The organism is Defluviimonas sp. D31 (assembly GCF_033436765.1).
In the GTDB taxonomy this organism is placed as follows: domain Bacteria; phylum Pseudomonadota; class Alphaproteobacteria; order Rhodobacterales; family Rhodobacteraceae; genus Albidovulum.
This window is the reverse complement of record NZ_JAWQFN010000009.1, coordinates 1-168,276: the sequence shown is the minus strand read 5'-3', so window position 1 is coordinate 168,276 and position 168,276 is coordinate 1. Positions and strand designations below refer to the sequence as shown.

The following is a 168,276-nucleotide window of genomic DNA, read 5'->3' as shown; positions in this document are numbered from 1 at the left end:
CCGCGCGTCAGCTTTGTGGGGAGCACACGCGTCAAGACGCGCGATAGTCCCAACCGTTGGGGACTATTCCGCCGCTACGCCGACCAACTTTGCGCCGGGATTGACAAAGACTACTGGATCGGTACCAATTTACTTATCATTCACAGAGAAGGTCTCTTATCTCGTCTAGCTCAACACCCTTTTCATGGAGTTCCAAAAGAGACTGGACCAATTCCACCTGCGATTGTCCGTAGTGGGCGTATCTATTGAGGGAGAAGTGGCCATAAAAATTCCCTTCCGGATCGACGACAATCAAACCCTGTCCATAGCGGTTCCATGGGCTATGTTCCTCATAGCGAGATCCATGGGGACCATACCGATTCCAAATGCTGTCACCCTCGTAGCGTGATCCGTATTTCCCGTATCTGTTGCATACTGACACAGCATCGTGACGGTTACAGTTTAAGCAACCGGCAAAGCGATTTTCGGAGCTGGTGTTTTCAAACAGTAGCAAAGCCACATTTTCAGCGCGCGCGAACATTGGAAAAGCAGTCGCCAGCGCGGCTACCAAAGCGATGTATTTCAATTGTTTTTCTCATTATGCTTGCGGGTCTCTTCGACCCACTTCTCGAATGTAGCGGATTCGCTTTCCACTTCAGCTGCGTAAATTGAATCGCGACGCTCGATCTGGACGTCTTCTTCAATTTCCTTGAACGTCATTTGCGCTTGTAGGAGCATTTCGATTTGGCGTTCATCTGCACCATGTTGAAGCGCCAATTCGGCCAGGTCTTCGGTTGATAAGGTAACGACCCTATCGGCACCGCCAAGGGCCGCCCAAAGCTTCATGTATTCGTCGATGCGCTTCTGACGCCGGTTGTCATCTACGGGAACCTTTTTATTGCTGATCCAGAATCTCACGCACGCACTCCACGAACCGCAAGAATCTCTGCTCCTGCATTTTCGCAAGTAGTTTCGGACAGATCCAGTCAGGTCAAGCCAGATTCGCCATCCACAGACAAGGATCACCCGTCCTGGCGACACGGAATTCGGTCTCGGGCGTGGATCGAGGAACGGCGGAAGATCAATGATATTGTTCGGGAGGCCATTGAAATACGCCGCCTGATACGCCTCTGGGGTGGTGACAAACAAGTGGGCAGTCACGGCCTTTATCAACCAGAACAGCCAGACATTCGTTAACGTTGACGAGAATTTGTGGGTTGCTGAAGGTAGCCCGCTGGGACCTTGCGGCATCGTGCAGACAAGTCGCTTCACTCTGCCGACCGACGGGTACGGAACCTTGTGGGAATACACGTCGCAGAAGGTCGTCACCAACAAGAACGGCGTTAGCGACATGGGCGTCTTCTGCTCTGGTCTAAATGAGCGCTCTATGCTTTACACATGGAAGTCTAGCCCCCAGCGGATCGACTGCGTTTACATCAAGTAAGTCAAGGTTGGCAGACACAAATCATGGATGAATTGCTCGACGGCGAAATCTTCCACTAACTCGGCGTGGCACAGGTCATCATCGAAAACTAGCGTAGACATCTCAACACCAGCAGACCGCACTGCGCCCTTGGTTACATACCGACAACCCCATAATCTCTGGTCTCGGTGGCATTCAGTTCGGTCATGCACTAACAATCAACATGGATCGGTCAGATAAGTCGGCTCACTGCGAACGTTTCTAGTTGGAACACTTTGCTAAAACCTGCTTCAGCGCTTCATTGAAGCCATTCGCATAAAACGAAAAATTACCGACACTGGGGATGCTGACAAAGAAGTCATTTGGATCTTTTTGCCCAGCCTTGTCGAGTGACTTTAGATCATCAATAATTTTTCTATCGGCAGCTTCCGATTGCGTATAAGCAAATTGCCCATCCGAAGAACCCAATCGGTAGGAGCTACCCGAAACATTGACCTTCAAGCCCGCTGATTTTGGAAGCCTTTGGTCAGCATAAACAATGACCGATGGAGCGGAGCCAACGTGCCGTGTGACACTAAAATATATTGGTGAGCCATTTATCTCCAAGGTCTCAAAGCTTGCTGTCGCGGCCCAACAAGTTCTGGATGCGGCGCTGTTGTTCTCATAGAACAATCCCCACTCACCGGCCGAGCCATAGCTCTCTGTGGCAGTTGCGAAATTAGCCGTCAAAAACCAAGCCAACGCGGCGATGGCGAAAAAATGCAAATCCTTCGGAGCGGCCCGAAAGCGCATCGACCAGACTAGTTTCATGTAAAGTCGCTTGGAAAACATTAGGGGTAGATCTCCCTTGGGGCACTATTCGTCGGAGCCTGGCCTTCGGTTTGACGTACTCCAAATGGTTTTCATCTCATCCGTAGGCTTCCGATTCTACTCATCATAAGTTGCGGCTAGTATGGGGAAAAGGGGCTCTGTTGATGGCGTGGATGACCCCCATGACGGCGCCGCAATATGCCAATTCAGCGTTGCACCGGCGTCTTCATCGGCGTGGCATCTCGCTCCTGGCGGACGTCGAGGGTGACCTGGTCGGATTCGAGGTGGTCCAGAATGCAGAGGGCTCGCTCTCGGGTCACGACGAACGGACGGATGATCTCCGGCGAGGTCTTGAACCACTTGAACGGGCTGGGTTTCGTCATGCGAGGACACTACTCGGCGCCTTGTTTCGCTGCGCAGGGATAGAAAAGAATGGAAAAGGGCCGGGACCAGAAGGTCCCGGTATCTTCTTATCTGCAAGTAAGCATGCGGTTCTCGAGAGCAACAACCTTGCCCTTTGAAGTGCCGAGCTCACCCTCGACATCGTTGCCGGTCAGCGACGAGACCGGGACTGCGATCAGGAACACACCTATCGCATCGCCGGCTGCGGCGTTCTTCTGCTTAGTCGTCAGCGCGGAGAGGCGCTGGCGTTCTTCGATGAGCATCGAACTGGCCTGCTTACAGGACAGGCCGTCATAGACATTTCCCATGGAAACGGGCGGGATNTTCTGCTTAGTCGTCAGCGCGGAGAGGCGCTGGCGTTCTTCGATGAGCATCGAACTGGCCTGCTTACAGGACAGGCCGTCATAGACATTTCCCATGGAAACGGGCGGGATCGCGTCGGGCCCTTTTCTGAGCAGTGGCAATGCGCTTGTGTCTTCGGCCACTCCCATGCCATGGGAGTGGCCGTGTGGATGGCCGGCGAGACGTCTCGCCGACCCACTGCAACCTACCCGGAGTTTCCATTGCTCCAGAGCGCCGCGGTCACCACCAGTCCAAGCAGGAGATCCGTGTCGCCGCCTTTTGTGGCGCTGGAAACCTCGTCGACCGTGACGGGATTGCGCCGACATGGAACCGAAACTCGATAAGTTCGGCCAGCTTAGCGCATTGATCAGTTCCCATAGGTGCCAAATAAGCTACCGGATCTTGAGCCGCCGGTAACGCCACTATATCCACCATATGAGTTCCCCGACCGGCCATAGTTTGTGCAGTTGTAACCACAGTCCAGAGTCCCTGCCTGACCGGTGTACGGGTTTACGTTTCCTCTCTGACTCCAGTTGTCGAGCTTTGTGGTGTTCGGAGCGCTTCGATAATGCGGGGCAACGTAAGTCCCGTCGCCGCGATAGTAACCGTTGACGTAGACATCTCCTGCCGAGGCAGATGGCACCGGTAGAAGGGACGCAGCGATGATCGCGAACGCAGATAGTCTTAGGAATGTCATTACTTGTAAGCTCCGTGATTGGACGTTGTCTTGTGCTCCCCCACGAGCGGGAGCCTCGCATTTTTTTTGAAAGTTCAATCCACTAATTGACGATTTTCTGAAAGTTTAATCCACTAATTGGCGATTAGAACCGGCGCGCCACGATGGCCGAAAGCGCCCGCGACTTCTTCGAACCGAGCCGCACGTGGTTTCAGGGCCGTGGCCGCGATCACACGACGCGCATGGTGCGTCCAAAGCAGCATACTTCGAGGCCGGTGAACTGCCAGGGGAGAGTTCGGTGAAGGCCAGACGGGGGGGGCGCAAATTCATGGGAAAGGAGAACTGGGACCGATTGGAGGCTATCGCTGACATAAATCGCAAAATTTCGCGGTTTCTGTGGTGTCAGCGGCCAGCAAGCCGATCATACTACTGTATCGGTGAGGACACCCGCATTCCCATGACTAACTCTACCGCTTGTCGCATTTAGGTGCGTAGCAACAAGCGCAAAATTTAAGGCGGGATTTTGGGCGGGTATGAAGGCGAGTATCGGGTTTTTTGCAATGATTTCAATGTTCGGTGGCGGAGACGAAGGGATTCGAACCCTCGAGACGGTTCCCCGTCTGCACCCTTAGCAGGGGTGTGCCTTCGACCACTCGGCCACGTCTCCGCCGCGAGGAATAGCCCGCAAGACCCAAGAAAGACAAGGCTTTTCTGCGCCCCGGCCGGCAAAATCCCGCGCAAACGATTTTCGTTGATGTTCAACGAATTTCGTTGATCCGCGGGGGGCTTGCACGGGTCATGCGTGCAAAATCCGTGCAAGCCGTTCCCGGGGCGTTCTCGCCCGTCAGCCGAAGAGCGCGGCGCGGAGCCGCGCCTCGAGCGCGGCCTCGTCGCCATTGTTCGCGATCACGAGATCGGCGTCGGGCGGGGCGAGCTCCATCGAGCCCGCCGGTTCCGGCGGCAGCCGGCGGGCGGCGTCGATCCAGAGCACGAGGTCGAAGAGCCGCCGCGAGCGCGCGAACTCGGCGCGGCTCCGCATCCCGACATAGATCGCATGGTCGGCGAGGATCTCCTCGGCGAGCGAGGGGCCGGGGCGCAGATTGTAGGCCGCGATCGCGTGGAACCAGAGCGCCCGGTGATTGCCCCGGTCGGCATAGGCCGCGCGCCAGTCGGGATAGAGATCCGCGACGAGGGGAAAGACCGCGCGGCGCGCCGCGAACTCGCTCGAGGAGGCAAACGAGAGGCCGGCGAGGCGGGCGAGGAGCGCCGCGGCGGTGTCCTTGCCGTGCCGCGCATGGCCGAGGATCAGGATCCGCGGCCGGCGGCCGAGGCCGGCGAGGAAGGGCGCGAGCGGCAGCGCCGGGCGGGGATCAGTCACGATCCGACCCGCCCATGCCGCGGCGCCATTCCTCGAGCGCCGGGTTTGCCTCCGCGACCGCGGCCGCGACCGGATCCGCCGCCTCGGGCGCGGCGGCGCGCTCCACCGGGAGCGGGCGCGGGGCCGCGGTCTCGGCCGCGGTGCCGGCGCGCCATTCGGCGAGCTCGCCCATCACCCGGGCGACGCCGGCGCCGCGGGATTTCTCGAGCTCGCGGGCGCCGAAGTAGAAGCCCACGATCGCGCCGAGGAGCCACCACATCGGCTCCGGCACGAGCGCGAGCGCGGAGATCCGCACCGCGAAGGCCGCGGGCGCGATCATCGCGAAGGCGAAGAGCCCGATCGTGCCGAAGGCGAGGAGCGGCCGCGGCAGGCGGTTGAGCCCGTCGACCGCGCGGTTGAACGCGCCCTCGCCGCCGCGCTCGGCCGCCAATTGCGCCAGCGCGGCGAGAAACCGCTCCTGGTCGCGCCCGGCGCCGGCCTCGGCATTGGGGCGGAACACCTCGACCGCCTCGCGCAGGCCGCCCGGGCCGATCAGCCCGGAAAGAAGAGACCCGATGTTCAAGCCCATGTCCTGACCCTCGCTTTGTGTTCCGCGTCCGAAAGGTGAAAGCGCGGGGCGATGAACTCCTCCGCGCGGGTGATCCAGCCGCCCTTTCCGCCGTCGCGGCGCCGGGCGAATTTACGCAAGGCCGGCCGGGCCTCGGCGAGGGCGTAATAGTAATTTCGCCGGGCGATGCCGTAGGCATCGACGAGCGCGCCCGAGGTGGAGGTCTGGACCCGGAACGCCGCGGCGGCGGTCGCCGGGCCGAGCTTGCCATCCTCGACGAGCACCTCGCCGAAGGCGCCGAGGAGCCGTTGCAGGAGCCGCACCGCGATCGAGCCGGCGTTGACGTTCATGTCATAGACCGAGGCGCGGAGCGGCCCGGGGAGCCGCGGGATCCCGGCGCCGTGGTAATAGTGGCGCTCGAAGATCTCCGCGGCCTGGTCGCGGGTGAGGCGGCGCACGTCCGCCGCGTCGATATCGCCGTCGCCGTCGAGATCGAGGCCGAGCCGGCGCAGCGTGGCGAGCGTGACGCCGTGATTGGTGGCGCCGCCCGGATCGTCGGGATCGTTCACATAGCCGCCCTCGCGGCGGAGGATCTCGGCGGTAATGTCGGAGACGGTTTTCAAGGGATCACCTCGCGAAAGGGGAGGGGCCGGGCGCGGGGCGCGCGCCCGGGGAGGGGAGGCGGGACGGGGCGGGGCCTAGCGGCGGAGGAGCCGCTCGATCAGCGCCTCGGAGCCGCGCGGGCCGAGATAGGCGAGCACCGCGACGAGCCCGGTCGAGACATTGGCGCCGAGCCCGAGGTAGTCGGCGAGCGAGCGGCCGACGATCGCCATGCCGACCGCGACCGGGATCTCCCAGGCGAGCTCGCGCGAGAGGAACCGGCGCCGGCCGCCCTTGACCTCGCCGGAATGGTACATGAGCCGCCCGGCGGCGGCGGCACCGAGCGCGGCGGCGCCGCCGAAGAGCGCGTCGAGCGCGCCGGAGATCGCGTCGGGGATCCCGGTCATTCGCCGCCCTTTCCGAAAGAGGCCGCACCGCCCTCGTCGGCCTCGCGGGCGCGGGCGAGGTGGCCGGGGTCGATCCATTCGAGGAGCCGGCCGAGCGCGCGCCAGTGCGAGCGATGCTGGCGCTTGGCCGCCCGGCTCGAGATCGTCTCGTCGGGATCGCCGCCGAGGAGGGCGTTCGCGAACTGGTCGAGCGCGATCGTCAGGTTCCACAGATAGCGCCCGATCATGGCCAATGGCTCCCGTCCCTGAAATCGGCGGGGATCCCGGCCGGGTTGTCCTTGAGCGCCCATCCCGCCTGGAACACCGCCGAGACATAGGCGGCGCCGGCCGACCAGAGCGCGAGGGTCTGGGCCTGGTCGAGCGCGTGGATCACGTTGTCCTCATCGCGAAAGAGCGTGATCGCGGCGCCGTCGCCGGCGGCGAGGCGCAGTTGCGCGGCGACCGCGAGCCCTTGCAGATTGCGGATATCGGCCTCGGAGCCGCCGAGGCGGACCGGGCCGTGACCGGCGATCTCGACCACGCGCCCGGCGCGGACCCGGGCGTCGCGCTCGGCGTTCACGTCCGCGCCGGTCGGCGGCGGCGGCGGCGGCGCGACATAGGGCGCGGGATCCATCGCCAGCGCCGCGGCATGGATCACCCATCCCGAGGGCGCCGGATCATCGGCGCGCGCGGTATAGGGGATCCAGCCGAACTCGGGATGCTCGACCTCGCAGTCGATCCCGCCGGTGGCGTTGAACGCCGGGTTTCGTATCTGCATCATCACGAGATCCTCACGAACAGGGTGGCGGCGTTGTTGGAACCGTTGTTGCTAAGGCGACCGGGCAGATAGCCGAGGCAGCGCCAAGTCCCGGGCAGCGAGGCCCCCGAGCCGAAAAGGCCCGTCGACAAGGGGCCCGTGCTGTGGTCGCTCGCGAGTCCGGCGGGTTTCAGCAAGGATCCGGCGATGTTGCTCCCGGCGCCGACCGTGATCGTGTCATTGGTCGTCGCCGCGAAGATCAAGGTTCCCACGTCGCAGTAGAGGCCGGCGGCATAGCGGGCGAGCACCCAATAGGTCTCGGTCGTACTGGCCTGGAATTTTTCCGACCCGAGCGTCCCGTTCGCGACGTCGCCGTTGACGATCGTCCCGTCGACGATCTTGGCCGAGTCGATCGAAGCGTTCGCGACCTTGGCATTGGTCACGCAGCCATCCTGGAGCCCGGCGGTCTGGACCTTCGGCGCCCCGGAGGCGCCCTCGGTGATCGCCTGGGGATTGCGCGCCAGCCGGTAGAAGAGCGAGGCGTTGAGCGGCGAGCCGGCGTCGATCTCGTTGTCCGCGATCGCGGTATAGGTGGTCATGAGAGCCTCCCCTTTACTGGATGGTCATCCCGGGGTCGCCGTTCGGCAGGAGCCCGGTGGAGGTGATCGAGACGAAGGCCGCGTCGAACGGATCCGAGCCGTCGCCCCGGTAATCCGGAACCGTGTTGGCACAGATCCGGTACAGGGTGCCGGCGAGGGTGGCGTCCTCGGCGGTATAGGTGACCCGCCGCTCGCGGTGGCGGCGATCGGCCGAGGTGATGACCCAGAGCCGCTCTTGCGGCGCGCCGGTCGCGTCCTGGATCAAGTGGTGCCGGATCTTGACGACCTCGGCGACCTCGAGGTCGCCGTCCTTGTCGGTGACCGAAAAGGCGATCTCGGTCGCGCCGTTCTTGTAGCGCGAGAGGATCCGCGCCGAGGTCTCGAGCGCGACCGGCGTCGAGTTGATGAACCGCGCGAATACGGTCCGGATCGCCGGGTCGCCGAAGAGATCGGCGCCCTCGAGCGTGAGCTCGGCCGAGACCTGGGCGCGGCGGTAGCTTTCGGCCGCGCGCGGGTTGGCGGTCGGATCGCGCGGGTCGTAATAGACCCAGACTTGCGAGACACGGCGATCGGGGAACTCCCGGAGCGCCACGCTCTCGGCGAGGATATGCTCCGCCTCGGTCACGCGCCGCGGCTCGGCGTCGAGGGGCGCGATCGCCCGCATCTTCACCAGCGCCGCGCGCTCGTCCCACCATTGCATCACCTGGGCCTGCTCGCAGATCTCGCCGATCAGATCCTTGACCGGGGTCGGGTCGGTGACGAGCCCGGTCACGCTGTAGGCGGTGAGGTGATCGGCCGCCTCGGCGGCCCAGGCCGCGAGGTCGAGATAGGCGGTCGGGATCGTGGTGTATCCCTGGTAAAGGGCGGCGAGGGCGGCGTCGACCGCGAGGCTCGAAAACCGCAAGCATTGCTGGACCCGGTCGCCGGATTTGTGCTCCTCGGCCGTGGTCTTGTCGGAGCCGCGCGCCGAGATCGTGAAGTCGAGAAGCCCGGTGCCGCCGTTGAGCGTGCGGGCGGAATACTTCATCACCTCGTCGCCGATCCGGAGCGTGCCCGAGGCGGCATAATCGGCCGTGGTCGCGCCGGAGACGCTCAAGGTCGTCTGGGCGGCGGTGATATCGGCGGCGAGCTCGCCCGGCGAGGGCCGCGGCGCCAGCGCCTTTTCGTCGGAGGCTTTCGACAGGAGATCGCGGGCGCGCAGCGTGACGAGATCCGCGCCCGAGGCGTCGAGGCTTTCGGCGACATAGGTGCGCCGGGTCATGGCGGCGAGCGCGTCGCCGGCATAGCCCTCGTAAACCGTGACGATCATCCCGGCGCGGCCGTAGAGGTTGCGCCGCGACCACTTGCCCCAGAACGTGCCGCGGGTGAGCGGGTCGTAGCTCCGCGTCGCGAGATAGGGATCGACGAGCCGGTCATTGTGGGCCATGTCGCGCAGCCGGATCGTTGCGGTGCCGCGGATCCCCAAGGGGTTTGCGCCGCGATCGGCGCCCGAGACGTTGAGCTTGGCCGGCGAGGTCGAGACCGAGACCAGCAAGGGCAGGAGATAGAGATCATCCGAGGGCCGGCCGGCGCCGGGGGCGCCGAACCAGAGATCGAGCGTCGCGGTGCCGGAGAAATTCGCCGGGTCGCGGCAGGTCGCGCGGGTGTTGAAACACGCCTCGCCGGTCGCGGTGCAGGGGGCGACGCCGAAGGTGCGGGCGCAGCGCGGCTGCGCGAGCCGAACGATCGTGATCGGCTCGGCGGTGAACGGGACGTCAATCGTCAATGTAACCCTCCGCATTGAGCGCGAAATCGTGCAAGTCGGCGATGCCGGCGGCCGCCGGGCGCGGCAGCGCCTCGCCCGAGATCCAGCACAGCGCCACGTCCTCGGGGTGCGTCCCGGGCCGCTCGGCGATCACGAAGAGATCCGCCTCGAGCGCCCGGACGAAGGCGGGGAGCTCGGCCTTGACCCATGCCTCGGAGAGGAACGACCACGAGAAGGCGAGGCCTTGCCCGTCGCGGAGCTTGATCCGGGTCAGGGGCTCGCCGGTGACCGAGCGCGCGCCGATCACCCGCGCGTTGCGGGCGAGCTCGAACGGGGTGCGGCCCGGGTAGCGGGTCCGCTCCTCGAATTGCAGCGCCCGGCCGAAGCGGACGAAGCCGATCGCCGGCGCCGTGGTGCCGGAGACCTGGATCCGCCAGCGCCGCGCCGAGCGCAACGGGAAGATCGCGAAGATCGGCGCCGCGCTCGTGATCGCGGCCCAGGGGGTGAGATCGCGCCACGGCGAGGCGACGGCGGCGGTGGTGGTCGCGATGTAGGAGCTCGGTGCGGTGCCGGCCTCGAGCTGGAACCCCCAGACATGGAGGCCGGAGACCCCGTCGCCGGCGTAATTGTCGCCGCCGCCGCTCCCGCCGGCGGCGGTATCCCAGATATAGACCCCGGCGCCCGAGAGCGCGGTCGCGCCGACCTGGGTCCGGAACGGCAGCGAGATCCGGAACCATCCCTCGGGGAGCGCCTCGATCGCGGATCCGGCCGGGGCGCCCGAAATCGTTCCGGCGCCGAGGTCGAACGTCAGATCCTCGATAAAGCCGATGTTGGTCCCGGCCCGGAGCCGGCCATAGGAGCGGCCGGCCGCCTGGACATAGACCGAGAGCACATAGTCGGTTTCGGCCGCGATCGCGAGGGTGGAATAAACCCGGTGCGGCGCGCCGGCGCTCGTATCCTCGACGAGCTTGTCGGCGGTGAGCGAGCCGTCCGGGGCGCGCACCGCGCCGGCGGAGGCACTGGCGCCGTTCTTGACCCAGACGGCGTTTTCGAGCTCCTGCGACCGCGCGAAAAGATTGGTGCGGCTCGCGCCCTCGTATTCGACCTTGAGCGTCGATCCGGTCGCGGCGAGATCATGCGCGCCGATCGCGCAATAATCGACCGAGACCGGGCCGCCGGCGTCGATCTCCCATTTGCCCGGCAGCGCCGCCGGCTTCCACCGCTCGAAGAGCAAGGAATTGGCCGGGGCGTCGGCGAAATAGGCGCCCGAGCCATCGGTCGAGGAGGCCGAGGCGGTGCCGGAGATCCAGTTGCCGGCATGGGCGATCCGCGCATGAGTGAGCGGGCGGTCGCCGGCGGGGAGCGCGTAGTCCTTGGAGAAGATTGCGGGCATGGATCACCGGACCGTGATGAGGGCGCCGTCCTTGGTCGCGTCGCGCATGGCCTCGAGAAACTTCAAGACCACGCCGCGCGGCAGGAACTCGGCATCCCCGAGGTTGACATTGATTTGTTGCGGCAGCGGTGCCGCGGCGGCCGGCGCTGCGGCCTCCGGGGCCGCCGCCGGGGCTGCGGCCGGGCTGGCCGCCGCCGCCGCGCCGCCGCCGCCGCCGGCCCCGCCGCCGCCGCCCGCGCCCGAGGGCGAGGCCGAGGCGATCGAGGCGACAAGGGCGCCGGTCTTGACCAGCGAGGCGGCGGTAAAGGCGGCGGCGAGCGGCGGGCCGCCGATCTTCATGCCCTTTTCCCAGGCCGAGACCGCGGCCTCGTATCCGTCGATCGTGGCCGAGGCGATCGCCGCGGCCTGGCCGATCCGGAAGAGCTTGTCGTTCTCGGTCTGCATCAGCGCGCCGAGATCGCCGAACATGCTCGAGAGACCTTGCAGCCGCTCGGCGCTTTTCATGCGCTCGAGCCGGGCCATGTCATCCTTGTGCTTGCGGGTGATCCGCGCCTCGAGATCATTGAACTCCGCCTCGGTCGCGAGCTTGCTCGCGCGGAACTCCTCGAGCGCGGCGAGATCGGCGGCATAGGCCGCGTCGATGATCTCGGTCTCGGTCGCGAGGCTCTCGCGCAGCCGGTCGAACTCCTCGGCCTGGCGGTCCTCTTCCGACTTTCCGCCGCCGCGGCCTTCGGGGGCCTCGCCGGTGCCGATCCCCTCGCCGCTCGTCAGCGCCTCGAGCCGGGCCTTGGCCTCCTCGCGCTTGGCGATCGTCTCGCCGAGTTGGGCGAGCTTGTCGTTCTCGACGTTCATTTCCTCTTCAATCGCCTCGAGCTGGGCGGAGAGGAACGCCTCGTCGGAGCTCTGGGGCGCGGTGCCGCCCGAGGCCGCCGCGGCGACCCGGCTCCGCTGGCGCGCGGCGTCGATATCGTCGAGCACCTTGTTCCGCTCGTCGGCGAGCTTGGAAATACTCTCGCGACCGATATCGACCTGGGCCTCTTCGGTAAGACCGAAGATCGCGTCGAGGCCGTTCATCACCGTCGCGGCGAAGGTCAGAAACCGCGCCTGCATCGCGGTCATCATCGCATCCCAGACCTGGCCCATGCGGGTCGACTTGGCGACGAGATCCGCGTCGAGCACGATCCCGAGGTCGCGCGCGGCCTGCTCGAGCTCGCCGAGCGCGGCGGCATTGTCGAGAAACAGCGGCGCGAGCTGCGTCGCGTCCGAGGCGAGCGCCTCGAGGTAGAAGGTGAGCTCGGCCTGGCTCACGTTGGCGCGCTCGAGGGTCTTGACGTAGAGCCCGAGCGCATCGGCCGAGGAGAGGCCGCGGAACTGATCGGCGGTCACGCCGACCTTGGGCGCGATGTTGGTGAAGAAATCGGCGAGCGGGCCGGCGCCGGTCTGCATGAAATCGCCGACCTTGTCGTTCACGTCCTTCAAGATATCGGCGAGCTTGTCCTGCTCGACGCCGAACTTGGAGGCGGCAAAGGCGAGGCTCTGGAACCGCTCGACCCCGACCCCGGCGGTGCGGGAAAGCTGCTCGACCTCTTTCGAGAACTCGATCATCTTCCCCGCCGTCGCCGCGATCGCGCCAGCGACCACGCCGAAAGCGGCGGTCATGGCGGCGCCGATTTTCGAGATCCGGTCGCCGACCCGGACCGCATCGCCGGCGAAGCCGTCGAGCGCCCCGGTGCCGCGCTTGAGATCCCGCGCGAGCGGCGAGATATCCGCGCCGATCATCACCGCAATGTCGCCCACGACCTTTGTCACGTTTCCGCCTCCTCGATCGCTTTCTCGAGCATGGATAGAAGCCGGTCGTTTTGCGCCGGCTTCCGGTTCTGGATTTCAGGGGGGAGGCGGGCGTCGACGACCCACCAGAGCTCGCCGGGCGGGAGCCGCCAGAACTCGGCGGGGCTCACCCATCCCTGGCCCACGAGGAGCGCGTAGAGCGTCCGGACTATGCCGCCGGGGGCGGCGCGGCCGTCTCCCCCGCGGGCTTTCCCGCGGGATCCTCCGCCTCCTCCGCCGCCATGATCCGGCGGTGGATCGGCGGCGCCATGATCGCGAGGAGGCCGAGGATCGCGTTTTGCACCTTGATCGCCGTCGCCGCCTCGGCGCGGCCGAGATCGTCGACGATCGAGAGATAGATCTCCGCGTCGGTCACCGTGGCGCCGGCATGGCGCAGCGCCGCGCCATAGGCGGCGGCGAGGCGCGAATGCGACGGGCCGCCGCGGGCGCAAAGCGCCATGACCGCGGGGCGGCCGGAGCGATCGGCGAGCGCGTCCTCGATCTCGGCGATGAGCCGCAATTGATCCTCGGCCGCGACCGTGTAGCTCGCCCCCCGCCAAGAGAGCGTGACAGGTTCAAACCCTTGCATGCATCCCCCTTACGGCGCCGGCGTGAAGGTCCACGCGCCCGAGGAGGCGAGCGTCGCGGAGAAGGTGGTCGCGTCCTTGTGGTCGTCGCCCTCCTGGTAATCGCCGAGGAAGAAGGTGCCGGCGATCGTGTCGCCATTGGCGAGCACGAGCGAGGCGTCGGCGAGGGTCCAGCCCGAGGGTGCGCCGAGCGCCAGCGCCCGGAGCGTCTGGCCCTTGAAGAGCCCCTCGACGTTCATCGACAGCGAGGCGCCGGCGACCTTGCCGGCGAGGAGCTCCTGGTAGCCCGCGGAGTCGCGGTCGGTGATGTCGATCGGGGTCGCGTTGCGGGTGAAGCCGGAAACGCGGACCCCGGCGACCGGCGTCGCGCCGATCTTGAAGATGGCGTCCTGCCCTGCGGTGGCGGTCATGGCGGAAAACTCCTATGCGGGAAAGCGCCCTCCCCCGGGGCGCGGATCAGTGCGGGGAAGCTGGCGGCCGGCGGCCGTCACTCGGTCTCGATGAGCGCGCGGTATTCGCAAACGCCGTGCATGATCCCGTCCGGGTCGCGATCGACCTCGGAGCCGTCGCGGCGGATCAGGATGAGGTGAGAGCCCGCGACCGCGATCTCGGATTGCTTGCGGTGCAGGATCTCGAAGAGCCGGCCCTGGATCTCGCGGGCCTCGCGAAACGAGCCGGTCGCGGAAAAGGTGTTGATCCGGACGAGGAGGTCGAGCCCCTCGGAGGAGCGGGTGCCGGCGTCGCGGGCGTCGATATGGCCGATCTCGACGCAGGGATAGGCGCGCTCGGGCTCGCCCTCGAGGTTGGTCGGGGCGACGTCATAGACCGCGACCCCGAGCCCGGCGAGCACCGGGTCGGCGCCGAGCCGGGCGGCGATCGCGACCTGGAATTGCCATTCCATCGAGCTCATGTCCCGCCTCCCCGGCGCCGTTGCCGCGCGAGCGCGGCGGTGAATTTCTTGACGAACTGGTCGCGGAGGATCCCCGGCAGCGCGGCCTCGATCCGGCGGATCGAGGGCAGGAAATAGGGCCGCGCCGGCAGGCGGGAGGTGCCGTATTCGACAAAGCGCCAGTAAAAGGCATCCGCCTTCGCGCCCTTGCCGCGCTCGATCACCACGTCCGAGCGGATCCGCCCGAACTCCATGCGCCGGCGCTTGGCCTTGATCGCGCGGCGCAAGACCCCTTCGTCCTTCGGCGCCTCCTCCTTGGCCATGTCGCGGATATCGCCGGCGACGCCGTGGATCGTGGCGCGGGCGATGTTGACCGCGTGGCGCGGCGCGACCTGGCCGAGGAGCGCCTTGATCTCCTCGGTTCCCTTGACCTCGATCGTGATCATCGCGAGAGCTCCCCGGCGACCGCCTCGATCCGGAGATAGGCGCCGCGGATCGCCCGCGCGCCAAGCCCGGTGATGTTCCATGCCCGGCCATCCCAGAGGATCCGGTCGGAGGAGAGAAGATCGGCGCGGGCGCGGATCGTGAAATTCGCGACCTGGCGCGCGATGGTGCGGCCGCCCTGGGCGACCTCGGCACCGCCGGCGAGCTCGACGCGCGCGAAGGGGCGCGGATCGGTCTCGAGATCGGCCCAGAGCCGCTCGGTGCCGCCGCCGCCGTCCGCGGTGCGGGCCTCGCGTTGCAGGGTGATCACCTGGTCGAGCCGGCCGATCATCCGAACACCCGAACGCGGTAGAGGGCGAGGAGCCGGTCGACGCCGGCCGGAACCTGGGCGACCGGGGCGCCGATGATCACCTCCTCGCGGATCTCGAAACGATGTGCGGCGAGGAGCTTGACCGCGTGGCGCAACGGCGCCGGCACGTCCGCCGGCGCGGCGCCGAAGCCCGCGACATAGGTCGCGCGGATCGCGTCGGGCCGGGCGCCGAGGCCCGCGGGCCATGCGGCCGGGGCGAGCCAGTGCCGCTCGCCATCCGTGACGATCGGATAGGCGGCCGGATCGCCGGCGAAGGTGGAGCCATCGGCGCGGGTGAAGGTGATCGCGGTCAGCGATTGCGGCGGGGTGATCTCGAGCTCGAGCCAGCCGGCGCGCGGCGCCGAGAGCTGCTCATAGGTCGCCGAGATCATCGCCCGGCCGAGGAGCCCGAGGCCGTCGATCTCCGCGGTCGCGGCCTCGAGGCAGGCATCGAGCGTCGCGTCCTCGGCCTCCGAGGTCACCCGGAGGTGCGCCTTGAGCTCGTCGCGACTGACCGGCAGCACCGCCGGCGGGGTCTTGAGGATTGCGGGCATCGGGGCGGACCTCCGGGGTCAGGAGCGGGCGGGATCAGGCGGCGGGCGCGGCGCCGGGATCGGTGGCGGCGGCATCGGCGGGATCGGGCCGGGCCTCGGGCGCGGTCGGGGCCGGGGCGGCAGGATCGGACACCGCCGCGGCGGCAGCGGCCTCGGCCTCGGCCTCGGCGGCGGCGGCGCGGGCGGCGGCCTCGGCGGCCTCGGCGGCGGCGGCCTCGGCGGCAAGCGCGGCGACATGCGCCTCCGCCTGGCGCTTGGCCTCGGCGAGCGTGAGGCCCTTTTTCGCCGGCACGGCGTAGCCGGCGCGGACGAGGTCGGCGGCGGCCTCGGCGGCGAGCGTGATCTCCTGGCCCTCGGTGAGGGTGAAATCGACGGCGCCGGCGTTCACGACCGCCAGCAAGGTTTGGTTCTTGCTCATGCGAGCGTCTCCATGTCAGAGGGAGGAAGCGGAGAGGGCGGCGGCGCCGCCCTCCCCGTCGCGATCCGGATCAGGCCGGGGTCGCGAGGGTCTTGATCGCGCCGGCAAGGCCCGGGGCGCCGTCGAAGCGGGCGACGCCGGCGATGCCGATGTTCGGGAAGAACTTTTCCCGCGCGACGCCGATCACCGGCGCGCCGACCTTGCGGACGTAGTATTGGCCGAAATCGCCGAAGGCGATCGGCTTTTTCGAGGCCGCGATCTGGTCCATCGCCTGATTGAACGAGACCGGATAGCCGGCGAGCGAGGGCGGCAGGCCCTTGGTGACGTCGCCGTCCTTCCAGAGGTAGTTTCCGGTCGTGTCCTTGATCTTCCGGAGCGCCTTCACGCTCTGGTCGTGCATCTGGAACCGGACCCGCGGGCCGGCGCGATAGGCCGGATCGACCGAATGCACGAGGTCGAAGATCTCGTCGAAGGTGATCGCGGCATTCGAGGCCGCGGTCTTGCCCACCGCCGCGCCCGGAACGAAGCCGAGGGGCTCGCCGGTGCCGGTGCCGACCGTGAGGAGCCGGTTGGCGGTGCGGCCGAGGCGCTCGCCGATCAGCCGGCCGAGGAGGGCTTCCCAGGAGAAGCCCGAGTCCTGGGCGAGCTCAAAGGCCCATTTGATCCACGGGGTCGAGCGGGTGAACGATCCGAGATCCTCTTTCGTGACCGTGACGTCGCCGGAGGCGTCGTCGGCGAGATCGGCGCCCGCGGTATGGGCGGCCGCCTCCTCGGCGGTGTCATCGACGCCGGGGATCGTGATCGTCTCGCCGGAGGGGGTGACGAGCTCGCTCGCGACCGCGCCGTCCCACATCGGGCCATGCGCGGCCATCGCGATGTTGATGAAGCTGGCGAGCGTGGTCGGCACCGTGTAGCCGCCGGCGGCGCCGGTCGCGGCCGATTGCGCCCGGCCCTCGGGCTTGACGAAGCCGGCGCGGAGCGCGTCGCGGGCCTCGGTCGAGAGCGCCGACATGTCGCCGCCGGCGGCGAGGAGGGCGGCGAAATGGCCGCGGTATTCGTCGGGCGCGGCGGTCTCGGGCGCGAAGCCGGCGCGGGCGGCATCCGGGCGGCGGCCCTCGCGGGCGGCGCGGGCCTCGCGCTCCTCGTGCGCCTCGGCGTCGCGGGCGGCGGCATCGGCGCGGTCCTGGCGCTCGGCCTTTTTCACGAGCCCGTCGCGCTTGTCCATCAGCGCATCGAACTCGGCCTCGAGCGCCGCGGCGCGGTCGGCCGGGGTGCCGTCTTTCTGGGCCTCGGCGAGCTTGGCGCGCGCCTCGGTCTCGAGGCGCATGGCCTCTTCGCGGAGTTGCTTGGTCATGGGATCCTCTCGGAAAGGGGGCGCCCCTCCCCCGAAGGGGGCGCGGTTGTTTCGGGATTGGGGGGCGGGAAAGGGGCCGGCGGGGCCGGGCCGGGCGCGGGGTGACCGGCGCCTCTTGGTCACGTTATATCGGTCATATCACAATATATTGTGATGATCGGGCGCGCGGCGGCGGCCCGTCAGACCGCGGGGCGGCGGTCAGCCGGCGAGGCGCGCGAGGCGGGCCTTGCGGGCCATGCGCGCGGCGATCGTGGCGGCCGAGCGGGAGGCGCGGCCGAGCGCGGCCGCCATCGCGCGGAGGCCGATCTCGGTCCCGGCATAGGCCGGATCGGTGACGATCGAGACGTCGAAGAGCTCGACCTCGAGGATCGTGCGCCGCGGCAGCGGGTCGCGGTCCTCCCATTCCTGGCGGGTCGCCCGGAACGCGAAGGACATTTTCGTGAGATCGCCGCGGCGCATCTTCGGCAGGATCCGCGCGACGTCCGGGTCGGCGGGGTCGAGATCGGTCTCGATCCGGAGCCCGCGGCTGTCCTCGGCGAGCTTGAGCGTTCCGGAGGAGGTCCGCGCCAGCGGCAAGCCCTCGTGGTTGATCAGGAACGCGGCATCGTCGCCGCGGCGCAGCGCCTCGGTGAAGGCGCCGGGCGCGATCACCTCCTCGAACATATCGCCGATCGCGGTCGCCTGGTTGAACACAGCGGCATAGCCGACGACCGTCACCGGGGCGTCGGGCGCGGCGGCGCGGAGCTCGAGGGGCTGCGCGAAAAGGCGGATCTCGCGGTCGGTCATGTCGGGTCTCCCGGGCTGGCAGGGTCAGAAGGGGCGGGCGCGGCGGCGCCGCGCGCGATCTCGGCGGTGATCTTGTCGACGAGGAGGCCGATCGGCAGGGTGCCGGATTGCATGAAGAGCTCGGAGCCGCCGGCGAGCGGGCCGAGGCCGTGGCGCTCGCGCGCCTCGTTGGGCGTGAGTTGCCCGGAATTGACCGCCCGGGCGAGCGCCTCGGTGCGGTCCTTGAAGAGCCCGCGCGCCAGCGCGTCGAGATCGTGCTTGACGTAGAGTTTCGCGCCGCGGCCGAAGAGCTTGAGCGAGAGCTCGGCCTCGACCTGGGCGACCCGGCCGGCGAGCGTGTGCTTGACGAGGGTCAAGTCCTGTTGCTCGGTGTTGGAATAGGTGCCGGTCGAGAGCTCTTGCAGAAAGACCGGCGGGAGGCCGTAGATCCGCGCCACCTGTTGCACCGTGAACACCTGCACCGGCGTCAACTGCATCTTGTCCGGGTCGTCGCCGAGCCGCGAGAGCTTGAAGCCGGCCGGCAAGGGCAGGATCGGCTTGCCCTCCTCGGCCGAGCGCCGCGCCACCTTGGCGATATCGTCGGAGGCGCGCCGCGCCGCGTCGCCCGAGGGCATGGCGCCCTCGAGAACGTAAGGCGGGATCCCGTTGCGGCCGAACACCGTGAGCGCGTAGCGCGAGGCGTTGAGGCCCTGGCGGATCGCCCCGGCGCAGGTCAGAACCGGGTTGCGCGAGGAGACATAGTCGGCGCGGCGCATGAAGGCGAGGTCGATCACGTCCCGGGCCGGGTAGGTCACCGCCGAGCCGTCCGACCGGCTGTAATCGTAGAAGATCCGGCCCGCGCCATCGCGGCGGACCGCGGTCCGCTCGTATTCCAGCGGAAACAGGTTGATCACGTCGCCCTTGCGGTCGCGCTCGAGATAGGCATAGCCGCGCCCCGGCCCGAACACTTCGGAAAACAGCATCCGGCGGAACTCGTGGCCGGTGAGCGTATCATTGGCCGCCTCGCCGAGAAGCGCCGCGACCGGGTGCTCGACCGCGGTGTCGGCCTGGCCCTCGGGCCGGCGCGCATAGACCTTGACCGGCAGCGTCGAGAGCGCCTGGGCGAGGAAGTTGATCGCCGCGAACACCGGCGGCAGCGAGAGCGCCTCGGTAAACGTCACGCTATCGGAGAGCCCCTCGGTGCCGAGGATCTGGAGGAGCGGCGCAAGGCCGGGGTCGAAGGTGACCGCGGCGCGGAGCTCGGCCTCGGCCGCGGCGGCCGCGCGCCGGCGGCCGCCCGAGAGGAGGTCTTTCAATCCCATAGCGAGTGCTCCAAGGAAAAGCCCGGGTCGGCCCAGGGCGAGGTTTCGGTCGCGCGCTCGCGGCAGAGCGCCAGACCCACTGACATTGCGAGCGAGACCATGCCGTCGATCCGGCCATGCGCGCGCTCCTTGTCGAACATGCGATGACCGGTGCGGTTTTCGGCATAGGTGACCGCGGCCGCCATCGAGTCGAGGAGCGGGTTTTGCGCGACCGTGAGCCGGCCGTCGCCGAGCGCCTCCTCGAGCTTGTTGATCGAGTCGGGCATCCAGAGATAGATCTCTTTCTCGCCCTCGGGCGCGCCCGGGTCTTTCTCGAGGATCCGCTTTTGATAGCCTTGCGGGTGGATCTCGGCCGGGATCGAGATCCCGAGCTCGGTGAGGTTTTCGGTGAGCCGCTCGAGCCCGTATTGGTCGCAGCCGATCGCCACGGGCGCGAAGCGCGCGTTGATCCGGCCGATCGCGTCGGCGAGCCAAGCGTATTTGAGCCGGTCGCCCGGCACCGCCTCGATATGGCCCTGATCGACCCAGAGATCATAGGGCGCCTGGTCCCGCGCGGCGCGGTCGAGGATCGTGTCGCCCGGGGTCCAGAACCATGTTTTCGAGACGAGCTTTTCGGCGTCCTTGGTCGCGTCGGTGATCCATGTCAGCGTCAGCGCCGAGAAATCGCGGACCTGGGAAAGGTCGAGCCCGCCGAAGCAGGGGAAGCCCTTCGCGGTGAGCGCGTCGGGATCGACCTCGCCGCGGGCGTTGACCCAGGTCTCGCGCCGGATCGCGGCGGTGACCGATTGCGTCCACTGGCAGAAATGAAGCCGGGCGATGCCGTTCCTCTTGCCCGGCATCATCCGCGCCTTCTTGACCTCGCCGGCGAGAAACGCCTCGGTGATCGTCTCGCCGAGCAAGGGGTTGGCCTTGATCCAGCAGGAGGGATCGTTTTCCCAATCGTCGCCCTCGTCGAGCGAGCAGACGAAGGCAAAGGTCGCGTCGTCGTCGGTGACGCCGGTCGCCACGTTGACCGCGTGTTGATGCTCCTCCCAACAAATGCCGGTCCGGTCGGTGCCGCTATTCGTGGCCATCACGAGCAAGGGTTGCCGGCGGAACTTGAAGCCGCGCTCGAGCATGTCGATCACGTCGCGGTTGGGGTGCTCGTGGACCTCGTCGGTCAGCGCGCAATGCGGCCGCGGGCCGGATTGACCGCCCTCGGCGCTGATCGGCTTAAAGAAGCGGTTGCCGCCGTCGCGGCCGCGGTAGGTCATTTGCCAGACCGGGTTTTCGCCCTGCTTGGTGACCACGCGGGCGAGCGCCGGCGACTGGTCGCGCATCGCGACCGCGTCGCGGAACAGAACTTGCGCCTGGTCCTTTTTCGAGGCGGCGGCGTAGATCTCGGCCCGGGCCTCGCCGTCCGCGACCATCATGTAAAGCCCGATCCCGGCGATCAGCGGCGACTTGCCGTTGCCCTTGCCCTCCTCGTCGTAGAAGCGGCGGAACCGGCGCAGGCCGCGGAGATCCGGGTCGGGGTGATCCTCGGCCCATTTCCAGCCGAAGAGCGCGCCGATCCGGAACGCCTGGGATGAGTGCAGCCGGAACGGCCGCCCCTCGAATTGGCCGCCGTTGAGGCGCAGCATCTTCGGGAAGAACTCGATCGCGTGGCGCGCGGCGGCGAGATCCCAGACGAGACCGCGGCCCGGCCCCTCGGCGAGGTCGCGCAAGTGCCGCGCGGCGGCGGCGCGGACATGGGGGCCGGCGATGATCTCGCCGGCGGTGACCGCCTCGGCCCAGGCGGTGACCGGATCCGCGGCGGCGCGGATCCGATCCTCCGCGCTCATGTGAGATAGCCCCCGGCGTCGGGGAACTGAAAGCCAAGCTGGCCGCCGGCGGAGAGGCTCCGCTCGGTCGCCGGGGTCATGCCGAACTCGCCGGCGAGGGCGCGGATCTGGCGGAAGGTCTCGTTGACCTGGGCGACCTCGGGGCGGGTTTTCTGTTGCTCGCCGTCGCGTGTTTTCGTGGTGTAGGTCTCGCCGTCCTCGATCGCGATGAGGAGCTTTTCATGCCGCGCGACGACCCGCACGAGCTGGTGAAACATGAAGGCATTGGCCTCGTTGAGGCGGTCGCGGGTCGGGTGGCACAGCGGCAGCGCGAGGCGCCGGTAGATCTCGCGGTGATCGGGGTTGAGATCCTCGGGCTCGAGCTCGAGCATCCGGGCGCGGGCGCGCTCCTCGAGGTTATGCGGGGCCGCGCCGTCCTCCCGCATCGGGACGACTGCACCGGCGCCGTCCGGGCGGCGTCCTTTCATCGCGGATCCTCTCGTTTGGGTCCGGGGGTCGGCGGAGCCCTTGCCTCCTCGCCCCGGCTAGACGGATCGCGGATCCGTTCGGGCCTCGTGCCCACCATGAGCGGTGGAGAACTCTATTCAATTTCGGCATTGCGCACAGAAAGGCTCCCACTCCGGTCCCTGGGCCATCGGGTCGCGTCCGCGCCCCTCCCCCCGGGGTCGCGCGGCGGTCGGGATCGGATCAGCGGTTGGCCGGGTGGCGCGGGTCGAGGGGCCAGCCATCGGCGCCGCGCTCCTCGGAATAGCCGCGGACCTCCTCGCGTTGCTTGTTGCGGTCGTGGTCATCGGGGCAGAGGGTTTGCAAATTGTCGGGATCGTGAAACAGCGCCACGTCGCCGCGGTGCGGGATCCGGTGATCGGCGACGAGAAAGCGCCGGCGCGGGTCGGGCTGCGGCGCGCCGGCCGAGGTGAGCGAGCCGTCATTCGCAAAGCCGCGCGTGAGGCAGGCGGCGCAGAGCGGCGCGCGCGCCTTCTGCGCGGCGGCGAGGCGGCGCCATGCCGCGGTCTTGTAGAGGTGGCGCCACGGGCGCGGGTCATGGCGCGGCATGGCGACCTCGGGGGCAGGAGGGGTGGCAAGGCGTCGCGGAGCTCGACGGGCGCCCGACAGGGAGGAGCGGGAGCAGCTTCCGCCCGGAACTCCGCGACGATGCCCGAATGGATAGCCGGGCATGACACGAGCCGTCCAGAAAAACCGCTCCCGATAACATTAAGCCCGGGCCTCGCCGATCCCGAACTCCTGGGCGAGGAGGTCGAGGATCTCCTCGGCGGCCGTGGTGAGCGCCTTGACGTGTTTCGCATGGGCGCTCCATCCGTGGCGGCGCAGGATCTCGGCCATGCCGAGCCCCTCGACCGCGATCGCGTCGAGGAGCTCCACCGCCGAGATCGGCCGCGCCTTGCCCCGCCGCGGCGCCAGCACGAGCCGCGCCGGGCCGGTCGCATAGGCGCGCCGCGCCCGATCCCATCGCCAGCGGTTCACCACGCCATGCACCGCGCGCACGAGGCCCGCGCGCATCGCCCGGGCCGCCGCGCCACCATCCGGCACCACGGCCGAGGAGCCGCGGATCTCGGCCTCGATCGAGACCGTCGCGCCGGCCGCCGCCGAGAGCCCCTCGACGGCGCCGGCATAGGCATTGACCGCGCGGCGCCGGGGATCCTCGCGCCCGAGGCCGGCGAGCACCGCCGGGACGCGGCGGACCGCGGTCCGCTGGCCGAGCGCGGTGATCCGCTCGGGCCGGCCGGCGCGGCCGCGCTCGGTGAGCTCGAGGAGCTCGACCCGGGCGGCGGCGAGGCCCGGCGCGGCGCGCTCGCCCTCGCCGATGCCGATCGCCTGGCGGCGCATGGCCGCGGTCGCGATGAGATCCCGTGTCAGCGCCGAAACCAGCGCGCCGGGCGTTTGCATGTCTCTGATCTGCATGGGCTCCACTCCATCTAGGTCGGTTCCGGCAGAATATCACAATATATTGTGAAGTCACGGGACCGACCCGGGGTCGGAACGGGATTGAAACGGGACCGAAACGGGGCCGAGAAATTCGCCGCGCGGATCGCAAGGCCCTGTTATATCTACACTTTATTTCTCAATGGGATTGAAGGGACCGAAAATCCCGCGCCATATACGAAACGATTTTCGCCGCGCCCCAGACCCCCGCGCCCATGTAAGGGCCTTGCCCGAAACTTGGTCCCGTCAGTCCCGCAGCGCCCGCCCGAGGGGCGCAACATCGCGGAAAGGCTGATCTTTTCGCCGGCTTCCCGCCCTCGTTTCAATCCCGCTCTCAATCCCGTTGCGGGATCAGCGGGACCGAGAGCGGGATCCTCCTGTGGCAGGGGGTGCGGGGCGGCAGGGGCCGGCGCCCGGCCCGGCCGTCGCGCGCGCACCGCCGCTCTCCTCGCTCCCGCGTCGGTCCCGTGACGGGGCGGGCGGCCGGCGAGCGGGCGCAGCGGAACCGGCCCGGGCGGGGCCGGGCGGCGGGGAGCGGGTCGGGGCGGGGAGAGGCGGGGCGGGCGCCGGGGCGGCGAGGCCCTGGGCGCGCGCGGGGGCCGGTCAGCGCGGCGCGAAGAGGTCGGGCTGGCCGGGCGCGGGAGCGGCGGGCGCGGGAGCGGCGGGCGCGACGCCGCGGCCGGCCGCGGGCGGGCGGGAGGGTGCGGGAGGCGCGGCGGAGAGGGATCCGGGCGCGAACTTCGCGCGCCAGCGCGCCTCGGCGGCGGGGCGGCAGGCGAGGCAGGCCCGCAGATAGACCCGGCGCGCGGCCGGGAGCTTTGACCAGAGGCCGGGCGCGCGGAACCAGAACGGCCCCTCGGGCGGCGCCGCGACCCCGGCCTCGGCGCAAAGCTGGCAATGGCTCGGGGCGGGCGCGCCCGCCATCAGCGCACCTCGCCGGGCCATTGGTTGCGGCGCTCGGCGAGCCGGGCGGCGATCGCCGGGCGGAACCGGATCCCGATATAGCCGGTGTCGGAGCGTTTGAGCGGCGCATAGGTCGCGCCGGTCTCGGGATGCTTGAACGCGCCGGCGCGGGCGCGGATTTGCAGCGAGGCTTGACGCTTGCCCCAGGGCTCGTCGCCGCGATCCTCGAGCCAGATCCGGAACGCCTCGACGAGCTCGCGCGAGATCACGAAGTCGGCGTCCGATCCGGTGATCTCGCATTCCTCGAGGAGGAACAGCCGCACCGGGTCGCTTTCCTCGCGGTAGAGCCGCGTCGCCTCGGTGACCGAGGCCGGCTCGCGGAGCCCGTCCGCCATGTATTTGACGCAGCCCGCGAGAAGCCAGTTGAAGATCCCCGACCGCTCGGCGCGCAGTTTCGCCGGCAGGAGCGGGTCGACCTCCTCGACGGGGATCTGCTCGGCGAAGGGCACGAGCGCGACCCGGCGCCAGATCCCATCGTCGCCGCCGCGGATCTCGGGCTTGTGGTTGCCCTGGATCGTGAGCTTGAACTCGGGTTTCACCTCGACAAATTCCTGCATCATGCGCCGGATCAGGATCGGCTCGCCGCCGGTCAATGCCTTGATGAGCGCCTCTTTCATGCGCTGGCCCTGCTCGGGCTCGGAGGCCCGCACCATGCGCGCGCCGGGGATCCGCACGAGATCCGGGGTCGCGTCGGAGCCTTTCCGTTGCTCGGAGCCGGTGAGGCTCTCGATCGGCACCGTGGTCGCATAATCGGCCATGATCTCGGCGATGCAATCGACGAGCGTCGACTTTCCGTTGCGGCCGACCCCGTAAAAGAACGTGAGTTTCTGCTCGGCGGTGAGGCCGGTGAGCGTGTAGCCAAACCAGCGTTGCAGGAACTCGCGGATCTCGGGGTCGGGCTGGATCCGGCAGAGGAAGGCGTCGAAGGTCGGGCAGGCCGCTTCCGGGTCGATCTCGACCGGCATGATCTTAGAAATGTTCTGATCGCGCGAATGCGGCAGGATCTCGTAGCCCCAGACCGGCGTGGCGTCGCCCCATTCGGCCGCGTGGGGGTCGACCGCCTGGCGGATCCGCACCACGCCGGAGAGCGTGTTGATCATGAGGGGGTCGTCGTTCATGCGGGCGATCGAGACCGCGCGCTTGACCTGGGCCTCGGTCAACATGTTGTTGATCGCCCCGGTGTTGCCGGAGGCTTTTGCATGGCTCCGGTGCGACCGCTTGCGGACCCCGAGCGCCTTGCGCGCCTCGGCGGCCTCCTCGAGGATCCGGTCGAGCTCGCGGGCGCGCTTTTTCTCGGCCGCGGTCACCTCGTCCTTGAGCGCGAGCGCGGCGCGCTCGTCGACCGCGGGCTCGGCGGCCTCGATCGCGCGGCGCTCGTGCTCCTCGAGCGCGACGAAGGGCACCTCCTCGAGGATCCGCTCGGAAACGCGCTGCGCCAGCGCCCGGACCTCGAGCCGGTCCTCGTCGAGCCGCCAGACCTTGCCGGTCCAGCTATGCCAGCCGACCCGCGGCGCGAAGAGGCAGTCCTCGCCGTAATAGGCCGTGAACCGCAGCCCGTTGCCGTAGTCGTTCAGGGGATAGAGCGCGCAAGCGGCCTCGAGCGGCTCCTCCTCCGGCAGCGGCGGCGGGCCGTCCGGGCCGAAGGGGTCGGGGTGCGGGGCGACGTCGCCGGCGGGCGGGATCTCCTCCGCGCCCTTGAAGATCTCGCGCACGGTCTCGGCCTTGCTCATTGTCTTTCCTCGTCCGTCAGAATGTCGTTGAGATCCCGGCCGGCGCCGGGATGGACGACCCAGGCCGCGAGGCCGGGGATCGCCTGTTGCGCGCGCCGGATCCCAGAGAGGAGCGCCGCGCGGGTCTTGTCGGGGTCCGAGTCGCCGTCTTGGATCAGCACGAGCCGGCGGACCCAGACCGGCGGCACGAAGGCGCGGGCGTCGGCGAGGTCGGGCTCGCCGGAATGGAGCCGGCCCGGCACCCGCAGCATCCGGCCGGCGAGGTTGCCGAGATCGACCCCGGCCCAATAGACGGCCGGCCCCATTGGCGCGATCACCCGCGCCGAGAGCGTGGTCTCGATCCCCTCGCCCATGATCAGGAGGTCCGAGCCGCCGCCGCCGAGGCGGATCGCGCCGCCCTTTTTCGAGCCGCGGACCATCTTGGCCGGGAGCGCCTCGCCGGTCTCCGGGTCGCGGATCTCGGCCTTGCCGCCCGGCCGGGACAGATCGAGCCATGTCTGATGAACGGCCGCGAGGCGATCGTCGGCGCCCTGGATCGCGGCGATCATGCAAGGCCCGCGGTGCAGGGTGACGAGCCGGCCGCCGAGCTTTTTCACGGCCGGGTGATCGGGCAGGAAGCGCAGCGATTTCGGCAGCACCGGGAGCCGGATCCCGCGCCGGGCGAGGTAATCGGTCACCGGCGAGCCCTCGGCCGGGCGCGCCCGTCGCCAGATCGCGCGCGCGTCCTCGATCGCCTGGGCGCGGTGGCGCTCCTCGGCCGCCGCGCGCTCGGCCTCGGCGGCGGCGGCGCGGGCCGCGCGGCGGGCGCGCTCGGCCGGGTCGACCTCCTGGGCCTTGCCGGCGAGGTGCTCGAGCGCGGCCTTGAAGTCGCAGCCCAAGACATGCCGCACGAGGTCGATCCCATCGCCGCCGGCCTGGCAGCCGCGGCAATGAAAGACGCCGCGGTCGGGATTGATCGAGAAGCGGTCGGCGTCGCGCTTGGCGTGGCCGCCGCAAACCGGGCAGGGGCCGACGAGCTCGCGGGCCTCGCGCCGGAGCCCCTCGAGCGGCAGGCGGTCGAGGATCTCGGCGAAGGGCATCGCGAGCACGAGGGCGAGGCGGGGATCGTCAGCCATCGGCGCGCCCTTAGAACGGGATCTCGTCGTCGAGATCGGAGCGGCGGCCGGTGCCGGGTCCGGATCCGCCGCCATAGCCGCCGCCCGCGCCGCCGCCCGAGCCGGCGCCATAGCCGCCGCCCTGGTCGCCGGCGCCGCCGCGCTCGCCCTCCGGCCGGCGGTCGAGGCTCTGGATCTCGCCGCCATAGGGGCGGACCACGATCTCGGTCGAATAGCGGTCGGCGCCGCTCTGGTCCTGCCATTTGCGGGTTTCGAGCTGGCCCTCGACATAGACCCGCGCGCCCTTCTTGAGAAATTGCTCGGCGAAGCGGACCGCGTGTTCGGCGTGAAGCGCGATCGAATGCCATTCGGTCCGCTCGCGGCGCTCGCCGGTGTTGCGGTCGCGCCATGTCTCGGTTGTGGCGAGGCGCAGGTTGGCGACCTTGCCGCCGTTGGAAAACGAGCGGATCTCGGGGTCGCGGCCGAGAAAGCCGATCAGTTGGACCTTGTTAAGCGACATGGGAAGCGTCCTTTTCGTTGAGGGGTGCGGGGAGGCCGAGAAAGACCGGGATCCCGAGCTTTTCGGAGGTGCGGTTAAACTTCGCGGCGGTGACCGGGCCGAGGGTGATCCCGAGGTCTCGGGCGAGGAGGTCGAGCGCGCCGACGACCGCGCCGGCGGCGCGGATATCGCGCCAGATCCGCCGCCCGGCCTCGATCTCCTCGGTGAACCGCGCGACCGCGTGAAACAGCGCGAGCCCGAGCTCGGGGAGGCTTTGGCCGGCGCCGTGAAAGCGCAGGTTGCAGCGCCGGATCTCGGCGAGATCGCCGAAGGCCGGGAGCCCGAGATCCAGCGCCGCGAGGTCGAGCGCGATCAGCACGTCGCCGAGCTCCTCCTCGATCGCGACGAGGAGGCGCTCCTCCTCGGCCTCGCTTGCGGGTGTGCCGGCGATGCCGCCGCGGATCCGACAGAGTTTCTTGACGAGGTTGCAGAGCTCGCCGGTCTCGCCCGCGAGCTCGAGGCCGCGGAACGCGAGGCCGATCTCGTCCCGGCCGGGCCAGAGCTCTTGCCGGGCGATATTGGCGGCGCGGAGATCGGAGAGTTTCATGCCCGGCCCTCCGCGCCGGGGAGCGCGACGCCGGCCGGCGCCTTGAGCCGGTAGCCGGCGCCGGGCTCGGCCTCGATCGCGAGCGCGAGCCCGGCGGCGGCGATCTTGCGGCGGATCCGCGAGACATGGCCCGAGACCGCGTCGGGATCGGCGGGATCGCCGGCCCCGGCATGGAGCGCGGCGAGGAGGCGCGCCCGGGTCACGAGCCCGCCCTTCGCCCGGGCGAGCATGTCGAGGAGCCGGGTCTCGGCGGGGGTGAGATCGAGGCCGAGCCGGCGCCACGCGGCCGGGTCGGGCAGGTCGGGGCCGAGGAGCGCGTCGAGCAGGCCGAGGCAATAGTCGAGCCGCTCGGGCGCCGGCCGCGCCATGACCTCGGCGCGGAGCCGGGCGCGGCCGGGCGGCGGCGCGGCCGCCGGGATGCCGGGCGCGGCGGCGGGCGTCTCGGCGGCGCCGAGCCGCTCGAGGGCGAGGCCGAGCACGACCCGGCCCGCGCGCGCCGGGAGCCCGGCGTCGCTCTCAAACTCCTCGAGACCCTGCCAGAGGCAGACCACGCGCACGAGCGCCGCGCCCATCACCGGGCCGAGATAGGCGAGGCGGCGGCGCAAGGCCGAGCGCGCCGCGGCGGTCGCATCGGCGAGCCCCTCGAGATCGCCGGGCCATTCCCCCTCGCAGGTGAAGGCGGCCCATTCGGCGAGGAGCTCGATCGGCAGGAGCCCGGAGCGGGCGAAGTCGGCCCGGACCCTTGCGGCGGCGGCGAGCATCGCCGGCGAGAGCGCGGCACCGCCGGCGGCGGGGCGCAGGAGTGCGGCGAGCGGGTCGCGGCGCGGCGCGGCGATCACGTCCGGGGCGGCATGGCCGAGCCGGCGCAAAGCGGCGAGGCCCGGCGCGGCGATCCGGTAGCGGGTCACCGCGCCGAGGGTCTCGGCGGCGATCATCCCGGCGAGGGCCAGCGCGCCGACCTGGGCCGCCATGACCGGCGCCACGGGGTCGAAGCCGCCGCCGGGCGCCTCGATCCCGGCCACGGCCGAGGCGAGGCCCGGCGCGGCGGCGAGCGCGGCGCCGGGGCGGGCGAGGATCGGCAGGATCGCGCGGACCGCGCGCTCGAGCTCGAGGTCGCGGAGATCCGCGGCCGGTGTCGGGGTCGGGGTCATGGGAAACTCCTCTCGGTCAGGCCCGCTCAGGCGGCGAGCGGGGCGGCAAGGTCGGCGAGAAAGCGGTCGATCGCGGGATCGGCACGGCGCGCGGCGAGCCGGGCGACGCGGCGCGAGACGGTCGAGGGCGGCAGGCCGGCGGCGCGCGCGAGGGCGCGGATCGGGACGCCGGCGGCGGTGTGAAGGAGGTATTGCGCGACCTCGGCGCCGAGCCATGCCGGCAGGCGGTCGCGGGGATCGGCGGCGGCGGGGCCGGGGCGGGGGGCGCGGTCAGCCATGCGCGGCCGCCTTCGCGCGCCGGATCAGCCCGAGGAGCGGGCGCGCCGGCAAGGCTTTCGGGGCGTCGAGGATGAGCCGGAGATAGGCCGCGGCCATTTCCGCGGCGAGATCCTCGGCCGAAAAGCCGGTCTCGCGCGAGAGCGCGGCCATCGCGCGGCGCTCGGCCGGGGAGAAGCGGGCGAGGAGCTCAGGCATGGCCGGCCTCCGCCGCGCTTTCGGCCGGGGCCGGGATCTCGGCGAGCGCCGGCAGCGCGAGGCCCTGGGCCGCGGCCTCGGCGCGGAGCTCGCGCTCGAGCCGCTCGGCCGAGCCGAGGTAGAGATCGGCGCCAGCGCGGAGGATCCGGGCGACGGCGTTTTGCGAGAGATCGGCGCGGCGCGCGAGCCGCGCGGCCGGGATCCCGGTCGCGCGGATTGATTCGGTCAGCCACTCTCGGAAGGCGGCGGGGCTCGGGAGCCCTGGGCGGGTCGGGATTGCCTGCATGGTTCCTCATCACAATATAATGTGGCGATCACTTTATATTGTGATGATCCGGCGCGCGCAACACTTTTTAATGTGTTTGTCACGCCTCAGAGAGGTATGGATTTCCAGAAGTGCGGAAACACACTTTAATGTGATATAGAATGCGCTAGAGAAAGCGCGCGAACAGATAGGGAGAAAACAATATGTCGGAAGATGATCCGCGGCTCGCGACGGTGCGGCAAAACCTGCGCCTCGCGATCGCCTATCGCGACACAACGGCCGCCGAGATCAGCCGCGCCGCGGGGTTGAGCGTGAACGGGCTCGGCTCGTTCCTGCGCGCCAAGAGCTCGATTTCCTACGCGAACCTTTTGCGGGTCTGCGATGCTCTTCGGATCCCGATCGGGATCTTGCACCGCCCCGGCGCGATCACGCCGGGGCGGCTCGAGTTGCAGGAGGCGCTCGAGGGGCTCAGCCCCGATCAGGTCGAGCGGGCGCTTGCCCTGGTCGAGGAGGAGCGGCCGCCTCGGCCCTGATCCGCGCCGCGAGGCGGCGCAGATCCGCCTCGCCCCATCCCTCCGTTGCCGCGTGGACCCGCTCGCATGTTTCACCCTGATTGCACATTCTTTCACCTTGAGAGTCGCCCTTCCCGGCCTATGGCCCAACTGGCGGTTGATCGTCAAGTATCTTGTGAGATTAAACGACATGGCGCCGGGAAGATATTTTAGTTTGATTGTCACATTATACTGTGATAGCGGCATGGGGCAGGAGGTGACCCATGCACAAGATCTTGTCTCTCGCCGCCCGCCCGGCCGGGCCGCGGCTCGCAACGGCGGCGCGCGGGATCGGCGCCGGCGCGGCGCTCTTCATCGCCTTTTCGCTCGGCGCGGCGGGCCGGCTCGCGCTGACCGGCGCGGCGCCCTCCGCCCTCGACCCGGTCGCGGTGACGCTCTGGGGCTGGCCGCTCGGTCTGCCGGCGCTCGGCGCCCTGGCGGCGATCGCGCGGGGGCGGACATGAGGCCCGCGCCGGTCGCCGACCCGCTCGCCGCCCTCGCCGAGGAGCGGCTCACGACCGAGGAGGCGGTCGCCTGGCTCGCCGCGCGCGGGATCCGCACCTCGCGCGCCGGGCTCGACGCCGCCCGCGCCGAGGGCGCCCTGCCGGCGCTCCGGGTCCGCGGCCGGGTCCGGATCCTGTATCGCCCGGCCGATCTCGCGGCCGCCTTCGTCAAGGGAGAGGAACAATGGGGCTCACGATCTTCCGCCGCGGCGGAAAGGGAAACTGGATCCTGCGCGGCACCGTCGCGGGAGCGCGCATATACGAGAGCACTGGAACTGATCAACGCCGGCTCGCGGACGCCAAGAGGATCCGCCGCGAGACCGAGCTCCTCGAGCGCGCGACCCTCGGCCGCAAGGCGACCGTAACCTTTGCCGAGGCCGCGCTCGCCTATCTCGAAACGGGCGGCGAGGGCCGCTATTTGAGCCGGATCCTCGAGCATTTCGGCCCCGCGAAACTCCTCGCCGAGGTCGATGCCGAGGCGGTGAACGCCGCAGCGCGCGCGCTCTATCCCGAGGCCGCGCCGGCGACGATCACCCGGCAACTGATCACGCCGATCTCCGCGGTGGTGAACATGGCCGCCGAGGACGGGCTTTGTGCGCCGCGCCGGTTCCGCCGCCGCGGCACCGGGCTCGCCCGGCTCGACTGGATCACGCCGGAGGAGGCCGAGCGGCTGATCGCCGAGATCCGTGCCCATGTGCCGCATATCCTGCGGCCCGTGGCGATCCTGCTCGGCGGCGGCGCGCGGACCGGCGAGGCGCTCACGCTCGAGCGCGGCGATCTTTACGAGGCGACCGGCGAGGCGTTCCTCGCCAAGACCAAGAACGGCGAGGCGCGCATGATCCGCTTCCCCGGCCGGGCGCTGGCGATGATCCTCGAGGGCGGGTTGCCGGAGGCCGGCCGGATCTGCCGCACCCCGAAGGGGCGGGCCTATGTCGTGACCGGCGCGCACGGGGGCCAGATCAAGGGCGCGCTCGAGCGCGCGGTCGCCGCCGCCGGGCTCGACCCGCGCCGGGTGACGCCGCATGTCCTGCGCCATACCTGGGCGACCTGGTACTATGCCGCGACCCGCGATTTCGGCGCGCTCATGGATCTCGGCGGCTGGAAATCGGCGGTCATGGCGAACCGATACCGCAAGATCGCGCCCGAGGATCTCGGCGCCCGGCTCGTCGCGCATGGCTGGCACTTCGACCGCGCCGAGTTTCGCCAGCCCGCGCCGGCGGTGGTGGTGCCGTTCCGCCGCGCCGCGCGCTGATCGCCGCGCCCGGCCGCGCCGCCTTGCGCGCGCCCGGGCGCGGCTCTAGGGTGCGGCCCGACAGCCCTCCGGAGATCCTCGCATGACCCGCCCGCCGCTCGCCCTTCTTGCCCTCCTCGCCGCCGCCGGCTGCACCGTCGACCCCGGCGCGACCGGGCGCCTCGCGCTCGAGTATCAGGTCGGCGAGGAGCTCATGCTCGATTGCCGCGAGCGCGGCCGGCGCTGCGCCGACTATCTCGATTTCAAGCGCGAGTTTGAACGCTCGACGAGCTATCTCACGACATTCGAGGCGAGCCTCGCCGCGCACAAGGCCCGGGTCGCCGCCGGCGGCGCGGTCTAGGCCCGGCCCCTCAAGCGCCGGCCCTGAAACGCGAAAACCCCCGCCCCGGGAGCTCCGGGGCGGGGGTTTCTGTTGCGGGGCCGGCGGATCAGAGCGGCCGGAACGCCAGATTGCGGAGCGCGCCGTTGAAGCGCGACGAATAGCCCCCGGTCCCGGTCCGGGCGGAGCCGATCGTCGCCACGGTAAAGACCGTGTCGAGGAGCGCGAGGTCGATCGCGCGGTCGGCGATCACCTGGACCCCGTCGACCCAGACATTGAAGAGCGTCGGCGTGAGCGTATAGCGGATCTCGTATTCGGTGCCGATCACGAAGCCCGGGCCGCCGATCCCGGTGATCCCGAAATCATGTCCCGAGAAAATGTCCTGGTTCAGGGTGTTCCGATAGCGCAGCCGCAGCCGCCCGTTGGTCAGGACGAGGAGGTTCATGAACCCCGAGCCCGCGGCCGGGTAGGCGGTGTAAACCGTGGGGTTGCCGGTCCATGCGCCGAGCGCGAGCCGCAGGGTGGCCTCGTGGCCGCCTTGCAGGATCGGCACCAGCGCGTCGGCGCTGTAGCCGTTGAGACTGCCATCACCCACGATCCGCCCGGCGATCACCGGCCATTCATGCGGCAGCGAGGCGGCGGCGGCATTGTAGGCCGCCCCGCCGGTGCCGAGGTTGGTGAGCGCCGCCGCCTTGGCAAAGCCGCTGTAGCCCCCCGCCGCGCCGATATCATAGGCCGCGAGGTGATCGGGATAGAGCGCGCCGCTCCCGGCTCGGAGCAAGAGCCCGTGTTGACCGAACATCAGTAATGCACCGCGCGCGCCCATTCCGCGTCGATCGCCTCGGGCGTGAGGCCGAAGGCGGCGGGAATGGAGGTAAAGAGCTCGTGGCGGCGGTTGTATTCCTCGCCGTCCTCGATCGCGATCAGCGCGGCCTCGGCGGCGACCGGATCCGGCAGCGCGGCGGCGAAGGCCCGGACCGCCTCCCAGGTCGCGCCGAGGTTCAAGAGCCCGAGCCGCAATTGCCGGCGGGTGAGCGGGAGCGTCAGGGGATCGACCGGCGCCAGCGGCGGCGGCGTGTCCTCGTAGGCGGTGAAGCCGAGCGCCGCGATCTCGGCCGCGCCGGCCCGCTCGAGCCAGCCCGGCGGATAAGAGATCACGTCGCGGGCGGCCTCGGACCAGAGCCGGAAGGCGTCGCGCGGGCCGAGGTCGAGCCCGGAAGGGTGCGAGAAGCGGCGCATCACTTGTAATCCTTCGTGAGCGTGGCGAGGAGGGTCGCGCCGTCGAAGGAGACGGCGGTCAGGAGATCGACGGCATTCGGCGCGGCGGAGAGGGCCGGGGCGGCGCCGCCGGGGAATTTGAACACGCTCCCGAAGGAGAGCAGGCGGCCGCCGGTGGCGTCCTGGGCGATCCGCCAGACATAGGTTCCGCCGGCGACGAGGTTCTCGGGGTTGTAGAGCACCGCGCCGGAGCCGATCAGCGTGAGGGTGAAGAGGTTCCCGGCGGCGCAATCGGTCCAGACATAGGCGCCAAAATCCAGACCGACCGGGGTCACCGCCTGGCCCGCGGTGAAGCTCTGCGCCGCGCCGAGCGCGGCGATCCCGCCGGCGAGATCCTCGGGGAAGGCGGCGGAGGCGGCGAGATCGCCGAGCACCGCGCGCAAGATCGCGGCGGTGATCGCGCCGGTGGTGTTGTCGGCGAGCGCGGCGGCGGCGGCGCTCAGGAAGTCATCGCGGGTCGTCGCGGGCATGTCTCACTCCTATCCCATGCGGTCGAAATCGGCGCCGAAGGCGGCCGAGAAGGCGCCCGGCGCCGGCCACGGCGCGACCGCGACGCGGGTCCGGTCGGATCCGGCGCCGAGCGTGACGAGGCCGCGCGCCCGGTCGGCGAGCGCGGCGCGGGAGGGCGCGGCCGGATCGGCGAGCGCGCGCCGGCCCGCGGGGGCGTGATCGGCGAGCGCGGCGCGGAGGCGCGCGGCCGGATCGGCGAGCGCGATCCGGCCGCGCGGGCCGTGATCGGCGAGCGCGCGGCTCACGGGGTCACCTCCTCGACGACCGTGATCGCGAAGGTGATCGAGCGCCGCACGAGCCCCGCCGCGCTGTATTTCACGTCCGCCCGGAGCCGGGCGACGGGCCAAAGCGCGGTCTGCGCGGCGGTGGCGGTGAGCGTGTATTCGCCGGCGGCGGCATTGGTGACGGTGACGTCGAGATCCGCCGCGAAGTCCGAGAAGGCGACCCGGGCCGCGATCGTGGCGCCGGTGAGGTCGATCGGCGCGCCCGCCGCGTCGACCCGGGCAAGGTCGAGCGCGAGCGTATCGCCGCGCTTGTGGTCGATGTTCATGGGCCGAGCTCCTGAAACAGTTGGGAGGGGAGCGCCCAGGCGGTCAGCCGGAGCGCGCGAGGTGTTCCGGCGCGGTGTCAGATCCCCCGCGCGGCGGCGAGGAGGAGCGCCGCGCCGGCGAGGAGCGCCAGCGCGGCACCGAAGCCGCGGGCGGCGGCGCCGGGATCGCGGGGCCGGGCGTCGAGCCCGAGGAGAACGGCGAAGCCGGCGGCGAGAAGGAGCCCGATCCCGGGCAGGGCGAGCGCGCTCATGGGGCGGTCTCCGGGTGAGGGGCGAGGAGATCGAGGCCGATCCCGGCCTCGGCGAGCATCAGGCGGGCGGCGGCGAAGCTGTCCGCGAAGCGCGAAGCGAGCCCGGGATCGGGCGCGCGCGTGACGATCCGGGCGAGCCCGGCCTGGATCAGGATCCCGGCGCAGCCGGCGCAGGGGTGGTGCGTGACATAGGCCGTCGCGCCCGAGGGGTCGGCGACCGACTGCAACACCGCGTTGGCCTCGGCGTGCTGGATCATCAGGTATTTCACGGCGCGGGTCGCGAGCCGGTCGGGCGCGTCGGCGACGCCGCGCGGAAATCCGTTGTAGCCGGTGCCGATCACCCGGCGCCGGGCGTCGACGAGAACGCAGCCGACCTGGGTCGAGGGGTCTTTCGACCATGAAGCGACATGATCGGCGAGCCCGAGAAAGCGGGCATCCCATGCGGCGCTCATGACCTGGCCCTCCTTGCGGCGGCGAGGGCGGCGAGGCGGGCGAGCTCGGCGCGGTGCTCGGCGGCGAGAAAGCCCGCGATCCGGTCGCGGTCGGCGGCGAGCCAGCGGCGGCGGTCGAGGTGCCGCTCGAGGATCTCCGCCGCCGCGGTCTCGGCCGCCTCGACGAGCGGATCCGATCCGTCGCCGGCGAGCGGCCCGAGGCCGCGGAGCCGGGCGGTGCGGAGAAACTCGGCGATCCTGTGGCCGAGCGTCGCCTCGAGCGACGCGAGCCAGCGCCGGCGGCGCAGGATCCGGCCGAGGAGGATCGGCGCGGCCGCCGCGGCGCGGGCGGCGAGCGGGTCGGGACCGGGGCCGCTCACGACCGGCCCCCGATCCGTGCGGCGGCGCGGAGGGCGCGGGCGTGGTCGGTGAGGCGGATCCCGGAAAAGCCCTCCGCGACCCGGTCCTCGGCGCGGATCCGCGCCCCGTCCTCGAGCCGGCGCCGCTCGAGCGCGACCCGCAAGGCGGCGGCGCGCGTGACCCGGCCCGGCGTCCCGGGGGCCGCGTCGCGGAAGAGGTCGACGAGATCGGCCATCGCCACGAAATCGCGGCGGTCGCCGGTGATCTCGAGCGCCTGGTCGAGGAAGGCCCGGGCGGCGGCGGCGAGCCGGTCGTTCTGGCCCGCGGCGCGGGCCGCCGCGACCCCGGCGCGGATCCGGCCCGCGGCCTCGGCGGCGTCGCGCGCGGTGGCCTCGAGATCGCCGGCGAGGCGCTCGAGCGCGGCCGGGTCGGCGGGGTCGGGCGCGGCGGCCGGGGCGGTGGTGGCGGCCTCGGCCGCGGCGGCGCGGCGGCCGGCCTCGAGGCCGATCGCATGGCCGGCCTCCCATCCGCGGCGGAACGCCGGCGATGCCTCGAGCGGGACGACCATCGGGGCGGCGGCGGCCGGCGCCGCGGCGCGGGCGCGGTGCTCGGCGGCGAGGAGCGCGCGGACCGCGCGCTCGGGGCCGGCGGGCCGGGCGAGCATGGCCTCGAGCCGGGCGAAGAGCCGGGGCGCGAGGGCGGCGGGGCGGAGGGCGGCGCTCACTTGCGGCCGCCTTTCGGCGCGGCGCCGAGGCCCGAAAGCCCGGAGAGGCCGCGGCCCTTGGCATAGAGCCGCGCCATCTGGCGGCGGACCTGGCGGGATTTGTTCGGGAGCGCGGCGGCGCGGCGCTCGGCGGCCGCGATCTCGGCTTGCGTCGGGTTGCGGGTCGCGGCGCGGCGCGGCAGCGTGGCGAAGGCGCGGTCGAGCGCCGCCGCCTCGGCGAAGGATTGGAACAGGAACATCGGCAATTTCTCCTCTGGCGTGATGCCGAGAAGGGATAGGCCGGGGGCGCTGCGCATCCGCTGCGCGCCCCGCGCGGCGCGCAACGGGGCGGGCCGTGCAAAAGCCGTGCAGCGCGCCGGGCGGCGCGGTGCAAGGTGTTGATCTTCAAGGGGATTTCCGGAGGCGCGCGGCCCTTAGCAGGGGTGTGCCTTCGACCACTCGGCCACGTCTCCGCCGTCCCGTTTAATCGCAGGGACGACCCGGGGCAAGGGGGAAAGGATGGTCATGTGGCCCCGAGACTTGCCGCGTCGCGAGATGAGGCGCAGAATGGGTGTTCAGGAAGCCGGCGCGAGGTGCTCGCGTTCCGCGGCCCGCGCGCCATCTGGCACGGAGGTCACCATGACGATTGCGAAGCGCCTCAAGGCGCATCTCGACGGCAAGGGCATCCCCTACGAGACCGTCACCCATCCCCGCACGGCAACCGCGAGCGAGTCGGCCGAGGCCGCGCATATTCCCGGTGACAAGCTGGCGAAATCGGTGGCCATCCACCTCGAGGATGGCCACGTGCTCGCCGTCGTTCCGTCAAGCCATCGGGTCGATCTCAGCACGCTCCAGGGAATCCTTGACCGCCGGCTTGGGCTTGCGAGCGAAACAGAGGTGAAGGAGATCTTCGACGATTGCGATGTGGGGGCGGCGCCTCCGGTCGGGGCGGCTTATGGCGTGCCGGTCGTGATCGACGAGAGCCTCGCCGGCCTCGACAGGGTTTGGTTCGAGGGCGGCGATCATCGCACCCTGATCGCGGTGAGAGGCGCGGATTTCGACGCGCTCATGAAGGATGCCCGGCGCGCGGAGTTCGGATACCGGAGCTGAACAGTGTGCCCGAGGCAGCGCATCTCGGGCATTCATGCGAATGCGCCGTCACTCGTCGCGGATCGCCAGAAGAGCGGGCGCCGACGGGTGGCGCCTCGCCCCGCCGGGCGAGGCGAGTGCGGTCCGTGAGGGCGGGCCATGAACAAGGGGATAGGGTCACTTTCACGACGGCAGGAAAGGACCCAGGATGGCCGAGAAAAAGACCGCTCCTCAGACGTTGGAGGATCCCGGTGACGCCGCGCTCAAGGCGATGGCACGGATGCAGGCCGCCGACCCCGGTTCGGCGGCACGGATGTACATGGCGTGGTTCGAGGGAATGGGCGAGATCGGCCGCGAGGCCGCGCAGTTCGCCGCCGAACGCATCGCCGAGGACGTGAAGACCCAGCACGCGATCCTGCATTGCCGCAACCCGGCCGAGTTGATGCAGATCCAGCGCGAGTTCCTGCAGCGGGCGCTCGACCAGTATGTCGCCGAGGGCGGCAAGCTGGTGCAGATGGGCAACGAGATCCTCGAGGAGGCGGTCGCCAAGTCCAGGCAGTAAGCGCGGGGCCGTGCGATCGACGCTCAGGCGTTGAAGAGGAAGTGCAGGACGTCGCCGTCCTTGACCTCGTAGGTCTTGCCCTCGACGCGGAACTTGCCGGCCTCGCGGGCGCCGGCCTCGCCGTTGCCGGCGATGTAGTCGGCATAGGCGATGGTCTCGGCGCGGATGAAGCCGCGTTCGAAATCACCGTGGATGACGCCAGCCGCCTGCGGCGCGAGCGTCCCCTTCTCGATCGTCCAGGCGCGGGCCTCCTTGGGACCCACGGTGAAATAGGTCTGAAGGCCTAGGAGGTCATAGGCCGCACGGATCAGCCGGTCGAGCCCGGCTTCTTCCAGCCCCATCTCGTCGAGGAACATCGAGGCGTCCTCCTGGGCCATCTGGGCCAGTTCCTCCTCGATCTTGGCCGAGATCACCACATGGCCCGCACCCTGCTTTTCGGCCATCTCGGCTACGCGGGCGGACTGGCTGTTGCCGGTGGCGGCCGAGGCTTCCTCGACGTTGCAGACGAAGAGCACGGGCTTCGAGGTCAGGAGCTGGAGCATGTCCCAGGCCTTGCGGTCGTCATCGGCGACCGTGATGGTGCGGGCGGGTTTGCCGGCCTCGAGCGCGGCCAGCGCCTGTTTCATCAGCTTTTCCTGTGCCACCGCCTCCTTGTCGCCGCCCTTGATCTTGCGGGCGATGTTGGCGAGACGGCGCTCGATCGATTCCATGTCGGCGATCATCAGCTCGGTCTCGATCGTCTCGGCGTCGGCGATCGGGTCGATCCGGCCCTCGACATGGGTCACGTCGCCGTCCTCGAAGCAGCGGACCACATGGGCGATGGCATCGACCTCGCGGATGTTTGCGAGGAACTGGTTGCCGAGGCCTTCCCCCTTCGAGGCGCCGCGCACGAGGCCGGCGATGTCGACGAAGGTGATCCGGGTCGGGATGATCTGCTTGGAGTTGGCGATGGCGGCAAGCTTGTCGAGCCGCGCGTCGGGCACCGCGACCTCGCCGACATTGGGCTCGATCGTGCAGAAGGGGAAGTTGGCGGCCTGCGCCGCGGCGGTGCGGGTCAGCGCGTTGAAAAGCGTCGACTTGCCCACGTTCGGCAGACCGACGATGCCCATCCTGAAGCCCATTTGCGCGCCCTCCTTTAAGGTCGGGCGCATCTACGGGGGAAGGGTCGTCGCGGTCAAGCCCCGCAAGGGTCAGGCGAAGGCGAGCTGCGCGATCGGCGGCAGGTTGGCGGAGACGAGTGACCAGCTCTCGCCGCCATCGGCCGAGGTCCAGAGATTGCCGGTGGTGGAGCCAATGGCAAGCCTTTCGCCGCTGTCGTCGACGACGAGCGCGTGACGGTAAATGAGGTCATAGGCGTTTTCCTGCGGCAGTCCGGCCCAGAGCACGTCGAAGGTGGCGCCGCCATCGGTGGTGCGGGTCACCACGAGCCTGCCGTCGACCGGCACCCGGCATTCGTCCTTTACGCCGGGCGCGAACCAGGCGTGATCAGGCCGCGCGGGGTGGACCGCGACGGCGAAACCGAAGGCCGAGGGACGGGCATTGGCGCTGTGCTCGGCGAAGGTCCGGCCGCCATCCTTCGAAGAGAAGATGCCGCAATGGTGCTGGCACCAGATCCGGTCGGGATCGGCGGCGGAATGGGCGATGAGGTGGGGATCCTGGCTCGTGGGGTCCGTGGCCTGGTCGGGCGGCAGGAAATCGGCGCGCAGGCCGTGGCCGCCCTGCTGCCATGTCGCGCCGCCGTCCTCGCTCAGCCAGACCCCGCCGCAGGAGACACCAAGAACGATCCGGTCGCTTTTGCGCGGATCGACGAGGATCGAGTGTATGCCGGGATGGTCATAGCCGCCGCCGAACCATTTCGCGCGCTGCGGCACGTCCCAGAGGCTTTCGACCAGCCGCCAGCTCTCGCCGCGGTCGGCGCTGTGGAAGAGCCCGCCGGGCAGCGTGCCGGCCCAGAGTCCGCCGGGCCGGTCGGCGCCTGCCGGGGTAAGCGCCCAGATCATCTCGAGCGCCGGGGCGTCGGGCGCGTCCGAGGCGGGGTAGGCGGGGCAGGGCAGTTCCGTCCAGTTCTGGCCGCTATCGTCGGAGCGATGCAGCTTGCAGCCGAAATGGCCGTGGTTCAGCGCGACATAGATCGCGCCGTCACGCTTGTCTTCGAGCAGCTGGCTCACCGGCGCAGCGAGGAAGGCGGGCGATCCGTCCTGGCGCCAGCCCTTGCCATCGGTCACGAACCGGAAAAGCCCCTTGCGCGTTCCCACCCAGAGCCGGTCCATCTCACCCTCCTGAAAGTGCCTGCAGAACGTAGATTTCTGCCCCCGGCACCACTGGGTCGGACAGCCGCAACCGGTCGGCGATCATCTCGCCGTCGACGAAGACGTTGACATGTTTGCGAAGCCGACCCTGCTCGTCGAGGACGTAGTAGCGCAGGAGTGGATCCCCCGCCCAGGCCTCCTCGAGAGCCTCGCGCACCGAGGTGCCGCCGGCGGTGATTTCGGGCACCGGGCGGTGGCGGACAAGATTGGCGGTGAAGCGGATCACCGGCATGGCGCCTCCCGCCGATGATCCTCGCATGAACCGCGGCTCCGCTCAATGCCGCTCCGGCGCCGCATTCCGGCCCGATAGTGTGGCGTCCGGGTCAACATTCTGCCCGGCATTTCACTATAAACGCTGCTGGACACGGCGGACCCGTTGAAGGCGACCTAAAACTGCGCCACGGTGGCCTCGTTCGGGCCGGCACCGGTCCCGGCGGGCGATGGATGTACTTGTGAGTGAGGATCCGATGAACTGGTTGAAGCCCCTGACTGCCTGCCTCGTGCTGGCCGGTTGCGCGACGCAGTGGTCGACCGACTATGCGGCGCCGCTGGACGCGGACGTGACGCGCTCCTGGCGCGTGACCGGTGTCGATGTCTTGGTTCCCGACGAACTGACCGTCAGCGACGAGAACCGCCTCGCGCCGGGCGCTGATATCGTCTGGCACGGCGACGCACCGGGCGATCGACGCGAACAGGTCTCGGCGATCCTCGCCGACGGTATCGCGAAGGGCGCGGAGGGTCTGGGTGGCGACCGGCCGGTCAAGCTCGAAGTGGTGCTGAACTCGTTCCACGGCGTCACGCCGATCACGATGGTTAAGGCGCCCTCCGCGGTCTACAACATCCGGTACACGATCCAGGCGGTGGATGCGGACACCGGCGCGGCGGTCACCGAACCGGCCACGACCGATGCCGACCTGGAGGCGAATGTCGGCGCGGCGCTGATCAATTCCTCGCTGAACGGCGTCGATGAGAAGACACGCATCCGGGAGCACCTCGCCGCTGTCACCGCCGGCTGGCTCGGCACCGGCCCCGATCCGCGCGGGACTTTCGGCAGCGTCGGCCGCTAGAAGCAGCGCGGCCGGCAGCGACCCCCGGCCGCCCGGCGCGGCGACAAGAGGCGCGCCGATTGCCGGCCTTTTCTACGGCCGCTCGGCGCACGCATTTCCAAAGCCCGCGGGGCTTTCTCCCGCTCCGTCGCTTCCGAGAAGTAGCGGCACGGAATCGGGCGCATTAGGATATACTCAGCGCGCGGATACCGTGCGGTCCGAGGGGCCGCAGGATAGTCCGGAGCGTGGGGGATACACCGATGAGAGCCGATGCGAAGACGGAAGCCGACATCAGGAACGTGATCGCGGCGATTTCCGAACACTATGAGAAGCGGAACCTGAAGGAGCTCATGGCCTGCTTCGGGGCCGACCCGGACGTGATGGTCTTCGGTACAGGGGCGGACGAGAGGCCGGTCGGACCCGCCGCCATCGAGGCCCAGGTCAAGCGCGACTGGGCACAGACTGACGCCATTGCGATCAGGCTCTTCAATCCCGCGGTCTCCGCCGCCGGCGATGTCGCATGGGTCTCGTCCGACGGCGCCTTCGAGATCACGGCCGGGGGCCAGGACATGCGGGTGCCGGCGCGGGTGACCTATGTGCTCGAGCGCAAGAATGGCGCATGGCAGGCGGTGCAGGCCCATTACTCGACGCCTGCCGCAGGCCAGGAAGAGGGCAGCTCGATCCCGCCGGCCGGATGAGACGCGTCCGGCTGCAAGCTGGCCATTGATTTTCCCGGCGCGTTTCTGCACATCGGGGCGATACCGAGAAAGGGACGCCCATGACACGCATCGACGCCAGGTTCGCCGCCCTGAAAGCCTCCGGAAAGAAGGCTTTCGTGGCCTATATCATGGGGGGCGATCCGGATCTCGAGACCTCGCTCGCGCTGATGAAGGGGCTGCCCGGCGCCGGCGTCGATGTGATCGAGCTCGGCATGCCCTTCACCGATCCGATGGCCGACGGGCCGACGATCCAGCTTGCCGGCCAGCGCGCGCTGGAGGGCGGGCAGACGCTGCAGAAGACGCTCGACATGGTGGCGGAGTTCCGCAAGGGCGACAACGAGACGCCAATCGTCATGATGGGCTACTACAACCCGATCTATTCGCGCGGCGTGGAGAAGTTCCTCGTCGATGCCAAGGCGGCCGGGGTCGATGGTCTGATCGTCGTCGACCTGCCGCCCGAGGAGGACGAGGAACTTTGCATCCCGGCGCAGAAGGCGGGGATGAACTTCATCCGGCTCGCGACGCCGACGACCGATGACCGGCGGCTGCCGAAGGTGCTGCAGAACACGTCCGGATTCGTTTACTACGTCTCGATCACCGGGATCACCGGCGCAGCAGCGGCCGAGGCGGCCGATGTCGCGCCCGAAGTGGCGCGGATCAAGGCCGCGACCGACCTGCCGGTGATCGTCGGCTTCGGTATCCGCTCGCCCGAGACGGCGCAGGCGATCGCCTCGGTCGCGGACGGCGCCGTCGTCGGTTCGGCCATCGTCAAGATGGTGGGCGAGGGCAAGCCGGTGCCGGAGATCCTCGCCTTCGTCGAAGGGCTTGCCGCGGGCGCGCATGCCGCCTGAGGCGGCGGAGCCGTTCCGGCGCCCCGAGGTCGCCGCCTACAGCGCGCTTCTCGCCGACAGTTTCCACCGCCTGACCGGGCGCGAGATTGCGCCTGGCCTCGACGGCCCGGCGCTGTCAGAGGCGCTTTTCCGGCTGCCCGATCCCATCGTCGCACACGGGACAGAGGCCGACCCGGTCTTCCGCTACGCCAATGCCGCCGCGCTCGCGCTCTGGGAGATGGACTGGGAGAGCTTCACGCACCTGCCCTCGCGCCGCTCCGCCGAGGCCGACCCGGCGATCCAGGGCGACCGGTCCCGGCTGCTCGCGGCGGCGCTCGAAAAGGGCTGGATCGACGATTACGAGGGGATCCGCATATCCGTGACCGGGCGGCGATTCCGGATCGCGCGGACGGTGCTGTGGAACGTCGTCGACCGCGACGGGGTGCGGCACGGGCAGGCGGCGCTGATCGGCCACTGGCAAATGCTCTGACCCGCGCCCGGCTTTCAGCCGAGCGTGACGTCGAGGAACATCATCAGGACAAGGCCAACGGTCAGCCCGGCGGTGGCCGAGGCATGGTGGCCGTGGCTGTGTGTTTCTGGGATGATCTCGTGACTGATGACATAGATCATCGCGCCTGCGGCGAAGGCGAGGCCCCAGGGCAGGAGCGGCGTCGCCACCGTCACCGCCGCGACGCCGATCAGCCCGCCCACCGGCTCGATGAGACCGGTGGCGAAGGCGACGAGGAAGGCCGTGCACCGGCGATAGCCGAGCCCAGCGAGGGCCACCGCCACCGCGAGACCTTCGGGCGCGTTCTGCAGGCCGATCCCGACCGCGAGCGGCACGCCGTTGGCGATGTCGCCGCCGCCGAAGCCGATGCCTACGGCCATGCCCTCGGGAAAGTTGTGGATGGTGATCGCCAGCACGAAGAGCCAGATCCGCTCCATCGCGCCGGGGTCCGCGCCCTCGGGGCCGGCGATGAAATGCTCGTGCGGCAGCACCGAGTTCAGCCCGGCGGTGGCCGCGACGCCAAGCACGACCCCGCCTGCCGCGATCGCGGCGGCGAGGGCGGCGCTGCCGTGGCGGGCTTCGGCCGCCTCGATGGCGGGGATGAGGAGCGAGAAGAACGAGGCGGCGAGCATCACCCCCGCGGCGAAGCCCAGAAGACGGTCGGTCCAGAGACGGTCGATCGTGCGACCGACCAGCACCGGCGCCGCGCCGACGCCGGTCATCAGCCCCGCGGCGAGGCTGGCCAAGAAGCCCCAGAGTATGGTCTCCATGCGCTGCCCTCCCGCAAACAGTGCACAGGGCACCGCGCGAAAGCGCAAGCCGGAAACGGATTGCCAGTTCATCGGTAAATTGGTAAAGAAACATAACCAATCCATCCGGAGGCCGCCATGCCCGTGATCACCTGCATCGATGATCTGAAACGTCTCTATCGGCGCCGGGTGCCGCGCATGTTCTACGATTACGCCGAATCGGGAAGCTGGACCGAGCAGACCTTCCGCGAGAATTCCTCGGATTTCGCCCAGATCCGGCTCCGGCAGCGGATCGCGGTCGACATGACCGGGCGCTCGACCGCGACCGAGATGGCCGGACACCCCGTGACCATGCCGGTCGCGCTGGCGCCGGTCGGGCTGACGGGGATGCAGAATGCCGATGGCGAGATCAAGGCGGCGCGGGCGGCGGAGAAGTTCGGCGTGCCGTTCACGCTCTCGACCATGTCGATCTGCTCGATCGAGGATGTGGCCGCCCATGTCGAAAAGCCGTTCTGGTTCCAGATCTACACGCTCAACGACGACGACTTCAACGCCCGGATCATCGACCGGGCCAAGGCGGCGGGCTGTTCGGCGCTGGTGATCACCGTCGATTTGCAGATCCTCGGGCAGCGCCACAGGGACCTGAAGAACGGCCTTTCCGCCCCGCCGAAGCTGACGATCCCGACGATGCTGAACCTTGCGACCAAATGGGGCTGGGGGCTGGAGATGCTGGGCACGAAGCGGCGCTTCTTCGGCAATATCGTCGGCCATGTCGAAGGCGTGAGCGACCCAGCCTCGCTCTCGGCCTGGACGGCCGAGAAGTTCGACCACGCCCTCAACTGGGACAAGATCCGCAAGCTCATGGACATGTGGGGCGGCAAGGTGATCCTGAAGGGCGTGATGGAGCCCGAGGACGCCGAGCAAGCGGCGGCGATCGGCGCCGACGCGATCGTCGTGTCGAACCACGGGGGCCGCCAGCTCGACGGCGCGCTGTCGTCGATCCGGATGCTGCCGGAGATCGTCGCGGCTGTCGGCGGCAAGACCGAGATCTGGATGGATGGCGGCATCCGCTCGGGCCAGGACGCGCTGAAGGCGGTGGCGCTGGGCGCCAAGGGGGTGATGATCGGGCGCGCCTACGTCTACGGGCTCGGGGCGATGGGCGAGGCCGGGGTGACGAGGGCGCTTGAGGTGATCCACAAGGAGCTCGACACCTCGATGGCGCTCTGCGGCGAGACCGCGGTGACGCGGCTCGGTCGCCACAACCTGATGATCCCGAAGGGGTTCCTCGACGGTTTCGCGTGAGCGGCGGGGGACAAGAATCCGCTTTCCTTCGCGGACGATCCCGTCTATACGCCCCGCTTCATGGGCATGCACCCTTGGAGGATGCCCTTTTAACCTATGGAGAGACCAATGGCTGGTGAGATCCCCGATCTTATCGCCGAGGTACGGACGGGGACAGGCAAGGGGGCCGCTCGTCAAGCTCGTCGTGAGGGCAACGTACCCGGCATCGTTTATGGCGGCGGCAAGGATCCGATCGCGATCAACGTGAACTACAACATGCTTCTCAAGAAGCTGAAGCAGGGCCGGTTCCTGCAGACGCTCTTCAACCTCAAGGTCGAGGGCGAAGACGACGTCCGCGTGATCTGCCGCAACGTCCAGCGCGACGTGGTGAAGGACCTGCCGACCCATCTCGACCTGATGCGGCTGAAGCGCACCTCGCGGATCAGCCTCTACATCCACGTCGATTTCGTGAACCAGGACAAGGCGCCTGGCTTCCGCAAGGGCGGCACGCTGGTCGTGGTGCGTCCGGAAGTCGAGCTGGAAGTGACCGCGGGTGACATCCCCGATCACATCACCGTCGACCTCTCGGGCCGCGATATCGGCGATGTCATCCACATCAACGACATCGAGCTGCCGAAGGGCGCGAAGCCGACGATCCAGCGCAACTTCGTCATCGCCAACATCGCGGCGCCTTCGGGCCTGCGGTCGACCGATGCCGAGGAAGGCGAGGAAGTCGAAGAGGGCGACGAGGAGTAATCCTCAGCCCATCGCGATACGGTCAGCGCGGGGCCCTCGGGTCCCGCGTTTTCGTTTGTACCCTTGTGCGGCGTGCCCTTTGGCGGCCTGCCTCCGGCGGGGATATTAAGGCAAGATGAAGCGGCAACCGGTGTGCTCTCCCGAGCATCCCGCGGTGGCGCGGTTGCGCCAGTCGGGGCGCGGCTCTAGGCTGGCCGCGCAATCAGTGGGGGCGACATGCGGCTCTTCGTCGGGCTCGGGAATCCGGGTCAGAAATATGCGGGCAACCGCCACAACATCGGCTTCATGGCGGTCGACCGGATCGCCGAAGATCACGGTTTCGGCCCGTGGCGGTCGAAGTTCCAGGGGCAGGTGAGCGAGGGCCGGCTCGGGACCGAGCGGGTGGCGCTCCTGAAGCCCGAGACCTTCATGAACCTGTCCGGCCAGTCGGTCGGAGAGGCGATGCGGTTCTACAAGCTCGACCCCTCCGACGTCACCGTGTTCCATGACGAGCTCGACCTCGCGCCCGGCAAGGTCCGGGTCAAGAGCGGCGGCGGCCATGCCGGGCACAATGGGCTCCGGTCGCTCCACCAGCATATCGGCGAGGGCTATGAGCGGGTGCGGCTCGGCATCGGCCATCCCGGCCACAAGGACCGGGTCTCGCCCTATGTGCTCTCGGATTTCGCCAAGGCAGAAGCGGGCTGGCTCGACGATCTGATGCGCGGGATCTCGGACGGGGCGCAGGCGCTCGCCGCCGGCGACGCGACGCGGTTCATGAATGCGGTGTCGCTCAGGACCGCGCCGCCACGATCCTCGGGGGGAGCGGACAGCGTGCCGAAGCCGGAAGCGCCAGCGAAGGCGGCGTCGGAGCCCGCGCCGGAAGAGGATACCCGCAGCCCACTCCAGCGTCTCATGGACCGGTTCAGGTGAGCTGGCGCGCGGCGTTCCGGGACCAGGCGCGGAATTGCGCCGCGCTCGGGTCGCCGTTCACCGCCCGGCTTCTTGGTCTCATCGCCGCGCGTGGCCTGCCAGAGGGCCGCGTCGCCGCGCGGATCGCGAATTGGCAGGGAGATCCGACGTCGCGCGGAGCGTCGGTGCCCCTGCGCCTCGCCGGTGCACTGCACGGGCTGGTGCTGGAGCGGCGGGTGCCGGATCTTGCCGCACTGTATCCGCCCGCGCAGGTGGCGGATGATGCGCTTTGGACCGCGGTCGGCTCGGCGGTCATCGCCGAGGAGGCGTGGATCGACCGCCGGCTCGACCATGCGCCGCAGACCAACGAGGTCGGCCGCTCGGCCTTTCTCATCGCCGCGGCGCGTTGGCTTGCGGCCCGGACCGGGCTGCCGCTGGAACTGAGCGAGCTTGGTGCCAGCGCCGGGCTGAACCTGCTTTTGGACCGCTACGCGCTCAGCGTCGGCGACCGGTGGTTCGGACCGCAAGACGCGCCGTTGCGGCTGAGCCCGGACTGGCGCGGTTCGACGCCGGAGGACGTGGCACTGCATGTCGTCGGCCGCGCCGGCGCCGATCTCGCGCCGCCCGACCCCGTGGCGGAGCGGACACGTCTGCTCTCGTTCATCTGGCCAGACCAGCCGGAGCGGCTTGCGCGGATGCGCGCGGCGCTCGACGAGGCGGCGCGGCTGCGGCCGCGGGTCGAGCGGTCGGACGCGATCGACTTCCTCGAGAGACGGCTTGCTGCGACGGTCGAGGGACGGCTGCATATGGTGTTCCATACCGTGGCATGGCAGTATTTCCCCGAGACCGCCCGCGCCCGCGGCACCGTGCTTCTGGCGGCGGCCGGCCGCAGAAGCAGCGCCGCCGCGCCGATCGCGCTTGTCGCGATGGAGGCGGATGGCGGCGGCCCCGGCGCCGGACTGACGATAACCCTGTGGCCCGGCGGTATGCGCCACGATGTCGGCCGCGCCGACTTTCACGGCCGCTGGATCGACTGGCGGCCACCCGAACCGGAGAGCCTGCCATGGTAGAGCCGATGCCCTCCCTGAACGTCCTTGGCGGGCCGCTGGAGCCCTGCTCGACCGCGCCCCTGACCGGGTTCTTCCGTGACGGGCGCTGCAATACGTGTATTGAGGATCGCGGCAGCCACACGGTCTGCGTGGTGATGACCGCGGAGTTCCTCGCGTTCTCGAAGTACGTCGGCAATGACCTCACGACACCGCGCCCGGAACTGCGCTTCGCGGGGCTGAAGCCGGGCGATTCCTGGTGCCTTTGCGCGGCGCGCTTCGCCCAGGCGCATGATGAGGGCTGCGCGCCGAGGGTGCGGCTTGCCGCCACCCATGCACGCGCGCTGGAGGTCGTGCCGCTTTCGGTGCTCAGCTCCTACGCGCTGGCCTAGGAGGGGGCGAGACGGCGGCAGGCGGGCGCGGACCGATCAGATCCGCGCCGCCGTCGCTTGTTCAATCGTCGGAATCGTCGCCGCCGTCGGAATCGTCCCCGTCGTCCGAATCGTCGCCGTCATCGTCGGAATCGTCCCCGTCGTCGGAGTCGTCGTCCTCGCCGTCATCGCTGTCGTCGGACTCGTCCGAGCCACTCTCGACGCCGCCCTTGTGGCGGTCGGACTGCGCCAGGACAAAGCCGCTCGATTCGTCCTCGCCCGTCTTTGCGGCGCCGCTGCCGTCCGGGCTGGAATCGTCCGCCTCGAGGATGGCGTCATCGTCATCGACGAGACCCTGTTCCATCGCGCCCTCGGCGTGGCTCATGGCGGCGCTGAGTGTCAGTGCGACTGCAAGAGTGAACAAATGCTTCAAGATTGGTCCTCCTGATCGATAGGTTGTCCGTGCCTCGTTTGACCCTCCTTTCGGTACAGTACCGTCCGGAAGGCGCCGCTGTTGCGGTCAACGCATACAATGACTTTTTGTCGAGAATGTGCCACGCCGTTTCCAGCAGTCGGCGGCCCGCCGCCGGTTGCCGTGCCGGGCGTGACGTAGACCGGAAAAACGGCGTGATTTCAACGCCAGGAAAGCTGGCAGAATAACGCCGGCCACGGCGGGACCGGGCCGGCGAGAGACGTTCGCGCGCGGGAATTGCCCGCCCGCGTCAGGTCTTGATGTCGAAACCGAGGTGCTTGGCCACCGCGAAGATGTCCTTGTCGCCGCGGCCGCACATGTTCATCACGATGATGTGGTCCTTCGGCAGCGTCGGCGCGATCTTCATCACATGGGCGAGCGCGTGGGAGGGCTCCAGCGCCGGGATGATCCCTTCGAGCGCGCAGGACAGCTGGAACGCTTCCAGCGCTTCCTTGTCGGTGATCGAGACGTATTTCGCGCGTCCGGTCTCGTGCAGCCAGGCGTGTTCGGGGCCGATGCCGGGATAGTCGAGGCCTGCCGAGATCGAGAAGCCTTCGAGGATCTGGCCGTCCTCGTCCTGCAAGAGGTAGGTCCGGTTGCCGTGCAGAACGCCGGGCCGCCCGCCGGTCAGCGAGGCGCAGTGCTCCATCCGCTCGTCGACGCCCTTGCCGCCGGCCTCGACGCCGATGATGTTCACCGACGGATCGTCGAGGAACGGGTAGAAGAGCCCCATCGCGTTCGAGCCTCCGCCGATCGCGGCGATGACGGTGTCGGGCAGGCGCCCCTCGCCCTCCTGCTCGGCGAGCTGCCAGCGCACCTCCTTGCCGATGATCGACTGGAAGTCGCGGACCATCGCCGGGTAGGGGTGGGGGCCGGCGACCGTGCCGATGCAGTAGAACGTGTCGCGGACATTGGTCACCCAGTCGCGCAAAGCGTCGTTCATCGCGTCCTTGAGCGTGCCGCGCCCGGAGGTCACCGGCACGACCTCGGCGCCGAGAAGCCGCATCCGGAAGACGTTCGGCGCCTGACGCTCCACGTCGTGGGCGCCCATGTAGACGATGCACTTCAGGCCGAACTTGGCGCAGACCGTCGCGGTCGCCACGCCGTGCTGGCCGGCGCCGGTCTCGGCGATGATCCGGGTCTTGCCCATGCGGCGGGCGAGGATGATCTGGCCAAGCACGTTGTTGATCTTGTGCGCGCCGGTATGGTTCAGCTCGTCGCGCTTCATGTAGACCTTCGCGCCGCCGAGATGCGTCGTCAGGCGCTCGGCGAAATAGAGGGGCGAAGGCCGGCCGACATAGTATTTCCAGAGATGTTCCATCTCGGCCCAGAAGGTCGCGTCGGTCTTCGCCTTCTCGTACTCGGCCTGAAGATCGAGGATCAGCGGCATCAGCGTTTCCGACACGAACCGTCCGCCGAAATCGCCGAAGCGGCCCCGCTCGTCGGGTCCGTTCATGAAGCTGTTGAACAGGTCGTCGGCCATCGTCGCGTCTCCTTCAGGGGCTCAACTCGCGTTTATAGCCAATGTGGGATGGGGTAAAGCCGAGCCGGTCGTAGAATTCCTGCGCACGGTTGCGGCCCTTCTGGGTGGTGAGCTGCATCAGCCGGCAACCGGCGGCGCGGGCACGGGCCTCGGCATCCGCCATCATCGCCCGGCCGATCCCCTGGCCGCGCAGGTCGGCGGCGACGCGGACGCTTTCGACCTGGGCGCGGCGGGTGGCGCGGTGCGAGAGACCGGTGATGAAGGTCATCTGGTAGGTCGCGACGATGCGGCCGTCCTGCTCGCCGACGATCAGGTGGTTCGTGCCCTCGGTCCGCATCGCGTCGAAGGCGGCGAGATAGGCATCGAGCGGCGCGGTCTCGCGTCCTGCGCCGAAGTCGTCGTCGGCGAGAAGCGCGATCACCGCCGCGACATCCTCGCGCCGGCCCTCGCGGAAGCGGGTCATGCGGTGACGGCGCCGCGGGCGGCGGCGATGAAGGCGCGGATCAACTCGGCATCCTTGACGCCCGGCGCACTTTCCACGCCCGACGACACGTCGACCTGCCGCGCGCCGGTGAGCCGGATCGCCTCGGCGACATTCAGGGGCGTGAGCCCGCCCGCGAGCATCCAGGGGCAGGGCCAGTATTTCTTGGCGACGAGCCGCCAGTCGAAGGCGAGCCCGTTGCCGCCCGGAAGCGCCGCACCCTTCGGCGGCTTGGCGTCGACCAGAAGCTGGTCGGCGACCCGGCCATAGGTGTCGAGCGCGGCAAGATCCTCGGCGTCCGCGACGCCCACCGCCTTCATCACCGGCAGGCCGTAGCGCGCGCGAACCTCGGCCACGCGGGCGGGGCTTTCGGCGCCGTGAAGCTGGAGCATGTCGAGGGGCACCGCGCCGGTGATCGCGTCAAGCTCGGCATCGGTGGCGTTCACCGTCAGCGCGACCTTGGCGACACCGGGTGGCACGTCGAGAGCAAGCCGCGCGGCCTCGGCAATGGCAAGATGGCGCGGCGATTTCGCGAAGAACACGAAGCCGAGATAGGTCGCCCCCGCCGCAACGGCGGCCTCGACATGGGCTTTCTCGCGAAGCCCGCAGATTTTCACGCGGATCTTGTCCATGCGGTCGTTTCCGGCTCCGGTCGGGCGGGCTCGCGCTCAGCGCGCCGCGCCCTTGCCTTCCAGAATGGCCAGCACGTCGTCCTCGGGCTCGGGCTTCTCGGCCTTGAGCCGGGACACCTCGCGCTCCAGCCTACCGGCTTCACGCTTGTGCTGGCTCGCGGCGGCGCGGTGCTTGGCCTCGCGGAACCATTCCCAGACGAAGCCGATGCCGAGCCCGGCGACGATTCCGGCGAAGATCACGAGGAACAGCGGCAACTCCGCCGACCAGCCGAAGCCGAGATAGGCGTCGAATTCCTGCGGCAAGAGCCGCAGGGTCACCGTGTCACGATTGGCCGAGGCGACCGCCACGAGGGCGATGGCCAGAAGGGCAAGAAATATCAGGCGGAACATGCGCAGCATGCGCGATCCTTATCCCCCGTTTAGCCGGTCCCGCAAGAGCTTTCCGGTCTTGAAGAAGGGTACATGCTTCTCCTCGACGTCGACCGACTCGCCGGTACGGGGGTTGCGACCGATACGGGCGTCGCGCTTCTTCACCGAAAACGCGCCGAAACCGCGCAGTTCGACCCGGTCGCCACGGGCAAGCGCCTCGATGATCTCCTCGAAGATCGTGTTCACGATCCTCTCGACGTCACGCTGGAAGAGATGCGGATTCTCCTCGGAAATCTTCTGGATCAGTTCAGACCGGATCATACGGAACCCCCCTTCGCGTACCGGCTTGGTCGCCAGCCGCAGTTTTCTTCGCCCGAAACTATAGGCGGAAAGCGCGGCTCGACAAACAGGAAAGCCTTTGGAAAAGCAGCATTTCCGCCCGCTCGGCAAGATTTGAACAACCGTGGCGCGTGAAGGCGAAGCCACAGCCCGGTCACCGGCGGGGCGGGACGCCGAATAACGACGGGCGCGGGGAGGTCGCGCGCGCCGTGATTCGCTCGACAGGGCCGTGCGCCTGTCGTCCGGCGCAAACGAAAAGGCCCCGCGGTACTCGCGGGGCCTTTCCCAAACGTCGCAGAAGCGATGCTTACTTGTTGCCCTTCAGCGCGGCGCCGAGGATGTCGCCGAGCGAGGCGCCCGAGTCGGACGAGCCGTACTGTTCCACGGCTTCCTTCTCTTCGGCGATCTCGCGCGCCTTGATCGACAGGCCGAGGCGGCGGGTCTTCGAGTCCACGTTGGTCACGCGGGCGTCGACATGGTCGCCGACCTGGAAGCGCTCGGGGCGCTGGTCGGCGCGGTCGCGGGCGAGGTCCGAACGGCGGATGAAGGACTTCATGCCGTTGTACTCGACCTCGATGCCGCCATCCTCGATCGCGGTGACCGTGGTGGTGATGACCGAGCCGCGCTTCACGCCGTCAACCGCATCCGAGAACGTGTCGGCGTCGAGCGCCTTGATCGAGAGCGAGATGCGCTCCTTTTCCACGTCCACTTCGGTGACCGCGGCCTTGACCACGTCGCCCTTGCGGTAGTTCTGGATCGCATCCTCGCCACGCTGTTCCCAGCTGAGGTCGGAGAGGTGAACCATGCCGTCGATGTCGTTCTCGAGACCGATGAACAGACCGAATTCGGTGATGTTCTTGACTTCGCCCTCGATGACGGTGTTGACCGGATGGGTTTCCGAGAAGACTTCCCACGGGTTGCGCATCGTCTGCTTGAGGCCGAGCGAGACGCGACGCTTCGCGGTGTCGATCTCGAGCACCATGACGTCGACTTCCTGAGAGGTCGAGACGATCTTGCCCGGATGGACGTTCTTCTTGGTCCAGGACATCTCGGAAACGTGGACGAGGCCCTCGACGCCGGCTTCCAGTTCCACGAACGCACCGTAATCGGTGATGTTCGTGACGCGGCCCTTGTGGACCGAACCGATCGGGAACTTCGCTTCCACGGTATCCCACGGATCGGACAGAAGCTGCTTCATGCCGAGCGAGATGCGGTGGGTTTCCTTGTTGATCTTGATCACCTGGACCTTGACGGTCTCGCCGATGTTCAGGATCTCGTTCGGGTGGTTAACGCGGCGCCACGCCATGTCGGTGACATGGAGCAGGCCGTCCACGCCGCCGAGGTCAACGAACGCACCGTATTCGGTGATGTTCTTGACAACGCCGTCGACGGTCTGGCCTTCCGACAGGGCACCGATGACCTCGGCGCGCTGCTCGGCGCGGGACTCTTCGAGGATCGCGCGGCGCGAGACGACGATGTTGCCGCGGCGGCGGTCCATCTTGAGGATCTGGAACGGCTGCTTCATGCCCATGAGCGGGCCGGCATCGCGCACCGGACGGACGTCGACCTGCGAGCCGGGCAGGAACGCAACGGCGCCGCCGAGATCGACGGTGAAGCCGCCCTTGACGCGGCCGAAGATCGCGCCATCGACGCGCTGTTCGTCGGCATAGGCCTTCTCGAGACGGTCCCAGGCCTCTTCGCGGCGGGCCTTCTCGCGGCTGATGACAGCCTCGCCCCGGACGTTCTCGACGCGGTCGAGGTAGACCTCGACCTCATCGCCGACGGCGATTTCGGCCGACTCGCCGGGGTTGGCGAATTCCTTGAGATCGATCCGGCCTTCCATCTTGTAGCCGACATCGATGATGGCCTGGCCCGCTTCGATCGCGATGACCTTGCCTTTGACAACGGTCCCTTCCTCGGGCGTGTCGATCTCGAAGCTTTCCTTGAGGAGGGCTTCGAATTCCTCCATCGTCGCTTTAGCGCACATGCGTGTTCAGTTCCTTTTCATGTGTTTCTGGCCATGCGGTTGGCTCCGCCGGTCTTTGGTTGGCGTCATAGGCGCCGAACAAACGATAAGGGCCGCGGATTTCTCCCGACCCTGCCCGTATGCTCGTCTTTGGCTTCCACCGCCTTTTTGACTGGAGCCGCTATAGAGAGTTCCGGGGTACGAGGCAAGAGCCGCGCGCCCGTTTGGCCCCGATCAGCGGCAGAACCGGGCGACGACGTCGTAGCGCGGCACCGGAGGGGGCAGGTCTTGCGGCAGGACCGGGCGCAAGCTCGCGCCGTCGGGCTCGAAACGCGGCACTGGCCGTTTTGGTGGAAACCAAAAGAGGCTCTCGGGATCGAGCCGCAGCGACTGGCAGAGCGCCCAGTCCTCGCGCCCGGCCAGAGCCGGGGACGCGTGGGTGCCGCCACGCAGATCCACGATGTGACCCGACTTGCGGCCGAGCCCCTTGACCTCGAAGCTCAGGGGATCGCGCAGGATCAAGCTCCCCGCCTCCGGGCCGTCGCCGAAAAGCTGCGCCTCGCCCAGCCAGTCGCTGCCGTAAGAGATGTGAAGCGCGTAGCGTCCGGGCGGCACCAGAACCCGGAAGAACTCGCCGCCGCGCAAATAGGCGGCAAGCCGGTTCGTCCCGGTTTCAACCTCCACGAGGAGAAGGAAATAGTCTTTCCCGGGCAGCGTCTTGACCTGAAGCGGAAAGATCGCCGGCAGGTCACCCTGACGCCATAGGAGGCCGGTTTCCGGGCGCTCCTCCGCAGGCAGCGCCGCAGCGGACACCGCGAGGGCGAGCAGCGCCGCCCCTATGATGCGCATTGATAGCCTGGCTTTTCGCATGGACGTATCGGTTTCTACGAAGGGGTACCGCGTCCGATATGGGGTCCGACCCCGCCAGCGCAAAGGCGCGGTCAGGCGAGCTTCGCCTCGACCTCGGCCAATGCACGGGCGACCGCGACCTCGATCGTCATTTCCGTGGTATCGAGCACCACCGCGTCCTTGGCCGGGCGCATCGGCGCCGCCTCGCGCTCGGCATCGCGGCGGTCGCGGGCCTTGAGGTCGGCGAGCACCTCGTCCTCGGTGATCGGGTCGCCCTTCGCACTGAGTTCCAGCCAGCGCCGGCGCGCGCGCACCGCGTCCGAGGCGATGACGTAGAGCTTCACCTCCGCGTCCGGGCAGATCACGGTGCCGATGTCACGGCCGTCGAGCACCGCGCCGCCGTCGCGACGCGCGAAGCTCCGCTGGAAGGCGACGAGCGCCGCGCGCACTTCCGGGATCGCCGCGACCCGGCTCGCGGCCTGACCGGCCCCGGCCGACCGCAGGTCGTCGCGCTGCAGATCTTCCGGCACGAGATCGCGCGCCGCCGCCACCGGATCGCCCTCCGGCCCCGCCTTGGCCCCCACGGCACGATAAAGCAGCCCGGTGTCGAGATGGGCAAAGCCGAAATGCGCCGCCACGGCACGGCCAATCGTGCCCTTGCCCGACGCCGCAGGCCCGTCGATGGCCACCGTGAATCTCATTGCGCCCCCCGCGTTTTCCTCCCTCTAAGCCGCCCCCCGGCCAAGGTCAAACCTTGACCGCCGTCCGCTCTCGGTTTCTATTCGCGCCATGGTTGCAGGGTGCTTTGATGAAGATCGTCCTTTTCAATCCCCCGCATACGGCGATCGGCTCGCGCGTTCCCGGAGAACAGCTTCCACCGCTCGGCCACCTCGCCATCGTTGCCCTGCTTCTATCCGCCGTCCCGGCTCAGGCCGACCCGACCTGCCTTTCCGCCCCCACTCAAGATTGCGTTTTCCAGATGGCGCTGGATCAGTCGCTCGCCACGCCAAAGGCCGGGGCCGCAGCCACGGGCCTAATCGTGACCGCCATGTTCCAGGAAACTTCGGGTCGCGACGACTGGGCTGCCACGCTGGACTTGCTTTGGCCCTCGGTCACCGCCCGCGCGGCCGACCCGCGGCAGGCCCGGACAGATCTGGGTTTCGCGCTGTTTGGACTGGGCATTAGCCAGGAGTTCTCCGGCATGCCCGAGCCCGGCCGCGCGCCGAAAACAATATCCGCCCTGCGCGAAATGGTCGCCGATATCTATGACCGCAAGGCCGATCCGGAAAAGGAGGCCGATTTCAGGCTCTACCAGCTTGGCCTTGGCAATGACGTGTCCGGTATCGAAGCCGAGATCGCGGCGGCACGCTGGCATGACCGCAAGGACTTCACCCTCAACGCTGCAAGGGGCCTGATCGCCATCGGCCAGATCGATGCCGCCTTCGGTCTGCTACGGCTGGTGCCTGACCGCGATATCGCCACCCGAATTGGCCAGGCATCCCTTGCCCATGTCCTGCAAACCGAGGGTCTGGATGCAGCGCTGGCTCTTGTGCGGCGCTTTGCCGACCGCACCGACCGGGCAGAAGCTCTGGCCAAGGTCGCGCTCAAGATGGCCGAAGCGGGCCGTCTGTCCGACGCACTCGCCATCGCAGATGAGCCGTTGTTGCGCGGACGGCATTGGAAGAAATTCTGGGTTCTCGAAATTCTTGCCGAGGTTTACGCCCGCGGCGGCGACAGAGACCGTGCGCTGGCCTACTTGCGGCAGTTTGAAGCGGTCAACAGAGGAATCGCCAGAGGCGACAGAATCCGCATCATCGCCGCTTCCGTCGCGTTGGATTTCGACGCGGCCCGGATAGGTCTCGCGCATTTGACGGAACGCTTGTGGCAGGAAGAAGCCGTGTCCGACTCTGTCGAGGCCCCGTATTTTTCCAGTCAGCCGAAGGTCGAGGCCTTCTTGGCCCTTCTTCCGCCCGATTACCTGCCGAAGGCCCTTGGTGCGTTGGGCCGGGCGCAGGTCAGGGCCGGCGATGTGCCCGGTGTCCTTGCCACCCTGAAGCAACTTGAGGGCCTGCCCGACACCGAAATCGCCTTGCGCGATCTGAGGGCAGACCTCGCGCGTTTCCTGGTGCGCGACGGGCGTGTGACGGAGGCCGTTGCCATGGCCGAGGCATCAGGTCACTCTTGGTCGACGGCTTACGTCGCCTCAAGGATGAAATAAGGGGCCGGCAAAGATCACGCGCCCGCCCGCACGATCTCGGCGCCAAGGCCGGCCATCAGCCCCTCGAAGACCGGGAACGAGGTCGCGATCGGCGAGCCGTCATCCACGCTCACGGGCTTCTGCGCCGCGAGCCCGAGCACCAGGAAGGACATCGCGATCCGGTGGTCGATATGGGTCTTCGCGGTGGCGCCGCCCGGCACCCCGCCCGGCCCCATGCCGTGGACGATGAGCACGTCCTCCTCCTCCTCGACCCGCACGCCGCAGGCCTCCAAGCCCCGCGCCATCGCGTCGATCCGGTCACTCTCCTTCACCCGCAACTCCTTGACGCCGCGCATCACCGTCGTGCCCTCGGCACAGGCGGCAACGACCGAGAGGATCGGGTATTCGTCGATCATGCTCGCGGCACGGGCCTCCGGCACCTCGATGCCCTTCAGCGCCGAGAACCGCACCCGCAGGTCGGCGACCGGCTCGCCGCCTTCCTCGCGCGGGTTCTCGAAGGCGATGTCGGCGCCCATCTCCACGAGCGTGGTGTAAAGCCCGTAGCGGGTCGGGTTCTGGCTGACCCCCGGCACCCGGATGTCGGAGCCCTCGACGATCAGCGCCGCGCAGACCGGGAAGGCCGCCGAGGAGGGATCGCGCGGCACCGCGACACTCTGCGGCTTCAGCTCCGGCTGGCCGGTCAGCGTGATGACCCGGCCCTCGTCGGTATCCTCGACCGTGATCTCGGCGCCGAAGCCCCTGAGCATCCGCTCGGAATGGTCCCGCGTCGGCTCCTTCTCGATCACAACGGTCTGGCCCGGCGCGTTCAGCCCGGCGAGCAGCACGGCGGACTTCACCTGCGCCGAGGGCATCGGCACGGTGTAGCGCACCGGCACCGGCTCGGCCGCGCCGACGATCGTCATCGGCAGCCGCCCGCCCTGGCGGCCATAGGCGCGCGCGCCGAAAAGCGCCAGGGGATCGGTGACCCGCCCCATCGGCCGCTTGCGCAGGGAGGCGTCGCCGGTGAAGGTCGCTGTGATCGGCGAGGTCGCCATGCAGCCCATGATGAGCCGCACCCCGGTGCCGGAATTGCCGCAGTCGATCACCGCGGCGGGCTCGGCGAAGCCGCCGACGCCGACACCCCGGACCGACCATTCGCCGGGCGCGAGCTGCGTCACCTCGGCCCCGAAGGCGCGCATCGCCTTGGCGGTATCGAGCACGTCCTGCCCCTCGAGGAGCCCGGTCACGCGGGTCTCGCCCACCGCCATCGCGCCGAGGATGAGCGCGCGGTGCGAGATCGACTTGTCGCCCGGCACATCGGCCACGCCCTTCAGCGGCCCGGACTTGCGGGCGGTCATCGGTATCGGTTCGCCGTGGCCGGACATGCTCTCTCCCTCGCGAAAATCGCTCCGCTGATAGCGCAAGCCCCGAGGCCGGTCCATGCCCCCGGGCATCATCATTGCGAAAATACCCCCGCCGGAGACGCCTCTGCTCAGAGCCTGCGGAAGGTCACGTAATGCGGCACCCGGCCCTCCCGTAGCGCCTTCTGCTCGTAGCGGGTCGAGATCCAGTCCTCCCAGGGCGTCGCGACCGAGGCGACAAGCGCGAACCCGGCCTTCGGCACTTCGGTCAGTGTCTGGCGCACATAGTCCGGGATGTCGGTCGCGACCCGGAACTCCGCCCCCGGCCGCAGCACCCGCGCGAGCGGCAGGAGATGCTCGGCGGTGACGAAGCGGCGGCGGTGATGGCGGCGCTTCGGCCAGGGATCGGGATAGTTGAGGAAGGCCTTCGCGACCGAGGCCGCGGGCAGCACCTCCATCAGGTCGCGCGCATCGCCGGGATGGACCGCGAGGTTGGTGACGCCGGCCGCGCGGATCTTGCCCAGAAGCATCGCGACGCCGTTGATGAAGGGCTCGGCCCCGATGATCCCGACCTCCGGATAGCGCGCGGCCATGTGCACCAGATGCTCGCCGCCGCCGAACCCGACCTCGAGCCAGACCGAGCGGTCGTCGCCGAAAAGTGCGGCGGGCTCGATCGGCAGCCGCTCGGGGTTCTCCTCGCGCGTCACGCCCTCGGGGCGCAAAGTGTCGAGATCCTCGCTGAGATAGGTCTTCTGGCTGGACCGGAGCGTCTTGCCCCGGATCCGGCCGTAGAAATTGCGCCATTCGGGCGGGGTCTGGGTCTCGTCGCTCATGGATGCGGGCCTACGCCTTCTTTACTCCGCCGGTCAAGGCCGCGCGGGGCCGCCCTGACGGGTCTTGCTCAGCCCCGGCCACGATAGGTCGGAACACCCTGATCCGGGATCCAGACCCCCTCGGGTGCCGCACCCGTCTGCCAGAAGACGTCGATCGGGATGCCGCCGCGCGGATACCAGTAGGCGCCGATTCTGAGCCATTCGGGATCGAGAAGCTCCACCAGGCGCTTGGCGATATGAATCGAGCAATCCTCGTGGAAGGCGCCGTGGTTGCGGAACGAATGCAGGAAGAGCTTGAGGCTCTTGCTTTCCACCAGCCAGTCGCGCGGAATGTAGTCGATCACGATATGGGCGAAGTCGGGCTGACCGGTCATCGGGCAGAGCGAGGTGAACTCGGGCGCGGTGAAGCGCACGACATATCGGGTGCCGGCATGGCCGGCCGGCACCTTTTCCAGCACCGCCGCCTCGGGCGAGGCGGGAAGCTCGGTCGCGGCCCCAAGCTGGGTCAGGCCGGAGACATCGGTCTTGGGCATGGCATTCCCCCGTGAAAGTGACGCCCCGCCCTGTCAGAACCGCCCCCCGAGGTCAAGACCCCGCCCCAAAGGACGACGGGCGACCCCTAAGGCCGCCCGCTGTTTCTTCATTGCGAAAATACCCTGCGGGGGTCCGGGGGTGCAAAACCCCCGGCGCCTGCCGCCCGCGCGAAGGTCAGACGGCCTTCTTCAGCGCCTCGACGAGATCGGTCTTCTCCCAGGAGAAGCCGCCGTCAGCCTCCGGCGCGCGACCGAAATGGCCATAGGCCGCCGTGCGCTGGTAGATCGGCTTGTTGAGATCGAGATGCTGGCGGATGCCGCGCGGGGTGAGGTCCATGACCTTCGCCACAGCCGCCTCGACCGCGGCCTCCTCGACCGCGCCGGTGCCGTGGGTGTCGACATAGATCGACAGGGGCTTGGCGACGCCGATCGCGTAGGAAAGCTGCAACGTACAGCGCCGGGCGAGACCGGCCGCGACGACGTTCTTGGCGAGATAGCGCGCGGCATAGGCGGCCGAACGGTCGACCTTGGTCGGATCCTTGCCCGAGAAAGCGCCGCCGCCATGGGGGGCCGCGCCGCCATAGGTGTCGACGATGATCTTGCGCCCGGTGAGGCCGGCGTCGCCGTCCGGCCCGCCGATCACGAAGGTGCCGGTCGGGTTGACCCACCATTCGGTCTTCTCGGTCAGCCAGCCCGCGGGCAGCACCTCGCGGATATAGGGCTCGACGATGGCGCGGATGTCGTCCGAGGTCTGGCTCTCGTCTGCATGCTGGGTCGACAGCACCAGCGAGGTGACCTCGACCGGCACGCCGCCCTCGTAGCGCAGCGAGAGCTGCGACTTGGCGTCGGGGCGCAGGCTCGGCTCGGCGCCGGACTTGCGGGCCTCTGCGAGGCGGCGCAGGATCGCGTGGGCATACTGGATCGGCGCCGGCATCAGTTCCGGCGTCTCGTCTACCGCGTAGCCGAACATGATGCCCTGGTCGCCGGCGCCGTCACGGTCCACGCCTTGCGCGATATGGGCCGACTGCTCGTGCAGGAAGTTCAGCACATGGCAGGTGTTCCAGTGGAACTTGTCCTGCTCGTAGCCGATGTCGCGGATGCAGTCTCGGGCGATCTGGCCGATACGGCCCATGTAGTTCTTGAGCCGCTCCTGGTCGGAGAGACCGACTTCCCCGCCGACCACGACCATGCCGGAGGTGGCGAAGGTCTCGCAGGCGACGCGGGCGTTCGGCTCTTCAGTCAGGAAAGCGTCGAGAACGGCGTCGGAAATCCGGTCGCAGACCTTGTCCGGATGGCCCTCCGACACACTCTCGGAGGTAAAGATATAGTTCTGACGGGACATGAAAGTGCTCCATTGGGGTTATCCCCGCCACGCCAGGAAGCCGTTGTGACGGTTCGAGAGAAATCCCTAGCCGTGCGCGCGGGCGCGGTCAATCCGATACTCGCCGCCGAGTTGCGGCGAGCGCCAGGAGACCGATCCCGATCAGGAACGCCGCCGGCAGATCGCCGGTCCGCGCATAGGGTGTCGGCGCCAGCGCCGCCGGCACCTCGGCGTCGAGCACGCCCTCGGTATTGAGTGGCAGGCTGTCCAGCACCCGGCCCTTTGCGTCGATCACCGCGGTCACCCCGGTATTGGCGGCGCGCAGCAGCGGCAGGCCCTGCTCGACCGCGCGGAGGCGTCCTTGCGCGAAATGCTGGTAGGGGCCGGCGACATTGCCGAACCAGGCGTCGTTGGTGACCTGCAGCACCCAGTCGGCCCGTTCCGGCGCCGCGCGCAGATCCTGCGGAAAGACCGCCTCGTAGCAGATCAGGGGCAGCACCTTGCCGGCCCGGCCAAGGTCGAGCACCTGCGCCCCGGGCCCGGGCGAGTAGCCATTGCCCTCGCGCGCGGCGAAGGCCGAAATGCCGAATTCGGCCATCACGTCGCCATAGGGGATGTATTCGCCGAACGGCACGAGGTGCCACTTGTCATAGACCGCGTGGACCTCGCCGCTGCCGTCGGCGGCGGCAAGGCTGTTGAAGTAGCGCATCCCCTCGACGCGCTGGATGCCGACCGCCGCCGGCACGCCGCCGGAGGCCTCCGCGATCTGCGAAAAGAGCCCGCCGGCATCCTCGAGAAGGAACGGCACCGCGGTTTCCGGCCAGACCACGAGGTCGAGCGGCGCCGCCGCCGGTGCGGCGGTCTGGGCCATCTGCCGGTCGAGGAAGATCCGCCACATGTCGCCACGCCACTTCAGCGCCTGCGCGGCATTAGGCTGGATCAGGCGGACCCGGATCGGCGAATCGCGCTGCGGCTCGGGCGCGGCGAGGCGGACGGTGCCACCGGCCCAGACCGCGCCGATGGCGAGCGCCGCGAGCGCGGCGAGGCCCGCACGGGCCGCGGGCCGGCGGCCGAGCATCGGCAGCGCGGCGGCGAATGTGGCGAGCGCGCTCAGGCCGACCGGGCCGACGAAAGCCGCGGCCTGCATGACCGGCGTGCCGATCCAGACATGGCCGACGAGCGCCCAGGGAAATCCGGTGAAGACGTAGCCGCGCAACAGGTCGGTCGCGACGAGGCCGAGCGCGAAGCCCGCCGCACGGGTCGCCGGACCGCGCCCGAGCGCCGCGACGCCGCCCGCGAGCGCCCAGAAGAGCGCCATGCCGAAGGCCATGAACACAAGCGCGAAGGGCGCCATCCAGGCGTCGCGCGCGGCGTCGACCTGGAACGGCTCGACGATCCAGAAGAGGCCCGCAGCGAAGTAGCCCGCCCCACCGATCCAGCCAAGCCAGACCAACCGCGGCCCGCGCACCTCCGCGGCAATCAGCGCGGTGAGAGCCCCGAGCGCGGGCAGCGCGATCCACCACAGGTCCCACGGCGCCTGGCCCGTGGCGACGCCCGCACCGAGCGCGGCCGCGAGGGCGAGGCGACGGATCGCGGGGCGGGCCGCGCGCCCGGTCTGGCGGCCGGTCTGGGTCATCATCGTCAGGGCTTGGCCTGCGGCAACCGGACGCGCAGCCGCTTGATGCGGCGGGGATCGGCGTCGATCACTTCGAACTCGGCACCGCTGGCATGCGGGACCACCTCGCCGCGTGCCGGCACCCGGCCCGCGAGCATGAAGACGAGGCCGCCGAGCGTGTCGAACTCGTCCTCATCGTCCTCCTCGGCAAGCTTCATGCCGATCGCCGCCTCGAAATCCTGAAGCGGCGCGCGGGACTGGACGATGTACTGGCCCGGCTTTTCCTCGGTCCAGAGTCCATCCTCGGAGGTGTCGTGCTCGTCCTCGATCTCGCCGATCACGGTCTCGATCAGGTCCTCGATCGTCACCAGCCCGTCGACGCCGCCATATTCGTCGATCACCAGCGCCATGTGGATGCGTTCGGACTGCATCTTCTGGAGGAGAATCCCGATCGGCATCGAGGGCGGCGCGTAGAGCAGCGGGCGCAGCATCTTTCTCAGGTTGAAACGTGGCTTCGGATCGGTGAAGCCCTGGTCGAGCGCGAGATCCTTGAGGTGAACGAGCCCGAGCGGGCTGTCGAGCGTGCCCTTGAAGACCGGCAGCCGCGAGAAGCCCGATTCGCGGAAATTGCCAACGAGATCGTCGAGAGACGCCGAAACCGGCACCGCGACGATCTCTGCCTTGGGGATGGCGACGTCCTCGACGCGCATCCGGCGCAAGTTGCCAAGACCGGGCAGTCGTGGGCTCGCGGCGGCGCGGGATGCCTGCTCGCGCGGCTCTTCGTCCGCGTTGGCGTCGGTCTCGGAGGGAGAGAAGGCATCAATGATCCGGCCGAAGAAGCCGCGTTGCCCGCTACTGTCGGAGGGGTCGGGCGCGTCCTGCGCCACGGTAGACCCATCTAAGCTGTCGCTCATCGTTCCTTTCCAGTTTACCCGGCCGAGCCGCGGCCGGTTCAGTCATATGGGTTCGCGATGCCCATTTTTGCAAGGATTCGGATTTCAGTCGACTCCATCAACTCCGCATCGCCGTCGCGGACGTGATCGTAGCCGAGCAGATGCAAGAGCCCGTGGATCAGGAGATGGGTCACATGATCGGCCATCGGCTTGTCCTGTTCGGCCGCCTCGCGCTCGCAGGTCTCCCAGGCGATGGCGATGTCGCCGAGTTCCTCGGCCATCCCTTCCGGGCCTGGCTCGGGCGCGTCCGGAAGGCCGCCATCCTCCTCGGCCGCGCGTTCCTCAGCGGGCCAGGACAGCACGTTCGTCGGCGTGGGCTTGCCGCGGAAATCGGCGTTGAGCTCGGCGATACGGGCGTCGTCGCAGCCCATGAGGCTGATCTCGAAACCCGCCTCCGGCAGTCCGAGTTCCGCGAGGCTCGCGCGGGCCACGCGCTCCGCCAGCCCGGCGAGCCCGAGGGCATGCCAGCGCGAATCCTCGATCAATGTGTCAACCAGCGGCTCCATCGTCGCGGTCATAGGCCTCGATGATGCGCGCGACAAGCGCGTGTCGCACCACGTCCTTCGCGGTGAAGTAGTTGAAGCTCACCCCCTCGACCCCTGCGAGGATGCGTTCGGCGTCGGTCAGACCCGAGGCCGTGCCGCGCGGCAGGTCGATCTGGGTGCGGTCGCCGGTGATCACCATGCGGCTGCCCTCGCCAAGCCGGGTGAGGAACATCTTCATCTGCATGGTGGTGGCGTTCTGCGCCTCGTCGAGCACCACGAAGGCGTTCGACAGCGTCCGGCCGCGCATGAAGGCGAGAGGCGCGATCTCGATCCGCTTCTCCTCCATCAGCTTGATGACCTGCTTGGCCGGAAGGAAGTCGTTCAGCGCGTCGTAGAGCGGCTGCATGTAGGGATCGACCTTCTCCTTCATGTCGCCGGGCAGGAAGCCCAATCGCTCGCCCGCCTCGACGGCAGGGCGCGAGAGGATGATCCGGTCGACATGGCCGCCGATCAGCATGGTGACGCCGACGGCGACGGCGAGATAGGTCTTGCCGGTGCCCGCAGGGCCGATGCCAAAAGCCATCTCGTGCGAGAAGAGGTTCTTCACATAGGCCTTCTGTGCCTCGGTCCGGGGTTCGATCTGCTTCTTGCGGGTGCGGATCTCGAACTTGCCGCCTGCGAACATCTCGAGCTGTTCGTCGAGGCTCGCCGGCATCGCCGCCGCGCCCTCGCCCATCCGGATCACCGCGTCGATCTCGCCCGCGTCGATCGGGCGGCCGGTCTCGAGCTTTCCGTAGAGCGTCTGGAGAACCGCAGCGGCAAGGCCGCGCGCCTGGGCGCTTCCCACGACCGCGATCTGGTTTCCGCGGCGCAGGATGTGGACCCCCAACTGATGCTCGATCTGTGCCAGATTGCGGTCAAACTCACCGCACAGGTCGATCAGGAGCCGATTGTCGGAAAATTCCAGAAGGGTTTCGTGCAGGTCTTCCGGACGCGGCGGCGGGGTCAAGGCGCTGATGCCCAAGCAAGTCTCCTTTGACTGGAGGTCCTCTACAAATGGTGCCTCTGGTTCTCCATTAACGCAAGTATTGACGTCGAATATGTGTCCGAGTGTGACAGATTCGATGTCACATCGTGAATCAGCCGTTTTTTTGCCGCGTTTTCCGGCGCGCCCGCAGCGGGCGTGCGCCGGTCAGCGCGCCGCCATCTCGCCCGCGAGAGAATTCGGGGCGGAGGCGGTGATTCTCACCCGCCGGATCTCTCCCGGCGCGGCGTCGGTCCTGACGTGCACGGCGTGGAGATAGTCCGACTTGCCGACCATCTGGCCCTTCAGCCGTCCGGGCTTCTCGAAGAGCACCGAGACCTCGCGCCCGACCATCGCCTCCTGCGCCGCGCGCTGCTGCCCGGTGAGCAGCGCCTGAAGCGTCTGGAGCCGGGCATCGGCGATCTCGGCCGAGACGGGGGCCTTTTCCGCCGCCGGCGTGCCGGGGCGGGCGGAATACTTGAACGAATAGGCCATGCCGTAGTTGACGGCACGGATCAGCGCCATCGTTGCCTCGAAGTCTTCATCCGTCTCGCCGGGAAAGCCGACGATGAAGTCGCCCGACATCATCATGTCGGGCCGTGCCGCGCGGATCTTCTCGATCAGCCGCAGATAGTCCTCCGCCGTGTGCTTGCGCGCCATCGCCTTGAGGATGCGGTCCGATCCCGACTGCACCGGCAGGTGCAGGTAGGGCATGAGCTTCGGCTCCTCGCCATGCGCGGCGATGAGATCGTCCTCCATATCGTTCGGATGCGAGGTCGTGTAGCGGATCCGCTCCAGCCCATCGACCTTCGCGAGTTCCCGCACCAGCCGGGCTAGCGACCAGTCGCCGTCAGGTCCGGCCCCGTGATAGGCGTTGACGTTCTGGCCGAGGAGCGTGATCTCGCGGACGCCCTTTTCAACGAGCCCGCGCGCCTCCTTCATGATCCGCTCGGCGGGGCGGGAAACCTCGGAGCCGCGGGTATAGGGAACGACGCAGAAGGCGCAGAACTTGTCGCAGCCTTCCTGCACGGTGAGGAACGCCGTCGGCCGCACCGCCGCCTTCGGCCGGTCGGGCAGGTGGTCGAACTTGTCCTCTTCGGGGAAGTCGGTGTCGACGGTCTTCTTGCCGGCGTCCGCGGCCTTCGCCATCGCCGGCAGTCGGTGGTAGCTCTGCGGGCCGACGACGAGATCGACGAGCGGCATCCGTTTCAGGATCTCCTCGCCCTCGGCCTGGGCGACGCAGCCCGCGACGCCGATCTTCAGATCGGGCTTGGCGAGCTTCAGCGGACGCAGGCGCCCGAGGTCGGAATAGACCTTCTCGGCGGCCTTCTCACGGATGTGGCAGGTGTTGAGAAGCACCATGTCAGCCTCTTCGGCCACCTCGGTCGTGACATAGCCCTCGGCACCCATGGCCTCGGCCATGCGCTCGCTGTCATAGACGTTCATCTGACAGCCGTAGGTCTTGATGTAGAGCTTCTTCGGCGCGGACATGGCGGACTTCCTGCGGGGTCGGCGGTTCCTATCGCAAACCGCGTCCGCCCGCAATCGCCGGGGCGGCTTGCATTCGCCGCGGCCTTGCCCGAATCTGCGCCCGCTTCGATGCCGGACGGGACCGCCCATGATCTTCACCTCGCTCAACGACCTCCTTTCCAGGGGCCGCCCGCTTCTCGAACGCGGGCCGGTGGCGCTGATCTTCGCCGAGGACGCGGTGGAGATCGCCTCGACCGTCGATCATCATGTGAAGGCGGGTTTTGCCGGGATCGTGGTGTTCCTGTCCGCCGACATCGAGATACCGGCCGAGGCCGAAGAGGCGGCGCACTGGGTGCGCCACGAGCGCCGCGCCGGCGAGGGGATCGCGCCGGTCGTAAACGCGATCATCGCCGCCGCGCCGCCGACCGTCTGGTTCTACTACTGCTACAATGCCGAATACCTGTTCTTCCCGTTCTGCGAGCACCGCTCGGTCCGCGAATTGCTGGCCTTCCATGCCGAGGAGCGTCGCGACGCGATGCTGTGCTACGTCGTCGACCTATATGCGCCCGATCTCGGCCGGTTCCCCGACGCGGTCAGCCGCGAGGAGGCGATGCTCGACCAGTCGGGCTATTACGCGCTTTCGCGGTATGACGCGGAGGCGGGAAAGCCCAAGGAGCGTCAGCTCGACTTCTTCGGCGGCCTGCGCTGGCGCTTCGAGCAGCACGTCCCATGGGACCGGCGCAAGATCGACCGGATCGCGTTGTTCCGTGCGCAGCCGGGGCTGCGGCTGCGCGATGACCACACCTTCAATCTCGAAGAATGCAACACCTATGCCTGCGAATGGCACAACAACCTGACCGCGGTGATCGCCTCGTTCAGGACTGCCAAGGCGCTGAAGACCAATCCCGCCTCGGCGGCGCAGATCGACACCTTCACCTGGCACAATTCGGCCCGGTTCGAATGGCATTCGCAGCAGTTGATGGATCTTGGGCTGATGGAGCCCGGCCAGTGGTTCTGACCTCGGGTCGAGCCGGCCTTTCCGACGATGGATTCTGCGCCGGAGGCGGGATCCGGCCAGTCAGGACTTCCTGAGTCGGATCACCACGTCGACCCGTGACAGTTCCGCGCCCTCCGGCAGATCCGGAAGCCGCGCGATCCTGAGATCTTCCGCCGGCGCGTCGACGAGCCGACCCTCCTCCTCCCAGAAGAAGTGCGGATGATCGTCGAGCCTCGTGTCGAAATAGCTGCGCGAGCCGTCGACAGAGATTTCGTTGATCAGACCGGCCTCGCAGAAGGCGCGGAGCGTGTTGTAAACGGTGGCCAGCGAAACGGGCTCGCCGGCCGCGCTCGCGGCGGCATGCAGGCTCTCGGCGGTGACGTGACGGTCCTTGCCGTCGCCCACGAGCAGCGTCGCCAAGGACAGCCGCTGCCGCGTCGGCCTCAGCCCCGCCCGCGCCAGCCAGCGGGTTCCGCGTTTAGCAGCCAGTGTCTCCATCGCAACCGTCCGGGTCCAATCGTCCTCGCGAAAGGATATATAGGCCGCGGGAGCCACGCTTTTCAATCGGTTTCGCCGTGCCGGGGCGGGCGGGCCAGCGCCCTTGCCCTGAGCCCGAACCGGGTGATAGAGGGGGCTGATACGAAATTGCCAGACGGGGACAGGCAGCATGGGCGGATATCCGACGAGCTTCGACAAGGACGAGCTGCTCAAATGCGCACGCGGCGAACTCTTCGGACCGGGCAACGCCCAGCTTCCCGAGCCGCCGATGCTGATGATGGACCGGATCACCGAAATCTCGGGTGATGGCGGCGAGCATGGCAAGGGTCATGTCGTGGCCGAGTTCGACATCCATCCCGACCTTTGGTTCTTCTCCTGCCATTTCCCCGGCAACCCGATCATGCCGGGCTGCCTCGGGCTCGACGGGCTCTGGCAGCTGACCGGCTTCAATCTCGGCTGGCGCGGCTGGGAGGGGCGCGGCTACGCGCTGGGCGTGGGCGAGGTGAAGCTCACCGGCATGGTGCGGCCCGACCGCAAGCTGATCCGCTACTTCGTCGACTTCACCAAGGCCGTGCAGACCCGGCGCCTGACGATGGGCGTGGCCGACGGCCGCGTCGAAGCGGATGGCGAGACGATCTATCTCGTAAAGGACATGAAGGTCGCGCTCAGCGCGTCCTGAATCGATATAGAACAGTCAGGCGCAATGAGGCGGCGGACCGGTGCGGTCCGCCGCCGTTCCTTTTTGCCCGCTCGCTCAGAAGAAGCCGAGCTTGTTCGGGTTGTAGCTGACCAGGATGTTCTTGGTCTGCTGGTAATGGTCGAGCATCATCTTGTGCGTCTCTCGCCCGATGCCGGACTGCTTGTAGCCGCCGAAGGCCGCATGCGCGGGGTAGGCGTGGTAGTTGTTCACCCAGACCCTGCCGGCTTCGATGGCGCGGCCGAAGCGGTAGGCGCGCGTCCCGTCGCGGGTCCAGACGCCGGCACCCAGACCGTACATCGTGTCATTGGCGATCTGCAGCGCCTCCTCTTCGGTCTTGAAGGTGGTGACCGAGACGACAGGGCCGAAGATCTCCTCCTGGAAGACCCGCATCTTGTTGTGGCCTCTTAGAATGGTCGGCTGGATGTAGAAACCGCCCGACAGATCCCCGTTGAAGCGGGCCGCGTCGCCTCCGACCAGAACCTCGGCGCCTTCCTCGCGGCCGATCGTGAGATACGACAGGATTTTGTCCTGCTGCTCCTGGCTCGCCTGGGCGCCGACCATGGTCGACATGTCGCGAGGATCGCCCTGCTTGATGGCCTTCACTCGCGCAATGGCGCGTTCGATGAATGCCTCGTAGATGTCTTCCTGGATCAGGGCGCGCGACGGGCAGGTGCAAACCTCGCCCTGATTGAAGGCGAAAAGCACGAAGCCTTCGACCGCCTTGTCGAGGAACGCATCATCCTCGGTCATCACGTCCGAGAAGAAGACGTTCGGAGATTTCCCGCCAAGCTCCAGGGTGACCGGTATCAGGTTCTCGGTTGCGGCCTTCATGATGATCCGGCCGGTTTCGGTCGAGCCGGTGAAGGCGATCTTGGCGATGCGGGAACTCGTGGCGAGCGGCGCGCCCACCTCGGGTCCCATCCCGTTCACGACGTTCAGCACGCCCGCCGGCAGAAGATCCGCGATCAGTTCCGCGAGCACCATGATGGCCGCCGGGGTCTGCTCCGCCGGCTTCAGCACGATGCAATTGCCCGCGGCAAGGGCAGGCGCCAGTTTCCATGCCGCCATCAGGATCGAGAAGTTCCACGGGATGATCTGGCCGACCACGCCCAGCGGTTCGTGAAAATGGTAGGCGACGGTGTCGGCATCGATCTCCGACATGGTGCCTTCCTGGCCGCGCAACACGCCGGCAAAGTAGCGGAAGTGGTCGATCGACAGCGGGATGTCCGCCGCGGTGGTCTCGCGGATGGGCTTGCCGTTGTCCCACGTCTCCGCCTGCGCCAAGAGGTCGAGGTTCGCTTCCATGCGGTCGGCAATCTTCAGAAGGATGTTCGACCGTTCCGCCGCCGACGTTCTGCCCCAGGCCTCCTTGGCCGCATGGGCCGCGTCCAGCGCCAGCTCGACATCGGCCGCACCGGAACGCGCGACCTCGCACACGACCGCCCCGGTGATCGGGGTTATGTTGTCGAAATAGCTTCCACCGACCGGCGCGACGAAGCTGCCGCCAATGAAATTGTCGTAGCGCGTCTTGAAGGGCGAGCTGTATTCGCCCTCGATCTGGGTCAATTCGTTCATGATGCTCCTCCTGCATTCCGGGTCCTCCACCCGGATGCCAAGACCATCGTTTGCAGGCCGGCGCGCGTCAGCCCGGGAGACCGATTCTGCCAGATACGGTTGTCTCAGTTCTGAGACAGGTCGGGAGCGCTACTCGCCGATGCCCAGACGTTTCATGCGCCGGTAGAGCGTCGCGCGGCCGATCCCGAGACCCCGGGCCGCCTTCGAAATGTTGCCATCCGCCCGTGCCAGGGCACGAATCACCGCCGCGCGCTCGGCCTTTTCAAAGCCTGCTGGTCCGTCGCCGCGACCGAGAACGTCCGAGGCCGGCCGCATTTTCAGCGCGCCGTTCGGCTCAAGTCCGAAGGTCCGCCGCGCGCCCCGCGTGGCGCCGACGATCAGGTCGTCGCCGTCCACAGCCAGAAGCACCGAACCATCGTTGCCGTCGCAGTCCGCAACCACGATCCGTGCGTCGGGAAAGCTGGCGCGGAAGAAATCGGCTTCGATGGCCTGCGCCGCCTGCGCAACCATCGCGCCGATGAGCCGGTTATAGGCCTCGGTGTGATCGACGCGGGCCGACGAGACGTCCAGCGCAGCCAAGAGGGCGCCGTCAGGGCCGAAGATCGGGGCGTCAAGGCAACTCATCCCGATGTTCCGCACGAAGAAATGCTCGTCGCGGTGAATGGTGACGCGCCGCTTTTCCGCAAGGCACGTGCCGATGCCGTTCGTGCCTTCGCTGGCTTCGCTCCAGTCCGAGCCGATGCCCAAGCCCCAGTGGTCAAAGGCGGTTGCGTCCGCGTCGGACACGCGCCGGTCAAGGACCAGGCCGGCCTCGTCGGTCAGGAACACGCCACATCCCGATAGGCCTACCAGTCCGAAGAGATGGTCGAGCCGCGGCGTGGCAACGCGCATGAAGCGCTCCACCTGCTCGCGGCGGCATTCAATATCCGCCTGGCCCAGTCGCTCAGACACGCGGTTATCGGACGGATCGAGCCCGTGCCGCTTCGCGGACCGCCGCCATGAAGCCGCCAGCGGAGAATGCGCGGCCGCCGAGGATGAGTTGACGGTCGTGATTACCCTGTCGACATGAAGCTTGCTCTGCACGACCGGCTCCTCCCTGTGGCGATGCTAAGCACGGGCACACCATATCGCAACAGCGCAGCAATGCTGCTCTGCCAGCAAAACAAGACGCTGCTAACTGCTTGCCCCTTCCCCCCCGGGTGCCCTAGACAGGCACAAAGCAGAGTTATGGAGGCTTCATGCGCCGCGTCGTCATCACCGGGATCGGGATCGTCTCGCCCATCGGCAACAATGCCGCCGAGGTGGAAGCGTCCCTGCGCGCCGGCAAGTCGGGCATCGTCTTCGCCCCGGAATACGCCGAGCACGGTTTCCGCAGCCAGGTTCACGGGCTGCCGAAGATCGTGCTCGAGGACCATATCGACAAGCGCAACCTGCGCTTCATGGGGCCGGGAGCCGCCTACAACTTCCTCGCCATGGAACAGGCGATCGCCGACAGCGGGCTTGAGGAAAGCGACGTCTCGAACGAGCGCACCGGCCTTGTCATGGGTTCGGGCGGACCGTCCACCTCGAACTTCTTCGAGGCGCACCGGATCGTCATCGAGAAGGGCGCGCCGAAGCGGATGGGGCCGTTCATGGTCACCCGCTGCATGTCGTCCACGAACTCGGCCTGCCTCGCCACGCCGTTCAAGATCAAGGGCGTGAACTACTCGATCACCTCGGCCTGCTCGACCTCGGCGCATTGCATCGGCAATGGCACCGAGCTGATCCAGATGGGCAAGCAGGACATAGTCTTCGCCGGCGGCGGCGAGGAGCTTGACTGGACGCTGTCGTGTCTCTTCGACGCGATGGGCGCGATGTCGTCGAAGTACAACGACGCGCCGGAAACCGCCTCGCGCACCTATGACGCGACCCGCGACGGCTTCGTCATCGCCGGCGGCGGCGGGGTCGTGGTGCTGGAGGAACTCAGCCACGCGCTCGCCCGCGGCGCGAAGATCTACGGCGAGGTCACCGGCTACGGCGCGACGTCGGACGGCTACGACATGGTGGCGCCTTCGGGAGAGGGCGGCGAACGCTCGATGCGGGTGGCGCTCTCGACGCTGCCCGAGGGGCGCAAGATCGACTACATCAACTCGCACGGCACCTCGACGCCGGTCGGCGACGTGACCGAGATGGAGGCGATCCGGCGCGTGTTCGGCAAGGGCTCGACCCCGCCCACGGCCTCGACCAAGTCGCTCACCGGCCATTCGCTCGGAGCCACCGGCGTGCATGAGGCGATCTATTCGCTCCTGATGATGAACGGTGACTTCATCGCCGCCTCGGCCAACGTCACGACGCTCGATCCGGCGCTCGACCCGGCCGAGATCGTGACCGAGCTGCGCGAGGGCGTGAAGCTCGACAGCGTCCTGTCAAACAGCTTCGGCTTCGGCGGCACCAACGCAACGCTCGTGATGAGCAAGTATCTCGGGTGATGTGACATGGCCGGACTGATGCAGGGCAAGCGCGGGCTCGTCATGGGTGTCGCGAACGAGCGGTCGATCGCCTGGGGCATCGCCTCGGCGCTCGCCGCCGAAGGCGCGGAACTGGCCTTTTCCTACCAGGGCGAGGCTTTCGGCAAGCGGGTGGAGCCGCTCGCCGCCTCGGTGGGCTCGGACTTCCTCGTCGATGTCGATGTGACGAACGACGACAGTCTCGCCGCCTGCTTCGCCGCGCTGAAGGACCGCTGGGGGACGATGGACTTCCTCGTCCACGCCATCGCCTTCTCCGACAAGAACGAGCTGACGGGCCGGTTCATCAACACCAGCCGGGCGAACTTCAAGCAGTCGCTCGACATCTCCTGCTTCTCGTTCATCGACGTGTCGCGCCGCGCGGCGGAGCTGATGCCCGAGGGCGGCAGCCTCGTCACGCTGACCTACGGCGGGTCGAACCGGGTGACGCCGAACTACAACGTGATGGGCGTGGCCAAGGCCGCGCTGGAAAGCGCCACGCGCTACCTCGCCAACGATCTCGGGCCGCAGAAGATCCGTGTCAACGCGATCTCGCCTGGGCCGATGAAGACGTTGGCCGGGGCCGCGATCGGCGGCGCGCGGGCCACCTTCCGCCATACCGAGGCCAATGCGCCGTTGCGCGCCAACGCGACGCTCGAGGCGATCGGCGGCACGGCGGTCTATCTCCTGTCGGACTACGGCGCCTGCACCACCGGCGAAATCGTGCGGGTCGACGGCGGGTTCCACATCCTCGGCATGCCGCAGCAGGACAATCTCTGATCCGGCACGGCCGGGCTACTTTCGCAGCGCCTTCCGCAGCCGGGCCGACTGGCTGCCGAAGGCGTCCGCGTCGCCGTAATCGACGAAGTCGGGATAGTGCTCGTGCGGCCCGTCCAGCCGCCGCGCATGCTTGATCGGGCACCAGTATCGCTCGGTCCGGGCGGCCACCTCGCGGATATAGGACACGAGACCGTTGCAGTAGCTGCAATAGAGGCAGTTCAGCTTCTGGAGCCCGTTGAGATAGGCCAGATGCCGGTGGTCGAAGGCCATGTGGTCGGCGCGGCGGACCTTCTGGATGCCGTAGACCGGAAAGCAGATCGCCTGGTAGAGGCTGACCCAGAGATCGATGAGCACGAACGGCAGGATCAGCGAATAGACGACCGGAGCCGAGAGGATGACTGCGGGGCGCGCGGCGCGCAGGAAATCACCCAGGCGCACGCGCGCGGCGCGGTGCCTTGCGCGGACGTCCTGCTCGAACACGACCTTGCCGCGTTCGTAGCGGTAGCGTAGATCGGCGCGGCGCTCGGCGAGGTCGCGTTCGATCTCGTCCTGCAGATCGGCCAGCGTGGCCTTCAGCTTTTCAAAGGCGGAAGCCATTTCCCGACCCTCCCGTCGCGGCTCGCTGCCCAGCTTGGCACCCGGACGTTCCGCGCGACGTGATCTGGGTCAACCCGCTCGCGGCGCGCCGTCCAGGGGCCGACGCCACGGAAGCTCCGCATTTGCGCCCTTGCTCCGGGCCGCATCGCGCGCCAGTCTGACGTGTGAAAGGAAGGGCCATGACAATCTCTGTCTGCATCTTCGATGCCTATGGCACGCTCTTCGACGTGAGTGCCGCCGCCCGCGTCGCTGCATCCGAGCCGGGGCGCGAGGCGCTGGCCGGGCTATGGCCCAGGCTCGCCGAGGACTGGCGGCGCAAGCAGCTCGAATACACCTGGCTCCGCGCGGTGATGGGGCGGCACACCGATTTCTGGACCGTGACGCAGGACGGGCTCGACTGGGCGCTGGAGGCGTCCGGTCTCGACGATCCGGATCTGCGCGAACGGCTACTGGCGCTTTACTGGGAGCTTGCCGCCTATCCCGAGGTGCCGGCGATGCTCGCCCGGCTGAAACAGGCCGGGCAGGGCGCCGCGATCCTCTCGAACGGCTCGCCCGAGATGCTCGCCGCCGCGGTGCGCTCGGCCGGGATCGGAGAGTTTCTCGACGGCACGCTCTCGGTCGAGAGCGTCGGCGTCTTCAAGCCCGATCCGAGGGTCTACCGGATGGTGACCGAGCGGTTCGCCTGCCGCCCGGACGAGGTGCTCTTCGCCTCCTCGAACGGCTGGGACGCGGCGGCGGCGGCGGCCTTCGGCTTCCGCACCGCCTGGGTCAACCGGGCCGGTGCGCCGGTGGACCGGCTGCCGGGGCGGCCCCATCACATCCTTACCGACCTCACCCCGATTCCGGATCTCGCCTCGACATGACCCTCCAGCATTTCACCGCTTCCGACGGCGCCCGGCTGGCCTACCGCGACGAGGGCGGCGGCCAGCCGGTCCTCTGCCTCGCCGGGCTGACGCGCGCCTCGACCGACTTCGACTTCCTCGCGCCGCACCTGCCCGACGTGCGGCTGATCCGTGCCGACTATCGCGGCCGGGGCGGCTCGGAATGGACCGGCGCCGCGACCTACACGATCGAGCGCGAGGCGAAGGACGCGCTCGAACTGCTCGACCATCTCGGGCTCGACCGCGTGGCGCTCATCGGCACCTCGCGCGGCGGGCTCATTGGCATGGTGCTCGGGGCCACGGCGCGCGACCGGCTCCGCGGCCTCTGCCTTGTCGACATCGGGCCCGCGATCGAACGAGGCGGGCTCGACAAGATCAAGGATTACGTCGGCCGCCACCCGGCCGCGAAGACGATGGACGATCTCGTGGCCCGGATGCCGCGCAACATGCCGGAGTTCGTGGACGTGCCGGAGCCGCGCTGGCGCGCCTTCGCCGAGCGGCTCTATGCCGAGGCGCCCGAGGGGCTGCACATCCGCTATGATCCCGAGCTGAGGACAAGTTTCCTCGCCGCCTTCGACGCGCCGCCTGCCGATCTCTGGCCGCTGTTCGACGCCCTGGCGGGCCTGCCGCTGGCACTGATCCGGGGCGCGAGCTCGGACCTCCTGTCCACTGGGACAGCAGCCGAAATGCGCCGGCGCCGGCCCGACATGGTCTTCGCCGATGTCCCGGACCGTGGCCACGTCCCCTTCCTCGACGAACCCGCGGCGCTAACCGCGATCCGCCACTGGCTGGAGAAGACCGCATGAACATCGAGATGATCGAGGCCGCCGCGGAACGGCTTGCGGGCGAGGCGGTGCGGACACCGCTCCTCAATTCGCCGTTTCTCGACGAGGTCGCCGGGCGGCGGGTCTTCGTCAAGGCGGAGTGCCTGCAGCAGACCGGCTCGTTCAAGTTCCGCGGCGGCTGGTCGGCGGTCTCGGCGCTGCCGCTGGACGAGCGTGCAAGGGGCGTGATCGCCTTTTCCTCGGGCAACCATGCGCAGGGCGTGGCGCTCGCCGCGCGGCGCCACGGCGCGCCCTGCGTGATCCTGATGCCCGCGGATGCGCCGCGGGTGAAGATCGACAACACCCGCGCCCTCGGCGCCGAGGTCGTGCTTTACGACCGCGCCACCGGCGACCGCGACGCGATCGGCGCGGCGCTCGCCGAGGCGCGCGGCCTGACGCTGATCAAGCCCTTCGACGAGCCGCTGGTGATCGCCGGACAGGGCACGACCGGGCTCGAGATCGCCGAACAGGCGGCCGAGGCCGGGATCGGCGCGGCCGACGTGCTGGTGCCCTGCGGCGGCGGCGGGCTGTCGTCGGGGATCGCGCTGGCGCTTCAGGCGAAGGCGCCGGGCCTCAGGGTGCGGACCGTGGAGCCTGATGGCTTCGACGACGTGAAACGCTCGCTCGAGGCGGGGTCGATCCAGCGCAACGAGCGCGGGTCGGGTTCGATCTGCGACGCGATCCTGACGCCCTCGCCGGGTCAACTCACCTTCCCGATCCTCGCCCGGCTCGCCGGGCCCGGCCTGTCGGTCAGCGACGAGGAGGCGCTGGCGGCGATGGTCGCAGCCTTCAGCCGGCTGCGCGTCGTGCTGGAACCGGGCGGGGCGGTGGCACTTGCCTCGGCGCTGTTCCATCCGGATGCGGTGGAGGGCGAGGCGGTGATCGTCGTGGCCTCGGGCGGCAATGTCGATCCGGCGGCGTTCCGGAATGCTCTCGGACGGTTCGGGAGCGCCTGACAGCAGCCGGGGTCAGCCGGCGGTCCCGCGCCGCATCCGCTCGAAGCTCATCGAAATATGCGCGCGCTGTATCAGCGACGCCGCATGCAGGTCGCCGATCCTCAGCGCGGCGAGGACGTCCTCGACCTCGCGGGTGAAGACCGCCATCTCCTCGGCGAGGTCGATCCGTGCGGCAAAAATCGACTTCAGCCAGATCCGCGTGGTCCGCACATAGAGCCGCTCGTTGATCTCGCGCAGCGGCTCGTTCGCGGTCAGCTTCTGCGCCGCGAGGAAGAAGTCCATGATGAGCTGGGCATAGGGCTTCGGATCCGCCTCGCGGCTGAGCGTGCGCGCGCGGTCGAGAAGCGCTTCGAACTCGGCCATCAGCTCGGGGCCGGGCGGCACGGGGTCGAGCTTGCCGTTCAGTTCCGCGAGTTCGAGCCGAAGCCGGTAGGTCTGCCCCAGCTCGTCGATCTCGACATCGGTCACGAAAGTGCCGACGCCGTGCACCGACTGTACCAGCCCCTCGCCCTCGAGTCGGGCCAGCACCCGGCGGAGCGGCGTGCGGCTGACGCCGAACTCGGCCGCCAGCGCCTCTTCGGAGAGCCGGGTGCCGGGCGCGTAGTCGAGAAGGCAGATGCGGTTGCGCAGCTCGGCATGCATGCGCTCGAACCGGCCGCGGGCACCGGGCGTTATGTCGTCGTTCTGGGCGTTCAAGGGGTGCTCATCCTCCCGTTGTCTGGCGGTTGACGATGTAGACACCGGCGGCGGCGAGCGCAAAGCCCACGAGCGCGAGCCGGGTGACCGCCTCGCCGAGGATCGCCCAGGCGAGGAGCATCGCGAGCGGCGGCACGAGGTACAGGAGCGCCGAGATCCGCGTCGCGTCGCCGCGCTGGAGAAGTGCTATGTAGAGACCGATCGAGATGATCGAGTTGGCGATGACGAGGTAGGCGAGCGCGATCACCAGGTCCGGGTGCCAGTCGATGATCATGGACTCGGTCGCCCAGGCGGCGGGCAGGAGCACCGCGAAACCGACCGCGTATTGAACGACGCCGCCCACGGCCGGATCGGTCCGGAGCCCGTGCCACTTCTCGAAAAGCGTGGCGAGCGTGATGCCGAGGAGCGCCGCGAAGGCCAGCGCGACGGCGATCCAGGGGCTCGGGCCGAGGCTCTTGCCCGAGACGATGACGAGAAGGACGCCGAGGAGGCCAAGCGCGAGTCCGGCCCAGAGGTAGCGCCCGCCGCGCTTGCCGGTGACGAGCGGCGCCAGCGCCGCGACGAGGATGGGCTGCAGCGCCATGATGATCGCCGTGGTTCCGGCATTCATGCCGCGCTTCATCGCGAGATAGGCGAGGCCGAAATAGACGCACTGTATGAGGAAGCCGGTGAGCGCCAGCGCCCCCCAGTGCCGCGCCGTCACGGGCCAGCGCAGGCGCGGGCGCAGCAGGAACGGCATGAGCGCCAGCGCCGCCAGGCCGTAGCGGACCGTGAGCATGGTCAGGGGCTCGATATGCGCGAGGCCGAGCTTGGCGAAACTGTATCCGCCCGACCAGAACAGCAGGAAGACGAAGGGCGCGGCGCGCCAGAAGACCGCGTTGCCCGACCCGTCCGTCGCCGTCGTGGTCTGCATCGCCCCCCCTTACGCGGCGAGCTTGCCGCCCAGCCGCTCCAGCATCACCAGACATTCGGCCAACTGGTCAAGGGCCAGGTATTCGTCAGGCTTGTGCGCCTGCTCGATCGAGCCCGGCCCGCAGACGACGGCCGACATCCCGAGGCTCTGGAAGATCCCCGCCTCGGTCCCGAAGGGCACGGTGTCGGCGCCGTTGGCGCCGGTCAGTTCCATCAGGATGTCCTTGGCCTCGTTCTCGTCCGCCGGGATCAGCCCGTCGACCTCGCCCATCACCTCGGTGACGATGTCTGCGTCGGGCGATACCGCGCGCATCGCCGGCAGGAGCGTGTGGGTGCAGAATGCGTGGAGGTCGGCCTTCACGAAATCCGCGTCGCCGTTCTGGACCGGGCGCATCTCCCAGTCGATCCGCGCCTTGCCGGGGATGACGTTGTGGGCGACCCCGCCCACGAGCGCGCCGGTGTTGATCGTCGTCCAGGGCGGCTCGAACCGACTGTCCTTCGGCGCGCGGGCCTTGAGCTGGTCCTTCAGCTCCAGAAGCCGCGCGACGTAGCGCACCGCGTATTCGACCGCGTTGACGCCGCGGTCGGGGCCGGAGCCGTGACCTTCGAGCCCGGTGAAGTGGGTCGAGTATTCGTAGCAGCCCTTGTGGCCCTCGATGATCCGCATCGAGGTCGGCTCGCCGATGATCGCGACGCCGGGGCGGGTGCCCTGCGCACGGAGGATCTGCGCCAGCGCCTGCGCGCCGAGGCAGCCGGTCTCCTCGTCATGGGTGAAGGCGAAATGGATGGGGCGGTCCTTGACCCTCTCGGCATAGAACGGCGCCATCGCCACCGCGGCGGCGATGAAGCCCTTCATGTCGCAGGTGCCGCGGCCGTAGAGCTTGCCGTCGCGTTCGACCATCTCGAACGGATCGGTGGACCAGTTCTGGTCGGTCACCGGCACCACGTCGGAATGGCCCGACAAAAGGATGCCGCCGTCCACGTCCGGCCCGAGCGTCGCGAAGAGATTGGCCTTCGACCCGGTCGCGTCGCGGTGGATGTCGACCCGCGCGCCGACCGCCTCCAGCCGCTCGGCGAGGAACTCGATCAGCTCCAGATTGCTGTCCGGCGAAACCGTCGGATAGGCGATGAGCTGGCGCAGGAGCGCCTTGGTGTCGTCGAGGTAATGCACCGTCTCAGTCCTTGATGAAGAGCTTGCGCTCGACGTTGCAGAAGGGCTCGGCCGCGCCGCTTTCGGTGATCAGGATGGTCTCGGTGGTCTCGAGCCCCCAGCTTTCCATCCAGAGCGCCGGCATGAAGTGGAAGACCATGCCGGGTTCGAGCACGGTCTCGTCCTCGGTGCGGATCGAGGCGGTGCGCTCGCCCCAGTCGGGCGGGTAGCTGAGGCCGATCGGATAGCCCATGCGTCCCTCGCGCTTGATGCCGTATTTCTTCAAGACCCCGAGGAAGGCATTGGCGATGTCGCAGGTCCGGTTGCCGGCGCGGGCGGCGTCGAGCCCGGCCGCGATCCCCTCGATCTGGGCCTTCTCGGCCTCCAGCATCTCGGACGGCGGCGTGCCGAGATAGACCGTGCGGCACAAGGGCGCGTGATAGCGGCGGTAGCAGCCCGAAAGCTCGAAGAACGTCGCCTCGCCCGACCGCATCGGCGCGCCGTTCCAGGTCAGGTGCGCGGCGGTCGCGTCGAGCCCCGAGGGCGTCAGCGGCACGATGGCGGGATAATCGCCCCAGATATCGCCGACGCCGGTGATCCCGGCATGAAAGATCTCGGCCACGAGCTCGTTCTTGCGCAGGCCCGGTTCGGCCTTCTCGATCGCGGTGCGGATGACCTTTTCGGAGATCTTCGCGGCGTTGCGGATGAAGGCCACCTCCTCGCCCGACTTCACGAGCCGCTGCCAGTTCACGAGCGCGGTGGCGTCGACGAAGGTGGCGTTCGGCAGTTCGGCCTGCAGGACGGCATGGGCCTTGGCGGAGTAGTAGTAGTTCTCCATCTCCACCCCGATCCGCGCGCCTTCGAGCCCGAGCGCCCGGAGATGGCCGGCGAGGTCCTGCATCGGGTGATGCACCGTCGACTGGACGTATTTGTCGGCATAGCCGTGGATCGTGCCCGCCTCCATCCAGCAGGTCCGAAGCGCGCCGAGGCTGTCCATGTAGCGGCCCCACCAGTGGGGATCGCCCTCCATCGTCAGGATCACGCCCTGGTGGACGTAGAACGACCAGCCGTCATAGCCGGTGAGCCAGGCCTGGTTCGACGGGTCGGTGACGAAGATCGCGTCGATCCCGGCCTTCTCCATCGCGGCGCGAGTCTTGGCGATGCGGCGCGCGTATTCGGCCGCGCCGAAGGGGGCGTTTTGCAGTCCCATGTGATCCTCGTGGGTGATGTGGATGCTCAATTGTGCACAACGCTATTCTGAATTGCCGGCATTGGCAAGATGATTGCGCTTTCGGCGGGTAAATTGGCCGAATATTTCTTGACACGAGGGCTTTGCGACGGATGATGTGCACAACATTCGAGATTTCGACTCGGAAGGTCGGAAATCTGCCAGGGAGGGCGGCATGAAGAAATCACTGATGATGACCACGGTTCTGGCCGGAATCGCGCTTGGCTCGTCGACTGTCGCGGCGATGGCGGGCGCGCTGATGGACCGGATCAATGCCGGCGAATCGATCCGCATCGGCTTTGCCAACGAAGTGCCCTGGGCCTATCCGGGCGAGGGCAACGCGCCCCTCGGCTTCGTCAACGCCTACGTGCTCGGCGTCCTCGGCGAGATGGGCTATGACAATATCGAGCCGGTGGTGACCGACTGGGGCGGGCTGATCCCGGGCCTCCAGGCCAACCGCTTCGACATGATCACCGGCGGCATGTACATCCTCAATTCTCGCTGCGAGAACGTGACCTTCTCGGAGCCGATGGCGAAGGTGGCGGACGCCTTCATTGTCCAGGCGGGCAACCCCGAGGGCATCTCGACCTATACCGACTTCGTCGCCAAGAACGCGACGATGGTGACCGGCGCCGGCTTCAACACGATCGAGGCGGCGATGAAGGAAGGCGTGCCGGAGGCGCAGATCATGCAGGTGCCGGGGCCGACCGAGATCCTCGCCGCCGTGAAGGCCGGCCGCGCCGCCGCCGGCGCCGTGACCTTCTTCACCGCACAGGAACTTGCCAGGAACTCCGGCGGCGAGATCGAGGTGACCGATCCGGGCGCGCTGCCCGAATGGACCCAGAACTGGGTCGGCATCGGCTTCCGCCACGACGACGCCGATTTCGTCGCCGCGTTCAACGAGGCGCAGGCGAAGTATCTCGGCTCGGACGCGATGCTCGCCGCGGTGGCCGAGTACGGCTACGACGCCAAGGTCCTGCCGGGCGACGAGACCACCGAATGGGTCTGCGGCAACCGCTGAGGACGGCTGACCGCCTGAACGGACGGGTCCGCAGGCCGGGCCCGTCCGACCGTCGCCAGAGAGCGGAGCGCGCATGTCTTATCTGGACTTCCTGGCCGAACATGGCGGCCGCTACATCGACGGGACGCTGATCACGGCCGCGCAGTTCCTGCTTGCGGCGGTGCTGGCGATCCTGCTCGCGCTCGCCGCCGGGCTGATGAAGCTGTCGTCGAACCGTTTCGTGAAGGGTGTCGCCGTCACCTATATCGAGTTCTTCCGCGGCACCTCGCTGCTCGTGCAGCTCTTCTGGCTGTTCTTCGTGCTGCCCTTGTTCGGGATCACATTCGACAAGTTCACCACCGGCTTCATCGCCGTCGGTCTTAACCTTGGCGCCTACGGGGCCGAGTTGGTGCGCGGCGCGATCCAGTCGGTGCCGAAGGGCCAGTGGGAGGCGTCCTATGCGCTCTCGATGTCGCCCGCGACGCAGATGCGGCGGATCATCCTGCCACAGGCCTTCGTCGCGATGCTGCCACCCTGGGGCAACCTCATCATCGAACTTCTGAAGGGCACCGCGCTCGTCTCGCTGATCGCGGTCTCGGACCTCATGTTCGAGGCGCGCCAGATCAACGGCTCGACCTATCTCTCGGCGCAGGCCTTCGGCACCGCGCTGGTGATCTACTACGTCTTCGCGCGGCTTCTCGTCACGCCGTTCATGCGCTGGCTCGAACGCACGATGCGGCGCCGGATGGGGAGGGCCTGAGATGCTCGACTGGCGCTGGGACTTCACCTTCGAGATCATGCCCCGGATGCTCTGGGCCACGCTCAACACGCTGATGGCGGCGGGCATCGGCTACGGGATCGCCATCGTGCTCGGCCTCGTCCTAGCGCTGGCGCAGCGGACCCCGTACCGGCTGCTGACACTTGTGGTGCGCGAGGCGGTCGAGTTCATCCGCTCGACGCCCCTCGTCCTGCAGATCTTCTTCGTCTTCTATGTCGGCCCGCAATACGGCGTGACGCTCAGCCCCTGGGTCGCGGGGATGATCGCCATCGGCCTTCACTACGCGGCCTATCTCTCCGAGGTCTATCGCGGCGGCATCGAAAGCGTTCCGAAGGGCCAGTGGGAGGCGTGTACCGCGCTCAACATGTCGACCGCGCAGACCTATTTCCGCATCATCATCCCGCAGGCGCTGCCGCTGTCGGTCGCGGGGATGGGCAACTACCTCGTCGGCATCTTCAAGGACACGCCGATGCTCTCGGTGATCGGGGTCGCCGAACTGATGCATGCCGCCAACGCGATCGGCGGACAGCACTACCGCTACCTGGAACCCTACACGATCGTCGGCGTGGTCTTCCTGCTGATCTCGCTGCCCTCGGCCGGCTTGATCCGCGCCTTCGAAGCCTGGGTCCGCCGCAAACTGGGAATGAGCTGATGGAAGACATGTCGCGCTACCCGCTGGAGCTGACCGGGCCCGACGTGCCCATGGTGCGCTTCATGAACGTCACCAAGAGCTACGGCACGCTGACCGTGCTCGACAGCCTCGATCTCGACGTAACCGAGGGCGAGATGGTGACGATCATCGGGCCGTCCGGCTCCGGCAAGACCACCGTGCTCCGGATGCTGATGACACTGGAGACGATCAACGGCGGCGTGATCTACGTCGACGGCAAGCCGCTCACGCACATGGCGAAGAACGGCGTGCTGGTGCCGGCGGATGCGAAGTACCTCCGCCGCGCGCGGTCCTCGATCGGCATGTGCTTCCAGCACTTCAACCTCTTTCCCCACATGACCGCGCTGCAGAACTGCATGGAAGGCCCGGTCCAGGTGCTCGGCCTCTCGAAGAAGGAGGTACGCGCGCGGTCCGAGGAACTCCTGGAAATGGTCGGCATGATCGACAAGAAGGACCAGCACCCCTCGCGGCTTTCCGGCGGCCAGCAGCAGCGCGTGGCGATCGCCCGCGCGCTGGCGATGCGGCCGAAGGTCATGCTCTTCGACGAGGTGACTTCGGCCCTCGATCCCGAGGTGATCGGCGAGGTGACGAACGTGATCCGCAAGCTCGTGACCGAGCATAACCTGACTATGCTCATGGTCACGCACCAGATGGGCTTCGCCCGCGACATCTCGGACCGGATCTGCTTCTTCTTCGCCGGAAAGATCGAGGAGCAGGGCCCGCCCGAGGCGCTGTTCGGCAGCCCTGAGCGCGACCGGACAAAGCAGTTCCTGTCCGCCGTCAAGGAAGCCGACTGAAATGGATTTCGCGCTTTCCGATATCCTCGCCGCGAGGCGGGTCATCCGTGGCGTGGCGGACGCGACGCCCTTCGTGCCCTCGCCCTTCATGACGAAGGCCGCCGGCCACGACTTCCTCCTGAAGCTCGAGAACATGCAGCCGATCGGCGCCTTCAAGCTGCGCGGCGCCGTCAACGCGGTGATGACGCTGCCCGATACGGTCGGCGGCGTCACCTGTTGCTCGACCGGCAACCACGGGCGCGGCGTCGCCTATGCGGCGGCGAGGCGCGGCATGAAGGCCGTGATCTGCATGTCGAAGCTCGTGCCGGAGGCCAAGGTGAACGGCATCCGCGCGCTGGGCGCCGATGTCCGCATCATCGGCACGACGCAGGACGAGGCGATGAATGAAAGCCAGCGGCTCTGCGAGGCCGAGGGGCTGGTGGAAATCTCGCCCTTCGACGATGCGAAGGTGATCGCCGGGCAGGGCACCATCGGCCTTGAGATGCTGGAGGCGCGGCCCGATCTCGGGACGCTGCTCGTGCCGCTCTCCGGCGGCGGGCTCGCGGCGGGCGTCGCGGTCGCGGCGAAGGCGATCAACCCGAAGATCAGGGTCATCGGCATCACGATGGAACGCGGCGCCGCGATGTACGAGTCGATCCGCGCCGGGCACCCGGTCGAGGTGCCGGAATATGCCTCGCTCGCCGACAGTCTCGGCGGCGGGATCGGGCTTCAGAACCGGCTTTCCTTCCCGCTCTGCCGCGATCATCTCGACGAGGTGGTTCTGGTGACCGAGGAAGAGATCCGCCACGCGATGCAGGTGCTCTATTACGAGGACCGGATCGTGGCCGAGGGCGGCTCGGTCGTCGGCCTCGCGGCGGTGCTGTCGGGCAACGTCACGGTGGACGGCCCCGTCGGCACAATCGTCACGGGCCGCAATCTCGACATGCAGGTCTTCAACCGGATCATGGCCGGCGAGGATGTGCGGATCGGCGATCTTGAAGTGAAAGGCAGACGCTATGGCGCATGACATCCAGATCATTACCGAGGCGGAGTTGCGCGGGATCGTGAAGCTCGACCTCACCACGGTCGACGTGATCGAGGCCGCCTTCGCCGCGCTTGCAACGGGCGGCGTGGTGATGCCGCCGATCATGTCGATGGAACTCGAAGCGATGCACGGCGAGGTCGACGCCAAGACCGCGTTCATCCCCGGCTTCGACAGTTTCGCGCTGAAGGTCAGCACGGGGTTTTACGGCAACGCGAAGCTGGGCCTGCCCAGCCTCAATGGCCTGATGGTCCTGTTTTCCGCGAAGACCGGCCGGGTCGAGGCGGTGCTTCTGGACAACGGATACCTGACCGACATCCGCACCGCCGCCGCAGGCGCAGTCGCGGCGCGCCACCTTGCGCCCGAGACGGTCGAGACGGCGGGCGTGATCGGCACCGGGCTGCAGGCGCGATTGCAGGCCGAGGCGGCGCATCTGGTGCGGCCCTTCACCCGCGTCCTCGTCCACGGCCGCGACATGGAGAAGGCGCGCGCCTGCGCCGCCGATCTGGCGAAGTCGCTCGGAATCGCGGCGGAAGCGGTCGACGACCCGGCTTCGCTGGTCGCTGAAAGCCAACTCGTGATCACCACGACGCCGGCCCGCGAACCGGTCCTGAAGGCCGACTGGCTGCATCCGGGGCTGCACGTCACCGCGATGGGGTCGGACGCCGACTACAAGAACGAAATCGACCCCGCAGCTCTGTCGCGCGCCGACAGTTACATCTGCGACCGCGTGAGCCAGTGCGAGTCCCTTGGCGAGCTTCGAACCGCGCTGGCTACAGGGCTCTGGACCGGGGGCACGCCGGCGGAGCTCGGCGAAGTCATCACGGGCCAGAAACCGGGCCGCCGATCGCCGGATGCCATCACCATCTCCGATCTCACCGGGACCGGTGTGCAGGACACCGCCATCGCCACCCATGTCCGCGCCCGGTTCCCGACGGCGGGCACGATCATCCGGGCGTGAGATGTTCCGCAACCCCTTCTCCGATGCGGAACTCGCTCGCAGGCTCAAGGCCGTCCGCGCCGAAATCGCCGCGCGTGGCCTCGACCTCGCGGTCTTTTCCGCGCCCGAAAGCGTCTTCTACCTCACCGGCCTCGACCACTGGGGCTACTTCGCGCCGCATCACCTGATCGTGCGCCCGGAGGGCGAGATGGTGCTGGTGACGCGCCAGATGGAGCGGGTGACGATCGAGCATCAGGTCCGCAATGCCCGCTTCTCGGGCCACAGCGACAGCGTGACGGCGGCGAGCCATCTGGCGCGCGAACTGGGGCCGCTCGCCGGCAAGCGGATCGGGTTCGAGACCGCCTCCTCGGGCCTTACCTTCGCCGCGGGGCAGGAGATCGCGGCGGGCGCGGGCGCGGGCGGCTGGGCCGACATCACCGACCTCAAGGACACGCTCCGCCTCGTGAAATCACCCGAGGAACAGGCGCTGCTGCGCGCCGCGGCCAAGGCCTCGGATGCCGGCACCATCGCCGCCATGGCTGCCATCCGTGACGGTGCGCGCGAGGCCGACGTCGCCGCCGAATGCACCGCCGCGATGATCCGCGCAGGCTCCAACCCGCCCGGCTTCGGCCCCTTCCTCCGCCCCGACCACCGCATCGCCGAGGAGCACACGACCTGGGGCGACGGCTTTTACGGGAATGGCGGGCGTGTGATGCTGGAACTTGCCGGCTGCGTCTCGCGCTACCATGCGCCGATGGGGCGGCTCATCCATCTCGGGTTCATCCGCGACGAGGATGCGGAGATGGCCGAGATCGCGAAACGCGCCTTCGACGCGGCGTTCAACGGCCTCCGCCCCGGACGCCGCGCGCGCGACGTCTATGCCGACTGGCAGGCGGTCGTGGACGCCGCCGGGATGCCGAACTACCGCCGACACCATTGCGGCTATCTCGTCGGCATCGGCTTCCCGCCCTCCTGGACCGGCGGCAACAAGGTCACGGGGCTGCGCCACGACAGCGATCTGGAGATCAGGGAAGGCATGAGCTTCCACCTCCTCTCGTGGTTCACAGAAACCGGGCGCGGCGACTTCTTCGTCTCGAACACGGCACTCCTCGGTCCGGACGGGCCGGAGCTGCTGACCACTGCACCAATGGGTCCGACGGTGATCGGATGAAGCTCGACGACCGCGACATCGAGATCCTGCGCATCCTCTCGACCGAGGGCCGGATCACCAAGGCGGCCCTCGCCGACCGGATCGGGCTGTCGCCGACGCCCTGCTGGGACCGGCTGAAGAAGCTTGAAAAAGCCGGGCTGATCGAGGGCTACCGGGCCGAGATCGCGCTGAAGAAGCTCGGCCCCCACGTCACGGTCTTCGTCGCTGCCGAGCTGGCCGACCACACCGCGGCGAGCTTCCGCGCCTTCGAGGCGGCGGTCGGGCGCTATGACGAGGTCGTCGCCTGCTGGGCGCTCGGTGGCGGCTTCGACTATCTCATGCAGATCGTGACCCGGGATATCGACGCCTACCAACGGCTGATCGACGCGATGCTCGACGCGCGGATCGGGCTCGCGCGCTACTTTACCTATGTCGTGACGAAGCCAGTCAAGGGACGGGGCGCGCCGCCGTTCGACGTGCTTCTGGGGGCGTGACGGCGATCGGGGCGACAGGAGGGCGCTCGGTTGTTAACATGCTCCAGAGTGATCGAGGAGGATGGACATGACAAAACGCAGCCAGCTTCCGCAGATGAACGGTCACGCGATGACCTGCGGTGGTGGGTTCGAGACCTGGCTGCAATATGTCGACGGCTTCGTCCTCCGCCACTTCTGCGCCTTCGAGCTTCTCGACGACGCGCGCGGCCATGCCCGCCTGACCGACTATCATCGAAAGCTCGTCGAGGCGGCGGTGGAAAACGGGTTCGGCGTGATCAACGAGGGCCTGCACTACCGCGCGAGCCGCGATTGGGGCGAATTGATCGGAATTTCGCGCGAGGGACTCGAAGAGATCAACATCCGCGGCATCGAGTTCTACAGGGACTTCGCCCGCGAATACGACAGCCCCGAAACCCCGATGCGCGTCGGCGGCGTCATCGGACCGCGCGGAGACGCCTACAACGTCGGGCGCACGCCGGATGCCGCGGAGGCCGAGGACTACCATTCCGAGCAGATACTTACCTTCCGGAAAGCGGGTGTCGATCAGGTCTCGGCGGTGACGTTCTCAAGCGTCGCGGAAGCGATCGGTGTCGCGCGCGCCGCGAAGGCCGCCGGGATGCCCGTCGTGATTTCCTTCTTCGTCAAGCAGGGCGGGCGCCTCTCGGGCGGCGAGACACTGGAAGAGGCGATCGCTAGGGTCGATGCCGCGACCGGCAAAGCACCGGCCTATTACATGATCAACTGCACCCATCCGACCGAGTTCGAACCGGCCCTGACCCCCGGAGACTGGACCCGGCGGCTTGGCGGCTTCATGCCGAATGCGGTGGCGATGGACACGCTCTCGCTCTGCAAGCTCGGCCATCTCGAGGACGGCGACCCGGAGGAACTGGGCGGGCAGATGGCCGATCTCGCCCGGCGCTTTCCGCACATCAACGTCTGGGGCGGCTGCTGCGGCACCGACGGGCGCCACATCGGCGAGATCACGCGGCAGGTCGGCGCGGTTCGACACGCGTCCCGTGCCGGTGGCGGCGCCGGGATCGCCTGAATTATCCGCCCAAGGCAGAGGAATCCTCTGCCCGGCCGGCGAAGTTCAGTCTCTTCGGCTGGCGATTTCGCCGATCCTTCGGGGGACATTACCGCTGGAGGACAAGATGTTGGACACCGCCCTCTCTTCGCGCATGGACATTGCCGACAAACGGCTTGTCCGCAGCTTCGCCTATATCGGCGGCAAGTGGTGCGCCGCCGCCTCGGGCGCGACGGTCGGCGTGACCGACCCCGCGACCGGAGAGATCGTTGGCGAGGTTGCGAGCCTGTCCGCCGCGGAGGCGACCGCGGCCGTCGACGCGGCACAGGCGGCGTTTCCCGGCTGGTCCGCGTTGCTGCCGCAGGCGCGCGCGGCGATCCTCCGGCGCTGGTTCGAGCTGATCCTCGCCCACAAGGAGGACCTCGCCCGGATCATGGTGCTGGAACAGGGCAAGCCCTTGTCAGAAGCGCGGGGCGAGATCGACTACGGCGCGGCCTTCGTCGAGTTCTACGCCGAGGAGGCCAAGCGCCCGAACATCGAGGGCGTGACCAGCCACCTCGCCGATGCCGAGGTCGAGCTTTGGCGTGAGCCGGTGGGCGTCGCCGCGCTCATCACGCCCTGGAACTTCCCCTCTGCGATGCTGACCCGCAAGGCGGCGGCGGCGATGGCGGCGGGCTGCACCGTCGTCTGCCACCCCTCGGCCGAAACCCCGTTCTCGGCGCTGGCGCTGGCGGAGCTGGCCGAACGCGCGGGCGTGCCGGCGGGCGTCTTCAATGTCGTCACCGGAATCGCCCCTGTGATCGTCGAGCCCTGGACGAAGGACACCCGCGTCCGTGCGCTCTCCTTCACCGGCTCCACCGGGATCGGACGGCTTCTCTACCGGCAGTCGGCGGACACGGTGAAGCGGCTGGTGATGGAACTGGGCGGCCATGCGCCGGTCCTCGTCTTCGCCGATGCCGATCTCGACAAGGCCGTGGCCGAGGTGATGAAGGCGAAATGGGCGACCTCGGGGCAGGACTGCCTCGGCGCCAACCGGATCTACGTCGAGCGCCCGGTCTATGACGAATTCTGCGCCCGCTTCACCGAGGCGACGAAGCGGCTGACCATCGGACCGGGCATGGAGGACCGCGACCTCGGCCCCCTGATGAACGAAAAGGCCGTCGCCAAGCAGGAGGAGCATGTCGCCGACGCGCTCGCCAGGGGGGCCACGCTCGCCTGCGGCGGCAAGCGCCACGCGCTCGGGCCCTTGTTCTACGAGCCAACGGTGCTGACCGACGTGCCGGCAGAGGCGAAGATCCTCAGCGAGGAGACCTTCGGCCCGGTCGCGGCGATCCTGCCCTTCGATGACGAGGAGGAAGTCACAGCGCGGGCGAACGCCACCGAATACGGGCTCGTCGCCTATATCCATACCCAGGACCCGCGCCGGATCTACCGGCTTTCCCGGGCGCTCCAGTTCGGCATGGTCGCGGTGAACCGCACCAAGGTCACAGGCGCGCCGATCCCCTTCGGGGGCATGAAGCAGTCCGGGCTTGGCCGCGAAGGATCGCGGCTCGGGATGGAGGAATTCACCGAAATCAAGTACGTCTGCCGCGACTGGGCCTGACGGGCAAAATCCTTTGAAGGATTTTGCGAGAATTTTTCGAAAAATTCTCGGTCGCTGCGGCCGGGGCGGAGAAAGGGAACTGAGATGCTGAAAAACGACCAACTGGACCAGTGGGACCGCGAGAACTTCTTCCATCCTTCGACTCATCTCGCCCAGCACGCGCGGGGCGAGGCGTCGAACCGGGTGATCAAGACCGCCTCCGGTGTCTACATCGAGGACCGTGACGGCAACCGGCTCCTGGACGCCTTCGCCGGGCTCTACTGCGTGAACGTCGGCTACGGCCGGCAGGAGGTCGCCGAGGCCATCGCGGCGCAGGCGAAGGAGTTGGCCTATTACCACGCCTATGTCGGCCACGGCACCGAGGCCTCGATCACGCTTGCCAAGATGATCCTCGACCGGGCGCCGAAGAACATGTCGAAGGTCTATTTCGGCCTCGGCGGCTCGGATGCGAACGAGACCAACGTCAAGCTCGTCTGGTACATGAACAACATCCTCGGCCGGCCCGAGAAGAAGAAGATCATCTCGCGCTGGCGCGGCTATCACGGCTCGGGGCTGGTGACGGGCTCGCTGACGGGGCTCGAGCTCTTCCACAGGAAGTTCGACCTGCCGCTCGCTCAGGTGATCCATACCGAGGCGCCCTATTACTACCGCCGCAAGGATCTGAACCAGTCCGAGGCCGAGTTCGTCGCCCATTGCGTGGCCGAGCTCGAGGCGCTGATCGAACGCGAGGGCGCCGACACGATCGCCGCCTTCATCGGCGAGCCGGTGCTCGGCACCGGCGGCATCGTGCCGCCTCCGGCCGGCTACTGGGATGCGATCCAGAAGGTCTTGAAGAAGCATGATATCCTCCTCATCGCTGACGAGGTGGTGACCGGCTTTGGGCGTCTGGGCACGATGTTCGGTTCGGACCATTACGGGATGGAGCCCGACATCATCACCATCGCCAAGGGCATGACCTCGGCCTATGCGCCGCTGTCGGGCTCGATCGTCTCCGACAAGGTCTGGAAGGTGCTGGAGAAGGGCACCGACGAGAACGGCGCCATCGGTCACGGCTGGACCTACTCCGCCCATCCGATCGGCGCGGCGGCGGGGGTGGCGAACCTCAAGCTCATCGACGAGCTGAAGCTAGTGCAAAACGCGGGCGAGGTCGGGGCCTATCTCAAGAAGACGATGACCGAGGCGCTGGGCGACCACGCCAATGTCGGTGACATTCGCGGCGAGGGCATGCTCTGCGCGGTCGAGTTCGTGGAGGACAGGGCCGAGCGCCGCTTCTTCGATCCTGCGAAGAAGATCGGGCCGCAGGTTTCGGCCACGCTTCTCTCGCAGGACAAGGTCATCGCGCGGGCGATGCCGCAGGGCGACATCCTCGGCTTCGCGCCGCCCTTCTGCCTGACGAAGGCCGAGGCCGACACCGTGGTCGCGGCAACTGCGCGGGCGGTCAGGACCGTGCTCGGCTGAACGGGGCGCCGGGCGCGGAGGCCCCAAGGCTTCCGCGCCGGCGGTCACTCCGATCCGTCCGGACGCCGGACCCGGAACACCGCGAGATAGAGCGCCGGCACGAAGACCAGCGTGATCACTGTCCCGGCGATGATGCCGCCCATCATCGCATAGGCCATCGGCCCCCAGAAGATCTGCCGCGAGATCGGAATGAGCGCGAGGCTCGCTGCCGCCGCGGTCAGCAGGATCGGCCGGGCGCGCGCGTCCGACGCCTCGAAGACCGCGTCCCAGGCGGAGCGGCCCTTCCCGCGCAGCACCTCGATCTCGTCGACGAGGATGATCGAGTTGCGGATGAGGATGCCGACGAGCGCCAGCACCCCGAGGATCGCGACGAAGCCGAGAGGCGCGCCCGAGGGCACCAGCGCCGCGACGACCCCGATGAGGCCGAGCGGCGCCACGCAGAGCACGACGAAGCTGAGGCGGAAGCCCTGCATCTGCACCATGATCAGCGTCAGCATGATCAGCGCCATCAGCGGCACGACGGCGGCGATCGGCGCCTGGCTCTCGGCGCTCTCGGAGACCGCGCCGCCGAGTTCGACGTGATAGCCGAAGGGCAGGGCGGCGTTGAAAGCCGCGATCCTGTCCGCGAGCGCGGCGACGACGGTCGCGGGCTGGTCCTTGGTGGCGATCGCCGCCTCGATGGTGATCGTCGGCATCCGGCTGCGCTGGTGGATCACCGGCTGCTCCGTCTCGTAGCGGAAGGTGGCGACCGCGCGCAGCGGGATCACGAGCCCGTTCGCCGCCGAGAGCTGCAGGCCTGCAAGCGCCTCCACCGACTCGCGCGAACGTTCGTCGCCGCGGGCGAGGATGTCGACGAGATATTCCGCATCGCGCAGTTCGGTGATGCCGTAGCCGTCGTAGATCGCGTTCAGCGCCGCGGCGATGTCGACCGGCGTGATGCCGAGCTGGCGCGCCTTGTCCTGCAGGATCTCGACCCGGACGACGCGGACCGGCTCGTTCCAGTCCATCACGAGGTTGACGAGCCGGTCGTCGCTTGCCACCAGCGCCGCGAGGTCGCGGGCGTGGTCGCGCAGCACCGCGGTGTCGGGGCCCGAGATGCGGTACTGCACCGGGCGGCCGACCGGCGGGCCAATTTCCAGAAGCTTGACGAAGATGTCGATGCCGGGGAAGTCGCTCGCGGCGATGGCCCTCAGCTCGGCCCTGAGCGCGTCACGAGCCTCCACCGAGGGGGTCTGGATCACGATCTGCCCGGTGTTCGGCCCCGGCGTCGGCACGTCGTAGGCCAGAAGGAAGCGCGGCGCGCCGCGGCCTACATAGGAGGACCAGAAGAGCACGTTCTCGTTGTCCTCAAGATGCGCCTCGAGCCGGTCCATCTCGGCCGCGGTCTCCGAGATCGCGGCGTTCTGCGGCAGGGCGACGTCGACGACCAGCTCGGGCCGGTCGGAGTTGGGGAAGAACTGCTGCTCGACGAAGCGCATGCCCCAGATCGAAAGGCCGAAGGCCGTGACGGTCAGCCCGATAGTGATCCAGCGATAGGTCATCGCGCGGCGCAGCACCCCGTGGAAGGCGCGCCGCGCCCAGCCGGGCTCGCCGGTGTGATCCGCCATCTTCGACGGCAGGAAAGTCACGCCGAGCAAGGGCGCGAAAAGCACCGCGACGATCCAGGAAACGAGGAGCGACACAGCGATGACCACGAAGAGCGAGAAGGTGAACTCGCCCGCCGCCGAGTTGTTGAGGCCCACGGGTATGAACCCCGCCACCGTGACCAGCGTGCCGGTGAGCATCGGGAAGGCGATCGAGGTCCAGGCATAGGACGCAGCCGAGGTCAGGCTGTCGCCCTTTTCAAGCCGCGCGATCATCGTCTCGATCGCGATCATCGCGTCGTCGACCAGAAGCCCGAGCGCGATGATCAGCGCGCCGAGCGAGATCCTTTGCAGCGTGAAGCCGGTGTAATGCATGATCACGAAGGTGATCGCGAGCACCAGCGGGATCGTCAGCGTGACGACGAAACCCGCCCGCATGCCGAGGCTGATGAAGCTGACCGCGAGCACGATAAGCACCGCCTCCAGCAGCGCCTTCAGGAAATGGCCCACCGCCTCGTCCACCACATGCGGCTGGTCGGCGACCTGGTGGATCTCGATCCCGATCGGCAGATCGGCCGCGGCTGCCTGCATCACCCGATCGAGCTCGGCGCCGAATTCGAGGATGTTGGCGCCGGTCTTCATGCCGACGGCGAGGCCCACCGCCTCCTGCCCCCGATAGCGGAAGATCTCGGTGGGTGGATCCTCGTAGGTGCGGCGGATATTGGCGACATCGGTGAGCCGGAAGAAGCGGTCACCCACGCGCAGATTGATGTCCTCGAGGCTTTCCGTGCCGGAGAACTGGCCGCCGGTCCGCACCAGCACCTGCTCGGGTCCGGCGTCGATCACGCCCGAAGGCAGGATCGCGTTCTGCGCGGCGAGCGTCGCCTGCACCGCCTGCTGGTTGAGTCCGAGTGCCGCTAGCCGTTCGGTTGAAAACTCGAGATAGATCGCCTCGTCGCGGGTGCCGTAGATCTCGACCTTGCCGGAATCGGGCAGCGCCTGCACCGCGCGGCGGATGCGCTCGACATGGTCGCGCACCTCGCGCGGGCTGAAGCCGTCGGAGGTGAACGCATAGAGATTGCCGAAGACGTCGCCGAACGAGTCGTTGAACTGGAAGCCTGCGAACTCGGCCGGGAACTCCGGCCGGATGTCGGCCATCATGTTGCGCACCTGCTGCCAGATCCGCGGGATCTCGTCCGGGCGCGTGGTCGGCAGGAGCTCCACATAGACAATGGCCCGGCCCGGCGCGGTGACCGAGCGGGTGTAGTCGAGCTCGTCGATATCCTCGAGCTTCTTCTCGATCCGGTCGGTGACCTGGCGCAATGTCTCGGCGGTGTCGGCGCCGGGCAGGGCGGCGGAGATGATCATCGTCTTGATCGAGAAGTCGGGATCCTCCTCGCGGCCGATGTTCACATAGGCGAGGATCCCCGCGGCGAGCGAGACGATCATCAGGAACCAGACGAAGGAGCGGTGTTTGAGCGCCCAGTCGGAGAGGTTGAAGCGTTTCATTCGGCCACTCGCGGGCCGACGATCTGCCCGTCCTCAAGAGAATGGATGCCCTTCAGGACAACCTCGACGCCCGGCGACAGGCCGTCCGCGATCAGAACGAAGTCGCCCGTTGAGGGGCCGAGCGTCACCGGCACGCGGTGGACGCTGTCGTCGCCGCGGTCTACGGTCCAGACCGCGGCCGCGCCTTCGGGGTCAAGCACCGCGCCCAGCGGCAGGACGACGCCGGCCTCGGCTGCAATGCTCGGGGTGACGCGGGCGAGCGCGCCAAGGCGGTAGCCGTCGGGCGGATCGGTCAGTGTCAGGTGGGCGCGCCGGGTGCGTGTGCTGCGCTCGGCCACCGGGTCGATGCGGGTCAGCGTCGCGGCGGCGCTGATCGCGGGGTTGGCCGCAAGGCTCACGTCGAAGGCCATGCCGATCGTCATCGCGGCGACGTCGGCATCGCTGATGTCGATGACGATCTCGCGCTCACCCGTCGCGGCGAGCCGGAGAACCGGCTGTCCGGCGTCAAGCGCGGTGCCCGGCTCCGCGAAGACCTCGGTCACGACGCCGTCCTGCGGCGCGGTGAGGACGGCGAGGCCGCGCATGTCCTCTGCGCGGGCCAGCGCCGCGCGCGCCTGTTCGAGCCGCGCCTCGGCGGCGACGTGGGCGCGTTCGGCATCCTCGCGCCGGGTCTCGCTGCCGACGCCGCGGGCGGCCAGTTCGCGGGCGCGGTCGCGGGCATCGGTGGCGGAGTTGAGCTGCGCCTCGGCCACGGTCACGCCGGCTTCCGCGGCGCGCCGCTCGGCGTCAAGCTCCTCGGGGTCGAGCCGGGCCAGCACCTCGCCCTTGGCGACGGTATCGCCTGCCGAGACCGGGCGTTCCGCCACCGTGCCGATCAGCGGGAAGCCGAGGTCGGTCCGGATCCGGGCGACGATGGTGCCGACATAGCTGATCGGCAGGCCGGTCTCGGGATTGACGATGACCGAGACCACGGGTCGCGGCGCGGCGCTGTCCGGCGCCGGCGCGTCCTCGGCTGCCGCGGGAAGCGCCAGCGCGAGGGTCAGGGCGATCCATCTCATCGTGCCACCTCCGCCGCCTGAACGATCCGCCCCGGATAGAGAAGCTGCGCCCCCCGCGCGACGACGAGCGTGCCTTCCTCGATACCCTCGGCAAGGATGATCCTGCCGGTCTCGAACCGCTCGATCCGGACCTGCCGCAGCGCGACCGCCATCGTCGTGGGATCGACGGTCCAGATCGCGGGCCCCTCGGCGGTCGCGCTCATCGCGGTATGGGGCAGCACGACGCGCGCCTGCCCCACCACCTCGGCTGTGCCGCGCACCGCCTCGCCGTAGTCGAGCCCCGCGGGCGGATCGTCGACCGCCACCGTCACGGCGACCGTCCCGGTCTGCGGATCGACCACCGGCGAGATCTCGTAGATATGGCCCTCGAACCGCACGCCGGGGCGGTCGATCCGGTTCAGGCTGATCAAAGACGGCGGCGCGCCCACGGTCATCAGCACCTCCGGCACGTCGAAGACCGCGTCGAACCCGGATCCGAGCGCCAGTTCCATCACCGGCTGCGCCGCGCCGACGACCTGGCCCACCTCGACCATGCGCTGAGTGACAGTCGCCTCCTCGGGAGCCAGAAGCACGGTATCGTCGAGCGCGTTCCTCGCCCGGTCAAGCTCGGCCCTGGCCTGGGCGAGCGCGCCCTCGGCGACGCTCAGCGCGTCCTCGGTGACGTCGCGGCTGGCGCGCGTTGTCGCGCCGCGCGCGAGCAACGCCTCCTGGCGTTGAAAGTCCTCGATCGCCTGGCGGTGATCGGCGCTCGCGGTCGAAAGCCCGGCCTCGGCGGCGCGCAAAGCCTGTTCCTGCTGCACGGAATCCATCCGCGCCAGCACCGCGCCCTTTGCCACGCGCGCGCCGGCATCGACCATCACCTCGACGATCCGGCCGCTCAGCGGGAAGGCTGCTGACAGCCTGTCGCGGGCGCGCACCTCGCCGGTCAGGGAATAGCTGCGGACATCGGTCTCGGCCTTTGCGGTGACGATCTCGACCGTGAGCGGCTCGGCCACGGCCGGGGCGGCGCAGAGCCAGATCAGGGCGGCTGTGCGGGACAGGGACATCGATTCATCTCCGGACGCGGTCGGCAATCGGCCGAAGGTCGAGCCTAGCAAATTCCGGCCTGACGTCGAGGCTTCAGCGTGCCGAATTGCAGATGGCGACGCAACGGAAGTCCGGCAAGGTGGCGGCGTCGGCCGTTGATCGGATATTGACAGACCGGGCCCCTGCCAAGTCTGGTGGCAGCGGTAACCGGCCCCGCCGTACGGGCCGTCGTCCGGGATTCGGGCGCGGCCCGGCGTCGGAAGAGCCGGAATGACGGGAGGAAACGAAATGAAAATCAACATGATCTGCCTTGCCACCCTGTCCGGCATGGTGCTTGCGTCCGCACCGGCGCTGGCGCAGGGCGACTGCGCCGCCGGCAAGACGCTCAAGGATGGCGTCCTGACGGTCGCCACCGGCAATCCGGCCTATTTCCCCTGGGTGATCGACAACGACCCCGCATCGGGCAAGGGCTTCGAGGCTGCCGTCGCCTACGCCATCGCCGAGCGCATGGGATTCGCGGCCGACAAGGTCGAGTGGACCACGACCTCCTTCGACCAGGCGATCCAGCCCGGCCCGAAGGAGTTCGACTTCAACCTCCAGCAATACTCGATCACGCCGGAGCGCGACCAGACCATCGACTTCTCCGCCCCCTATTACGAGGCCGCGCAGGCGGTGCTGGTGCGCCAGCCCACGGTCGATGCCGGCGCGACGCCGACCGCCGCCTCGCTCAAGACGCTGCAATGGGGGCTTGCGGCGGGCACGACCGCGCCGGCCCTGATCGGCAGCCTGATCGGCCCCGAGAAGGATCCGCTCCTCTACGACGACACCGCCGACGCCGCCGAGGCGCTGAAGGCGGGCCAGATCGACGCGACGCTGATGGACCTGCCGACCGCGCTTTATACCGCGGCGGCGGTGCTCGACGACGGCGTGGTGCTCGGCCAGTTCCCGAAAGGCGGCGAGGCGCCGGACGCGTTCGGACTGGTATTTGAGGATGGCAGCGCGCTTCGCGACTGCGCCAACGAGGCGATCGCGGCGATGGCCGCGGATGGCACGCTCGCCAAGATCGAGGCGGAATGGCTGCAGGAGGCGACCGGCGTTCCGCTGGTCGAGTAAACCGGCCGATGCCCGGAACCGACGGAGAGGCGGCCGGCGCGATGCCGGCCGCGCCGGGGCCGAGCCGCCGCCAGATCCGCGAACGGCGGCTCCGGCGGCGGTCGAACCTGATCGCCGCGTCGAGCACCGCCGTCGCGGTGGCGGCAATCGTGACGCTGGTGCCGCTCGCGCCAGGCTGGGAGCGGGTGAAGAAGTCCTTCTTCAACGCCGAAATCTTCGCCGAGACCTTTCCGGGGCTCCTGAAGGCGTTCCTCCTCGACGTCGCGATCTTCGCCTGGTGCGCGCCGATGATCGCCGTTCTCGGCCTCGTCATCGCGCTGGCTCGGGATGCAAGGTCGCCCGCGCTTTATCCGCTGCGGCTTTTCGGGATGCTCTACAACGACATCTTCCGCGGCGTGCCGGTGATCCTGGTGATCTACCTGATCGGCTTCGGCGTGCCCGGCCTCGGCCTGCCGCGGCCGTGGAACAGTCCCTATATCTGGGGAACGGTCGCGGTCGTCCTGACCTATTCGGCCTATGTCGCCGAGGTCTACCGCACCGGGATCGAGTCGATCCACGAAAGCCAGCGCGCGGCGGCGCAGTCGCTCGGGCTCTCGCACTGGCATGTGATGCGCGACGTGATCCTACCGCAGGCGATTCGCCGGGTGATACCGGCCAACATGAACCTCCTGATCGCGCTCCAGAAGGACGTGGCGCTGCTGTCGTTCATCGGCCCCGTGGAGATCCTGCGCCAGGCCGGGGTCTACAAGTCGCTTCTGGCGAACTTCACCCCCTATCTCGGCGCGGCTGTGATCTTCCTTTGCGTGACGGTCCCGGCCACGCGCTATGTCGATCACCTGATCGCCAAGGCCAACAGGGCGCGGAGCTGACGGCGTGACGGCGAAGCTGGAACTCACCCAAGTCTGGAAGAGCTTCGGTTCCAACCCGGTGCTTCGGGGCATCGACCTTGCCGTGAACGAGGGCGAGCTGGTCTGCCTGATCGGCGCCTCGGGCTCGGGCAAGTCGACGCTCCTGCGTTGCATGAACCTTCTGGAGCCGGTCGACGAGGGCCGGATACTTCTCGACGGCGTCGAGATCAGCGATCCCGAGCAGGACCCGCAGCCGATCCGCCAGCGGATCGGGATGGTGTTCCAGAGCTTCAACCTCTTCCCCCACATGACCGCGGCCGAGAACGTGATGCTCGCCCCGCGCCGCATCCACCGCCTCAGCCGCACAGCGCTTCGCCCCGAAATCGAGGCTTTGTTCGAGCGGTTCGGCCTTGCCGACCGGATGGGGCACTACCCCGACCAGCTTTCCGGCGGGCAGCAGCAGCGGGTGGCGATCATCCGGGCGCTCGCGATGAAGCCCGAGGTAATGCTTTTCGACGAGGTGACCTCCGCGCTCGATCCCGAGCTGGTGGGCGAGGTGCTCGACGCGCTGCGGCGGCTCCGGGCCGAGGGCATGACGATGGTGCTCGCGACCCACGAGATGGGCTTCGCCCGCGAGGCGGCCGACAAGGTCTGCTTCCTCGACCAGGGCCGGATCGTCGAGGAGGGCCCGCCCTCGGCGATCTTCGCCGCCCCGCGCGAGGCGCGGACCCGTGAATTCCTGCGCCGGGTGCTGTGAACCTTGCCGGCGCGCAGCCCGGATGCGATGACCTGCGGAGGAACGGAGAGGCGCGGATGCTGAAGGACAGGATCGAGGCGGCGGCAGAGGCCATCCGCACAAGGACGCCGCTCAGGCCCGAGATCGCGCTGGTGCTCGGCTCGGGCCTCGGGCCCTTGGCCGACGCGGTCGAGGGCGTGGCGATCCCCTTCGCGGAGATCCCGCATTTCCCGCTCTCTACCGCGCCGGGCCACGAGGGGCGGCTGATCCTGGGCCGGCTCTTCGGCCGCGAGGTCGCGGTGATGCAGGGCCGCGTTCACCTCTACGAGGGCTATACGCCTGAGGAGGTGGTCTTTCCGACCCGCGTGCTGGCCGCGCTGGGCGCGGGCACCGTCATATTCACCAATGCGGCGGGCGGCATGAACCCGGAGTACCGCACCGGCGATCTGGTGGTGATCGAGGATCACCTGTCGCTGGCCGTCGCCTCCGGCCTCGACCCCCTGCGCGGGCCGAACGACCCCGCGATGGGCGAGCGTTTCGTCTCGATGAACCGAGCCTACGATCCCGAGCTTGCAGCACTCGCGGCGACGATCGGGAGCCTGCGGCGCGGCACCTATGCCCATGTCGTCGGCCCCTCCTTCGAGCCGCCGGCGCTGATCCGGCTCCTGCGGCTCGCGGGCTGCGATCTCGTCGGCATGTCGACCGTGCCCGAGGTCATCGCGGCGCGGCATCTGGGGATGCGGGTGCTCGCGATCTCGGCTGTGACGAACATCGCGGTGGCGAGCGTCGCCGACGACCATGTGACCAACGAGGCCGAGGTCTGGGAGGCGGCGAAATCCATCCGTCCGCGCCTCGTCGCGCTGCTGGAGCGGCTGATCCCCGCCCTGCCGAAAGGAACTCCATGACCGCCTTTCCGAAGACCGCCGACACGCTGGTCACAAACGCCCGCATCCTGACGATGGATGACGGCTTCACCGAGTTCACCCCGGGCGCGCTTGCCGTGGTGGACGGCAAGATCGCGGCACTCGGTCCGATGGCGGACGCCGCCGGAACGCAGGCGGCCGAGGTGATCGACGCGCGGGGCGGGCTGCTCCTGCCGGGCTTCGTCAATAGCCATTGCCACGCCGCGATGACGCTCTTTCGCGGCATCGCCGACGACCGGCCGCTCGACGGTTTCCTCAAGACGGTCTGGGCGGCGGAGGCCGCGCATGTCACGCCCGAGACGGTCGAGGCCGGCGCCACGCTCGGCTTTGCCGAGATGGCGCTCGGCGGGGTCACCCATGTCGTCGACATGTATTTCCACCCCGCCGCGACGATCCGCGCGGCGGCGAAGCTGGGCGTCGGGCTCACCACCGGCCCGGTCTTCATCGGTTTCGACGGCATCGACCGCTTGCCCTGGCCGGACCGGCTCCGCTTCGCCGAGGATCTGGTCGCCGAGTATCGCGGCGCCGAGGGCGTGGATCTCATGCTGATGCCGCACTCGGCCTATACGCTCGATGCGGGCAAGCTCCGCGAGGTCAGGGCGATGTCGGACCGGCTCGGCGTGCCGGTCCATATCCACGCGGCCGAGGCGCCCTCGGAGATGCGGCTCGTCGCCGATCAGCACGGCACGACGCCGGTCCGGGCGCTCGATGCGGCCGGGCTGATCGCGCCCAGCCTTCTCATCGCCCATGCCGTCCATCTCGACGACGACGAGATCGCGTTGCTCGCGGAGCGCGGCGTGGCGGTCTCGCACTGCCCGCTCTCGAACGCCAAGCTCGCCTCCGGCACCGCGCGGCTCAAGGCGCTGCGCGCGGCGGGGGTGACGCTGTCGCTCGGCACCGACGGCGCGTCGAGCGGCAACGATCTCGACATGTGGAAGGCGATGCGGCAGGCGGCCTTCCTCCAGATCCTCGCCACCGGCGAGCCCGAGGTGCTGCCCGCGCGCGAGATCGTCGCGATGGCGACGCGCGGCGGCGCGGCGGCGGCGGGGCAGGCCGGACGGAAGGGCGTGCTGGCCCCCGGCACGGATGCCGACCTGATGGTGATCGACACGTCCCGGCCGCATCTCGTACCGCTCTACGATCCCTATTCGGCGCTGGTCTATGCAGCAGGGCGCGATGACGTGGTCCATGTCCTCGCCCGTGGCCGCCGGATCGTCTCCGACCACCGGCTGACCGCGCCGATCGGGGATGCGATCGCGAAGGTCCGGGAGGTCGCCGCCCGGATCCGCGCCGGCGGCTGAGCGTCGGACCCAAGTCGCCCGACCAAAGACCGTTTCGCAACCCGACGCAAATGCCTAGAAAGGAAGCGAAACCAGGGACCCGGACGAGCCATGCCGCGATCCATCCTGTCCTGGAGCGACCGCTCCCTCGCCGCGCAGTTCGCGCTGGCGGGCGGCGTGGTTATGGTCCTGTCGATGCTCCTCATCGGCCGCGTCGTCGCAGCGCGGATCGAGGAGAGCGTGGTGCGCAACAGCGCGCTCGCGACCTCGCAATACATGGACAGCATCATCTCGCCGCTGAGCCAGGACATCGCCGAGGCGGACACGCTGCCGCCCGGCGCAAGACGCGCTCTCGACGAGATCTTCACCAACACGCCCCTTGGCGAGCGGGTCGCTTCGTTCAAGCTCTGGAAGCCCGGCGGGCTGGTGGTTGAGGCCACGGACAAGACCATCGTCGGCCGCCGGTTCGAGGTCACCGACAGCCTCGCCCGCGCCTTCGCCGGCGAGGTCCGGGCCGAGTTCCAGAACCTCAGCGACGAGGAGGACCGGGGCGAGAACGCGCTCGGCCTGCCGCTTCTGGAGATCTACAGCCCGGTGCGCGAGGTCTGGTCGGGCGAGGTGATCGGCGTCGCGGAATTCTACGAGGTCGCGACCGGGCTCGAACGCGACCTCGCCGAAGCGACCCGCAACAGCTGGATCTCGGTCGCGCTGGTCTTCGTGGCGATCGGCGGGGTGCTCTTCCTCATCGTATTGCGCGGCAGCCGCACCATCGACCGCCAGCGCGCCGCGCTGACCCGCCAGCTTGGCGAGCTTGAGGCGCTCTCGACCCGCAACACGGCGCTCCGCGAGCGGGTGCAGCAGGCCGCCGCGCGCGCCTCGGCGGCCAATGACCGGGCGCTGCGGCGGATCGGCGCGGACCTCCACGATGGCCCGGCCCAGCTTCTGAGCTTCGCCGCACTCCGGCTCGACGCGCTGCGCGGCCAGCTTGCCGAGACCGGGGAGATCGACGCGGTCGAGCGCGCGGTGAAGGACGCGATCCGCGAGGTGCGCGGCATTTCCAAGGGCCTCGGCCATCCCGACATCGAGGACCGCGGGCCCTGCGAGATCGTGACGGGCGTCGCCGAGACGCATGAGGCACGGACCGGCACCAAGGTCGCGGTCATTTGCGACCTGCCCGATGGGCTCGCGCTGTCGCAGGCGGACAAGATCTGCCTTTACCGCTTCGCGCAGGAGGGGCTGAACAACGCCTGGCGCTATGGCGGCGGCAGGGGACAGGAGATCCGGCTGGACTGCCGCGACGGGCGTCTTGGCCTTTGGGTGCGCGATGCCGGGCCGGGGTTCCCGCCCGAGGACGCGGAGAGGCATGAGGCGGAGGATTTCAGCGGTATCGGTCTTGCCGGGCTGCGCGACCGGGTGGAAAGCCTCGGCGGCAGCTTCACGGCCCGGAACCGGGCGGACGGTGCGGGGGCCGAGATCGGGATGGAACTGGACCTGAGGGGGGCATGATGCAGGAAATTCGTGTGGTGATCGCCGACGACCACCCGCTCTACCGCGAGGGGGTGGCGCGCAGCCTTGCCGACGACTCGGGCATCGCTGTCGTTGGTCAGGGCCAGGACGCCGACAGCGCGGTCGAACTCGTTGCGCGGACCCGGCCCGATGTCGTGCTTCTCGACCTCTCGATGCCGGGCGGCGGCGGCATTGCGGCCCTGCGCCGGATCATGGCGCAGGACGCGCCGCCGAAGGTCGCGATGCTGACCGTGTCGGAGGAGGACGACGACGTGATGCAGGCGCTGAAGGCCGGCGCGGTCGGCTATGTGCTGAAGGGGGTCGGCGCGCGGGAGCTGGTGGCGATCGTCAAGGACGTGGCGCGCGGGCAGTCCTATGTCTCGCCCTCGCTCGCCGCGCGCATCCTCGGCGCGATGCAGGCGGGTGGGGCGACCGCCACCGCCGATCCGCTCGACGATCTGTCGAAGCGGGAGGAGGAGATCCTGCGCCTCGTCGCCGCCGGCAAGTCGAACAAGGAAGTCGGGCGCGCGCTCGACCTGCAGGAAAAGACCGTGAAGCACTACATGACCTCGATCCTGCAGAAGCTGCATGTGCGCAACCGTGTCGAGGCGGCGGTGATGGCGCGCGACCGCTGGAAGAAGTGAGGCGCCCTAGTCGAGCGCCAGCATGGCGCGGATTCGGGCGACGTCCTTGGCGGTGACCGGCCGCCGCGCCACGGTGCGGCCGTTCGGGTCCTTGAGCACATAGGAGCCCTTCGACAGGCTCTCGCGCCAACCGCGGAAATCGGTGATCTCGATCGCGCCGCGGGTCTCGTTCACCTCGACCACGTTCTGGACCCGGCCCTTGCGGCCGCGAGACTTGACCTCGGCGCCAAGCGCCCTGAGCCGCCGCAATTCGCTGCGCCGCGCGGCGTGGCTGTCGAGGAGCCGGCCGCGCGCATCGAGCCGTTCGAAGCGGCCGTTGCGGATGCGCTCGATGCGGCCGTCGTCGAACTGGATATGGATGCCGTCGCCGCCGAAGACCGTGACGCCACCGCCCGAACGGCCGCTTGGCGATCCGCCGCCGGGGCCGGAATTGCCCCCGGAGCCGGAACTGCCGCTGGACCCGGAGCCCGAGCTGGAACCGCCGCCCGGACCGGAATTGCCGCCGGATCCGGAACTGCCGCTGCCGGAGTTGTCGTCTGAACCGTCATCATCCGAGCCGCCGCCCGGCCCGCTGTTACCGCCGGATCCGGAACTCCCGCTGCCGGAGTTGTCGTCCGAACCGTCATCATCCGAGCCGCCGCCTCCCGGCCCGCTGTTGCCGCCGCTTGAACCGCTCTTGGCCAAAGCACTGCCCGCCGCCGCCCCGGTCAGCTCGCCGACAAGGGCCGCCCCGCCCCAGAGGAGCACAGCGGTGAGAATGAGGATCGCCACTTGGCGCACTTCTGTCTCCTGTCGGCCCCGGGCCGCGGCGGCGCCGGACCTGCGAAACCCCGGGCCGATGCCCGGGGCCATCATACGCGATTTCGTGCCGTCAGTTCAGCCCGAGAAGCCGGTCGAGATCGGCCTGGGTCGCGGGGCGCTCCTCCACCGTCCGTCCGGCCGAGTTCTTGCGCTGGAAGCGGCCATTCTCGATCTCCTGCTTGGTGCCGTCGGAGAAGGTGACCTCGACGCCGTTGGCCGAAACCTCGAACTTCGTGACGCCGCCGCCGCCCGCGCCGCCGCCACCGCCCGCAGCGCCACCCGTGCCACCCGTGCCACCCGCAGCGCCACCGGTGCCACCCCCGGCCGCCGTGTCGTCGGTGCCGTGCCCGCCGTGGCGGCGGCCGCGATCGTCGTCGCTGTCATCGCTGTCATCGCTGTCATCGCTGCCGTCGTCGTCGCTGCCGCCGCCGGGGCCGCTGTTTCCGCCGTCGTCGTCGTCGCTACCGCCGCCGGAACCGCTGTTGTCATCGCCGCCGCCATTGCCGTCCTTGCCGCTGCCGCTCTTGGCGAGCGCCATCGACGGCTTCAGGGCGACGAGGCCACCGTCGGGCGCGGCGCCGAACTGGAAGGGCAGCGCGACGAGCATCGCCGCCGCGCCGAAGAGGACCGCGAACCGGGTCGGTTTGAAGGTGTCGTGTTGCATGGCTGGTCTCCCTGAAGCGCGCGCCGGGTGTCGGCGTCAGGGATTTGGTCGCATGAGCGGCCCAGATAGAGAAAGGTCGCCGGGACTGGTGCCGGCGGCCTTCGGACTTCTTCGCCGCATCCGTGCGGCGATGGTCGGGCGGGGCGACCGGACCTTGGTCCGATCGCCACGCCGCGAGCCTCACTCGGCCGCGATGCCCTGATCCGCCTTCTCGACCTTCACCGCTGCGAACTTGAACTCCGGGATCTTGCCATAGGGATCGAGTGCCGGGTTCGTCAGCACGTTCGCCGCCGCCTCGACATAGGCGAAGGGAACGAAGACCATGTCCTCGGCGATCGCCCGGTCCGCCCGCGCCATGATCTCGATCGAGCCGCGCCGGGTCGAGAGCCGGATCCGCTCGCCCGGCGCCACGCCGAGACGCTTCAGCGTGTCGGGATGGAGCGAGCAGTTGGCCTCCGGTTCCACCGCGTCGAGCACCGCCGAGCGGCGGGTCATCGAGCCGGTATGCCAGTGTTCGAGCTGGCGGCCGGTGGTCATGATCATCGGGTACTCGGTATCCGGCAGTTCGGCCGGCGAGATGACCGAGGCGGGCGTGAACTTCGCCCGGCCACCGGCACGCGGGAAGCCGTTGCCGAAGACGATCGGCTGGCCGGGATCCTCGGGCGAGAGTGACGGGTAGGTCACCGCGCCTTCGCGCTCCAGCCGCTCCCAGGTGATGTTGTCGAGCGACTTCATCGTCTGCTTCATCTCGGCGAAAACCTCGGACGGGTGCTCGTAGGTCCAGCCCAAGCCGATCCGGTTGGCGAGCGCGGTGGTGATCGCCCAGTCCTCGCGCGCCTCGCCCGGAGGCGTCACGGCGGCGCGGCCGATCTGCACCTGCCGGTTGGTGTTCGTGACCGTGCCGTTCTTCTCGTAGAAGGCGGCGGCGGGCAGGATCACGTCGGCATAGTTCGCTGTCTCGGTCAGGAAGATGTCCTGCACGACGAGATGCTCGAGCATCCCCAGCGCCTCGCGCGCATGGTTGAGGTCGGGGTCCGACATCGCCGGGTTCTCGCCGAGGATGTACATGCCCTTGATGTCGCCGTGATGGACGGCATCGAGGATCTCCGTGACCGTCAGCCCCTTCTCGTTCGAGAAGTCGCCCGAGCCCCAGACGCCGGTGAACTTGCCCCGGACCCCGTCGTCGGTGACGGTCTGGTAGTCCGGCAGGAACATCGGGATGAGGCCCGCGTCGGACGCGCCCTGCACGTTGTTCTGGCCACGGAGCGGGTGAAGCCCCGCGCCCGGCCGCCCGACATGGCCGCACATCAGCGCAAGCGAGATGAGGCAGCGCGAGTTGTCGGTGCCGTGGATGTGCTGGGAAACGCCCATGCCCCAGAAGATCATGCCCGCCTTGCCGCCCGCGAACTCGCGCGCGACCTGGCGCAAAGTGTCCGCCGGGATGCCGCAGATCGGTTCCATCTTCTCAGGGCTGAAGTTCTTCAGATGGGCCTTCTCGGCTTCCCAGTTCTCGGTATAGGCCTCGATGTACTGGCGGTCGTAGAGCTCTTCCTCGACGATCACATGCATGATCGCGTTGAGCATGGAGACATCCGCGCCGGGACGGAACTTCAGCATGTGGGTGGCGAAGCGGCGCAGACCCACGCCGCGCGGATCCATGACGATCAGCTTGCCGCCGCGCTTGGTGAACTGCTTGAAGTAGGTCGCCGCGACCGGGTGGTTCTCGATCGGGTTGCAGCCGATGACGATGGCGACGTCGGCATTCTCGATCTCGTTGAAGGTCGCCGTCACCGCGCCGGAGCCGACGTTCTCGAGCAGCGCCGCCACCGAGGAGGCATGGCAGAGCCGGGTGCAGTGGTCGACGTTGTTATGTCCGAAGCCCTGGCGAATGAACTTCTGGAAGAGATAGGCTTCCTCGTTCGAGCACTTGGCCGAGCCGAAGCCAGCGATGGCGCGGCCGCCGTTCTTTTCGGCGAGCGATTTCAGCCCGTTCGCGGCGGCGTCGAGCGCCTCTTCCCACGAGGCTTCTCGGAAGTGCTCGGACCAGTTCGCCGGATCGACGTTCAGCCCCTTGGCCGGCGCGTCCTCGCGGCGGATCAAGGGCTTTGTCAGCCGGTGCGGGTGGTGGATGTAGTCGAAGCCGAAGCGGCCCTTGACGCAGAGCCGGCCCTCGTTCGCGGGACCGTTGATGCCCTCGACATACTTGACCTTCCCGTCCTTCACTTTCAGCGAGACCTGGCAGCCGACGCCGCAGAACGGGCAGATCGAGGTGGTCTCGCTGTCGAAATCGGCGCGGTCGCCGATCTGTGCCGCATCGACGACGGTCGCAGGCATCAGGGCGCCGGTCGGACAGGCCTGCACGCATTCGCCACAGGCGACGCAGGTGGACTGGCCCATCGGGTCGGCCATGTCGAAGACCGGGTAGGCGTCATGGCCGCGACCGGCCATGCCGATCACGTCGTTGACCTGGACCTCGCGGCAGGCGCGGACGCAAAGCCCGCAGGAGATGCAGGCGTCGAGATTGACGCGCATCGCCACATGGCTGTCGTCGAGAAGCGGGATCCGCTCCTTCTCCACCTTCGGGAAACGGCTCGTCGAGACGCCGCTGGCCTCGGCCATGTCCCAAAGATGCGCCGACTTGTCATGCGCCTTCGCCTGTTCCGGCTGGTCGGCGAGCAGGAGCTCCATGACCATCTCGCGCGATTTATTGGCGCGCTCGGTGTCGGTCTTGACCACCATGCCGTTCGCCGGGTTGCGGCAGCAGGAGGCGGCGAGCACACGCTCGCCCTCCACTTCCACCACGCAGGCGCGGCAGTTGCCGTCCGGGCGGTAGCCGGTCTGGTCCTTGTGGCAAAGATGCGGGATCACCGTGCCTTCGCGCTTGGCGACTTCCCAGATCGTCTCGCCCGGCTGGGCCGTGACGTCCTTGCCGTCCAGGGTGAACTTGATTGCGTCGGTCATGTCAGACCTCATCCGGGAAATGTTTCATCGTCAGGCGGATCGGGTTCGGGGCAGCCTGCCCGAGCCCGCAGATCGAGGCGTCGCCCATGACCTGGCAGAGGTCTTCCAGGAGCTCGGCGTCCCACTTGTCGGCCTGCATCAGCTTCACCGCCTTCTCGCAGCCGACCCGGCAGGGCGTGCACTGGCCGCAGCTCTCGCTCTCGAAGAAGCGCAGCATGTTGAGCGCTGCGGCCTTGGCCGAGTCCTTGTCCGACAGCACCACAACGGCGGCGGAGCCGATGAAGGTCCCATGCGGCTGGAGCGTGTCGAAGTCCAAGGGGATATCGGCCATCGAGGCAGGCAGCAGGCCCGAGGACGGGCCGCCCGGCTGGTAGGCCTTGAAGGAGTGGCCCTCGGCCATGCCGCCGCAGGCCGCGATGATGTCGGTGATCGTCGATCCGGCGGGCAGCAGGTAGACGCCGGGCTTCGCCACGCGGCCCGAGACGGAGTAGCTCCGCAGGCCCTTGCGCCCGTTCCTCTCGGTCGCGTTCAGCACTTCCGGCCCCTCGCGGAGGATCCGGGTGACCCAGTGCAGCGTCTCGACGTTGTGGACGAGCGTCGGCCGGTCGAAGACGCCGACGGCGGCGACATATGGCGGGCGCTGGCGCGGGATGCCGCGCTTGCCCTCGATCGATTCGATCATCGCCGATTCTTCGCCGCAGATATAGGCGCCGGCGCCACGGCGCAGCTCAACCTCGCCCTTGAGGATGATGCCCGCATCCTCCAGCGCCGCGATCTCGCGCCGCAGGATTTCCAGAACGGCCGGGTATTCGTCGCGCATGTAGATGAACGAGCGTTCCGCCTCGACCGCCCAGGCGGCGATCAGCATGCCTTCCAGCATCAGGTGCGGGTTCCGCTCAAGATAGTAGCGGTCCTTGAATGTCCCGGGCTCGCCCTCATCGCCGTTCACGGCGAGGTAGCGGATGCCCGGATTGGCGCGCACGAAACCCCATTTGCGGCCCGAGGGGAAGCCCGCGCCGCCAAGCCCGCGCAGCCCCGAGGCGAGCACGGTCTCCTGCACCTTCTCCCAGTTGCCGGACTTGCGAAGCTCGGCGAGCTTCTCGTAGCCGCCCGCCGCGCGATAGGCGGCGAAGTCCTCGTAGGCCGGGATCTCGGCGTGGAAATGGCCGTCCTTCAGCGCCGCCTCGACCTTTTCGGGCGTGGCGTTGTCGATATGCTTGTGGCCGATCTCGAGAACCGGCGCGGTGTCGCAGCGGCCCATGCAGGGCGCGCGCAAGACGCGGATCTTCTTCGGGTCCATGCCCTTTTCCAGCGCGGCGATGAGCTGCTCGGAGCCCGCCAGCTCGCAGGAGAGCGATTCACAGACCCGGATCGTCAGGTCGGGCGGCGGCGTCTCGCCCTCCTTCACGGGGTCGAAATGGGCGTAGAAGGTCGCGACCTCCCAGATCTCGGCCATGCCGGTGCCAAGCTCCTCGGCCAGCGCCCGGATATGCGGCGCCGAGAGGCAGCCGTACTTGTCCTGGATGAGGTGCAGATACTCGATCAGGAGATCGCGCCGGCGCGGGCCCTCGCCCAGAAGCGCGCGGACCTCGGCCCAGGCCTGATCCTCGAGCTGCCGCCCCTTCGGCGTCTTGCGCCCCTTGCCGCGTCCCGATTTCCAGACACCGCCCTTGTCGTCCAAAGCCATCGCCGTTTTCCGTCCTTTGCCCGCCAGATTGGCCAGTCCACTGTCTTGAGCGCCGGTTTTCTCAAATCGACGCGACCGGATCAATTCCGCGATCTCGTCAACTGATAGATATTTTCTATCGAAACGCTCAGATTCCAGTGAATATACTTCTCATGATCCGCGCGAGGGTGATGGACAGGATGCGGCGTTTTGCATATCTCCGACGTCATGGAGTGGGATCAGGAAATCGATGCGACCGGACTTCTGTGCCCCCTGCCGGTCCTGAAGGCGCGCAAGCGGCTGATCGGCATGGCGCCCGGAGCTGTGCTGCGGCTCATCGCGACCGACCCGGCCGCGGTGATCGACGTGCCGCATTTCTGCAATGAATCCGGTCATGTGCTGCTCGCCTCCGACGAGCAGGACGGCGCGCAGATCTATCTCATCCGCCGCGCCTGACACCTGCCGTCATTGCGCGCGAGTAACGGATTCTTAATACACGTAAAAAGCGTGATCTCGCCAGAATTCCGCCGTTATCGACACCTAGCGATCATCGCATTGTAGCGAGAAACTTGGGTGACTCCATGATGTTGCGGAATTTAATGATCGCCGGCGCGATGCTGATCGCCTGCGGTACGGCCGCCGAGGCAAGGCGGAGCAGCGGCTCTGCAGGCGGAGAGGCGTTGACCTTCATCGCCGAGACCGATTTGAGCCCGGAGGAGGGGAAGCCGCTGTCTCTCTGCCGGCTCGACCAGCAGCACGGCGTTTTCTACATCCCCCTTATTTCCTATGCCAAGGCCTACGTGCTGGCCGAAAACCGCTGTGATACCGACGAGTACCGCAACCTCAACGAGGGCGGACTCGCCCTCATGCAGGAGATGGGGGTCGTACCGAGGGATATTCCCGCCGAACCGACGGTCGGATGGCGCGGCAATCTGATCAACGCTGTGGTGACGGCGCTGCTGGCAATCCTCTTGTTCGTAGGGTGGCGGAAGAAACGCTCGGCTGCACAGGCGCCGCGGCCGCAATCGGCCAAACCGCCGGTCGAACCGGACCGGCCTCAGCATGCCTCACCTCTCGATGCCCTCATGGCGCGTCTCGGTAGCGCCGTCGTCACTGCCGGCGCGGCCGACGTGAAGCGGGTGGAACTTCTGGAATCGATCTGCTCCAAGGTGCAGGGCGGGCGCGTCGGCATGAACGGCGCCCTCGCCATCGTCGCGCGCGCGAAGGGCGATCTTTCGGAGGCCGAGATTGCCGGGCTTGGCCGGCGGCTCAGTGGCGACCAGCGCGAACTGGTGCTCTCCGCCGCCGCTCTCCTGTCTTCGGAGAACGGAAGGCTTCTGCCGGAATCGGCGGGCTTCGTGGAGCGCCTGTGGCGCGGGCTGTCGATCCCGCAGGCGAAGGCGCAGCGGATCATCGCCGAGGCGGTCTGAGCGCCCCCGTCAGAGCCCGAGCCCGGAGTAGGGCAGGAATCGCACGGGATTGCCGGGCGCAACGCTCATCGCGCCGTCCGGCAGCTCGACAAGACCGGTGGCCCAGGCCAGCCCGCTGATCCGGCCCGAGCCTTCCGAGGCGAAGACCTCGACCCGGCCGTCCGCACCGATCCGCGCGCGCAGGTATTCGCGCCGCCCGGCCTTCTTGGTCTTGGTGAATCCGGCCGGCAGCGTCACCGCCAAGGGCTCGGCCCAGCCCGCACCGGCCATCAGGCCGAGCGCGGGACGGGCGAAGATCGCTGCGCAGACAAAGGCAGCGACCGGGTTGCCCGGCAGGCCGAAGACCGGCACGCCGGACCAGAGCGCGAGTGCGAGCGGCCGCCCTGGCTTCATCGCGATCCGCCAGCTCGAAAGCCTGCCCTTTGCGCTGAGAAGCGCCGAGACGTGGTCCTCGTCGCCCGCCGAGGCGCCGCCCGAGGTCAGGATCACGTCGGCCTCGGCCGCGCCGCGGTCGAGCGCCGCCGCGATCAGTGCCGGGTCGTCGCGGACATGGCCGAGGTCGACCGGCACCGCGCCCCAGGCGGCGGCGAGTGCCAGCAGCATCGGCCGGTTCGCGTCGTAGATCTGGTGCGGCAGGGCAGATTCGGCGGGCTCACCCACGATCTCGTCCCCGGTCGAGAGCACACTGACCCGGAGCCGCCGCACGACCTCGACCTCGGCGACCCCGAGCGCCGCCAGCAGCGCGAGATCGGGCGCCCGCAGCCGGTGGCCCTTGGGCAGCGCCAACGCGCCCTCGGCCACGTCCTCGCCGGCCTTGCGGGTATTGGCGCGCGGCTTCACCGGCCCGTCGAAGGCGACCACCGATCCATCCGTCGCGCAATCCTCCTCTAGCACAACGGTGTCGACGCCCTCGGGCAGGATCGCACCGGTAAGGATGCGGATCGCATGGCCCGCCGGGACGGCGCCATCATAAGGCTGCCCGGCGGCGGCGCGGCCCGCGACGAGCGGCAGGCGCTGCACGCCCGCCCCGGTCGCTTCATGGGCGAAGCCGTAGCCGTCGACCGCCGAGTTCGGGCGCGGCGGGTTCGAGCGGAGGGCATGGACGTCCGCCGCCAGCACCCGGCCCGAGGCGGCGGCGCTGGTGACCCGCTCGGTCTGCGTGACCGGCGCGAGCGCGTCGCGGAGCCGGGCGAGCGCTTCGTCCACCGGCACCCATTCCACGCCCTGCGGCATGGCGAAGCAATCGTCGCGCAGGCGCGGCGGGATCAACTCGCTCACAGCCCGACCTCCTTCAGGATGAAATCGGCAATGGTGCCCACGTCGTCGAGGTGAAAGACCGGCACCGACAGACCCTCGGGCGCGGCATTCGACGCGACCGCCCGGACCGAGGCGTTCTCGCCCGCCAGAAGCGGCCGCCCGGTCTCGTGCCGGTGCGCCTCGACCTTCGCATGTGGCTCGCGCTTGTAGCCCTCGATCAGCACCAGATCGACGGGAGAGAGCTTCGTCAGCAGGTCGGCCAGGGGCGGCTCCCCGGCGTCGCGCAACTCGTGCATCAGCGCCCAGCGAACGGGCGAGGCGACCAGCACCTCGCGCGCCCCCGCCTGCCGGTGGCGGAAGCTGTCTCGGCCCTCGTGGTCGATCTCGGTCGCGTGGTGGGCGTGCTTCACGGTCGAAACGGCAAAGCCCCGCCCGGTGATCTCGGTCACCAGCCGCTCCATCAGCGTGGTCTTGCCGGAGTTCTTCCAGCCGGTGACCCCATAGACCCTCATGCCGCCCCCACGATCCGCTCGGCCTCGGCGATATCCTCGGGCGTGTTGATGTTGAAGAAGGGATCGAACGGGTCGGCGGAAAACTCCGCGATGCCCGCCCCGTGCCGCTCGGTCCAGAGGACGATCTTCCTCAGGCCGCCTTCCAGCGCCGCGCGCAGGTCGTCGCGCAAGGCCACGGGCCAGAGCCCGAAGGTCGGGTGCTGCCAGAGCTTGCCGGTCTCGTCCGGGCTCGCCGCCAGTGCGAGCCCCGAGGGGCCGGCGGCGGCCTGAAGTCGCGCCACGAGATCGGCGGGAAAGAACGGCGTGTCGGCGGCCACCGTGACGATCGCTTCGGCGCCGAGCCCCGCCGCCCAGTCGAGCCCGGCGAGGACGCCGGCGAGGGGACCGGGATAGTCGGGTAGGCTGTCGGCGAGGACAGGCAGCCCGAACTCGGCGAACCGTGCCGGATCGCCGTTGGCGTTGATCGCGAGCGGGCCGCACTGGGGGGCAAGCCGCGCGATCACATGGTCGAGAAGCCGCTTGCCCGCGACCACCTTCAGCCCCTTGTCGCCGCCGCCCATCCGCGTCGCGAGTCCGCCGGCAAGGATGACGCCCGGCACGTTACTCATCACCGGCCCCCTTCCTGCGGTGCCTGGACCCTTCCTCCGGCACCGTCGCCGGATCGACGTCCCGCACCAGCCGCTCCTCGCCCGCAAGGCAGACGAACCTCTGCCCCCGCATCCGGCCAATGAGCGTCAGCCCCACCTGCCGCGCGATTTCCACCCCCCAGGCGGTGAAGCCCGAGCGCGAGGCGAGGACCGGGATTCCCATCTGCGCGGTCTTGATCACCATTTCCGAGGTCAGCCGCCCGGTCGTGTAGAGGATCTTGTCGCCGGCCTCGACTTCATGGCGAAAGAGGAACCCCGCGATCTTGTCCACCGCGTTGTGGCGGCCGACATCCTCCATGTAGACCAAGGGCCGGTCGCGCTCGCAGAGCACCGTGCCGTGGATCGCGCCCGCCTCGAGATAGAGCGAGGGCGTCGTGTTGATCGCCTTGGCGAGCGCGTAGAGCCAGCTCGTCCGGACCTCCGCCTTCGGCAGCACCAGCCCGTCGAGCCCCTCCATCATGTCGCCGAAGACCGTCCCCACGGCGCAGCCGGAGGTCCGGGTCTTCTTCTTCACCTTCTCTTCGTAGGACGTCGCGCGCTCGGTCCGGACGACGACCGTCTCGATCTCCTCGTCGTAATCGACGCCCGTCACCACGTCGTCGGCCTTCAGCATCCCCTGGTTGCGCAGGAACCCGAGCGCCAGGTAGTCCGGGTAATCCCCGATCGTCATCGCGGTGACGATCTCCTGGGAATTCAGGAAGATCGTCAGCGGGCGCTCCTCGACCACCGCGATCTCGGTCACCGCACCGGTCTGGTCGGTGCCGGTGACGCGGCGGGTCAGCCGCGGGTCGGCGGGGTCGGGCAGGATTGGCAGGCGAGGCGTCATGGGAGAGCTTTCCGTTTGGCGCGGCATCTTGTATTCCGGCGGGAGCGGTTTCAAGGGGATCGGAGACATGCTCGGCTATGTCATCGCGGAAGGCAGGGGCGCGGCGGACCGCGTGCTGGCCGAGGTGGCGCGGCAGCTTCACGACGAGGGCTGGCCGCTCGCGGGCGCCGTGCAGGTGAATTCCGAGCGCGGCGAGATGCATCCCTGCGACATGGACCTGCATGTGCTCGCCGCTGACCGGATCGTGCGGATATCCCAGAATCTCGGGGCGCTCGCCAAGGGCTGCCGGCTCGATCCCTCGGGGCTCGAACAGGCCGTCGGCATCGTCGAGGCGGCCCTGGACGCGACGCCGCGCCCGCGCCTTCTCATCGTCAACAAGTTCGGCAAGCAGGAGATCGACGGCCGCGGCTTCCGGCCGGTCATCGGCCGGGCGCTGGCGTCGGGCGTGCCGGTGCTGACGGCGGTGAACGCCGCCAACCTGCCCGGGTTCGAGGCCTTCGCCCATGATTTCGCCGAACCGATTCCGCTCGATTTCGCTCAAATCCTCGGCTGGTGTCGGAACGCGGCGACCTGACGTTGCTTTGCACATGGCGAACATTTTTTCCCCGCGCAAACGCAGATTGACCGTTTTCAAAGGCTTGCTGCCCTCTTAAGCAAGGCGCTCAGGGACGGCGACAGGGAGCCGGGCGCGATGAACGACATCTTCGAGGGTCTGACCCAGGCGGCACGCCTCGTCGTGACGCTCGATGCCGATCTTGCCGAGATCACGCTGCGCTCGCTCCAGGTCACCGTCACCGCGACGCTGATCGCCTCGGCCATCGGCCTGCCCTTGGGTGCCTGGATCGCTGTCAACCGCTTCCGCCTTCGGCGCATCGTCATCGTGGTCCTGAACGCGCTCATGGGCCTGCCGCCGGTCGTCGTCGGCCTCGTCGTCTATGTCATCCTGTCGCGGGCCGGACCCTTGGGCGTCCTCGGGCTTCTCTTCACGCCGACCGCGATGATCATCGCCCAGGTGATCATCATCACGCCGATCATCGCCTCGATATCGCACCAGGCGATCCGCGAGCTCTGGGCCGATTACCACGACCTCCTGATCTCGCTTCACGCCACGCGCCGCCAGCGCATCGCCACGCTTCTCTGGGACGGGCGGCGGGCGCTGATGACCGCCTCGCTCGCAGGCTTCGGGCGGGCGATCGGCGAGGTCGGCGCGATCATGATCGTCGGCGGCAATATCGACCACGCGACGCGGGTGCTGACCACCGCGATCGCGCTCGAGACCGGCAAGGGCGATTTCGGCCTTGCGCTCGCCCTCGGCTTCGTGCTGATCGCGCTCGCCATCGCGGTGAACCTCGCGCTGCATGTGCTCTCGGGCACCGAAAGGGGCAGCCGATGGTAAGCCCGATCCTGCCGCTCACGCTCGAAGAGGTGGAACTGCGCCGTCAGGGCAAGCGCATCCTCGGGCCCGTGACCTACACGCTCGATGGCGAGGGGATCACCATCGTCATGGGGCCGAACGGGGCGGGCAAGACCTCGCTCCTGCGTTGCATGCACGGGCTCGAACGCCTCAGCCGTGGCCGGATGCGCTGGCAGGGCGACGAGGACAGGATCCGCGCCCGCCAGGCCTTCGTCTTCCAGACCCCGATCCTGATGCGGCGGAGCGTCCTCGACTGCATCGCCTATCCGTTGATCCTCGACGGGCTCTCGCGGCGCGAGGCGCGCAAGGCGGCCGAGCGGGAGGCGGAGATCGTCGGGCTGAAGGTGACGCTCAATGCCCCCGTGACCGTGCTCTCGGGCGGCGAGCGGCAGAAGATGGCGCTCGCCCGCGCGCTGATCCGCGCGCCCGAGGTGCTGTTTCTCGACGAGCCCTGCGCCAACCTCGACCTGCATTCGACCGCCGAGATCGAGCGCGTGCTGACCGGCGCCCGCGACAGGGGCACCCGCATCGTCATGTCGACCCACAATGTCGGCCAGGCCCGCCGCCTCGCCGACGACATCCTCTTCCTCTCCGATGGCCGCCTGATCGAGACCGGCTCCCGGGACGCGTTCTTTGCCGGGCCGGGAACGCCGGAAGCCAGGGCCCATATCAACGGAGATCTGTTGCCATGACATTCAAGACCGCCATTGCCGCCATCTCGGCGCTCTGGCTCGCGACCGCCGCCGGGGCCGAAGAGCTCAAGATGGCCGTCACCACGTCCTTCGCCAATTCCGGCCTCGCGGAAATTCTTCTGCCCGAGATCGAGAAGGACACCGGGATCATCGTCGAGCTTCTCGTCGTCGGCACCGGCCAGGCGCTGAAGCTCGGCGAGGCCGGCGACGTCGACGCCGTCCTCGTCCATTCGAAGGCCGCCGAGGAGGAATTCGTCGCCGCCGGCCACGCCACCCACCGGCGCGAGATCATGTACAACGACTTCGTCGTCGTCGGCCCCGCCGCCGATCCGGCGGGCGTGAAGGCGGCGACCGCCGCGACCGAGGCCTTCGCCGGGATCGCGGCGGCGCAAGCCCCCTTCGTCAGCCGCGGCGACGACAGCGGCACCCACAAGGCCGAACTGAAGCTCTGGAAGGCCGCCGGGGTCGAGCCCGCGGGCGACTGGTACAAGGCCGTCGGCCAGGGCATGGGTGCCGCGCTGAACACCGCGGCCGGGATGGACGCCTACATCCTCTCGGACCGGGCGAGCTGGCTCAACTTCGAGAACAAGGCCAACCTCGGCCTCCTCTTCGAAGGCGACAAGGCGCTCTTCAACCAGTACGCCTACCTGCCGGTCAACCCCGAGAAGCACGCGCACGTCAAGGCCGACGCCGCAAAGGCGCTCGAGGACTGGCTCACGAGCGACAAGGCCAAGGGCCTGATCGAGGGCTACAAGATCGGCGACCAGCAGCTCTTCCACTTCAACGCGGAAGCGATGTGAGAGGCGGCCGCCGCCGTACCGACGCAGGGCATACGTCCGCTGTACGCTAGCTGCACGATTGTCCGACGCGGGTTTCCTGCGTCGGGCTCACCCCGGAATGATCTCGAACTTCGTCACGTCCACCATGCCCCGGTCAGTGATCTTCAGCGCCGGGATCACCGGCAGCGCGAGGAAGGCGAGCTGCAGGAACGGCTCCTCCAGCGTGACGCCGAGCCCCGTCGCCGCCGCGCGCAGGGCCACCAGCCGGTCGCGCACCGTCTCGAACGGGTCGAGGCTCATCAGCCCCGCCACCGGCAGCGCGAGCTCGGCGAGCACCTTGCCGCCCTGCGCCACGACGAAGCCGCCCTCGATCTCCGCAAGCCGGTTCGCGGCGAGCGCCATGTCGGCATAGTCGGCGCCGACGACGGCGATGTTGTGGTGGTCGTGGCAGACGGTCGAGGCGATGGCCCCGGCTTTCAGCCCGAAGCCCTTCACGAAGCCGGTGGCGATGTTGCCGTTCTTCCCGTGCCGCTCCACCACCGCGATGCGGATCAGATCGCGGGCGGTGTCGGGGCGCTTGTCGCCATCCTCGATGGGAATGTCCTCGCGCAGATGCGCGGTTATGATCTTGCCCTCAATGATGCCGATCACATCGGTCTCGGTCCGGTTGGCCCTTGCGCGAAAATCCTCGGCCCGCACGACCGGCGCCTTGACCGAACCGCGCCCGACCGGGGGGATGGTCTGCCGCGCGGCAAAGGCGGCATCATCGACGCGCCGCCCGGCGCAGAGGACAAGCCTTGCATGGCAGCCTTCGAGGCTGTCGACCGCGACGATGTCGGCCCGCTTGCCCGGCGCGATCTGGCCGCGATCCTTCAGCCCGAAGGCCTCCGCCGCCGACAGCGACGCCGCGCGGTAGACCGCGAGCGGAGAGGCGCCCTTCTCGATCAGCCGCCGGATCATGTAGTCGAGATGGCCATGCTCGGCGATGTCGAGGGGATTGCGGTCGTCGGTGCAAAGGCAGAGATAGGCCGAGCTCGCCTCGGTCAGAACGGGCGCCAGCGCCTCGAGATCCTTCGAGACGGAGCCCTCGCGGATCAGCACCCGCATCCCCTTCCTCAGCTTCTCCAGCGCCTCCTCGGCGGTGGTCGCCTCGTGCTCGGTGCGGATGCCGGCGGCGATATAGGCGTTGAGGTCGCGGCCCGAGAGCTGCGGGCAGTGGCCGTCGACATGGCCGCCCTCGAAGAGCGCGAGCTTCGCTATCGCGCCGGGATCGCGGTGGATCACGCCGGGATAGTTCATGAATTCGGCAAGCCCGATGCCCGAGGGATGTTCCATCAGCGGCGCCAGGTCCGCCGCCTCAATCCGGGCGCCGGCGGTCTCCATATGCGTCGACGGCACGCAGGAGGAGAGCTGCACCCGGATGTCCATCAGAGTGTGGCGGCTCGCCTCCTGGAAGTAGCGGATGCCGTCCGTGCCTACCACGTTGGCGATCTCGTGCGGGTCGCAGATCGCGGTGGTGACGCCGCGGGGCGCGACGCAGCGGTCGAACTCGAACGGGGTGACAAGCGAGCTTTCGATATGCAGATGCGTGTCGATGAAGCCCGGCACCAGCACCAGCCCCGCGACGTCGATCACCTCGCGACCCTCGTAGTCGGCGCCGATGCCCACGATAGTGTCGCCGCAGACCGCGACGTCGCCCGCGATCATCGCCCCGGTCACGGTGTCGAAGACCGTGCCGCCCCTGAGAACGATATCGGCCGGCTCGTCCCCGCGCCCCGCCGCGATCCGCCGTTCAAGTTCCGCCATCGTCTCCGCTCCGTTCCAAACCGCCCGCCCAGAAGACCCCTTTCCGCGCCGCCCGTCCAGATCGCTCAGGCGTCGAGGCTGACGCCGAGCCCCACCTTCACCCGGTCCATCACGATCGAGGTCTTGAACTTGCTGACCTCGGGCGTGCCGAAGAAGTTCTCCTGCGTGAAGGTCTGGTACTCGGCGATGTCTCTCACGACGAGGATCAGCGTGAAATCCGCCTCGCCGGTCGTGTAGTAGCATTGCTGCACCAGGGGCGCGTCCTGCATCCGCCGCTTGAAGCTTTCGAGTACGCCGAGATTCTCGCGCTCCATCGAGACCTCGACGATGATCGTCATCCCGCGCCCGGCCGCTCCGGGATCGAGGATCGCGATCTCGCGCTCGACCACGCCGGTCTCGCGCAGCCGCTTCAGCCGTTTCTGCACCGCCGCCGGCGAGAGGCCGAGGTGCTCGGAAAGCTGCTCGGCGGTGCGGCGGCAGTTCTCCTGCAAAAGCTCGAGGAGGCGGAGGTCGAACGGGTCGAGCGCGGAGAGTCTTTCGGGCATGGGAGGCCTCCGGTTTGATGGCGTATGAATTTCGCACGTTACCGCGACATGATCGACGAAAATCGGACGGTTTCCGTCACTGATATCCCGAAATCGTATGCCGGAATGCGCTACCCATCACCCAACGCAGCGCGAGGAGGAGACAGCGCATGACCCAGCATTTCGACCCCGCGAAGATCGGCCATGTCCATGTCGACCCCACCCCCGGCGCCGCCGCCGAGGAGGTGCTGACCCGCGCAGACTTCGCCCGCGCCATCGCCGAGATCACCCAGTGGCCGGGCTACGCGCCGACGCCGTTGCACCGGCTCGGCGATCTCGCCCGCGAGCTCGGGCTGGCCGCGGTCCTCTACAAGGACGAGGGGCCGCGCTTCGGGCTCGGCAGCTTCAAGGCGCTGGGCGGTGCCTATGCCGGCGCTTGCGTCCTGCAGCGCGAGCTGTCGCGCCGGCTCGGCCGCGAGGTGGCGCTGGAGGAGATCCGCAGCGGCAAGCTTGCGGGCGAGGCGGCGAAGATCACGCTCGCCTCGGCGACCGACGGCAACCACGGGCGCTCGCTCTCGTGGGGCGCGCGGATGTTCGGCGCGCCGTGCCGGATCTATGTCCACAGGGATGTGAGCCAGGGCCGGATCGACGCGATGCGCGATCTGGGCGCGACGGTCGTGGTGGTCGATGGCGACTACGACGACTCGGTGCGGGCGGCGCGCGAGGACTCCGAGGCGAACGGCTGGTTCGTCGTCTCCGACACGTCGTGGGAGGGCTACACCCAGCCGCCGCGCGACGTGATGGCGGGTTACGGCGTGATGACCAACGAGGTGACCGGCGCGATGGAGACGCCGCCGACCCATGTCTTCCTGCAGGGCGGCGTCGGCGGGCTCGCGGCCTCCGTCACCGCTGCGCTGCGCCAGGCATGGGGAAAGGCCGGCCCCCGCGTGGTGATCGTGGAGCCCGACCTCGCCGCCTGCCTTTACGAGAGCGCGAAGGCGGGCCGGGCCACCCCGGTCGCCATCGCCGAGGAGACGGTGATGGCGGGGCTCTCCTGCGGCGAGCCCTCGACGCTGGCATGGAAGATCCTGTCCGAGGAAGCCTCGGACTTCCTCACCATCCCCGACGATTACGTCGCGCCCACGATGCGCCGCCTCGCGCGGCCGGAGGGCGCGGATCCGGCGATCAAGGCGGGCGAATCCGCGGTCGCGGGCCTTGCCGCGGTCATCGCCGCGGCGGGCGACGAGAGCCTGCGCGCGGCGCTCGGGCTCGACGCGGGCTCGGTCGTGCTGGTGATCGGCTCCGAGGGCGTGACCGATGCCGCGATCTACGACCGCATCATGGCCGGGGCCGCGCGATGAGCGTCCCCGAACGCGGCTTTCCGACGGCGGAGTTCGAGGCGAGGCTCGACCGCGCACAAGCGCTGATGGCGGGCGCCGGGCTCGACGGCATCCTGGTGATGACCGAGGCCGAGGTGCGCTATTTCTCGGGCTACCAGACGCTCTTCTGGCAAAGCCCGACCCGGCCGTGGTTCCTCTTTCTGCCGGCGAAGGGCAAGCCCGTCGCGGTGATCCCCGAGATCGGCGCGGCGCTGATGCGGCGGACCTGGGTTGAGGATATCCGTACCTGGTCCGCGCCCGCGCCCGAGGATGACGGGATCGGGCTCCTGACCGACCTGCTCGCGCCCTATGCCGGGCGCGGGGCGAAGATCGGCCTGCCGAAGGGGCACGAGACGCAGCTCCGGATGCCGCTGGGCGATTACGAGCGGCTGATCGCCGGGCTGCCGGGGCTCAAGGTCGAGGACGCGACGCCGATCATCCGTGCGCTCCGCATGGTGAAATCGCCGCGAGAGATCGAGAAGATCGGCTATATCTGCGCCATCGCCTCGCGCACCTTCGCGCGGGTGCCGGACTTCGTCCATTCCGGCCAGCCGCTGGAAGAGACCTTCCGCGCCTTCCGCCGCGCCTGTCTCGAAGAGGGGGCGGACGACGTTCCCTATCTTGTCGGCGGCGCCGATCAGGGCGGCTATGACGACGTGATCTCGCCCCCCTCGTCGCGGCCGCTGCAGGCGGGCGACATCCTGATGCTCGACACAGGCTCGGTCTTCGACGGGTATTTCTGCGACTTCGACCGCAACTGGGCTGTGGGCCGCGCCGACGACGCCTCGCGGCGCGCCTATGACGTGCTCTGGCGCGCGACCGAGGCTGGGCTTGCGGCCGCGCGCCCTGGCGCCACCTGCCGCGACCTCTTCCGGGCGATGCAGGGCGTGATCGCCGAGTTCGACACCGGGCCGGGCGATGTCGGGCGGCTCGGCCACGGGCTCGGGATGCAGCTCACCGAATGGCCCTCGCATGCCATGTTCGACGAGACCGTGATCGAGGCGAACATGGTGCTGACGCTGGAGCCGTCCTTGAGCTACGGTGCAGGGCGGATCATGGTGCACGAGGAGAACATCGTGGTGACCGACGGCGCGCCGGTACTTCTGTCGACGCGCGCCGCGCGGGATCTGCCGGTAATCGGCTGAGGGAGGGGCGATGAAGCTGCCATTCGCGACCGACGCGGGCATGGGGCCGGGGGCCACGCTCGGCCTCATCGTGCTGCCCGCCGACGAGACGCTGGAAAACGAGATGCGGCTGCTGCTGCCGGGATCCGGCGTCGCGCTCTATCACAGCCGAATCGAGATGCCGCCCGAGGTGACGCCCGAGACGCTCGCCGGCATGGAGGCGGCGTTGCCGCAGGCTGCGGGGATGCTGCCCGAGGTGGCCTTCGACGTGATCGGCTATGGCTGCACCTCGGGCGCGACCGTGATCGGCCCCGAAGGGGTCGCGCGGGCGATCAACCGGGCGCGGCCGGGCGCCAGGGTCACCGACCCGGTCAGCGCGACGATGGCGGCGTGCCGGGCGCTCGGGTTGAAGCGGCTCGGCTTCGTGACGCCTTACGTCGAGAGCGTCTCGGCGGCGATGCGGGCGCTCTTGGAGGCGAACGGGTTCGAGATCGCGGGTTTCGGCTCGTTCGAGGAGGGCGACGACCGCGTGGTAGCAAGGATCGCGCCGGAGAGCATCCTTTCGGCGATCGAGGCGGTCGATGCGATGGCCGCGTGCGACGGGGTCTTCGTCTCCTGCACCAACCTGCGCGTCGCGGGGATCGCGGCAGAGGCGGAACGGCGGATCGGCAAGCCGGTGATCTCGTCCAACCTCGCGCTCGGCTGGCACATGCGGGTGCTCGCGGGTCTGACCGGCCCCGCGCCGATCGCCTCGCGGCTCTTTGGCGCCTGAGCCGGCGAACGCCTTGACGCAGGGATAGGATAGGGCGCTTCCCTCCCCACGAGGGGGGAGGGGAGGCGCCTTAACCCGGCGTGGTTTCTCTGCTTTACCGCGCCGCCTCGTCGAGGAGGTGGCGCACCCAGCGCCCGGCGGCCCAGGTCGCGGGGATGCCGAGCGGCAGCGAGAGCCAGAGCGTGGTGACGGGCGAAAGCGCCGAGAGACCGACCGCCAGGCCCATCAGCGCCAGCATGAAAAGGTTGATCGCCACCGCGGCGGCGGCGAAGGGATAGAGCATGAGCCCGAGCTTCCAGACCGGCCAGCGGCCCTCAATGGCTGGTGCCGTCCGAGAAGGTGATCTTGTTCCAGACATTGTACTTTCCTGAGGGCTTGCGCATCGGCAGCCGCTTCACCTCTTCGAAGGTCTTGGCGTCGTAGACGATGACCGCGCCGTCATCCTCCCAGATCGAGACCAGCGCATGGCTGCCGTCGCGGGTGAACTCGGTATGGGCGACGGTCTTGCCCGGCGCCGGGTTGAGCGTCCTGACGATCTCCAGCGTTTCCTTGTCGATGATCTGCATCGCGTCCTTGTTCGGTCCGAAGAAGACATCGGCCCAGACATAGGGACTGTCCTCGTGACTCCTGAGGAAGAAGCCGGGCCCCTTGGTGTCGATCGTCTTCACGATCGTCCAGTCGTCGATGTCGATCACCGAGAGAACGCCCTCCTTCAGATGCGGCGTCGCCATCACCCGGTGACCGTCCCGCATCCAGGAGATGCCGGACCCCAGATGCGGCATCCCCGGCAAGGGCAGTTCCGCGATAGGCCGGCCGACGATCAGGTTGACGACGACGCCTTTGTCGCCCTCCCGGCTCGCGCCGATCAGGTTGGCGTAGTCTGGCGTGAAGAAGAAATCGTCGAGCGGCTCGTCCACCATGATCCGGCGCCGCGCGAAGAGCCCCTGTTCCGCGGCGAGCGCTTCCTCCATGCCGGCCTCGAAACTGTGAACGAAGCCCTCGTGATAGGGCCCGGCGTCCGGGTCGGTCGCAATCTCCCAGATTTCCGGCGTGTCCTTGAGGGCGAGGACGAAGCTCTTGCGCTCCGGCGCCTGGTAGACGGCGGAGACGCGCGAGGCAGTGCCGTCGCGGCCGATGACGTCGATCACCTTCGCGACGCTCAGATCCTCGGTCGAGAGGATCGTCAGCGTCATCGGCAGGTAGTTTGCGACCGCAAGCCACTTGCCGTCATGGCTCATCGCGATGTTGCGGGAATTGAGCCCGGCGCGGACCCGGCCGACCTCGTGGAGCGACCAGATATCGTATTTCTGCACCCAGCCGTCGCGCGACATGATGAAGACGTAGCGGCCGTCGGGCGAGAATTTCGGGCCGCCGTGGACCGCGAAGGGCGTGGCGAAGCGGTCGAGCACATCGAACGTGTCTCCGTCGAGCACGCTGACATGGTGATCGCCGGTCTCGACCACGAGCGTGATGTTCATCGGATCGCCCGAAAAGACCGGCGCTGCGGCCGGGGTGTAGTCGGCCACCATCTCGCGGGTGCCGTCGATGTCGGCCTCGGTCCATTCCGGCACCTCGGCGAGCGGTTCGCCGAGATGGGCGGCAAGTGCCGTGATGTCCTCGGCCCGGAGCGTTTCGGCGAAGGCGGGCATCTGCGTCGCCGGGCGGCCGTGGGCGATGACGTCCTCGACGGCGGGGCCGCGCATGCGGCCCAAGGTCTCGGGGATCAGCGCGGGGCCGGTGCCGCCGAGGCGGTTCTCGCCGTGGCAGCTCGCGCAGTGCTCGGAGTAGAGCGCGGCGGGATCGGCGAGGGCGGGGACGGAGGCCAGCGCGAGCGCGGCGAGGAGGCTAGAAGAAACGGTGCGCAGGATCATGGCTCTTGCCCCGGAAGGGTGCGACGGTGAGACGGTCGGACTCCTCGACGCCGATCTCCTCGGCGGAAAGGTAGCAGGCGGGGTCCTCGGCCCAGGGATCGCCGGTCAGCTGCAGGGCGCGGATGCGGGTATTGCCGCCGCAGACCTCCTTGAACGCGCAGGCGCCGCAGCGGCCCTTGAGGGGGCGCGGGCGCTGGCGCAGCGTCGCGAGCATCGGGTCCGCCCCGGTCCAGAGCGCTGAAAAGGGCTCGGTCTTGACGCTGCCGATCGTGTAGTCGGACCAGTAGGTGTCGGGATGCACCCGGCCCTGATGGTCGATGTTCGCGACCCCGAGGCCCGAGGAATTTCCGCCCCAGGCTTCCAGATGCGCCCGCACATGCGCGGCCTTGTCGGCATCGAAATTGCGCTCGACCCAGCGCAGGAAATAGACCGCGTCGGCGTCGTTGTTGCCGGTGACGATCTCCAGCGGGCGGCCCTTCGACACCGCGTCCCAGGCGCGGTCGATCAGGAGGTCCATCGCCCGGCGGGTGCGCTGGTGATCGGTGTCCTCGCCCCGGTGCTTGTCGCCGCGCCCGGCATAGACGAGGTGCGAGAGGTAGAACTTGTCCACCCCCTCGGCCTCGCAGAGGTCGAGCATGCCGGGCAGGTCCTCGGCATTGCTCTCGGTAATGGTGAAGCGCAGGCCGACCTTTATGCCGCGCGCCTTGCAGTCGCGCACGCCCTGCAGCGCCTCGGCATAGGCTCCCTCGACGCCCCGGAACCAGTCGTTCCGCTCGCCGATCCCGTCGAGCGAGATGCCGACATAGTCGAAGCCGAGATCGGCCACCCGCCGCGCGGTATCGCCGGTCAGCTTGGTGCCGTTCGTCGACAGCGACAGGTGGCGGAACTTCAGGTCGCGGGCGCGTTCGGCCAGCTCGAAGAAGTCGAAGCGCGACAGGGGCTCGCCGCCCGAGAGGATCAGCGCGAAGACGCCGAATTCGTGCAGGTCGTCGAGCACACCCATCGCCTGTTCGTGGGAAAGCTCGCCGGGGAAATGCACGTCCGCCGAGGTCGTGTAGCAATGGCGGCAGCGCAGGTTGCAGCGCCGGGTCAGGTTCCAGATCACCACCGGCTTCACTGGACCGGTGCGGCGACGCACCGGGGTCGGGTGGACAAGCTCCTGCATGTACTGGGTCAGCCGGAACATTCTAGCCTCCTTCCGTCTTCAGCCTGAGGCCGGTCTTTTTCAGGATCCGCGTCGAATAGAGGATATCCGAGGCGCGGAGCGCGTCGCCGAGAAGCGCCGCAATCTCGGTGCGCAGCGCCTCCACCTCGTCCCGCGTGGTGCCGTGGATCATCGCGAAGAGGTTGTAGGGCCAGTCGGGCAGGGCGCGGGGGCGCAGGTAGCAATGCGACACGAAGGGAAGCGCCCCGACCGTCGCGCCAAGCCGCTCGGCGGCCTCGTCGGCGACGTCCCAGACGCTCATCCCGTTCGCGGCCATCCCGAGCGCGTAATGGTTGGGCGCGAGCGCGATGCGGCGGATGATACCGCGGCCCTGCATCGCCGAGAGCCGCCCGAGGAGTTCGTCCTCGGGGATATCCAGCCGGTCGGCCAGTTCGGCATAGGGCTCGGCCACCAGCGGCAGCCCGGCTTGGGTCGCTTCGATGATCCGGCGGTCGGTTGCGTCGATCCTCATGCCGCCACCCGGAAGCCGATGAAGAATTCCTTCAGTTTCGGGAAGCGCAGGACCGGGAGCCCGGTCGCGGCCTCGATCCTCCCGGCGGTGGCGGCGATCTCCTCCGGCGTCGCGGTTGCCAGCACGAACCACATGTTGAGCCGGTGGCTGCGGGCGTAGTTGTGGGCGACCTCGGGGATGGCGTTGACGATCTCGGTAACGCGGTCGAACTGCGCCTCGGGCACCGCCATCGCGCAGAGGCAGAAGGCGCCACCCATCGCTTCGGCGTCATAGAACGGGCCGAAGCGGGTGACCGCGCCGATCTCCTTCAGGCGGGCGATGCGGTCGATCAGCTCCTGTTCGGCAAGGCCCAATGCCGCGCCGGCCTCGGCGAAAGGTCTGGGGGCAATCGGAAAGCCCTCCTGCAGCGCGTTGAGGATGCGCCGGTCGGTCGCGTCGAGCGCGCCTTCGGGGAGGGCTGCGCGTCTCATGCCGCCACCGTGCCGCGGTCGTGAACCAGCGCACCGGTCTGCTTGAAACAGCGCAGCGAAAAGAGGACCTCGTGGTCCTTGTCCCGAAGCTCGGGCAGGTCGGCCGCGCCCGTGAGGATGTCGAGCGCCTCGCTGCGGGTGCGGGCGTGGATCATCGAATAGAGCCGGTAGCGCCATTTCCCCGGCGCCGGGCGGCGCTGGTAGCAGAGCGTGACGCCGGGATAGCTGGCGAGCGCGGGGCCCGCCCGGTCGATCTCGGCCTCCGGCACGTCCCACACGACCATCGCGTTCGAGCGCCAGCCGATGGCGCGGTGGCGCACGATGATGCCGAGCCGGGTGAGGATGCGCGCCTCGGTCAGGGCCCGGAGCCGCGAAATAACCTCCATCTCCGGCCGGCCGAGATCGTCGCCAAGCGCCGCGAAGGGCCGCGCGACGAGCGCCAGCCCGTCGGTCATCGCCTGGATGATCGCGCCGTCGTCGGGGCGGATGGCGCTGAGGTCGGCCGGGGCGGAGGCAGGCGGCATCCGCCGCTCGCCCTCGAGCGGGAAGCCGAGATCGACGTTGAAGGCGCGAACGAGCGGCAGGTCGAGAACCCTCAAGCCGGTGCGCTTCTCGATCCGCGCGAGCGTCGCATCGAGATGGACCCGGTCCGGCCCGGTGCCGACGAACCAGAGGTTGAGCGCGTTCTCGCGAAGATAGGAATGGTTCACCCCCGGCTCGGCGCCGACGATGGCGGCGACCTCGTCGACGCGGAGGTCGGGCACCTCCATCGCCGCGAGCGTCGAGGCGCCGATCGTGTTCGGCCGGCAGGTGCCGCCGACGCGGGCGATGGCGCCCATCGCGGCAAGGTGGCGGAGCCGCGCCAGCACCTCCTCCTCCGAAAGCCCGAGTGCCGCGCCGATCTCGGCGAAGGGATGCGGCACGAGCGGCAGGTCGCGCTGCCAGGCCTCGATCAGCCGCTTGTCCTCGGGGCGGAGCATCATCGTCATGGTCAAAGTCCCGTTCGGTGGGCGCGGGCGGTGAAGAAGATGCCCGAGGGGCTTTCCGCCGCCACCTCGCCCAGTTTCTCGAAGGTCTCGGTGTCGTAGATGTCGACGCGGTTCTCGTCGCGGACCGAGATCCAGACCTCGTGTCCGCGCGGCGTGAACTCCATGTGGAGGACGGCGGGACCGGGTTTCATCTCGTGGATCACCTCGTGCGTCATCCGGTCGATCACCTGCACGGTGTCGTTCAGCGGATGGGCGAAGTTGACCCAGACCTGCCTCCCGTCGGGACGCGCCATCGCGAAGACCGGTTGGCCGTGGGTCTCTGTGCGGCCCGTCTCGCGGAAATCGCGGGCGTCGATCCAGAGGACTTCGTGATGGCCGACCGCGGGCAGGACGAACTCGCCCGCCGCCTCGGCCCAGCCTTCCAGATGCGGCATCTTGTAGACCGGCAGCTCCTCCTCGCCGCGACCATAGCCGGGCAGCACCCGGATCGGCTCCGGCGTCTCGTCCCAGAGGTCGAGCGCGGTCAGGCCGTCCTCGCCGAAAAGCCCGGTGATGTAGGTTCGACCGCTGCCGGCGAGAAGCGCGTCATAGGGATTGGCGCCCATGCCGGTGACCTTGGTGATCGCCGGTTCGGCCCCCTTCATGTCGGCGATCCAGGTCTCGCCCTTGTCCCAGAGCGTGAAGACGAAGCGGCGGCCGGGCGCATCGACGAGGCCGATGGTTTTCGACTCTGTCGGGATGTCGGCGACCATCTCCAGCGTTTTGGCGTCGAAGACCCGGACCCCGCCCGGCTCGTAGTTCGAGACCGCGACGAGCGTGCCGTCGTCCGAGATCGCGCCGCCGATAGAGTTGCCGGCCTGCAGGACGCGGGCGACGATCTCGCGGCTGAGGATATCGACCTTGGAGAGCCCGCCGTCGCGGCCGAAGACATAGGCGTAGCGTTCGTCCGGCGAATAGACGAGCGAGGCGTGGGAGAGGTCGCCCAGACCTTCGATCCGCCCGATTGCGGCGCGGTCGGACTGGTCGACGACGACGAGCGAGCCGGTCGCCCGCTCTACGATGAGGCCGAGATCGCCAGTCGCGCGGTATTCGTCGGCCAGTGCCGGCGTCGCGAGACAGAGGGCGAGAAGCGCGTATTTCATTGCGGCGCATCCTTGAGATAACGGGCGATCCACAGCGCCTCCTCCTCGCTCAGGAGCGGGCGCCAGGGCGGCATCGCGGTGCCGGGCACGCCGTCGAGGATGATCGAGGCGAGGCCCTCGGGTTCGGCGTCAGCCAGAGCCGCAGGTGTCAGCGGCGAGCCGAGCCCGCCCTTCAGTGTCAGCCCGTGGCAGGAGCCGCAATCCTGCGTGACCAGCCGTTCGAGGCGGGCCGCGTCGGTCGCCTCCGTCGCCGCGGCGGGCAGGGCGAGGCCGAGAATCGCGAGGGCGAAAAGGCTACGCATTGGCCACCATCGGCAGGTCGGCAAGGAGTTCGGGCAGCGGTTGCGCCGCATGGAGCGAGACGACCTCGCCGACGATGAAGAGGACGGGCGCTTCCAGCCCGGCGGCCTCCTCGGCCACCCGCGACAGCGTCGAGACGACGCGAGCCTCGCGCGGCGTGGTCGCCGAGGCGACGGCCATCGCGGGCAGATCGGCGGGGCGGCCGCGGCGGATGAGTTCGGCGGCGATCGCGGCCATGGTCGCGGCGCCCATGTAGATCACGAGCGTCGTGTCGGGTCGGGCAAGCCCGTCCCAGTCGAGGTCGAGCGCCGCATCGGCGGCGCGGTGGCCGGTGACGTAGCGCACGCCGGTCGCGAGCCCGCGATGGGTGAGCGGCACGCCGGTGGTGCTGGCGGCACCCTGCGCGGCGGTGATTCCGGGAACGTAGTCATGAGGAATGCCCGCGTCGCGGAGCGCCTCGGCCTCCTCGGAGCCGCGCCCGAAGATCAGGGGGTCGCCGCCCTTGAGGCGCACGACATTCAGCCCCTGACGGGCAAGATCGACGAGAAGCCGGTTGATCGACTCCTGCGGCATGGTGTGGTGGCTGGTGGCCTTGCCGACGGAAATCCGCCGCGTCGCGGCCGGGATCAGCGCCATGATCTCGGGCGAGACGAGTCGGTCGTGCACGATCACGTCGGCCTCGGTGAGAAGCCGGTGGGCGCGGAGCGTCAGAAGCTCCGGATCGCCCGGCCCGGCGCCGACGAGATGGACCTGACCTTCGGTTGTCATCGCATTGGCACTCCGGTTCGGCTGGCTTGGGAGGGGAGGGCCGCGACCGGCCCTCCCCAAGGTGTGTCAGTAGACGTCCTGACGGGTGTTGAAGACGTTGAACTTGCCCGTGGGCGTGATCAGGCGCGGGTCCTTGATCACATGCTTGAGTTCGAGCGTCTTGTCGTCGACCACGACGATCGCCGATTCCTGCTCCTTGCCGTTCCAGACGGAGAACCAGATCTCGGTGCCTTCCTTGTTGAACTCGCCCTGCACGACGCGCGGCTGGCCTTCCGCGATGCCGGCCCATTCGCCGATGGGCAGCGTCACGAATTCCGGCTCCTCCTCGGTCATCGCGTCGATCTTGAACACCGCGACCGAGGCCGAGATTTCCGGATCCGGGTTCAGCGGTGCGTCGACATAGAGGTGGTTCGAGTTCGGATGCGTCTTGATGAAGAGCGAGCCGCCGCCGAGGGCGTAGAAGCTCTGCACCATCTTCCAGGCATGGTCGGCATGGCCTTCCGGATCGGTGCCGATCAGCGCCACGGTCTCGTCGCCGAGGTGCGAGGTCGCCCAGACCGGCCCGTAGACCGGGTGGGTGAAGTTCGCGCCGCGGCCCGGATGCGGCGTCGCGCCGCCGGTCTCGATCAGCGCGGTCAGCTCGCCTTCCTTGGTGTCGACGACTGCCACCTTGCCGCGTGCGTTGGCCGCGACGAGGAAGTAGCGCTTGGTCGAGTCGAAGCCACCGTCATGCAGGAACCTTTCGGCCTCGATCTCGGTCACCTTGAGGTTCTTGATGTCCGAGTAGTCGACAAGGAGGATCTTGCCGGTCTCCTTCACGTTGACGATGAATTCCGGGTTGTAGTGCGAGGCCACGATCGAGGCCACCCGCGGTTCGGGGTGGTAGGTCTGCTCGTCGTAGATCATGCCGCGGGTCGACTGGATCTTCAGCGGCTCGAGCGTGTCGCCATCCATGATCACGTATTGCGGCGGCCAGTAGCTGCCGGCGATGGCGTACTTGTCCTCGTAGCCCTCCATCTTGGAGGTTTCGATCGAGCGGGCTTCGGACCCGACCTTGATCTGCGCAACCGTCGCCGGGGTCTCCATCCAGAGGTCGACCATGTTGACGAGCGCGTCGCGGCCGATCACGAAGAGGTAACGGCCCGAGGCCGAGATGCGGCTGATGTGGACCGCGTAGCCGGTATCGATGACGGCCTTGATCTCGTAGGTTCCGCCGTCGATCAGCGCGACCTGGCCCGAGTCACGCAGCGTGACCGAGAACAGGTTGTCGATGTCGATGTCGTTCATCTTCTCGGTCGGCCGGTCCTCCGGCGGCACGATGAGCTTCCAGCTCGCGCGCATTTCCGGCATGCCGAACTCCGGCGGTGCCGGCGGCTCCAGAAGCAGGTAGCGCGCCATCAGGTCGATCTGCGCTTCGGTCAGTTCGCCCGAGGTGCCCCAGTTGGGCATGCCTGCCGGCGAGCCGTAGTTGATGAAGCTCTGCAGGTAGTCGTAACCCACCTCGCGGGTAATGTCGGTCGTGAGCGGCTTGCCGGTCGCGCCCTTGCGCAGAACGCCGTGGCAGCCGGCGCACCGCTCGAAGTAGATGGTCGTTCCTTCCTGGAACTCCTCGGCGGTCATGACCGGATCGTCCGGCTTGCGCCCCGGGATCTCCACTTGCAGCTGGCCGAGCGTCGTCATGCTCGGCTCGTAGGCGGCAGCGGGGCCGTCGGCGTGGTCGGCTGGTTTTTCCTGCGCGATTGCGCCCGACGCGCCAAGCGCCAGGGCAAGTGCCGCGCTGGCGAGCAGGCGCTGCCTGGCACGGATTGGCTGAGTTTTCATGACGGGTATCTCCGATCGCTGGTGAGGCACCAAGACGCTGCACCGAAGCCCGCGGTCGTACCTTGACTTTGATCAAGGTAGACAAATTCACCCTGGCGCAGTTTTGCGCGACGTTCCGAGCCCGGAGGCGCCGATGCCCGTGATCCGGCCAGTCCGGCGCCTTCTGGCCGCCGTTCTGTTCGCCCTTTTCGCCGCTGCGGCCCAGGCCGCAGGCCTCGCCGCCGATACGATCGCGCCGGCGGAGCCCGACGCCGTGCTCGCGGCGCAGCTTCTCGGCGCCGAAGGTCCGGTGACGGTGATCCGCGAGGAAGGCGCCGTGCCGGGCTGGCGGGCCGAGGCCGGCGGCGCGATCCTCGGCCACCTAGGCTCGACCTGGGAGATCGCGGGCTCGGTCGGCTACTCGGGGCGCCCGCTCGACGTGATCGTGGCGCTGGCGCCCGACGGGCGGATCGCCGGGGCGCAACTGATGGCGCATGCCGAGCCGGTCCTGACCCTCGGTATCTCGGATGCCGACATCGCCCGCTATGTCGGCGGGTTCGCCGGTGTCGACCTGACCGCCCCGCGCGAGAGCCTGACCGACGCGCGGACCGACATGCCCGACATCATCTCGCGCGCGACCGTCTCCACCGCCGCGATCCGCGATGGCATTCTGCGCACCGCGCGCGCGCTCGCCATCGGCCGCGGCCTGATCTCCGAGACCGGCGGGATCGACCGCGTCGGCTTCACCGCGCTCGACTGGCAGGGGCTGGTCGCAACCGGCGCGCTCGCCCATGCGACGATGACACTCAGCGAGGCGCGGGCGGCGCTCCAGGGCGGAAAGACCCCGCCGCCCGAGGGGGAGGCGCCGTTCCTCGATCTCTGGGCCGGGTTGATCGACCCGCCGACGGTGGGACGCAATCTCCTCGGTCAGCAGAACTTCACCCGTGCCATTGGGGCGCTTGGGGCCAAGGACGTCGCGCTGATCCTCGTCTCCTCGGGGCTCCATTCGCCGCGTGGCACCGCCTGGCGCCAGAGCGGCACTTTCGACCGGATCGCGGTGGTGCAGGGCGGGGTCCGCCTGCAGCCGACCAAGGACGACTACATCTTCGTCAAGAAGCTCCTCATCGAGGGCGCCCCGGCGGTGAAGGAGATCGGCATCTACCGCCTCGCCGCCGACGGCTTCGATCCGGTGCAGCCGTTCCGGGTCGAGATCACCGCCACCCGGCCGGCCGAGAGCGGCGGGGATGACGTAGCGACCGTGATCGGCGCCGACTACGCGCTGCCTGACGCGTTTCAGCTGGCGCCGCCGCCCGAACCGGAGCCGCTCTGGCGCTCGGCCTGGCAGAACAAGCGCCCCGCCATCGTGATCGTCGTGGCGATGCTCTCGGTGCTGACGCTGATACTCTTCCTTCAGGAAGGATTCGTGCGCCGGCCGAAACTCTGGCGCCTTGTGCGGCTCGGCTTCCTCGCCACCACGCTCCTCGTTCTCGGCTGGGGATTGAACGGGCAGCTTTCGGTGGTGCAGGTCGTGGCCTTCCTGCACTCGCTCCTAACCGGATTCCGCTGGGAGACCTTCCTCGTCGATCCAGTGATCTTCATCCTGTGGAGCTTCACCGCGCTCGGCCTCCTGTTCTGGGGCAGGGGGGTCTATTGCGGCTGGCTCTGCCCGTTCGGGGCGTTGCAGGAACTCCTGAACGCTGCGGCCCAGAAAGTCGGCGTCAAGCAGATCGCGGTGCCGCAGGCGCTGCACGAGCGGCTCTGGGTGATCAAGTACACGCTCTTCCTCGCGATCCTCGCGCTGTCGTTCTACTCGATGCACGACGCGTTGGTGCTGGCCGAGGCGGAACCGTTCAAGACCGCGATCTCGCTTCGGTTCCTGCGCGCCTGGCCATTCCTGGCCTTCGTCGCGGTGCTCCTTGGTGCGGGGCTCTTCATCGAACGGTTCTATTGCCGCTACCTCTGCCCCTTGGGCGCCGGCATCGCGATCCCGGCGAAGCTGAAGATCTTCGACTGGCTGAAGCGGCGCCCGCAATGCGGCCGCGAATGCCGGCTTTGCGAGACGAAATGCACCGTCGGCGCGATCGACCCCCTAGGCCGGATCAATCCCAACGAATGCGTCCTCTGCCTGCGCTGCCAGGTGATCTACCACGACGCCAGCACCTGCACGATCCTGAAGCGCCGCAGCCGGGCGCCGGGTGCCACCGGAGATTCCCAATGACCGCCATCAAACGGCTTTTCGGAGAGGGCTTCCGCGTCTTCTTCCTCGCCGCAGCCCTCTACGCGATCCTCGCCGTTGCGGCGTGGGAAGCCTGGCTCGCCGCCGTCGCGACCGGAATGGGCGGGCTCGCGGGCCTTGTCCCCGATGCGGTGCCGCCGCAGCTCTGGCATGCGCACGAGATGGTCTTCGGCTACGCGGCGGCCGCGCTCGGCGGGTTCTTCCTGACGGCGGTGCCGAACTGGACCGGGGCCAAGGCGGCGCGGCATCTCTTCATCGCCACCGCCGCCTTGCTCTGGCTTCTCGGGCGGGTCGCGCTCTGGTCGGTCGGAACGCTGCCGCCGGTCATCGTGGCGGTCGCGGACCTCGTCTTCCTGCCGGTCCTGGCGGCAAAGGTCGCGACCCAACTCGTCCGAAGGCCGAAGCCGCAGAACGTGATGTTCCTCGGCCTCATCGCCATCGTCTGGACCGGGGATCTGATGATGCATCTCGAATGGACCGGCGTGACCGCGGATACGCTCGACGCCGGCTTGCGCGGCGGGCTCTTCGGGCTTGCGGCGATGATCGCGGTCCTTGGCGGGCGGGTGACGCCGGCCTTCACCCGCAACGCGATGGTCCAGTCGGGGCGCGAGACCGGCCTGCCGGTGTCGCGGCGTCCCTTGGAGATCGCCGGCAACGCGGGGGCCATCGCCCTGCCGCTCGCGATTCTCTCGGGGTTGCCGGCTGCGGTCACCGGCGCCATCGCGGTTCTTGCCGGCGCGGCGCTGCTCGCCCGGCTCGCGGGCTGGCGCGGGCTCTGGATGGCGGCGCTGCCGATTCTCTGGGCGCTGCACCTCGCCTACCTGATGCTCGGGCTCGGGATGATCGCCTATGGTCTCGCCCGGCACGGCATCGGCGATGAGATCGCCGCCCTCCACCTCGTCGCGATCGGCGCGGTGGGCGGCATGACGCTGGCGATGATGAGCCGCGCGACGCTCGGCCATACCGGGCGCCCGCTCGTCGCGCCGGGGCCGGTGGCGGCGGGTTATGTGCTCGTCGCGCTCGCGGCCCTTGTGCGCTGGGTCGGCGCGGCGCTTCCGCCGGACCTCTACATGCCGGCGATGCTCGTCTCGGGCGCGCTCTGGCTCGCCGCCTTCCTGCTCGCCACGGTGGCGCTCTGGCCGGCCTTCTGGGGGCCGCGCGCGCCGCGCCAGGACGCGCCCAAGGCGCCCGGTCGAACGAACGGGCAAAGCCGCGTTGCTGCTTGACTTATGTTAAGGCGGCGAAACGGTTTTCCGGGCTTTGTCGCGTCACTGAAACCGCTCCGAAAAAGGAGAGCGCAATGCGCGAAGTCATGACCAAGAGCATGGCGAGGAACGTCTTCTACGGCGGCTCCCTGTTCTTCATCGTGATTTTCCTGGGGCTGTCGGCCCACAGCCATTTCTACATCGTCAACACCTCGACCGACAAAGCGGGGCTGACGGAAAGCGTGGCCGCCGGCAAGCACATCTGGGAAAAGCACGCCTGCATCAACTGCCATTCGATTCTGGGCGAGGGCGCCTATTTCGCGCCCGAGCTTGGCAACGTGATGACCCGCTGGGGCGTCGCGGACGACCCCGAGGCGGCCTACGAGTCGCTGAAAGCCTGGATGGACGCGATGCCCACGGGCATCGAGGGCCGCCGTCAGATGCCGAACTTCGGCCTGAGCGATCAGGAATACCGCGAGCTTACCGATTTCCTGCTGTGGACCAACAAGATCCGCACGCAGGACTGGCCCCCGAACGACGCGGGCTGAGGAGGGACGATCATGAAATATCAGACTCAGAAAATCGCCCTCGCCTATTTCGCGGTGGCCCTCGCGCTTTTCGCGGTTCAGGTCACGATGGGCCTCGTCTTGGGCTACATCTACGTCGCCCCGAACTTCCTGTCGGAGATCCTGCCGTTCAACATCGGCCGGATGCTGCATTCCAACAGCCTCGTCGTCTGGCTGATCACCGGCTTCTTCGGCGCGGCCTATTTCCTCATCCCGGAAGAGGCCGAGCGTGAGATCCACTCGACCAAGCTCGCCTATATCCAGCTCGCGATCCTCGTGCTCGGTACGGCGGGCGTGGTCGTCACCTATCTCTTCAACCTCTTCGAGGGGAACTTTCTTCTCGGCAAGGAGGGGCGCGAGTTCCTCGAACAGCCGAAATGGGTGAAGGCCGGGATCGTCGTCGCGGCGCTGATCTTCCTCTACAACGTCACGATGACGGTGCTTAAGGGCCGCAAGACCGCGATCACCAACATCCTGCTCCTCGGCCTCTGGGGGCTCGCGCTCCTGTTCCTCTTCGCCTTCTACAACCCGTCGAACCTCGCGCTCGACAAGCAGTACTGGTGGTATGTCGTCCACCTCTGGGTCGAAGGCGTCTGGGAACTGATCATGGCCGCGATCCTCGCCTACCTGATGCTGAAGCTGACGGGCGTGGACCGCGAGGTGGTGGAGAAATGGCTCTACGTCATCGTCGCCGCCGCGCTCTTCTCGGGCATCCTCGGCACCGGCCACCACTACTACTGGATCGGCACGCCGGCCTACTGGCAGTGGATCGGGTCGATCTTCTCCTCGCTCGAGGTGATCCCGTTCTTCGCGATGATGTCCTTCGCCTTCGTCATGGTCTGGAAGGGCCGCCGCGACCACCCGAACAAGGCCGCACTCCTGTGGTCCCTGGGCTGCGCCACGCTCGCTTTCTTCGGCGCCGGCGTCTGGGGCTTCCTGCACACGCTGCATGGGGTGAACTACTACACCCACGGGACCCAGATCACGGCCGCGCACGGTCACCTCGCCTTCTTCGGGGCCTATGTCGCGCTGAACCTCGCGATCATGTCCTACGCGCTGCCGCTCCTGAAAGGGCGCGACCCCTACAACCAGGTGCTCAACATGGCCTCGTTCTGGCTGATGTCGGGCGGCATGGTGTTCATGACCTTCACGCTGACCTTCGCGGGCACCGTGCAGACGCATCTCCAGCGCGTCCTCGGCATGAACTACATGGAGGTGCAGGACCAGCTCTGGATCTTCTACGCGATGCGGCTCGGTTCCGGCGTGGCGGTCGTGCTCGGTGCGGTGCTTTTCATCTACGCGGTGCTCGTGCCGCGGCGGGAGATCATCGCGCGGGGCGCCTCGTCCCTGTCGGCGGCGGAGTGAGCGCGATGATGGACGGAAACATCAACCTGAGGGGGGCCGAGGCCCCCTTCTACCTCCCCCACGGCGACGAATGCGAGATCTTCGCCGCCGCCTACGGCAACGGCCTGCCGGTCCTTCTCAAGGGGCCGACGGGCTGCGGCAAGACCCGTTTCGTGGCGCATATGGCGGCAGCACTCGGCCGGCCGCTCTACACGGTCGCCTGCCATGACGACCTGACCGCGGCCGACCTGATCGGGCGCTACCTTCTCAAGGGCGGCGAGACGGTCTGGGTCGACGGCCCCCTGACCCGCGCGGTGCGCGAGGGTGCCATCTGCTATCTCGACGAGGTGGTTGAGGCCAGGAAGGACGTGGCCGTGGTGTTGCATCCCCTGACCGACGACCGCCGCATCCTGCCGATCGACCGCACCGGCGAGGAGCTGGAGGCAGCACCCGGCTTCATGCTGGTTGCCTCCTACAACCCCGGCTACCAGAACATACTCAAGACGCTGAAACCCTCCACCCGCCAGCGGTTCGTGGCGATGGAGTTCGACTTCCCGAAGCCCGATCACGAGGCCGCCGTCGTCGCCCGAGAAAGCGGCCTCGACAGGGGGCGTGTGCGCTCGCTTGTGCGGCTCGCCGGCAAGCTCCGCGGGCTGAAGGGGCAGGACCTGGAGGAGGGCGTTTCCACCCGGCTCGTCGTCTACGCGGCGACGCTCATTGCCGGAGGAATGGGCGTCGACCGCGCGATCCGCGTCGCGATGGTCGAGCCCCTGACCGATGACGAGGACGTCAAACGCGGGCTGCTCGATCTTGCAACGGCCGTTTTCGGGTGAGGCCGGCCATGGGCAGGATCGAGTTCGAGCCATGGGAACCCGAGGAAAGCGTCGGGAAACTGTGGCACGCGCTTGCCAGCCGTCTGGACGCGCCGAAGGCGCATGACGAAGCCCGCGTCGACCTCTCCGAGGTCGCTGGGCGGCTGGCGGTTCTTTTTCGCGGCCTGGGCGGCGCGCCCTCGGTCGAGTTCCGGCCGGCGCGCGACGAGGTCAGCCACCACCGGCTCTCGCTCGCCCGCCGCCTCGGCACCGAGGTCGAGCGGGTCGCCCGCGCGAGCTTCGACGGCGAGGTGCTGCGCCTGCCCGAGGCGCTCACCGTCTTCCCGATGCGCGAGGCCAATGCCGCGCTCTATGTCTGGCTCGCCGCCGCCGCCGCCCATGCCGGCGGCCCGGTGGCCGAGGCCGACCCTCTGCGCGCCGATCTTCGCGCCATCAGGGCGGCGCGCGAGATGGTTGCTCTGACTCTGGAAAACGCGCCGGGGCTCCGGGCGCTGCATGACGAGCTGGCCCGCGCCTGCCTGCGGCAGCGCGACCTTCCCGTCCTGCCGGAAACCGAGGCCGCGGTGGAGGCGCTGGTGCGTCAGGCGCTCGGCGATCCCGCGCCGCTGCCTGCGCGCGCCGAGGCGCTCCTGTCGGCCGCCGAGGTGACGGCGCCGCGCCGCTACCGACCGTTCCGCCCGGTGCCGCTCTGGCCCGACCTGCGCCCCGCCGACACCTCGGCGGGATCGGAAGTCGAGACCCGCGACACCGACGGCACGCCCGAGGACACCGAGGGCCGCACGACCCGCGCCCGCCGCCGCAAGGCCGATCAGGCCGAGCGCAAGGACAGCTTCATCCTCCACAAGTTCGAGGCGATCCTGAGCTGGGCCGAGTTCCTGAACCTCAACCGTCGCGTCGAGGACGACGACCACGACGCCGCCAAGAAGGCCGCCGAGGATCAGGACGAAATCGGTCTCGGCCAGGTCTCCAAGGCCCCGGCGACGAAGCTCAAGCTGCATCTCGACCTCGCGCCCGAGGATGTCGACCGCGAGGCCCTGTCGGGCACGTTCCTCTACCCCGAATGGGACGTGAGGACCGGCCAGTACCTTGCCGCCCATGCCCGCGTCCTCGCCTCGAAGGTCGAACCGGGCGACGCGGTGCCCTCGTTCCGCGCCGACCCGGCCGCGATGCGGCGCATCGCCCATGTCCGCCGCCAGTTCGAGGCGCTGAGGCCGGGGCGTATCTCGCAGCCGGGCTACCCGGACGGCGACGACCTCGACCTGGAAGCCGCCGTGCGGTCGCAGGTGGAGTTCAACGCCACGGGGCGCGCGAGCGAGCGGATCTGGCGCCAGACGCGGCCGGTCGCGCGCGACCTCGCGGTCTCGATCCTCCTCGACACCTCGCGCTCGACCGAGAGCGCGGTGACCGGGCGCAGCGTCATCGACATCGAGCGCGAGGCGCTGGCGGCCCTCGCCTGGGGGCTCGATGCCTGCGGCGACGATTTCGCGATCCACGCCTTCTCCTCGCTCAAGCGCGACCGGGTCTATGTCACCGGCTGCAAGGACTTCGGCGAGCCGATGTCGGATCTGGTGGAGCGGCGCCTCGGCGCCTTGCGTCCCGGCTTCTACACGCGGCTCGGCGCGGCGATCCGGCATGTCTCGGCGGAGCTCTCAGGCCAGGCGAAGAAGCGGCGGCTCCTCATCGTCATCACCGACGGCAAGCCGAACGACCTCGACCATTACGAGGGCCGCCACGGCATCGAGGACAGCCGCATGGCGGTGCGGGAGGCCGAACGCGCGGGCCACGCGGTCTTCGGCATCACCGTGGACCGCGACGGCAAGTCGTGGTTTCCGCGCATGTTCGGGCGCGGCGGCTATGCCCTCGTGCCGCATCCCGACCGGCTGATCACCGCGCTGCCCGAGATCTACCGCAGGCTCGTCGGCGCATGACCGATCTTTCGTCTGACCACGGCCCCTTCGACGACCTGCCCGGCGACCTGATGATCTGGGTGCTGATCGTCTCGGAACTGCTGGTCTTCGGCGCGGGCCTCGCGGCCTTCCTCGCGGTGCGCGCGACCGACCCGGCGGGCTTTGCCTCTGCGCAGGCGGCGCTGCACCCGGCTGCGGCGGCGCTCAACACCGCCGTCCTCGTCACCAGCGGTTTCGCGGCCGCCCTGGCCACGTGGGCGTCGGAAGCGGAGCGGCCCGCCGCCGGGCGGCTCTGGCTTGGTGCCGCGATGGCGTTCGGGGTGGTGTTCCTCGTCGTGAAGGGCTTCGAATATGCCGATCTCGCCCAGCAGGGGATCGGCGTCGAGAGCCACGCGGCCTTCACCTTCTACTACCTGCTCACCGGCTTTCACGCCGCCCATGTCGCGGCCGGGGTGCTGATCCTCGGCCTCGTCGCGATTAGGCTCCGTCCCTACCCGGTCGAGACGGCGGCGGCCTTCTGGCACATGGTCGACCTCGTCTGGGTGCTGCTCTTCCCCGTGATCTACCTGATGGGCTGAGCCATGATCCGCGACCCGCTCCCCCGCGCCTGGGCGCTTCTGATCGGGCTCTCGCTCCTCTCGGCGGCGCTTGCCGACTGGTCCGATCCCGGCCGCCTTACCTCGATCCTGATCCTCGGTTTGGGTCTCGCGAAGGCGCGGACCATTCTCGCGACCTATCTCCGCCTCGCCGGTGCGCCGTTCTGGATGCGCGGCGCGGACTGGGTGCTCGCGCTCGTCGAGGTGCTGTTCCTGGGGCTCTACATCGTCGTCTGAACGCCTCGGGGCGGGGCAGTGCCGAGCCGGATTGGACCCTGGCGCTTCCCTCCCCCCTCGTGGGGGAGGGAGAGGGAGGGGGTGCTTCGGACCGGGCGCCCCCCACCCCCATCCCCTCCCCACGAGGGGGAGGGGAGGCGCTTGAGGCTCCCGCGATCCGTCTGGGTTGACCGCTGTCTAGAGCGCCTTGCTCCAGGCCTCGGCCGGGTCGCTTTCGGCGAAGGCGCGAAGCCCGCCGACGCTGCGGATCGCGGCGTGGTTCTTGCGCACGCTCACGCCATGCTCCTTGAGCCGCGCGAAGGCGCGCGACAGGCTTTCCGGCTTGATGCCGAGCCGGCCGGCGATCAGCACCTTGTCATAGGGCAGCGTGACCGTGCAGGCGCCCTCATCGACCGGGCAGAGCTCCAGGAGAAACTCCGCCACCCTTTGCGCGCCGGTCTGGGCCTTGAGCTGCTCGACCTGCGACACGAGGCCGTGGAGATGCACGAAGGTCGCGGCCAGAAGGCTCATCGCCAGTTCCGGTGTCTCGCGGATCAAGGCGGCGATGACGCGGGCGGGGACGAGGATCACCCGCGCCTCGGTCACCGCCTCGGCCGCCACCGGATAGTCGCGTTTCTGGAAGGCCAGCGCCTCGCCGAAGCTCTGGCCGCGGGTGAAGACACAGACGACCGCCTCGGCGCCGTTCGGCGCGATCCGGTAGAGCTTCACCCAGCCGTCGACGACGATGTGGATGCAATCCGCCGTCTCGCCCTGCAGGAAGAGCGCCGCGCCGCGTTCGAACGTCACCTCGCGCGACTGGTCGAGCACGGCGTCGGCCATCTCCGGCTCCAGCTTCGACAGCAGAAGCGAGTTGCGGGCGATCCTGCGGTCGGCGCTGGTGATCATGTCCTGTCCTTTGCGCGTTGTCGTCAATGACCGATCGGGGGGCCGACTCGGGCCCCGTCCTCGCGCCCTCGCTACCGCGCCGGACGGGTCCGCGATTTGACCTGTGACAAATAAGGATACGATTTTTATCGGGTTATCGGAACCAGCCCCCGGCAGCTTGACCTAAGTCAACGACATCCGGGGCGCTCCGGGTGCTTCTGGCGCGGAACCGCGAATACCTGGGACTGCCCCGTGCTACGTTTCCTGATCACTCTGGCGCTTGTTCTTTTACTCGCGCCGATGGCGCGCCCCGCGGGGGCCGAGACGCTGGCGGATTTCCTGCCGGATCTCGATCCCGCTGCCTTTGCGGAAGGTGCGGACGGATTCGGCGCGATCCGCGGCGACCTGCCCGTCGCGCCGGTGACGGCGAAGGGCGAGACCGTCGCCTGGGCCTTCCTCACCTCGGATTTCGTCGGCACGACGGGCTATTCCGGCAAGCCGATCCATGTCGTGGCCGCGATCTCGCCCGACGCGGTGCTGACCGGCGTGGAGCTTGTCAAGCATTCCGAGCCGATCGTCCTCATCGGGATTCCCAACGCCAAGGTGAAGGCGTTGACCGAAAGCTATGCCGGGATCGACCTCAAGGCCGAGGCCGCCGCTGGCGGCTCGGCGCATGACCTCGACATCATCTCGGGCGCCACCGTCACGATCATGGTGATCGACGATTCGATCATCCGCGCCGGGATCAAGGTTTCCCGCGCGCTCGGCCTCGGCGGGCTCGCGCCGGAGGCGCAGGGTGGACCGGCCCGCGCGCTTGACCCCGCCGTGACCGAGACCTCGGACTGGGAGACGCTCGCCGGAGACGGCTCGATCCGGCGGCTCGCGCTCGATGTCGGTCAGATCAACGCGGCCTTCGCCGCGACCGGCGACGCGAAGGCCATCGCCCGGCCCGAGCCGGGCGCGCCCGAGGATGTCTTCATCGACATGCAGGCCGCGCTCGTCAGCGTGCCGGCGATCGGGCGGAGCCTGCTTGGCGAGGCGGAATACGCGAACCTCACGAACTGGCTCGACGAGGGCGAGCACGCGGTCCTGATCCTCGGGCGCGGGCGCTATTCCTTCAAGGGCTCGGGCTATGTCCGGGGCGGCATCTTCGACCGGATCCATCTCATCCAGGGCGACCGCGCGGTGCGGTTCTTCGACAAGCAGCACCGGCGGCTCGGCGTGGTCGCGGCGGAGGGTGCCCCGACCTTCACCGAGCTCGACATCTTCAAGATCCCGGCCGATGCCGGCTTCGAACCGGCCGAGCCGTTTCGCATCCAGCTTCTCGCGCAACGGGCCATCGGTGCCGTCGACAAGACCTTCCTGACCTTCGATCTCGACTACCGGCTGCCGGAGCGGTTCCTGCTGCCCGCCGCCGCGCCCGCGACCGAGGCCTCCGTCGCCGCCGAGGAGGCGGCCGCCAAGACCGCGCTCTGGCAGCGGATCTGGCGCGACCGGACGGTCGAGATCGCCGCCCTCGGGGTGATGCTCTTCGTGCTGACGGCGGCCTTCTTCTTCCAGGTCCAGGCGACGCGGGACGCCCGCGCCTTCCTGTGGTTCCGGATGGGGTTCCTCACCGTCACGCTGGTGTTCATCGGCTGGTACGCGAACGCCCAACTCTCGGTCGTGAACCTGATGGCGCTGGCCGGCAGCCTGCGCGAGGGCTTCACCTGGGACGCGTTCCTCCTCGATCCGCTGGTCTTCATCCAGTGGTTCGCGGTGGCCGCCGCGATGATCTTCTGGGGCCGCGGCGCCTATTGTGGCTGGCTTTGCCCGTTCGGCGCGCTGCAGGAACTGACGAACCGCATCGCGCGGCTCTTCGGCGTGCCGCAATGGACCCTGCCCTGGGGGCTGCACGAGCGGCTCTGGCCGGTGAAATACGTGATCTTCCTCGTCCTCTTCGGCGTCTCGCTCGCCTCGATCCCGACGGCCGAGAAACTGGCCGAGGTCGAGCCCTTCAAGACCGCGATCATCCTCAAGTTCGTCCGCGACTGGCCCTTCGTGGTCTTTGCCGCCGCGCTCCTGATCGCCGGGCTCTTCGTCGAGCGGTTCTACTGCCGCTATCTCTGCCCCCTGGGTGCCGCGCTCGCGATCCCGGCCCGGATCCGCATGTTCGACTGGCTCAAGCGCTATAAGGACTGCGGCCATCCCTGCCAGACCTGCGCCATCGAATGCCCGGTCCAGGCAATCCACCCGACCGGAGAGATCAGCCCCAACGAATGCGTCAACTGCCTGCATTGCCAGGTCCTCTACCAGTCCGACGCGAAATGCCCCGTGGTCATCCGCCAGCTGAAGCGGCGGGCCTCCGTGGGGAAAGCACCGAAAATGGCCCAAGCCCGGCAGGACCGGGAACTGGCCGAAACCTGACCGAAAGGAGATCGGGATGTCTGAAGCCTTCAAGAAACTCGCCATGACCCGGCGCGGCATGCTCGGCGCGACCGCCGGCAGCTCGGTCCTGGCCGCGACCGGAGGGGCCGGGCTCGGCCTTCTCGGCGCCACGCCCGCCCGCGCGCAGGGCCCGAGCCCGCACCTCGCGCCGGGCGAACTCGACGAGTATTACGGCTTCTGGTCCTCGGGCCAGACCGGCGAGCTCAGGATCATGGGCGTGCCCTCGATGCGCGAACTGATGCGGGTGCCGGTGTTCAACCGCTGCTCGGCCACCGGCTGGGGCCAGACCAACGAGTCGCTCAAGGTCCTGACCGAGGGGCTGACCGAGGAAACAAAGGCCTTCCTGGCCTCCCAGGGCAAGGTCACCTATGACAACGGCGACCTTCACCACCCGCACATGTCCTTCACCGACGGGACCTATGACGGGCGCTACCTCTTCATGAACGACAAGGCCAATACCCGCGTCGCGCGGGTCCGCGTCGACGTGATGAAATGCGACAAGATCATCGAGATCCCGAACGCCCACGACATCCACGGCATGCGGCCGCAGAAGTTCCCGCGCACCGGCTATGTCTTCGCCAACGGCGAGCATGAGGCGCCGCTGGTCAACGACGGTAAGGTGCTGGATGACCCCAGCCAGTACGTCAACATATTCTCGGCCATCGACGGCGACGAGATGAAGGTGGCGTGGCAGGTCATGGTCTCGGGCAACCTCGACAACACCGACTGCGACTACCAGGGCAAATACGCCTTCTCGACCTCCTACAACTCGGAAATGGGGATGAACCTCGCCGAGATGACCGCGAGCGAGATGGACCATGTCGTCGTCTTCAACATCAAGGCGATCGAGGAGGGCGTCGCTGCGGGCGACTTCCAGGAGCTGAACGGGGTGCCGGTGATCGACGGGCGCAAGGGTTCGAACAAGAACTACACCCGCTACATCCCGATCCCGAACAGCCCGCACGGCGTGAACACCGCGCCGGACAAGAAGCATGTCGTCATCAACGGCAAGCTCTCGCCCACCGTCTCGGTGATCGACGTCGACAAGGTCGAGGCGCTCTTCACCGAGGATGCCGATCCGCGGTCCTGCATCGTCGCCGAGCCGCAGCTTGGTCTCGGGCCGCTTCACACCGCCTATGACGGGCAGGGCAACGCCTTCACCACGCTCTTCCTCGACAGCCAGGTCGTGAAGTGGAACATCGACGCCGCGATCCGGGCCTTTGCCGGCGAGGACGTCGATCCGATCATCTCCAAGGTCGACGTGCACTACCAGCCGGGTCACAACTCGACCACGATGGGCGAGACCTCCGAGGCGGACGGCAAGTGGCTCATTTCGATGAACAAGTTCTCCAAGGACCGGTTCCTGAACGTCGGCCCCCTGAAACCCGAGAACGAACAACTCATCGACATCTCCTCGGACGAGATGAAGGTGGTCCACGACGGCCCGACCTTCGCCGAGCCGCATGACAACATCCTCGTCCACCGCTCCAAGGTGAACCCGCTCAACGTCTGGAAACGCGACGACCCGATGTGGGAAGACGCGCGCAAGCAGGCCGAGGCCGATGGCGTCGATCTCGACTGGGGCCATGACGAGCCGATCCGCGACGGCGACAAGGTCAGGGTCTACATGTCCTCGGTCGCGCCGGAATTCTCGATGGAGAAATTCACCGTGAAGGAAGGCGACGAGGTGACGGTCTACATCACCAACATGGACGATGTGGACGACGTGACCCACGGCTTCTGCCTGTCGAACTACGGCATCGCGATGGAGATCGCGCCGCAGGCCACCGCCTCGGTCACCTTCAAGGCGACCCGGCCGGGCGTGCACTGGTTCTACTGCCAGTGGTTCTGCCACGCGCTCCACATGGAGATGCGCGGCCGGATGTTCGTCGAACCGAAGGCTGTCTGAGCCATGATGCTGCTCCGGGCGCTCCTGATCCTGCTCGCGCTGCCGGCTTCGGCGGCCGAGTGGGACGTGGCGCCCGGGGCGCTTTCCCAGACCATTGCCCGGGCCGGGGCCGGCGACACGCTCCTGCTTCGGCCCGGGACCTACCGCGAAAGCGTCACCGTCGACCGCGCGGTCACGATCGAGGGCGGCGGGCAGGCGGTGATCGACGGCGGCGGCAGCGGCACCGTCATCACCGTGACCGCGCCGGACGTGACGCTCGCGGGGCTCACCGTGATCGGCTCCGGCGCCTCGCACGAGACGCTCGATTCCGGCATCAAGCTCACCAAGGGCGCGACCGGCGCGGTGGTGCGCGGCAACGTGCTGAAAGGCAACCTGCACGGCGTCGACGTCCATGGCGCGCGCGACGCGCTCGTCTCCGGGAACGTGATCGAGGGCCGCCGGGACCGCCACATGAACGCGCGCGGCAACGGCGTCTATGTCTGGAACGCGCCGGGCACGGTGGTGGAGCAGAACGACATCCGCTGGGGCCGCGACGGCATCTTCGTCAACACCTCGAAGCGAAACATCTTCCGCGACAACCGCTTCCGCGAGCTGCGCTTCGCGGTCCACTACATGTACGCCAATTTCAGCGAGGTCACCGGCAACCTCTCGATCGGCAACGACCTCGGCTATGCGGTGATGTTCTCGCGCCGGGTCAAGGTCGCCGACAACATCTCGATCGGCGACCGCGAGCATGGGGTGATGCTGAACTACGCCAATGACGGCGAGGTCACCGGCAACCTCGTGCGCGGCGTCAAGGACCGCTGCGCCTTCCTCTACAACGCCAACAAGAACACCTTCACCGGCAACCGCTTCGAGGGCTGCGAGATCGGCATCCACTTCACCGCCGGCTCTGAACGCAATACGATCACCGGCAACGCCTTCATCGGCAACCGGACACAGGTGAAATATGTGAGCACCCGCTGGGTCGAGTGGTCCGACGGGGAGCGCGGCAACTACTGGAGCGATTTCGCCGCCTATGACGTGAACGGCGACGGCATCGCCGACACGCCCTACCGGCCGAACGACAGCATGGACCATGTGCTCTGGACCCAGCCCTCGGCCAAGCTGCTTCTCGGCTCGCCGGCCGTGCAGCTCGTGCGCTGGTCGCAATCGGCCTTCCCGGCGCTCTTGCCGGGCGGTGTGGTCGACAGCCACCCGCTGATGCGTCCGGTCGAGATCCCGGTACCCGATTGGGAGACGAACCATGACTGATGCCGTCCTGAGCATCGCCGCCGCCACCAAGGAACGCGGATCGCTGCGTACGCTGAACGCGGTCTCGCTCGACTTGCGCGCGGGCGAGCGGGTGGCGCTGCTCGGCCATAACGGCGCGGGCAAGACCACGCTGATGAAGCTGATCCTCGGCCTCACGCCGCTATCGGCGGGCCGTATCACCGTGGACGGCGCCGCACCCGGCAGCGCCTATGCCCGCGCCGCCACCGCCTATCTGCCCGAGGCCGTCGCCTTCCACAAATCGCTGACCGGGCGCGAACAGCTTGCCCTTTTCGCCCGCCTCGCAGGCGTTTCGACCCGAGAGGTCGGCCCGCTTCTCGACCGCGTCGGGCTTGCCGACGCCGCCGACCGCCGCATCGGCACCTGGTCGAAGGGGATGCGCCAGCGCCTCGGCCTCGCACAGGTCCTCCTCGGCCGGCCCCGTGTGGCGCTGCTCGACGAGCCGACGAGCGGGCTCGACCCGATCTCGCGCCACGAGCTTTACGCGATCATCGACGAGCTTGCGGCCGAGGGCGCGGCGGTGCTGATCGCCTCGCACGCGCTGACCGAGGTCGAGGCCCGCACCGACCGCATCGCGATCCTGAGCCGCGGCGATCTCGTCGCCAACGACACGCTCGCCAATCTCTCGCGCCGCGCAGGCTTGCCGACTAAGCTCCGCATCCGTGCCCTGCCGGGGGCGGCCGACGCGATCGCCGGCCAGACCGGCGGCGCGCGGGTGAACGGCGCCTCGGTCGAGATCCTCTGCGCGCCGGAGCGCAAGATGGAGGAACTGCGCCGGCTTTCGCATCTCGGCGACCTCGTCGCCGATATCGAGATGACGCCGCCGGGGCTCGAAGACCTCTACCGCCACTATGCCGAAGGAGGCCGGACATGAGACGCGCCCTTGCTATCGCCCGGGCGGAGTTCCTGATCGTCCGCCGCAACCGCTGGGTCTTCATGGCGACCCTGATCATGGTGCTCTTCGCGCTCGCCCTGACCTTCGCGGGCAGCGCGCCGACGGGCGCGCTCGGGGTCGACATGCTGACCGTCTCGGTCGCCTCGATGACCACGCTCTCGGTCTATCTCGCGCCGCTTCTCGCGTTGATGATGGCCTTCGACTCGATCGCCGGCGAGGCGGAACGCGGCGGGCTCGCGCTGATCCTCTCCTACCCTGTGAGCCGGGGCGAGATGCTGATGGGCAAGTTCATCGCCCATCTCGCCGCACTCGCCTTCGCCATGACGGTGGGCTTCGGCGCGGCCGGCGCGGTCGCCGCCTTCGCGGGCGGTGCGGCGCCGGAAAGCATGATGGCGCTCCTCCGCCTGATCCTGACCTCGATCCTCCTCGGCGCGGTCTTCCTCGCGCTCGGCTACATGATCTCGGCGCTTTCGGGCAGTTCCACCGGCGCGGCGGGCATGTCGGCCGGGCTCTGGCTGATCTTCGTGGTTCTCTACGACCTCGGCCTTCTAGGTGCTCTGGTCCTCGACAACGGCGGCGCGTTCACCCAGACCGCCTTCCCCTGGGTGATGGCCGCCAACCCCGCCGACGCCTTCCGGCTCTGGAACATCGCCGCCTCCGACGCCGTCGCGCTGACGAGCGGCATGACCGGCGCCGCCACCGCGCTGCCCGCCTGGGCCGCACCCCTGTCGCTCTGCCTCTGGCCGGTCCTCGCGTTCCTGCTGGCCCGGCTTGCCTTCCGGAGGGTCGAAGCATGAAACGTCTCCTCATCGCCGCGCTCCTGCTCGCCGCCTGCAAGGAGGAGGTCGCGAAAGCCCCCGATCCTGTGCCCTTCACCGGCGAGACCCTTGCCCATTTCTGCGCGATGAACGTCGCCGAACATGGCGGGCCGAAGGGGCAGATCCACCTCGAAGGCATTCCGGAACCGCTGTTCTTCGCCCAGGTCCGCGATGCCGTGGCCTATCTGAAAAGCCCCGAGCGCGACGCCGCCATCGTCGCGACCTATGTCACCGACATGGGCAAGGCCGCGAGCTGGGACGAGCCCGGTCCCACGAACTGGACGCCGGCCGACACCGCGGTCTTCGTGGTCGAGGCCGACGTCGCGGGTGGCATGGGCGCGCCCGAGATCGTACCCTTCGCCGATCCCGCCGCGGCCGAGGCCTTTATCGGCCGCTACGGCGGCCGCGCCGTGCCGCTCGCCGAGATCCCCGACGAGGCGGCACTCGCCCCGGTCGACCTCGACGCCAAGCTGGAGACGCCGTCATGACGCGCCCCTTCACCCGCCGCCGCTTCCTGACCATCGCCGCCGCGACGCTCGCCGCCGGGGCAGGGCGGGCGGAATCCGCTGCCACCGAATGGCACGGCGTGGCCCTTGGCGCCCCGGCCTCGCTGACGATCCGCGGCGACCGGCACGCCGCCGAGACCGCGATCACCAGTGTTCAGGCCGAGCTGCAACGGCTCGAGCGCATTTTCAGCCTCTACAACTCCGACTCGGCCCTCGTGCGGCTTAACCGCAACGGCTGGCTCGCAGCGCCGCCGTCCGAGCTTCTGGAGGTGTTGAGCCTGTCCGGCCAGGTCCACCGCCAGACCGGCGGCGCCTTCGATCCGACGATCCAGCCGCTCTGGCAGGCCTATGCCGAGGCGGCCGGAGAACCCGGCCCGAACCGCATCGAGACGGCCTGGGCGCAAGTCGGCTGGCAGCATCTGCGCTTCGACGCAGACGAGATCGCTTTTGCCCGGCCTGGCATGGCGCTGACGCTGAACGGCATCGCCCAGGGCTACATCACCGACCGCATCGCCGCCCTCCTGAAGGCGCGCGGCCTCACCGACGTGCTCGTCGACATGGGCGAGATCGCCGCACTCGGCACCCGCGCCGATGGCACTCCCTGGCGCGCGGGCATCGCCGCGCCGGACGGCCGAATCCTCCATCGGGTGACGCTGAGCGACCGCTGTCTCGCCACCTCGGCGCCCTCGGGGACCGTGCTTGATCCCGCCGGCGAGGTTGGCCATATTTTCGATCCGCGGCGCCGCGCACCGGCCGAGGCGCAGCGTGTGGCATCGGTGTCGGCGACGTCCGCGGCACTTGCCGACGGGCTGTCGACGGCCTTCTGCCTGATGACGCCGGCCGAGATCGACGCCGCCGTGGCAGAGCTGCCCGGCGCAAGAGTTGAAACCCTGATCTGACCATCCAACGAAGAGGAGTATCCAATGACCAGACAGATCGCGATCGCCGCCCTCATCGCCGCGAGCTTTGCTGCGCCCGCCTCCGCCTCCGGCGACGCCGCGGCCGGCGAGAAAGTGTTCAACAAGTGCAAGGCCTGCCACGCGGTCGGCGAGGACGCCAAGAACAAGGTCGGCCCGATCCTGAACGGCATCGTCGGCGCCGCCGCGGGTCAGGTCGCCGACTTCAAGTATTCCGACGGCCTGGTCGCCAAGGCCGGCGAGGGCCTGACCTGGGACGAGGAGACGCTCGCCGCCTTCCTCGCCAAGCCGAAGGATGTCGTCGACGGCACCAAGATGTCCTTCGCCGGTCTCAAGAAGGAAGACGAAATCGAGAACGTGATCGCCTATCTCGCGACCTTCGAGTAATCGCGGCCCGAGGCGGGCCAAACCCAAACGCCACGACCCGCGGCGGCACCCTGCCGCGGGATACCGCTTGACTGCGGAACCGGCAGCTCCCGCCGCGTCGTTCAGGCGGTATTCCCCCGGCACCGCGGGATGGGGCGCCGGCAATGCGGGACGTATCAGGAGGGTTCGGCCAGGACCGGGCTCCCGACCGGTCGAACCGCTCGATTGCATGTAGTTGAGGACTCCGGGCCGATCGGCACATGCCGATGGCCGGGGTAGGTTGCCTCCGCACCCTGCCAGCCTTTTCCGCGCGGCGGAAATTGGGGTAGAGTTCCCTGCGGGTGGTTATGCCGGATGCCACCGTGCAGCCAGAGTTCGCGCGCAATGTCTGGCGCGAAAACCGCCGCGGAGGAGGGAAAGATGCCTCATTACAACGAGATGTTCGAGCTGTCCGTCGAAGACATGGATCTGATCGAGACGGCCTTGCGGCGCAACCGTGACGCGCTTTCGCAAGCCTTGCTCGAGCGGTCCGCCGGAGCGCACGATGACCGTGCTGAAACCCTGCGCCGAATTCAGGAGCTGTTGGGACGGCTGCACAACCAGAAGATATTCTATCGCCCCAGGTCCGGCATCTACGTCGGAGGCTAGCTGTCGCCCAGGCCGGGAGTCGTCAATCTTCGCCGCGCGTCCAGCCGGACGTGAGACCGTCAATCTGCGAACGTGTCTGACGTGAGCGCTGACCGGGCAGATTTAGAGGTTTGAGCATGTATGTATGCCCCCATTGGTGCAATTATGGATGCCCCAATTGGTGCAGTGGTTTTTTGAACGGCTCAGGCGTGTGATCGGGTGCGGTCATGTATCAGGCCTCTTTTTGCGGCGCTGACGTGGCCGCGGGCCGGTATGGCGATGCGCGGATCAGAGGCATATCAACGGACCGAGTTCGTTGGCTCCTGCAAAAACATTTGTTTCTGACCCGAATCTGATCGATCCTTTGCCCTTACTGTTGAGTGACCTCCTAACACTTCCGACGTGCCGGGACGAATTGGCAAGCGTGATGCGCTCAGACCAGTGCCGCCACCGGGTCTCGGTAATCCTCTTGCCCGTCGTCAACGTGACAAAGCGCATGGTCGGACGCAGGGCGGTGTCGACGATCGCCTCTGCGGCGGCAGTATCATTCTTCTGCCTCTTCACGAACGGCCATCATGCGGCGCGTGCCAAGTCACCTTGCTGTCCAACCAGATCAGCAGAGCCCCGCGCGCATTGAGCGCGTGATTTAATCTGGACCGGTGCCTCGGGCGGTGGCGCGCAGGCGTTGGCTTCGTCATTCAAAACGTCGATCCGCATGGGTTTGCAATTTGAAACCTCCCGCCCGCCGAGTTCTGCAGCAACGCCGTTTGAAACCATGATCTCAGACTCTGAAACCGGATGTTCGAAGTGCATCGTCCGAACTTGGCTCACCTGTAGACGAGATCTGGCAGCCAGGTAATGACCTCGGGCGCCAACATGCACACCGTCAAACCTACAACCTGAAGCAACAGGAACGGGATCGCCGAACGGAAGATATCCGACATCGGGATCGAGTCCGGGGCTACCCCGCGCAGATAGAACAGGGCATAGCCGAAGGGGGGCGACAGGAAGCTCATCTGCATGTTTACGAGATAGAGAACTCCGAACCACAGGACCAGATCATCGGTGGTTTCGAAGCCGAACGCCGCCGCGCCGAGGGATTTGATGATCGGCACGAAGATCGGCACGCACAGAAGCAGGATGCCGACCCAATCGAGGAACATGCCGAGGATGATCAGGATGATCTGCATCACTATCAGGATGCCCCAGGGGCCGAGGCCGGCGCCCTGCATCGTCTCCTGCACGAATTGCTGACCGCCTTCGAGGACGTAAAGTCCGACGAAGATCGTCGCGCCGAACATGATCCAGATGACCATCGCGCTGGCCTTGAGCGTAGTGATCGAAGCCTCCCGGATCGTCGGCCAATCAAGCCGCCGGTGAATGGCCGCGACGATGAACGCGCCGAAGGTGCCGATGCCGGCCGCTTCCACCGGAGTAGCAACGCCGGAGAAGATCACGCCCAGAACGACCGCGATCAGCATGATCGGAGCCGACATCTTGCCAAGAAGCTGGAACTTTTCCCGCGTGCTGACGCGCTCGCTCAGCGGGATCGGGGGGCCGAGGTCCGGATTGATATAGCAGCGGATGGTCACATAGAGAATGTAGAAACCCGAGAGCATGAGGCCGGGAATGACCGCGCCGATGAAGAGCTCTCCCACCGATTGTTCCGCGACTACGGCATAGATGATCGCCAGGATCGAGGGCGGAATCAGGATGCCGAGCGTACCGCCCGCCATGATCGCCCCCATCGCGATCTTGGGGTCGTAGCTGCGCTTCAGCATCGCCGGCAGCGCGATGATCCCCATCGTGACAACCGCCGCGCCGATCACGCCGACCATCGCCGCAAGGATCGTCGAGGCGATGATCGTGGCCGAGGCGAGCCCCCCTTTCACACCGCCGAGGACCTTGTAGATCACGTCGAACATGTCGTTGATGATGCCGGCTCTCTCAAGCATCGCGGCCATGAATATGAACAACGGGATCGCCGAGAGCTGGTAGTTCGTCATCAGGGGAAAGATGCGGCTCGGCACGATGTTCAGTGCCCGCGCGTCACCCAGAAGGAACAGGAAGACGCAGGCCAGGCCACCCGTAACGAAGGCAAGCGGCAGCCCCGCCATCAGCAGGGTCAGCAGCGAGCCGAACATGATGAGCGTCAGCAGCTCGATGGAAATATCCAGACCCATGCCTCAGGCTCCCCTCGCGATCGCGCGAATGTCTTTTGATATTTTGGAGACGCCCTGCAGGACCAGCAGGACGCCGCCGACGAACATCATCCATTTCATCGGCCAGAGTGGGACTTCCCACTCGTTGAAGCTGATTTCGCCCCAGCGGATCGCGGGATCGGTCCAGTCCCGCAGCGACAAGCCCCCGATCATCTCGCCGAAGCCGATCTGGCCGCGTGCCCAGTTCGAGACCACCGAATTGCCCGAAGGCACGGCGATTGCGTCCATCGCGAAGATGTAGGAGGTGACAAGAAGCGTGCCCGCGAAGATGAAGAAGAAGACGGATGTCAGCAGATTGGCCCAGGCTTTCTTCGGACGGGTGAGCGGCGCATAGAAGATGTCGACCCGCACATGGCTTTCGGTCAGCATCGCGTAGGCGCCGGCAATCAGGTACTGCATGCCGAACATGAGATACATCGACTCGTGCGCCCAGTTGGTCGGCGAGTTGAAGACGTAACGGCTGATGACCTCGTAGTAGTAGACGAAGACCGCGATCACCGCCCAATAGCTGACGAATTCGCCGGCATAGAGCGACAGCCTGTCGATCCAGTTTTCGGCCCATTCGTGGTCCGCCTTGCGCGCGTCAGGATCGATCTGGGCTGCTTTTTCAGCCATTTCCTCGTCGATGAGGCTCTGCTCCTGCGGTTCCAGCGCGGCAAGGGCGTTAGCCCTGCGGACCAGTCCCGGTACCAGAAGCGCGTCGATCGCAAGCAAAGCAAGGATCGCGTAGAACGCATAGCGCGCCACGTTGCCCCAGAAGGCGCGATCCGTCCGGGCTGACTCGGCGATGGGTTGCGCCGTTGCCAGATCGGCCTCGGCCAACGCGATGCGCTCCCGACCTGTGACGATGCCGTCCTCTGCGCGCTTCAGCCGGCGCTCGGCGCTCTTCTTCGCGAAGGAACCGGCTTCCGCCGCTTCCGCCTCGGCGCGGAACTTCTCGATGTCGACTTCGGCGGCCTCGAGGCGCGGCCGTTCGCGTTCCAGCGTGCGCTCGGCCACTTTCACGAGGTTCGTCGCGTCCGACATCGCGGCACGCGCATCGCGTTCCTGCGCATTGCCCCACAGGACGCAGAGGAAGATCGGAATGTAGACGAAGCCCAGCAGGCTCTTGAGGTAGAAACGGTGCAGCCCGAGTATCCCGCCGGTCACGAGGATCAGATAGGCAAGCGGGACGCTGTATCCCGGCCGCGCGGGTTTCGCCCTGCGGGCCAGGATCATTCCGGCAACAGGAAAAAGGATCAGACCGAGCCAATAGGCCCAATGCGGTAGCGTGAAGTCGATGTTGGGCATTGCGGGGTTCCAGCGATTGGCCGTGCCTGTTGGCAGCAAGGGCCCGTGCGAGGTTTCCGCACGGGCCCGTCGTCAGGTCGGAGACCGGCTCAGATGTTTAGAGTCAGCCCCTCGATCTGCGCCGGGGTCACGTAACCGAGCGAGCCGGACATCATGTAGTCGAGTTGGATCTTGAAGACACGCGCCGCGTCCTTGTCGCGGTTGGCGTAGTTGAACCAGATCGGCACGGCGACTTCGGTCAGAAGCTCGACGTCGTCCTGGCTGAGGCGCGTGACCTCGGTCCCTTCTTCCGCGAACTTGGACCAGGCTTCCTGATCGGCCTTCTGGATCGCGGCGTGGTGCATGTCAGAATAGACGTGCGTTTCCATCTCGACGAACTGGCGCATCTCCGGCGACAGGGCGTCCCACGCCGTCTGGGCGACCGTGATATCCATGAGGTCGACCGGCTGGTAGACCGACATGAAGCCCGGAGGGCCCATCGAGATGTAGTTCGTGACCTGGCTGAAACCGAGCGCGTAGTTGACCGCCGGCCCGACGTAGTCGGCGACGTCGATCGTGCCCTTTTCCAGCGCCGGGAAGATTTCCGATCCCGGAAGAACGGTGGTTTCCGCCCCGATCTCGGTGAAGACCTCGGCCACCATGCCACCTGGCAGACGCATCTTGCGGCCGCGGAAATCGTCGATCGAGCGGATCGGCACCTTGGAATGAATGATGTTGGGTCCGTGGTGAACCGGGCCCACGTAATACATTCCCTGAGCCGCATAGAGTTCGCGCGCGATCTCAAGCCCGCCGAGGCCGTAGAAGAAAACGTCGAATTCATGCGGGTTGCGGAGCGCCAGCGGATAGGACGTGAGGAACGTCGCCGCGGGAATGATGCCTTGCGCGTAGATGGTGAAGGGATTCACTGCATCCAGAACGCCATTCTTCACCGCATCGTAAAGCTGGAAGTCACCCACGACGTCATTGGCGCCGAACGGTTGGAAGGCCAGTTCACCGCCGGTCTTTTCGACGATCGTCGCGCACCAATCCTTGAAGATCTGAAGTCCCGCACCACCAGGCCAGGATGTCTGGATCTTCCACGTCGTGCCGTTGGCTTGCGCGGACGCGATGTGCGGAGCTGCGAGCGTCGTCGCCCCCGCAGCTGCGATGGTCCGCAGAGCCATACGGCGGTTGGTGAGTTGTTTGATCATGTTGTTTCTCCCCGGTTATGTAGCCCTCTCCCTTTCCGAAGCTGATGTGGCTACCTGTACGCATTGGACGTACCCGGTTTATTGGTAAGCAATTATCACCAAATGTACATATTTTTTTTGGAGAATATGTTCTCAACTCCACCCGCTGCGGGTCCCGTGGCGGCAATCTTTCAAGAGAACAGAATTTATGATATGTTCCGGCTCGTGCAATTTTCATCCAGTGATTGAATTTCTCTTGCCGAGGTTGCGTCAATGAATGATCGCAAAGGCAGATCCGCGAAATCGAAAAGTCCTGGACAGGATCTGCGTCAAGCGAAGGTGACGACCAAGACCGCCAAGCAGATGACGCGGCTGCTCGAAGGTCGGGAGATTGAACTTGTGGGCCACGGCCCTCACCAGGTCATGGATGGGACATTCGTGGCGCATATCGTCGCGACAGAGCAGGTGATTGCCAACCTTCCCAAGAACATCGGAACGATCGAGATCCAGCCGTTGAGAACGATCCCGGCTGCGGAGGCCGCGATCGGCACCGGTAATCGTTATGCCAAGGAAGGGAGCGTCCCGCACGGCGTCGGAAAGAAAGAATAGCGCCCGATTTTCTTGAGGAGATTAGCGCGGTGGCTTACCACAATCTCACGGAGCTCGAGGCCGGACTGACTGCTCTCGGCGCAACCTATCCCGCAACCTGTCAACTCATCAATCTGCCCAACCCGACGGTCGAAGGTCGTACCGTGCGCGCGGTGCGTATCGGCACGCCAGGCGACAAGCTGGCGGTTCTCTTTCTCGCCGGGTTGCACGCGCGCGAATGGATGCCGCCCGAGATCTGCATGTCGCTCGCCGCCGACCTGTTAGAGGCCTACGACATGGGAACCGGCCTCACCTATGGTCCGGTCAATTACTCCGCCGCCGAAGTGGCCGGGATCATGGAGACTTTTCACCTCTATTTCATTCCGACCGCCAATCCCGACGGGTACAACCACAGCAAATCGGTCGATAGCATCGGAGGATTGGCCGGCTGGCGGCGCAACCGCAATCCGGCGCAAAGCGGAGGCAATCCGTCCTGCGTCGGCGTCGACCTGAACCGCAACTACGACGTTCTCTTCAATTACCCTTCTCACTTGTCGCCAGCAGCCGACTTGAGGTTCATCTCCACTGATCCGTGCGATCTGAACCAAGTCTACCATGGCCCGTCGCCAAACTCGGAGCAGGAGACGAACAATGTCGTCTGGATGCTCGACACCTTTCCCAAGATCCGCTGGTTCTTTGACATCCACAGCTACTCCGAGCTGATCCTCTATCCTTGGGGCCATGACGAGGTCCAGACCACCGACCCGTCCCAGAACTTCCTCAACCCAATGCGTGACGGCGCGCGCGGCGTTCCCGGCGACGCGTACAGCGAATACGTTGACGCCAACGCGCTGAGCGTGCACCAGGCGCTCGCCGAACAGATCCGGGTGGGCATCCAGGCCGTCAACGGCAACAGCTATTCGCCGGGGATTTCGTTCGGGCTCTACCCCACGACCGGAACGAGCTCGGACTACGCGTGGTCGCGCCACATCGCGGACCCGTTGAAGGCCCGTGTCTTCTCGTTCACGATCGAAACCGGCACCGCGTTCCGCCCACCCTGGGCCGAGGCCGTTGGCGTGATCGCCGAGGTCTCATCGGGCTTCCTTCGCTTCCTGCTAGAGGCGCCCTGTGTCACCTGGCCGCTCACGGTGACGGCGCCGAGTCCGCTCGAAATCGTGTTCGCCGATGTGCCGGAAGGGCTGACGACCTACCGGGCGGTCGTCTTTGAGGTAACGGGCTGCAGCCCGGCCACCGTGCGGATCGTCGCAGGGCCGACAGTCACCTCGGGCCCGCCCAGCACAGCGTTCGGTACCCCAAGCGGGCTCGTCAGCGCCACCGCCGACCCGCGGCCCAACTTCGAAACGCCGGCCTATGCCCGTGCCTGGATCTCCTATACCGGGACCAGTGACGGCGATGTGGCGACCGGCACCGTGCGCATCCGGTGCGACGCCACCGGGCAGGAATGGGACGTTCTGATCCGTGCCAATACCCGGGCGCGGCCCACGGTTGCAGTCATGCTCGCGCTCGATCAGTCGGGCAGCATGGATGATCCGGCCGGCGACCTCGGCGCGACGCGCCTGGATGTGCTACGCGAAGCCGCGGTGCGGTTCATGGAACTCATTCCTGCCAATAACGGCGTCGGCCTGGTCCGCTTCGACCATGATGCATACCCGGTTGGCGATGCCACCTATCCGGGCCTGCCGATGACCCCGATCCTGTCGGATGACATGTCGGACATGGGCCGGAGCGCCGCTCGGAGCGCAGCGGCCCTTCATGCCACCAACCCCGCAGGCTGGACCTCGATCGGCGATGGCGTGGTCATGGCCCGCAGCGTCCTGACACCGGTTACCGGATATGACGAGAAGGCGATCATTGTCTTTACCGATGGGATCGAGAACCGGCCGCTCAGCATCGCCGACGCGCTCGGTTCGATTGACGCGCGCACTTTCGCCATCGGCCTCGGCACCGAGACCCAGGTCAGCACCGCCGGGTTGATGGCACTCGCTGGGGTGCGCGATGGCTATCTGTTGCTGACTGGGCACCTGACTACGGGTACGGACGACTATTTCCGGCTCACCAAATACTTCCACCAGATCCTCGCCGGGGCTACGCGAACCGACATCGTTCGGGATCCCAGCGGCTACATCGGGCCGGGGATGACGGTCCGGATTCCGGTCAGCATTACCGAAGCTGATGTTGAGATGACGGCAATTCTGCTTGTCGACGCCCCTGTCGTGCGCTTCCGTCTCGAAACGCCGGGTGGCGACATCGTTGATCCGGGCGTTGCCGGATCCGTGGGCGCCACATTTGCCACAGGCACCCGCATGGCGTTCTACAGGATCGGCCTGCCGCTACCCATCGGCGCATCGGGCGCGCGCGAGGGGGTCTGGCATGCGGTTCTGGAGGTCGATGAAAAAGCGTGGAAGCGTTACTTCGCGAACCCGGACACCTCCCACGGCCTCGGCGCGGGCGGTCCGCATCCCTTGGGCGCACGCTACAACGTGTCGTTCCACGCCTATTCGAACATCCGGATGCAGGCGCGGTTGGATCAGTCCGGGCTGGAGCCTGGCGCGCTTCTGTCGATCCGCGCCATCCTGACCGAATACGACGTGCCGCTGACTGGCCGCGCCGAAGTCATTGCGCGTGTCGAACTGCCTGACCGCAGTATCGTTTCTCTGCCGCTCGCCGAGGTCGCAGCCGGCATGTTCGAGGCGTCAATGACGGCCGCGCAGGCCGGTCTCTATCGGATCCAGGTAGAGACCAGCGGCAACAGCCGACGCGGGCTGAACTTCACCCGAGAGCAGTCGATGACCGCGGCGGTCTTCCGCGGCGGTGATCGTCCGCTACCGAGCGATGCTGATCTCGGTCGCGGTGGCGAGGATATCTGCAGGCTCGTCGACTGCTTGCTCTCGCAGGACCTTTTGCGAAAGCTTTTGACGGAGAAAGGGCTCGATCCGGACGGGATCCGAAAGTGCTTTGAGGCCTATTGCAGTCGGCGGCGGGAGCCGAAGAAAGGCGAAGCCGCGCGCTGGACGGATGACGCAGGTACCTTTGCCCGGGATTTGCTCAAGCTGATGGCTGCCGTTCAAGAGACCGACGTGACCGCTGATCTGCGGGCCTTTTTCGCGAGGTATGGCCGTTAGATGCAGGACCGATCGGTCTCGCGCTTTCGGCATGATCGAGGCTCCGCAAGGACCGAACGATGAGCAGCCTTTTCTGGCTGACGGCCGCCGAGATGGACCAGCTTCGGCTGCTCGCCAAGCAATCGATCCACTGGATCAATTGCCGAAACGTCCTGCTCCCCAGGAGCCTTGGCAAGCCGCGCGTCGACGACCGGCCTCTGCAGAGCGGCTTTATCTTCATCAATCGCTATGGTCTGCGGTGGCTGTTGATGCCGACCTCTGGCTGTGAACGATTCACATCGTGAGCCCCTGCGGTTATAGGGGCGAATGAGCAAGCTCGCAGCCACCCGTCATGATCGCTGTCCGAAGGGATTTGTCTTCGCCGTGGTTCTCGCCGCAATCGTCATGTTCCGGCTTTGATGAAGCTGGTGAAGACTGCGGTCCGCGCGATCAGCGAACTGGAGGCGCTGATGAGCTGGGTCGGAGCGCAGCATGGAAGCGTCGCGGCCATCGGCATCGAGGCCGTCCCTTCGCCTCAGTGACAGCGTCGAGGACTGTCCGAGGCGGATCTGGACATCGCGCTGATGATGAGGGTGTGCTTGTTCGGTTCGCTTCGCGTCAGGACGCCGGCAAGCCAACGATGGCGCCGCCTCCTGACGTGGCGCAAACGTCTGCAAAGCGGTGCTGCGACCTCGAGAACGACTTGCGCGCTCAGTTGCGCGCCTTCAGGCTGATGTAGGGATTGGTGCGGCGACCGGGTTCGGCGCGCATGTCCGATAACTTGTAGGTGACATCCCTGCGGTCGCGGCTGCCATAAATTCGCTGCCGCTGGCCAGAGACGAACTGCCGGGGCAACTGGCCAAACTGCTAACTGAAGCGGTTTGCGTCGAACCTCTGCGAGTCAATGAATTGCAATCAGCGAAATGCCTCCCACGGCAATCAGGCTCAGGGCCCATACCAGGTCCAGATTGAACCAGCTCCTGGAAAGAAATCTCAACCCGAGCCAGTGGTAAACTCCAACGGCGATCATCCCGCCCGAGAATGTCATGGCGAGCGTATGGACCACGGCAACGGCGGCCGCGACCCAGGCATTGCCCGCCATCAGGTCTGCCGCAGCCTGATGGCCGACATCCGTCTCAACGGTGCGGCAGATACCGAGATAGATCGGCACCAGCATCAGGCCGGCTCCGTGGGCCATGGCCGCGAGGAAGGACCAAAGCGCAAGCCGCGTCGGCGGCACGCGGGCGAGAAAGCGTGGATGGCGACGATTGAAGAGCAGGTAAACACCGAGCCCGATCACCAGGCAGGCCGCGCCGACCTGAATTTCCCGCTGCCATTTCGCAAGGAACAGCAGCGCCGTGAACGGAAACAGGATCGCCACCATTGCGAGCAGGTGCCCTGCGGCCAGCGCCAGCAACGCTTTGTACATGCTGTAGCGCGTCCGTTCCAACAGCGCGGCCGAAACCGCCAGTGGCCAGCCCATGCCCGGATTGACCCCATGGTAGACGCCTGAAGCGACAACGGCCCACCACAGGGCCGTTGCCGTATCGATTCCGTCCACGCGTCAGACGGAGGGGTAGCAGAAACTGTCGGTCGAGCAGTCGCCGCCCTCGAGCCGGATCTGGTGGCTGCGGTAGCCCTTCGGGAACTCGACATAGAACTTCTTGTCGAGCGTCAGCCCGCCCTTGCTGCCGACATTCGCCATGACCATCGCCGCGCCCCGGTCGCCGGGGTAGAACTGGTCATCCCAAGTCGAATAGAGGGAGTTGGTCCAGTAGACCCGTTTCCCGTCTCGGCTGATCTCGACCATCTGCGGACCATAACCGAAGTCCTTGCCGTTCGGATGCTTCGCCTTCTTGACGATCCCGCCGATCTCCACCTTGCCGGCAAGCTTCGGTTTCATCGGGTCCGAGACGTCGTACTGGTGCATCTCGCCCGTGCCCCAGCAGGACACATAGAGGAACCGGTCGTCGAGGCTGAGGTCGATATCTGTCACGAGCGGCGGCACCGCCTCGAAGCCCTTCAGCATCTCGGGCAGGTCGTCGGCCTTCGCTGGCTTCGGCGGGATCGTCACGGTCTTCTTCGCGTGCCACTTGCCGCCTTCGCGCCACCAGGTCCAGATCGAGCCCTCGAGGTTCGTGGTATCCACCACGACGCCGCAGAAGCCGTATTCCTTGACCGGGTCGTGCGCGGGACGCACCTCCAGCGCCATCTGGTGGTTCTCGCCGAGGTCGATGGTCTGGACATTCTTGCGCTCGCGCAGGTTCCAGAAATGCAGCCGGTGACCGTATTTATTGGACAGGAGATCCTCGGGCACGAGACCGTTCTCGAATTGCGGCGGCAAGCCCCATTCGGAACTGACCATGTAGTCGCGCGGCAAGTTCCACCAGAAATCGTACTGCTTGTCTTGCGGACCCCGGTCGATCTCGTAGCGGCCGATCACCTCGAAGGTCTCGCAATCCATGATGAAGATGCCCGGAGGGCCGTCAGTGCCGTCCTTGCCGCCGCCGCCCAAGGTCGACACATAGATGCCTTCGGGTCCGCAATGGATCGTGTGGGGGCGTGAATAGCCGGTTTTGGCAAAGACCTCCTCCGGCTCGATGATCTTGTGGATCTTGGCCTTTAGAGGTTCCTTCACGTCGACGACGTAGATGCGTGATGAGCGGATGCCCGGAATGATCAGGTAGCGCCGCTCGAGGAAGGCATGGCCGGTCAGGGGCGAGAGTGCCGAGGAACAGGCGTTCCAGCCGAAGTGGTGAAACTCATCGCCTTTGTGCGGCATGATGACCTGATGAACGATCTTGCCGTAGGTGTCGGAGTTGGCGTCAACATCGACGACCGCCAAGCCATCGGGCTGAGAACCGTCCGGGCTCAGCATGAGCGTGAAGGCAAGCGTTTCCGCAGGAGCCTCCATGGCGAGTTTCGGAGTTGCGTGAAAAGTAGGGTCGGGTCTCAGATTCATTATCGGCTCCTCCCTAGGTGTTCAGCCCCGCATCTGTTTAATCCGATTGACGATGAAGCGGTCTGGCTCTGGAGTCCAGACTTTGCCTCTGTACCCGTCATTGTTTGTTCCCAGGATTTGATGGTGCGAGGCGCTCCGGGCGGACAGTTCATGCTGATTCCTCGAATGGAGCGTTCGAGGCAATCAGGATGTAGCCGTGCTCGTATCTTCGGGAGATCGGTTCGAACAGCGGTTCGGCACCGGCCCTTTCTGCCAGGCGACCAGACCGAGGCCGAAGGCAACTTGGGTCATGCCGGTGCCGCATGGCCCCAAGACGATGACTTGCTGACGGCACGCGATCCATTCGCAGCGCGACAGTCGCGGACCTGCATGTTGTCGAGGCGCGGGGCCGCGGCAAAGTCGAAGCTGTCGAGGCTCTTCGCGGCCCTTGACCGGACCAGCAGGGTCGCGGCCACCCACGCGCCGAAAGGACCGACAGGCGCACGACGCGGGCGCTCCTGGAGCGCCTCCTGGAAGTTGTGCCCTGCCTCCTGACCTGTCGAGCCATCGCGGCGCCATCGGTTTGGGCGCGATAGCAAGGGAATCCAGAACGCAGACCAACCCCAGAACCGGAAACAGCCTATTCCCAGCAGATGCGCGTCGGCACGATCTGCGAGGCGAGCGGGATCGCGCATGGCCTGACCAAGCCCAACCAGCCGTGGAGCCGCGAGGATCGGGAAACGGTCCGGGGGGCGTATTCGTGAATGTCGGCCAGGTCGAGCGGATGACCCCATGATAAGGAATTCGACCGTCAAACGCTTCCAATTCGAGAGCCATGGTCAGTTGCGCGCACCTCGCGGACTTCATGGCCGCCTGCAAATTCGCCCGAACGTTTAGGACGCTGCACGGTCCGATCCCCTACGACGGCATCTGCAAGCGCTGGACGTGAGTGTCGGACAGATTCACCGTCAACAGGACCCACCAGATGCCTGGACCGAAGTTCGAGGATCGCGCGATCCATCGAGACACCGTCGCCGGTCTCCGTTTCGGAGAGGAAGGATCCACTTGATGACCGGCAATAGGCGAGAGGTCCGGCGCAGGCTGCGCATATCAGGCGATCAATTCTTCGGTCAGGGCAGGCGTCGACCACGGGGTCGTGATCAGGTCGCCCGGATCGATCTCGAAGAGGCGTCCGTCCATCACGTGGCTGTTGCCGAAATCGGCGACGTAGATATGCGTCTCGCCGCTGCCGTCACTGGCCGGTGCAAGCTCGATATCCTTGACCTGAACGCTCGTGCCACTGATCGGATTCCGGTAGTTCGTCAGAAGGTCCAGCTCCGCCAGGATGTTTCCGCTGCGGTCGACTTTCCAGAAACGGCTGCTGAAGCCGCCACCGACGTAGAAGACGTCCTCGTTGGGGTCATAGGCCAGCGCCTCGACGTCCCAGGAACTCGACAGCACCAGCGTGGAATAGACCTGCGACCCGGTGTAGTCGGTTTCGACGATCTTGTGATCCGTCTCGCCGCTGAGGATGAACAGGCGGTCGTTCGCGACGTCCACCGCGGTATCTTCCGGATCGTTGACGCCGAGGGCAATCGTATCGAAGGAATACAGCAGCGTCGCCGGGTCCGCGGGGTTCACGACATACACTTCGTAGTTGTCGTCATCCGAGATGAACATCAGCTGATCCACGGCATCGAGCGCCAGTCCGGTCGGCTCGTCGGTGAAGGCGCTGGGCGTATAGCTTTCCTGCAGGAAGCCGGCGCGGGTCAGCCGGAAGATATCCGTGAAATCGAAATGCGGCTCCTCATCGATCTCGGAGTCGGAGAGAATGAAGCTGTCCGTGACAGGGTCGTAGGCAAGGCCGGACGGGTCGGGGATTCCGAAGGCGGCCATGGAGTATTGCGCGACCAGTGTCGGCGCCGATCCGCCGCCGGGGCCGGCCGCCGCGTCGATCGTGTAGCTGTCGATCAGGGTGCCGCCGCCGGCGACCGACCAGAACTCGAACGTGATGCTGGTCTCGCTCGCCTGGACGAGCATGGTGCCGTAGTCGGCGTTGTAGCGGACCTCGCTGCCTTCCACCGGTGTGGCGAAGCCGTATATGTTACTGTGTCCCCCAAGCCCCGAGACGAAATAGGGAAGAACCTCTCCGTCGTTGTTGTCATCGCGAAGGATGCGTTCGTAGACATGGTCGTGACCGGTGAGAACCGCTGTCGCGCCCCAATCCTCGAATGGCCATTGCATGAATGACAACGAACCGTGGACGTCGCCGGAGGAATAGGCCGGATGGTGAAAGTAGACGATGTTGAAGGTCGATGTCGAAGCCGCCAACTCGTTCTGAAGCCATTGACCCTGCACTGAACTGCTGATCGTGCCATCAGGCTCCTCAACATTGCTGTTCACGACAAAGAAATGCACGGAACCGATTTCGAAGTCGTAGTATCGTTCGTTCCCCGGCAGGGTGAAGTAGTCGATATACTCGGCAAACAGCCCGTCGCTGTAATCGTGGTTTCCGAGTGCCGGGAAGAAGTGATTGACGGAACTGCCGGAACCGAACGCGCCGGTGTAGTTGCCGATGTAATCGGCATAGTGTCGACCGATCTGACTGTCGACCGATTCAAGGGGATCGTAGATATTGTCCCCCGTCGTCACGATGAACTCGGCATTCAGGCTCTTGACCAGGTTGGCCACGGCGACGGTGCCGTCGCCGTCAGGCCAGTCTCCGAACGCCGCGAAGCGGATCTCGGCGACGTCGGCGACGTCGATCAGGATGGTTTCGGTCAGTGCCAGCCCACCGGAATCCGTGGCCGTCACGTCGAGCGCGACGACCGGCTCCCTCTCGAAGTCGATCCGCACGCCGTCCTTGAGTTTGAGCAGGTTGCCGAGGATCTCGAAGCGCGGATCGCTGACCGAAAAGATGTGGGTATCGCCCTGATCCGGGTCGCTCGCGCCCAGAATGCCCGCGATGGCGCCGGAAATGTTTTCTACGAACGGCCCTTGTGGAGTGAGAAGGACCGCAGTCGGCGGAGCGTTCACGCCGACCGCGACCGTGACGAGGCCGGTCGCGCTGTCGCCGTCGATGTCGGTGATCGTGTAGGTGAAGGAGTCCGAACCGACGAAGCCGGCCGGGGGGGTGTAGGTGAAGCTGTTGTTGGCACCGGCAATCACCGTTCCGCCTGCGGTGCTCACGCTGTCAAAGCCGGTGACGCTGGCCGGCCCGTCGCCGGGGTCGTCGTTTGCCAGCACATCGTCGATGACGATCGGGGTGTCCGGCGTGGTCGACACGGCATCTTGCACGGGGTCCGGGGAGCGGTCGATCGTGATCGTGGCGAGCGCCATATTGGACGGGGAGATCCCGTCCGAGACCGTGACCTCGACCGTCCGCTGAGTCGGATCGGGTGTTTCGCTCGTGTTCTGGAACAGGATGCGCTGCAACGCCGTCTGGTAATCGGCGAGTGGCGCCAGGCCGGTCAGAACGATCCGGTCCGCCATCGAGCTGGAGTCGACCGAGATGCCAGCCGGCATCCCCGCGGTATCGACCGACAGGGCATCGCCCTGCTGCGGGTTCGCCAGTACGATGGTCGCACCCACCAGATGGGTGCTGTCGCCGTCCGTGATCAGCACATCCGCTCCGGCAATCGCCACCGCCGCGGCGTTCTCCATGTAGTTCGTGGCATAACCGGTGCCGCCGCCGGGCCCGTTCAGATCGACTTGCGGCGCCTCGGTCTGTTGCGGCGGCAGGAATTCGATGTGCAGGAGCGGCGCGCCGGTGGCGTCGCCCTCGAAGGCCTCGGCCGTGCGGGTGCCGGTGCCGGTGATGATGAAGGCCATCGAGTTGAGATTGGTCCAGCCTGATCGGTTCACGATCTCCTGCACGACCGCCTTGAGATCCGGGGTTCGCTGGGCGTCGCCGGCCTCGCCCCTGGTAGTCCAGTCGGGCGGCACCCACGACGCGGACGCCAACGTCGTCATGCGTGCGGACAGACTTCCAGAAGTGCCGGTGAACGGCGCGGCATTGTCGCTGTCGTCGCCGCGGATCTCCAGCGAGGCGGCGCCGGTGCTCACCTCGTCTGTCTGGAACTGAATGTAGGCGTTGGTGATGATGGATCCCTGCGGGATGCCGATCGCGTTGAAACGGATCCCGACCGTCTGTATGTCGCCGCCGTCACTGATCAGTTCGAGATCGCTGCTGCCCGAGTAGATCGAACCCGAGGATCTTTGCTCGATGTCGTCGGCGCCTGAATTCACCCTTTGCTCGAAGGTGACAGGGGCGGCGTTCTCGGCGACATCGGTCACCGTCACCGCGATGTCCTGGCTCGCCGGGAGCCCGCCGCTGTCGGTCACGGTGACCTGGACCTCGTAGACATTGTCGGC

General features: G+C 67.9%; 180 protein-coding genes, 1 tRNA gene, 1 pseudogene and 1 riboswitch. Of the genes and pseudogenes, 71 read left to right on the top strand and 111 right to left on the bottom strand.

Annotated elements, in window-relative coordinates:
* Window positions 1-136 precede the first annotated feature (136 nt).
* The 39 genes from R5H32_RS16200 to R5H32_RS16010 all read right to left on the bottom strand — a co-directional run bounded on the left by R5H32_RS16200 (window position 137) and on the right by R5H32_RS16010 (window position 30,113).
* Window positions 137-565 carry a hypothetical protein gene (locus R5H32_RS16200; RefSeq protein ID WP_318339732.1) on the bottom strand — a complete coding sequence of 143 codons (429 nt, stop codon included), beginning with the start codon at window positions 563-565 and terminating at the stop codon, window positions 137-139.
* Window positions 562-897, bottom strand: a complete 336-nt coding sequence (locus tag R5H32_RS16195) for a hypothetical protein (protein ID WP_318339731.1) — start codon at window positions 895-897, stop codon at window positions 562-564. Before R5H32_RS16195 ends, R5H32_RS16200 begins: the two co-directional genes overlap by 4 nt.
* A 766-nt stretch (window positions 898-1,663) precedes the next feature.
* Window positions 1,664-2,212 carry a hypothetical protein gene (locus R5H32_RS16190; RefSeq protein WP_318339730.1) on the bottom strand — a complete coding sequence of 183 codons (549 nt, stop codon included), beginning with the start codon at window positions 2,210-2,212 and terminating at the stop codon, window positions 1,664-1,666.
* Window positions 2,213-2,418: 206 nt separating this feature from the next.
* On the bottom strand, window positions 2,419-2,595 hold the full coding sequence (locus tag R5H32_RS16185) for a hypothetical protein (protein WP_318339729.1): 177 nt from the start codon (window positions 2,593-2,595) through the stop codon (window positions 2,419-2,421).
* A gap of 1,614 nt (window positions 2,596-4,209) precedes the next feature.
* Window positions 4,210-4,299: transfer RNA gene (locus tag R5H32_RS16180), tRNA-Ser, on the bottom strand.
* Window positions 4,300-4,476: 177 nt separating this feature from the next.
* Window positions 4,477-5,010 carry a hypothetical protein gene (locus R5H32_RS16175; RefSeq protein WP_318339728.1) on the bottom strand — a complete coding sequence of 178 codons (534 nt, stop codon included), beginning with the start codon at window positions 5,008-5,010 and terminating at the stop codon, window positions 4,477-4,479.
* Window positions 5,003-5,578 carry a holin family protein gene (locus R5H32_RS16170; protein WP_318339727.1) on the bottom strand — a complete coding sequence of 192 codons (576 nt, stop codon included), beginning with the start codon at window positions 5,576-5,578 and terminating at the stop codon, window positions 5,003-5,005. Before R5H32_RS16170 ends, R5H32_RS16175 begins: the two co-directional genes overlap by 8 nt.
* Complete coding sequence (locus tag R5H32_RS16165; protein WP_318339726.1) at window positions 5,569-6,180, bottom strand: holin-associated N-acetylmuramidase; 612 nt, start codon at window positions 6,178-6,180, stop codon at window positions 5,569-5,571. The genes R5H32_RS16170 and R5H32_RS16165 overlap by 10 nt, the downstream gene beginning before the upstream one ends.
* Window positions 6,181-6,255: 75 nt before the next feature.
* Window positions 6,256-6,564 carry a phage holin family protein gene (locus R5H32_RS16160; RefSeq protein ID WP_318339725.1) on the bottom strand — a complete coding sequence of 103 codons (309 nt, stop codon included), beginning with the start codon at window positions 6,562-6,564 and terminating at the stop codon, window positions 6,256-6,258.
* Window positions 6,561-6,791 carry a hypothetical protein gene (locus R5H32_RS16155; protein ID WP_318339724.1) on the bottom strand — a complete coding sequence of 77 codons (231 nt, stop codon included), beginning with the start codon at window positions 6,789-6,791 and terminating at the stop codon, window positions 6,561-6,563. Before R5H32_RS16155 ends, R5H32_RS16160 begins: the two co-directional genes overlap by 4 nt.
* Entirely contained in the window at window positions 6,788-7,324 is a 537-nt protein-coding gene (locus R5H32_RS16150; protein WP_318339723.1) for a DUF4376 domain-containing protein, read from the bottom strand. Before R5H32_RS16150 ends, R5H32_RS16155 begins: the two co-directional genes overlap by 4 nt.
* Entirely contained in the window at window positions 7,324-7,899 is a 576-nt protein-coding gene (locus R5H32_RS16145; RefSeq protein WP_318339722.1) for a hypothetical protein, read from the bottom strand. Before R5H32_RS16145 ends, R5H32_RS16150 begins: the two co-directional genes overlap by 1 nt.
* A 13-nt stretch (window positions 7,900-7,912) precedes the next feature.
* On the bottom strand, window positions 7,913-9,664 hold the full coding sequence (locus R5H32_RS16140; protein WP_318339721.1) for a hypothetical protein: 1,752 nt from the start codon (window positions 9,662-9,664) through the stop codon (window positions 7,913-7,915).
* Window positions 9,654-11,036 (bottom strand): hypothetical protein, encoded by a 1,383-nt coding sequence (locus R5H32_RS16135; RefSeq protein ID WP_318339720.1) that lies wholly within the window; start codon window positions 11,034-11,036, stop codon window positions 9,654-9,656. The genes R5H32_RS16140 and R5H32_RS16135 overlap by 11 nt, the downstream gene beginning before the upstream one ends.
* A gap of 3 nt (window positions 11,037-11,039) precedes the next feature.
* Complete coding sequence (locus R5H32_RS16130) at window positions 11,040-12,845, bottom strand: hypothetical protein (protein WP_318339719.1); 1,806 nt, start codon at window positions 12,843-12,845, stop codon at window positions 11,040-11,042.
* On the bottom strand, window positions 12,842-12,994 hold the full coding sequence (locus R5H32_RS16125; RefSeq protein ID WP_318339718.1) for a hypothetical protein: 153 nt from the start codon (window positions 12,992-12,994) through the stop codon (window positions 12,842-12,844). The genes R5H32_RS16130 and R5H32_RS16125 overlap by 4 nt, the downstream gene beginning before the upstream one ends.
* 38 nt (window positions 12,995-13,032) lie before the next feature.
* Window positions 13,033-13,452 (bottom strand): hypothetical protein, encoded by a 420-nt coding sequence (locus tag R5H32_RS16120; RefSeq protein ID WP_318339717.1) that lies wholly within the window; start codon window positions 13,450-13,452, stop codon window positions 13,033-13,035.
* A gap of 9 nt (window positions 13,453-13,461) precedes the next feature.
* The gene (locus R5H32_RS16115; protein ID WP_318339716.1) at window positions 13,462-13,860 is read right to left on the bottom strand and encodes a phage tail tube protein; all 399 of its coding nucleotides are present in this window, start codon (window positions 13,858-13,860) and stop codon (window positions 13,462-13,464) included.
* Window positions 13,861-13,937: 77 nt separating this feature from the next.
* Window positions 13,938-14,360 (bottom strand): DUF3168 domain-containing protein, encoded by a 423-nt coding sequence (locus R5H32_RS16110; RefSeq protein WP_318339715.1) that lies wholly within the window; start codon window positions 14,358-14,360, stop codon window positions 13,938-13,940.
* Window positions 14,357-14,785 carry an HK97-gp10 family putative phage morphogenesis protein gene (locus R5H32_RS16105; RefSeq protein WP_318339714.1) on the bottom strand — a complete coding sequence of 143 codons (429 nt, stop codon included), beginning with the start codon at window positions 14,783-14,785 and terminating at the stop codon, window positions 14,357-14,359. Before R5H32_RS16105 ends, R5H32_RS16110 begins: the two co-directional genes overlap by 4 nt.
* Window positions 14,782-15,114 (bottom strand): head-tail adaptor protein, encoded by a 333-nt coding sequence (locus R5H32_RS16100; RefSeq protein WP_318339713.1) that lies wholly within the window; start codon window positions 15,112-15,114, stop codon window positions 14,782-14,784. The genes R5H32_RS16105 and R5H32_RS16100 overlap by 4 nt, the downstream gene beginning before the upstream one ends.
* Window positions 15,111-15,686, bottom strand: coding sequence for a hypothetical protein (locus tag R5H32_RS16095; RefSeq protein WP_318339712.1), 576 nt, complete (start codon window positions 15,684-15,686; stop codon window positions 15,111-15,113). The genes R5H32_RS16100 and R5H32_RS16095 overlap by 4 nt, the downstream gene beginning before the upstream one ends.
* Before the next feature lie 34 nt (window positions 15,687-15,720).
* Window positions 15,721-16,104 carry a hypothetical protein gene (locus R5H32_RS16090; RefSeq protein ID WP_318339711.1) on the bottom strand — a complete coding sequence of 128 codons (384 nt, stop codon included), beginning with the start codon at window positions 16,102-16,104 and terminating at the stop codon, window positions 15,721-15,723.
* Between the two features lie 70 nt (window positions 16,105-16,174).
* A complete protein-coding gene (locus tag R5H32_RS16085; protein ID WP_318339710.1) occupies window positions 16,175-17,458 on the bottom strand; it encodes a phage major capsid protein in 1,284 nt (427 codons plus the stop codon).
* 198 nt (window positions 17,459-17,656) lie between these two features.
* Window positions 17,657-18,244: an HK97 family phage prohead protease gene (locus R5H32_RS16080; protein WP_318339709.1), complete on the bottom strand. Its 588-nt coding sequence runs from the start codon at window positions 18,242-18,244 to the stop codon at window positions 17,657-17,659.
* Complete coding sequence (locus R5H32_RS16075; protein WP_318339708.1) at window positions 18,241-19,545, bottom strand: phage portal protein; 1,305 nt, start codon at window positions 19,543-19,545, stop codon at window positions 18,241-18,243. Before R5H32_RS16075 ends, R5H32_RS16080 begins: the two co-directional genes overlap by 4 nt.
* Window positions 19,536-21,368 carry a terminase large subunit gene (locus tag R5H32_RS16070; RefSeq protein WP_318339707.1) on the bottom strand — a complete coding sequence of 611 codons (1,833 nt, stop codon included), beginning with the start codon at window positions 21,366-21,368 and terminating at the stop codon, window positions 19,536-19,538. The genes R5H32_RS16075 and R5H32_RS16070 overlap by 10 nt, the downstream gene beginning before the upstream one ends.
* Window positions 21,365-21,835: a P27 family phage terminase small subunit gene (locus R5H32_RS16065; RefSeq protein WP_318339706.1), complete on the bottom strand. Its 471-nt coding sequence runs from the start codon at window positions 21,833-21,835 to the stop codon at window positions 21,365-21,367. Before R5H32_RS16065 ends, R5H32_RS16070 begins: the two co-directional genes overlap by 4 nt.
* A gap of 220 nt (window positions 21,836-22,055) precedes the next feature.
* Entirely contained in the window at window positions 22,056-22,421 is a 366-nt protein-coding gene (locus tag R5H32_RS16060) for an HNH endonuclease (RefSeq protein ID WP_318339705.1), read from the bottom strand.
* A 159-nt stretch (window positions 22,422-22,580) separates the two neighbouring features.
* Window positions 22,581-23,288 (bottom strand): hypothetical protein, encoded by a 708-nt coding sequence (locus R5H32_RS16055; protein WP_318339704.1) that lies wholly within the window; start codon window positions 23,286-23,288, stop codon window positions 22,581-22,583.
* A 624-nt stretch (window positions 23,289-23,912) separates the two neighbouring features.
* Window positions 23,913-24,233 (bottom strand): hypothetical protein, encoded by a 321-nt coding sequence (locus R5H32_RS16050; RefSeq protein ID WP_318339703.1) that lies wholly within the window; start codon window positions 24,231-24,233, stop codon window positions 23,913-23,915.
* Complete coding sequence (locus R5H32_RS16045; RefSeq protein ID WP_318339702.1) at window positions 24,233-26,002, bottom strand: phage/plasmid primase, P4 family; 1,770 nt, start codon at window positions 26,000-26,002, stop codon at window positions 24,233-24,235. Before R5H32_RS16045 ends, R5H32_RS16050 begins: the two co-directional genes overlap by 1 nt.
* Window positions 25,999-27,117, bottom strand: coding sequence for a CHC2 zinc finger domain-containing protein (locus tag R5H32_RS16040; protein WP_318339701.1), 1,119 nt, complete (start codon window positions 27,115-27,117; stop codon window positions 25,999-26,001). The genes R5H32_RS16045 and R5H32_RS16040 overlap by 4 nt, the downstream gene beginning before the upstream one ends.
* Before the next feature lie 10 nt (window positions 27,118-27,127).
* Window positions 27,128-27,616 (bottom strand): single-stranded DNA-binding protein, encoded by a 489-nt coding sequence (ssb, locus tag R5H32_RS16035; RefSeq protein ID WP_318339700.1) that lies wholly within the window; start codon window positions 27,614-27,616, stop codon window positions 27,128-27,130.
* A complete protein-coding gene (locus tag R5H32_RS16030) occupies window positions 27,606-28,202 on the bottom strand; it encodes a hypothetical protein (RefSeq protein WP_318339699.1) in 597 nt (198 codons plus the stop codon). The genes ssb and R5H32_RS16030 overlap by 11 nt, the downstream gene beginning before the upstream one ends.
* Window positions 28,199-29,353: a DUF6456 domain-containing protein gene (locus R5H32_RS16025; protein WP_318339698.1), complete on the bottom strand. Its 1,155-nt coding sequence runs from the start codon at window positions 29,351-29,353 to the stop codon at window positions 28,199-28,201. The genes R5H32_RS16030 and R5H32_RS16025 overlap by 4 nt, the downstream gene beginning before the upstream one ends.
* Before the next feature lie 26 nt (window positions 29,354-29,379).
* Window positions 29,380-29,631 carry a helix-turn-helix domain-containing protein gene (locus tag R5H32_RS16020; RefSeq protein WP_318339697.1) on the bottom strand — a complete coding sequence of 84 codons (252 nt, stop codon included), beginning with the start codon at window positions 29,629-29,631 and terminating at the stop codon, window positions 29,380-29,382.
* Window positions 29,624-29,827, bottom strand: a complete 204-nt coding sequence (locus R5H32_RS16015) for a hypothetical protein (RefSeq protein WP_318339696.1) — start codon at window positions 29,825-29,827, stop codon at window positions 29,624-29,626. The genes R5H32_RS16020 and R5H32_RS16015 overlap by 8 nt, the downstream gene beginning before the upstream one ends.
* On the bottom strand, window positions 29,820-30,113 hold the full coding sequence (locus R5H32_RS16010; RefSeq protein ID WP_318339695.1) for a hypothetical protein: 294 nt from the start codon (window positions 30,111-30,113) through the stop codon (window positions 29,820-29,822). Before R5H32_RS16010 ends, R5H32_RS16015 begins: the two co-directional genes overlap by 8 nt.
* A 182-nt stretch (window positions 30,114-30,295) precedes the next feature.
* Here R5H32_RS16010 and R5H32_RS16005 point away from each other — a divergent pair, with 182 nt between their 5' ends.
* From R5H32_RS16005 to R5H32_RS15990, 4 genes are all read left to right on the top strand, one after another.
* Entirely contained in the window at window positions 30,296-30,625 is a 330-nt protein-coding gene (locus R5H32_RS16005; RefSeq protein WP_318339694.1) for a helix-turn-helix domain-containing protein, read from the top strand.
* A 242-nt stretch (window positions 30,626-30,867) separates the two neighbouring features.
* Complete coding sequence (locus R5H32_RS16000; protein WP_318339693.1) at window positions 30,868-31,107, top strand: hypothetical protein; 240 nt, start codon at window positions 30,868-30,870, stop codon at window positions 31,105-31,107.
* Between the two features lie 223 nt (window positions 31,108-31,330).
* Window positions 31,331-32,398, top strand: a complete 1,068-nt coding sequence (locus R5H32_RS15995; RefSeq protein WP_318339692.1) for a site-specific integrase — start codon at window positions 31,331-31,333, stop codon at window positions 32,396-32,398.
* A gap of 82 nt (window positions 32,399-32,480) precedes the next feature.
* Window positions 32,481-32,738 (top strand): hypothetical protein, encoded by a 258-nt coding sequence (locus R5H32_RS15990; protein ID WP_318339691.1) that lies wholly within the window; start codon window positions 32,481-32,483, stop codon window positions 32,736-32,738.
* 88 nt (window positions 32,739-32,826) lie between these two features.
* Here R5H32_RS15990 and R5H32_RS15985 read toward each other — a convergent pair whose 3' ends face one another.
* From R5H32_RS15985 to R5H32_RS15940, 10 genes are all read right to left on the bottom strand, one after another.
* On the bottom strand, window positions 32,827-33,519 hold the full coding sequence (locus R5H32_RS15985) for a hypothetical protein (RefSeq protein WP_318339690.1): 693 nt from the start codon (window positions 33,517-33,519) through the stop codon (window positions 32,827-32,829).
* Window positions 33,519-33,956 (bottom strand): hypothetical protein, encoded by a 438-nt coding sequence (locus tag R5H32_RS15980; protein ID WP_318339689.1) that lies wholly within the window; start codon window positions 33,954-33,956, stop codon window positions 33,519-33,521. Before R5H32_RS15980 ends, R5H32_RS15985 begins: the two co-directional genes overlap by 1 nt.
* Window positions 33,956-34,465, bottom strand: coding sequence for a hypothetical protein (locus R5H32_RS15975; protein WP_318339688.1), 510 nt, complete (start codon window positions 34,463-34,465; stop codon window positions 33,956-33,958). Before R5H32_RS15975 ends, R5H32_RS15980 begins: the two co-directional genes overlap by 1 nt.
* 9 nt (window positions 34,466-34,474) lie before the next feature.
* Complete coding sequence (locus R5H32_RS15970; RefSeq protein ID WP_318339687.1) at window positions 34,475-34,750, bottom strand: hypothetical protein; 276 nt, start codon at window positions 34,748-34,750, stop codon at window positions 34,475-34,477.
* The gene (locus tag R5H32_RS15965; RefSeq protein ID WP_318339686.1) at window positions 34,747-35,055 is read right to left on the bottom strand and encodes a hypothetical protein; all 309 of its coding nucleotides are present in this window, start codon (window positions 35,053-35,055) and stop codon (window positions 34,747-34,749) included. The genes R5H32_RS15970 and R5H32_RS15965 overlap by 4 nt, the downstream gene beginning before the upstream one ends.
* A gap of 77 nt (window positions 35,056-35,132) precedes the next feature.
* Window positions 35,133-35,306: a hypothetical protein gene (locus R5H32_RS15960; RefSeq protein WP_318339685.1), complete on the bottom strand. Its 174-nt coding sequence runs from the start codon at window positions 35,304-35,306 to the stop codon at window positions 35,133-35,135.
* Window positions 35,303-35,758, bottom strand: a complete 456-nt coding sequence (locus R5H32_RS15955) for a deoxycytidylate deaminase (RefSeq protein ID WP_318339684.1) — start codon at window positions 35,756-35,758, stop codon at window positions 35,303-35,305. Before R5H32_RS15955 ends, R5H32_RS15960 begins: the two co-directional genes overlap by 4 nt.
* Window positions 35,755-36,117, bottom strand: a complete 363-nt coding sequence (locus R5H32_RS15950; RefSeq protein WP_318339683.1) for a hypothetical protein — start codon at window positions 36,115-36,117, stop codon at window positions 35,755-35,757. Before R5H32_RS15950 ends, R5H32_RS15955 begins: the two co-directional genes overlap by 4 nt.
* The gene (locus R5H32_RS15945) at window positions 36,114-36,821 is read right to left on the bottom strand and encodes a hypothetical protein (protein ID WP_318339682.1); all 708 of its coding nucleotides are present in this window, start codon (window positions 36,819-36,821) and stop codon (window positions 36,114-36,116) included. The genes R5H32_RS15950 and R5H32_RS15945 overlap by 4 nt, the downstream gene beginning before the upstream one ends.
* Window positions 36,818-37,117, bottom strand: a complete 300-nt coding sequence (locus tag R5H32_RS15940) for a hypothetical protein (RefSeq protein WP_318339681.1) — start codon at window positions 37,115-37,117, stop codon at window positions 36,818-36,820. Before R5H32_RS15940 ends, R5H32_RS15945 begins: the two co-directional genes overlap by 4 nt.
* 322 nt (window positions 37,118-37,439) lie before the next feature.
* Between R5H32_RS15940 and R5H32_RS15935 the strand changes: the two genes are divergently transcribed.
* Complete coding sequence (locus R5H32_RS15935; RefSeq protein ID WP_318339680.1) at window positions 37,440-37,910, top strand: YbaK/EbsC family protein; 471 nt, start codon at window positions 37,440-37,442, stop codon at window positions 37,908-37,910.
* A gap of 187 nt (window positions 37,911-38,097) precedes the next feature.
* Window positions 38,098-38,451, top strand: a complete 354-nt coding sequence (locus tag R5H32_RS15930; protein ID WP_318339679.1) for a phasin family protein — start codon at window positions 38,098-38,100, stop codon at window positions 38,449-38,451.
* Between the two features lie 23 nt (window positions 38,452-38,474).
* On the opposite strand, the gene ychF is transcribed toward R5H32_RS15930, so the two are convergent.
* The 3 genes from ychF to R5H32_RS15915 all read right to left on the bottom strand — a co-directional run bounded on the left by ychF (window position 38,475) and on the right by R5H32_RS15915 (window position 40,992).
* Complete coding sequence (gene ychF, locus R5H32_RS15925) at window positions 38,475-39,572, bottom strand: redox-regulated ATPase YchF (RefSeq protein WP_318339678.1); 1,098 nt, start codon at window positions 39,570-39,572, stop codon at window positions 38,475-38,477.
* Window positions 39,573-39,641: 69 nt separating this feature from the next.
* Complete coding sequence (locus tag R5H32_RS15920; RefSeq protein WP_318339677.1) at window positions 39,642-40,721, bottom strand: hypothetical protein; 1,080 nt, start codon at window positions 40,719-40,721, stop codon at window positions 39,642-39,644.
* A 1-nt stretch (window position 40,722) separates the two neighbouring features.
* Complete coding sequence (locus R5H32_RS15915) at window positions 40,723-40,992, bottom strand: MoaD/ThiS family protein (RefSeq protein WP_318339676.1); 270 nt, start codon at window positions 40,990-40,992, stop codon at window positions 40,723-40,725.
* 235 nt (window positions 40,993-41,227) lie between these two features.
* On the opposite strand from R5H32_RS15915, the gene R5H32_RS15910 reads away from it, so the two are divergent.
* The 4 genes from R5H32_RS15910 to R5H32_RS15895 all read left to right on the top strand — a co-directional run bounded on the left by R5H32_RS15910 (window position 41,228) and on the right by R5H32_RS15895 (window position 43,845).
* A complete protein-coding gene (locus tag R5H32_RS15910; protein ID WP_318339675.1) occupies window positions 41,228-41,827 on the top strand; it encodes a DUF6778 family protein in 600 nt (199 codons plus the stop codon).
* Window positions 41,828-42,066: 239 nt separating this feature from the next.
* Window positions 42,067-42,504, top strand: coding sequence for a nuclear transport factor 2 family protein (locus R5H32_RS15905; protein WP_318339674.1), 438 nt, complete (start codon window positions 42,067-42,069; stop codon window positions 42,502-42,504).
* An 80-nt stretch (window positions 42,505-42,584) separates the two neighbouring features.
* Window positions 42,585-43,376 carry a tryptophan synthase subunit alpha gene (gene trpA / locus R5H32_RS15900; protein ID WP_318339673.1) on the top strand — a complete coding sequence of 264 codons (792 nt, stop codon included), beginning with the start codon at window positions 42,585-42,587 and terminating at the stop codon, window positions 43,374-43,376.
* Window positions 43,366-43,845 carry an MEKHLA domain-containing protein gene (locus tag R5H32_RS15895; protein WP_318339672.1) on the top strand — a complete coding sequence of 160 codons (480 nt, stop codon included), beginning with the start codon at window positions 43,366-43,368 and terminating at the stop codon, window positions 43,843-43,845. The genes trpA and R5H32_RS15895 overlap by 11 nt, the downstream gene beginning before the upstream one ends.
* Window positions 43,846-43,859: 14 nt before the next feature.
* Here the strand turns inward: R5H32_RS15895 and R5H32_RS15890 are convergent, their stop codons facing one another.
* Complete coding sequence (locus tag R5H32_RS15890; protein WP_318339671.1) at window positions 43,860-44,633, bottom strand: ZIP family metal transporter; 774 nt, start codon at window positions 44,631-44,633, stop codon at window positions 43,860-43,862.
* Window positions 44,634-44,750: 117 nt separating this feature from the next.
* On the opposite strand from R5H32_RS15890, the gene R5H32_RS15885 reads away from it, so the two are divergent.
* The 5 genes from R5H32_RS15885 (at window position 44,751) to R5H32_RS15865 (ending at window position 48,975) form a co-directional block, all read left to right on the top strand.
* Window positions 44,751-45,914: an alpha-hydroxy acid oxidase gene (locus tag R5H32_RS15885; RefSeq protein WP_318339670.1), complete on the top strand. Its 1,164-nt coding sequence runs from the start codon at window positions 44,751-44,753 to the stop codon at window positions 45,912-45,914.
* 108 nt (window positions 45,915-46,022) lie between these two features.
* Window positions 46,023-46,649, top strand: coding sequence for a 50S ribosomal protein L25/general stress protein Ctc (locus R5H32_RS15880; RefSeq protein ID WP_318339669.1), 627 nt, complete (start codon window positions 46,023-46,025; stop codon window positions 46,647-46,649).
* A 216-nt stretch (window positions 46,650-46,865) separates the two neighbouring features.
* A complete protein-coding gene (pth, locus tag R5H32_RS15875) occupies window positions 46,866-47,558 on the top strand; it encodes an aminoacyl-tRNA hydrolase (RefSeq protein ID WP_318339668.1) in 693 nt (230 codons plus the stop codon).
* The gene (locus tag R5H32_RS15870) at window positions 47,555-48,607 is read left to right on the top strand and encodes a DUF2332 domain-containing protein (protein ID WP_318339667.1); all 1,053 of its coding nucleotides are present in this window, start codon (window positions 47,555-47,557) and stop codon (window positions 48,605-48,607) included. The genes pth and R5H32_RS15870 overlap by 4 nt, the downstream gene beginning before the upstream one ends.
* On the top strand, window positions 48,601-48,975 hold the full coding sequence (locus R5H32_RS15865) for a DUF2237 domain-containing protein (protein ID WP_318339666.1): 375 nt from the start codon (window positions 48,601-48,603) through the stop codon (window positions 48,973-48,975). Before R5H32_RS15870 ends, R5H32_RS15865 begins: the two co-directional genes overlap by 7 nt.
* 61 nt (window positions 48,976-49,036) lie before the next feature.
* Here the strand turns inward: R5H32_RS15865 and R5H32_RS15860 are convergent, their stop codons facing one another.
* The 9 genes from R5H32_RS15860 to R5H32_RS15820 form a co-directional block, all read right to left on the bottom strand.
* A complete protein-coding gene (locus R5H32_RS15860; RefSeq protein WP_318339665.1) occupies window positions 49,037-49,339 on the bottom strand; it encodes a hypothetical protein in 303 nt (100 codons plus the stop codon).
* A gap of 337 nt (window positions 49,340-49,676) precedes the next feature.
* On the bottom strand, window positions 49,677-50,909 hold the full coding sequence (gene trpB / locus R5H32_RS15855) for a tryptophan synthase subunit beta (RefSeq protein WP_318339664.1): 1,233 nt from the start codon (window positions 50,907-50,909) through the stop codon (window positions 49,677-49,679).
* A 13-nt stretch (window positions 50,910-50,922) separates the two neighbouring features.
* Entirely contained in the window at window positions 50,923-51,372 is a 450-nt protein-coding gene (locus tag R5H32_RS15850) for a GNAT family N-acetyltransferase (RefSeq protein ID WP_318339663.1), read from the bottom strand.
* Complete coding sequence (locus R5H32_RS15845; protein WP_318339662.1) at window positions 51,369-52,022, bottom strand: phosphoribosylanthranilate isomerase; 654 nt, start codon at window positions 52,020-52,022, stop codon at window positions 51,369-51,371. The genes R5H32_RS15850 and R5H32_RS15845 overlap by 4 nt, the downstream gene beginning before the upstream one ends.
* A gap of 36 nt (window positions 52,023-52,058) precedes the next feature.
* Window positions 52,059-52,421: a LapA family protein gene (locus tag R5H32_RS15840; protein WP_318339661.1), complete on the bottom strand. Its 363-nt coding sequence runs from the start codon at window positions 52,419-52,421 to the stop codon at window positions 52,059-52,061.
* Window positions 52,422-52,430: 9 nt separating this feature from the next.
* A complete protein-coding gene (gene ihfB / locus R5H32_RS15835) occupies window positions 52,431-52,712 on the bottom strand; it encodes an integration host factor subunit beta (protein WP_318339660.1) in 282 nt (93 codons plus the stop codon).
* Between the two features lie 325 nt (window positions 52,713-53,037).
* Entirely contained in the window at window positions 53,038-54,717 is a 1,680-nt protein-coding gene (gene rpsA / locus R5H32_RS15830; protein ID WP_318339659.1) for a 30S ribosomal protein S1, read from the bottom strand.
* 213 nt (window positions 54,718-54,930) lie between these two features.
* A complete protein-coding gene (locus R5H32_RS15825; RefSeq protein ID WP_318339658.1) occupies window positions 54,931-55,545 on the bottom strand; it encodes a hypothetical protein in 615 nt (204 codons plus the stop codon).
* 92 nt (window positions 55,546-55,637) lie between these two features.
* Complete coding sequence (locus R5H32_RS15820; RefSeq protein ID WP_318339657.1) at window positions 55,638-56,246, bottom strand: d(CMP) kinase; 609 nt, start codon at window positions 56,244-56,246, stop codon at window positions 55,638-55,640.
* Between the two features lie 107 nt (window positions 56,247-56,353).
* On the opposite strand from R5H32_RS15820, the gene R5H32_RS15815 reads away from it, so the two are divergent.
* Window positions 56,354-57,763 (top strand): hypothetical protein, encoded by a 1,410-nt coding sequence (locus tag R5H32_RS15815; RefSeq protein WP_318339656.1) that lies wholly within the window; start codon window positions 56,354-56,356, stop codon window positions 57,761-57,763.
* 14 nt (window positions 57,764-57,777) lie between these two features.
* On the opposite strand, the gene aroA is transcribed toward R5H32_RS15815, so the two are convergent.
* The 9 genes from aroA to miaB form a co-directional block, all read right to left on the bottom strand.
* Entirely contained in the window at window positions 57,778-59,127 is a 1,350-nt protein-coding gene (gene aroA, locus R5H32_RS15810; RefSeq protein WP_318339655.1) for a 3-phosphoshikimate 1-carboxyvinyltransferase, read from the bottom strand.
* Window positions 59,128-59,234: 107 nt separating this feature from the next.
* Window positions 59,235-59,936 (bottom strand): tRNA (guanine(46)-N(7))-methyltransferase TrmB, encoded by a 702-nt coding sequence (gene trmB / locus R5H32_RS15805; protein WP_318339654.1) that lies wholly within the window; start codon window positions 59,934-59,936, stop codon window positions 59,235-59,237.
* Window positions 59,937-60,004: 68 nt separating this feature from the next.
* Window positions 60,005-60,469 (bottom strand): preQ(1) synthase, encoded by a 465-nt coding sequence (gene queF / locus R5H32_RS15800; RefSeq protein ID WP_318339653.1) that lies wholly within the window; start codon window positions 60,467-60,469, stop codon window positions 60,005-60,007.
* Between the two features lie 175 nt (window positions 60,470-60,644).
* Window positions 60,645-61,811: a methionine adenosyltransferase gene (metK, locus tag R5H32_RS15795; RefSeq protein ID WP_318339652.1), complete on the bottom strand. Its 1,167-nt coding sequence runs from the start codon at window positions 61,809-61,811 to the stop codon at window positions 60,645-60,647.
* Window positions 61,812-61,816: 5 nt separating this feature from the next.
* A riboswitch (SAM-SAH riboswitch) is annotated at window positions 61,817-61,866 on the bottom strand.
* 33 nt (window positions 61,867-61,899) lie between these two features.
* Window positions 61,900-63,426 (bottom strand): apolipoprotein N-acyltransferase, encoded by a 1,527-nt coding sequence (gene lnt, locus R5H32_RS15790; RefSeq protein ID WP_318339651.1) that lies wholly within the window; start codon window positions 63,424-63,426, stop codon window positions 61,900-61,902.
* A gap of 5 nt (window positions 63,427-63,431) precedes the next feature.
* Window positions 63,432-64,319, bottom strand: coding sequence for a hemolysin family protein (locus R5H32_RS15785; RefSeq protein WP_318339650.1), 888 nt, complete (start codon window positions 64,317-64,319; stop codon window positions 63,432-63,434).
* A gap of 38 nt (window positions 64,320-64,357) precedes the next feature.
* Complete coding sequence (ybeY, locus tag R5H32_RS15780; RefSeq protein WP_318339736.1) at window positions 64,358-64,864, bottom strand: rRNA maturation RNase YbeY; 507 nt, start codon at window positions 64,862-64,864, stop codon at window positions 64,358-64,360.
* The gene (locus R5H32_RS15775) at window positions 64,848-65,867 is read right to left on the bottom strand and encodes a PhoH family protein (protein ID WP_318339649.1); all 1,020 of its coding nucleotides are present in this window, start codon (window positions 65,865-65,867) and stop codon (window positions 64,848-64,850) included. Before R5H32_RS15775 ends, ybeY begins: the two co-directional genes overlap by 17 nt.
* A 168-nt stretch (window positions 65,868-66,035) precedes the next feature.
* On the bottom strand, window positions 66,036-67,358 hold the full coding sequence (miaB, locus tag R5H32_RS15770) for a tRNA (N6-isopentenyl adenosine(37)-C2)-methylthiotransferase MiaB (protein ID WP_318339648.1): 1,323 nt from the start codon (window positions 67,356-67,358) through the stop codon (window positions 66,036-66,038).
* Between the two features lie 127 nt (window positions 67,359-67,485).
* Here miaB and R5H32_RS15765 point away from each other — a divergent pair, with 127 nt between their 5' ends.
* Window positions 67,486-68,355 carry a hypothetical protein gene (locus R5H32_RS15765; protein WP_318339647.1) on the top strand — a complete coding sequence of 290 codons (870 nt, stop codon included), beginning with the start codon at window positions 67,486-67,488 and terminating at the stop codon, window positions 68,353-68,355.
* A gap of 60 nt (window positions 68,356-68,415) precedes the next feature.
* Here R5H32_RS15765 and irrA read toward each other — a convergent pair whose 3' ends face one another.
* Window positions 68,416-68,832: an iron response transcriptional regulator IrrA gene (gene irrA, locus R5H32_RS15760; protein WP_318339646.1), complete on the bottom strand. Its 417-nt coding sequence runs from the start codon at window positions 68,830-68,832 to the stop codon at window positions 68,416-68,418.
* Between the two features lie 169 nt (window positions 68,833-69,001).
* On the opposite strand from irrA, the gene fabA reads away from it, so the two are divergent.
* The gene (gene fabA / locus R5H32_RS15755; RefSeq protein ID WP_318339645.1) at window positions 69,002-69,511 is read left to right on the top strand and encodes a bifunctional 3-hydroxydecanoyl-ACP dehydratase/trans-2-decenoyl-ACP isomerase; all 510 of its coding nucleotides are present in this window, start codon (window positions 69,002-69,004) and stop codon (window positions 69,509-69,511) included.
* Between the two features lie 75 nt (window positions 69,512-69,586).
* On the opposite strand, the gene adh is transcribed toward fabA, so the two are convergent.
* Both adh and R5H32_RS15745 read right to left on the bottom strand, forming a co-directional pair.
* A complete protein-coding gene (adh, locus tag R5H32_RS15750; RefSeq protein ID WP_318339644.1) occupies window positions 69,587-71,107 on the bottom strand; it encodes an aldehyde dehydrogenase in 1,521 nt (506 codons plus the stop codon).
* Between the two features lie 129 nt (window positions 71,108-71,236).
* The gene (locus R5H32_RS15745) at window positions 71,237-72,190 is read right to left on the bottom strand and encodes a helix-turn-helix domain-containing protein (protein ID WP_318339643.1); all 954 of its coding nucleotides are present in this window, start codon (window positions 72,188-72,190) and stop codon (window positions 71,237-71,239) included.
* 155 nt (window positions 72,191-72,345) lie between these two features.
* On the opposite strand from R5H32_RS15745, the gene fabB reads away from it, so the two are divergent.
* Together fabB and R5H32_RS15735 are read left to right on the top strand one after the other, a co-directional pair.
* Window positions 72,346-73,575, top strand: a complete 1,230-nt coding sequence (gene fabB / locus R5H32_RS15740; protein ID WP_318339642.1) for a beta-ketoacyl-ACP synthase I — start codon at window positions 72,346-72,348, stop codon at window positions 73,573-73,575.
* A 6-nt stretch (window positions 73,576-73,581) separates the two neighbouring features.
* Window positions 73,582-74,370 (top strand): enoyl-ACP reductase, encoded by a 789-nt coding sequence (locus R5H32_RS15735; protein WP_318339641.1) that lies wholly within the window; start codon window positions 73,582-73,584, stop codon window positions 74,368-74,370.
* 15 nt (window positions 74,371-74,385) lie between these two features.
* On the opposite strand, the gene R5H32_RS15730 is transcribed toward R5H32_RS15735, so the two are convergent.
* Entirely contained in the window at window positions 74,386-74,967 is a 582-nt protein-coding gene (locus R5H32_RS15730) for a hypothetical protein (protein ID WP_318339640.1), read from the bottom strand.
* Between the two features lie 179 nt (window positions 74,968-75,146).
* Here R5H32_RS15730 and R5H32_RS15725 point away from each other — a divergent pair, with 179 nt between their 5' ends.
* From R5H32_RS15725 to R5H32_RS15715, 3 genes are read left to right on the top strand one after another with little or no spacing between them, the layout of a single operon-like run.
* Complete coding sequence (locus tag R5H32_RS15725; RefSeq protein WP_318339639.1) at window positions 75,147-75,830, top strand: haloacid dehalogenase type II; 684 nt, start codon at window positions 75,147-75,149, stop codon at window positions 75,828-75,830.
* Window positions 75,827-76,654, top strand: coding sequence for an alpha/beta hydrolase (locus R5H32_RS15720; protein WP_318339638.1), 828 nt, complete (start codon window positions 75,827-75,829; stop codon window positions 76,652-76,654). Before R5H32_RS15725 ends, R5H32_RS15720 begins: the two co-directional genes overlap by 4 nt.
* Window positions 76,651-77,628: a threonine/serine dehydratase gene (locus R5H32_RS15715; RefSeq protein WP_318339637.1), complete on the top strand. Its 978-nt coding sequence runs from the start codon at window positions 76,651-76,653 to the stop codon at window positions 77,626-77,628. Before R5H32_RS15720 ends, R5H32_RS15715 begins: the two co-directional genes overlap by 4 nt.
* 12 nt (window positions 77,629-77,640) lie before the next feature.
* Here R5H32_RS15715 and R5H32_RS15710 read toward each other — a convergent pair whose 3' ends face one another.
* Genes R5H32_RS15710 through R5H32_RS15695 form a run of 4 tightly spaced genes read right to left on the bottom strand, consistent with a single transcriptional unit; the run spans window position 77,641 to window position 81,596 of the window.
* Window positions 77,641-78,324: a GntR family transcriptional regulator gene (locus R5H32_RS15710; RefSeq protein ID WP_318339636.1), complete on the bottom strand. Its 684-nt coding sequence runs from the start codon at window positions 78,322-78,324 to the stop codon at window positions 77,641-77,643.
* Between the two features lie 7 nt (window positions 78,325-78,331).
* Window positions 78,332-79,237 (bottom strand): DMT family transporter, encoded by a 906-nt coding sequence (locus tag R5H32_RS15705; RefSeq protein ID WP_318339635.1) that lies wholly within the window; start codon window positions 79,235-79,237, stop codon window positions 78,332-78,334.
* Window positions 79,238-79,246: 9 nt separating this feature from the next.
* The gene (gene argE, locus R5H32_RS15700; RefSeq protein ID WP_318339634.1) at window positions 79,247-80,407 is read right to left on the bottom strand and encodes an acetylornithine deacetylase; all 1,161 of its coding nucleotides are present in this window, start codon (window positions 80,405-80,407) and stop codon (window positions 79,247-79,249) included.
* Window positions 80,408-80,411: 4 nt separating this feature from the next.
* Window positions 80,412-81,596, bottom strand: a complete 1,185-nt coding sequence (locus R5H32_RS15695) for a M24 family metallopeptidase (protein ID WP_318339735.1) — start codon at window positions 81,594-81,596, stop codon at window positions 80,412-80,414.
* 193 nt (window positions 81,597-81,789) lie between these two features.
* Between R5H32_RS15695 and R5H32_RS15690 the strand changes: the two genes are divergently transcribed.
* The 11 genes from R5H32_RS15690 (at window position 81,790) to R5H32_RS15640 (ending at window position 92,549) form a co-directional block, all read left to right on the top strand.
* Window positions 81,790-82,635, top strand: coding sequence for a transporter substrate-binding domain-containing protein (locus tag R5H32_RS15690; protein ID WP_318339633.1), 846 nt, complete (start codon window positions 81,790-81,792; stop codon window positions 82,633-82,635).
* A gap of 73 nt (window positions 82,636-82,708) precedes the next feature.
* Window positions 82,709-83,374, top strand: coding sequence for an ectoine/hydroxyectoine ABC transporter permease subunit EhuC (gene ehuC / locus R5H32_RS15685; protein ID WP_318339632.1), 666 nt, complete (start codon window positions 82,709-82,711; stop codon window positions 83,372-83,374).
* Window position 83,375: 1 nt separating this feature from the next.
* The gene (ehuD, locus tag R5H32_RS15680) at window positions 83,376-84,044 is read left to right on the top strand and encodes an ectoine/hydroxyectoine ABC transporter permease subunit EhuD (RefSeq protein ID WP_318339631.1); all 669 of its coding nucleotides are present in this window, start codon (window positions 83,376-83,378) and stop codon (window positions 84,042-84,044) included.
* Window positions 84,044-84,859: an ectoine/hydroxyectoine ABC transporter ATP-binding protein EhuA gene (gene ehuA / locus R5H32_RS15675; RefSeq protein ID WP_318339630.1), complete on the top strand. Its 816-nt coding sequence runs from the start codon at window positions 84,044-84,046 to the stop codon at window positions 84,857-84,859. The genes ehuD and ehuA overlap by 1 nt, the downstream gene beginning before the upstream one ends.
* 1 nt (window position 84,860) lies before the next feature.
* Window positions 84,861-85,865 (top strand): hydroxyectoine utilization dehydratase EutB, encoded by a 1,005-nt coding sequence (gene eutB / locus R5H32_RS15670; RefSeq protein WP_318339629.1) that lies wholly within the window; start codon window positions 84,861-84,863, stop codon window positions 85,863-85,865.
* Complete coding sequence (locus tag R5H32_RS15665; protein WP_318339628.1) at window positions 85,855-86,841, top strand: cyclodeaminase; 987 nt, start codon at window positions 85,855-85,857, stop codon at window positions 86,839-86,841. Before eutB ends, R5H32_RS15665 begins: the two co-directional genes overlap by 11 nt.
* A gap of 1 nt (window position 86,842) precedes the next feature.
* Complete coding sequence (locus tag R5H32_RS15660) at window positions 86,843-87,991, top strand: Xaa-Pro peptidase family protein (RefSeq protein ID WP_318339627.1); 1,149 nt, start codon at window positions 86,843-86,845, stop codon at window positions 87,989-87,991.
* Entirely contained in the window at window positions 87,988-88,464 is a 477-nt protein-coding gene (locus tag R5H32_RS15655) for an Lrp/AsnC family transcriptional regulator (protein ID WP_318339626.1), read from the top strand. The genes R5H32_RS15660 and R5H32_RS15655 overlap by 4 nt, the downstream gene beginning before the upstream one ends.
* Window positions 88,465-88,531: 67 nt before the next feature.
* The gene (locus R5H32_RS15650) at window positions 88,532-89,509 is read left to right on the top strand and encodes a homocysteine S-methyltransferase family protein (protein WP_318339625.1); all 978 of its coding nucleotides are present in this window, start codon (window positions 88,532-88,534) and stop codon (window positions 89,507-89,509) included.
* 106 nt (window positions 89,510-89,615) lie between these two features.
* The gene (locus R5H32_RS15645; protein WP_318339624.1) at window positions 89,616-91,091 is read left to right on the top strand and encodes an NAD-dependent succinate-semialdehyde dehydrogenase; all 1,476 of its coding nucleotides are present in this window, start codon (window positions 89,616-89,618) and stop codon (window positions 91,089-91,091) included.
* An 84-nt stretch (window positions 91,092-91,175) separates the two neighbouring features.
* On the top strand, window positions 91,176-92,549 hold the full coding sequence (locus R5H32_RS15640; RefSeq protein WP_318339623.1) for an aspartate aminotransferase family protein: 1,374 nt from the start codon (window positions 91,176-91,178) through the stop codon (window positions 92,547-92,549).
* A 44-nt stretch (window positions 92,550-92,593) separates the two neighbouring features.
* Here the strand turns inward: R5H32_RS15640 and R5H32_RS15635 are convergent, their stop codons facing one another.
* The 3 genes from R5H32_RS15635 to R5H32_RS15625 are packed head-to-tail and all read right to left on the bottom strand — an operon-like array spanning window position 92,594 to window position 97,745.
* Window positions 92,594-95,641 (bottom strand): efflux RND transporter permease subunit, encoded by a 3,048-nt coding sequence (locus R5H32_RS15635; protein WP_318339622.1) that lies wholly within the window; start codon window positions 95,639-95,641, stop codon window positions 92,594-92,596.
* The gene (locus tag R5H32_RS15630; RefSeq protein WP_318339621.1) at window positions 95,638-96,699 is read right to left on the bottom strand and encodes an efflux RND transporter periplasmic adaptor subunit; all 1,062 of its coding nucleotides are present in this window, start codon (window positions 96,697-96,699) and stop codon (window positions 95,638-95,640) included. The genes R5H32_RS15635 and R5H32_RS15630 overlap by 4 nt, the downstream gene beginning before the upstream one ends.
* A complete protein-coding gene (locus R5H32_RS15625) occupies window positions 96,696-97,745 on the bottom strand; it encodes an efflux RND transporter periplasmic adaptor subunit (RefSeq protein WP_318339620.1) in 1,050 nt (349 codons plus the stop codon). The genes R5H32_RS15630 and R5H32_RS15625 overlap by 4 nt, the downstream gene beginning before the upstream one ends.
* A gap of 268 nt (window positions 97,746-98,013) precedes the next feature.
* Here R5H32_RS15625 and R5H32_RS15620 point away from each other — a divergent pair, with 268 nt between their 5' ends.
* From R5H32_RS15620 to R5H32_RS15590, 7 genes are all read left to right on the top strand, one after another.
* Window positions 98,014-98,838: an ABC transporter substrate-binding protein gene (locus R5H32_RS15620; protein WP_318339619.1), complete on the top strand. Its 825-nt coding sequence runs from the start codon at window positions 98,014-98,016 to the stop codon at window positions 98,836-98,838.
* Between the two features lie 8 nt (window positions 98,839-98,846).
* On the top strand, window positions 98,847-99,707 hold the full coding sequence (locus tag R5H32_RS15615; protein ID WP_318339618.1) for an amino acid ABC transporter permease: 861 nt from the start codon (window positions 98,847-98,849) through the stop codon (window positions 99,705-99,707).
* A 4-nt stretch (window positions 99,708-99,711) separates the two neighbouring features.
* Window positions 99,712-100,443: an amino acid ABC transporter ATP-binding protein gene (locus R5H32_RS15610; RefSeq protein ID WP_318339617.1), complete on the top strand. Its 732-nt coding sequence runs from the start codon at window positions 99,712-99,714 to the stop codon at window positions 100,441-100,443.
* Window positions 100,444-100,499: 56 nt separating this feature from the next.
* Entirely contained in the window at window positions 100,500-101,327 is an 828-nt protein-coding gene (locus tag R5H32_RS15605) for a purine-nucleoside phosphorylase (protein WP_318339616.1), read from the top strand.
* Window positions 101,324-102,646 (top strand): amidohydrolase, encoded by a 1,323-nt coding sequence (locus R5H32_RS15600; protein ID WP_318339615.1) that lies wholly within the window; start codon window positions 101,324-101,326, stop codon window positions 102,644-102,646. Before R5H32_RS15605 ends, R5H32_RS15600 begins: the two co-directional genes overlap by 4 nt.
* A 90-nt stretch (window positions 102,647-102,736) precedes the next feature.
* Window positions 102,737-104,131: a sensor histidine kinase gene (locus tag R5H32_RS15595; RefSeq protein ID WP_318339614.1), complete on the top strand. Its 1,395-nt coding sequence runs from the start codon at window positions 102,737-102,739 to the stop codon at window positions 104,129-104,131.
* Entirely contained in the window at window positions 104,131-104,775 is a 645-nt protein-coding gene (locus R5H32_RS15590; protein WP_318339613.1) for a response regulator transcription factor, read from the top strand. Before R5H32_RS15595 ends, R5H32_RS15590 begins: the two co-directional genes overlap by 1 nt.
* A gap of 6 nt (window positions 104,776-104,781) precedes the next feature.
* Here the strand turns inward: R5H32_RS15590 and R5H32_RS15585 are convergent, their stop codons facing one another.
* From R5H32_RS15585 to R5H32_RS15570, 4 genes are all read right to left on the bottom strand, one after another.
* Entirely contained in the window at window positions 104,782-105,555 is a 774-nt protein-coding gene (locus tag R5H32_RS15585) for a hypothetical protein (RefSeq protein WP_318339612.1), read from the bottom strand.
* 91 nt (window positions 105,556-105,646) lie between these two features.
* Window positions 105,647-106,240, bottom strand: coding sequence for a hypothetical protein (locus R5H32_RS15580; RefSeq protein WP_318339611.1), 594 nt, complete (start codon window positions 106,238-106,240; stop codon window positions 105,647-105,649).
* A 180-nt stretch (window positions 106,241-106,420) separates the two neighbouring features.
* Window positions 106,421-109,201, bottom strand: a complete 2,781-nt coding sequence (gene fdhF, locus R5H32_RS15575; RefSeq protein WP_318339610.1) for a formate dehydrogenase subunit alpha — start codon at window positions 109,199-109,201, stop codon at window positions 106,421-106,423.
* Between the two features lies 1 nt (window position 109,202).
* Window positions 109,203-110,888: an NAD(P)H-dependent oxidoreductase subunit E gene (locus R5H32_RS15570; RefSeq protein ID WP_318339609.1), complete on the bottom strand. Its 1,686-nt coding sequence runs from the start codon at window positions 110,886-110,888 to the stop codon at window positions 109,203-109,205.
* A gap of 207 nt (window positions 110,889-111,095) precedes the next feature.
* Between R5H32_RS15570 and R5H32_RS15565 the strand changes: the two genes are divergently transcribed.
* Complete coding sequence (locus R5H32_RS15565) at window positions 111,096-111,323, top strand: sulfurtransferase TusA family protein (RefSeq protein WP_318339734.1); 228 nt, start codon at window positions 111,096-111,098, stop codon at window positions 111,321-111,323.
* Window positions 111,324-111,451: 128 nt separating this feature from the next.
* Window positions 111,452-112,297 carry a hypothetical protein gene (locus R5H32_RS15560; protein ID WP_318339608.1) on the top strand — a complete coding sequence of 282 codons (846 nt, stop codon included), beginning with the start codon at window positions 111,452-111,454 and terminating at the stop codon, window positions 112,295-112,297.
* Between the two features lie 9 nt (window positions 112,298-112,306).
* On the opposite strand, the gene glp is transcribed toward R5H32_RS15560, so the two are convergent.
* Genes glp through R5H32_RS15540 form a run of 4 tightly spaced genes read right to left on the bottom strand, consistent with a single transcriptional unit; the run spans window position 112,307 to window position 115,539 of the window.
* Window positions 112,307-113,575, bottom strand: coding sequence for a gephyrin-like molybdotransferase Glp (gene glp, locus R5H32_RS15555; protein ID WP_318339607.1), 1,269 nt, complete (start codon window positions 113,573-113,575; stop codon window positions 112,307-112,309).
* Window positions 113,572-114,066: a molybdopterin-guanine dinucleotide biosynthesis protein B gene (gene mobB / locus R5H32_RS15550; protein ID WP_318339606.1), complete on the bottom strand. Its 495-nt coding sequence runs from the start codon at window positions 114,064-114,066 to the stop codon at window positions 113,572-113,574. The genes glp and mobB overlap by 4 nt, the downstream gene beginning before the upstream one ends.
* Entirely contained in the window at window positions 114,063-114,674 is a 612-nt protein-coding gene (mobA, locus tag R5H32_RS15545; protein WP_318339605.1) for a molybdenum cofactor guanylyltransferase MobA, read from the bottom strand. The genes mobB and mobA overlap by 4 nt, the downstream gene beginning before the upstream one ends.
* Complete coding sequence (locus tag R5H32_RS15540; RefSeq protein WP_318339604.1) at window positions 114,667-115,539, bottom strand: formate dehydrogenase accessory sulfurtransferase FdhD; 873 nt, start codon at window positions 115,537-115,539, stop codon at window positions 114,667-114,669. The genes mobA and R5H32_RS15540 overlap by 8 nt, the downstream gene beginning before the upstream one ends.
* Before the next feature lie 67 nt (window positions 115,540-115,606).
* Here R5H32_RS15540 and R5H32_RS15535 point away from each other — a divergent pair, with 67 nt between their 5' ends.
* The 4 genes from R5H32_RS15535 to R5H32_RS15520 all read left to right on the top strand — a co-directional run bounded on the left by R5H32_RS15535 (window position 115,607) and on the right by R5H32_RS15520 (window position 118,445).
* Window positions 115,607-116,113, top strand: a complete 507-nt coding sequence (locus tag R5H32_RS15535; RefSeq protein ID WP_318339603.1) for a DUF2478 domain-containing protein — start codon at window positions 115,607-115,609, stop codon at window positions 116,111-116,113.
* 117 nt (window positions 116,114-116,230) lie between these two features.
* Window positions 116,231-116,935, top strand: a complete 705-nt coding sequence (locus tag R5H32_RS15530; RefSeq protein WP_318339602.1) for an ABC transporter permease — start codon at window positions 116,231-116,233, stop codon at window positions 116,933-116,935.
* Window positions 116,929-117,645, top strand: coding sequence for an ATP-binding cassette domain-containing protein (locus R5H32_RS15525; RefSeq protein ID WP_318339601.1), 717 nt, complete (start codon window positions 116,929-116,931; stop codon window positions 117,643-117,645). The genes R5H32_RS15530 and R5H32_RS15525 overlap by 7 nt, the downstream gene beginning before the upstream one ends.
* On the top strand, window positions 117,642-118,445 hold the full coding sequence (locus R5H32_RS15520; RefSeq protein ID WP_318339600.1) for a substrate-binding domain-containing protein: 804 nt from the start codon (window positions 117,642-117,644) through the stop codon (window positions 118,443-118,445). The genes R5H32_RS15525 and R5H32_RS15520 overlap by 4 nt, the downstream gene beginning before the upstream one ends.
* A gap of 87 nt (window positions 118,446-118,532) precedes the next feature.
* On the opposite strand, the gene ade is transcribed toward R5H32_RS15520, so the two are convergent.
* Both ade and R5H32_RS15510 read right to left on the bottom strand, forming a co-directional pair.
* Complete coding sequence (ade, locus tag R5H32_RS15515; RefSeq protein ID WP_318339599.1) at window positions 118,533-120,230, bottom strand: adenine deaminase; 1,698 nt, start codon at window positions 120,228-120,230, stop codon at window positions 118,533-118,535.
* A gap of 65 nt (window positions 120,231-120,295) precedes the next feature.
* Window positions 120,296-120,775, bottom strand: a complete 480-nt coding sequence (locus R5H32_RS15510) for an Lrp/AsnC family transcriptional regulator (protein WP_318339598.1) — start codon at window positions 120,773-120,775, stop codon at window positions 120,296-120,298.
* Window positions 120,776-120,924: 149 nt separating this feature from the next.
* Between R5H32_RS15510 and R5H32_RS15505 the strand changes: the two genes are divergently transcribed.
* From R5H32_RS15505 to R5H32_RS15495, 3 genes are read left to right on the top strand one after another with little or no spacing between them, the layout of a single operon-like run.
* Window positions 120,925-122,115 (top strand): diaminopropionate ammonia-lyase, encoded by a 1,191-nt coding sequence (locus R5H32_RS15505; protein ID WP_318339597.1) that lies wholly within the window; start codon window positions 120,925-120,927, stop codon window positions 122,113-122,115.
* On the top strand, window positions 122,112-123,278 hold the full coding sequence (locus tag R5H32_RS15500) for a Xaa-Pro peptidase family protein (RefSeq protein WP_318339596.1): 1,167 nt from the start codon (window positions 122,112-122,114) through the stop codon (window positions 123,276-123,278). Before R5H32_RS15505 ends, R5H32_RS15500 begins: the two co-directional genes overlap by 4 nt.
* Before the next feature lie 10 nt (window positions 123,279-123,288).
* Window positions 123,289-124,029, top strand: a complete 741-nt coding sequence (locus tag R5H32_RS15495; RefSeq protein ID WP_318339595.1) for an Asp/Glu racemase — start codon at window positions 123,289-123,291, stop codon at window positions 124,027-124,029.
* 94 nt (window positions 124,030-124,123) lie between these two features.
* On the opposite strand, the gene R5H32_RS15490 is transcribed toward R5H32_RS15495, so the two are convergent.
* The 10 genes from R5H32_RS15490 to R5H32_RS15445 form a co-directional block, all read right to left on the bottom strand.
* Complete coding sequence (locus R5H32_RS15490; protein WP_318339594.1) at window positions 124,124-124,312, bottom strand: hypothetical protein; 189 nt, start codon at window positions 124,310-124,312, stop codon at window positions 124,124-124,126.
* 31 nt (window positions 124,313-124,343) lie between these two features.
* Window positions 124,344-125,900: a cytochrome D1 domain-containing protein gene (locus tag R5H32_RS15485; RefSeq protein ID WP_318339593.1), complete on the bottom strand. Its 1,557-nt coding sequence runs from the start codon at window positions 125,898-125,900 to the stop codon at window positions 124,344-124,346.
* A complete protein-coding gene (gene nirJ / locus R5H32_RS15480; protein WP_318339592.1) occupies window positions 125,875-127,086 on the bottom strand; it encodes a heme d1 biosynthesis radical SAM protein NirJ in 1,212 nt (403 codons plus the stop codon). The genes R5H32_RS15485 and nirJ overlap by 26 nt, the downstream gene beginning before the upstream one ends.
* 1 nt (window position 127,087) lies before the next feature.
* Complete coding sequence (locus tag R5H32_RS15475; RefSeq protein ID WP_318339591.1) at window positions 127,088-127,576, bottom strand: Lrp/AsnC family transcriptional regulator; 489 nt, start codon at window positions 127,574-127,576, stop codon at window positions 127,088-127,090.
* On the bottom strand, window positions 127,573-128,046 hold the full coding sequence (locus R5H32_RS15470; protein WP_318339590.1) for an Lrp/AsnC family transcriptional regulator: 474 nt from the start codon (window positions 128,044-128,046) through the stop codon (window positions 127,573-127,575). The genes R5H32_RS15475 and R5H32_RS15470 overlap by 4 nt, the downstream gene beginning before the upstream one ends.
* Window positions 128,043-129,035, bottom strand: a complete 993-nt coding sequence (locus R5H32_RS15465) for an AsnC family transcriptional regulator (protein WP_318339589.1) — start codon at window positions 129,033-129,035, stop codon at window positions 128,043-128,045. The genes R5H32_RS15470 and R5H32_RS15465 overlap by 4 nt, the downstream gene beginning before the upstream one ends.
* A 2-nt stretch (window positions 129,036-129,037) precedes the next feature.
* Complete coding sequence (locus R5H32_RS15460) at window positions 129,038-130,177, bottom strand: cytochrome D1 domain-containing protein (RefSeq protein ID WP_318339588.1); 1,140 nt, start codon at window positions 130,175-130,177, stop codon at window positions 129,038-129,040.
* Entirely contained in the window at window positions 130,174-130,479 is a 306-nt protein-coding gene (locus tag R5H32_RS15455; RefSeq protein ID WP_318339587.1) for a cytochrome c, read from the bottom strand. Before R5H32_RS15455 ends, R5H32_RS15460 begins: the two co-directional genes overlap by 4 nt.
* Complete coding sequence (gene cobA, locus R5H32_RS15450) at window positions 130,472-131,245, bottom strand: uroporphyrinogen-III C-methyltransferase (RefSeq protein WP_318339586.1); 774 nt, start codon at window positions 131,243-131,245, stop codon at window positions 130,472-130,474. The genes R5H32_RS15455 and cobA overlap by 8 nt, the downstream gene beginning before the upstream one ends.
* Window positions 131,246-131,311: 66 nt before the next feature.
* Window positions 131,312-133,066, bottom strand: a complete 1,755-nt coding sequence (locus R5H32_RS15445; RefSeq protein WP_318339585.1) for a cytochrome D1 domain-containing protein — start codon at window positions 133,064-133,066, stop codon at window positions 131,312-131,314.
* Window positions 133,067-133,199: 133 nt separating this feature from the next.
* Here R5H32_RS15445 and R5H32_RS15440 point away from each other — a divergent pair, with 133 nt between their 5' ends.
* The 8 genes from R5H32_RS15440 (at window position 133,200) to R5H32_RS15405 (ending at window position 141,969) form a co-directional block, all read left to right on the top strand.
* The gene (locus R5H32_RS15440) at window positions 133,200-135,263 is read left to right on the top strand and encodes a 4Fe-4S binding protein (RefSeq protein WP_318339584.1); all 2,064 of its coding nucleotides are present in this window, start codon (window positions 133,200-133,202) and stop codon (window positions 135,261-135,263) included.
* Entirely contained in the window at window positions 135,260-136,507 is a 1,248-nt protein-coding gene (locus tag R5H32_RS15435; protein ID WP_318339583.1) for an NnrS family protein, read from the top strand. The genes R5H32_RS15440 and R5H32_RS15435 overlap by 4 nt, the downstream gene beginning before the upstream one ends.
* Window positions 136,508-136,581: 74 nt before the next feature.
* Entirely contained in the window at window positions 136,582-137,034 is a 453-nt protein-coding gene (locus R5H32_RS15430; RefSeq protein WP_263336655.1) for a c-type cytochrome, read from the top strand.
* Between the two features lie 12 nt (window positions 137,035-137,046).
* On the top strand, window positions 137,047-138,417 hold the full coding sequence (locus R5H32_RS15425; protein ID WP_318339582.1) for a cbb3-type cytochrome c oxidase subunit I: 1,371 nt from the start codon (window positions 137,047-137,049) through the stop codon (window positions 138,415-138,417).
* Between the two features lie 8 nt (window positions 138,418-138,425).
* Window positions 138,426-139,229, top strand: a complete 804-nt coding sequence (locus R5H32_RS15420) for a CbbQ/NirQ/NorQ/GpvN family protein (RefSeq protein ID WP_318339581.1) — start codon at window positions 138,426-138,428, stop codon at window positions 139,227-139,229.
* Window positions 139,230-139,237: 8 nt separating this feature from the next.
* Entirely contained in the window at window positions 139,238-141,157 is a 1,920-nt protein-coding gene (locus tag R5H32_RS15415) for a nitric oxide reductase activation protein NorD (protein WP_318339580.1), read from the top strand.
* Complete coding sequence (locus tag R5H32_RS15410; protein ID WP_318339579.1) at window positions 141,154-141,714, top strand: cytochrome c oxidase subunit 3; 561 nt, start codon at window positions 141,154-141,156, stop codon at window positions 141,712-141,714. The genes R5H32_RS15415 and R5H32_RS15410 overlap by 4 nt, the downstream gene beginning before the upstream one ends.
* A gap of 3 nt (window positions 141,715-141,717) precedes the next feature.
* Entirely contained in the window at window positions 141,718-141,969 is a 252-nt protein-coding gene (locus tag R5H32_RS15405) for a nitric oxide reductase F protein (protein ID WP_318339578.1), read from the top strand.
* Window positions 141,970-142,146: 177 nt separating this feature from the next.
* Here R5H32_RS15405 and R5H32_RS15400 read toward each other — a convergent pair whose 3' ends face one another.
* The gene (locus R5H32_RS15400; protein ID WP_318339577.1) at window positions 142,147-142,854 is read right to left on the bottom strand and encodes a Crp/Fnr family transcriptional regulator; all 708 of its coding nucleotides are present in this window, start codon (window positions 142,852-142,854) and stop codon (window positions 142,147-142,149) included.
* 279 nt (window positions 142,855-143,133) lie between these two features.
* Between R5H32_RS15400 and R5H32_RS15395 the strand changes: the two genes are divergently transcribed.
* The 9 genes from R5H32_RS15395 to R5H32_RS15355 all read left to right on the top strand — a co-directional run bounded on the left by R5H32_RS15395 (window position 143,134) and on the right by R5H32_RS15355 (window position 152,591).
* Window positions 143,134-145,239 (top strand): 4Fe-4S binding protein, encoded by a 2,106-nt coding sequence (locus R5H32_RS15395; protein ID WP_318339733.1) that lies wholly within the window; start codon window positions 143,134-143,136, stop codon window positions 145,237-145,239.
* A gap of 16 nt (window positions 145,240-145,255) precedes the next feature.
* On the top strand, window positions 145,256-147,169 hold the full coding sequence (gene nosZ / locus R5H32_RS15390) for a TAT-dependent nitrous-oxide reductase (RefSeq protein ID WP_318339576.1): 1,914 nt from the start codon (window positions 145,256-145,258) through the stop codon (window positions 147,167-147,169).
* Between the two features lie 3 nt (window positions 147,170-147,172).
* Window positions 147,173-148,423 (top strand): nitrous oxide reductase family maturation protein NosD, encoded by a 1,251-nt coding sequence (locus R5H32_RS15385; RefSeq protein ID WP_318339575.1) that lies wholly within the window; start codon window positions 147,173-147,175, stop codon window positions 148,421-148,423.
* Window positions 148,416-149,315, top strand: coding sequence for an ABC transporter ATP-binding protein (locus R5H32_RS15380; RefSeq protein WP_318339574.1), 900 nt, complete (start codon window positions 148,416-148,418; stop codon window positions 149,313-149,315). Before R5H32_RS15385 ends, R5H32_RS15380 begins: the two co-directional genes overlap by 8 nt.
* The gene (locus tag R5H32_RS15375; protein ID WP_318339573.1) at window positions 149,312-150,133 is read left to right on the top strand and encodes an ABC transporter permease; all 822 of its coding nucleotides are present in this window, start codon (window positions 149,312-149,314) and stop codon (window positions 150,131-150,133) included. The genes R5H32_RS15380 and R5H32_RS15375 overlap by 4 nt, the downstream gene beginning before the upstream one ends.
* The gene (locus tag R5H32_RS15370; RefSeq protein ID WP_318339572.1) at window positions 150,130-150,642 is read left to right on the top strand and encodes a nitrous oxide reductase accessory protein NosL; all 513 of its coding nucleotides are present in this window, start codon (window positions 150,130-150,132) and stop codon (window positions 150,640-150,642) included. Before R5H32_RS15375 ends, R5H32_RS15370 begins: the two co-directional genes overlap by 4 nt.
* Complete coding sequence (locus tag R5H32_RS15365) at window positions 150,639-151,559, top strand: FAD:protein FMN transferase (protein ID WP_318339571.1); 921 nt, start codon at window positions 150,639-150,641, stop codon at window positions 151,557-151,559. The genes R5H32_RS15370 and R5H32_RS15365 overlap by 4 nt, the downstream gene beginning before the upstream one ends.
* Before the next feature lie 24 nt (window positions 151,560-151,583).
* Window positions 151,584-151,964: a cytochrome c family protein gene (locus tag R5H32_RS15360; protein ID WP_318339570.1), complete on the top strand. Its 381-nt coding sequence runs from the start codon at window positions 151,584-151,586 to the stop codon at window positions 151,962-151,964.
* A gap of 399 nt (window positions 151,965-152,363) precedes the next feature.
* A complete protein-coding gene (locus R5H32_RS15355) occupies window positions 152,364-152,591 on the top strand; it encodes a hypothetical protein (protein ID WP_318339569.1) in 228 nt (75 codons plus the stop codon).
* 552 nt (window positions 152,592-153,143) lie between these two features.
* Here the strand turns inward: R5H32_RS15355 and R5H32_RS20985 are convergent.
* The 4 genes from R5H32_RS20985 to dctP all read right to left on the bottom strand — a co-directional run bounded on the left by R5H32_RS20985 (window position 153,144) and on the right by dctP (window position 157,272).
* Window positions 153,144-153,383, bottom strand: a complete 240-nt coding sequence (locus R5H32_RS20985) for a hypothetical protein (protein ID WP_412099031.1) — start codon at window positions 153,381-153,383, stop codon at window positions 153,144-153,146.
* Between the two features lie 14 nt (window positions 153,384-153,397).
* Complete coding sequence (locus tag R5H32_RS15345) at window positions 153,398-154,753, bottom strand: TRAP transporter large permease subunit (RefSeq protein ID WP_318339568.1); 1,356 nt, start codon at window positions 154,751-154,753, stop codon at window positions 153,398-153,400.
* Window positions 154,754-154,756: 3 nt separating this feature from the next.
* Window positions 154,757-156,082 carry a TRAP transporter small permease subunit gene (locus R5H32_RS15340; protein WP_318339567.1) on the bottom strand — a complete coding sequence of 442 codons (1,326 nt, stop codon included), beginning with the start codon at window positions 156,080-156,082 and terminating at the stop codon, window positions 154,757-154,759.
* A gap of 89 nt (window positions 156,083-156,171) precedes the next feature.
* Complete coding sequence (dctP, locus tag R5H32_RS15335; RefSeq protein ID WP_318339566.1) at window positions 156,172-157,272, bottom strand: TRAP transporter substrate-binding protein DctP; 1,101 nt, start codon at window positions 157,270-157,272, stop codon at window positions 156,172-156,174.
* A 252-nt stretch (window positions 157,273-157,524) separates the two neighbouring features.
* Here dctP and R5H32_RS15330 point away from each other — a divergent pair, with 252 nt between their 5' ends.
* The 4 genes and pseudogenes from R5H32_RS15330 to R5H32_RS15315 all read left to right on the top strand — a co-directional run bounded on the left by R5H32_RS15330 (window position 157,525) and on the right by R5H32_RS15315 (window position 161,503).
* Window positions 157,525-157,860 (top strand): hypothetical protein, encoded by a 336-nt coding sequence (locus R5H32_RS15330; RefSeq protein WP_318339565.1) that lies wholly within the window; start codon window positions 157,525-157,527, stop codon window positions 157,858-157,860.
* Window positions 157,861-157,889: 29 nt separating this feature from the next.
* Complete coding sequence (locus tag R5H32_RS15325; protein WP_318339564.1) at window positions 157,890-160,982, top strand: M14 family zinc carboxypeptidase; 3,093 nt, start codon at window positions 157,890-157,892, stop codon at window positions 160,980-160,982.
* A gap of 59 nt (window positions 160,983-161,041) precedes the next feature.
* A pseudogene (locus tag R5H32_RS15320) lies at window positions 161,042-161,236 on the top strand (hypothetical protein); the annotation flags it as partial.
* 144 nt (window positions 161,237-161,380) lie between these two features.
* Complete coding sequence (locus R5H32_RS15315; protein ID WP_318339563.1) at window positions 161,381-161,503, top strand: hypothetical protein; 123 nt, start codon at window positions 161,381-161,383, stop codon at window positions 161,501-161,503.
* A 169-nt stretch (window positions 161,504-161,672) separates the two neighbouring features.
* Here R5H32_RS15315 and R5H32_RS15310 read toward each other — a convergent pair whose 3' ends face one another.
* The 4 genes from R5H32_RS15310 to R5H32_RS15295 all read right to left on the bottom strand — a co-directional run bounded on the left by R5H32_RS15310 (window position 161,673) and on the right by R5H32_RS15295 (window position 168,246).
* The gene (locus R5H32_RS15310) at window positions 161,673-161,816 is read right to left on the bottom strand and encodes a hypothetical protein (protein ID WP_318339562.1); all 144 of its coding nucleotides are present in this window, start codon (window positions 161,814-161,816) and stop codon (window positions 161,673-161,675) included.
* Window positions 161,817-161,862: 46 nt separating this feature from the next.
* Window positions 161,863-162,522 carry a hypothetical protein gene (locus tag R5H32_RS15305; RefSeq protein WP_318339561.1) on the bottom strand — a complete coding sequence of 220 codons (660 nt, stop codon included), beginning with the start codon at window positions 162,520-162,522 and terminating at the stop codon, window positions 161,863-161,865.
* A 3-nt stretch (window positions 162,523-162,525) separates the two neighbouring features.
* The gene (locus R5H32_RS15300; protein WP_318339560.1) at window positions 162,526-163,923 is read right to left on the bottom strand and encodes a selenium-binding protein SBP56-related protein; all 1,398 of its coding nucleotides are present in this window, start codon (window positions 163,921-163,923) and stop codon (window positions 162,526-162,528) included.
* Window positions 163,924-165,012: 1,089 nt separating this feature from the next.
* Window positions 165,013-168,246 (bottom strand): Ig-like domain-containing protein, encoded by a 3,234-nt coding sequence (locus R5H32_RS15295; RefSeq protein ID WP_318339559.1) that lies wholly within the window; start codon window positions 168,244-168,246, stop codon window positions 165,013-165,015.
* Window positions 168,247-168,276: the final 30 nt, after the last annotated feature.

Bases quoted from the DNA above. Each gene is read 5' to 3' on its own strand.
- R5H32_RS15445 (WP_318339585.1), bottom strand. From the start codon at position 133,066: ATGAAAACTCAGCCAATCCGTGCCAGGCAGCGCCTGCTCGCCAGCGCG.
- R5H32_RS15570 (WP_318339609.1), bottom strand. From the start codon at position 110,888: ATGGCTTTGGACGACAAGGGCGGTGTCTGGAAATCGGGACGCGGCAAG.
- R5H32_RS16185 (WP_318339729.1), bottom strand. From the start codon at position 2,595: ATGACGAAACCCAGCCCGTTCAAGTGGTTCAAGACCTCGCCGGAGATC.
- R5H32_RS15640 (WP_318339623.1), top strand. From the start codon at position 91,176: ATGCTGAAAAACGACCAACTGGACCAGTGGGACCGCGAGAACTTCTTC.
- R5H32_RS16040 (WP_318339701.1), bottom strand. From the start codon at position 27,117: ATGGCTGACGATCCCCGCCTCGCCCTCGTGCTCGCGATGCCCTTCGCC.
- rpsA (WP_318339659.1), bottom strand. From the start codon at position 54,717: ATGTGCGCTAAAGCGACGATGGAGGAATTCGAAGCCCTCCTCAAGGAA.
- R5H32_RS15960 (WP_318339685.1), bottom strand. From the start codon at position 35,306: ATGAGCGCGCTCGCCCTGCCCGGGATCGGGCTCCTTCTCGCCGCCGGC.
- trpA (WP_318339673.1), top strand. From the start codon at position 42,585: ATGACACGCATCGACGCCAGGTTCGCCGCCCTGAAAGCCTCCGGAAAG.
- R5H32_RS16005 (WP_318339694.1), top strand. From the start codon at position 30,296: ATGTCGGAAGATGATCCGCGGCTCGCGACGGTGCGGCAAAACCTGCGC.
- R5H32_RS15940 (WP_318339681.1), bottom strand. From the start codon at position 37,117: ATGCGCAGCGCCCCCGGCCTATCCCTTCTCGGCATCACGCCAGAGGAG.
- R5H32_RS16085 (WP_318339710.1), bottom strand. From the start codon at position 17,458: ATGACCAAGCAACTCCGCGAAGAGGCCATGCGCCTCGAGACCGAGGCG.
- fdhF (WP_318339610.1), bottom strand. From the start codon at position 109,201: ATGACCGACGCAATCAAGTTCACCCTGGACGGCAAGGACGTCACGGCC.
- R5H32_RS15315 (WP_318339563.1), top strand. From the start codon at position 161,381: ATGAAGCTGGTGAAGACTGCGGTCCGCGCGATCAGCGAACTGGAGGCG.
- R5H32_RS15395 (WP_318339733.1), top strand. From the start codon at position 143,134: ATGGCGCGCCCCGCGGGGGCCGAGACGCTGGCGGATTTCCTGCCGGAT.
- R5H32_RS16060 (WP_318339705.1), bottom strand. From the start codon at position 22,421: ATGCCGCGCCATGACCCGCGCCCGTGGCGCCACCTCTACAAGACCGCG.
- R5H32_RS15825 (WP_318339658.1), bottom strand. From the start codon at position 55,545: ATGCGCATCATAGGGGCGGCGCTGCTCGCCCTCGCGGTGTCCGCTGCG.
- R5H32_RS15365 (WP_318339571.1), top strand. From the start codon at position 150,639: ATGACGCGCCCCTTCACCCGCCGCCGCTTCCTGACCATCGCCGCCGCG.
- R5H32_RS15475 (WP_318339591.1), bottom strand. From the start codon at position 127,576: ATGAGGATCGACGCAACCGACCGCCGGATCATCGAAGCGACCCAAGCC.
- ychF (WP_318339678.1), bottom strand. From the start codon at position 39,572: ATGGGCTTCAGGATGGGCATCGTCGGTCTGCCGAACGTGGGCAAGTCG.
- R5H32_RS15410 (WP_318339579.1), top strand. From the start codon at position 141,154: ATGACCGATCTTTCGTCTGACCACGGCCCCTTCGACGACCTGCCCGGC.
- ade (WP_318339599.1), bottom strand. From the start codon at position 120,230: ATGGCGGAACTTGAACGGCGGATCGCGGCGGGGCGCGGGGACGAGCCG.
- R5H32_RS15525 (WP_318339601.1), top strand. From the start codon at position 116,929: ATGGTAAGCCCGATCCTGCCGCTCACGCTCGAAGAGGTGGAACTGCGC.
- R5H32_RS15815 (WP_318339656.1), top strand. From the start codon at position 56,354: ATGAAGATCGTCCTTTTCAATCCCCCGCATACGGCGATCGGCTCGCGC.
- R5H32_RS16030 (WP_318339699.1), bottom strand. From the start codon at position 28,202: ATGAAACTCTCCGATCTCCGCGCCGCCAATATCGCCCGGCAAGAGCTC.
- R5H32_RS15300 (WP_318339560.1), bottom strand. From the start codon at position 163,923: ATGAATCTGAGACCCGACCCTACTTTTCACGCAACTCCGAAACTCGCC.
- R5H32_RS16025 (WP_318339698.1), bottom strand. From the start codon at position 29,353: ATGACCCCGACCCCGACACCGGCCGCGGATCTCCGCGACCTCGAGCTC.
- R5H32_RS16115 (WP_318339716.1), bottom strand. From the start codon at position 13,860: ATGACCGCCACCGCAGGGCAGGACGCCATCTTCAAGATCGGCGCGACG.
- R5H32_RS15955 (WP_318339684.1), bottom strand. From the start codon at position 35,758: ATGAGCGCCGCATGGGATGCCCGCTTTCTCGGGCTCGCCGATCATGTC.
- cobA (WP_318339586.1), bottom strand. From the start codon at position 131,245: ATGACAACCGAAGGTCAGGTCCATCTCGTCGGCGCCGGGCCGGGCGAT.
- R5H32_RS15920 (WP_318339677.1), bottom strand. From the start codon at position 40,721: ATGGACCGGCTCTGGGTGGGAACGCGCAAGGGGCTTTTCCGGTTCGTG.
- R5H32_RS15720 (WP_318339638.1), top strand. From the start codon at position 75,827: ATGACCCTCCAGCATTTCACCGCTTCCGACGGCGCCCGGCTGGCCTAC.
- dctP (WP_318339566.1), bottom strand. From the start codon at position 157,272: ATGATCAAACAACTCACCAACCGCCGTATGGCTCTGCGGACCATCGCA.
- R5H32_RS15840 (WP_318339661.1), bottom strand. From the start codon at position 52,421: ATGCTGCGCATGTTCCGCCTGATATTTCTTGCCCTTCTGGCCATCGCC.
- R5H32_RS16155 (WP_318339724.1), bottom strand. From the start codon at position 6,791: ATGATCGGGCGCTATCTGTGGAACCTGACGATCGCGCTCGACCAGTTC.
- R5H32_RS15975 (WP_318339688.1), bottom strand. From the start codon at position 34,465: ATGCCCGCGACGACCCGCGATGACTTCCTGAGCGCCGCCGCCGCCGCG.
- R5H32_RS15980 (WP_318339689.1), bottom strand. From the start codon at position 33,956: ATGCGCCGCTTCTCGCACCCTTCCGGGCTCGACCTCGGCCCGCGCGAC.
- R5H32_RS15505 (WP_318339597.1), top strand. From the start codon at position 120,925: ATGACCCAGCATTTCGACCCCGCGAAGATCGGCCATGTCCATGTCGAC.
- R5H32_RS16070 (WP_318339707.1), bottom strand. From the start codon at position 21,368: ATGAGCGCGGAGGATCGGATCCGCGCCGCCGCGGATCCGGTCACCGCC.
- R5H32_RS15985 (WP_318339690.1), bottom strand. From the start codon at position 33,519: ATGTTCGGTCAACACGGGCTCTTGCTCCGAGCCGGGAGCGGCGCGCTC.
- R5H32_RS15460 (WP_318339588.1), bottom strand. From the start codon at position 130,177: ATGAAATACGCGCTTCTCGCCCTCTGTCTCGCGACGCCGGCACTGGCC.
- mobA (WP_318339605.1), bottom strand. From the start codon at position 114,674: ATGAGTAACGTGCCGGGCGTCATCCTTGCCGGCGGACTCGCGACGCGG.
- R5H32_RS15705 (WP_318339635.1), bottom strand. From the start codon at position 79,237: ATGCAGACCACGACGGCGACGGACGGGTCGGGCAACGCGGTCTTCTGG.
- R5H32_RS15465 (WP_318339589.1), bottom strand. From the start codon at position 129,035: ATGACGATGATGCTCCGCCCCGAGGACAAGCGGCTGATCGAGGCCTGG.
- R5H32_RS15375 (WP_318339573.1), top strand. From the start codon at position 149,312: ATGAGACGCGCCCTTGCTATCGCCCGGGCGGAGTTCCTGATCGTCCGC.
- R5H32_RS15415 (WP_318339580.1), top strand. From the start codon at position 139,238: ATGGGCAGGATCGAGTTCGAGCCATGGGAACCCGAGGAAAGCGTCGGG.
- R5H32_RS15590 (WP_318339613.1), top strand. From the start codon at position 104,131: ATGCAGGAAATTCGTGTGGTGATCGCCGACGACCACCCGCTCTACCGC.
- R5H32_RS16145 (WP_318339722.1), bottom strand. From the start codon at position 7,899: ATGACCACCTATACCGCGATCGCGGACAACGAGATCGACGCCGGCTCG.
- R5H32_RS15355 (WP_318339569.1), top strand. From the start codon at position 152,364: ATGCCTCATTACAACGAGATGTTCGAGCTGTCCGTCGAAGACATGGAT.
- R5H32_RS15615 (WP_318339618.1), top strand. From the start codon at position 98,847: ATGCCCGGAACCGACGGAGAGGCGGCCGGCGCGATGCCGGCCGCGCCG.
- R5H32_RS15430 (WP_263336655.1), top strand. From the start codon at position 136,582: ATGCGCGAAGTCATGACCAAGAGCATGGCGAGGAACGTCTTCTACGGC.
- R5H32_RS15850 (WP_318339663.1), bottom strand. From the start codon at position 51,372: ATGACCCGCTTCCGCGAGGGCCGGCGCGAGGATGTCGCGGCGGTGATC.
- metK (WP_318339652.1), bottom strand. From the start codon at position 61,811: ATGTCCCGTCAGAACTATATCTTTACCTCCGAGAGTGTGTCGGAGGGC.
- R5H32_RS15765 (WP_318339647.1), top strand. From the start codon at position 67,486: ATGATCTTCACCTCGCTCAACGACCTCCTTTCCAGGGGCCGCCCGCTT.
- R5H32_RS16000 (WP_318339693.1), top strand. From the start codon at position 30,868: ATGCACAAGATCTTGTCTCTCGCCGCCCGCCCGGCCGGGCCGCGGCTC.
- R5H32_RS16170 (WP_318339727.1), bottom strand. From the start codon at position 5,578: ATGGGCTTGAACATCGGGTCTCTTCTTTCCGGGCTGATCGGCCCGGGC.
- ehuA (WP_318339630.1), top strand. From the start codon at position 84,044: ATGGAAGACATGTCGCGCTACCCGCTGGAGCTGACCGGGCCCGACGTG.
- R5H32_RS16075 (WP_318339708.1), bottom strand. From the start codon at position 19,545: ATGGGATTGAAAGACCTCCTCTCGGGCGGCCGCCGGCGCGCGGCCGCC.
- ybeY (WP_318339736.1), bottom strand. From the start codon at position 64,864: ATGGAGCCGCTGGTTGACACATTGATCGAGGATTCGCGCTGGCATGCC.
- fabA (WP_318339645.1), top strand. From the start codon at position 69,002: ATGGGCGGATATCCGACGAGCTTCGACAAGGACGAGCTGCTCAAATGC.
- trpB (WP_318339664.1), bottom strand. From the start codon at position 50,909: ATGGCCGACGACCTGTTCAACAGCTTCATGAACGGACCCGACGAGCGG.
- R5H32_RS15730 (WP_318339640.1), bottom strand. From the start codon at position 74,967: ATGGCTTCCGCCTTTGAAAAGCTGAAGGCCACGCTGGCCGATCTGCAG.
- R5H32_RS15880 (WP_318339669.1), top strand. From the start codon at position 46,023: ATGGCTGGTGAGATCCCCGATCTTATCGCCGAGGTACGGACGGGGACA.
- R5H32_RS16150 (WP_318339723.1), bottom strand. From the start codon at position 7,324: ATGATGCAGATACGAAACCCGGCGTTCAACGCCACCGGCGGGATCGAC.
- R5H32_RS15865 (WP_318339666.1), top strand. From the start codon at position 48,601: ATGGTAGAGCCGATGCCCTCCCTGAACGTCCTTGGCGGGCCGCTGGAG.
- queF (WP_318339653.1), bottom strand. From the start codon at position 60,469: ATGCCCAAGACCGATGTCTCCGGCCTGACCCAGCTTGGGGCCGCGACC.
- R5H32_RS15620 (WP_318339619.1), top strand. From the start codon at position 98,014: ATGAAAATCAACATGATCTGCCTTGCCACCCTGTCCGGCATGGTGCTT.
- R5H32_RS15820 (WP_318339657.1), bottom strand. From the start codon at position 56,246: ATGAGATTCACGGTGGCCATCGACGGGCCTGCGGCGTCGGGCAAGGGC.
- R5H32_RS15935 (WP_318339680.1), top strand. From the start codon at position 37,440: ATGACGATTGCGAAGCGCCTCAAGGCGCATCTCGACGGCAAGGGCATC.
- R5H32_RS15860 (WP_318339665.1), bottom strand. From the start codon at position 49,339: ATGAGCCACGCCGAGGGCGCGATGGAACAGGGTCTCGTCGATGACGAT.
- R5H32_RS16020 (WP_318339697.1), bottom strand. From the start codon at position 29,631: ATGGCTGACCGCGCCCCCCGCCCCGGCCCCGCCGCCGCCGATCCCCGC.
- pth (WP_318339668.1), top strand. From the start codon at position 46,866: ATGCGGCTCTTCGTCGGGCTCGGGAATCCGGGTCAGAAATATGCGGGC.
- R5H32_RS15425 (WP_318339582.1), top strand. From the start codon at position 137,047: ATGAAATATCAGACTCAGAAAATCGCCCTCGCCTATTTCGCGGTGGCC.
- nosZ (WP_318339576.1), top strand. From the start codon at position 145,256: ATGTCTGAAGCCTTCAAGAAACTCGCCATGACCCGGCGCGGCATGCTC.
- R5H32_RS16080 (WP_318339709.1), bottom strand. From the start codon at position 18,244: ATGACCGACCGCGAGATCCGCCTTTTCGCGCAGCCCCTCGAGCTCCGC.
- R5H32_RS16120 (WP_318339717.1), bottom strand. From the start codon at position 13,452: ATGCAAGGGTTTGAACCTGTCACGCTCTCTTGGCGGGGGGCGAGCTAC.
- R5H32_RS15625 (WP_318339620.1), bottom strand. From the start codon at position 97,745: ATGTCCCTGTCCCGCACAGCCGCCCTGATCTGGCTCTGCGCCGCCCCG.
- R5H32_RS15345 (WP_318339568.1), bottom strand. From the start codon at position 154,753: ATGGGTCTGGATATTTCCATCGAGCTGCTGACGCTCATCATGTTCGGC.
- R5H32_RS15630 (WP_318339621.1), bottom strand. From the start codon at position 96,699: ATGAGATGGATCGCCCTGACCCTCGCGCTGGCGCTTCCCGCGGCAGCC.
- R5H32_RS16135 (WP_318339720.1), bottom strand. From the start codon at position 11,036: ATGCCCGCAATCTTCTCCAAGGACTACGCGCTCCCCGCCGGCGACCGC.
- R5H32_RS15695 (WP_318339735.1), bottom strand. From the start codon at position 81,596: ATGGGACTGCAAAACGCCCCCTTCGGCGCGGCCGAATACGCGCGCCGC.
- ssb (WP_318339700.1), bottom strand. From the start codon at position 27,616: ATGTCGCTTAACAAGGTCCAACTGATCGGCTTTCTCGGCCGCGACCCC.
- R5H32_RS16065 (WP_318339706.1), bottom strand. From the start codon at position 21,835: ATGAAAGGACGCCGCCCGGACGGCGCCGGTGCAGTCGTCCCGATGCGG.
- ihfB (WP_318339660.1), bottom strand. From the start codon at position 52,712: ATGATCCGGTCTGAACTGATCCAGAAGATTTCCGAGGAGAATCCGCAT.
- R5H32_RS15510 (WP_318339598.1), bottom strand. From the start codon at position 120,775: ATGCCCGAAAGACTCTCCGCGCTCGACCCGTTCGACCTCCGCCTCCTC.
- R5H32_RS20985 (WP_412099031.1), bottom strand. From the start codon at position 153,383: ATGCACTTCGAACATCCGGTTTCAGAGTCTGAGATCATGGTTTCAAAC.
- R5H32_RS15735 (WP_318339641.1), top strand. From the start codon at position 73,582: ATGGCCGGACTGATGCAGGGCAAGCGCGGGCTCGTCATGGGTGTCGCG.
- R5H32_RS16105 (WP_318339714.1), bottom strand. From the start codon at position 14,785: ATGATCACGATCGAGGTCAAGGGAACCGAGGAGATCAAGGCGCTCCTC.
- R5H32_RS15490 (WP_318339594.1), bottom strand. From the start codon at position 124,312: ATGCTCTATCCCTTCGCCGCCGCCGCGGTGGCGATCAACCTTTTCATG.
- ehuC (WP_318339632.1), top strand. From the start codon at position 82,709: ATGTCTTATCTGGACTTCCTGGCCGAACATGGCGGCCGCTACATCGAC.
- R5H32_RS16090 (WP_318339711.1), bottom strand. From the start codon at position 16,104: ATGAGCAAGAACCAAACCTTGCTGGCGGTCGTGAACGCCGGCGCCGTC.
- R5H32_RS16050 (WP_318339703.1), bottom strand. From the start codon at position 24,233: ATGGCGGGCGCGCCCGCCCCGAGCCATTGCCAGCTTTGCGCCGAGGCC.
- R5H32_RS15910 (WP_318339675.1), top strand. From the start codon at position 41,228: ATGAACTGGTTGAAGCCCCTGACTGCCTGCCTCGTGCTGGCCGGTTGC.
- R5H32_RS15660 (WP_318339627.1), top strand. From the start codon at position 86,843: ATGTTCCGCAACCCCTTCTCCGATGCGGAACTCGCTCGCAGGCTCAAG.
- R5H32_RS15645 (WP_318339624.1), top strand. From the start codon at position 89,616: ATGTTGGACACCGCCCTCTCTTCGCGCATGGACATTGCCGACAAACGG.
- R5H32_RS15885 (WP_318339670.1), top strand. From the start codon at position 44,751: ATGCCCGTGATCACCTGCATCGATGATCTGAAACGTCTCTATCGGCGC.
- R5H32_RS15890 (WP_318339671.1), bottom strand. From the start codon at position 44,633: ATGGAGACCATACTCTGGGGCTTCTTGGCCAGCCTCGCCGCGGGGCTG.
- ehuD (WP_318339631.1), top strand. From the start codon at position 83,376: ATGCTCGACTGGCGCTGGGACTTCACCTTCGAGATCATGCCCCGGATG.
- R5H32_RS15405 (WP_318339578.1), top strand. From the start codon at position 141,718: ATGATCCGCGACCCGCTCCCCCGCGCCTGGGCGCTTCTGATCGGGCTC.
- aroA (WP_318339655.1), bottom strand. From the start codon at position 59,127: ATGTCCGGCCACGGCGAACCGATACCGATGACCGCCCGCAAGTCCGGG.
- R5H32_RS15535 (WP_318339603.1), top strand. From the start codon at position 115,607: ATGCTCGGCTATGTCATCGCGGAAGGCAGGGGCGCGGCGGACCGCGTG.
- R5H32_RS15690 (WP_318339633.1), top strand. From the start codon at position 81,790: ATGAAGAAATCACTGATGATGACCACGGTTCTGGCCGGAATCGCGCTT.
- R5H32_RS16160 (WP_318339725.1), bottom strand. From the start codon at position 6,564: ATGACCGGGATCCCCGACGCGATCTCCGGCGCGCTCGACGCGCTCTTC.
- R5H32_RS15655 (WP_318339626.1), top strand. From the start codon at position 87,988: ATGAAGCTCGACGACCGCGACATCGAGATCCTGCGCATCCTCTCGACC.
- R5H32_RS15520 (WP_318339600.1), top strand. From the start codon at position 117,642: ATGACATTCAAGACCGCCATTGCCGCCATCTCGGCGCTCTGGCTCGCG.
- R5H32_RS15715 (WP_318339637.1), top strand. From the start codon at position 76,651: ATGAACATCGAGATGATCGAGGCCGCCGCGGAACGGCTTGCGGGCGAG.
- miaB (WP_318339648.1), bottom strand. From the start codon at position 67,358: ATGTCCGCGCCGAAGAAGCTCTACATCAAGACCTACGGCTGTCAGATG.
- R5H32_RS15905 (WP_318339674.1), top strand. From the start codon at position 42,067: ATGAGAGCCGATGCGAAGACGGAAGCCGACATCAGGAACGTGATCGCG.
- R5H32_RS15385 (WP_318339575.1), top strand. From the start codon at position 147,173: ATGATGCTGCTCCGGGCGCTCCTGATCCTGCTCGCGCTGCCGGCTTCG.
- R5H32_RS16045 (WP_318339702.1), bottom strand. From the start codon at position 26,002: ATGAGCAAGGCCGAGACCGTGCGCGAGATCTTCAAGGGCGCGGAGGAG.
- R5H32_RS15530 (WP_318339602.1), top strand. From the start codon at position 116,231: ATGAACGACATCTTCGAGGGTCTGACCCAGGCGGCACGCCTCGTCGTG.
- R5H32_RS15650 (WP_318339625.1), top strand. From the start codon at position 88,532: ATGACAAAACGCAGCCAGCTTCCGCAGATGAACGGTCACGCGATGACC.
- R5H32_RS15845 (WP_318339662.1), bottom strand. From the start codon at position 52,022: ATGGACAAGATCCGCGTGAAAATCTGCGGGCTTCGCGAGAAAGCCCAT.
- R5H32_RS15600 (WP_318339615.1), top strand. From the start codon at position 101,324: ATGACCGCCTTTCCGAAGACCGCCGACACGCTGGTCACAAACGCCCGC.
- R5H32_RS15580 (WP_318339611.1), bottom strand. From the start codon at position 106,240: ATGCAACACGACACCTTCAAACCGACCCGGTTCGCGGTCCTCTTCGGC.
- mobB (WP_318339606.1), bottom strand. From the start codon at position 114,066: ATGAGGGTCTATGGGGTCACCGGCTGGAAGAACTCCGGCAAGACCACG.
- adh (WP_318339644.1), bottom strand. From the start codon at position 71,107: ATGAACGAATTGACCCAGATCGAGGGCGAATACAGCTCGCCCTTCAAG.
- R5H32_RS15605 (WP_318339616.1), top strand. From the start codon at position 100,500: ATGCTGAAGGACAGGATCGAGGCGGCGGCAGAGGCCATCCGCACAAGG.
- R5H32_RS15995 (WP_318339692.1), top strand. From the start codon at position 31,331: ATGGGGCTCACGATCTTCCGCCGCGGCGGAAAGGGAAACTGGATCCTG.
- trmB (WP_318339654.1), bottom strand. From the start codon at position 59,936: ATGAGCGACGAGACCCAGACCCCGCCCGAATGGCGCAATTTCTACGGC.
- R5H32_RS16110 (WP_318339715.1), bottom strand. From the start codon at position 14,360: ATGAGCTCGATGGAATGGCAATTCCAGGTCGCGATCGCCGCCCGGCTC.
- R5H32_RS15665 (WP_318339628.1), top strand. From the start codon at position 85,855: ATGGCGCATGACATCCAGATCATTACCGAGGCGGAGTTGCGCGGGATC.
- R5H32_RS15560 (WP_318339608.1), top strand. From the start codon at position 111,452: ATGTTGCGGAATTTAATGATCGCCGGCGCGATGCTGATCGCCTGCGGT.
- R5H32_RS16015 (WP_318339696.1), bottom strand. From the start codon at position 29,827: ATGCCTGAGCTCCTCGCCCGCTTCTCCCCGGCCGAGCGCCGCGCGATG.
- R5H32_RS15595 (WP_318339614.1), top strand. From the start codon at position 102,737: ATGCCGCGATCCATCCTGTCCTGGAGCGACCGCTCCCTCGCCGCGCAG.
- R5H32_RS16010 (WP_318339695.1), bottom strand. From the start codon at position 30,113: ATGCAGGCAATCCCGACCCGCCCAGGGCTCCCGAGCCCCGCCGCCTTC.
- R5H32_RS15380 (WP_318339574.1), top strand. From the start codon at position 148,416: ATGACTGATGCCGTCCTGAGCATCGCCGCCGCCACCAAGGAACGCGGA.
- R5H32_RS15440 (WP_318339584.1), top strand. From the start codon at position 133,200: ATGCCCGTGATCCGGCCAGTCCGGCGCCTTCTGGCCGCCGTTCTGTTC.
- eutB (WP_318339629.1), top strand. From the start codon at position 84,861: ATGGATTTCGCGCTTTCCGATATCCTCGCCGCGAGGCGGGTCATCCGT.
- fabB (WP_318339642.1), top strand. From the start codon at position 72,346: ATGCGCCGCGTCGTCATCACCGGGATCGGGATCGTCTCGCCCATCGGC.
- R5H32_RS15455 (WP_318339587.1), bottom strand. From the start codon at position 130,479: ATGCGTAGCCTTTTCGCCCTCGCGATTCTCGGCCTCGCCCTGCCCGCC.
- R5H32_RS15895 (WP_318339672.1), top strand. From the start codon at position 43,366: ATGCCGCCTGAGGCGGCGGAGCCGTTCCGGCGCCCCGAGGTCGCCGCC.
- R5H32_RS16055 (WP_318339704.1), bottom strand. From the start codon at position 23,288: ATGCAGATCAGAGACATGCAAACGCCCGGCGCGCTGGTTTCGGCGCTG.
- R5H32_RS15965 (WP_318339686.1), bottom strand. From the start codon at position 35,055: ATGAACATCGACCACAAGCGCGGCGATACGCTCGCGCTCGACCTTGCC.
- R5H32_RS15635 (WP_318339622.1), bottom strand. From the start codon at position 95,641: ATGAAACGCTTCAACCTCTCCGACTGGGCGCTCAAACACCGCTCCTTC.
- R5H32_RS15915 (WP_318339676.1), bottom strand. From the start codon at position 40,992: ATGCCGGTGATCCGCTTCACCGCCAATCTTGTCCGCCACCGCCCGGTG.
- R5H32_RS15500 (WP_318339596.1), top strand. From the start codon at position 122,112: ATGAGCGTCCCCGAACGCGGCTTTCCGACGGCGGAGTTCGAGGCGAGG.
- R5H32_RS16190 (WP_318339730.1), bottom strand. From the start codon at position 2,212: ATGAAACTAGTCTGGTCGATGCGCTTTCGGGCCGCTCCGAAGGATTTG.
- R5H32_RS15540 (WP_318339604.1), bottom strand. From the start codon at position 115,539: ATGACGCCTCGCCTGCCAATCCTGCCCGACCCCGCCGACCCGCGGCTG.
- R5H32_RS15485 (WP_318339593.1), bottom strand. From the start codon at position 125,900: ATGATCCTGCGCACCGTTTCTTCTAGCCTCCTCGCCGCGCTCGCGCTG.
- R5H32_RS15330 (WP_318339565.1), top strand. From the start codon at position 157,525: ATGAATGATCGCAAAGGCAGATCCGCGAAATCGAAAAGTCCTGGACAG.
- irrA (WP_318339646.1), bottom strand. From the start codon at position 68,832: ATGGAGACACTGGCTGCTAAACGCGGAACCCGCTGGCTGGCGCGGGCG.
- R5H32_RS15400 (WP_318339577.1), bottom strand. From the start codon at position 142,854: ATGATCACCAGCGCCGACCGCAGGATCGCCCGCAACTCGCTTCTGCTG.
- R5H32_RS15990 (WP_318339691.1), top strand. From the start codon at position 32,481: ATGACCCGCCCGCCGCTCGCCCTTCTTGCCCTCCTCGCCGCCGCCGGC.
- nirJ (WP_318339592.1), bottom strand. From the start codon at position 127,086: ATGTTCCGGCTGACCCAGTACATGCAGGAGCTTGTCCACCCGACCCCG.
- R5H32_RS15565 (WP_318339734.1), top strand. From the start codon at position 111,096: ATGGAGTGGGATCAGGAAATCGATGCGACCGGACTTCTGTGCCCCCTG.
- R5H32_RS15495 (WP_318339595.1), top strand. From the start codon at position 123,289: ATGAAGCTGCCATTCGCGACCGACGCGGGCATGGGGCCGGGGGCCACG.
- R5H32_RS15420 (WP_318339581.1), top strand. From the start codon at position 138,426: ATGGACGGAAACATCAACCTGAGGGGGGCCGAGGCCCCCTTCTACCTC.
- R5H32_RS15930 (WP_318339679.1), top strand. From the start codon at position 38,098: ATGGCCGAGAAAAAGACCGCTCCTCAGACGTTGGAGGATCCCGGTGAC.
- R5H32_RS15435 (WP_318339583.1), top strand. From the start codon at position 135,260: ATGACCGCCATCAAACGGCTTTTCGGAGAGGGCTTCCGCGTCTTCTTC.
- lnt (WP_318339651.1), bottom strand. From the start codon at position 63,426: ATGACCCAGACCGGCCGCCAGACCGGGCGCGCGGCCCGCCCCGCGATC.
- R5H32_RS15470 (WP_318339590.1), bottom strand. From the start codon at position 128,046: ATGAGACGCGCAGCCCTCCCCGAAGGCGCGCTCGACGCGACCGACCGG.
- R5H32_RS15340 (WP_318339567.1), bottom strand. From the start codon at position 156,082: ATGCCCAACATCGACTTCACGCTACCGCATTGGGCCTATTGGCTCGGT.
- R5H32_RS16095 (WP_318339712.1), bottom strand. From the start codon at position 15,686: ATGCCCGCAATCCTCAAGACCCCGCCGGCGGTGCTGCCGGTCAGTCGC.
- R5H32_RS15785 (WP_318339650.1), bottom strand. From the start codon at position 64,319: ATGAGCGACAGCTTAGATGGGTCTACCGTGGCGCAGGACGCGCCCGAC.
- R5H32_RS15360 (WP_318339570.1), top strand. From the start codon at position 151,584: ATGACCAGACAGATCGCGATCGCCGCCCTCATCGCCGCGAGCTTTGCT.
- R5H32_RS15370 (WP_318339572.1), top strand. From the start codon at position 150,130: ATGAAACGTCTCCTCATCGCCGCGCTCCTGCTCGCCGCCTGCAAGGAG.
- R5H32_RS15725 (WP_318339639.1), top strand. From the start codon at position 75,147: ATGACAATCTCTGTCTGCATCTTCGATGCCTATGGCACGCTCTTCGAC.
- R5H32_RS16100 (WP_318339713.1), bottom strand. From the start codon at position 15,114: ATGATCGGCCGGCTCGACCAGGTGATCACCCTGCAACGCGAGGCCCGC.